At 72.8% G+C, this 226303-nt stretch carries 212 protein-coding genes, 3 tRNA genes, 1 other RNA gene, 2 pseudogenes and 1 riboswitch (2 of these 219 cut by a window edge); of the genes and pseudogenes, 95 read left to right on the top strand and 123 right to left on the bottom strand.

The genetic code is table 11. From position 1 onward, the window contains the following. Window positions 1-219, bottom strand: the 5' portion of a protein-coding gene (gene mptB / locus ACTMS9_RS08160; RefSeq protein WP_441145441.1) for a polyprenol phosphomannose-dependent alpha 1,6 mannosyltransferase MptB. 1191 nt of this gene lie to the left of the window's left edge; only the first 219 of its 1410 coding nucleotides appear in the window; the start codon lies at window positions 217-219; the stop codon falls past the left edge of the window. 35 nt (window positions 220-254) lie between these two features. On the opposite strand from mptB, the gene ACTMS9_RS08155 reads away from it, so the two are divergent. Continuing rightward, window positions 255-1832, top strand: a complete 1578-nt coding sequence (locus ACTMS9_RS08155; RefSeq protein ID WP_441145443.1) for a hypothetical protein — start codon at window positions 255-257, stop codon at window positions 1830-1832. Window positions 1833-2007: 175 nt separating this feature from the next. Here the strand turns inward: ACTMS9_RS08155 and ACTMS9_RS08150 are convergent, their stop codons facing one another. Beyond that, window positions 2008-2631, bottom strand: a complete 624-nt coding sequence (locus ACTMS9_RS08150; protein WP_441164597.1) for a helix-turn-helix domain-containing protein — start codon at window positions 2629-2631, stop codon at window positions 2008-2010. 86 nt (window positions 2632-2717) lie between these two features. Here ACTMS9_RS08150 and ACTMS9_RS08145 point away from each other — a divergent pair. Continuing rightward, window positions 2718-3671, top strand: a pseudogene (locus ACTMS9_RS08145) (NAD(P)/FAD-dependent oxidoreductase); the annotation flags it as partial. 111 nt (window positions 3672-3782) lie between these two features. Next, window positions 3783-4412 (top strand): class I SAM-dependent methyltransferase, encoded by a 630-nt coding sequence (locus ACTMS9_RS08140; RefSeq protein WP_441164714.1) that lies wholly within the window; start codon window positions 3783-3785, stop codon window positions 4410-4412. A 6-nt stretch (window positions 4413-4418) separates the two neighbouring features. Here the strand turns inward: ACTMS9_RS08140 and ACTMS9_RS08135 are convergent, their stop codons facing one another. Next, the gene (locus ACTMS9_RS08135) at window positions 4419-7430 is read right to left on the bottom strand and encodes a bifunctional [glutamine synthetase] adenylyltransferase/[glutamine synthetase]-adenylyl-L-tyrosine phosphorylase (protein WP_441164596.1); all 3012 of its coding nucleotides are present in this window, start codon (window positions 7428-7430) and stop codon (window positions 4419-4421) included. A 1-nt stretch (window position 7431) separates the two neighbouring features. After that, window positions 7432-8199, bottom strand: coding sequence for a type 1 glutamine amidotransferase (locus ACTMS9_RS08130; protein WP_441145451.1), 768 nt, complete (start codon window positions 8197-8199; stop codon window positions 7432-7434). 78 nt (window positions 8200-8277) lie between these two features. Here ACTMS9_RS08130 and ACTMS9_RS08125 point away from each other — a divergent pair, with 78 nt between their 5' ends. Together ACTMS9_RS08125 and ACTMS9_RS08120 are read left to right on the top strand one after the other, a co-directional pair. Further along, entirely contained in the window at window positions 8278-9207 is a 930-nt protein-coding gene (locus ACTMS9_RS08125) for a S66 peptidase family protein (protein ID WP_441145453.1), read from the top strand. A 107-nt stretch (window positions 9208-9314) separates the two neighbouring features. Beyond that, window positions 9315-9773, top strand: a complete 459-nt coding sequence (locus ACTMS9_RS08120; protein ID WP_441145455.1) for a hypothetical protein — start codon at window positions 9315-9317, stop codon at window positions 9771-9773. 145 nt (window positions 9774-9918) lie between these two features. Here the strand turns inward: ACTMS9_RS08120 and ACTMS9_RS08115 are convergent, their stop codons facing one another. From ACTMS9_RS08115 to glnA, 5 genes are all read right to left on the bottom strand, one after another. After that, a complete protein-coding gene (locus ACTMS9_RS08115; RefSeq protein ID WP_441164595.1) occupies window positions 9919-10296 on the bottom strand; it encodes a VOC family protein in 378 nt (125 codons plus the stop codon). Between the two features lie 96 nt (window positions 10297-10392). Next, a complete protein-coding gene (locus ACTMS9_RS08110; RefSeq protein WP_441164594.1) occupies window positions 10393-13752 on the bottom strand; it encodes an NACHT domain-containing protein in 3360 nt (1119 codons plus the stop codon). A 66-nt stretch (window positions 13753-13818) separates the two neighbouring features. Continuing rightward, window positions 13819-14511 carry a helix-turn-helix transcriptional regulator gene (locus ACTMS9_RS08105; RefSeq protein WP_280841377.1) on the bottom strand — a complete coding sequence of 231 codons (693 nt, stop codon included), beginning with the start codon at window positions 14509-14511 and terminating at the stop codon, window positions 13819-13821. A gap of 35 nt (window positions 14512-14546) precedes the next feature. Further along, the gene (locus tag ACTMS9_RS08100) at window positions 14547-14972 is read right to left on the bottom strand and encodes a DUF350 domain-containing protein (protein ID WP_441145461.1); all 426 of its coding nucleotides are present in this window, start codon (window positions 14970-14972) and stop codon (window positions 14547-14549) included. A gap of 80 nt (window positions 14973-15052) precedes the next feature. Then, the gene (gene glnA / locus ACTMS9_RS08095; RefSeq protein ID WP_357612314.1) at window positions 15053-16402 is read right to left on the bottom strand and encodes a type I glutamate--ammonia ligase; all 1350 of its coding nucleotides are present in this window, start codon (window positions 16400-16402) and stop codon (window positions 15053-15055) included. 214 nt (window positions 16403-16616) lie between these two features. Between glnA and ACTMS9_RS08090 the strand changes: the two genes are divergently transcribed. Together ACTMS9_RS08090 and panB are read left to right on the top strand one after the other, a co-directional pair. After that, on the top strand, window positions 16617-18377 hold the full coding sequence (locus ACTMS9_RS08090; RefSeq protein WP_441145464.1) for an NAD+ synthase: 1761 nt from the start codon (window positions 16617-16619) through the stop codon (window positions 18375-18377). Window positions 18378-18539: 162 nt separating this feature from the next. Next, complete coding sequence (panB, locus tag ACTMS9_RS08085; RefSeq protein ID WP_441145466.1) at window positions 18540-19385, top strand: 3-methyl-2-oxobutanoate hydroxymethyltransferase; 846 nt, start codon at window positions 18540-18542, stop codon at window positions 19383-19385. Between the two features lie 85 nt (window positions 19386-19470). On the opposite strand, the gene npdG is transcribed toward panB, so the two are convergent. The 4 genes from npdG to ACTMS9_RS08065 all read right to left on the bottom strand — a co-directional run bounded on the left by npdG (window position 19471) and on the right by ACTMS9_RS08065 (window position 23030). Beyond that, window positions 19471-20169, bottom strand: coding sequence for an NADPH-dependent F420 reductase (gene npdG, locus ACTMS9_RS08080; protein WP_441145468.1), 699 nt, complete (start codon window positions 20167-20169; stop codon window positions 19471-19473). 107 nt (window positions 20170-20276) lie between these two features. Then, entirely contained in the window at window positions 20277-21710 is a 1434-nt protein-coding gene (locus ACTMS9_RS08075; protein ID WP_441164593.1) for an RNB domain-containing ribonuclease, read from the bottom strand. A 66-nt stretch (window positions 21711-21776) separates the two neighbouring features. Then, window positions 21777-22742 carry a hypothetical protein gene (locus ACTMS9_RS08070; RefSeq protein ID WP_441164592.1) on the bottom strand — a complete coding sequence of 322 codons (966 nt, stop codon included), beginning with the start codon at window positions 22740-22742 and terminating at the stop codon, window positions 21777-21779. Window positions 22743-22826: 84 nt separating this feature from the next. Further along, a complete protein-coding gene (locus ACTMS9_RS08065; protein ID WP_280841559.1) occupies window positions 22827-23030 on the bottom strand; it encodes a hypothetical protein in 204 nt (67 codons plus the stop codon). 241 nt (window positions 23031-23271) lie between these two features. Here ACTMS9_RS08065 and ACTMS9_RS08060 point away from each other — a divergent pair, with 241 nt between their 5' ends. Continuing rightward, the gene (locus ACTMS9_RS08060; RefSeq protein WP_441164591.1) at window positions 23272-23640 is read left to right on the top strand and encodes a hypothetical protein; all 369 of its coding nucleotides are present in this window, start codon (window positions 23272-23274) and stop codon (window positions 23638-23640) included. 105 nt (window positions 23641-23745) lie between these two features. Beyond that, on the top strand, window positions 23746-24249 hold the full coding sequence (locus ACTMS9_RS08055) for an NUDIX hydrolase (protein ID WP_441145476.1): 504 nt from the start codon (window positions 23746-23748) through the stop codon (window positions 24247-24249). 19 nt (window positions 24250-24268) lie between these two features. Here the strand turns inward: ACTMS9_RS08055 and ACTMS9_RS08050 are convergent, their stop codons facing one another. The 4 genes from ACTMS9_RS08050 to ACTMS9_RS08035 all read right to left on the bottom strand — a co-directional run bounded on the left by ACTMS9_RS08050 (window position 24269) and on the right by ACTMS9_RS08035 (window position 27057). After that, complete coding sequence (locus tag ACTMS9_RS08050) at window positions 24269-25234, bottom strand: hypothetical protein (RefSeq protein WP_441145478.1); 966 nt, start codon at window positions 25232-25234, stop codon at window positions 24269-24271. Continuing rightward, entirely contained in the window at window positions 25228-25554 is a 327-nt protein-coding gene (locus tag ACTMS9_RS08045; protein WP_441145480.1) for a PadR family transcriptional regulator, read from the bottom strand. Before ACTMS9_RS08045 ends, ACTMS9_RS08050 begins: the two co-directional genes overlap by 7 nt. Window positions 25555-25670: 116 nt before the next feature. After that, on the bottom strand, window positions 25671-26441 hold the full coding sequence (locus ACTMS9_RS08040) for a PH domain-containing protein (RefSeq protein ID WP_441145481.1): 771 nt from the start codon (window positions 26439-26441) through the stop codon (window positions 25671-25673). Window positions 26442-26484: 43 nt separating this feature from the next. Next, window positions 26485-27057, bottom strand: coding sequence for a GNAT family N-acetyltransferase (locus tag ACTMS9_RS08035; RefSeq protein WP_441145483.1), 573 nt, complete (start codon window positions 27055-27057; stop codon window positions 26485-26487). A gap of 317 nt (window positions 27058-27374) precedes the next feature. Between ACTMS9_RS08035 and ACTMS9_RS08030 the strand changes: the two genes are divergently transcribed. Both ACTMS9_RS08030 and ACTMS9_RS08025 read left to right on the top strand, forming a co-directional pair. Further along, window positions 27375-27854: a hypothetical protein gene (locus ACTMS9_RS08030; protein ID WP_441145485.1), complete on the top strand. Its 480-nt coding sequence runs from the start codon at window positions 27375-27377 to the stop codon at window positions 27852-27854. A 332-nt stretch (window positions 27855-28186) separates the two neighbouring features. Continuing rightward, window positions 28187-29467: a low temperature requirement protein A gene (locus ACTMS9_RS08025; RefSeq protein ID WP_441164590.1), complete on the top strand. Its 1281-nt coding sequence runs from the start codon at window positions 28187-28189 to the stop codon at window positions 29465-29467. Between the two features lie 575 nt (window positions 29468-30042). On the opposite strand, the gene ACTMS9_RS08020 is transcribed toward ACTMS9_RS08025, so the two are convergent. Continuing rightward, window positions 30043-30828 (bottom strand): maleylpyruvate isomerase N-terminal domain-containing protein, encoded by a 786-nt coding sequence (locus ACTMS9_RS08020; RefSeq protein WP_441145489.1) that lies wholly within the window; start codon window positions 30826-30828, stop codon window positions 30043-30045. Between the two features lie 159 nt (window positions 30829-30987). Beyond that, entirely contained in the window at window positions 30988-31392 is a 405-nt protein-coding gene (locus tag ACTMS9_RS08015) for a tyrosine-type recombinase/integrase (protein WP_441164589.1), read from the bottom strand. Here ACTMS9_RS08015 and ACTMS9_RS08010 point away from each other — a divergent pair. Continuing rightward, window positions 31364-31567 carry a hypothetical protein gene (locus ACTMS9_RS08010; protein WP_441164588.1) on the top strand — a complete coding sequence of 68 codons (204 nt, stop codon included), beginning with the start codon at window positions 31364-31366 and terminating at the stop codon, window positions 31565-31567. The genes ACTMS9_RS08015 and ACTMS9_RS08010 overlap by 29 nt on opposite strands. Beyond that, window positions 31564-32253, top strand: coding sequence for an HAD family hydrolase (locus ACTMS9_RS08005; RefSeq protein ID WP_441164587.1), 690 nt, complete (start codon window positions 31564-31566; stop codon window positions 32251-32253). Before ACTMS9_RS08010 ends, ACTMS9_RS08005 begins: the two co-directional genes overlap by 4 nt. Window positions 32254-32359: 106 nt before the next feature. Here the strand turns inward: ACTMS9_RS08005 and ACTMS9_RS08000 are convergent, their stop codons facing one another. After that, window positions 32360-32554 (bottom strand): helix-turn-helix transcriptional regulator, encoded by a 195-nt coding sequence (locus ACTMS9_RS08000; protein ID WP_408630742.1) that lies wholly within the window; start codon window positions 32552-32554, stop codon window positions 32360-32362. A 562-nt stretch (window positions 32555-33116) separates the two neighbouring features. Between ACTMS9_RS08000 and ACTMS9_RS07995 the strand changes: the two genes are divergently transcribed. From ACTMS9_RS07995 to ACTMS9_RS07980, 4 genes are all read left to right on the top strand, one after another. Continuing rightward, window positions 33117-33350, top strand: coding sequence for a hypothetical protein (locus ACTMS9_RS07995; protein WP_441145918.1), 234 nt, complete (start codon window positions 33117-33119; stop codon window positions 33348-33350). 603 nt (window positions 33351-33953) lie between these two features. Further along, complete coding sequence (locus ACTMS9_RS07990; RefSeq protein ID WP_441164586.1) at window positions 33954-34640, top strand: ABC-three component system protein; 687 nt, start codon at window positions 33954-33956, stop codon at window positions 34638-34640. After that, entirely contained in the window at window positions 34637-35116 is a 480-nt protein-coding gene (locus ACTMS9_RS07985; RefSeq protein WP_441164585.1) for an ABC-three component system middle component 2, read from the top strand. Before ACTMS9_RS07990 ends, ACTMS9_RS07985 begins: the two co-directional genes overlap by 4 nt. Further along, window positions 35116-36969 (top strand): AAA family ATPase, encoded by a 1854-nt coding sequence (locus ACTMS9_RS07980; RefSeq protein WP_441164584.1) that lies wholly within the window; start codon window positions 35116-35118, stop codon window positions 36967-36969. The genes ACTMS9_RS07985 and ACTMS9_RS07980 overlap by 1 nt, the downstream gene beginning before the upstream one ends. Before the next feature lie 614 nt (window positions 36970-37583). Here ACTMS9_RS07980 and ACTMS9_RS07975 read toward each other — a convergent pair. The 5 genes from ACTMS9_RS07975 to rnpB form a co-directional block, all read right to left on the bottom strand. Further along, window positions 37584-38159: a hypothetical protein gene (locus ACTMS9_RS07975; RefSeq protein ID WP_441164583.1), complete on the bottom strand. Its 576-nt coding sequence runs from the start codon at window positions 38157-38159 to the stop codon at window positions 37584-37586. 233 nt (window positions 38160-38392) lie between these two features. Then, the gene (locus tag ACTMS9_RS07970) at window positions 38393-39082 is read right to left on the bottom strand and encodes a hypothetical protein (RefSeq protein ID WP_441145500.1); all 690 of its coding nucleotides are present in this window, start codon (window positions 39080-39082) and stop codon (window positions 38393-38395) included. Window positions 39083-39366: 284 nt separating this feature from the next. Next, window positions 39367-40311: a hypothetical protein gene (locus ACTMS9_RS07965; protein ID WP_441145502.1), complete on the bottom strand. Its 945-nt coding sequence runs from the start codon at window positions 40309-40311 to the stop codon at window positions 39367-39369. After that, on the bottom strand, window positions 40308-40640 hold the full coding sequence (locus ACTMS9_RS07960; protein ID WP_441145504.1) for a PadR family transcriptional regulator: 333 nt from the start codon (window positions 40638-40640) through the stop codon (window positions 40308-40310). Before ACTMS9_RS07960 ends, ACTMS9_RS07965 begins: the two co-directional genes overlap by 4 nt. Before the next feature lie 727 nt (window positions 40641-41367). Further along, an RNA gene (gene rnpB, locus ACTMS9_RS07955) (RNase P RNA component class A) lies at window positions 41368-41783 on the bottom strand. 223 nt (window positions 41784-42006) lie between these two features. On the opposite strand from rnpB, the gene ACTMS9_RS07950 reads away from it, so the two are divergent. Together ACTMS9_RS07950 and ACTMS9_RS07945 are read left to right on the top strand one after the other, a co-directional pair. Continuing rightward, entirely contained in the window at window positions 42007-42768 is a 762-nt protein-coding gene (locus ACTMS9_RS07950) for a sulfite exporter TauE/SafE family protein (RefSeq protein ID WP_441164582.1), read from the top strand. A 73-nt stretch (window positions 42769-42841) separates the two neighbouring features. Next, window positions 42842-43318: a MarR family winged helix-turn-helix transcriptional regulator gene (locus ACTMS9_RS07945; protein ID WP_441164581.1), complete on the top strand. Its 477-nt coding sequence runs from the start codon at window positions 42842-42844 to the stop codon at window positions 43316-43318. Between the two features lie 192 nt (window positions 43319-43510). Here the strand turns inward: ACTMS9_RS07945 and mctP are convergent, their stop codons facing one another. Continuing rightward, complete coding sequence (gene mctP, locus ACTMS9_RS07940) at window positions 43511-45166, bottom strand: monocarboxylate uptake permease MctP (protein WP_441145510.1); 1656 nt, start codon at window positions 45164-45166, stop codon at window positions 43511-43513. After that, the gene (locus ACTMS9_RS07935; protein ID WP_357919046.1) at window positions 45166-45432 is read right to left on the bottom strand and encodes a DUF3311 domain-containing protein; all 267 of its coding nucleotides are present in this window, start codon (window positions 45430-45432) and stop codon (window positions 45166-45168) included. The genes mctP and ACTMS9_RS07935 overlap by 1 nt, the downstream gene beginning before the upstream one ends. A gap of 204 nt (window positions 45433-45636) precedes the next feature. On the opposite strand from ACTMS9_RS07935, the gene ACTMS9_RS07930 reads away from it, so the two are divergent. Genes ACTMS9_RS07930 through ACTMS9_RS07910 form a run of 5 tightly spaced genes read left to right on the top strand, consistent with a single transcriptional unit; the run spans window position 45637 to window position 47677 of the window. Then, window positions 45637-45939: a hypothetical protein gene (locus ACTMS9_RS07930; protein ID WP_441145512.1), complete on the top strand. Its 303-nt coding sequence runs from the start codon at window positions 45637-45639 to the stop codon at window positions 45937-45939. Window positions 45940-45952: 13 nt separating this feature from the next. Beyond that, window positions 45953-46687, top strand: a complete 735-nt coding sequence (locus tag ACTMS9_RS07925) for a hypothetical protein (protein WP_441145514.1) — start codon at window positions 45953-45955, stop codon at window positions 46685-46687. Then, window positions 46684-47097, top strand: a complete 414-nt coding sequence (locus ACTMS9_RS07920; protein WP_441145516.1) for a YbaB/EbfC family nucleoid-associated protein — start codon at window positions 46684-46686, stop codon at window positions 47095-47097. The genes ACTMS9_RS07925 and ACTMS9_RS07920 overlap by 4 nt, the downstream gene beginning before the upstream one ends. Further along, window positions 47097-47468 (top strand): YbaB/EbfC family nucleoid-associated protein, encoded by a 372-nt coding sequence (locus ACTMS9_RS07915; RefSeq protein WP_357618111.1) that lies wholly within the window; start codon window positions 47097-47099, stop codon window positions 47466-47468. Before ACTMS9_RS07920 ends, ACTMS9_RS07915 begins: the two co-directional genes overlap by 1 nt. Next, entirely contained in the window at window positions 47465-47677 is a 213-nt protein-coding gene (locus ACTMS9_RS07910; protein WP_441145518.1) for a hypothetical protein, read from the top strand. Before ACTMS9_RS07915 ends, ACTMS9_RS07910 begins: the two co-directional genes overlap by 4 nt. 19 nt (window positions 47678-47696) lie before the next feature. Here ACTMS9_RS07910 and ACTMS9_RS07905 read toward each other — a convergent pair whose 3' ends face one another. The 5 genes from ACTMS9_RS07905 to ACTMS9_RS07885 form a co-directional block, all read right to left on the bottom strand. Further along, window positions 47697-48857 (bottom strand): bifunctional RNase H/acid phosphatase, encoded by a 1161-nt coding sequence (locus tag ACTMS9_RS07905; RefSeq protein WP_441145520.1) that lies wholly within the window; start codon window positions 48855-48857, stop codon window positions 47697-47699. A 3-nt stretch (window positions 48858-48860) separates the two neighbouring features. Continuing rightward, the gene (locus ACTMS9_RS07900; RefSeq protein ID WP_441145522.1) at window positions 48861-49598 is read right to left on the bottom strand and encodes a zinc ribbon domain-containing protein; all 738 of its coding nucleotides are present in this window, start codon (window positions 49596-49598) and stop codon (window positions 48861-48863) included. Then, entirely contained in the window at window positions 49595-50461 is an 867-nt protein-coding gene (locus ACTMS9_RS07895; protein WP_441145524.1) for a Nif3-like dinuclear metal center hexameric protein, read from the bottom strand. Before ACTMS9_RS07895 ends, ACTMS9_RS07900 begins: the two co-directional genes overlap by 4 nt. A gap of 185 nt (window positions 50462-50646) precedes the next feature. After that, the gene (locus tag ACTMS9_RS07890; RefSeq protein ID WP_441145526.1) at window positions 50647-51225 is read right to left on the bottom strand and encodes a flavoprotein; all 579 of its coding nucleotides are present in this window, start codon (window positions 51223-51225) and stop codon (window positions 50647-50649) included. 16 nt (window positions 51226-51241) lie between these two features. Then, on the bottom strand, window positions 51242-52468 hold the full coding sequence (locus ACTMS9_RS07885) for a helix-turn-helix domain-containing protein (RefSeq protein WP_154942682.1): 1227 nt from the start codon (window positions 52466-52468) through the stop codon (window positions 51242-51244). Between the two features lie 249 nt (window positions 52469-52717). Here ACTMS9_RS07885 and ACTMS9_RS07880 point away from each other — a divergent pair, with 249 nt between their 5' ends. Further along, window positions 52718-53389, top strand: a complete 672-nt coding sequence (locus tag ACTMS9_RS07880; RefSeq protein ID WP_441145528.1) for a bifunctional DNA primase/polymerase — start codon at window positions 52718-52720, stop codon at window positions 53387-53389. A gap of 261 nt (window positions 53390-53650) precedes the next feature. Here ACTMS9_RS07880 and ACTMS9_RS07875 read toward each other — a convergent pair whose 3' ends face one another. The 5 genes from ACTMS9_RS07875 to ACTMS9_RS07855 are packed head-to-tail and all read right to left on the bottom strand — an operon-like array spanning window position 53651 to window position 59887. After that, entirely contained in the window at window positions 53651-54373 is a 723-nt protein-coding gene (locus ACTMS9_RS07875; RefSeq protein ID WP_441164580.1) for an FAD:protein FMN transferase, read from the bottom strand. Window positions 54374-54422: 49 nt separating this feature from the next. Continuing rightward, window positions 54423-55010, bottom strand: a complete 588-nt coding sequence (locus tag ACTMS9_RS07870; protein ID WP_441164579.1) for an FMN-binding protein — start codon at window positions 55008-55010, stop codon at window positions 54423-54425. Window positions 55011-55023: 13 nt separating this feature from the next. Further along, window positions 55024-56445, bottom strand: coding sequence for a ferredoxin reductase family protein (locus ACTMS9_RS07865; protein WP_441164577.1), 1422 nt, complete (start codon window positions 56443-56445; stop codon window positions 55024-55026). Further along, window positions 56442-57821, bottom strand: a complete 1380-nt coding sequence (locus tag ACTMS9_RS07860) for a DUF1501 domain-containing protein (protein WP_441145536.1) — start codon at window positions 57819-57821, stop codon at window positions 56442-56444. The genes ACTMS9_RS07865 and ACTMS9_RS07860 overlap by 4 nt, the downstream gene beginning before the upstream one ends. 8 nt (window positions 57822-57829) lie before the next feature. Beyond that, the gene (locus ACTMS9_RS07855) at window positions 57830-59887 is read right to left on the bottom strand and encodes a DUF1800 domain-containing protein (protein ID WP_441164576.1); all 2058 of its coding nucleotides are present in this window, start codon (window positions 59885-59887) and stop codon (window positions 57830-57832) included. A 454-nt stretch (window positions 59888-60341) separates the two neighbouring features. Between ACTMS9_RS07855 and ACTMS9_RS07850 the strand changes: the two genes are divergently transcribed. Then, window positions 60342-60599, top strand: a complete 258-nt coding sequence (locus ACTMS9_RS07850) for a DUF3040 domain-containing protein (RefSeq protein WP_179801196.1) — start codon at window positions 60342-60344, stop codon at window positions 60597-60599. 112 nt (window positions 60600-60711) lie between these two features. Here ACTMS9_RS07850 and ACTMS9_RS07845 read toward each other — a convergent pair whose 3' ends face one another. Further along, window positions 60712-61575 (bottom strand): SWIM zinc finger family protein, encoded by an 864-nt coding sequence (locus ACTMS9_RS07845; protein ID WP_441164713.1) that lies wholly within the window; start codon window positions 61573-61575, stop codon window positions 60712-60714. A gap of 107 nt (window positions 61576-61682) precedes the next feature. After that, window positions 61683-64784: a DEAD/DEAH box helicase gene (locus ACTMS9_RS07840; protein WP_441164575.1), complete on the bottom strand. Its 3102-nt coding sequence runs from the start codon at window positions 64782-64784 to the stop codon at window positions 61683-61685. Window positions 64785-64848: 64 nt separating this feature from the next. Between ACTMS9_RS07840 and ACTMS9_RS07835 the strand changes: the two genes are divergently transcribed. Further along, window positions 64849-65724, top strand: coding sequence for a carbohydrate kinase family protein (locus ACTMS9_RS07835; RefSeq protein ID WP_441164574.1), 876 nt, complete (start codon window positions 64849-64851; stop codon window positions 65722-65724). Window positions 65725-65833: 109 nt separating this feature from the next. After that, the gene (locus ACTMS9_RS07830; RefSeq protein ID WP_441145543.1) at window positions 65834-66031 is read left to right on the top strand and encodes a hypothetical protein; all 198 of its coding nucleotides are present in this window, start codon (window positions 65834-65836) and stop codon (window positions 66029-66031) included. A 23-nt stretch (window positions 66032-66054) separates the two neighbouring features. On the opposite strand, the gene ACTMS9_RS07825 is transcribed toward ACTMS9_RS07830, so the two are convergent. Both ACTMS9_RS07825 and ACTMS9_RS07820 read right to left on the bottom strand, forming a co-directional pair. After that, window positions 66055-67203, bottom strand: coding sequence for a polysaccharide pyruvyl transferase family protein (locus ACTMS9_RS07825; protein ID WP_441145545.1), 1149 nt, complete (start codon window positions 67201-67203; stop codon window positions 66055-66057). 86 nt (window positions 67204-67289) lie between these two features. After that, window positions 67290-67862, bottom strand: a complete 573-nt coding sequence (locus ACTMS9_RS07820; RefSeq protein WP_441164573.1) for a TetR/AcrR family transcriptional regulator — start codon at window positions 67860-67862, stop codon at window positions 67290-67292. A 76-nt stretch (window positions 67863-67938) separates the two neighbouring features. Here ACTMS9_RS07820 and ACTMS9_RS07815 point away from each other — a divergent pair, with 76 nt between their 5' ends. From ACTMS9_RS07815 to ACTMS9_RS07800, 4 genes are all read left to right on the top strand, one after another. Next, window positions 67939-68508, top strand: a complete 570-nt coding sequence (locus ACTMS9_RS07815; protein WP_441164572.1) for a dihydrofolate reductase family protein — start codon at window positions 67939-67941, stop codon at window positions 68506-68508. Window positions 68509-68549: 41 nt separating this feature from the next. Beyond that, window positions 68550-69485 (top strand): phosphotransferase family protein, encoded by a 936-nt coding sequence (locus tag ACTMS9_RS07810; protein ID WP_441164571.1) that lies wholly within the window; start codon window positions 68550-68552, stop codon window positions 69483-69485. An 80-nt stretch (window positions 69486-69565) separates the two neighbouring features. Next, window positions 69566-69775 (top strand): DNA-binding protein, encoded by a 210-nt coding sequence (locus ACTMS9_RS07805; protein ID WP_441164570.1) that lies wholly within the window; start codon window positions 69566-69568, stop codon window positions 69773-69775. Between the two features lie 65 nt (window positions 69776-69840). Beyond that, the gene (locus tag ACTMS9_RS07800; protein ID WP_441164568.1) at window positions 69841-70587 is read left to right on the top strand and encodes an SDR family NAD(P)-dependent oxidoreductase; all 747 of its coding nucleotides are present in this window, start codon (window positions 69841-69843) and stop codon (window positions 70585-70587) included. Between the two features lie 233 nt (window positions 70588-70820). Here the strand turns inward: ACTMS9_RS07800 and ACTMS9_RS07795 are convergent, their stop codons facing one another. Then, window positions 70821-71618, bottom strand: a complete 798-nt coding sequence (locus ACTMS9_RS07795; protein WP_441145557.1) for an alpha/beta fold hydrolase — start codon at window positions 71616-71618, stop codon at window positions 70821-70823. A gap of 128 nt (window positions 71619-71746) precedes the next feature. Between ACTMS9_RS07795 and ACTMS9_RS07790 the strand changes: the two genes are divergently transcribed. Continuing rightward, a complete protein-coding gene (locus ACTMS9_RS07790) occupies window positions 71747-72442 on the top strand; it encodes a hypothetical protein (RefSeq protein WP_441145559.1) in 696 nt (231 codons plus the stop codon). Between the two features lie 50 nt (window positions 72443-72492). Here the strand turns inward: ACTMS9_RS07790 and ACTMS9_RS07785 are convergent. From ACTMS9_RS07785 to ACTMS9_RS07765, 5 genes are all read right to left on the bottom strand, one after another. Next, window positions 72493-72567, bottom strand: a tRNA-Val gene (locus ACTMS9_RS07785). A 93-nt stretch (window positions 72568-72660) separates the two neighbouring features. Further along, window positions 72661-73128 carry a peroxiredoxin gene (locus ACTMS9_RS07780; protein ID WP_441164567.1) on the bottom strand — a complete coding sequence of 156 codons (468 nt, stop codon included), beginning with the start codon at window positions 73126-73128 and terminating at the stop codon, window positions 72661-72663. A gap of 81 nt (window positions 73129-73209) precedes the next feature. Continuing rightward, window positions 73210-73647 (bottom strand): DUF3052 domain-containing protein, encoded by a 438-nt coding sequence (locus ACTMS9_RS07775; RefSeq protein ID WP_154942662.1) that lies wholly within the window; start codon window positions 73645-73647, stop codon window positions 73210-73212. A gap of 111 nt (window positions 73648-73758) precedes the next feature. Next, a complete protein-coding gene (locus tag ACTMS9_RS07770; RefSeq protein WP_441164566.1) occupies window positions 73759-76350 on the bottom strand; it encodes a transketolase C-terminal domain-containing protein in 2592 nt (863 codons plus the stop codon). Window positions 76351-76401: 51 nt separating this feature from the next. Next, window positions 76402-76881: a MarR family winged helix-turn-helix transcriptional regulator gene (locus ACTMS9_RS07765; protein ID WP_210776121.1), complete on the bottom strand. Its 480-nt coding sequence runs from the start codon at window positions 76879-76881 to the stop codon at window positions 76402-76404. Between the two features lie 81 nt (window positions 76882-76962). Between ACTMS9_RS07765 and ACTMS9_RS07760 the strand changes: the two genes are divergently transcribed. Together ACTMS9_RS07760 and ACTMS9_RS07755 are read left to right on the top strand one after the other, a co-directional pair. After that, on the top strand, window positions 76963-77550 hold the full coding sequence (locus ACTMS9_RS07760) for an NADPH-dependent FMN reductase (protein WP_441145563.1): 588 nt from the start codon (window positions 76963-76965) through the stop codon (window positions 77548-77550). A gap of 165 nt (window positions 77551-77715) precedes the next feature. Next, window positions 77716-79383 (top strand): alkaline phosphatase D family protein, encoded by a 1668-nt coding sequence (locus ACTMS9_RS07755; protein WP_441164565.1) that lies wholly within the window; start codon window positions 77716-77718, stop codon window positions 79381-79383. 132 nt (window positions 79384-79515) lie between these two features. Here ACTMS9_RS07755 and ACTMS9_RS07750 read toward each other — a convergent pair whose 3' ends face one another. Both ACTMS9_RS07750 and ACTMS9_RS07745 read right to left on the bottom strand, forming a co-directional pair. Beyond that, the gene (locus ACTMS9_RS07750) at window positions 79516-79920 is read right to left on the bottom strand and encodes a YjbQ family protein (RefSeq protein ID WP_441145567.1); all 405 of its coding nucleotides are present in this window, start codon (window positions 79918-79920) and stop codon (window positions 79516-79518) included. Window positions 79921-79943: 23 nt separating this feature from the next. Further along, complete coding sequence (locus tag ACTMS9_RS07745) at window positions 79944-80369, bottom strand: hypothetical protein (RefSeq protein ID WP_441145569.1); 426 nt, start codon at window positions 80367-80369, stop codon at window positions 79944-79946. A 182-nt stretch (window positions 80370-80551) separates the two neighbouring features. On the opposite strand from ACTMS9_RS07745, the gene aceE reads away from it, so the two are divergent. Continuing rightward, window positions 80552-83296 carry a pyruvate dehydrogenase (acetyl-transferring), homodimeric type gene (aceE, locus tag ACTMS9_RS07740; protein ID WP_441145571.1) on the top strand — a complete coding sequence of 915 codons (2745 nt, stop codon included), beginning with the start codon at window positions 80552-80554 and terminating at the stop codon, window positions 83294-83296. Between the two features lie 264 nt (window positions 83297-83560). On the opposite strand, the gene ACTMS9_RS07735 is transcribed toward aceE, so the two are convergent. After that, window positions 83561-84007: an SRPBCC family protein gene (locus ACTMS9_RS07735; protein WP_210776116.1), complete on the bottom strand. Its 447-nt coding sequence runs from the start codon at window positions 84005-84007 to the stop codon at window positions 83561-83563. Window positions 84008-84208: 201 nt separating this feature from the next. Between ACTMS9_RS07735 and ACTMS9_RS07730 the strand changes: the two genes are divergently transcribed. The 3 genes from ACTMS9_RS07730 (at window position 84209) to gltX (ending at window position 88360) form a co-directional block, all read left to right on the top strand. Then, window positions 84209-85519, top strand: coding sequence for a GH1 family beta-glucosidase (locus ACTMS9_RS07730; protein WP_441145921.1), 1311 nt, complete (start codon window positions 84209-84211; stop codon window positions 85517-85519). After that, window positions 85516-86793 carry an MFS transporter gene (locus tag ACTMS9_RS07725; RefSeq protein WP_441164564.1) on the top strand — a complete coding sequence of 426 codons (1278 nt, stop codon included), beginning with the start codon at window positions 85516-85518 and terminating at the stop codon, window positions 86791-86793. Before ACTMS9_RS07730 ends, ACTMS9_RS07725 begins: the two co-directional genes overlap by 4 nt. Window positions 86794-86950: 157 nt before the next feature. Further along, entirely contained in the window at window positions 86951-88360 is a 1410-nt protein-coding gene (gene gltX / locus ACTMS9_RS07720; protein ID WP_441145575.1) for a glutamate--tRNA ligase, read from the top strand. Between the two features lie 125 nt (window positions 88361-88485). Here gltX and ACTMS9_RS07715 read toward each other — a convergent pair whose 3' ends face one another. Further along, window positions 88486-89052, bottom strand: a complete 567-nt coding sequence (locus ACTMS9_RS07715) for a copper resistance CopC family protein (RefSeq protein WP_441164563.1) — start codon at window positions 89050-89052, stop codon at window positions 88486-88488. 277 nt (window positions 89053-89329) lie between these two features. Here ACTMS9_RS07715 and ACTMS9_RS07710 point away from each other — a divergent pair, with 277 nt between their 5' ends. Then, the gene (locus tag ACTMS9_RS07710) at window positions 89330-89998 is read left to right on the top strand and encodes a hypothetical protein (protein ID WP_441164562.1); all 669 of its coding nucleotides are present in this window, start codon (window positions 89330-89332) and stop codon (window positions 89996-89998) included. Window positions 89999-90063: 65 nt separating this feature from the next. On the opposite strand, the gene ACTMS9_RS07705 is transcribed toward ACTMS9_RS07710, so the two are convergent. The 3 genes from ACTMS9_RS07705 to ACTMS9_RS07695 form a co-directional block, all read right to left on the bottom strand. Then, window positions 90064-90990: an NADP-dependent oxidoreductase gene (locus ACTMS9_RS07705; RefSeq protein WP_441145581.1), complete on the bottom strand. Its 927-nt coding sequence runs from the start codon at window positions 90988-90990 to the stop codon at window positions 90064-90066. 36 nt (window positions 90991-91026) lie between these two features. Next, complete coding sequence (locus tag ACTMS9_RS07700; protein WP_441145583.1) at window positions 91027-91434, bottom strand: hypothetical protein; 408 nt, start codon at window positions 91432-91434, stop codon at window positions 91027-91029. 101 nt (window positions 91435-91535) lie between these two features. Beyond that, on the bottom strand, window positions 91536-92075 hold the full coding sequence (locus tag ACTMS9_RS07695) for a hypothetical protein (RefSeq protein ID WP_441164561.1): 540 nt from the start codon (window positions 92073-92075) through the stop codon (window positions 91536-91538). 200 nt (window positions 92076-92275) lie between these two features. Between ACTMS9_RS07695 and ACTMS9_RS07690 the strand changes: the two genes are divergently transcribed. From ACTMS9_RS07690 to ACTMS9_RS07645, 10 genes are all read left to right on the top strand, one after another. Beyond that, entirely contained in the window at window positions 92276-93454 is a 1179-nt protein-coding gene (locus ACTMS9_RS07690; protein ID WP_441164560.1) for a sensor histidine kinase, read from the top strand. Continuing rightward, window positions 93451-94113 (top strand): response regulator, encoded by a 663-nt coding sequence (locus tag ACTMS9_RS07685; protein WP_441145589.1) that lies wholly within the window; start codon window positions 93451-93453, stop codon window positions 94111-94113. The genes ACTMS9_RS07690 and ACTMS9_RS07685 overlap by 4 nt, the downstream gene beginning before the upstream one ends. Before the next feature lie 63 nt (window positions 94114-94176). Next, window positions 94177-95415: a PucR family transcriptional regulator gene (locus ACTMS9_RS07680; RefSeq protein ID WP_246158556.1), complete on the top strand. Its 1239-nt coding sequence runs from the start codon at window positions 94177-94179 to the stop codon at window positions 95413-95415. An 87-nt stretch (window positions 95416-95502) separates the two neighbouring features. After that, window positions 95503-96672 (top strand): acyltransferase domain-containing protein, encoded by a 1170-nt coding sequence (locus ACTMS9_RS07675; RefSeq protein ID WP_441145591.1) that lies wholly within the window; start codon window positions 95503-95505, stop codon window positions 96670-96672. Further along, window positions 96669-97613, top strand: a complete 945-nt coding sequence (locus ACTMS9_RS07670; protein WP_179801228.1) for a beta-ketoacyl-ACP synthase III — start codon at window positions 96669-96671, stop codon at window positions 97611-97613. Before ACTMS9_RS07675 ends, ACTMS9_RS07670 begins: the two co-directional genes overlap by 4 nt. Window positions 97614-97700: 87 nt before the next feature. Next, complete coding sequence (locus tag ACTMS9_RS07665; RefSeq protein WP_074313380.1) at window positions 97701-97940, top strand: acyl carrier protein; 240 nt, start codon at window positions 97701-97703, stop codon at window positions 97938-97940. Window positions 97941-97942: 2 nt separating this feature from the next. Continuing rightward, window positions 97943-99169, top strand: a complete 1227-nt coding sequence (fabF, locus tag ACTMS9_RS07660) for a beta-ketoacyl-ACP synthase II (protein ID WP_441145594.1) — start codon at window positions 97943-97945, stop codon at window positions 99167-99169. 22 nt (window positions 99170-99191) lie between these two features. Beyond that, window positions 99192-100616 carry an acyl-CoA carboxylase subunit beta gene (locus ACTMS9_RS07655; RefSeq protein WP_441145596.1) on the top strand — a complete coding sequence of 475 codons (1425 nt, stop codon included), beginning with the start codon at window positions 99192-99194 and terminating at the stop codon, window positions 100614-100616. Between the two features lie 245 nt (window positions 100617-100861). After that, complete coding sequence (locus ACTMS9_RS07650) at window positions 100862-101572, top strand: class I SAM-dependent methyltransferase (RefSeq protein WP_441164559.1); 711 nt, start codon at window positions 100862-100864, stop codon at window positions 101570-101572. An 87-nt stretch (window positions 101573-101659) separates the two neighbouring features. Continuing rightward, a complete protein-coding gene (locus ACTMS9_RS07645; protein ID WP_441164558.1) occupies window positions 101660-102292 on the top strand; it encodes a lipoprotein in 633 nt (210 codons plus the stop codon). Between the two features lie 37 nt (window positions 102293-102329). On the opposite strand, the gene ACTMS9_RS07640 is transcribed toward ACTMS9_RS07645, so the two are convergent. From ACTMS9_RS07640 to ACTMS9_RS07625, 4 genes are all read right to left on the bottom strand, one after another. Continuing rightward, window positions 102330-104609, bottom strand: coding sequence for a hypothetical protein (locus ACTMS9_RS07640; protein ID WP_441164557.1), 2280 nt, complete (start codon window positions 104607-104609; stop codon window positions 102330-102332). Then, on the bottom strand, window positions 104606-105655 hold the full coding sequence (locus tag ACTMS9_RS07635; protein WP_441164556.1) for a glycosyltransferase family 2 protein: 1050 nt from the start codon (window positions 105653-105655) through the stop codon (window positions 104606-104608). Before ACTMS9_RS07635 ends, ACTMS9_RS07640 begins: the two co-directional genes overlap by 4 nt. Window positions 105656-105746: 91 nt before the next feature. Continuing rightward, window positions 105747-107474, bottom strand: a complete 1728-nt coding sequence (locus tag ACTMS9_RS07630) for a glycoside hydrolase family 3 protein (RefSeq protein ID WP_441164555.1) — start codon at window positions 107472-107474, stop codon at window positions 105747-105749. A 95-nt stretch (window positions 107475-107569) separates the two neighbouring features. Further along, window positions 107570-108061 carry a DUF3145 domain-containing protein gene (locus ACTMS9_RS07625; RefSeq protein WP_088960915.1) on the bottom strand — a complete coding sequence of 164 codons (492 nt, stop codon included), beginning with the start codon at window positions 108059-108061 and terminating at the stop codon, window positions 107570-107572. A gap of 318 nt (window positions 108062-108379) precedes the next feature. Here ACTMS9_RS07625 and ACTMS9_RS07620 point away from each other — a divergent pair, with 318 nt between their 5' ends. Next, entirely contained in the window at window positions 108380-108709 is a 330-nt protein-coding gene (locus ACTMS9_RS07620) for a hypothetical protein (RefSeq protein WP_441145609.1), read from the top strand. Between the two features lie 250 nt (window positions 108710-108959). Here the strand turns inward: ACTMS9_RS07620 and ACTMS9_RS07615 are convergent, their stop codons facing one another. Continuing rightward, complete coding sequence (locus ACTMS9_RS07615; RefSeq protein ID WP_357608601.1) at window positions 108960-109574, bottom strand: carbonic anhydrase; 615 nt, start codon at window positions 109572-109574, stop codon at window positions 108960-108962. A 148-nt stretch (window positions 109575-109722) separates the two neighbouring features. Here ACTMS9_RS07615 and ACTMS9_RS07610 point away from each other — a divergent pair, with 148 nt between their 5' ends. From ACTMS9_RS07610 to ACTMS9_RS07590, 5 genes are all read left to right on the top strand, one after another. After that, complete coding sequence (locus ACTMS9_RS07610) at window positions 109723-110715, top strand: alpha/beta fold hydrolase (RefSeq protein ID WP_441145611.1); 993 nt, start codon at window positions 109723-109725, stop codon at window positions 110713-110715. 132 nt (window positions 110716-110847) lie between these two features. Next, window positions 110848-112965 (top strand): HelD family protein, encoded by a 2118-nt coding sequence (locus tag ACTMS9_RS07605; protein WP_441164554.1) that lies wholly within the window; start codon window positions 110848-110850, stop codon window positions 112963-112965. Window positions 112966-113126: 161 nt separating this feature from the next. After that, window positions 113127-114041: a cation diffusion facilitator family transporter gene (locus tag ACTMS9_RS07600; RefSeq protein WP_441164553.1), complete on the top strand. Its 915-nt coding sequence runs from the start codon at window positions 113127-113129 to the stop codon at window positions 114039-114041. A 141-nt stretch (window positions 114042-114182) separates the two neighbouring features. Then, window positions 114183-114314, top strand: a riboswitch (cyclic di-AMP (ydaO/yuaA leader). Between the two features lie 4 nt (window positions 114315-114318). Next, entirely contained in the window at window positions 114319-115374 is a 1056-nt protein-coding gene (locus ACTMS9_RS07595; RefSeq protein WP_441164552.1) for a coiled-coil domain-containing protein, read from the top strand. 117 nt (window positions 115375-115491) lie between these two features. After that, the gene (locus ACTMS9_RS07590) at window positions 115492-115998 is read left to right on the top strand and encodes a hypothetical protein (RefSeq protein ID WP_441164551.1); all 507 of its coding nucleotides are present in this window, start codon (window positions 115492-115494) and stop codon (window positions 115996-115998) included. Between the two features lie 13 nt (window positions 115999-116011). Here ACTMS9_RS07590 and ACTMS9_RS07585 read toward each other — a convergent pair whose 3' ends face one another. Together ACTMS9_RS07585 and ACTMS9_RS07580 are read right to left on the bottom strand one after the other, a co-directional pair. Beyond that, on the bottom strand, window positions 116012-116479 hold the full coding sequence (locus ACTMS9_RS07585; RefSeq protein WP_441145621.1) for an SRPBCC family protein: 468 nt from the start codon (window positions 116477-116479) through the stop codon (window positions 116012-116014). 427 nt (window positions 116480-116906) lie between these two features. Further along, entirely contained in the window at window positions 116907-117275 is a 369-nt protein-coding gene (locus ACTMS9_RS07580) for an STAS domain-containing protein (protein WP_154942627.1), read from the bottom strand. A 338-nt stretch (window positions 117276-117613) separates the two neighbouring features. Between ACTMS9_RS07580 and ACTMS9_RS07575 the strand changes: the two genes are divergently transcribed. Further along, window positions 117614-117757, top strand: coding sequence for a hypothetical protein (locus tag ACTMS9_RS07575; RefSeq protein WP_280837992.1), 144 nt, complete (start codon window positions 117614-117616; stop codon window positions 117755-117757). 120 nt (window positions 117758-117877) lie between these two features. Further along, window positions 117878-118279 (top strand): hypothetical protein, encoded by a 402-nt coding sequence (locus tag ACTMS9_RS07570; RefSeq protein ID WP_441145623.1) that lies wholly within the window; start codon window positions 117878-117880, stop codon window positions 118277-118279. Window positions 118280-118478: 199 nt separating this feature from the next. Here ACTMS9_RS07570 and ACTMS9_RS07565 read toward each other — a convergent pair whose 3' ends face one another. Then, window positions 118479-120212, bottom strand: a complete 1734-nt coding sequence (locus ACTMS9_RS07565) for a hypothetical protein (protein WP_441164550.1) — start codon at window positions 120210-120212, stop codon at window positions 118479-118481. A gap of 178 nt (window positions 120213-120390) precedes the next feature. Between ACTMS9_RS07565 and ACTMS9_RS07560 the strand changes: the two genes are divergently transcribed. From ACTMS9_RS07560 to ACTMS9_RS07550, 3 genes are read left to right on the top strand one after another with little or no spacing between them, the layout of a single operon-like run. Further along, complete coding sequence (locus ACTMS9_RS07560) at window positions 120391-121071, top strand: BON domain-containing protein (protein WP_441164549.1); 681 nt, start codon at window positions 120391-120393, stop codon at window positions 121069-121071. A 55-nt stretch (window positions 121072-121126) separates the two neighbouring features. Continuing rightward, on the top strand, window positions 121127-121624 hold the full coding sequence (locus ACTMS9_RS07555) for a redoxin domain-containing protein (RefSeq protein WP_441164548.1): 498 nt from the start codon (window positions 121127-121129) through the stop codon (window positions 121622-121624). Beyond that, a complete protein-coding gene (locus tag ACTMS9_RS07550) occupies window positions 121621-122169 on the top strand; it encodes a DsbA family protein (protein ID WP_441164547.1) in 549 nt (182 codons plus the stop codon). The genes ACTMS9_RS07555 and ACTMS9_RS07550 overlap by 4 nt, the downstream gene beginning before the upstream one ends. A 62-nt stretch (window positions 122170-122231) precedes the next feature. Here the strand turns inward: ACTMS9_RS07550 and ACTMS9_RS07545 are convergent, their stop codons facing one another. Next, window positions 122232-125003 (bottom strand): LuxR C-terminal-related transcriptional regulator, encoded by a 2772-nt coding sequence (locus ACTMS9_RS07545; protein ID WP_441164712.1) that lies wholly within the window; start codon window positions 125001-125003, stop codon window positions 122232-122234. 124 nt (window positions 125004-125127) lie between these two features. On the opposite strand from ACTMS9_RS07545, the gene ACTMS9_RS07540 reads away from it, so the two are divergent. From ACTMS9_RS07540 to serS, 5 genes are all read left to right on the top strand, one after another. After that, window positions 125128-125568 (top strand): hypothetical protein, encoded by a 441-nt coding sequence (locus ACTMS9_RS07540; protein WP_441164546.1) that lies wholly within the window; start codon window positions 125128-125130, stop codon window positions 125566-125568. Further along, window positions 125565-126737 (top strand): zinc-dependent alcohol dehydrogenase, encoded by a 1173-nt coding sequence (locus tag ACTMS9_RS07535; RefSeq protein WP_441164545.1) that lies wholly within the window; start codon window positions 125565-125567, stop codon window positions 126735-126737. The genes ACTMS9_RS07540 and ACTMS9_RS07535 overlap by 4 nt, the downstream gene beginning before the upstream one ends. A gap of 30 nt (window positions 126738-126767) precedes the next feature. Beyond that, complete coding sequence (locus ACTMS9_RS07530) at window positions 126768-127949, top strand: saccharopine dehydrogenase family protein (RefSeq protein ID WP_441164544.1); 1182 nt, start codon at window positions 126768-126770, stop codon at window positions 127947-127949. A gap of 69 nt (window positions 127950-128018) precedes the next feature. Next, on the top strand, window positions 128019-129101 hold the full coding sequence (locus tag ACTMS9_RS07525; RefSeq protein WP_441164711.1) for a MerR family transcriptional regulator: 1083 nt from the start codon (window positions 128019-128021) through the stop codon (window positions 129099-129101). A 527-nt stretch (window positions 129102-129628) separates the two neighbouring features. Next, on the top strand, window positions 129629-130915 hold the full coding sequence (gene serS / locus ACTMS9_RS07520; protein WP_441164543.1) for a serine--tRNA ligase: 1287 nt from the start codon (window positions 129629-129631) through the stop codon (window positions 130913-130915). Here serS and ACTMS9_RS07515 read toward each other — a convergent pair. The 4 genes from ACTMS9_RS07515 to ACTMS9_RS07500 are packed head-to-tail and all read right to left on the bottom strand — an operon-like array spanning window position 130899 to window position 135634. Then, window positions 130899-131840 (bottom strand): cytochrome c biogenesis CcdA family protein, encoded by a 942-nt coding sequence (locus tag ACTMS9_RS07515; protein ID WP_441164542.1) that lies wholly within the window; start codon window positions 131838-131840, stop codon window positions 130899-130901. The genes serS and ACTMS9_RS07515 overlap by 17 nt on opposite strands. Then, entirely contained in the window at window positions 131840-132463 is a 624-nt protein-coding gene (locus ACTMS9_RS07510; protein WP_441164541.1) for a redoxin domain-containing protein, read from the bottom strand. Before ACTMS9_RS07510 ends, ACTMS9_RS07515 begins: the two co-directional genes overlap by 1 nt. Before the next feature lie 25 nt (window positions 132464-132488). Further along, entirely contained in the window at window positions 132489-133955 is a 1467-nt protein-coding gene (locus tag ACTMS9_RS07505) for an NADH-ubiquinone oxidoreductase-F iron-sulfur binding region domain-containing protein (RefSeq protein ID WP_441164540.1), read from the bottom strand. Next, complete coding sequence (locus ACTMS9_RS07500; protein ID WP_441145644.1) at window positions 133952-135634, bottom strand: hypothetical protein; 1683 nt, start codon at window positions 135632-135634, stop codon at window positions 133952-133954. The genes ACTMS9_RS07505 and ACTMS9_RS07500 overlap by 4 nt, the downstream gene beginning before the upstream one ends. A gap of 293 nt (window positions 135635-135927) precedes the next feature. Here ACTMS9_RS07500 and ACTMS9_RS07495 point away from each other — a divergent pair, with 293 nt between their 5' ends. From ACTMS9_RS07495 to ACTMS9_RS07480, 4 genes are all read left to right on the top strand, one after another. After that, window positions 135928-137373: an alpha-amylase gene (locus tag ACTMS9_RS07495; RefSeq protein WP_441145646.1), complete on the top strand. Its 1446-nt coding sequence runs from the start codon at window positions 135928-135930 to the stop codon at window positions 137371-137373. Between the two features lie 77 nt (window positions 137374-137450). After that, a complete protein-coding gene (locus ACTMS9_RS07490) occupies window positions 137451-138374 on the top strand; it encodes a L,D-transpeptidase (protein WP_441164539.1) in 924 nt (307 codons plus the stop codon). 192 nt (window positions 138375-138566) lie between these two features. Further along, window positions 138567-139418 carry an alpha/beta hydrolase gene (locus ACTMS9_RS07485; protein ID WP_441164538.1) on the top strand — a complete coding sequence of 284 codons (852 nt, stop codon included), beginning with the start codon at window positions 138567-138569 and terminating at the stop codon, window positions 139416-139418. A 46-nt stretch (window positions 139419-139464) separates the two neighbouring features. Then, window positions 139465-140607 (top strand): site-2 protease family protein, encoded by a 1143-nt coding sequence (locus ACTMS9_RS07480; RefSeq protein WP_441145652.1) that lies wholly within the window; start codon window positions 139465-139467, stop codon window positions 140605-140607. Here the strand turns inward: ACTMS9_RS07480 and ACTMS9_RS07475 are convergent. After that, window positions 140604-141218 carry a TetR/AcrR family transcriptional regulator gene (locus ACTMS9_RS07475; protein WP_441164537.1) on the bottom strand — a complete coding sequence of 205 codons (615 nt, stop codon included), beginning with the start codon at window positions 141216-141218 and terminating at the stop codon, window positions 140604-140606. The genes ACTMS9_RS07480 and ACTMS9_RS07475 overlap by 4 nt on opposite strands. A gap of 61 nt (window positions 141219-141279) precedes the next feature. On the opposite strand from ACTMS9_RS07475, the gene ACTMS9_RS07470 reads away from it, so the two are divergent. Continuing rightward, a complete protein-coding gene (locus ACTMS9_RS07470) occupies window positions 141280-141666 on the top strand; it encodes a nuclear transport factor 2 family protein (RefSeq protein ID WP_441164536.1) in 387 nt (128 codons plus the stop codon). Then, window positions 141663-142145 carry an anthrone oxygenase family protein gene (locus tag ACTMS9_RS07465; protein WP_441145656.1) on the top strand — a complete coding sequence of 161 codons (483 nt, stop codon included), beginning with the start codon at window positions 141663-141665 and terminating at the stop codon, window positions 142143-142145. Before ACTMS9_RS07470 ends, ACTMS9_RS07465 begins: the two co-directional genes overlap by 4 nt. A gap of 55 nt (window positions 142146-142200) precedes the next feature. On the opposite strand, the gene ACTMS9_RS07460 is transcribed toward ACTMS9_RS07465, so the two are convergent. The 3 genes and pseudogenes from ACTMS9_RS07460 to ACTMS9_RS07450 form a co-directional block, all read right to left on the bottom strand. Continuing rightward, window positions 142201-143079, bottom strand: a complete 879-nt coding sequence (locus ACTMS9_RS07460; RefSeq protein WP_441164535.1) for an AraC family transcriptional regulator — start codon at window positions 143077-143079, stop codon at window positions 142201-142203. Between the two features lie 159 nt (window positions 143080-143238). Then, window positions 143239-144483 (bottom strand): annotated as a pseudogene (locus ACTMS9_RS07455) (FAD-binding protein). After that, window positions 144480-145226: a hypothetical protein gene (locus ACTMS9_RS07450; protein WP_441145660.1), complete on the bottom strand. Its 747-nt coding sequence runs from the start codon at window positions 145224-145226 to the stop codon at window positions 144480-144482. The pseudogene ACTMS9_RS07455 and the gene ACTMS9_RS07450 overlap by 4 nt, the downstream one beginning before the upstream one ends. Before the next feature lie 79 nt (window positions 145227-145305). Between ACTMS9_RS07450 and ACTMS9_RS07445 the strand changes: the two genes are divergently transcribed. Further along, window positions 145306-145704, top strand: coding sequence for a hypothetical protein (locus tag ACTMS9_RS07445; RefSeq protein WP_441164534.1), 399 nt, complete (start codon window positions 145306-145308; stop codon window positions 145702-145704). A 12-nt stretch (window positions 145705-145716) separates the two neighbouring features. Here ACTMS9_RS07445 and ACTMS9_RS07440 read toward each other — a convergent pair whose 3' ends face one another. Then, the gene (locus tag ACTMS9_RS07440; protein ID WP_441145664.1) at window positions 145717-146646 is read right to left on the bottom strand and encodes an LLM class F420-dependent oxidoreductase; all 930 of its coding nucleotides are present in this window, start codon (window positions 146644-146646) and stop codon (window positions 145717-145719) included. A 96-nt stretch (window positions 146647-146742) separates the two neighbouring features. Here ACTMS9_RS07440 and ACTMS9_RS07435 point away from each other — a divergent pair, with 96 nt between their 5' ends. Together ACTMS9_RS07435 and ACTMS9_RS07430 are read left to right on the top strand one after the other, a co-directional pair. Further along, window positions 146743-147048, top strand: coding sequence for an ArsR/SmtB family transcription factor (locus tag ACTMS9_RS07435; protein ID WP_377611705.1), 306 nt, complete (start codon window positions 146743-146745; stop codon window positions 147046-147048). A 2-nt stretch (window positions 147049-147050) separates the two neighbouring features. Beyond that, a complete protein-coding gene (locus tag ACTMS9_RS07430; RefSeq protein WP_441164533.1) occupies window positions 147051-147593 on the top strand; it encodes an SRPBCC family protein in 543 nt (180 codons plus the stop codon). Window positions 147594-147663: 70 nt separating this feature from the next. Here ACTMS9_RS07430 and ACTMS9_RS07425 read toward each other — a convergent pair whose 3' ends face one another. The 3 genes from ACTMS9_RS07425 to ACTMS9_RS07415 form a co-directional block, all read right to left on the bottom strand. Continuing rightward, entirely contained in the window at window positions 147664-148701 is a 1038-nt protein-coding gene (locus tag ACTMS9_RS07425; protein WP_441164532.1) for a hypothetical protein, read from the bottom strand. Beyond that, window positions 148701-148970, bottom strand: coding sequence for a hypothetical protein (locus ACTMS9_RS07420; protein WP_210776334.1), 270 nt, complete (start codon window positions 148968-148970; stop codon window positions 148701-148703). Before ACTMS9_RS07420 ends, ACTMS9_RS07425 begins: the two co-directional genes overlap by 1 nt. Before the next feature lie 436 nt (window positions 148971-149406). After that, on the bottom strand, window positions 149407-149775 hold the full coding sequence (locus ACTMS9_RS07415) for a Uma2 family endonuclease (RefSeq protein WP_441164531.1): 369 nt from the start codon (window positions 149773-149775) through the stop codon (window positions 149407-149409). 11 nt (window positions 149776-149786) lie between these two features. On the opposite strand from ACTMS9_RS07415, the gene ACTMS9_RS07410 reads away from it, so the two are divergent. Genes ACTMS9_RS07410 through ACTMS9_RS07400 form a run of 3 tightly spaced genes read left to right on the top strand, consistent with a single transcriptional unit; the run spans window position 149787 to window position 153654 of the window. Then, window positions 149787-150521, top strand: coding sequence for an NUDIX hydrolase (locus ACTMS9_RS07410; RefSeq protein WP_441164530.1), 735 nt, complete (start codon window positions 149787-149789; stop codon window positions 150519-150521). Then, window positions 150518-151672 (top strand): 5'-methylthioadenosine/S-adenosylhomocysteine nucleosidase family protein, encoded by a 1155-nt coding sequence (locus ACTMS9_RS07405; protein ID WP_441164528.1) that lies wholly within the window; start codon window positions 150518-150520, stop codon window positions 151670-151672. Before ACTMS9_RS07410 ends, ACTMS9_RS07405 begins: the two co-directional genes overlap by 4 nt. A gap of 11 nt (window positions 151673-151683) precedes the next feature. Then, window positions 151684-153654: a hypothetical protein gene (locus ACTMS9_RS07400; RefSeq protein ID WP_441164527.1), complete on the top strand. Its 1971-nt coding sequence runs from the start codon at window positions 151684-151686 to the stop codon at window positions 153652-153654. A gap of 100 nt (window positions 153655-153754) precedes the next feature. On the opposite strand, the gene ACTMS9_RS07395 is transcribed toward ACTMS9_RS07400, so the two are convergent. Together ACTMS9_RS07395 and ACTMS9_RS07390 are read right to left on the bottom strand one after the other, a co-directional pair. Further along, window positions 153755-154132, bottom strand: coding sequence for a hypothetical protein (locus tag ACTMS9_RS07395; protein WP_441164710.1), 378 nt, complete (start codon window positions 154130-154132; stop codon window positions 153755-153757). 56 nt (window positions 154133-154188) lie between these two features. Beyond that, the gene (locus ACTMS9_RS07390) at window positions 154189-154458 is read right to left on the bottom strand and encodes a hypothetical protein (protein WP_441145670.1); all 270 of its coding nucleotides are present in this window, start codon (window positions 154456-154458) and stop codon (window positions 154189-154191) included. A gap of 309 nt (window positions 154459-154767) precedes the next feature. Between ACTMS9_RS07390 and ACTMS9_RS07385 the strand changes: the two genes are divergently transcribed. Continuing rightward, window positions 154768-157596 (top strand): ricin-type beta-trefoil lectin domain protein, encoded by a 2829-nt coding sequence (locus ACTMS9_RS07385; RefSeq protein WP_441164526.1) that lies wholly within the window; start codon window positions 154768-154770, stop codon window positions 157594-157596. Between the two features lie 155 nt (window positions 157597-157751). Here the strand turns inward: ACTMS9_RS07385 and ACTMS9_RS07380 are convergent, their stop codons facing one another. Both ACTMS9_RS07380 and ACTMS9_RS07375 read right to left on the bottom strand, forming a co-directional pair. Continuing rightward, window positions 157752-158012, bottom strand: coding sequence for a hypothetical protein (locus ACTMS9_RS07380; protein ID WP_280838027.1), 261 nt, complete (start codon window positions 158010-158012; stop codon window positions 157752-157754). 93 nt (window positions 158013-158105) lie between these two features. Continuing rightward, entirely contained in the window at window positions 158106-158825 is a 720-nt protein-coding gene (locus ACTMS9_RS07375; RefSeq protein WP_441164525.1) for a hypothetical protein, read from the bottom strand. 190 nt (window positions 158826-159015) lie between these two features. Between ACTMS9_RS07375 and ACTMS9_RS07370 the strand changes: the two genes are divergently transcribed. The 4 genes from ACTMS9_RS07370 to ACTMS9_RS07355 all read left to right on the top strand — a co-directional run bounded on the left by ACTMS9_RS07370 (window position 159016) and on the right by ACTMS9_RS07355 (window position 161895). Continuing rightward, window positions 159016-159591, top strand: coding sequence for a TetR family transcriptional regulator C-terminal domain-containing protein (locus ACTMS9_RS07370; protein ID WP_441164524.1), 576 nt, complete (start codon window positions 159016-159018; stop codon window positions 159589-159591). A gap of 171 nt (window positions 159592-159762) precedes the next feature. After that, window positions 159763-160455, top strand: coding sequence for an AAA family ATPase (locus ACTMS9_RS07365; protein ID WP_441164523.1), 693 nt, complete (start codon window positions 159763-159765; stop codon window positions 160453-160455). 524 nt (window positions 160456-160979) lie between these two features. Next, the gene (locus tag ACTMS9_RS07360; protein WP_441145680.1) at window positions 160980-161579 is read left to right on the top strand and encodes a hypothetical protein; all 600 of its coding nucleotides are present in this window, start codon (window positions 160980-160982) and stop codon (window positions 161577-161579) included. 73 nt (window positions 161580-161652) lie between these two features. After that, window positions 161653-161895, top strand: a complete 243-nt coding sequence (locus ACTMS9_RS07355; RefSeq protein WP_441145682.1) for a hypothetical protein — start codon at window positions 161653-161655, stop codon at window positions 161893-161895. A gap of 60 nt (window positions 161896-161955) precedes the next feature. Here ACTMS9_RS07355 and ACTMS9_RS07350 read toward each other — a convergent pair whose 3' ends face one another. Next, the gene (locus ACTMS9_RS07350) at window positions 161956-162243 is read right to left on the bottom strand and encodes a hypothetical protein (protein ID WP_441145683.1); all 288 of its coding nucleotides are present in this window, start codon (window positions 162241-162243) and stop codon (window positions 161956-161958) included. Window positions 162244-162523: 280 nt separating this feature from the next. Then, window positions 162524-163567 carry a protein NO VEIN domain-containing protein gene (locus ACTMS9_RS07345; RefSeq protein ID WP_441164522.1) on the bottom strand — a complete coding sequence of 348 codons (1044 nt, stop codon included), beginning with the start codon at window positions 163565-163567 and terminating at the stop codon, window positions 162524-162526. Between the two features lie 199 nt (window positions 163568-163766). On the opposite strand from ACTMS9_RS07345, the gene ACTMS9_RS07340 reads away from it, so the two are divergent. Continuing rightward, on the top strand, window positions 163767-163940 hold the full coding sequence (locus ACTMS9_RS07340; RefSeq protein WP_441164521.1) for a hypothetical protein: 174 nt from the start codon (window positions 163767-163769) through the stop codon (window positions 163938-163940). 223 nt (window positions 163941-164163) lie between these two features. Here the strand turns inward: ACTMS9_RS07340 and ACTMS9_RS07335 are convergent, their stop codons facing one another. The 10 genes from ACTMS9_RS07335 to ACTMS9_RS07290 all read right to left on the bottom strand — a co-directional run bounded on the left by ACTMS9_RS07335 (window position 164164) and on the right by ACTMS9_RS07290 (window position 171042). Then, a complete protein-coding gene (locus tag ACTMS9_RS07335) occupies window positions 164164-165459 on the bottom strand; it encodes a DUF3631 domain-containing protein (protein ID WP_441164520.1) in 1296 nt (431 codons plus the stop codon). Then, a complete protein-coding gene (locus ACTMS9_RS07330) occupies window positions 165456-166340 on the bottom strand; it encodes a bifunctional DNA primase/polymerase (RefSeq protein ID WP_441164519.1) in 885 nt (294 codons plus the stop codon). Before ACTMS9_RS07330 ends, ACTMS9_RS07335 begins: the two co-directional genes overlap by 4 nt. Beyond that, entirely contained in the window at window positions 166333-166611 is a 279-nt protein-coding gene (locus tag ACTMS9_RS07325; protein ID WP_441164518.1) for a hypothetical protein, read from the bottom strand. The genes ACTMS9_RS07330 and ACTMS9_RS07325 overlap by 8 nt, the downstream gene beginning before the upstream one ends. Beyond that, window positions 166611-166910: a hypothetical protein gene (locus ACTMS9_RS07320; protein ID WP_441164517.1), complete on the bottom strand. Its 300-nt coding sequence runs from the start codon at window positions 166908-166910 to the stop codon at window positions 166611-166613. Before ACTMS9_RS07320 ends, ACTMS9_RS07325 begins: the two co-directional genes overlap by 1 nt. Then, window positions 166907-167146: a hypothetical protein gene (locus ACTMS9_RS07315; RefSeq protein ID WP_441164516.1), complete on the bottom strand. Its 240-nt coding sequence runs from the start codon at window positions 167144-167146 to the stop codon at window positions 166907-166909. Before ACTMS9_RS07315 ends, ACTMS9_RS07320 begins: the two co-directional genes overlap by 4 nt. 147 nt (window positions 167147-167293) lie before the next feature. Next, window positions 167294-169468, bottom strand: a complete 2175-nt coding sequence (locus ACTMS9_RS07310; RefSeq protein ID WP_441164515.1) for a cell division protein FtsK — start codon at window positions 169466-169468, stop codon at window positions 167294-167296. A 91-nt stretch (window positions 169469-169559) separates the two neighbouring features. Beyond that, window positions 169560-170354, bottom strand: a complete 795-nt coding sequence (locus tag ACTMS9_RS07305; RefSeq protein ID WP_441164514.1) for an ABC transporter permease — start codon at window positions 170352-170354, stop codon at window positions 169560-169562. Next, entirely contained in the window at window positions 170351-170560 is a 210-nt protein-coding gene (locus tag ACTMS9_RS07300; protein WP_441164513.1) for a hypothetical protein, read from the bottom strand. Before ACTMS9_RS07300 ends, ACTMS9_RS07305 begins: the two co-directional genes overlap by 4 nt. 12 nt (window positions 170561-170572) lie before the next feature. Then, entirely contained in the window at window positions 170573-170803 is a 231-nt protein-coding gene (locus ACTMS9_RS07295) for a DUF6284 family protein (RefSeq protein WP_441164512.1), read from the bottom strand. After that, on the bottom strand, window positions 170803-171042 hold the full coding sequence (locus ACTMS9_RS07290) for a helix-turn-helix domain-containing protein (protein WP_441164511.1): 240 nt from the start codon (window positions 171040-171042) through the stop codon (window positions 170803-170805). The genes ACTMS9_RS07295 and ACTMS9_RS07290 overlap by 1 nt, the downstream gene beginning before the upstream one ends. Window positions 171043-171177: 135 nt before the next feature. On the opposite strand from ACTMS9_RS07290, the gene ACTMS9_RS07285 reads away from it, so the two are divergent. Next, window positions 171178-171936 (top strand): XRE family transcriptional regulator, encoded by a 759-nt coding sequence (locus ACTMS9_RS07285; protein ID WP_441164510.1) that lies wholly within the window; start codon window positions 171178-171180, stop codon window positions 171934-171936. Window positions 171937-171940: 4 nt separating this feature from the next. Further along, window positions 171941-172411: an NUDIX hydrolase gene (locus ACTMS9_RS07280; RefSeq protein ID WP_441164509.1), complete on the top strand. Its 471-nt coding sequence runs from the start codon at window positions 171941-171943 to the stop codon at window positions 172409-172411. Here ACTMS9_RS07280 and ACTMS9_RS07275 read toward each other — a convergent pair. From ACTMS9_RS07275 to ACTMS9_RS07245, 7 genes are all read right to left on the bottom strand, one after another. Continuing rightward, window positions 172399-172962 carry an HD domain-containing protein gene (locus tag ACTMS9_RS07275; RefSeq protein ID WP_441164508.1) on the bottom strand — a complete coding sequence of 188 codons (564 nt, stop codon included), beginning with the start codon at window positions 172960-172962 and terminating at the stop codon, window positions 172399-172401. The two genes, ACTMS9_RS07280 and ACTMS9_RS07275, sit on opposite strands and share 13 nt — an antisense overlap. 36 nt (window positions 172963-172998) lie before the next feature. Beyond that, window positions 172999-175794 carry an nSTAND1 domain-containing NTPase gene (locus ACTMS9_RS07270; RefSeq protein ID WP_441164507.1) on the bottom strand — a complete coding sequence of 932 codons (2796 nt, stop codon included), beginning with the start codon at window positions 175792-175794 and terminating at the stop codon, window positions 172999-173001. 58 nt (window positions 175795-175852) lie between these two features. Continuing rightward, window positions 175853-177142 (bottom strand): tyrosine-type recombinase/integrase, encoded by a 1290-nt coding sequence (locus ACTMS9_RS07265; protein WP_441164506.1) that lies wholly within the window; start codon window positions 177140-177142, stop codon window positions 175853-175855. 67 nt (window positions 177143-177209) lie between these two features. Then, window positions 177210-177286: transfer RNA gene (locus tag ACTMS9_RS07260), tRNA-Ile, on the bottom strand. Window positions 177287-177426: 140 nt separating this feature from the next. Continuing rightward, window positions 177427-178668 (bottom strand): NAD(P)/FAD-dependent oxidoreductase, encoded by a 1242-nt coding sequence (locus tag ACTMS9_RS07255; RefSeq protein WP_441164505.1) that lies wholly within the window; start codon window positions 178666-178668, stop codon window positions 177427-177429. Then, the gene (locus ACTMS9_RS07250; RefSeq protein WP_441164504.1) at window positions 178658-180781 is read right to left on the bottom strand and encodes an MMPL family transporter; all 2124 of its coding nucleotides are present in this window, start codon (window positions 180779-180781) and stop codon (window positions 178658-178660) included. Before ACTMS9_RS07250 ends, ACTMS9_RS07255 begins: the two co-directional genes overlap by 11 nt. Before the next feature lie 290 nt (window positions 180782-181071). Then, window positions 181072-181144 (bottom strand) — tRNA-Asn (locus ACTMS9_RS07245). Between the two features lie 285 nt (window positions 181145-181429). On the opposite strand from ACTMS9_RS07245, the gene ACTMS9_RS07240 reads away from it, so the two are divergent. The 4 genes from ACTMS9_RS07240 to ACTMS9_RS07225 all read left to right on the top strand — a co-directional run bounded on the left by ACTMS9_RS07240 (window position 181430) and on the right by ACTMS9_RS07225 (window position 187879). Continuing rightward, entirely contained in the window at window positions 181430-181825 is a 396-nt protein-coding gene (locus ACTMS9_RS07240) for a hypothetical protein (RefSeq protein ID WP_441145689.1), read from the top strand. 284 nt (window positions 181826-182109) lie between these two features. Further along, the gene (locus tag ACTMS9_RS07235; RefSeq protein WP_441164503.1) at window positions 182110-185430 is read left to right on the top strand and encodes a ThuA domain-containing protein; all 3321 of its coding nucleotides are present in this window, start codon (window positions 182110-182112) and stop codon (window positions 185428-185430) included. A gap of 85 nt (window positions 185431-185515) precedes the next feature. Continuing rightward, window positions 185516-186586: a sugar phosphate isomerase/epimerase family protein gene (locus ACTMS9_RS07230; RefSeq protein WP_441164502.1), complete on the top strand. Its 1071-nt coding sequence runs from the start codon at window positions 185516-185518 to the stop codon at window positions 186584-186586. A 108-nt stretch (window positions 186587-186694) separates the two neighbouring features. After that, window positions 186695-187879, top strand: coding sequence for an ROK family protein (locus tag ACTMS9_RS07225; protein ID WP_441164501.1), 1185 nt, complete (start codon window positions 186695-186697; stop codon window positions 187877-187879). 94 nt (window positions 187880-187973) lie between these two features. Here ACTMS9_RS07225 and ACTMS9_RS07220 read toward each other — a convergent pair whose 3' ends face one another. From ACTMS9_RS07220 to ACTMS9_RS07115, 22 genes are all read right to left on the bottom strand, one after another. Beyond that, window positions 187974-188981: a sugar phosphate isomerase/epimerase family protein gene (locus ACTMS9_RS07220; protein WP_441164500.1), complete on the bottom strand. Its 1008-nt coding sequence runs from the start codon at window positions 188979-188981 to the stop codon at window positions 187974-187976. A gap of 215 nt (window positions 188982-189196) precedes the next feature. Beyond that, the gene (locus tag ACTMS9_RS07215) at window positions 189197-190156 is read right to left on the bottom strand and encodes a sensor histidine kinase (RefSeq protein WP_441145697.1); all 960 of its coding nucleotides are present in this window, start codon (window positions 190154-190156) and stop codon (window positions 189197-189199) included. A 114-nt stretch (window positions 190157-190270) separates the two neighbouring features. Beyond that, on the bottom strand, window positions 190271-192385 hold the full coding sequence (locus tag ACTMS9_RS07210) for a ThuA domain-containing protein (protein ID WP_441145699.1): 2115 nt from the start codon (window positions 192383-192385) through the stop codon (window positions 190271-190273). Between the two features lie 73 nt (window positions 192386-192458). Continuing rightward, window positions 192459-195326, bottom strand: a complete 2868-nt coding sequence (locus ACTMS9_RS07205; protein WP_441164499.1) for a PQQ-dependent sugar dehydrogenase — start codon at window positions 195324-195326, stop codon at window positions 192459-192461. Window positions 195327-195663: 337 nt separating this feature from the next. Next, complete coding sequence (locus ACTMS9_RS07200) at window positions 195664-196731, bottom strand: polyprenyl synthetase family protein (RefSeq protein ID WP_441164498.1); 1068 nt, start codon at window positions 196729-196731, stop codon at window positions 195664-195666. Beyond that, window positions 196728-198230, bottom strand: coding sequence for an alkaline phosphatase family protein (locus tag ACTMS9_RS07195; protein WP_441164497.1), 1503 nt, complete (start codon window positions 198228-198230; stop codon window positions 196728-196730). The genes ACTMS9_RS07200 and ACTMS9_RS07195 overlap by 4 nt, the downstream gene beginning before the upstream one ends. Beyond that, entirely contained in the window at window positions 198227-199477 is a 1251-nt protein-coding gene (gene eboE / locus ACTMS9_RS07190; RefSeq protein ID WP_441164496.1) for a metabolite traffic protein EboE, read from the bottom strand. The genes ACTMS9_RS07195 and eboE overlap by 4 nt, the downstream gene beginning before the upstream one ends. After that, window positions 199477-200331 (bottom strand): TatD family hydrolase, encoded by an 855-nt coding sequence (locus ACTMS9_RS07185; protein ID WP_441145709.1) that lies wholly within the window; start codon window positions 200329-200331, stop codon window positions 199477-199479. The genes eboE and ACTMS9_RS07185 overlap by 1 nt, the downstream gene beginning before the upstream one ends. Beyond that, window positions 200332-200931 (bottom strand): EboA domain-containing protein, encoded by a 600-nt coding sequence (locus ACTMS9_RS07180; protein ID WP_441164495.1) that lies wholly within the window; start codon window positions 200929-200931, stop codon window positions 200332-200334. Window positions 200932-200962: 31 nt separating this feature from the next. Continuing rightward, on the bottom strand, window positions 200963-201934 hold the full coding sequence (locus ACTMS9_RS07175) for a sugar phosphate isomerase/epimerase family protein (RefSeq protein ID WP_441164494.1): 972 nt from the start codon (window positions 201932-201934) through the stop codon (window positions 200963-200965). Beyond that, the gene (locus tag ACTMS9_RS07170; protein WP_441145715.1) at window positions 201931-202794 is read right to left on the bottom strand and encodes an SCO3242 family prenyltransferase; all 864 of its coding nucleotides are present in this window, start codon (window positions 202792-202794) and stop codon (window positions 201931-201933) included. Before ACTMS9_RS07170 ends, ACTMS9_RS07175 begins: the two co-directional genes overlap by 4 nt. Further along, complete coding sequence (locus ACTMS9_RS07165) at window positions 202791-203939, bottom strand: inositol-3-phosphate synthase (RefSeq protein ID WP_441164493.1); 1149 nt, start codon at window positions 203937-203939, stop codon at window positions 202791-202793. Before ACTMS9_RS07165 ends, ACTMS9_RS07170 begins: the two co-directional genes overlap by 4 nt. 512 nt (window positions 203940-204451) lie before the next feature. Further along, complete coding sequence (locus ACTMS9_RS07160; protein ID WP_441164709.1) at window positions 204452-205627, bottom strand: Gfo/Idh/MocA family protein; 1176 nt, start codon at window positions 205625-205627, stop codon at window positions 204452-204454. Window positions 205628-205680: 53 nt separating this feature from the next. Continuing rightward, window positions 205681-206733, bottom strand: coding sequence for a substrate-binding domain-containing protein (locus ACTMS9_RS07155; protein WP_441145719.1), 1053 nt, complete (start codon window positions 206731-206733; stop codon window positions 205681-205683). A gap of 125 nt (window positions 206734-206858) precedes the next feature. Further along, window positions 206859-207971 (bottom strand): ABC transporter permease, encoded by a 1113-nt coding sequence (locus ACTMS9_RS07150; RefSeq protein WP_441164492.1) that lies wholly within the window; start codon window positions 207969-207971, stop codon window positions 206859-206861. Between the two features lie 31 nt (window positions 207972-208002). Continuing rightward, window positions 208003-209514: a sugar ABC transporter ATP-binding protein gene (locus ACTMS9_RS07145; protein WP_441164708.1), complete on the bottom strand. Its 1512-nt coding sequence runs from the start codon at window positions 209512-209514 to the stop codon at window positions 208003-208005. Between the two features lie 80 nt (window positions 209515-209594). Next, window positions 209595-210773 carry an ROK family protein gene (locus ACTMS9_RS07140; protein ID WP_357608531.1) on the bottom strand — a complete coding sequence of 393 codons (1179 nt, stop codon included), beginning with the start codon at window positions 210771-210773 and terminating at the stop codon, window positions 209595-209597. Window positions 210774-210982: 209 nt separating this feature from the next. Further along, the gene (locus ACTMS9_RS07135; RefSeq protein WP_441145725.1) at window positions 210983-212065 is read right to left on the bottom strand and encodes a YihY/virulence factor BrkB family protein; all 1083 of its coding nucleotides are present in this window, start codon (window positions 212063-212065) and stop codon (window positions 210983-210985) included. Window positions 212066-212129: 64 nt separating this feature from the next. Continuing rightward, window positions 212130-212939: an ABC transporter permease gene (locus ACTMS9_RS07130; protein WP_441145727.1), complete on the bottom strand. Its 810-nt coding sequence runs from the start codon at window positions 212937-212939 to the stop codon at window positions 212130-212132. A 9-nt stretch (window positions 212940-212948) separates the two neighbouring features. Beyond that, the gene (locus tag ACTMS9_RS07125) at window positions 212949-213737 is read right to left on the bottom strand and encodes an ABC transporter permease (RefSeq protein WP_441164491.1); all 789 of its coding nucleotides are present in this window, start codon (window positions 213735-213737) and stop codon (window positions 212949-212951) included. 311 nt (window positions 213738-214048) lie between these two features. Next, complete coding sequence (locus tag ACTMS9_RS07120) at window positions 214049-214585, bottom strand: hypothetical protein (RefSeq protein ID WP_441164490.1); 537 nt, start codon at window positions 214583-214585, stop codon at window positions 214049-214051. 67 nt (window positions 214586-214652) lie between these two features. Beyond that, entirely contained in the window at window positions 214653-215585 is a 933-nt protein-coding gene (locus ACTMS9_RS07115) for an ABC transporter ATP-binding protein (RefSeq protein ID WP_088960835.1), read from the bottom strand. A gap of 360 nt (window positions 215586-215945) precedes the next feature. On the opposite strand from ACTMS9_RS07115, the gene ACTMS9_RS07110 reads away from it, so the two are divergent. The 5 genes from ACTMS9_RS07110 (at window position 215946) to ACTMS9_RS07090 (ending at window position 223002) form a co-directional block, all read left to right on the top strand. Beyond that, window positions 215946-218276 (top strand): TRAP transporter permease, encoded by a 2331-nt coding sequence (locus ACTMS9_RS07110; RefSeq protein ID WP_441145735.1) that lies wholly within the window; start codon window positions 215946-215948, stop codon window positions 218274-218276. After that, complete coding sequence (locus ACTMS9_RS07105; protein ID WP_441164707.1) at window positions 218170-219156, top strand: TAXI family TRAP transporter solute-binding subunit; 987 nt, start codon at window positions 218170-218172, stop codon at window positions 219154-219156. Before ACTMS9_RS07110 ends, ACTMS9_RS07105 begins: the two co-directional genes overlap by 107 nt. 65 nt (window positions 219157-219221) lie before the next feature. Continuing rightward, a complete protein-coding gene (locus tag ACTMS9_RS07100; protein WP_441164489.1) occupies window positions 219222-221648 on the top strand; it encodes a sensor histidine kinase in 2427 nt (808 codons plus the stop codon). Further along, complete coding sequence (locus tag ACTMS9_RS07095) at window positions 221645-222037, top strand: roadblock/LC7 domain-containing protein (RefSeq protein WP_441145738.1); 393 nt, start codon at window positions 221645-221647, stop codon at window positions 222035-222037. Before ACTMS9_RS07100 ends, ACTMS9_RS07095 begins: the two co-directional genes overlap by 4 nt. Next, window positions 222034-223002 carry a TAXI family TRAP transporter solute-binding subunit gene (locus ACTMS9_RS07090; protein ID WP_441164488.1) on the top strand — a complete coding sequence of 323 codons (969 nt, stop codon included), beginning with the start codon at window positions 222034-222036 and terminating at the stop codon, window positions 223000-223002. Before ACTMS9_RS07095 ends, ACTMS9_RS07090 begins: the two co-directional genes overlap by 4 nt. Before the next feature lie 6 nt (window positions 223003-223008). Here ACTMS9_RS07090 and ACTMS9_RS07085 read toward each other — a convergent pair whose 3' ends face one another. From ACTMS9_RS07085 to ACTMS9_RS07075, 3 genes are all read right to left on the bottom strand, one after another. Next, the gene (locus ACTMS9_RS07085; protein WP_441145742.1) at window positions 223009-223545 is read right to left on the bottom strand and encodes a hypothetical protein; all 537 of its coding nucleotides are present in this window, start codon (window positions 223543-223545) and stop codon (window positions 223009-223011) included. Next, a complete protein-coding gene (dnaG, locus tag ACTMS9_RS07080; protein ID WP_441145743.1) occupies window positions 223545-225419 on the bottom strand; it encodes a DNA primase in 1875 nt (624 codons plus the stop codon). Before dnaG ends, ACTMS9_RS07085 begins: the two co-directional genes overlap by 1 nt. A 94-nt stretch (window positions 225420-225513) precedes the next feature. Next, window positions 225514-226303: the final stretch of a BCCT family transporter gene (locus tag ACTMS9_RS07075; RefSeq protein ID WP_441145745.1), read on the bottom strand. 860 nt of this gene lie beyond the right edge of the window; only the last 790 of its 1650 coding nucleotides appear in the window; the start codon falls outside the window, past its right edge; the stop codon is at window positions 225514-225516.

Genomic DNA, 226303 nt, shown 5'->3' with positions numbered 1-226303 from the left:
CACCCGGTCGCGCAGCGACCACCAGGCCCACGCCATCAGCGCGGTGCCGGCCAGCCAGAGGCCGATGACCAGCGGCCCATGCCGGCCCTGCCAGATGCTGACCGGGGTGGGGCGCAGCGGGGATTCCGGCAGCGCGCCACCGAGGTACGCGGCGACGGCGAGCAGCGTCGAGCCGGCCAGGCCGATCCAGCGCGAGAGGTGGTGAGGCACGTCCGACATGCTGCCAGTACGGTGGTCGCGGACCGGAGGTGGGCATGCGGCGCAGCAGGGTGGTGTGGCTCTCCGCCGGCTGCGCCGCCGTGGCCGGCGCGGTGTGGCTGGCCCTGCCGCCGATGGGTTCGGACCTCTCCGCCCAGGTCGCCCGGGCCGACTTCTTCGCCGCGCACGGCACCGCCCTGGTGGACCTGCGCTGGTACGCCGGCATCCACCCGCTCGGCTACAGCCTGGTCACGCCGCCGCTGATGGCCACCCTCGGGGTGCCCGTCACCGGCGTCCTGGCCCTGGTCGCGGCGGCCACCGCGTTCGCGGCGCTGCTGGTGCGCACCCCGGTGCCCCGGCCCCTGCTCGGCAGCCTGGTCGGGGTGCTCACCATCACCGGCAACCTGATCTCCGGCCGGGTCACCTACGCGCTCGGCGTGGCGTTCGGGCTGGCCGCGCTGCTCGCGCTGACCCTGCCGACGCACGGCCCGCCGGGCCGGCGCTGGGCGCGCCCCGTCCTGGTCGCGGCCGGCGCGCTGCTGGCCTCGGCGACCAGCCCCGTCGCCGGCCTCTTCGTCGGCCTGGCCGGCGCCGCGCTGCTGCTCACCCGCCGGTACGCCGACGGCCTGCTGCTCGGCGTCGCCGCCGCGCTGCCGCTGGGGGTGACCGGGCTGCTCTTCGGCGAGGGCGGCTGGATGAACATCAGCCGCACCGACACGCTACGGGCGGTGCTGACCAGTCTGCTGGTGGCGGCGCTGGTGGCGTACCGGCCGGTGCGGGTGGGGGCGCTGCTGTCGGCGGCAGGGGTGCTGGCGGCGGCGCTGGTGCACACCCCGGTCGGGTTGAACGCCACCCGGCTGGCGGTGATGTTCGCGCTGCCGGTGCTGGCCGCCGCCGCCCGTCCGCCCCGCTGGCTGACCGGGGTGGCCTGGTGGGGCCGAGTGGCCCGCGGCGTGGCGCTCGCCGTGTTGCTGGCGGCGGTCTGCGCATGGCAGCCGCCGGTGGTCGCCGCCGACCTGGGCAGCGTCGACGACCCGACCGCCGCCCGGTCGTTCTTCGCGCCGTTGCGAGCCGAGTTGGCGCGGCGCGGGCTCACCGGCCGGGTGGAGGTCCCGCCGACCCGCAACTACTGGGAGGCGGCCCGGCTCGGCGAGGTGCCGCTGGCCCGGGGCTGGCTGCGGCAGGCCGACATCGCCCGCAACCCGCTCTTCTTCAGCACCGTGCCGGGGGCCACCGGCACGGGCGTATCGCTGACCGCCGAGAGCTACCGGGCCTGGCTCGACGAGTTCGCCGTGCAGTACGTGGCGGTGCCCGACGCGCCGCTGTCCTGGGTCGGCCGGGCCGAGGCCGAGCTGGTCTCCGCCGGCCTGCCGTACCTGACGGAGGTCTGGTCGGACGAGCGGTGGCGGCTCTACGCGGTGGCCGACCCGACGCCGGTCGTGGGCCCGCCCGGCGAGTTCGTCGGGCAGGACGGGGCCTCGCTGACGTTCCGCACGTCCGCCGCCGGCACGGTGCCGGTCCGGGTGTGGCACACCCGCTGGCTGGCCGCCTCCGGCGGCGCCACCGTCGCCGCGGACGGGGACTGGACGACGGTCACCGTGCCGCGCGCCGGCACCTACACGCTGAGCGGGTGACGGACCGCCGGCCGGCGGACGCTGCCGGGTGTCCCCTGCACGCCCTTTCGAGCTGATGTCGTAGACGATTCACGGCGGTAGCGCCGGATCCGTAGGGCGGAAAGCCCGCTGACTCGTCTACGTCATCAGCTCCACAGGGCCGCACGGCCGGCCCGGCCAGGACGGGCCAGGCCGGTCAGCCGGGGTCGCGGCGTACCGGGGAGGGGCGGGCGCGGACGTGCAGCCGCTCCCCCTGCGGACCGAAGAGGCTGAGGATCTCCAGCGGACGGTCGTACGGGTTGCCGAACCAGTGCGGCGTACGGGTGTCGAACTCGGCGACCTCCCCCGCCTCCAGGGTCAGCTCGTGGCTACCGAGCAGCAGCCGGCACCGCCCGGAGAGCACGTAGAGCCACTCGTACCCCTCGTGCACCTGCTGCTCGGGCTCCCCCGGCCGGCCGCCGGGCGGGTAGATCATCTTGTAGGCCTGCACCCCGCCGGGACGGCGGGTCAGCGGCACGATGGTGACCCCGTTGCGGTCCACCGACCGGAGCCGGACCCGGGGGTCGCCGGTCTCCGGCGCGCCGACCAGGTCGTCCAGCGGCACCCGGTGGAACCGGGCCAGCGGGAGCAGCAGCTCCAGGGTGGGCCGGCGGCCACCGGACTCCAGCCGGGACAGGGTGCTCACCGAGATGCCGGTGGCGGCGGAGAGCTGGGCCAGCGTCACGGCGCGCTGCTGGCGCAGGGCCCGCAGGCGCGGCCCGACCGCCGTCAGCACCTCGTCCTGGGCCGCGCTGTCGTCCGCCATCCGTTCGTTTGCCATCTCAGCAACGATACTTGTCGACCCGGGAAGTAACGCGGACGATCCGGGGCATGGGCGGAACGGACCCGCCCGGAGGGGGAACGAGGATGCGGGAGCACCGGATCTACGACGTGGTGGTGGTCGGCGGCGGCGCGGCGGGGCTCAGCGGCGCGCTCACCCTGGGCCGGTCCCGCCGGTCGGTGCTGGTGATCGACGGCGGGGCGCCGCGCAACGCCCCCGCCGGAGGAGTGCACAACTACCTCACCAGCGAGGGCGTCGCCCCCGCCGAGCTGTACGCGACGGGCCGGGTCGAGGTCGCCCGGTACGGCGTCGAGGTGGTCGACGGCACGGTCACCAAGGCGCACCGGGTCGAGGGGCACGACCGGGCCCGGTTCGAGGTGGAGCTGGCCGACGGCGAGCTGGTGCGGGCGCGGCGGCTGCTGGTGACCACGGGGCTGGTCGACGAGCTGCCCGCGATCCCGGGGCTGGCCGAACGCTGGGGCCGGGACGTGCTGCACTGCCCGTACTGCCACGGCTGGGAGGTGCGGGACCAGGCCGTGGGCGTGCTGGCCACCGGGCCGATGACCACCCACCACGCGCTGCTGTTCCGCCAGCTCACCGACGACGTGGTGGTGTTCACGCACACCGGCCCGCCGCTGGCCGCGGAGCAGGCCGAGCAGCTCGCCGCCCGGGGCGTACGGGTGGTCGAGGGCGAGGTGACGGGGCTGGAGGTGACCGACGACCGGCTCACCGGCGTACGGCTGCGCTCCGGGGAACTCGTCGCCCGGCAGGCGCTGGTGGTCGGACCCCGGTTCGCCGCGCGGGCCGACCTGCTGGCCGGGCTCGGCCTGGCGACCAGCGAGTTCGTCGTCGGCGGGCACGTCTTCGGCGACCACGTGGCCGCCGACGCCAGCGGGGCGACCGCGGTGCCGGGGGTCTGGGTGGCCGGCAACGTGACCGACCCGCAGGCCACCGTGATCGCCGCTGCGGCGGCGGGGGTGAAGGCCGGCGCGGCGCTCAACGCCGACCTGATCGCCGAGGAGACCGACCGGACGGTCGCCCTGCGCGCCCGCGCGGGCGCGCACGCCGGCGCACACGACCACGGCGGAACCGGCACGCACGACCACGCCGGAACCGGCACGCACGACCACGCCGGGAGCGGCGCGGATGCCGTGGACGCCGTGGACGCCGAGACGGCGCGGCACTGGGACGAGCTCTACCAGCGGCGGGAGCGGATCTGGAGCGGGCGGGCCAACCCGCACCTGGTCGATGTCGTCGACCCGCTGCCGGCGGGCACCGCGCTGGATCTCGGCTGCGGCGAGGGCGCCGACGCGATCTGGCTGGCCGGTCGCGGCTGGCGGGTGACCGCCGTGGACGTCTCCGCCACCGCCCTGGACCGGGCGGCGACCGAGGCTGCCGCGGCCGGGGTGGCGGCCCGGATCGACTTCCAGCGGCACGACCTGACCCGCACCTTCCCGGAGGGGGTGTTCGACCTGGTCTCCGCGCAGTTCCTCCAGTCGCCGCTGGAGTTCCCCCGGGCCGAGGTGCTCCGGGCGGCGGCGCGGGCGGTGGCGCCCGGGGGCCGGCTGCTGATCGTCGAGCACGGCGAGGTCCCGCCGTGGTCCCGACTGGCCCACCCGCACGTGCGCTTCCCCACCCCGGAGGAGACGCTGGCCGAACTGGACCTAGACCCGGACGGGTGGCGGACCGAGCGGTTGGACGCGCCCCGGCGCGCGGTCACCGACCCGGACGGGCAGCCCGCCACCCTGGTCGACCACCTGGTGCTGGTCCGCCGCCGCTGACGGCGCTCAGGCCTCCAGCACCCGTTCCATGGCCGCTCGGGACCGGCGGGCGGTGCGCAGGTACTCGTCGAGGAACTCGCCGGGGTCGTCGCGGCCGAGCAGCCGGACGACCCCGGCCAGCTCCACGCCGTGCCGGGGCAGCTGGTCGCCGGCGCGGCCCCGGACCAGCATGAGCGCGTTGCGGACCTGCGCGGCGAGCGTCCAGCCGGCGGCCATCCCGGCGGCGTCCGCCGGGTCGACCAGGCCGGCGTCCCGGGCCGCCGCCAGCGCGTCGAGGGTCCGGGTGCCCCGCAGTCGCGGGTACGCCCCGGCGTGCCGGAGCTGGAGCAGCTGCACCGCCCACTCGACGTCGGCCAGGCCACCCCGCCCCAGCTTGGTGTGGGTGGCCGGGTCGGCGCCCCGGGGCAGCCGCTCATGCTCCACCCGGGCCTTGATCCGGCGGATCTCCACCACCTGCTCGCGGCTCAGCCCGTCGGCCGGCCAGCGGACCGGTTCGACCAGCGCCTCGAACTCGGCGCCCAGGTCGGCGTCGCCGCAGACGAACCGGGCGCGCAGCAGCGCCTGCGCCTCCCACACCTTCGACCAGCGGGCGTAGTACTGCGCGTACGCGGCGAGGCTGCGTACCAGCGGGCCCTGCCGGCCCTCGGGGCGCAGGTCGGCGTCGACGCCGAGCGGCGGGTCGGGGGCGGGCACGCCGAGCAGTCGGCGCAGCTCCTCGGCGATGCCGTGGGCGGCGGCGCTGGCCGCCTGCTCGTCCGACCCGGCCGGCGGGTCGTAGACGAAGAGCACGTCGGCGTCGGAGAGGTAGTTCGACTCGTACCCGCCGAGCCGGCCCATGCCGATCACGGCGAACCGCAGTCCGGGAGGCCCCGGGTTGGCGGCCCGCGCGGTGCGCAGCGCGGCGGTGAGCGTGGCGTCGGTGACGTCGGAGAGCGCGGTGCCGACCCCGGTGACGTCGGCCAGGGGCGCGGCCGGCGAGCTCCGCTCCGGGCGCGGGGCGAGCCCGCCGGCTCGGCTGAGCAGGTCGGCGCAGGCGATCCGGACCAGCTCCCGCCGGCGGAGCGCGCGTACCGCCCGGATCGCCTGCTCCGGGTCGGCGTACCGGCCCGCGGCGGCGGCGAAGCCGTCGCAGAGCACCTCCCGGGTACGCGGGGCCAGCTCGCTCTCCTCCGCCAGCAGGCGCAGCGCCTCGGGCTCCCGGGCCAGCAGGTCGGCGGCGTACCGGGAGGAGGAGAGCACCCGGGCCAGCCGGCGGGCCACCGGGCCGGAGTCGCGCAGCAGCCGCAGGTACCAGGGGGTGCTGCCGAGCTTGTCGGAGACCTGGCGGTAGTTGAGCAGGCCGCGGTCCGGCTCGGGGGCGTCGGCGAACTCGCTGAGCAGCACCGGCAGCAGGGTGCGCTGGATGGCGGCGGTGCGGCTGACCCCGCCGGTGAGGGCCTGGAGGTGGCGCAGCGCCCCGGCGGGGTCGGCGAAGCCGAGGATCTCCAGCCGGTGCCGGGCCGCCTCCGGGGTGAGCCGCAGCCCGTCGGCGGGTACCCGGGCCACCGACTCCAGCAGCGGCCGGTAGAGCAGCTTGGCGTGCAGCCGGCGTACCTCGGTGGCGTGGGCGACCCACTCGGCGCGGAAGCTCTCCACGGCGCTGCGGCCCGGCGTGGCGGTGCAGCCGAGCGCGGCGGCGAGCCAGCGCAGCGCGGCCGGATCGGTCGGCACGGTGTGGGTCCGGCGCAGGCCCTGAAGCTGGAGCCGGTGCTCGACCGCGCGCAGGAAGCGGTACCCGCGCAGCAGCGCCTCGCCGTCGGCGCGGCCGACGTAGCCGCCGGTGACGAGCGCGCGCAGCGCCGGGATGGTGCCGGGCACCCGCAACGACTCGTCGCCGCGGCCGTGCACCAGTTGCAGCAGCTGGACGGCGAACTCGATGTCGCGCAGCCCGCCGGGCCCGCGCTTGATCTCGCGTTCCAGCTCCTTCGGCGGGATGTTGTCGATGATCTTGCGGCGCATGGACCGGACGTCGGAGACCGCCTCGGGCCGCTCGGCGGCGGTCCAGACCAGCGGGGCGAGCGCCTCGATCCACTCCCGCGCGAGGGCCAGGTCGCCGGCGGCCGGCCGGGCCTTGAGCAGGGCCTGGAACTCCCAGGTCCGGGCCCAGCGCTGGTAGTAGGCCAGGTGGCTGGCGAGGGTGCGCACCAGCGGTCCCCGGTTGCCCTCCGGGCGCAGCGCGGCGTCCACCGGCCAGGCGACCAGCCCGCAGACGCCGATCAGCCGGGCGGCGACCGTGGTGGCGACGGTCAGGTCCGCGTCGTCGGCGGCCACGAAGATGACGTCGACGTCGGAGACGTAGTTCAGCTCGTCGCCGCCGCACTTGCCCATCGCGACCACTGCGAGCCGGGGCCGGGGTGTGCCCGCGGGCAGCTCGTCGACGGCGATCTCGTACGCCGCCGCCAGGGTCGCGTCGGCCAGCGCCGAGAGCGCGGCCATGGTCTGCTCCAGGCCGCGCCCGCCGGTCAGGTCGGCCGCCGCGATCCGCAGCAGCGCCAACCGGTACGCCTGCCGCAGCACCGCCACCGGCGGGGTGGCGGTGGTCAGCCGGCCGGCGGCGGCGAGGTCCAGCCGGCCGTCGGCGGTGGGGGCGAGCCCGTCCGGGGCGGTGGCCAGCACCGCCCACTGCTCCGGGTTGGCGACCAGGTGGTCGCCGAGCGCCGACGAGGCGCCGAGCACGGCGACCAGCCGGCGGCGCAGCCCCGGGTCGGCGTGCACCGCGTCGAGCAGCACGGGCGGCTCGACGGCTCGGCGCTCCGCCTCGACCAGCCGGTGCAGCTGGCGCAGGGCCAGGTCCGGGTCGGCGGCCCGGGCGAGCGCACCCAGCAGCTCGGCGGCCGGCTCGTCGACCGGCTCCTGCTCCTCGACGCGCCACAGCCCGAGACCGTCCGGGCCGAGCAGGTCGGCCGCGCGGGAGCCGCCGTCCCCCTGCGCCGTGCCGAAGCCGTACCGGGCGAGCCGCCCCCTGGCCGGTCTGGTCATCTCACTGCCCGAGCAGCGGCAGGCTGCGCCGAGGGGTGTCGTCGTCCAGCTCGCCGAGGGCCAGCGCGGCGAAGCGGACGGCGAACGGCTGCCAGACCTCCTCCACGTCGGCCATCACCCGGTCGCAGGCGGCGACCACCAGCTCCGGGTCGTAGCCCAGCTCGGCCAGCACGTCGGAGTCGCGGGCCCAGTCGGCGATCATCGCGGTGTCGCACTCGATGTGGAACTGCAGCCCCCACGCCCGGTCCCCGAGGCGGAACGCCTGGTTCGGGTAGCGGGTCGAGGCGGCCAGCAGGGTGGCGCCCCGGGGCAGCTCGGTGATCTCGTCGGTGTGCCACTGGAGCACGTCCGGGATCAGCGGCACGTACCGGAACAGCGGGTCGGCGTCGGCGGCGTCCCGCTTGCCGACCACGCCGGGGCCGATCTCCGGCCCGGACGGGCTCCGCTCGACCAGGCCGGCGTGCGCGGTGGCGAGCAGCTGCCCGCCGAGGCAGACCCCGAGGGTCGGCACCCGGTACCGGACCGCCTTGCGCAGCAGCCCCTCCAGCGCCGGGAACCAGGGCGCGCCGGGGCTGCCGTCGGGCAGCGGGTACGCCTGCTGCTCACCGCCGAGCACCACCAGCGCGACGTACCCCTCCAGGTCGGCGGGGAGCGCGTCGCCGGCGTGCGGGCGGAGCACCCGCAGGTCGAGGCCCCCCTCGGTCAGCCACTCCCCCAGCCGGCGGAGGTCGTCGGTCGGGTCATTCTCGATCACCAGCGCGGTCGCCACGGTGTCGAGGCTATCGGGTGCGCCGGCGCCGACCCGGAACGGCTCGGCCGCTCCCGGCGCCGACTAGGCTCGGCCGCTGTGATCACCGACGAATGCCTGCGCCCGCCGGTCCTGCGCCCCGGTGACACGGTGATGCTCGTGTCGCCGTCCGGCCCGACCCGGCCCGAGCGGGTGGCCCGCGGCGTCGAGCTGCTGACCGGTTGGGGGCTGCGCCCGGTGCTGGCGCCGAACGCGTACGCCCGGCGGGGCTACCTGGCCGGCGACGACGCGCTGCGCGCCGCCGACCTGAACACCGCCTTCGCCGACTCCGAGGTGCGCGGGGTGATCTGCACCCGGGGCGGCTACGGCGCGCAGCGGGTGGTCGACCTGCTCGACATGGCCGCCGTACGCCGGGACCCGAAGGTGGTCGCCGGCTTCTCGGACATCACCGCGTTGCAGTTCGCGCTCTGGCGGGGCGCCCGGCTGGCCGGCGTGCACGGCCCCGGCGCGGCCTGGCTGGATGAGCGCCTCCCGCTGCGCTCGGCGGAGTCGCTGCACGCCGCGCTGATGACCACCGAGCCGGTGACCGTCGCCGCCACGCCGGACGAGGAGACCTTCGCCGTCCGGGTGCCCGGCCGGGCGGTCGGTCCGCTGCTCGGCGGCAACCTCTGCCTGATCACCGCCTCCATCGGCACCCCGGACATGCCCGACCTGACCGGCGCGGTGCTGCTGATCGAGGAGGTGCAGGAGCCGCCGTACAAGGTCGACCGGATGCTGACCCACCTGCGCCGGGCGGGCGTGCTGGACGGCGTGGCCGGGGTGGCGGTCGGCCAGTTCACCGAGTGCGCCGACGGCTGGGACACCACGGTCACCGACGTGCTCACCGAGTGCCTGGGCGAGCTCGGCGTCCCGGTCCTCGGCGGCCTCCCGGTCGGCCACGGCGTCGGCCAGCTCACCGTCCCGGTCGGCACCCGCGCCACCCTCGACGCCGACGCCGGCACCCTCACGGTGGCCCCCGCCGTCCGCTGACCGGGTGGGATTTTCAGCTGGGTGACAGGGTCGGCACGGGTGCGGCCCAGGTTTGGTGGTCACTGTCGGTGAGGTCATCGCACCAACCACCGATCACTGGAGGACTGATGTCGCGCACGATGTCGAAGAAGCACCTGCTGGCCGGGCTCGCCGCCGCCGGAGTGCTCGGCGTGGGGATCGCCGCCCCGACGGTGGCCTTCGCCGAGGACGCCACCCCGTCGCCCAGCGCCAGCAGCAGCGCCGATCAGGGCACCGACCGGCAGCAGCGGAAGGCCGACCGCCAGGGCGAGTTCGCCGAGGCGCTGGCCAAGGAGCTCGGCGTGCCCACCGAGAAGGTGACCGCCGCGCTGGAGAAGCTGCGCGAGCAGCGCAAGGCCGACCGCCCGGAGCGCCCCTCCGCCGAGGACCGGCAGGCGGCGCTCAAGGACCGGCTGGCCCAGGCGGTCGAGGACGGCAAGCTCACCCAGGAGCAGGCCGACGCCATCACCAAGGCCGCCGAGGCCGGCGTCTTCCCGGGCCCGGGCGGCCGTGGCCGCCACGGCGGCATGGGTACGACCGGCAGGTGACCCGGGTGGCCCCGCCGTCCCCCTCCCCCCGCCCGTCGGTCTCCTCCCGGCCGGCCGACCCCGGCGGGGCCATCCCCGTACCCGATCCGACCGCGCCCGACGTGGTCCGCCCCGGCGGCGCTGCCGGGGCGGACCGGCGGGCGGCTCAGGCCCCGGCGGGCGGCGCGAAGACGCCGAAGTGGTTGCCGGCCGGGTCGAGCAGGTGGGCGAAGGTCAGGCCGTTGTCGTTCGACTTCAGCGGGACCAGCACCTTGCCGCCGGCCGCCTCGGCCCGCCGGCAGGTGTCGGCCACGTCGGCCACCTGCACGTAGAACACCGCGTAGTTCGGGCCGGCCCCGCCGGTGGCCCGGATCGCACCCTGGATCGACCCCTCCGGCCCCGGCTCCACCACCCGGTACGACGTCTCCGGGCTGCCCTGTTCGGTGAACGCCCAGCCGAACACGTCGGTGTAGAACCGCCCGGTCTCCTCGGGCCGGTCGGTGCCGACCTCGAACCAGCTGACCGCGTTGGTGATCGTGGACATGTGTCGCCTCCCGTCGCAGGCACCGGCCGGTCGGCCGGGCTCGTCAGGGGTCAGCCTCGGGGTCGTCCGCGACACCGTCCTGTCGGTGTTTCCGTGTCAGTCGGCCGGACCGGCGCCGGGCAGCGCGAGCGTGCCGGGCGACGACCGGACCGGAACGGGATCCAGCACCAGCGGTTGGATCCGGCGGATCAGGTCGGGGCGGCGCTCCGCCAGCAGCAGGGCCAGCCGGGCCGCCTCGTCCGGGGTGATGTGGTACTGGGCAACCCCGAGTTCCGAGAGCCGCACCAGAGCATCCACCGCCAACTCCTCGGTGCGCGGCCCCCACGAGCCCTGGTCGGCGTGGACCGCCTTCTTCACCAGGTGGCCGACCTCCCGGGTAACCGGATCGTCCGCTTCGATCAACGCCAGGCAGCAGCGCAGGTAGGCGAAGCCGATCTGCTCGTCACGGACCAACAGGAAATCGAGTTTCCCCAGCAACTCCGCGGCGAGAGCCCGGGACACGGTGCCGTCGGTGGCGAGTCGGTCGAACAGCAGTACCGCCAGATCGACGAGGTACGGGCCGGCCGTGCTGCGCATCTCGACGAGCAGCGACGCGACCGTCCGGTAGTGCCAGGCCCGGTCGGCCGGCTCGACCTGCCGCGACCTCAGCAGCATCGCCAGCAGCACCCGGGCCATCGACTGCCGCTGCGGACCGGGCGCGAACACCACCGTGTTGAGCGCCGGCGGAAGCACTTCGACGAGCGGTTCCAGCGCGTGCTGGGCGACGTCGTTGGTGACACCGCACTCGAAGTTCGCCATCCGGCGCACAATCTCCGGGTCCGGGTCCGACTGCACCTGGAACCAGGCCCGGTCCGACGACGGCGTCGCCTGGTACGTCCACGCCAGCTCGGCAGTCGGCGGCCGCCAGGACTCGTCGGCGAGTCGCAACCGGATCTCCCGGTGCGCCGCGTCACCGAGCCGGTCCAGCGCGACCGCGTTCACCAGGCTGCGGTACTCCCCCTCGGCGAGCTGGGCGCGCCAGAGCAGGGCCTGCCGGGTCCACGACGAACGCACGTCCTCGGCCGCCGGGTAGAGCTGCCCGCCCGACAGCTCACCCGCCGCGCAGAGCCCGAGCACGAAGAGGTTCGCGCTGTAGACGGCGTGCCGCTCGGGAACCGACAGCGCGCGGGGCAGGTACGAGGTGAGGTGTCGGGCCGGACGGGCGTCGTGGACGGTTCGGAAGAGACGCAGCAGCACCTCGACGATGTCGCTCCTGCGGTCCGGGCCGCAGGTCTGGAGCGCTTCGGCGAGGAAGCCGACGATCGGCGCCCGCCCGGTCAGCGTGGCGAAGGACAGCAGCGCGTGCAGCGGGTCGTCGTCGACCGACGCGCCGCGCAGCATGCTGGTGGCGGCCTCCCGCGCCGCCAACTCACCGAGCACCAGCGCGGTGGTCCGGGCGACCAGGAACTCGCCGAAGGTGGCGTGCAGGAACTCGTACGTCTCCGCCCGCCGGTCACCTCGGACGGCCTGGGCGCGGTGCACGAAGAAGAACCGCCCGAGCACGATCTCCGCGGCCCGCAGCGGCGCCCGCAGGTTCCCATCGGTCCGGATGCCCGGCGACTCACCCGCCAGGAACGGCAGTGCGGCCAGATCGGCTTCCAGTTCCTCCTCGGTGACCCACTGGACGCCCCGGTTGAACATCGCGAACGCCACCACCGCCAGCCGGCGCAGCTCGCGCTCGGTGGCGCGGGACGTTTCTCGCTCGGACAGTCCCGGTTGGTGCTTGAGCACCTCCCGACGGGCGAAACTGCGCAGCAGACGCTCGTACAGTTCGCCCCGGCGCAGCGTCCCGGCCGAGTGAAGGTCGTTTCCGTCGGCGTCGTAGAGGGCCAGCATCAGCAGCAGTAGCGGCTGTTCGGCCAGCTCGCGGTGGGCGAGCACAGCGGCCGGGTCGAGCGGCGGCACGCCGAGCGTCGGGAACCGGTCGGCGTTGACCGCGTTCCAGGTGGCCACCCAACGGGCGACGCGCGACGGATCGAACGGTTCCAGCCGTAGGGCGAGCGTGTCGGACGGCGGCTTCGCCCGGTCCGCGACGCTCGTCCGGGTGGTGACCAACACCGCCACCGGCCGCCCCTGGTCGGCCTCCCGCCGCTGGAACGCGGCCACCTTGAGCAGGTAGTCCGTCTGAGTCACGCCACTGGCCTGAAGCAACTCGTCGAAGCCGTCGAGCAGTATCACCGGCAGCGCGTCCCCGGCGGAGCGGGCCAGCGCCGGCCAGTCCAGCCGCTCCCCGGTGGCATCCCGGATGGCCTGCTCGATCTGGTCCTGGAGGTCAGCTTCGAGCCGTACCTCGCGCAGCACCACCCGGACGACCAGGAAGTCGGTGGCCGGAAGCTGAGCGGCGAGCACCCTGGTGAGCACGGACTTGCCGGACCCGGGCTGGCCCAGCACCAGAAGCGGTGCCCTGGTCGCCCTGGACGAGGTGAGGTATCCGGTCAGAAAATCGACCAGGTCGTCCCGAACCGGCTGCTCCGCCCACCAGGATTCGTCGCTGGGCCGGGCCCGCTCACCCATCGCGGCCAGCCGGCACAGCGGCGGGACGTACGCCTCGCCGAGCGCCGGCACCCGCAGCCCGTCCGGCACCTCCCCGGAGGTGATGATCGGCCGGTCGAGCTGCGCCCGATAAGCGCCGGCCAGCGCGTCCCGCCGATCGGTCGGGACCCGCCCCGTGGACATCGCCGCCAACGCTTCGCGCAGCTCGACGAGGCCGACCGCGAGTGCGCGCACCTCACCCCGGGTGGCCTCATGCTCGTGCAACCCTGACCAGTAGGCGACCTCGGCGAAGTCCACCGCCAACGCGGTGAGCAGGTCCCGGTGGCGGTCGACCGCCACAGCCGGCACCCGTCCCAGTGCCTCCTGAAAGGCACGCTCCCCGTGCGGGATCATCCGGTTCCGCAGGGCCAGGCCGTCGACGAACACGTCGACGTGTCCGGCCATCGTCGTGAAGTACTGCAAGAGGGCCTGCCGCAGCGCCGGGTAGGGCAGCTCCGGCCCGGGAAGGGGAGCGGGGATCTCGAACAGGGTGCGGACGACCGCGCGGGCCTCGACCGGCCCCGTCCCGGCCAACGACAACTGCTCCGGCCTGCGGAGCTCCAGATCGGCGAAGTCAAACGGCAGGTCGGCCTCGCTCAGCGCCTCGAAGAACGCGGTCACCGCGATCACCGCGTGGGCGGCCTCCAGCCGCTGCGTCCGCCCGTAACGGGACAGCCCGGACCGCTTCTCCGCCACGCTCCGCATCAGCTCATGACCGAGCCGGACCAGCTCGCCCCTTGCGTCGAAGATGCTGAGCAGCGCAGGCAACGGCACCGCGGCGGCCAGCAGCGCTCCGCCGGTCAGCTTGTCGAACCAGTCGACGAACCTGCTCTTCTCCCCGCCGAGCAGACGTACCGCGTCGGCGTAGCTGAGCGTGTCGGGCACGCGGTCCTCCCCGGGAACTGCAGACCTGCCACCATCCCGCGTCCAGCCGACCGGCGCTGTCGGATATCAGACCAGGCTCAGCGCGCGCACCCGCTCGTGCGGGATGTCCAGGTCGTCGAGGCGCAGCTCGCGGGTGACCACCTCGGGCAGCGCCTGCACCCCGAGGATCCGGTCGGTGCGGAAACAGCGCAGCCCGTCGCGCAGGCGGCACCAGGCGAGCAGGTACCAGTGTCGGGGGTTGCCGAGGTAGCCCAGCGGTTCGACCTCGCGCGCCGACGCCGCCCCGGCGCGGTCGGCGTACCGCAGGCGCAGCACGCGCCGCGCGGAGACCGCGTCGGCGACGACGGCCGGGACGGGCGTGGCCGGCCCCTCGCCGATCAGGTGCACCCGGCCGGCGAGCCGGTGCGCCTCGGCCGCGTCGGCGGCCGGCATGACCGCCAGCAGCTTGCGCAGGGCGGTGGCGCCCGCCCCGGCGAACGGCGTGCCGCCGAGCCGGTGCAGCGCGACGGCCATCGCGACCGCCTCGGCGGCGGTCAGGTTGACCGGTGGCAGGGTGTGCGCCCGGTCGACCACGTAGCCGCCGGTGCGGCCGGGCTCGGCCCAGATCGGCACGCCGGAGCCCTGCAACGCGCTGATGTCCCGCTCGATGGTGCGGGTGCTCACCTCGAAGCGCCCGGCCAGCCAGCGGGCGCTGCGCGGCCGGGGCGACACCGCCCGCAGCTCCTCCACCAGGGCGTAGAGGCGGTCGGTCCGGTTCACCCCCGCAACCTAGGCCGGGGGTACGACAGCGGCGCTCAGGCGATGCAGGCGCAGACGATCAGCGCGGCGCCGAAGTGGGTGGCGGCGCTGACCCGGGCCGCGGGGTGCGGCTCGTCGGAGCAGACGATCTCGCCCAGCTTGCCCGGGGTGAGCAGGTCGAGCACGAAGAAGGCCAGCGCCATGATGGCCAGCCCGATCAGCCCGAAGATCACCGTGGACGCGAGCCCCTTGGCGAAGTCGCTGTAGCTGGTCAGGATCGCGGTGAAGACGATCCCGGCGATGCCGAGCTGGTTGGCGGCGAGCAGCAGCGCGGCGTTGCCGTTGCGCCGCACCCAGATCAGCTCGCGCAGCCTTCCCGGGGTCAGCACGTCGACCAGCAGGAAGCCGGCCGCCATCAGGGCCACCCCGACGACCCCGAACACCACGCTCTGCCACGCCCCGCTGAGCAGATCCTCCAGCACCGACTGCCTCCCGGCCTCCTACGCCCGGCGAGGGTGCCGGCGCGGTGATCGAGACGATAGCGGCACCGCGCCACCCCGATCTAGAGCGACAGGTATCGCTGCCGCTCGTACGGGGTGACCTCGCGGCGGTACTGCTCCCACTCGGCGCGCTTGTTGCGCAGGAAGAAGTCGAAGACGTGCTCGCCGAGCACCTCGGCGATCAGCTCCGAGCCGGCCATCACGTCGATCGCCTCGGCGAGGTTCTCCGGCAGCGCCTCGTACCCCATGGCCCGCCGCTCGGCGCTGGTCAGCGACCAGACGTCGTCCTCGGCGCCCGGCGGCAGCTCGTAGCCCTCCTCGATGCCCTTGAGGCCGGCCCCGAGCAGCACCGCGAAGGCGAGGTACGGGTTCGTCGCCGAGTCCAGCGAGCGGACCTCCACCCGGGCCGAGTTCGGCTTGCCGTACGCGGGCACCCGGACCAGCGCCGACCGGTTCAGGTGGCCCCAGCAGACGTACGCCGGGCTCTCGGTGATCCGGTCCGGCAGTGCCAGCGGGAAGAGCCGCTTGTACGAGTTGACCCACTGGTTGGTGACCGCGGTGTACTCGCGGGCGTGCATCAGCAGGCCGGCGATGAACGACTTGGCCACCTTGGAGAGCTTCATCGGGTCGCCGGCGTCGTGGAACGCGTTGCGCTCCCCCTCGAACAGCGACAGGTGGGTGTGCATGCCGCTGCCTGGCTGGTCGGTGAAGGGCTTCGGCATGAAGGTGGCCTGCACGCCGGTGGAGAGCGCCACCTCCTTGACCACGTGCCGGAAGGTCATGATGTTGTCGGCGGTGGTCAGCGCGTCGGCGTAGCGCAGGTCGATCTCCTGCTGGCCGGGGGCCACCTCGTGGTGGCTGAACTCCACCGAGATGCCGATCCGTTCCAGGGCCAGCACGGCCTGGCGGCGGAAGTCCCGCGCGACGGCGTGCGTGGTGTGCTCGAAGTAGCCGCCGGTGTCCACGGGCACCGGCAGAGACCCGTCCATCGGCCCGTTCTCCAGCAGGAAGAACTCGATCTCCGGGTGGGTGTAGAAGGTGAAGCCCTTCTCGGCGGCCTTGGACAGCATCCGGCGCAGCACGTGCCGCGGGTCCGCCCAGGAGGGGCCGCCGTCGGGGAGCAGGATGTCGCAGAACATCCGGGCGCTCTCGCCGCTGACCCCGCCCTCGAACGGGAAGACCTGGAAGGTGGTCGGGTCCGGCATGGCGACCATGTCGGACTCGAAGACCCGGGCGAAGCCCTCGATCGCGGAGCCGTCGAACCCGATGCCCTCCTCGAAGGCGGCCTCCAGCTCGGCGGGGGCGACCGACACGCTCTTGAGCGTGCCGAGCACGTCGGTGAACCACAGCCGGACGAACCGGATGTCCCGCTCTTCCAGCGTACGGAGGACGAACTCCTGCTGACGGTCCACTTCCCCAACCTCTCGCGACACTCTTTGTCCGCCTTCGACCGGGCTGCGCCCGACCTGACCGCCCAGTCTCCCCGGGCCTCGTTACGCCGACGTTACGCGAAGCACCGCCGCCCGTCCCGTCGTGTCCCGCCCGCCGGCGGCCATCCCGGGAGGGTGGCCGCCGTCTCGTCCCGGCCACCGCCTCGGTAAGCCGACGCTGGGGCAAGATGAGGGCATGCCCACCCTGCGTCTCGCGCTGTCACAGGTCAACCCGACCGTCGGCGACCTCGCCGGCAACGCCGAACTGGTCCGCACCTGGAGCCGCCGCGCCGCCGACGCCGGCGCCCAGCTCGTCGCCTTCCCGGAGATGATGCTGACCGGCTACCCGGTCGAGGACCTGGTCTTCCGCCGCTCCTTCGTGGCGGCCTCGAAGGCCGCGCTGGAGCAGCTCGCGGCCGACCTGGCCGCCGACGGCCTCGGCGACCTGCCGGTCGTGGTCGGCTACCTGGACGCGGACGGCCCGCCGCAGGTCAGCGGGGACGCCCAGCCGGGCCGGGGCGCCCGCAACGCCGCCGCACTGCTGCACTCCGGCGGCGTCGTGGCCACGTACTTCAAGCACCACCTGCCCAACTACGGCGTCTTCGACGAGGACCGCTACTTCCTTCCCGGCGACGCCCTCACCGTCGTGCGGGTCGGCGGGGTGGACGTGGCGCTGACCATCTGCGAGGACCTCTGGCAGGCCGGCGGCCCGTTCGCGGTGGCCCGGCAGGCCGGCGTGGGGCTGGTGGTCAACATCAACGGCTCGCCGTACGAGCTGAACAAGGACGACATCCGGCTGCCGCTGGTCCGCCGCCGGGCCGCCGAGGCCGGCGCGACCATCGCGTACGTCAACATGATCGGCGGCCAGGACGAACTGGTCTTCGAGGGCGACTCGATGATCGTGGCGGCCGACGGCACCCTGCTCACCCGCGCCCCGCAGTTCGTCGAGCACCTGCTGGTGCACGACGTCGAGCTGCCCGAGGCGGGCGAGCGCGGCGCGGACGAGCAGGAGCTGGCCGACGGGATGCGGGTCGTCCGCCGTACCGTCGGATCCCTCCCGCCGGCCCCGACGGGCCCGGCGGCCGCCGGCGGGGTGATGGAGCCGGTCGCCGACGAGGCCGAGGTGTGGCAGGCGCTGGTGCTCGGCCTGCGCGACTACGTCAACAAGAACCGCTTCCCGTCGGTGGTGCTGGGCCTGTCCGGCGGCATCGACTCGGCCGTGGTGGCCGCGCTCGCCGTCGACGCGCTCGGGCCGCAGCGGGTGGTCGGGGTGTCGCTGCCCAGCCAGCACTCCTCGGAGCACTCGCGGGCGGACGCGGAGGACCTGGGCAAGCGGACCGGCCTGGACTACCGGGTCGAGCCGATCCAGCCGATGGTGGACACCTTCCTGGCCAACATGTCGCTGTCCGGGGTGACGGTGGAGAACCTCCAGGCACGGGTCCGGGGCGTCATCCTGATGGCGCTGTCGAACCAGGAGGGCCACCTGGTCCTCACCACCGGCAACAAGAGCGAGCTGGCGGTCGGCTACTCGACCCTCTACGGCGACTCGGTCGGCGGCTTCAACCCGGTCAAGGACGTCTGGAAGACGCTGATCTGGCGGCTGGCGAAGTGGCGCAACGCCGACGCGGCCGGCCGGGGCGAGACCCCGCCGATCCCGGAGAGCTCGATCGGCAAGCCGCCGTCGGCCGAGCTGAGCCCGGGCCAGCTGGACAGCGACACCCTGCCCGACTACGACGCGCTCGACCCGATCCTGATCGGCTACGTCGACGGCGACCTGGGCCGGAAGGGGCTGCTGGAGTCCGGTCACGACCCGGCCGTCGTGGACCGGGTGCTCCGGATGGTGGACACCGCCGAGTACAAGCGCCGGCAGTCCGCCCCGGGCACGAAGATCTCCATCAAGGCGTTCGGCCGGGACCGCCGGCTGCCGATCACCAACCGCTGGCGCGAGCAGGGCTGAGCGGAACTGTTCCCGGCGCGGCCGCGACCGGTCCCGGTCCCGCCGCGCCGGTTGCGCCGAGTGAAATCCTGCACTGTGCCCTGCCGTGAGGCGGTCGTCCGGTGCGACGATCGCGGCGGAACCCGGGGACCGCGACGGCGGCCTCGAGGAAAGGAGACAGTCATGGTGGAGTCCACCCCGACCGAGGTGACCGCCCTCTACGGCGGCCCGGCCACCCGGCGGGTACGCACCCGCGACCTGATCGCCGCCAAGGAGCGCGGCGACCGCTGGGCCATGCTCACCTCGTACGACCAGTACACCGCCTCGATCTTCGACGCCGCCGGCATCCCCGTGCTGCTGGTCGGCGACTCGGCGGCGAACAACGTGTTCGGCTACGAGACCACCCTGCCGGTGACCGCCGAGGAGCTGCTGCCGCTGGTCCGGGCCGTGGTCCGGGCGACCCGGCACTCGCTGATCGTCGGGGACCTGCCCTTCGGCTCGTACGAGGAGGGCCCGACCCAGGCGCTGCGTACGGCGGTGCGGTTCATGAAGGAGAGCGGCTGCCACGCGGTGAAGCTGGAGGGCGGCCGGCGCTGCGCCGACCAGATCGCCGCGATCGTCGGCGCCGGCATCCCGGTGATGGCGCACATCGGCTTCACCCCGCAGAGCGAGCACACCCTGGGCGGCTACCGGGTCCAGGGGCGGGGCGACGCCGCCGACGAGGTGATCGCCGACGCCCGGGCGGTGGCCGAGGCGGGGGCGTTCGCGGTGGTGCTGGAGATGGTGCCGGGCGAGGTGGCCAAGCGGATCACCGCGGAGCTGCCGATCCCGACGGTGGGCATCGGCGCCGGCCCGGACACCGACGCGCAGGTGCTGGTCTGGCAGGACATGGCCGGCCTGCGTACCGGCCGGGCGCCGCGGTTCGTGAAGCGCTACGCGGACCTGGCCGGGACGCTGTCGGAGGCGACCCGGCGCTTCGCCGACGAGGTACGCGGCGGCGAGTTCCCCGCCGCCGAGCACACCTTCTGACGTACGCCCCGGGGCGCGGCGGCGGGACACCGCCGCCGCGCCCGTGGGTGCCGTCGCGGACGGGCCCGATGGTGGGGGGCGTCGGTCAGACGTCGGTGACGCGGATGCCGGCGTGCGCCTTGTAGCGCTTGTTGATGGCGATCAGGTTGGCGGTGAACGCCTCGATCTGGTGGGCGTTGCGCAGTCGGCCCGCGTAGATGCCCCGCATGCCGGGGATCCGGGCGGCCAGCGCGCCGACGATGTCGACCAGTTCCCGGTCCTCGGTGCAGATCAGCACGTCGAGGTCGATCCGGTCGATCTCCGGGTCGGCCAGCAGCGGCGCGCTGACGTGGTTGAACGCCGCGCAGACCCGGGAGTCCGGCAGCAGGGCGGCGGCCTGCTGCACGGCGCTGCCCTCGGGGACCGGCAGGGCGTACGGGCCCTGCTTGTCGAAGCCGAGCGGGTTGACGCAGTCGACCACGATCTTGCCGGCGAGCGGCTCGGCGAGGGCGGCGACGATGGCGGCGTGCCCGTCCCACGGCACCGCGATGATCACCACGTCGCTGCGGCGGGCCACCTCGTCGTTGTCGGCGCCGGTCACGTCCACTCCGGCTGGTACGCCGGGCAGCGCCGCGATCTCGGCGGCGGCCGCCGCGGCCCGCTCGGCGGAACGGGAACCGATCAGCACGGTCTGCCCGGCCCGGGCGAGCCGGTAGGCGAGGCCCCGCCCCTGGTCGCCGGTGCCACCGATGATGCCGACGGTCAGCCCGGAGACGTCGGGCAGCGTGGTCGCGTCGTAAGCCATGCGGTCATCCTCGCAAACCGTCCCCGCCCCCAGCACCGCCCGCCCCTGTGACAATCCCCGCTACCCACCCGCTCCCCCGCCCCTCGGGGCGGGTGGGTGCGGCGGGTTCAGGCGCGTTCGAAGATGACCTTTCGCTGGGTGGGGTCGGCGGTTACCAGGCGGACCTGGATCCGTTCGCCGAGCGGCAGTTCGCCGGTGCAGCGGGCACGCACCGGCGGGGCGTCCAGCGCCACCGTGCCGCCGGGCGGGCGGCCGGGCTTCGACTGGCCGTTCGGCGGGGCGTCCACGTCCAGCACCGCGGCCTCGAAGACCGCCCCCACCCGGTGCTCCAGCAGCACCGCCTCGGCCAGCTCGATGGCACCCCGGGTGGCCGCGCCCGCCGTCCGGTCGGTCGCCGCCATCGCCTCGGGCAGCTTCGGCAGCGCCGCGCGGGCCCAGTCCGGCACCGGCCGCTCCTCGTGCAGGGCCAGGCAGACCTCCGTCGCGTACCGGTCGGCCAGCCGGCGCAGCGGGGCCGTGACATGGGCGTACGCCGCCGCGACCCCGCCGTGCTCCGGCTGCTCGGGCAGCTCGCCGTCGAACGCCGTGTACGCGGCGCCCCGCATCAGCTCCGCCGCCTGGTCGACGAAGGCGGCGGCCCGAGGCTGCGAGGCGTCCAGCCCGGCGAGCACCTCGCCCACGCCGACGCCGTCGGGCCACGGCACGCCCAGCGGGGCGGCGGCGGCGCGCAGTCGGGCCACCGCCTCGGGCTTCGGCGGCGGCATGGTGCGCAGCAGCCCGATCCGGCCGGCCAGCATGATGTCGGCCGCGGCCATTCCGGTCAGCAGGGAGATCTGCGCGTTGTGGTCCTCCATCGGGACCGGACCGCGCAGCACCAGCCGCCAGCCGTCACCGTCCGGCTCGACGTCCTGCTCGGGCAGGGGCAGGTTGACCGCGCCCCGGCGCAGGCCCCGGGCGGTGAGCAGGGCCCCGATCTCGGGCAGCAGGGCAACCGGTTCGGGCAGCCGCCCGGCGTCCGCGGCGGCCTGCACCCCCTCGTAGTCGAGCTTGGCCCGGCTGCGGACCCGGGCGCGTTCCAGCGCGACGCCGGTGGTCGCGCCGTCGGCGTCGAGGTCGATGGTCCACACCACCGCCGCCCGGTCGACGTCGGGCAGCAGGCTGGCCGCGCCCTCGCTGAGGGTGTGCGGGTGCAGTGGCACGTTGCCGTCGGGCAGGTAGACGGTCTGCCCGCGCCGCCAGGTCTCCTCCTCCAGCGCGCCGCCGGGGCGTACGTGGGCGGCGACGTCGGCGATGGCGTACCGCACGCGGTAGCCGCCACCGGGGCGGCGGGCGAGGTGCATCGCCTGGTCGAGGTCGCGCGACGCCGCCGGGTCGATCGTGACGAACGGGACGTCGGTACGGTCGACCCCGCTGGCCGGCGGTGCGGCGGCGGCCTGGTCCGCCTCGCGCTGCGCCGCGTCCGGGAAGCCCTCGGGCAGTCCCAGCTCGCGGCGCAGCGCGCCGAAGTCGATACGGGGCGCCAGTACGCGTCGGATGACCACGGGGTCAATCCTGGCAGTCCTGCGCGTGATCCGCCCTCCGGCGATGCGACGGCGGTCGCCGTACGGTCAGCCGGTGGCCTTGCGGGCCCGGGACCGGGCGCTGGTGGGCGCGGTGGCCCGAGCGGCGGCCGGGCGGGCCGGTGCCTTGCGGGCGGTCACCTTCTTGGCGGCCGTGGTCCTCGTCACCGGCGCCTTCTTCGCGGTCGCCTTGCGGGTGGTGGTCGCCGAGGTGGCGGTCGCCTTTCTCGCCGGCGCCTTCTTGGCGGTCGTCTTCGACGCCGGCGCCGTCCCGGCGGTGGTCTTCTTCGCCGGTGCCTTCTTCGCCGCGCCGGTGGTCTTCTTCGCCGCGCCGGTGGTCTTCTTGGCTGCGGTGCCGGTGGTCTTCTTCGCCGCGCCGGTGGTCTTCTTGACCGCAGTCGTGGCCTTCTTACCCGTGGAGGTGACCTTGCGGGCGGCGGTCGAGGCCTTCGCGGCCGTGGTCTTCTTCGCGGCGGTGGTGGTCTTCTTCGCCGCAGGCGCGGTCTTCTTCCCAGCGGCGGTGGTGGTCTTCTTCGCCGCGGGCGCGGTCCTCTTCGCGGCGGCGGTGGTGGTCTTCTTCGCCGCGGGCGCCGTCTTCTTCGCGGCGGTGGTGGTGGTCTTCTTCGCCGCGGCCGTGGTCTTCGCGGCGGCCTTGCGGGCGGGGGCCCTCGTCGCCGTGGCCTTCGACGCGGCGGTCTTCTTCGCCGTGGTCTTGACGGCGGGGGCCTTCTTGGCGGTGGTCTTGGTGGCGGGCGCCTTCTTGGCGGTGGTCTTCGAAGCGGGGGCCTTCTTGGCCGCCGTCTTCTTCGCGGCGGTCGCCGTGGTGGTCGGGGTCCGTCCCGCCCCGGCGACCGCCGCGCTCGTCGCCGCCCGGCCGGCCGGCGCCTTCCGGGCCGCCGCGGTGGTCGTGGTGGGCCGGCGTGCCGCGGTGCTGCGGGTGGCGCCCGCCGTCCGCGTGGCCGCGGCGGACTTCCTGGCGGCCGGGCGGGTGGTGGCCTGTTGTGCTTCGGCCATCTCGGTTCCCTCCTTGGGGACATGCGCTCGCGCGCCCCCGGTGCGGAGGCACGGAGTTCCTCGACACGGGCCGTCCCGCGCCGTTTAGCTGCCCTCCCCGGCCCAGCGGGCGTCCTCGGCCTCCCACGCCTCGTTGCGCTCCCGCACCGTCTGCAGGGCGTTCTCGGCGTCGGCGGACGAGGCGTACGGTCCGAGAACGTGCTTCGCAGGGCACACGTCGGCATCGGTCTCGACCCGGTGGTGTCGGGTGCACCAGTAGTAGTGCCCACCACTTCCGCTGTCGTTCATGAGATCACTGTGCACCGGGAGCAGCCCGGCCGCCACCGGATCGCGCAAATAGTCGCGACGACCTCCACAGTAGACGTGCTGGTGGGGGCCGCGCGGCGGAATGCGGTAAGCCGTACCCGGACGGACGGGGCAGCCGGAAGGGCGGTCGGTGGCGGAGAATTCCCCGGTGCGTCTCGGGGGCAGAACATCGGCACGGGTACGCCGCGGCCTGCTCGCCGCGGCCGTGGTCACAGTCTTCGCCGTGACAGCGGTGGCGGTGGCGGCACCGCTGCTGCGGGACCGGTCGCAGCAGCGGCTGGAGCGGCGGGCCGAGCGGGAGGTGACCGCCATCGCCCAGCGGGCGCGGGGCGAACTGCTGGCCGATCCGGCGGCCGCAGAGGCGGATCTGCGCCGCGCCGCGGAGCGGGTCGACGGCGTCGAGGTGTTGGCCGTGGAGGGTGGCGCGCAGCGCCGGGAGGCCGGGGTGCGCCTGGTCTTCCGGGTACGCGTGGCGAAGACCGCGGCCAGCGTCTTCGGCTGGCAGCGGGCCACCACCGAGCGGTGCTTCGCGCAGCTGGTGCGCCCCGGCACCGGTCCGGCCGCGCTGGAGCGGGTGCCCTGCCCGGCGTGACCGGGCCGCTGGGGCGGGTGAGCCGGGCGGTGGCCTGGTCCGGCTGACGCCGACGGCGCGGCCATCGGTCGGCACGGGCGGGGCCGTGCCGGTTAGGGTCGCCGGATGGGCGTACCGGACTACATCCTGCGGATGCGCGAACACGTCGGCCACGACCTGCTCTGGCTGCCGAGCGTCAGCGCGGTGGTCCGCAACGACGCCGGCGAGCTGCTGTTGGGGTTGCGCTCCGACGACGGTCGCTGGTCGGTGGTGAGCGGCTTCGTCGAGCCGGGCGAGCAGCCGGCCACCGCCGTGGTGCGCGAGGTCGAGGAGGAGACCGGCCTGCGCGTCGAGCCGGTACGCCTCAGCAGCGTCGTGTCGCACCCGCACACCTACCCGAACGGTGACCGCTGCGAGTACCTCAACCTCGGCTTCCACTGCCGACTCGTCTCCGGTACCGCCCGGGTCAACGACGACGAGTCGGTGGCGGTCGAGTGGTTCGGGGCGGACCGGCTGCCCGAACTGGACGCGCACGCCCGGCTGGTGATCGCGCGGGCGCTCGCCGACGAGCCGGCCTCCTGGTACCTGCCGGCGGGCGCGACCTGGGACGAGTTCTCGGGCGCGCGCTGACCCGGCTGCCGGTCGGGACTCAGGCCGTGGCCTGCGCCGTCGCCGCCTCCGCCGCGGGTTCCGCCCGCGCCGTCCGGATCGCCCAGGTGAGCGCGTACGGGGTGCAGGCCAGGTAGAAGTTGGGCTCGACCAGCACGAGGTCGGTGATGAGGAACCGTTCCCAGTCGGTCGGCCGGGGCAGGCCGAAGGACCAGTCGGTCCAGCAGTTGAGCAGCCAGAGCGGGGCGGAGATCCGGTCGACGCCGTCCGGCGGCAGCTCGGTGACCGGCTGCCCCGGGTCGATGGGCGGGATGGCGGCGACCACGGTGGCCACCACCGCGACGTCGGCAGCGGCGAACGCCGCGAGCACGCCGACCGTCCAGGCGAGCCGGAGCCGTCCCCGCCGGGCCAGCGTCGCCGCGGCCCAGAGCGCCAGGGTCAGCGCGGCCAGCCAGACCAGTACGCCGGGCAGGACGCGGGCCAGTTGCCGCGCGTCGTCGAGCAGGGCGACCTCGGCCGGCACGACGGTGATCGCGACGGCGAGCCCGACGCCGACCGCGGTGGCCGACGGCCCCACCCGTACGCCGTGTCGGGCCGCCCGGGCCGCCACCACGGCGAGCAGCACTCCGAGCCCGGCGCAGAGCGTCGAGAACAGCGGCAGTTGCAGCCGTTGCGCCCACCCGAATCGCAGCTCCAGCGCACCGTGCACGGCGGCCGTCGCGAACAGGGCGACCGCCACGATCGCGACGCAGGCGGGCGGGGCGAGCAGCAACGCGGCAGCCGTACGCCGCACCTGCCGTCGCCACACGGCCCGGTCGACCATCGGGGCATCGGCGCGGCTGGCGGCCAGGCTGGCGGCGAAGCGCAGCATCCGGACCCGCTGCCCGGCCTCGGCGAGGACGTGCAGCTCGGCGGTCCACTCCCGGCGCAGGTCGTCGCGGAGCGCCACGGGCCAGCGCCGGGCGGCCGCGCGGAGCAGCGCCTCGGCCACCCGCCGGGTCACCATGCCGGCGCTCCGGCCGGCCCGCTCAGGGCCGGACCGGTCCTGGGGGCGAGGGCGCGCAGCTCGGCGAGCGCCTGCCGGGCGGCGGTCACGCCCTCGGCGGTGAGCAGGTAGTACCGCCGGGCCGGCCGGCCGGCGGCGGCCGGTTCCACCTCCTCCCAGTCGGCGGTGAGCCAGCCGGCGTCCTGGAGGCGGTGCAGCACCGGGTAGAGGGTGCCGCTGGGCAGGCCGGTCGCCCTCATCAGGTCGAGGCCGTAGCGCGCGGCGTCGGGCTCGGCGAGCAGCGCCGCGAGCACCTTGGCCACCGGAATCGTCATCCGCATGCGGCGGACTATATCTGTTCTCTACATAGGGTGCTGCCCCGTCTTCGGCGCTCGCCGGTCAGGCGGCCACCGCCCTGCTCCGCCGACCGCCCTCGGCCGGCACGGCCGACAACTGGTCAGGAGCCGGTCCCGCCGACGATCGTCCGCAACCTGTCCAGTTCCGGCGCGGTGCCGATGGCGGACCGCGGCTCCGGATGCTCCACGTAGTGGCGGACGCTGCCGGCGAGGAAGACCGCGTCCACGTGCGCCGGACCGACCGCCAGCGATCGCGGCACCGGCCGGCCCGCCGGCGTCCTCGGCTGTTCGGAGAGGACGAGCGTCGCGAAGGCCTTCCCGGCCGGCGCGGGCGGCCCGCCGGGAAGCAGCCGGTCCCACCGGACGGTCCTGCGCCGCACCAGGCCCCGCACCGTGATACCGGTCTCGTCGAGCGTCAGGCGGGGCCGGTCGTCCAGCAGCACCAGCACCACGACCACCAGGACGGCCACCACCGCGAGCACGTTCCAGACCAGGGCGTCGCCGGATTCGAAGAACCGCACCCGGTCCTCGCCCGGCACCCGTTCGGTGATCAGGAGCCCACCCGCCAGCCAGCTCACCATCGCCGACCACGGTCCGGCCCAGGCCGGGGCGGCCGGTGCGGTGAAGCGCCGCCCGGCGGAGTCGATCCGGAAGGTGGCCGGCCGACGGCGGGCCTCGCGGGTGAGCAGCAGGTGACCCACCGCCGGCACCAGGATGCTGCCGGCGATGCCCGCCGCCCAGGCGAGCAGGGCCACGGCGGTGGAGTCGATCCGCCAGGTGAGCGGCTTCAGCCAGAACTCGACGCCGATCCGCAGCAGGAACGCGGCCAGGGCAAAGGGCAGCGCGAGCAGGCGCGCCGTACGGGGGGTCACCGGCGGGAGTGTAGGCCGATGGATCAATGAGGGCGGCCGGGTGTCAGGCGTCGGTGTGCAGGCGGGCGTGCAGGTGCATGTCGTGCCAGCCGTCGGCGTGCAGCCCCTCGCCGCGCTTCGTACCCTCGGCGGTGAAGCCGGCGCGGCGCGCCACCCGGCAGGACGCCTCGTTCGCCGTGGAGTGGCACAGCTCGACCCGGTGCAGCCGGAGGGTGTCGAAGCACCAGGCGGACACCGCGGCGAGCGCCCGTGGGGCGACCCGGCGGCCCCGCGCGGCCGGCAGCACCCAGTACGACACCTCGGCCAGTCCGTCGGCGAGGACGACCCGGCGCAGGCTGAGCTGCCCGACCACCACCCCGGCGTCGCGCACCGCCCACCCGGCGCCGGTCTCCGCCCGCCACCGACCCGGCCAGGCGGCGATCCAGTCGGCGGCCTCGTCGTCGATCATCGACCGGCAGTGCCAACGTCGGATCGCGGCGTCGGCGTACGCGGCCACCACCACCGCACGGTCCGCCGGCAGCCACGGACGCAGGTGTACGCCGTCGGCGCGCAGCTCCGGCTGCGCCAGCGCGGCCATCGATCCGGGCGGTACGGCGGGCGCGGCGAGCATCGGCACGAGTGGACTGTAGGCGGTGTTCCTGCCCCAGGTGGGGCCGCGGCGCGGTACCGGATCCTGCACGCCGAACGGGTCCGCCAGCGGGTCGCGTCGTGCCGGCCGGCGAACACCTGATCGCCGCGTCCGTCCGGCTCTCCAGGGGCGACGCGGAGGGCATCTCCTGGGCCTGGGAGTTCGGGCACGCCGCCTGGGCCGAACCGATCGTGTCGTAGCGGTACGTCTTCGACAGTGGGGTCGGTCGCCGGATCGGGATGGTGCGCCGGAAGACGGCGGACCTATGCTCACCGCCTGAAGATCGATGAGTCTGGGGTGTGCCGGTGAGGCGGCTCGACGTTTTCCACAGCGCGGTCGTGCTGGCCGCGTTGGCGCTCGCCGTCAGCGGGTGCGGCCGGTTGGGCGACGCGATATCGGGGGACCTCTCCGACCGCGCCTGCCACCCCGATCCGGAGACGGTCGCCGCACTGCGCCAGGAGCCGGTGTTGACCCGGACGCCACCCGGCGCCACCGCCGGGCCGACGACCGAGACCGTCAGTTGCGGCGATGAGCCACCCAGCTTCGGAATGCTCGACCGCGAGGTGACCGGGGCCGGCACCGCCGACGACGTGTCGCGCTTCTACGCGGACCTCGGCCGCTCCAGCGGCTGGGAGAGGTTCGACCATGGCGTCCACGTCTACGACGCCGGCAAGCCGGACGACACCAGGTGCACGTGGCGGCTTCAGGTGGTCAGCACCGCCGAGGGGACGTACCACGTGCAGGTCTTCTATACGCCTCGGGATCTCCGGCCCACCTGCCTCTGATCGGACGCCTGCCGGTCCGCCTCCGTGAGAGAGCGCCAGGCGCCGGCCGAGGTTTTCATCATTCGGTCCACCATCGAGCGGGCGGGCGCATCGTCCGAAAAGTCGTACGAGACCTCGTGTCCTCCGTCGCCACCGAGACGGCTGCGGATTCGCCAGAGCCGGCCGTCGTAGACCATCCATATGTCCCGTCGGGCCGTGCGGTCCCACGCGCCGTTCCACCAGCGACCACCTATTTCCACTACCGATACCTTGGTCACACACATGTTCGAACGGCCGGCAGCGTTTCTTGCGCTTTCTCCGTGTTCGGACCTGTCAGGCTGAAGAATGAGTCGGTGATCGAGGGTGGGACCGGTGGCCGGCGGGCCGGACGTGGACGGCCGAATCAGGAACCGCCCGGCCAGGAAGTGGTAAGTACGGGGAGCACCGCGGGAGATAAGCGCCGGGCGAACTTCCTGGAGTTGTTTTTCGATCTGGTGCTGGTCTTTGCCTTGTCGGGAGTCGTCTCGCGGGTCGTGTCGGACCTGTCCGCCGACACCTTCGCCCGGCAGTGGGCGGCGCTGCTGTACATCCTCGTGCTGGTCCTACCGATGATGTGGCTGTGGACGACCACCTCCCACATCACGAGCCGCTTCGACCCGCGCCGGCCAGCCGTCCAGGTGATGGTGCTGCTCACCGCATTCGGCGTGGTGTTCATGGCGTCGTCTTTGCCGTACGCGTTCGTTGGGCGCGGCTGGGCGTTCGCCGTACCGTACGTAGCCCTCCAGGTGGGGCGACCACTGGTCCTCATCGGACTGTCGCGCGATCGTGCGCAACGAGTCCTCTACGCCCGGTCGGCGATCTGGTTCACCGTATCGGCCGTGCCATGGCTGGCAGGCATCCCGGTTCAGGGCGGTGCCCGGGTAGGCCTGTGGGCGCTGGCCATCACGATCGACCTCGTGTCGGCCCGCTTTTCCTGGCCAGTGCCCGGCCTGAGCCGGCAATCGGACAGCGCCTGGGAACCCAGCAAGACCCATCACCTTGCCGACCGGTACGAGCAACTCCTGCTGATCGCACTCGGCGAGAGCGTGCTGTCGCTGGGGATCACCTACACCGATACGCCGGTGTCGCTGGCCACGACGCTGGCTCTGGTGGTCGGCTTCGTCACCACAGTGCTCCTGTGGCGGATCTACTACTACCGGGTGGGGCAGGTGCTCCCCGAAGCCGTCGACTTGGCCGGAGACCAGGTCAGAGCCGGCCAGACCGTCGGACGCGCCCACGTGCTGATGGTCCTGGGCATCGTGCTCGTGGCGGCCGGCTACGAAATCGTCGTGACCAACCCAGTCGACCATGTGCGCCCAGCCTGGCTGGCCGCGGCCCTCGGCGGGCCGGTCGTCTATATCGTCGGCCGGATCGGATTGGAACGCGTGGTCTTCAACCGGCTCTCCCGGCGCAGGCTCATCGGCATCGCGGCCTTAGCGGCCGTGGCACTCCCGCTGGCCTTCACCACACCGTTGATCGTGGCGACAGGCGCCCTCGCAGTACTCCTCGGCATGGCCCTGGCCGACGCCCGACAGGCCCGGGGTCGACCACCAGAAGCCCCATCGCCAGCCACCACCCGGCCGAAGAGAACCTGACTCCGCAGAGCGGCATTGGCATCGGCCAGCCATCGTCGGAGCCGGGGCATCGAAGCCGCCGGGTTCCCCGCCGACATCAACAAGCCCGACACCCAGGCCGTCAGGCGTCGCAGGCGCGAAGGCCAGCGGCAGGGCCAGAGGCGTGCCACTGGTAGCGCTTGACATTCATGCCCCGACGGAAGTCGCGGTACCTCCGCGCCGCCGCCCGTGGAGTCCGCACCACAACGGCGCACCAACGAGGATCCGATCTACAGGCTCACGCAGGCTCCACCGGTCCTTATCAAGAACCACGTCGCTGTAGATCTCCGCGAACCACTCGGCGTCGACCGCATCGCCAAACGTGTATCCACGCCTCCACGGCTCGCCCGGGGCTTCGCGCGACTCCTGAGTGAAGCCCTGGTCAAACGCGATCTTCATCGCCTCCACCGAGATCGATTGCGGGTCATCGCGCCGTAGGCCGCTCGCCGTGCATCTCTCTGCCAACCATCTCGTGATCGACCACATCGCGGAAGAGCTCCAGCCGCTTGCCACGGGGTCATGGGCCCCGGGTGCACGAGATCGCATGTCGTCGGTTGTCACACGGACGGGTCCCAGGCTGCGAGCTGATCGAAGATACGACGGTCGCCTTCGAATTTCAGCGAATCCAGCGGTATGCGGCCGTAGAAGAACAGGACCAGGTCACTGGCCGTGCCCCGGGCGGAGACGTCGGCCGTGTCGGGGTCCTCGCCGGCAGCGGGCGTGAGGTGGGCGACCTGTGCGCCGTCGTGGGAAAGCCGAAGGCGCCAGGAGTGGCCTTCGGTGGCGTGGTAATCGACGATGGCGGGGTCGTGTGGCCAGGCGACCGTCGTCGCGCAGAGGGTGAACTGGCAGTCGTCGAAACCGTCGAGGGCGACCTCCTCCGATAGCGGATGCGGGGCACCCACCGTGAGCTGGGCGTCGTAGGTGTGCACCGCGATCTCGGGAACCTGGCGCCGCGCCCATGCACCAGAGGTTTGCGGTGACGGCGAGTCACCCCACCACGTCCAACAAGGGCGATCCGGGCCGGCCTCACGCAGCGCGCTCGTCAGCTGCTCGACGGACTCGGTCCACCAGGCCAGCAGAGCCTCGCGTTCCCGAGGCGCACCCATGCCGTCCTCCCAAGCCGACTTCTCCGGAGGCGCGTCTGCGGGCCCTGCGGCGACGATGGCGGCTGATTTGCGGCGGCCCATGCCCACGTGTTGCACGAGATCGAACAGCGTCCGCTCGGGATGGGTCGGCACCTGCAGGTCGAGGCTGGGTGCCGCGGCGACCGCAGCGCGGAAGGCGGTCGACCGTTCGTTGATCAGCCGCAGATGATCAGAGAACGTGAGAATTTTGTGCACCCGGCTTTCTATCACTGTGCTCCAACGACCGGACAGCGAATTTCGCAGCCGACGCGGCGGCCGCCCCGGCACTGATACGTGCCCTTGGATGACGCGCGGAGAACGACATCCGCAACGCGGAAAATCACTCGTACGGCTGCCACTCGGCTAGGTCGTAGATCAGCCTGTGGACGGGGGTTCTTGGAAGAGATCATCGATTGCGCGGCGGGTACGTTCCTCGCTGGCCGGCATCAGGTGGGTGTAGACCCGGAGCGTGAAGCCGGGGTCGGAGTGCCCGAGGTACGAGGCGAGGGCCTTGATGCTCTCCCCCGCGTCGAGCAGCGCCGAGGCGTAGTAGTGGCGCAGCGCGTGCATCCCGGTAGACCGGGTCGGAACGATGCCGGCCGCCTTCACCGCTGGACGCCAGCTCTTGTCGTCGAAGGTGGCTCGTTTGATCGCACCTCGGCGGGTGGTGGTGAAGATCAGCGGCACGGTCAGCCGCTCCTCGCTGAACGGGTCTTCCCACGGCAGGGTGATCGAGAGCGGGTCGTACTTCGTGGCGTGTTCCTTGAGCGACCGGGCCACCGAGTCGGGCAACGGCAAGCCGATGGCGATCTACGACGCGATGGGCAAGGACGCGATCCTCTTCCCCTTCACGCCCAGCGACGAGGACACCAGCAATGACGCCCTCTATGTCGAGCAGGCCCGCGCCTGGTTCGACAGCGTGTGGGGCACCATCGCCCGCGAGTACGCGTCGTGACCGCCGCCGACCTGGCCAAGGTGATCGACCGCGTCCGCGTGATCCTGCTCGACTTCGACGGCCCCGTGTGCAGCATCTTCGCTCAGCATCCCGCGTCGACCGTCGCTCACGAGTTGCGCCGGCTGCTCGTCGACCAGGCCGTGACCCTGCCGCCCGAGATCCTGGCCGAACGTGACCCGCTCGCCGTGCTGCGCTTCACCGCAGCGCTTGGACGCCCGGCGGTCGTTCGTTTGATCGACCAGGCGATGACCCGCGAGGAGGTCACCGCGGCCTGCACCGCCCAGCCCACGCCGTACGGCCGAGAGGTCATCGTCGCCGCCCACCAGACTGGCCGCCGAGTCGCCGTCGTCTCGAACAACTCGGCTGAGTCCGTCCATACCTACCTGGCCGCTCGCCGGTTGACCGGCTACATCCATCCGGTCATCGGCCGGCCCGAGGCAGCCCCCGAGCGGATGAAGCCGGACCCGTTCCCGGTGCTGGCAGCCGTCCGCGAGTTGGGCGCCGAGCCAGCAGAATGCGTGCTGGTCGGCGACTCCCTTACCGACATCGAGGCCGCCCACGCCGCCGGAATCGCCGCCATCGGGTACGCCAACAAGCCCGGCAAGCGCGAACGGTTCACCTCCGCAGAGGCAGTCATCGACAGCATGGCCGAGATGGTGGCGGCGTTCGCCGTCGACGAGCTGTAAGCACCGCAACCACCGCACACGAGCGCCCCGGGAGATCCTCACCGGGGCGTTTCTCGTTGCCTCAGTCCTGAGTTCGACGCACAGCGCGAAGGACAGCGGCTACGAGCTAGTCCAGGTCTCCGCGCCTCGTGGCGATCCACGCCTCAACGTCCTCGGCGAGCCACACGTTGCCCATCTGAAGCGTTGCCACAGGCTCAGGGAAATCGCGCCGGTTGGTGATCTGGTAGACGCGCTGTCGGGAGACGCCGCCAAGCATGATCCGGATCTCGCCCGAACCCACCAACCGCAGCTTCTTGCCCATGACGCTGACGCTAGGCATGCGTCGACTAGGCATGTATCAAGTTGATGGACGCCTAGCTCTCTGACGCCTAGTCACTTACTCTTGACGGGTGACTAGGTCCAAGTGGTTCCAGCGCCCTGGTCAGCCGGTGGACTATGTAGCCGGCGAGCCAGTCGCATCCAAGCACCCCCGTCCGGAGACGCAGCGGTGGATCGGCCGAGCCGCTGTCCCGGTTCTAGATCAGCCCTTGATGACCATGGCCGCCGCCTGGCGTTCGTCGAAGGCCCTCAAGCGCCTCAACCAGAGGTGAACCGTGCTGATCCCTCAACGGCAACCAGAGCCCCCGTTCCCCGTCCTGATGGCCGGCTACGTCATCGACTTCCATCACCGATCGGCCTGCTCGAAGTGCTCTGACGACGGATGCCCGCGCCTGGTGGCGGCCGGCGAGACCCTACGCACTTGGCGAGACAGAAAGAGCCACCGTGGAGGCCGGTGACGTGCTGCACCTGACCCATGCCGCGACCCGCCCAGCCCCGTCCCTCATTTGGCCTTGCCGACTCCGCGCACTCAACGGACGGTGGCAGTGACCCTCCCAAAAGCCGGGGACGTCGTCCACCTCACCCGAGCCGCGAGCGTGCAGTTCATCAACCCCATTATGTTCCGCGTCATCCGCGTACTCGACTGGCCTACCTATGACCACTGGACATGGCTCGACGGCTACGAACTCGACCGCAAGGGAGACGCCGTCGCCCGCCGCAGCGTCTTCGTGCAGAGGGAGGGGCTACGAGTCATGCACGCCGGAGGACTTGACCGCTGACCACAACGAGGCCGGGCCCGTTCTTCCAGGTCCGAAGGTCACGCAGCCAGTCATGCCGCCACGAGTGCCCCTTCGCCGTTGGTCGGCGACCCCAGCTTGGACTTCTACACCAGGCGCTTGATCCGCTACCCTGTGTGGACCCGCGACAGAGATCACATGTCCAGACGTACGGGGGTGCCTGGTGTCGATGGCTGAGGCGCGACCGGCGGCAGAAGAGCCCGAGGTCGCTCCGACGACCGGGCCCCGCTACCGGGTGATGACCGTCGCCGACGTACTCGCGGGACGCCGCCTGACACCACGGCAGATTATCTTCAGTTACGAACCGAACCAATGGGAAGAGTTCGTCGAGGAATGGGTCGCCACATTAACGCCTAAGTACGCCAAGGTAGAGCGCATGGGCGGCGCCAACGACCACGGTGTTGACGTTGCAGCCTTTCTCACGAGTCGAGGCTATGAAGGCGAGTGGGACTGCTACCAGTGTAAGCACTACAGCAAGCCCCTTGCCTCGCGAGACGCATACATCGAGATAGCAAAGATCCTAAAAGGTGTAATCAAAGGGCATTACATTCTGCCTCGGACATACCGATTTGTAGCTCCACGAGGGTGCGCACACAACTCAGCAACAAGCTAAACCACCCTGGCCTACTCCGCTCTGGTTTCATAGCGCAGCTTGATCAAGGTGCCGCATTGCTGCCCGGCCTAGATCCCGCCATGAAGGCGAAAATCCGAGCGGCTGCCGAGACGACCGATTTCAGTATCTTCAACACGCAGGATTTGAAGGATGTGCTGAGCGACCTCGCGGGGACGCCGATCTACATCAGGGAGTTCGGTGGCGGCCTTCCCCCGCGACCGGCCACGCCCCCGCCCCCTGCCGATCCTCATCCAAGCGAAACCCGCTACCTTGAGCAGCTTGTGGATGTGCACCGCGAAAGGTACGGCGACGCGATCTCTTCCACTGCCGACGCTTTGCAACACCCTGAGGCGAGTCGCCATATTCGCCGACAGAGAGTCGCCTTTTACAGTGCCGAGGCGCTGCGAACCTTTTCCCGCGACAGCGTACCAGGTGAAACCTTTGACAGCCTCCAAAACGAGGTTTATGAAGGCGTAATCGAGGTTCACGATGGGAACCACGAATCGGGTTATGATCGCCTGCGCGCGGTCCTGCAGGCCTCGATGGATCTGGAAATTACGTCTAATGCCCTGATCACGGTTGCAACAACCGTGGATCGGAAGGGCATGTGCCACCAGCTAGCCAATGACGACAAGCTCAGGTGGTGCAGGCACACATGAGAGGCCCACTCAATAGCCCAGTCGAGGTCGGACTACGCGCCGTGATCATCTTGACGGCGACATATCCCCGAACTCTCGACGTCGACACACTAGTTTTGCTCGACCATAGCCTTGTCCACAGCGGTGACTTGGGCGGCCCGACAAGCATCCACCCAGACCTGCCTATGCGATCAGGCGAGATGGGCGTCAAAAGGGCAATACTAGAGGACGGACTGCGACTCATGATGAGGGCCGGAATGGTGGACCTTGTGATGAGTACGGACGGGATGGCGTATAGAGCTGCAGACAATGCTTCGGCCTTCGTCAGTGTTCTTGAGTCCCCGTACGCGACGCGACTTGTCGAAATCGCGCAGTGGATCGCCGACGAGTTCTCTGATGACTCGCATACCGAAATGCGCCAAAGAATGCGCGCAACGCTCGGGCGCTGGGTTCAAGAATTTGATAGCCACCCGCCTATAGCCAGCGAGGTTCAGTGATGGCCGGGATGACTCTTACTCACCTGACATTTATAGGAAGAGACGTCGAACCCGCAACCGTCGACTTCAGTCCCGACCTCACCGTAATCTACGGCGCATCAGACACCGGTAAGTCTTTCATCGTCGATGCTATTGATTTCGCTATGGGAAGTTCCCAACTACGATCGATCCGCGAGTCGGAGCCTTACTCCTCCGTACTCCTCGGCCTACGGGTGAACGAAGAAAGCCTGACTTTAGTCCGATCGCTGTCCGGTGGACCCGTAAAAATGTACGACGGTCTCCTGAAAGAAGTCCCCGAGTATCCGCCGACAGTTGAACTTAAGGCCAAACACACTAAGGGCCAGAGGAATACAATATCCGCGTTTATCCTCGACCGCATCGGGCTGTACGGCAAAGTTCTGCGCAAGAACGCACAGAACCAAGTAGTGGAACTGACCCTGCGCAAGCTGGCACCGCTCTTTGTGGTCCACGAAGGTCAGATGGTGGCTCTGACGCCGCCTTATCACACCGCAAGCAGAATCGATGCGACGGCCGAGCTTTCGCTCCTACGCGTCATGCTCGAAGGTGAAGACGACTCTGACTTAGAGGCCGCAGTATCAGACGATGTTCGCAAGGTCAGTAAAGGCAAATATGAAGTTCTGCAGCAGGTTCTTAGTGGGCTCTATCGCTCTGTAGAAGGATCAGCGTCAGTCGCAGAGCTTCATAGGCAGAGCGAAGCACTCAGCTACACCATCGCCGAATTAACTCCAGCGATAGAGGACGTACTCGCCAAGCGTGACAGCTTGATTCGCACTCAGAACGAACTTGCCGACGATCAGCGGTCGCTGGAGCATCGGATCGGCCAGATGAAGGAAGTCACCGCACGCTTCGGACTTCTGAGTCAGCAGTATCAATCCGACTTAGCGCGGCTGGAGGCAATCCAGGAAGCGGGCAACGTCCTGGGATTTTTCCAATCCGACGTTTGCATATTCTGCGGCGCATCTACCGAGCACCAAATTCCGCCAGGCCATGCCGTAGCCGAAGCCGAAAAGTTCGCGGAGGCAATTGCGGCCGAACAGCAGAAGACCAGCGATCTGCTAACCGATCTACAGCTCACTCTGGACGATCTAGCAAGTCAGGTGGAGATCACGCAAGCTGCGGCGACAGAGGCAGCCCAGCGCACTGAAGCTGCCCGCGCTGCGGTGGTGGCTCTGGAAGGGGAAATCGTTCCAAGACAACGGGAGCTAGCCTCCGCATACGCCAAACAGTCACAGGTGAATCGCATGCTCGCTACCTACGAACAGATCGAGGAGATCGAGCGGCTAGCCTCCACCTTTGCAGCACTTGGCGAACCCGGAAACGTTGTCGCAGCGAAAAAGTGGCCTAGCCCAGCGTCGCTGCAAGCACTCGCGGAAATCATTCGGCGATTGCTGGACAATTGGGGCGTCGAAACAAACGGCACCGTCGCGTTCGACGTAGAGCAAGACGACCTTCTCGTAGATAACCGCCCGCGTCATACACGCGGAAAAGGCATGCGTTCTGTGATCCACGCCGGCTTCACTATCGCGCTTTCGGAATACTGTCAGCAACACGGCCTCCCACACCCCGGCTTCACCGTGCTCGACTCGCCACTTGTAACCTACCGGCAACCAGAGGCGGCCGACGCCGAAAACAAGAACGAGAACGAAGAGGAGTATGTAAGCTCCGACGTCGCTGCGGCGTTCTACCGCTACCTCGACAGTGAAGCTGCGGCTCAGACAATCGTCATCGAAAACACCACGCCACCCGCACAGCTCTCTGAAGCAGCACTCGTGCACCGATTTACCAAGCAGAAGGGTCTGGGCCGGTACGGCTTCTTCCCACCCATCAGCTAGCAGTAATCGGCTTGCCGAATTGGCCTGTACTAGATCAAGGCGCTCCGCGCGGCGCGGGCCGGGGCGCGGCAAACGGCTCCTACGGAGCCGCCGCCCCGGCTGCCTACGGCGCCGGGGCGGAAAGTCAGCCGGCCCGGAACCCACGCCCCGCCCCGCGCGTCCGCCTCCATAGGCAGGAGATCCGGTGACGATTCCAGGAGTGACCGAAGGCAGGGCGGACATGCCTCACCCGTTCCCACGATCCAGGTGGCGCCCGAAGGCTCCTAGTTGACCACGGGGCAGGCTCGGAGTTGCCGAACGGCTTACGCGGGCCACTGGGGGCCCGCACCAGGGGGAGGAAGTGGGGAGGGTGAGTGGTGAGGGAGGGGCGGGGTTAGAGCTGCCTCCGGCGGGGGCCAGACGACTCCGGGATGGAGTTGACCATGAGTTGCGGTGGTGGAGTGGTTGAGGAGCTGCCATCCCGTCCACCACCGACCCAGGCAAGCCGAGCAGACCAGGGCCAGGGCGACAAGGTCGTACGTCCGGTAGGGCGCTCCACCTTGTCGCCCTGGCCCTGGCCCGCTCCACGGAGTGTGGGTCGGCGGCAGACGGGATGACAGCCTATACAGAGCGAGCTATTCGCCCCACTCCTTTGCAAGAGCCCGTCTACACTCCTTCACCTTCTCCGCCATCTGAGCTCCTAGGCGAGATTGTGTCATTGATAGGTTGATCATCCGGTGCACCAGGTTGTGCAATGCGGAGCCCTGGCCAGCCGCAGCCTCCCCGGCCGCTTGAGCGAAGGAGTCATCCCTGGGCATACGGGTGGCAAGGATGGCTAGGAGCACAGCTTGCGAGGCCAGCGTGCCGAGAACGGCAAGGCTCTCTATTCTGCTGTTGACGCTTTCCAGATTCCTCGCCGCAGCGCGAAGGCTCTCTACGTGCGTCAACTCATCATTGAGGGCACCGTCCTCCAGTTCGTCAAGGATTTCAGCAATTGCGTTTAGTGCTTGGCTGGCCATCTGAAAGTCTTCGCGATGTCGCTCACGCCTAATTCCGCGCAGTTCTCGCTCGCGCTCCTCCTTGACCCGCATCTCGTCACGCTGCTCACGTCCGCGGGTTTTCTGCTCCTGTCGGACCCGTTCTTGTGCAAGCTCAAAGGTTCGGTCGCGCCGTTGTAGCTGATAAACGAGGAACGCCAGCACGCTGGTCACCGCCAATGACGCTAGGCCTACTCCTGCGCCTAGCCAGTCACCTGGTGTGATGCCGCCCTGTGGTGCGTCGAGGATCGCAAGCATCCACAGAGGATGTCACTCCGCGCACCCCTTGTCTTCCCCGCGCTACCCCGCGCGGTGGCATTGGTCAGCCTTCGTCCACAGTCCTCTACCCTGGCGCCACCGCGAAGCCCTCTCGTTGAAACGAGGCCAGAGGAAGACGGGCACGAGGGTCAGTCCTTCCAGCGCTTCTCTATGCGCGCCTCTAAGCGTTTCACGATGCGGTTCCGCCGCACATGTGCGTGGCGCTTAAGCCAACGGACTGGTTGCCTGACCCAGAACGGTACGCCGTAGGCCTCTGCTGCCAATTGGATGATGGATTGTTCCGTCTCTGGCGTGAAGAATGATTTCCTCGGCTGCCCGCTTCCACTCCTGAACCAGCGGGCACCCGCGGCATCAACGAACATTATCTCCAGTTCGAAAGAACGCGGTTCCCCCGACTCCCAACTCCGCCAAGGCCTTGGATCGCCGAATTCCCAAAATCCCGTGACTCTTGAGTCTGCCGTGACGATCTGCAAACTTTTGTGAACCGTATTGTGGCCGGCAAACAGCCCGTACTCAATGTCATCGTCGAAGCGAGGGAGGACAATTAGATTGGAAATCGGCGCTGCACTCTCGTTCCGAACGAACCAGCTAGCCCCAGTCCATCCTTTATCGTCGTTACCCAAAAATCGGTCCACACCCACAACGACCAACTGAGCCTGGGCTGACTCTGCGCTCTCCTTCTCGTCGCGGCGCACGCGGATCTCATGGCGAAACAGAAGTCCGGTAAGCAGCACGGCCAGCGTCGACATCGCCAAGCCGGCAACGCTGCCCCATGCCTGCATCCAGTCGGTGATCTTTGGATCCTCAGCGGCCAGCACCGCGTCAGGGTAGGCCAGGCTCGCCACGCCCAGACAAGACCACGTTCCCGTCATGTTCCCGTGGAGGCTCAGGGAGCACCGGATCAGACTGGACTGGGCTGGACCCCACGAGAAGGGCCCCCAACCGGCATCTCTGCTGGTCAGGGGCCCGTCTCTGAACCTGGTGGCGGGTAGAGGATTCGAACCTCTGTAGCTTTCGCGACGGATTTACAGGCCGCCAGCGCCCGAAGTAGCCCGGCGACTAGCCCTCCGCCACAGCCAACGACGACGTGGCGCGGAGCCTGCTAGACGCGGGCCTGGCGGCGAAGGCCGAGGGCGCCGGCGGTTAGCAGGACGAGGGCCCCGATGACGAACGTCCAGAACCACGTGGCGCCGAGTACCTCGGGCTGGCCCCAAGCGCCCCAGGCTCCGAGCGACAGCATGGCGATGATCAGCGGGACGAGCAGCACCGCGGCCGCGATGGTCGCCCGGGCATCGACGGCAACCCACAGCAGGAAGCCGGCCATCACGACGACGGTGGCCCCTGGTTGCAGGTTGATCGTCACGTCGTAGTCGGTGGGTAGTAGGAACACCGCGACTGGCACGGCTAGCAGCCAGGCCATCGGCCGCCGCGTGCCCGGCGCCGGCCAGAGAATCAACGGCACGATCAGCAGCACGGCGATCGGCAGCGGCCAGAGGGCCGAGTCAGCCATGGCCATGTTGAGTACGAACTCGATCGGTGGATAGTGGCGCTCGCCGGTGACGCTGTCGACGCCGACGAAGCTGAGGCGCAGGACGACCAGCGTCGCGGCAAGCGCGCTAAGCGTCGCCAGCAGGCCCAGCACGTATCGCCCGCCGGCTACCGCGACGACCGCCAAGGCGGCGATGACGGTTACCAGTGGATGGATGAGCTCAGGTGGATAATCCACACCGTCCGGGACGACGCGAGGGAGGACTCTGCCGGTCTCGGCCAGGCTGCCGGCGGTGGCGTATGCCAACAGCAGGAGCACGGCCAGCCGCAGCGACCCACGGAAGCCCCGGCTTGTCGAACGCGCGTCGCGCGTCCCGGCACGGGTCTGCAATCCCCGCAGGATCAGGATCGCCGCCTCCCGCGCCGTCGGGCGCCGCTGATCAGGGCCGGCCGCCTCCATGAGCGTGCCGATCATCTCAGCGCCGCGCTCACGCCGGTAGCGCTTCGGGTACGCCCACAGGAGCAGCCGGTACCGCGCCTCAAGTGTCTCCTGAGTCATGCCGGCCTCACCGCCCGCACCCGCAGTGCCGATCGGTCGGTCACGACGCGCGCCGCCTGGATCATCCGATCGGCCTCGGCACGGAGCACGGCAACGCCCTCGTCCGTGAGGTCGTAGTACCGCCGGGCCCGCCCGTTGACCACCTCCTCGTCGACCATGCGGAGGAGCCCTTCGGCGCTGAGCCGGTCGAGCGCCGCATAGAGGGTGCCGGCCGCCATGCGTACCCGACCGCCCGACAACTCCTCGGCACGCTTGATGATTGCGTATCCATGGAGTGGGCCGTCCATCAGCGCGGCGAGCGCGTAATAGCTCTGTTCGCGGATAGCCATGGCGAGAGAATATGCAGTCGGACTAAGTATGGCAAGGTTGGTGCGGTACTCGGCGGGAAGACCACGCATTGCTGGCACGCTTCAAGGCAATGCCCCCGCATGGCGCGCAAGCGCCGTACAGCAGCGAGGTACAGCAACCCACCGGCCCGCAGCGTCCCTCGCGGGGCGACCAAGGGCGATCGGCCATCGCGGGTAGCCGTAGAGGACCGCATTGCCCGGAGCTACGGATCAAAGGCGGCTATGGGCCGTGACGCGAAGCACGAGTGTTCTTGCCCGTGGTGTTGATGGGCTCCGCTGTGGGCGTCCTCTGCCAACTGAGGTACGCCCGCAAACGTGGTCATGATGTTGACGGCGACCGCTCCGATCATGGCGGCCGCAGACCCACCGTAGAAGATCCAGCGAGACGCTTCCGCTCCACTGGCCGCGGCCTCCGCCGCGAGGCCCCCCTGCATGACGGCGGCGAGGACAGCAACGAGCGCTGCGGCCACCGTACGCAGGCGAGGAGTGCACCGCGAGCGGCGGGCCTTGAACCCGCGACTTCGCCCCCAGCGCAACCCATCAACACCACCCACCCATTGTGACTGGCGACAGCAAGGCCAGGGCGTCGCCAGGGCGTGAGGGCGTCTGCAGGGCGTCAGACGGCGACCAGCGATGGCCAACGACGACCATAGGCAGCCCGGAATACAAGCAGGTCGCAACCTTGTCGAGGCTGCGACCTGGTGGGCGACGGACGAGTCGACCTGTACGCCGGATTCTGTGCGCGGCGCGTACCCCTCGCGGGGTACGTGCCGGCGGCGGCCATCCATCTCGGCCTGCCGTTGCCGACAGGCTCATGCGGCCTACCCGCAGACATCGGGCGGGCAACCCTCAAGCGTCTGCGCCGGGTCGCCATCTTGCGGTGACGACCCTTTCTTGGCCTTGCTCCGGGTGGGGTTTACCGAGCCACCCCGGTCACCCGGGGTGCTGGTGGGCTCTTACCCCACCGTTTCACCCTTACCGACCCGATGGGCCGGCGGTCTGTTTTCTGTGGCACTGTCCCGCGGGTCACCCCGGGTTGCCGTTAGCAACCACCCTGCCCTGTGGAGTCCGGACGTTCCTCGGCGGCGGGCCGGAGCCCGCCGACGCGACCGCCCGGTCGACTCGTCCGTCGCACCCTCATCCTAACGACGCCGGCTCCCCGCCCATTTCCGCCCCGGACGACCTCCGGGGAGTCCCCGCTGTCCGGTTTGCGCCGTGTCGCGGTGTCCGGGGGCCGGGACACCCCGACACGCCGCAAACAGCACGCGCCCGCGCAGGTCGCGGCGGACGGTGGGGCGGGGTGGTCGGGGCGCGGTGGTCGCGCGGGGCGTACTAGCCTCGGGGCACCATGGATCTTTCCGACGCCGCGCTCCTGCTCGCCGCCGGGCTCGCCGCGGGCACGGTCAACGCGGCGGCCGGGGGCGGTTCGCTGATCACCTTCCCGGCGCTGATCGCGGTGGGCCTACCGCCGGTGCCGGCGAACGTCACCAACTCGGTCTCGGTCTGCCCCGGTTACCTGGCCAGCGTGGCGGGCAGCCGGGCCGACCTGCCGCCGAGGCGTTCGCTGGTGACGCTGGCGCCCGCCACGGTCGTCGGCACGATCGTCGGTTGCCTCCTGCTGCTGGCGACCCCGGCCCGGACGTTCGAGGTGGTCGTACCGTTCCTGGTGCTCGGCGCGACCGCGATGCTCGCCTTCCAGGATCCGCTGCGCGCGCTGGTCGGGCATCCGCGCGACCTGCCGCCGCGCCGCCGTACCGTCGCGGTGCAGGCCATGGTCGCGCTCGGCGCGGTGTACGGCGGCTATTTCGGCGCGGCCCTCGGGGTGATGCTGGTCGCCGGCCTGGCCCTGGTGCTGGACGCGACGCTGGCCCGGGTCACCGCGATCAAGAACCTGCTCTCGGCGGTGGTCGGGCTGACCACGGTGGCGGTCTTCTCGCTCTTCGGGCCGGTGAACTGGGCGGCGGTCGCGGTGGTCGCGCCGGCCACGCTGGTCGGCGGGTACGCCGGCGCCCGGCTGGTCCGCCGGTTGCCGCCGGTGCTCCTCAAGATGCTGATCGTGGCCTTCGGCACGGTGATCGGCCTCTACCTGCTCTGGCGGGCGCTGCGCTGATCTCGGTACGCCGGTCCACTCCGCCTCCCAGATAGCTGTATCGTACAGGTAGTTTTGTTTGTACCATACAGCTATGAGCGACGACCAGCGCACGGGAGCGGACGACCAGGCCACCCTCGGCCGGATCGAGACCGAGGTGGCCCTGCTGATGCGCCTGGGCGAGGCGACCCGCCGGGCCACCGGCACCGCCGAGCACCGGGTGCTGGACCGGGCGGCGTACGTGATCCTGCGGCACCTGGACGCGGCTGGCCCGCAGAACGTCTCCGCGCTCGCGGCGCAGCTCAACCTGGACGGCTCGACGGTCACCCGGCAGGTCTCGGCCCTGCAACGCGACGGGCTGATCACCCGCGCCCCCGACCCGGCGGACGGGCGCGGCACGGTGGTCTCCCCCACCGCGGCCGGCCTGCAACGGATGGCGGCGGTGCGGGCGGCGCGCACCCGGCTCTACGGCGACATCCTCGGCGACTGGGACGCCGAGGACCGGGACACCCTGGCGCGGTTGCTGGGCCGGCTCAACGAGGCGCTGAGCGCCCGCAACCGCCGCCGCTGAACGAAAGCCACCCCTCGCCCCGCACCGGCAAGGACGGGCGGCGGACGGTACGGAGCTGATGACGTGAACGACTCAGCGGCCGGGCGTCGCCACCGATCCGTTCACGTCATCAGCTCCACAGCGTCTCGGCACAGCGGCCGGCCGCGGGACCCCGGGTACCCACCGCAGCGGGCACCCGGGGCGGATCGACCCTTACGCCACCGGCTCGCGGGCCGAGTCGGCGTCGCGCTCGGGGCCCGGAGTGACCCGGGGGTCGCCCTCGTCGGCGAAGTAGTCGTCCGGCGTGGTGTGGTCCACCCCGTTGGTGACCTTCGCGGCCCGCAGGACCAGGGTCAGCAGCGCGGCCACCACCAGGTTGACCAGCACCGCCACGATGCCCACGTAGATCGTCTTCTTGGTGTCGAAGCCGAACTCGGACAGCGGGAAGGCCGAGCCGGCGAAGTGCTTCTTCCCGGTCACCGGGTTGGCGATCTGGTAGAGCATCCACATGCCCATGCCCATGCCGGCCGCCCAGCCGGCGATCAGCGCGGTGCGGTGGAACCAGCGGGTGTACAGGCCCAGCGCCACCGCCGGCAGCGTCTGGAGGATGATCACGCCGCCGATGAGCTGGAGGTCGATGGAGAACTGCGGGTCGAGGAAGATGATGAACGCCAGCGCGCCCACCTTGACCAGCAGCGAGGTCACCTTCGAGACCTGCGCCTCCTGCGCCGGGGAGGCGTCCCGCTTCAGGTACTCCTTGTAGATGTTGCGGGTGAACAGGTTCGCCGCCGCGATCGACATGATCGCCGCCGGCACCAGCGCGCCGATGCCGATGGCCGCGTACGCGACCCCGGCGAACCAGTCGGGGAACTGCTGGTCGAACAGGACCGGCACCACCGTGTTGTTGTCCACGCTCCCCGCCGTCGCCCCGGGCAGCGGCTTCACCCCGGCCGCGATGGCCATGAAGCCGAGCAGCGCGATCAACCCGAGCAGCAGGCTGTACGCCGGCAGCGCGGACATGTTCCGCTTGATCACGTCCCGGTTCCGGCTGGCCAGCACGCCGGTGATGCTGTGCGGGTAGAGGAACAGCGCCAGCGCCGAGCCGAACGCCAGGGTGATGTACTGGAGCTGGTTGTTGGCGTTGAGCAGGATGCCGTCGCCCGGCGCCGCTGACGCCTTGAACTTCGCGTCCGCCGCGTCGAAGATCTCGCCCCAGCCGCCGAGCTTGTAGGGCAGGTACAGCACCGCCACCAGGATCACGATGTAGATCAGCGTGTCCTTGACGAACGCGATCAGCGCCGGCGCCCGCAGCCCGGACTGGTACGTGTACGCGGCCAGGATGGCGAAGGCGATGATGATCGGCAGGTGTCGGGCCAGGGTGCTCTCGCCGGTCACCCCCATCGTCTTCAACACCGCCTCGATGCCGACCAGTTGCAGCGCGATGTAGGGCATCGTGGCGACGATGCCGGTGATCGCGACCAGCAGTGCCAGCACCGGCGAGTCGAACCGGTTCCGGACGAAGTCGGCCGGGGTGACGAAGCCGTGCCGGTGCGAGACCGACCAGAGCCGGCAGAGCACCAGGAACACCAGCGGATAGATGACGATGGTGTACGGCACGGCGAAGAAGCCCATCGCGCCCGCGCCGAACACCAGCGCCGGTACCGCGACGAAGGTGTACGCGGTGTAGAGGTCACCGCCGACCAGGAACCAGGTGATCCAGCCGCCGAAGTTGCGCCCGCCCAGCCCCCACTCGTCGAGGTGGGCCATGTCCCGCGGCGCCCGCCAGCGGGCCGCGACGAAGCCCATCGCGCTGACCAGCAGGAAGAGGATCGTGAAGACGATGATCTCGGTCAAATGGTCACGCCACATCACCGACCACCCCGCTTCTTCGTCATCTGGTACACGAGCGTCGTGGTGGCCACCCCGAGCAGGATGTAGGCCAGTTGCAGCCAGTAGAAGCGCGGGAAGCCGAAGAGCCGGGGCGAGTCCGCGTTGAAGAACGCCGGGATCAGCGGCACCAGGATCGGGACGAAGAGCAGCCAGTTCCAGGGACTGTGGTCCTTCGCCCTGGACGACGCCGTGCCCGCCGCGGGATCCGGTCCCGGCTCGGCCGGTGGTGTTCCGGGATCACTCATCTGCGTCTCCGAAGGGTCGTGGGTCGGTGTGATCGCGCGGAGGCTAACCACCCTGTGACTGCCGTCACGCCACTCGTCGCCGCACCCTGCGCCGAGCGGCAAGTCCGCTGCGCCGAATGACGTGCCCGGCCCTGGACGGGGCAGCCGGCCGGGCCGCGCGCCGCTAACCTGGGGCCTCACGCACTGACACGGGGGTGGCGCAGGGTGTCGCTGTACGCGACCGAGGCGATGCGGGCGTTGGGCTCCTCCTTCTCGACGTACGTCGACGAGCTCGACCAGCAGACCCGCCCGACGCTGGCCGGGCTGGAGCTGCCGCAGGGGGCCTTCCCGCTCTTCGCGATGTCTGCGGCGGACGACTACGCGCAGTCCCTGGCCGCGGTGGGCGCGGTGACCACCGCGCTGCGTGACACCTTCGACGCGATCGGCACGGCGCTGCACCGGGTCGCCGGCCACTACGAGCAGTTGGAGGCCGACCAGGCGGCCGGCTTCCAGCGCAGTCACGACTGACCGAGGGGGACGGATGCCGGCGGGCTGGGACGAGGGCGGCTGGACCGACACCGACAGCGACGCGTTCGACACACTGCTGATCCGGGGGCTGGTGGTCGCCGCCACCAGCGGCCTGATCGTCGCGCTGGAGCCCTCCGGGGCCGGTATGGCGGCGGCCGCCCTGACCGGGCTGCTGGTGATGCCGAACGTCGTCGATCCTGAGCCGTGGATCAGCAACTCCGGCACCTGGGGCGAGCTGAAGAACGCGTACGACAGCATGCACGCCCAACTGCTGAGCCAGATCGAGAAGGTCGACGGGTTCTGGCAGGACTCGGCGGCCACCCAGTTCCACGCGTTCGCCACCGGCGACCTGCTGCCGGCCCTGGAGCGACTGGCGCAGACCTGCTCCCTGATGGACTCGTACTGCGCGCAGCTGGCGGCCGGCGTGATCACCACCCTCGGCGCGTTCCTGGTCGCCACGGTCAGCGCCGCCGTCGCCGCCGTGGCCGCCAACGCCGCCGGCCCGGTCTCGCCGGCCGTCAAGATCGGCATCTTCGCCTCCTGGGCGGCCTTCGCGGTCGCCGTGATCGGCCTGCTGGCCGGCTTCGTCATGACGGTCTGGCTCTCCGCCAAGACCCTCGGCGACGCCAACGACGAGCTGGCAAACAAGTTCGCCGACCGGAGCGGGCGGATCGACACGGCCAGCATCCGGCTGCCCGAGTCCCTGAAGATCGTCATCGGCGATCCGGCCGAGTGGGTGCAGCGGTGAACGCGGACGCGGAGGCCATCGCGGCGGCGGCGGACGAGGCGCGCCGCCAGGGCTACACCGACCCCTCGCTGCGCGCCGTCCGGGAGCGGGTGGACGGCCTGGCCGCCCGGATCGCCGCGCTGCGGGAGGAGAGCGTCGAGGCCAGCGACGCCACCGGCACGGTGACCGCCCGGGTGACCGGCGACGGCGAGGTGGCCGAGGTCTACCTCAGCCCGCAGGCCGTCCGGGACCTCGACGCCGACCAGCTCGGGGCCGCCTGCCTGGAGGCGGTACGCCAGGCCCAGATTCGGCTGTCGACCACCCTCACCGACCGGATCCGGGAGATCACCGGCAACGACGGCGTCGACCAGCCGCCCGCACCCCGGCAGGCGCTCGACGAGTTCCTCCGCGGCACCGGGGCGGTGGGCTGATGCAACGACCGGACCTGAGCGCCCTGGCCCGGCAGATGACCTCGGCGATGACCGCCGCGGTCGAGTTCGCGGAGGGGGCCGCGCACCGGCGGCACGTCGTCTCCTCGCCCGACGGCGAGGTCACCGTGGAGATGTCCGGGGCGCGGGAGCTGCTGGACATCCGCATCGACCCCCGAGCCCGCCGTACCGTCGACAACCTGACCCTCGGCGAGCTGGTCACCGAGACGATCCGGGCGGCCGGCCGACAGGTGGACGAGGCCCGCCAGGAGCTGCTCGATTCGCTGCGGGTCGGCGACCACGCCGTCGGTGACGTGCTGCGCGACCCCCTGCGACTGGTGTCGCGGCTGACCGAAGGGACGCCCCGCCCGTGACCCGCCCACCCCGCCCACCCCGCTCGCCACGCCGCAACGCGGCGATCCTCGGCTATCTGCTCGTCGTGGCCACCATCGGCCTGGGTTTCCTCGCCCTCCAGCCGGGGCTGCCGGGCCTGGTCCGGCTCGCCGTGGGCCTGATGTGGCTGGCGGTCGCGCTGCCGTGCCTCTACCTCATGCGCTGGCTGCTGCGCTCCGGTCGCGGCTGACCTACCGGTCCCCCGCCGGTCAGCGCGCCGCGAGGTGGGCCGTGTCGTTGATGCTGCGTACCGCCACGCCGCCGTCGGGCCACATGTCCAGCACCGAGATGCCGGCCGCGTCGAGGTAGAGCCGGTGCAAGAAGGCGTCGCCGGCCGCCAGGGCGTCGCGCAACGCCAGCTTGATCGGCGAGACGTGCGAGACCACCACCACGGTCTCCCCCGGGTACGCCTCGCGCAGCGCCGCCACCGCCCGGTCGACCCGCTCGGCGACGACGGTGAACGACTCCCCGCCGGGCGGCGCGATCCGGGTCGAGGCGAGCCAGGCGTCCAGCTCCCCCGGCCACTGGTCGCGTACCTCGGCGAAGGTCTTGCCGTCCCAGTCGCCGAAGTCGCACTCGATCCAGTCGTCCTGCGGGCGTACCGGGATGCCGCCGAGCGCCCCGGCGATCGCCTCGGCGGTCGCCGTACACCGGGACAGCGGTGAGCTGAGCACGGCCGCGACGGACGGGGCCAGCTCGGCCACCCGCGCGGCCGTGGCCCGGGCCTGGGCCCGGCCCTGGTCGGAGAGCGGGACGTCGGCGCGGCCGGCGTAGCGGTGCTGCACGGTCCACTCGGTCTCGCCGTGGCGGACCAGGATCAGCCGGGTGGCGGTGAAACTGGGCCGCGGCTCCCAGGAGGGCTTCATCGTCGCCGGATCGGTCGCGGCGGTCCGGGTGGCGGCGCGGGCGGCGACCTCGCGCGGCGGCTCGGCGACGGCGGGGCGCTTCGGCGGCCTGCCGGCGGCGGCGTCCATCGCGGCGTTGGCCAGCGCGTCGGCGTGCCGGTTGCGCTCCCGGGGGATCCAGCTGAACCGGACCGACTCGAAGCGGTCGACCAGCGCGGCGGCCTGCGCGGCGAGCGGGCGCAGCCCCGGGTGCTTGATCTGCCAGCGGCCGCACATCTGCTCGACCACCAGCTTGGAGTCCATCCGCGCCTCGACCTCGGCCGCGCCCAGCTCGGCGGCGGCCTCCAGCCCGGCGATCAGCCCCCGGTACTCGGCGACGTTGTTGGTGGACACCCCGATCGCCTCGGAGCGCTCCAGCAGCACCTCCCCGGAGTCCGGGTCCCGGACCACCGCGCCGTAGCCGGCCGGGCCCGGATTGCCCCGGGACCCGCCGTCGGCCTCGATGACGACCGCGCGCACCGCCACCGGCTACAGACCCGACTCGTTGGTGCGGACCATGATCCGGCGGCACTCCTCGCAGCGGACCACGTCGTCCGGCGCCGCCTTGCGGATCCGGGACAGGTCGGCGCCGGAGAGCTCCAGCCGGCAGCCGCCGCAGCGCCCCGCGGTGAGCAGCGCCGCACCCAGGCCGGTGTCCTCGCGGACCTTGTCGTAGAGGGTGACCAGATCGGCCGGGAGGTCGCCGGCGAGCGGCTTGCGGGCGGCCTTCTTGAACTCCTCCTCCTTGGCGATCTCGGCCAGCGTGTCGTCCCGACGCTGCTCGGCCGCCACCCGGCGCTCGCGCGCCTCGGCCATCCGGGCCTCGATGCCGTCGAGCACGCCCTGCGCGGTCTCCCGCTGCTCCATCAGCTCCAGCTCGGCGTCCTCCAGATCGCCCTGCCGCCGGTTGAGCGAGACCAGCTCGTGCTGGAGCGCCTCCAGCTCGCGGGCCGGGCCGGAGCCGGCGGCCAGCCGCGCCTCGTCCTTGCTCTTGCGGGCGCGGACCTGGTCGATGTCCTTCTCCAGCCGGGCGATGTCCCGGTCCAGGTCGTCCACGGCGACCTGGGCGCGGACCCGCTCGTCCTCCAGCGCGGACAGCTCACGGGCCAGCCCCTCCAGCTCGGCCCGCTCGGGCAGGGTGCGGCGGCGGTGGGCCAGCTGGGCGAGGGAGGTGTCGATGGCCTGCAGATCGAGCAGGCGGCGCTGGACCTGGGGTTCAGCCTTCACGGTCGGGGCTCCTTGTCGTCCAGTACGGGCGCGGCGGCGTGCACGGTCCACGGGTCGGTGTCCAGGTCGGACACCACGGTCTCGACGCCGAGGTCGTCCCGCAGGTGGGCGGCCAGGTCGTCCAACCAGGGTCGTTCGGTCGCCCAGTGGGCGGCGTCGAGCAGGGCGGGCCCACCCGCGGCGAGGTGCTCGCCCGCCGGGTGGTGCCGCAGGTCGGCGGTGAGGAAGGCGTCCACCCCGGCGGCGGTCGCCTCGGCCAGGAAGGCGTCGCCGGAGCCGCCGCTGACCGCGAGGGTACGCACGATACGCGCGGGATCGCCCGCGGCGCGAACTCCCCAGGCGGTGGCGGGCAGTACGGCGGCGGCGTGCCGGGTCAGTTCGGCCAGGGTCAGCGGGGCGGGCAGCTCCCCGATCCGGCCGATGCCCCGGCCCGGGCCGTCCGCCGGGGAGCCGGGCGACGGGCGGTGCAGCGGGCGCAGCCCGGTCAGCCCGAACCGGGCGGCCAGCGCGTCGGAGACGCCCGGGGCCGCCACGTCGGCGTTGGTGTGCGCGACGTACAGGGCGACGCCGGCCCGGATCAGGTCGTGCACGATCCGCCCCTTGTACGTCGTCGGGGCGACCGAGGAGACGCCGCGCAGCAGCAGCGGATGGTGGGCGACGATCATGTCGGCCCCGGCGGCGCGCGCCTCGGCGACCGTCTCGGGCACCACGTCGACCACGCAGGCGACCCGGCGTACGGCGGCGGCGGGCTCACCGAGCACCAGGCCGACCCGGTCCCACTCCTCGGCCCAGGAGGGCGGATACCGGCGCTCCAGGACCGCCACCACGTCGGCGACGGTCGGTGGGGCTGCGGTTGTGCTCACGGCCGGTCAGCTTACCGGCGCGGACGGGCCGCCACGGCCTCGCCCGCCGCCCGTGTCCCCCGGCACCGCCCGGCGTGATCCACACCGTTTGCGGCGTGTCGGGGTGTGCGGGGCCCCGGACGCCGCGACACGCCGCAAAACGGGGGCGAGGGATGCGGGGGGGGATCAAAGCCGGGGCGGGCGGCTCAGGCGGCCGAGGTGACGCGCGAGCGGTCGCGCAGGGCGACGAGCCCGACCTCCCACGGGAATGCCTGGAGGTGCCGCTCCCCCGTGCCCGGGGCGTGCAGGGGGAAGACGTGGTCGCCGAAGAGCACCGTGGTGCCCCACTCGCGCAGCCGGGCCAGGCCGGCCCGGAATGCCGGGTGAGCGGCCATCGCGGCGTTGGTGAACGGCACCGCCACCACCGGCAGCCCCATGCCCTGCCCCTCCACCAGCAGGCCGAGGGCGAGGGTGTCGGTGATCCCCGCCGCCCACTTGTTGACCGTGTTGACCGTGGCCGGGCAGACGATCATGGCGTCGGCCGGGGGCAGCAGGTCGGGGTCGCCGGCGTTCTTGTAGTGGGTGCGTACCGGGTGGCCGGTCTGCCGGGCCAGCGCGGCCCGGTCGACGAACTTCGCCCCGTCGGGCGTGGTCACCAGGCACACCTCCCAGCCGTCCTGCTGGGCCAGGTCGACCAGGCGACCGACGTGCCGGGCCAGCGGCGAACCGCAGGCGATGACGTAGAGCACCGCGCGGCGCTCGCTGCTCGGGTGCGGGCCGCTCATCCGGCCGGCACCGTGTTCATACCCCGACTCCCATGTGCTCAGCCAACTCCGCTATCGGCGGAGGCGGCGCACCACGTGTGCGACGCAGCACGTCCGACATCACCTCGTGGGCGATCGGCCGGCAGCGGATCTCCGAGGGCGCGAGCCGGTCGCCGCGCAGCAGCATCTCGCCGGCGTTGGCCACGTCGCCGATCTGGGCGAAACCCCGGGCGATGTCGAGCAGGTGGTGCGCCCGGCGTTCGGGCAGCAGCGCGTTGAACGCGGGCTCCGGGAGGCGCTGGTGGATCTCCACCGCCCGGCCGCCGTCGCCCAGCTCGACCGCGGCGGCGGCGCGGTGCAGCTCCAGGTTGGTCGGGCCGAACGAGGTCCAGTAGTGGTTCTGGTCGCTGCCGAGCAGGGTGGCCGCCTCGTGGGCGCCGTTGAGCAGGTCGTCGACGGTGGCGGAGTCGCCGATCCGGGCGGCCGCCATCGCGCCCTGGAGCAGCAGCATGCCGTAGACGGAGAGCCGGTCCGGGGAGGCGTCGTTGCTCCCGCCCGGGGCGAGCCGGTTGGCGATGGTGACGTTCAACTCCAGCGCGGGCCGGGCCCGGCCCATGGCGACCAGGGCGTTGCAGACCCGGGTGGTGGCGACGCCGGCCAGCAGCTGGTCGTCGGCCCGCTGGGCGACCGCCATCGACCGGTCGGCGGCCAGCCAGGCCAGGTCGCACTCGCCCAGCTTGCGCAGCACCGAGGAGGCGATCTGGTAGACCTGCCCGAGCAGGTGGGCCGCTTCGCACGCCTGGTCGCCGCGGTAGCCCGCGTCGGCCGCCTGGGCGTCGCGCAGCAGCTTCGGCAGCGCCCGGGTCAGCATCCCGTAGCGGCCGTACTGGTAGGTGAGCCAGGCGTGGTTGACGGCCTTGCGCATGTCGGCCAGCGGCGGCGGGTACGGCGCGGCGTCGAAGTAGGCGCTCATCGAGTCGTACCGCTCCAGGGCGGCCCGGATCTCCTGCACCTCGATCTGGTCGATGCAGTTGAGCGCGTCGGTACGCCGCTCCGGGTCCTTGCCGAGCAGCAGTTGCACGTCGACCTGGAGGATGTCGGCGATCTCGTAGAGGACGGAGAACTTGTCGAGCCGGCGTACCCCGCGCTCGACCTTGTCTACCCAGCTCTTGGACTTGCCCAGCCGGTCGGCGAAGACCTGTTGCGACATCTTGCGCCGGCCTCGCCAGTAGGCAACCCGCCGGCCTATGGGCAGCTCGTCCATCCTCTTGCTCCTCCCCCTCGTCGCCCGTCCGGCGGATCCCCGGACGGTCCCCCGCGGGTGCGGCGCTCCGTCCGTCTCAGGTTTTCGCTGGTCGCACAGGTTGTACGTCGGCCATACGGCCAGTCCTCGTAGTTTTCGTGCAAGTTGCACGGGGCCGTTCGACAGCTCAACGATCGTGGGTTACGGCAGTGACGGTGTTCGACACGTGCCTGACGGGTGTCCGGTCGGGGCGAGGGGAGATCACGGATTATGTGGGGGAACGTCGGACCTCGGGTCGCCCAGCTGTCGCCGATCGAGCGGGTCCGGCTGCGCCGGATCGCTGTCCGGTACGCCATGCACGGCTGGGAGGTCACCCCGGGCGCCTGCCTGGCCCGCAGCCGCTTCGTCTGCGGTCGGGCCGGCTGCCCCACCGTCGGCTGCCACCCCGCTCTGGAGGACTGGGAGCAGGCGGCCAGCGCCGACCCGGCCCGGGTGGCCACCTGGTGGCACAGCCGGCCGCACGCGGTGCTGCTGCCCACCGGGCGGGCCTTCGACGTGCTGGAGGTGCCGGCCCACCTCGGTCGGCGGGTACTCGACGCGCTCCCGACCCACCCGGCCGGTGCCGCGGTCCGGGGTCCGGTGCTGGTGACCCCGACCGGCCGCTGGATGTTCCTCGTCCGCCCCGGCGATCCGCTGCGCCCGGAGCTGGAGCACTGCTTCCACGTGGTGCGCCACGGGCCCGGCTCGTGGATCGCGGCGCCGCCGACCCGGCTGCCGGAGGGTCCGGTGCGCTGGGCGGTCGCCCCGGAACAGGCACGCTGGCAGCTGCCCGACTCGTACCTGTTGCAGAACACCCTGGTCGACGCGCTGCGGGCCACCGGTGTGACGCTCGCCCCGGAGCTGCTTCCCGGCCAGCTCCCGCTCCCCCGACGGGGTCACTGATCCGCGAATCGGTGCACGGCAGCGTCCCCGCCGGTGCCGGGGTCGTTGAACCGGTGACGGCGCGGACGCGCCGGGAGCAGGGGTACGTGATGGCCAGGGACGACGCGACGGGGCCCGCCGGCGGCGCCGAGCCGCCGCCGCACCACCGGCGGTCGCGCCGCCGGTCGGGCACGCGCCCGGGCGGCTCCCGGCCGGAACGCGCCCGCCCCGCCGGCTCCCGTCCGGCCGGCAGCCCCCGCCCGGCCCGCTGACCCGGGCCGGTCAGTCGGTCAGCGGCAGGCGGGTGGAGTGCAGCAGGCGGCCGTCGTCGGTGACGACCGCGTGCAGGTGGTCGGGGAGGCGGTCCAGCCAGCCGATGCCGGCCTCGCCCATGGCCACCGCCGCGGTGGCGTACGCGTCGGCGACGCCCAGGTCCGCGCCGACCACGGTGACCGAGCGCAGGCCCCGGGCCGGCTCGCCCCGGCGCGGGTCCCGCACGTGCTGGCCCCGGTGCTGCACGCCGGAGGTGGCGACGGCCAGGTCGCTGCCGGCGAGGACCAGACAGGTGGCCATCGGGTTCCACGGGTGGGCGACGCCGATCCGCCACGGCTCCCGGATCGGTGACAGTCCCCGGACCACCACGTCACCCCCGGCGTTGAGGCAGTGGTTGGCCGCCCCGGCGGCGACCAGCCGGTCCGAGGCGACCTGCGCCGACCAGCCCTTGACGTACCCGGACGGGTCGAGCCGGCCGGTCGCGTACGCGTCGAAGTAGCCGTCGGTGGCGGCCCACAGCTCGGCGCAGCGTTCCAGCACCGCCCGCAGGTCCGCCGACGCGTCGGCCAGCCGCACCTCGCCCCGGTCCAGCCGGCACACCTCGCTGTCGTCCCGGTAGGTGCTGAACCGGGCGTCGACCTCGCGCAGCCAGCCGAAGGTCTCCTCGGCGAGGTCGTGCAGGGTCGCGGCGGGCAGGTCGTCGGCCAGGTCGAGGCTGATCGCCGTACCCATGACGTGCTCGACCCGGCGCAGACCGGGACGGGCCGGCGAGACCGGCACCTCAGCCGGCCCGGTCGATCGCCGCCTGGAGCGACTGCTGGTACGCGTCGCTGGTGGCGGTGGCGTCGCTGACGGTGTTCAGGTCGGCGCTCTGCTTCTGCACCACCTCGCCGCTGGTGCCGCTGTAGGTGCGCTGCACGTCGTCGCTGCGCTGGCCCGATTGCCCGCTCTGCGGCAGGCCGATCCCGGTGACGTTGACGATCCGGCTGCCGGAGAGGGTGATCTGCACTGACAGGGAACCGTACTCGTAGTTGACGGTCGGGCCGCTCACCGTACGCAGCGCCGGTTTCGGCGCGGCGGTGGTGGTCCGCGGCGCGGCGGGGGCCCGGGTGCCGGTGGTGGATTGCGCGGCCGGGGTGCGGGACGCGCCGGTGGTGGGGCGCGCCGCCGGGGCGCGTCCGGAGGCGGAAGGGCGCGGCGCCGGGCGGACCCCGCCGGCCGTGCCCGGGTCGCCGGCCGCGGGGGCGACGGACGCCTGGTCGGCCGGGAGGTCCTGGGCGACCAGGCTGGCGCCCGGGGAGCCCTTGAGCACCACCAGCGCGCTGGTGCTGGCGGCCAGACCGGTGATCGCGAGGATCGCGCGACGCATGTCGGGTGCCTTTCTACAGCTCGAACGTGGCGAGGTGGATCTGCCGGCGCGGCACGCCGGCGGCGCGCAGCACCCGCACCGACTCCTCGACCAGCCCGGACGGGCCGCAGAGGTAGACGTCGCGGCGGGCCACGTCGGGCACCAGCCGGCGCAGCCCCTCCGGGTTCATCACCTGGCGGGGGCCGGCGTCGTCGCGGGAGCCGATGACGTACCAGACGGAGACCTGGCGGGCCTGGGCGAGCCAGTCCAGCTCGTGGTGCAGCAGCACGTCGGCGGGGGTGCGGGCGCGGTAGATCAGTGCGGCGCCGGGCGGCAGCTCCTCCAGCATCGCCCGCAGCGGGGCGATGCCGCTGCCGCCGGCGATCAGCAGGGCCCGCTCCCGGGTGCGGTGCGCGGCGGTGAAGGTGCCGGACGGTCCCTCCGCCCAGACCCGGGTGCCCGGGTCGAGGTCGCGCAGGTCGGCGGTGTGCGCGCCGACCACCTTCACGGTCAGCCGCAGCCAGCGGCCGTTGGCGGCGGCCGAGAGCGAGAACGGGTGCGACTGCCACCAGCAGCCGCGGGTGAGGAACCGCCAGCGGAAGTACTGCCCGCCGAGCATGTCGATCTGGTTGAGCCGCGCGCCGGTCAGGTAGATCGAGATGGTGTCCGGGGTCTCGGCGACCACGTCGGCCACCCGGAGCCGGTGGCGCAGGTTGAAGCGCAGCGGGGCGACCAGCCGACCCCAGACCAGGGCGGCGACCACCAGCAGGTAGGCGGCGATCCAGCCGGTGCGCACCGGCCCCGGCTGGAAGAGCTGGGCGCCGTTGCTGAACTGGTGGCCGAAACCCAGCAGCAGGGCCGCGTAGCTGGTCAGGTGCAGGTGGTACCAGAGCTCGTAGGGCAGCAGGGTGCGGATCGCCCGGACGCCGGTGAGGCCGACCAGCACCATGATGCCGGCGGCGGCGAACGCGGAGAGCATGTCCTCGTAGTCGCGCAGCAGCACGCCCACCTCGCCCACCACCGACTGCTCGTCGGCCTCGGCGTAGGCCACCAGGAGCAGCGACATGTGGGCGAGCACCGCGACGAGCAGGGTGGCGCCGACGTCCCGGTGCAGCCGGGAGATCCGCTCGCCGCCGAGCGAGCGTTCCAGCACGCCGAGGCGGCTCATCATCAGCACCTGCACCAGCAGCAGGTAGCCGGCGACCAGGCCGGTGATCCGCCCGGCGGCGGTGAGCACGTCGCCGGTGTCGGCCAGCGCGCCGGCCGGGGTGTCCAGCCACCAGGGCAGCACGCTGGCCACCAGGCCGAGCCAGAACAGCGCGGACACCGCCCGTCGGCCGCCGGGCCCGCGCCGGGGCAGCGCCGGTGTCGGGGGTACGGGGGCGGCCGAACGGCCGCCGTGCCGGGACGAGCTCCCGGTACGGCGGCCGCCGGCGTACGTCTCCTGGTACGTCACGCGTACAGCTTCATGGGGGTGTACTTCTGCCTCGGGAAGATCTTGTCCACCTCGGCGTTGGTCAGGCCGAACCGCCCCTGCGCCACGCTTCCGTAGACGTTGAACATGTTGTTGTACTCAGGTACGTCGCCACTGTCGAGATCGTTCAATCCGTTCCAGGTGCCGAGCAGCGAGCCGGCGAGCTTGCGGCCGGAGAGCAGGGTGACCACGCCGCCGTGGCCGTGGTCGGTGCCGCCGCTGTTGGAGGCGACCCGGCGGCCGAACTCGCTGGACACCATGATGGTGACGTCGGCGGCCCGGTCACCGAGGTCCGTGAAGAACGCGGCCATCGCCGTGGCCAGCTCGTTGAGCCGCCGGTGCAGCTGGCCGCCGTCGCGGGTGCCCTGGTTCTCGTGGGTGTCGTAGCCGCCCATGCCGACGGTGGCCACCCGGACGTTCGCCCCGCCCTTGATCAGCTGGGCGAGCTGCTGGAACGCCGACCCGACGCCCTCGTACGTCACCCCGGCCGCCGGCTGGTACGGCTTGGCCGCCAGCCGCTGCGCCGTGGCCAGCGCGCCCATGCCGTCGAGCACCGCCTCCTCGACGGGGTGGTTGATCCCGGTGAACAGGCCCCGGATCGCCTTCTCGGTGGCCGCCCGGTACTTCTCGTCGCCGTTGAGCCGCAGCGAGCCGACATTGTTGATCGACAGCGCGCCGTTGGTGCCCACCAGCGACCGGGGCAGCGTGCTGCCGATGCCGACACTGCGGAACGCGGTGCCCTTGCCCAGGGCGTCGACCAGGCTGTCCAGCCAGCCCCGGCCGCCGGTCTCGTTGGGCAGGCCGCCCAGGTTGCAGGCGTCCGCGGCCTGGAAGTGGCTGCGGGACAACCGCTCGTCGGAGACCGCCGGGATGAAGCCGAGCTGGCCGGCCTTGAGCCACCGCTCCAGCGGCTGGAACGCGCTGGTCAGCTTGAAGCCGCGACCCAGCGCCAGCGAGTCGTTGCCGAGCAGCAGGTCGGGCCGGGCCTTGGCCAGCACCGGGTCGTTGTCCGGAGCGACCAGGCTGAGCCCGTCCAGCCCGCCGTAGAGGAAGACGTGGATCAGGGTGCCGGTCTTCGTCGCCGCGAACGACGCCGAGGTGGTGACGAACTGTGCGGTGGCCAGCGCGGTGGCGGTGGCGGCGGCGCCGGCGACGAAGGTCCGCCGGGTCACCCCCCGCCCGTCCTGCTGGGCCTCCTCCAGGTCCTCCAGCCGGCGGTAGCGGTCGGCCTCGGCGGCGCTCTCGGCGGCGACGACGTCGGCCTCGGCGCGCAGCAGCGCCTCGGCCGGGTTGTCGGCCAGCCGCCGCAGGTCGGGGCATTCGGGGTGCAGGGGGAACGAGTGCACAGTCTTCTCCATCGGGTGCCTCACCGGAGGTGGTGCTGGGGGGAAGCGAGGATCGCCCGCGCGACGGCGGTGACGGCCCCGTTGAACGTCGCGTCGACCTTGGCGCCGGCCGGCACGCCGGCGACACCGAGGATCAGCGCCTTCTCCTTGGCGCTCAGCTTCTGGTGCACCAGCCGCTGGGCGAGCGCGTCCACGTACGCCCCGGCGGTCGCCGGCGGCTTCGCCACCAGGTTCTCCGCGCTGGTGTAGGTGAACTCGGTGCGGTGGCCGTTGAGCAGGTCGCCGGCCTCGTTCCAGCCGTTGACCATGGTGCCGGCCGAGGTCCAGGCGACGTAGACGTCCGGGTAGCCGTCCGGCGTGGGCTGGCCCATCGGGTACTGGCCGAGCTCGCGCAGCTTGTCGTGGACCTGGCGCAGCCCCCGGGCGAACGCGGGGCGCCCGCCGTCGGACTTGAAGCCCCGCGACGCCTCCGGCCGGACGTTGAGGGTCCGGTAGGTGGCGATCAGGTACTCCATCGGCCGGCGCACCTTCTGCCCCACCGCCGCCCAGAACTCCGAGGAGCTGAAGAGCGTCATCAGCAGCGGCTTCACCATGCCCTTGTTGACCGTGTACGTCTTGGCCAGCCGGTCCACCAGGGACTTCGGCGGGGTGTCCGAGACGAACCGGGTGGCGAGGCTGCGTGCCACGTACTGGGCGGTCGACGGGTGCAGGGCGATGTAGCGGAGGTACGAGTCGATGACCGCGTCGGCCTTCTTCGGGTCCGCCGAGGCGTTCGCGTGGCTGAAGCCGAGGATCTTGACCTTGCCGAGGTAGTGCTGGTCGGCGCGGAAGACATACTTGCCGTCCTGGACACCGCGGCCGGTCTGGAGCATGGCCGCCTGCCGCACGTCCTTCTCGGTGTAGCCGCCGTCGACGCCGACCGAGTACAGCTCGAGGTTCTCCCGGGCGAGGTTCTCGTTGATGGCGTCCTTGCGGGAGTCGTTCTGGCTCAGATAGAGCAGCAGCGCGGGGTGCTTGTTGGCGGCGACCAGCATGTCCGGGTAGCTGCCCAGCGCGTTGGCCCGCACGACGTCCCGGTCGAACGAGTTGCGGTAGACCTCGCCGCCGTCGAAGTCGGCGGCGACGTGCAGGAAGTCGTTCCAGAAGTCGACCATCACCTCGAAGAGCTGCCGCTCGGACCAGATCTGGCGGGCGATGGTGGCGTCCACCATCTCCTTCTCCGGCTGCACGCCCTTGTCGTTGAGCTGGTCGCGCTGCTCGCGCAGTTGCACCGGGCTCAGCTTGAGGCTGGGCAGTTCGGCCAGCTTCAGCTCGGCCGGGCTCGGCGCGATCTTCTCCGGGTCGAGCTGCCAGCGGAGCCAGCCGTCGATGCCCATCCGGCGGATGTCGGCGAGGGTCCTGGGCGAGGCGCCGAAGGTGGCCCGGCTGGCGAGGTGCCGTACCGGGTCCTTGGCCAGCACCGTCTTCACCGTCACCGGCGTCTCCGCCGCGGCGGCGGCCGGTCCGGAGAAGGTCCGCCCGCCGGTGGGGGCGTTCTTCTTCAGCGCCGCCCCGGCCCGGGAGCCCATGTAGCTCTCGTTCTGCTCGGTGTAGGTGCGCACCGTGCTCGCCTGCTGCCCGCTGGGACGGGCGGCGGTGCCGTCGGTGACGGTGGTGCCGGTGGCGTCACCCGCCACCGCACCGTCGCCGCCGAAGAAGCCGCGCACCGACGAGTTCATCGCGAGGGCGGCGCCGCCGGCTACCACGGCGGCGGTGCCGCCGAGGGCGGCCAGGGCGCGCCGCCGGCCGACCCGACCGCCGGGCTCGTCGCCGTCGTCCAGTTGGGGCAGTCCGGTGCCGGCCGGCTGGTGGAACGACTGCCGGCCCAGGCCCTCCGGGCCGACCCACTGCGGCCCTCGGGGGGCCGGCTGGGTGGCGTACCCGGCGTGCGGCTGGCCGGGGTCGACCTGGCCCTGGTACTGCACGGCGTACGGGGTGGAGCGGTGGACGTCGCGGTATCCGTCCGGGGTGGGGTGTTGTCCAGCAGTCCAGCCGCGGTCTTCCCACGGTCCGCGCGGTGGCACATTCTGGTCGGCCATGCACCAATCCCGATTTCTTCGAGGCGCCGACACGCTGCGACCGGAGCGGGGCGGAGGGTGCGGCGACTGTTGCCTGAGGGGGTTGGTACGGGAAGGTAACCAAGGGGTGGGGGGCCTTCAAGGCGCTCACCAGCGGCTCCGGACGGCACTTAAGACACCGCTCAGCGGGCCCTCCGGCGGCCCGGTTTCCGCCCTGCCGGGCACCGACGTCCGGAGCAGGGGCGACTCTTTCCCCCAGGGCCGGGACGTAACGTTTCCGGCCCACGCGACGCTTTTAGCCGCGTTCAGAGGCACAGCGAAACTTAAGGAAGGGATAAGCCTGTGCTGAGCCGTTCCTGACCCGCGTCCCCGCCACCCCGCCGGCGGCGCAAAGTGGCAGCAGCGGGAGGGCGTGAGCCGCCGCAACAGCGGGTAAGCCGCCGGACCGCTGAAGCCGTGAGGGGAAGGCATCGCCATGCTCAGCAAAGAGGATCAGCGCAGATTCGAACAGATCACCCGGCAGCTCCGGGAGAGCGACCCGAAGTTCTTCGCGAGACTCGACCATCGGGCGCGAGCCCGACGCGGGCGCTGGCTGATGATCCTGACGATCGTGCTCTGGGCGTCACTGCCGGCGATGACCGTGCTGGCCGGACGCATGGCCGGGGCGATCTGCGCCGTCGTACTGGCGGCCAACGCCGCCCTGATGTGGCGCTTCCGCCGCCGCTGGCTATGACCCGCCGGCCACCACGGCCCGGCACCGGCGCCACGTCGCCCGGATCGAGATCGTGGGCGATCGGCGTCCACTGCGGACGGCGACTGTCCACGATCCGCCGCGGGCGGCGGGGTCAGGAGCGGCCGAAGGTCCGGTACGCCCGGCGCAGCCGCTCCAGCAGACCCGGGCCGCCGATGGCCGGCGCGGGCGCGCCGAGCTGCCGCAGCAGCAGCTCGGGGCCGGTCGCCAGGGTCGGCGGCCGGTCCGGCAGCGGCACCGGCGGCAGCCAGAACCGGTCCACCGCCTCGTCCAGCGGGATGGCGGGCAGTCCGGCGAGCACCCGCGCCGCCCCGGCGGCCGGAACCGGTTCCTTGCCGGATGTCGGGCCGGCGATGGCCGCGTCCGGCGTGCCGGTGTCCGGACCGGACGGTCCGGGCGTACCGGCGGGGTCGGTCGCGCCGGCGCGCAGGGCACGCAGCCGGTCCAGCAGCTCGGCCCGGCCACGGCCGCGCCAGTGCAGCAGCTGGAACGGGTCCGCGTCGAACGCCTCGGCGAGCAGGTAGAAGGTCGCCGCCAGGTGCTTGCAGGGCACCGCGAAGTCGGGGCAGCTGCACCGCTGGGTCAGCTCCGCCACGCCGCTCGGGAAGAGCGGGGCGCCGGCGTGGGCGAACACCTCCTCCAGCTCGGCCGGAAGGTCACCGGCGAGCAGCCGGGCGCTGAAGAACGCCTGCGCGGCGAGGTCCCGCTCGACCCGCTCCCAGAGCGTCGCCGGGAACACCGGCAGCTCGATGCCGACCCGGTACGGCTCGGCCCGGGAGCCCTGCACGGTGGCCTCGACCCGGCCGGGCGTCACGTCCAGCCGCAGCACCTGGCCCTTGCGGGCGTACGACCGGCCGCGGGTCAGCCGGGTGCCGAGGGCGAACGACTCCAGCACCTCCAGGAAACGCCGCGACCACCAGGAGACGCCGATCGCGCCCCGGGTGCTGCGCGCCTTCAGCCCGCCGTCGACCCGCCGGGGTGGTCCGAAGTCGGCGAACCGGCCGGCCGCGCCCGCGTCGCCGTCGGGCGCCGGGTCGCCGGGCGGTGGCGTGCGGTCGGGGCCGGTCACTCGACCACCGCCCCGGCCTCCAGCGCGAACAGCTCGCGCAGCTGGGCGGTGGACAGCTCGGTGACCCACTGCTCGCCGCTGCCGACCACCGAGGCGGCCAGGCTGCGCTTGTCGGCGATCATCGCGGCCACCTTCTCCTCCACCGTGCCGGCGCAGACGAACTTGCGTACCTGGACCCGGCGACGCTGGCCGATCCGGAACGCCCGGTCGGTGGCCTGGTCCTCCACCGCCGGGTTCCACCACCGGTCGACGTGGACGACGTGGTTGGCGGCGGTCAGGGTCAGCCCGGTGCCGCCGGCCTTGAGCGACAGCACGAAGATCGCCGGACCGTCCGGCGACTGGAACCGGGTGACCATCGCGTCCCGGTCCGCCTTGCCGACCCCGCCGTGCAGGAAGAGCACCTCGCGGCCGAACCGGGCCGACAGGTGCCCGCGCAGCATCCCGCCGAACTCGGCGTACTGGGTGAAGAGCAGGGCCTTCTCCCCCGCCGCGAGCACCTCGTCGAGGATCTCCTCCAGCCGTTCCAGCTTGCCGGAGCGCCCGGGCAGCGCCGAGCCGTCGCGCAGCAGCTGCGCCGGGTGGTTGCACACCTGCTTGAGTCGGGTCATGGTGGCCAGCACCAGGCCGCGCCGCTCCATCCCGTCGCTGGACTCGATCTTCGCCAGCATGTCGTCCACGATGGCCCGGTAGAGCGACGCCTGCTCCGCGGTGAGGTTGCAGAGCACCTCCATCTCCAGCTTCTCCGGCAGGTCGGAGATGATCGAGGAGTCGGTCTTCAACCGGCGCAGCACGAACGGGCCGGTCATCCGGCGCAGCCGGGCGGCGACGTCGGCGTCCCCGTGCCGCTCGATCGGCACCGCGTACGCCTTCCTGAAGCTGGCGGCCGGGCCGAGCAGCCCCGGGTTGGCGAACTGCATGATCGACCAGAGGTCTGCCAGCCGGTTCTCCACCGGCGTACCGGTGACCGCGACCCGGTGCCGCGCGGGCAGCGACCGGACCGCCTCGGCCTGCCGGGTCGAGGCGTTCTTGATCGCCTGCGCCTCGTCCACCACCACCCGGTGCCAGCCGACCGAGGCGAGCGCGACGGCGTCCCGAGCCGCCACCGAGTAGGTCGTCACCACCAGGTCGGCGGCGTGCACCGCCTCGGTGAACTCCGCGCCGCGTGCCCGGTCCGCGCCGTGGTGCACGTGCACCCGCAGCCCGGGGGTGAACTTCGCCGCCTCCCGCTGCCAGTTGCCGACCAGCGACATCGGGCAGACCAGCAGGGTCGGCCCGGCCGCCGGCGGGTCCCCGGCGAGCAGGGCCAGCAGCTGCACCGTCTTGCCCAGCCCCATGTCGTCGGCGAGCACCCCGCCGAGCCCGAGCGACTGGAGGAAGGCCAGCCAGGCCAGCCCGCGCCGCTGGTACGGACGCAGGGTGCCCTTGAAGCCCGGCGGCGGGTCGAGCGGGGTGAGCCGCCGTTCGGCCTCCCCGGCGAGCAGGTCACCCAGCGGACCGTCGGCGGTCACCTCCAGCACCGGCAGCGCCTCGGGCCGGTCGGCGCCGGACAGGCCGAGCCGGAGCAGGTCGGCGACGGTCAGCTCGCCGGAGGACCGCAGCAGCCGCAGCCCGGCGGCGAGCCGCTTCGGGTCCAGCTCCACCCACCGGCCGCGCAGCCGCACCAGCGGGGTCTTCAGCGCGGCCAGCGCGGCCAGCTCGTCGGCGTCCAGCGTCTCGTCGCCGAGCGCCACCTCCCACCGGTAGTCGACCAGGGCGTCCAGCCCGAGCCCGCCGGCGGCGCCGGCGACGGTGCCCGGGGCGGTACGCCCCCGGGCCTGCAACCGGGCGCCGAGTCGCGTCGACGGCCGCTGCCACCAGGAGGGCAGCAGCACCCCGAAGCCGGCGGCGTGCAGCACCGGTGCGCCGTCGCGCAGGAACCGGTGCGCGCCCTCGGCGTCCAGCTCCAGCTCCTCCGGGGCCGGGGTGCGCAACGCGGCGTCCAGCGCGGGCCAGAGCCGGCCGGCCCGGCCCAGCTCGGCCAGGAGGGTCTCCTGCGGGTCGTCGCGGCGGCCGGCGAGCGCGGGTACGGTCTCCGGCGCCCGCCAGACCTGGGCGGCGTCGACGTGCAGGCTCGGCTCGTCGGCGGCCTGGAGGCCGAACTCGACCCGCCAGCGGCCGGCGGGCCGGACCACCGTGGCCGGGTCGGCCGGCACCACCACCAGCGGTTCGACGATCTCCTCGGCCGGCGGCTCGACCAGCCGGAAGCTGGCCCGTACCGCGCCGCCGGCGGCGTCGCGCTGCCAGTCGTCCAGCTCGGCGCGGAGGGTTGCCAGCGCGGCGGGGTCGGCGGTGAACTCCCGGTCCGGCCCGGACAGCGCGGTCAGCCAGCCGGCGACCACCCCGTCGCGGCGCCCGCCCCGGGCCAGGTCGGTGTCGGCCAGCGCGGCCCGGGCGGCAGCGTCGGTCAGCGCGTCCAACGCGTCGGCGACCAGCGCGCCCGGCCCCGGATCCACCGGCCCGGCACCGCCCGACGCGGCGGACCGGGCGGCCGGAGGCAGGGCCAGCGCGAGCGAGCGGGCCCAGCCGGCGTCGGTGCCGGTGAGCAGTGGCCGCCAGAGCGCCCGGGCCACCGCCACCGCGCCGCCCTCGTCCGCGGCGGGCTCGGCCAGCCCGGGCAGCAGCCGCCCGCGGGACACCAGGTCGACCGCGAACTCGGCCAGCTCGGCGAGGTGGCGCAGGGTGGCGCCCGGCACGGCGGCGGCCCCGTCGAGGCCGCGCAGCAGGGTCAGCGCCTCGTCCGGGGCGTACGTCAGGACGGGCACCCGCCACCCGGCCAGGGTGACCGGGCCGCGGACCGGTTCGGCGACGGTGGTCCGCACCAGCTCGGGCGAGTCCAGCGGGGATCCGGCCCGGGTGGGCAGGGTGAGCGGCAGCGAACCGGCCTCGGCCGGGACGTCGCCCAGCGCGGCGGCGAGCGTGGCGTGGCCGGCGGCGAACGGGTGGGCGCGCTCGCGCGGGGCCCGGCCGGGCCGGCGCGGCGCCCGGGCCGGCGCGGTGCTGTCCTGCGCCCAGACGGCGAGACCGACGCCGACCAGCCACAACCCGTGGATGACCAGCACAGCTCTCCCCCTCGTCGACGCCCGGCCCAAGGATAGGCGGCGGTCACCGGCTAGCGTCGGCGCCATGTTCGACCTGCTCGTGGTCGGCGGCCTGGGGGTGGATCTGCGGGTACGGGTGCCCGCGATCCCGCCCCCCGCCGCCGACTCGCTCATCGTCCCGCCGATCGAGGCCCGGATCGGCAACACCGGCGCCGGGGTGGCCCTCGCCGCGCACGCGCTCGGGCTGCGGGTCGCCCTGGTGGACGTGCTCGGCACCGATCCCGCCGGCCAGGTGGTGCGCGCGGCGCTGGCCCGGACCTCGGTGCACACGGTGCTGGTCGACAACCCGGGCGGCACTCGGCAGTCGGTGAACCTGGTCGACCCGGCCGGCCGGCGGATGTCCCTGTACGACCCGTCCCCCTGGACCGGCGCGGCGGCGCCGTTCGCCGACGACGAGCTGGCGAAGCTGGTGCGCGACGCCGCCCACGTGCACGTCTCGATCATGGACTGGGCCCGGGACCGGCTGCCGGTGCTGCGCGCCGCGCTGCCCGACGGGGTGCCGCTCTCCACCGACCTGCACGACTGGGACGGGCAGAACCCCTACCACCGTCCGTTCGCCGAGGCCGCCGACCTGGTCCTCGTCAGCGGCGTACAACTGGGCGACCGGGCCCCGGCGGTGGCCGCCGGGCTGGCGCCGCGCACGGTGGTGGTGACCCGGGGCGCGGACGGCGCCGACCTGCACCCGGGCGGCGGCGCCCCGGTGCGGGTGCCCGCCACCGTGCCGGCCGCGCCGGTGGTGGACACCAACGGGGCCGGGGACGCCTTCGCCGCCGGGCTGGTCGCCGGCCGGCTGCGCGGCGCGGCGCTGCCTGAGGCGGCGGCCTACGCGGCGGCGGTGGCCGCCGCGGCCTGCACCCACGACGGGATGGAGTACCCGCCGGGGCTGCTGCCGCGCGGCTGACCGGGAGCACGCCGGTCAGCTCGCGGCGGATCCTGGACCGTGACCCGGCCCGCCCGGGCCGCTGCCGGCAAATCCTGCGGTACGGCGATCGCCGGGGCAGGATGGGCCCATGGCATCAACGGTGCGGATCCCGCTGGCGGACGGTCCGGCGGACGGCGAGTCGGTCGTCGTCGAGCTGGACAGCAACAACCGTCCGCCGCTGACCCATCACCACCTCGGCCCCGAGGGGCTGGCCGACGCGCAGATCTACGAGCTGGAGTCCGTCGGCGGCGAGTACTGCTACCGCTGGCGCGGCCCGGCGGTCTGAGCGGTCCGGCGTGGCGCCGGCGGTCAGGCTTCCATCCGGGCCAGCGCCCGGGACCGCAGGCTCTCCAGCACGGCCTTGGTGACCTGCGAGGTGCCCCGGGCCTGGTCGCAGACCTCGGCGACCAGGCGGGCGGTGGACTCCGCCCGGGACTCGCGTTCGTCCCAGAGCCGGTCGACCTCCGCGAGCAGCGGGCCCTCCACCTCCCGCTCCACGCCCCGCAGCGCCGGCACCCCGAGCCGCTGGGCCAGGTCGAAGACCTTTCCCGCGTACGGCAGGGGAAGGAACGGCGTGCCCGCCATCGCGGCGAAGATCAGGAAGTGCAGCCGCATGCCGACCGCCAGGTCGAAGTGCCGCATCAGGCCGAGCACCTGTCGGGGCGAGTAGTCGCCGTGCAGCACCCGGCCCCGGTCGGCGGCGATCATGTGGGACATCACGCCGTGCGAGTGCCGGATGTCGTCGCGCTCCATCGGGACGAAGAGGACGTAGGCGTCGATCCGCTGCACCAGGAAGTCGCCGATCTGGGCGATCAGCCGGTGGTACCCGTCGATGTCGAGCCGCTCGGCGGCCCGGCCGGGCTCGCGGACGCTCAGCCCGACCAGGCGCTTGCCGGCGGGCACGCCCTCCTCGCGCAGCAGCTCGGCGGGGAAGTCCTCGGGTTCCAGCAGGAACGCCGGGTCGGCGGTGACGGTGATCGGATTGAGCAGCCCCGCCTCCTCCAGCACCATCCGGGACTCCTGGTCCCGCACGGTCACCTCGATGGCGTCGGCCAGGGTCTCCCGGACCATGCCGGTGTCGACCCCGTCGCTGAGCGGTCCCACCCCCACCGCGTACGTCAGCAGCGGCAGACCCCGCTCCTGAGCGACCCGGACGACGCGCAGGTAGCGGCGGGCCTCCCGGTCGTACAGGATGCCGCCGCCGCCGAGGATCAGCAGGTCGAGCTGGCCGAGCACCTCCGCGGAGTCGACCCGACTGACCCCCTCCCAGGGCACCGCCTCCACGTCCGGGTGGGCGAGCGCGGTGTGCGACGGGTTGCGGGAGAAGACGATGATCCGGGCGTTGGGTTCCTGTTCACGCAGGTCGGCCAGGAGACCGGTCAGGATCGCCTCGTCGCCGAGGTTGCGTCCGCCGTACGAGCCGAGCACACCGATGGTCAGGCTGGCGCCGTCCCTCATCCGTCACTCCTCCCGGGGTACGTCGCAGGCGGTTTCCCGTTGCGGCCGGTGGCATACCTCGGGCGCACTGGGCGGCGGGGGTGTGCTCAGGCGCGGGCGACCAGCCGGGACACCAGGGCGGAGACCACCTCGTCCGGGTCGAAACCGGCGTCGATCGAGGTCGTGAGGAGGTCGAGCAGGAGCCCGTCCAGCGCGTAGTGCAGCAGGGCCACCTCGAACGCCCCGCCGGGCAGCCCGGCGGCGACGTGGAACGCGACGTCGTCGCGGTAGCCGCGGCGCAGCGTGTCGCCGAGGATCCGGGCCAGTTCCGGCCGGCGCACCGCCTCCAGCCGCAGCTCGATCAGCGCCCGGGTCAGCTCCGGCTGGGCGGTGGTGCGCTCGACGATGTAGCGGACGTAGTCGGTGAACAGTTCCAGTGACGGCTCCCGGGCGCCCAGCTCGGCGAGGGTGCGCTCGTCCGGGGCGAACCGCTCCATGATCCGCTCGCCGAGCGCGCCGAGCATGGCGTCGCGGGAGCGGAAGTAGTTGGAGGCCGTACCGAGCGGGACGCCGGCCTCGGCGTCCACGGCGCGGTGGGTCAGCCCCCGCGCCCCGGTCGCCGCCAACACCCGCAACCCGGCGTCCGCCAGCGCCGCCCGCCGTTCCACGTTTCTCGCCACGGATTGACCCTAGCGCAAACCACGACAGGTGTTGTAGTTTCTCAACCACGACAACAGTAGTGATTGAGGAGTTCGTTTGCGCAAGCTCGTGTACTACGTCGCCAGCACGCTCGACGGCTTCATCGCCGCTCCCGACGGGTCGTATGACTTCATCCCGCTCGATCCCGACGTGTTGGAGCACCTGGTGGCGACCTGGCCCCAGACGTTCCCCACCTTCACCCACGAACGGTTCGGCATCGACCGGCCGCAGGGCCGCTTCGACGCGGTGGTGATGGGGCGCGGCACCTACGACCCGGGGCTCGCCATCGGCGTCACCAGCCCGTACGCCCACCTGACCCAGTACGTCTTCTCCCGCTCGCTGCCCCCGGCGGACTATCCGGACGTGCAGCTCGTCGACGCCGACCCGGTCGAGTTCGTCCGCGAGCTGAAGCGGCGCGACGGCGGCGACATCTGGCTCGCCGGCGGTGGACAGCTCGCCGGCCAGTTGCTGCCCGAGGTCGACGAGCTGGTGGTCAAGCTCAACCCGTTCCTGATCGGCCGGGGCGTGCCGATCGTGGACCGGGAGTTCGACCCGCGCCGCTTCCGGCTGGTGGAGACCCGGTCCTTCGACAGCGGGGTCGTCGTGCTGCGCTACCGCGCCGCGTAACGCGGTTGCCCGCCGGCCCGGCGCTGCACCACGCTGGACGGATGGGTGAGCTGGTGAGGACCCGGATCGGCTGGGCCGACCTGCCCGACCACGTCCGGTCGGCGGTGCAGGACGTCCTCGGCGGCCGGGTGGTCGAGGCGGTGTCCCAGCCGGGCGGCTTCTCCCCCGGCACCGCCGACCGGGTCCGCACCGCCGACGGACGGCGCGCCTTCGTCAAGGCGGTCAGCCGGGCGCGGAACGCCCACAGCGTCGCGCTGCACCGCGCCGAGGGGGCCGTCGCCGCCGCGCTGCCGCCGTCCGCCCCGACGCCCCGGCTGCTCGGGCGCCACGACGACGGCGAATGGGTGGCGCTGGTCTTCGCGGACGTCGAAGGCCGGCACCCGGCCACCCCCTGGCGTGCCGACGAGCTGACCGCCGTGCTCGACACGCTGGCGGCGATGGCCGCGGCGCTCACTCCCGACCCGGTCCGGCACGCGCCGACCGCCGTCGAGCGGCTGACGTACGACTTCACCGGCTGGGACCGGATCGCCGCCGACCCGCCCGGCGACCTCGACCCGTGGGCCCGCGCGCACCTGGACGACCTGCGCGCCTCGGCCGCGCGGGGGCTGGCCGCCCTCGACGGCGACACGCTCTGCCACATCGATCTCCGGGCCGACAACCTGCTCGTCGATCCGGCCGGCCGCGTGACCGTGGTCGACTGGCCGCACGCCTGCCGGGGTCCGGCCTGGTTGGACACCGCGCTGCTGCTGGTCAACGTCGCGCTGCACGGCGGGCACGACACCGAAGCGCTGCTGCGCCGGCTCCCGCTGACCGCCGTCGTCGACCCGGACGCGCTGACCGGCGTCTACGCCGGCCTGGCCGGCTTCTTCACCGACGGCGCCCGGCAGCCGCCCCCGCCGGGCATCCCCACCGTCCGGGCGTTCCAGCAGGCCCAGGCGGACGCCCTGCTGCCCTGGGTACGCCGCCGACTGGGCTGATCAGCAGGTCGCCGACCGGCACGACACCGGTCCGGGCCCGTGGCACCATGACCTGTGATCCACCCGGGAGGAGCCGTCAGGTGAGCGACATGGACATCCCGCCGGCGGTCGGCGCGCCCGCCCGGCGGGCGTTGGCCGGCGCGGGCTGGACCCGGCTGGACCAGCTGACCGCCGTCACCGAGCGGGAACTGCGGGCCCTGCACGGCATGGGACCGAAGGCGATCGGCGTACTGCGAGCGGCGCTGCGCGACCGTGGCCTGAGCCTCGCCGGGGAGCAGGCCGACACCTGACCACCCGAACGAGGCGTCCGATCGCCGCCAGACCTCCGGCCCCGTCCGCGCCGATGCTGAGCTGCATGACGACGACACTTCTGGACGGCAAGGTGGCCCTGGTGACCGGCGGCGGGCGGGGCATCGGGGCGGCGACGGCACTGCGCCTCGCCGCCGACGGCGCCGACGTGGCGGTGACCTGGCAGCGCGACGCCGAGCGGGCGGCGACGGTAATGAAGCAGATCGAGGCGCTCGGCCGGCGGGCGATCGCCGTGCGGGCGGACAGCGCCGACCCGGCCGCGCTGCGGGAGGCGGTGGACCGGACGGCGGACGAGTTGGGCCGGCTGGACATCCTGGTCAACAACGCCGGGGCCTTCCTGGTCGGCGCGATCGACGAGTTCACCGCCGACGACCTGGAGCGCACCATCGCGGTCAACGTCCGGGCGCCGTTCGTCGCCGCCCAGGCGGCCGTGCGGCACATGACCGCCGGGGGCCGGATCATCTCGATCGGCAGCAACGTCGGCCAGCGGGCGGTCTTCCCCGGCCTGGCCGCGTACGCGATGAGCAAGACCGCGCTCACCGGGCTGACCCGGGGCCTCGCCCGCGAGCTGGGGCCACGGGGCATCACGGTGAACCTGGTCGTCCCCGGGCCGACCGACACCGACGCCAACCCCGCCGACGGACCGAACGCCGACGCCATCCGAGGGTTCACCGCCCTGGGCCGGTACGCCGCGCCGGAGGAGATCGCCGCCACGGTGGCCCACCTGGCCGGCGACAACGCCGGCTACGTCACCGGTGCGGTGATCGCCGTCGACGGCGGCTTCACCAGCTGAGCCCGGGGGGCGGATGGCGCGGCGCCGGAGGGCTGAGCCGGGCCGCGCCATCCCCCCCGGCGCTCAGGGCGAACCGAACCACGAGCGTGATACCACAGCGGCATATTGATACCTCTGAGGTATCACCCGCTCAACGGTCACCCGGGCCCATCAGCTCGGGTTCGGTCACCCGGGGCGGTGATCGGTATCGGAGCCGGGACCGGCCCCGAGCGGGCCGGAGCCGGCCGGGTCGCTCACTGCGGTGCGCGGACCTCGTGGGTGAGGAACGGCAGGACGGCGGCGGGCAGGGCCGGTGCGGCGACGATGTCGTAGTGGGTGAGGCCGGGCAGCACGGCCAGCCGGGACGCCGGCCGGTCGGTGCCGTCCCAGCCGGCGTCCCGCCGGCCGCCGCCGAGCAGCCCGAAGAACTCCGCCATGTGGGTGACCGGGATCGAGTCGGCGTCGGCGTAGACCAGCATGGTGGGCACGGTGAGGGCGGCGACCTCGGCCGACCAGTCGTACTCGCGGCGCAGCAGGTCGCCACCCTTGGCCCAGAGCCGCGGCCAGTCCTCGGGGCGGGGCGCGACCCGCGCGTACAGCTCGTGTGGGGGCGTGCCCCGCATCCGCTCACCGACCCGCTCGTCCTGGCCGGCCATCGCGGCGAGCACCTCGGGATACCAGCCCTGCCGCCGGCACGGGGTGGAGACCAGCACCAGCCGCCGGATGAGCCCAGGATGCTGGATCGCGGTACGCAGCGCCACCCCGCCGCCGAGGGAGTAGCCGAGCAGGTCGACGCCGGGCAGGTCGAAGTGCCGCAGCAGCGCCGCGACATCCTCGGCCATCGTCTCGTACCGCAGTGGACGGTCGACGTCGGCAGTGCGCCCGTGCCCCTGGAGGTCCACGGCGATCACCTGCCGCCGCTGCGCGAGGACGGGCAGGACCGGGGCGAACATCTCCACCGCGCCGTACCCGCCGTGCAGCAGCACCAGCGGCCGGCCGCTGCCGTGCGTCTCGTACCAGAGGTGCAGACCGTTGACGTCCGCGTAGCTCACCGGCGGTGCCTCCCGTTCGTCCCCGTGCCGCCCCCATCCTGACAACGCCGTACGACACCGCGCGGGCACCGGTCACGAGATGCCCCCGGAGACGGTTTCCGGTCGGACCCGTCGTCTAGCCTCGGCTCGTGGCCGTCCACGAGCTCTCCCGCATCGACGCGCGCCGCATCGCCGTGCGGGCACAGCTCCTGGACAGCTCGCGGCCGGCCCACCTGCTCGACCTGGTGCGCCGCCTGACGCTGCTCCAGATCGACCCGACCGCCGCCGTCGCGCCGAGCGCCGATCTCGCGGCGTGGAGTCGCCTCGGGTCGTCGTACTCACCCGCCGAAATGGAGGCGGCCCTGGCGGACCGGACCCTGCTCGAACTTCGGGCGATGATCCGGCCCGCCGAAGACCTGGCCCTCTACCGCGCGGAGATGGCCGAGTGGCCCGGGCGCGGGGAGCGGCGCGACTGGCAGGAGGCCAACCGGGACTGGGTACGGGCCAACGACGCGTGTCGGCGCGACATCCTCGACCGGCTCGGTGCGATGGGGCCCCTGCCGTCACGCGATCTTCCGGACACCTGCGCGGTGCCGTGGAAGTCGAGCGGGTGGACCAACAACCGCAACGTCACCCAGTTGCTGGAGTTCATGGTGCGGCGGGGCGAGGTCGCGGTCGCCGGGCGGAAGGGCCGGGACCGGCTGTGGGACCTGGCGGCGCGGGTCTACCCGGCTGGTGGGAAAGGTCGACGCCACCGTCGACCGTGGGGCCGGGGCGCTCCGGGTCGACGCGATCCACGAGGACGTCGCCTTCGACCGGGCCGTGACCGCCGCCGTCCGGGGTGAGCTCAGGGATCTGGCCGACTGGCTCGCACTGGATCTCGTACTGCGGTGAGTGGTGGGCGCGGCAGGTTTCGAACCTGCGACCCCCCGCTTGTAAGGCGGGTGCTCTCCCACTGAGCTACGCGCCCGGAACGCCCCGTACGGCGGGCCGGAGGGTGGCAAGCTTACCTGCCGGCCTCCGGCCCGGTCGAACGGTGTGCCCGGTTAGCGGCTGTCGGGCGTCAGGCGGCGGCGGCCTCCGCGAGGGCCTTGCGCCAGCCCTCCTGGTCGCGCGCCTCGCCCGGCATGTTCATCTCGGCGAAGCGGACGACGCCGGCCTTGTCGATGACGAAGGTGCCCCGGTTGGCGATGCCGGCGACGTCGTTGAAGACGCCGTACGCCTGGGCGACCGCCCCGTGCGGCCAGAAGTCGGCCAGCAGCGGGAACTGGTAACCCTCCCGCTCGGCCCAGATCTTGTGGCTGTAGACCGAGTCGACGCTGACGGTGAGCACCTGGACATCGTCGTTGACGTACTCGTTGAGGTTGTCCCGCACCTCGCACAGCTCGCCCTGGCAGATGCCGGTGAAGGCGAGCGGGTAGAAGACCAGCAGCACGGTGCGCCTGCCCCGGAAGTCCGAGAGCCGGACCTCCTGGTTGTTCTGGTCCTTGAGCACGAAGTCCGGCGCCTCGGCGCCAACCTCGATGGGCATGCGAGCTCCTTGGGTTGAGTCTGGAGGTGGCAACAGCCTGCCACACCCGGCGGCGACCGCCGGCGGGCCACAGGCGGGGGGCTACTTCTTGCCCTTGGACCCCCGCCGCAGCACCAGGCGGGCACCACTCCAGTCCCGGCCGGCGTTGATCGTCGAGGTCTGCTGGAGCCCGGCGGTCTGCGCCGACTCGGCGACCTCGCTCGGCTCGACGTGTCCGTCCCGGCCGGCCTTCGGGGTCAGCAGCCACACGACTCCGGCGTCGGCCAGCGGGCCGAGGGCGTCGACGAGGAGTTCGAAGAGGTCACCGTCGCCGTCGCGGTACCAGACCAGCACCGCGTCGACCACCTCGTCGGTGTCCTCGTCGACCAGATCTCCACAGCGGTCGGTCAGGGCGTCGCGGAGATCCTGGTCGACGTCGTCGTCGTACCCCATCTCCATGACGACCATCCCCGGCTCGATCCCGAACCGGTCCGCCAGGCTGCGTACCCCGTCGGCGGCCTGACCTGCGGTCGCGCTCACTGTCGCGTGCCTCCTCATCTCATCCCTGCTCGCGGCGTCGGGCGACGCCGTCAGGCAAAGTCCACACAGTTGCGGGCCCACGCGCAAGTGGCGCACCGGGTGGAACGGAATTTACCGTGCCAGCAGCGTACGGGCACCCTGGGTAATGGCTTCCTCGGAGACCAGAACCTGACGGGCGGCCGGACCTAATGGTACAAACGAGTCGACTCCGGCTACTCGTCGCGCGGCACCCACATATCCGGCGTCGACCAGCGCCGCGATGATCCCCTCGCCGACGCCGCCGGACCGGCGTGTCTCGTCCACCACCAGCACCCGGCCGGTCGCCGAGGCCTCGCGGATGATGTCCGCCACCGGCAGCGGGGCCAGCCACCGCAGGTCCACCACCCGGGTGCCGATCCCCTCGTCGGCCAGGACGGCGGCGGCCCGCAGCGACATCCGCACCCCGTTACCGAAGGTGAGGATGGTGACATCCTGGGCCGAGCCGACGCCGTAGACCCGGGCGCGGCCGATCGGCACGTGCCCGGCCGCCCACCCGCCGGGCTCCGCGTACTGCCCCAGCCACTCGCCGTCGCCGGGTTCGTACAGGTCGCGGGTGTGGTAGAGCGCGATGGGCTCCAGGACGACGCAGACGCTGCCGTCCACCGCCGCGGCGGCCAGGCAGGTGCGCAGCAGCGGCGCGGCGTCGTCCGGCCGCGCCGGCACCGCGATCACCAGGCCGGGCACATCCCGGAGTACGGCCACCGAGTTGTCGTTGTGGAAGTGCCCGCCGAACCCCTCCTGGTACGCCAGCCCCGGCACCCGCACCACCATCGGGTTGCGGAACGCCCCCTGCGAGAAGAACTGCATGGTGGCCGCCTCGCCGCGCAGCTGGTCCTCGGCGTTGTGCAGGTACGCCAGGTACTGGATCTCCGGCACCGGCAGCAGCCCGGCCAGCCCGGCGCCCAGGCCCAGCCCCAGCACGGAGGTCTCGTCGAGCAGCGTGTCGAAGACCCGCGCCGGGCCGAACTTCTCGCGCAGCCCCTTGGTCACCCCGTACACCCCGCCCTTGGCGGCGACGTCCTCGCCGAAGACCGCCATGTGCGGATGGGCGAGCAGCCCGTCGGCCAGGGCCGCGTTGATGCTCTGCGCGAGGGTGAGCGGGCCGGCCAGCTCCGGCGGCTTGCCGCCGAACGCCTCGACGCGGGCGCCGGCCGCTGACCCGCCGGCCCGCGCCGCCACCTCCGCCACCGCCGCGGCGACCCGGGCCGGCCGGCGGGGCGCGAGCGGGGCCACCACCTCGGCCGCCGTGGCGAGCTTGGGCTCGTCGAGCACCTCCTCGGCGATCCGGCGGATCTGCCAGCCGCGCTCGTCGTAGCGGGACAGCAGTTCCCCGCCGGTGGCCAGCCCCGCGTCGACCAGCAGCCGGGCGGTGGCGAGCAGCGGGTCGCGCGCCTCGTCGGCGGCGATCTCGGCGGCGCTGCGGTAGGCGCTCTCCGCGTCCGCGCCGGCGTGCCCCAGCAGCCGTACGGTGCGCAGGTGCAGCACCGCCGGCCGCCGGTGCCGGCGCACCCAGGCCGCCGCCTCGACAGCCACCCGGTACGTCTCGACCGGGTCCGCGCCGTCGGCGGCGAACCAGCGCAGCCCGGGCCGGGCCCGCAGGGTCCGCTCGACCCAGCCCTGCGGCGAGCGGACGCTGATGCCCAGCCCGTTGTCCTCGCAGACGAAGAGCACCGGGATGCGCAGCCCGGTGTGGTCGTACCAGCCAGCGGTGTTCAGCGCGGCGGCGGCGCTGGCGTGGTTGACCGAGGCGTCGCCGAAGGAGCAGACCACGATGGCGTCCCGCGGCCAGGGCGAGCGCGGCGGGGCGTCGGCGCCGTCCCGACGGCCGGCGGTCTCCACCCGGCGCAGCCGCTCCAGGGCCAGGCCCAGGCCGACCGCCCGGGGCAGGTGCGAGGCGATCGTCGAGGTGGTGGGCACCACCGCGAGGTCGGCCCGGCCGAAGACCTTGTGCCGGCCCCCGGCGAGCGGCTCCCGCGTCGAGGCGACCATCCCGCGCAGCACGTCCCGCGCGGCGGCGGCGTACGCGTCCGGCTGGACCGCACCGAACGCCGGGTCGCCCGAGGTCGCGCCGCCACCGGCAGCCGGGTCGGCGTCGGTGGGGTCCGCGACCGGGTCGGCGGGGGCGGGGACCGCCTCGGCGGTGCCGTCCGCGCCGACCTGGTAGGCGGCCGCGCCCGTGGGTGCACCGCCGACCAGGGACGGGTCCGGGCGGGTCGCCCCCTCGTCGGACGGCTCGTCACCCGACACCGGCGACGTGGCGTGATCGGGGGCGCCGGAGGTGGGCGTGGCCTCGTCGCCGCCGGCGGCCGGGAACTCGCCGGCGGCCCGGGCGGCGCGGACGCAGTAGAAGGCGCCGGAGCGGTAGTGCAGCAGGGCCGGATCGGTGGGACGCAGCGCGGCGGCGACGGCGGCGTTGGCCTCGTGCCCGGCCGAGCCGATGGTGTAGAAGCCCTCCCCGAAGCTGCGCAGCCAGCGGCCGGCCAGGTCGAGCTGGCGGCTGGTGACCTGGGCGTCGAAGAGAGCGAGCAACTGGTGCCCGGTCAGCGCGGCGCCGTCGCGGACCGGCTGCGCCGGGTCACGTCGCCGCTCGGGCTCGGGCAGCGCGCCCAGGCTCTCCCGGAACCGGTCGTCGAGATGCTGCGGGGTGGTCACGTCGATCAGCATTACCGACGGAGGCCAGGGTCGCCCACTCGGACACGATCCGCCCGGCCGGGCTCACTCCGGGCCGCACTGCTCCGGGCAGCCGCCGTCGGAGACCTTCCACACCAGCTCGCGCAGGGTGGCCAGCTCGTCGGTGCTCAGGCCGGCGAGCAGTCGTGAGTCGCTCATCACCCGGTGCACCCGCTCCCGCATCCGGCGGCCGGCGTCCGTCACGACCAGCGTCTTCTGCCGCCGGTCGGCCGGGTCGACCCGGCGCTCGACCAGCCCGGCCTGCTCCAGCTTGTCGACCAGCGCGGTCACGTTGGACCGGTCGCAGCGCAACTGCTCGGCGAGGTCGCGGGCGGGCAGGGGCCGGTCGGGGTCCAGCTCGTCCAGGGCGCGGGCCGCCGCCGGGGTCAGCCCCAGCTCGCCGATTTCGACGTCCTGGTAGTGCCGGATGGCGGAGGCGATGTGCATGATCCGGCGCACCGCGTCCCCCGCCAGCCCGGAGCGGTCGCCCAGGTCGGATCCGGTGGCGGCGGTGCTCTGCGTCATGTCTCACATCCTACTTGCGGGCAAATAGTTGAGCAGCTCTACTATTGGCAAGCTCACGCATCTCAACCGAAAGGCTCCACCATGTCCGACCTCACCGTCCTCGCCATCTCCGGCAGCCTCCGCGAGGCGTCGTTCAACACGGCGCTGATCCGGGCCGCACAGCGGCTCGCCCCGGCCGGCCTGACCATCGAGCAGTACACCGGCCTCGGCGCGATCCCACCGTTCAACCAGGACGTCGAGGCCGAGCCGTCGGCGGCCGTGCTGGACCTGCGGGAGCGGATCGCGGCGGCGGACGGCCTGCTCATCGCCACCCCCGAGTACAACTACGGCGTACCGGGCGTGCTGAAGAACGCCCTCGACTGGGCGTCGCGCCCCAGCTTCCCGATCACCTCGTGGGTCTCCCCGCTGGCGCACAAGCCGATCGCCATCGTCGGCGCCGCGCCGACCGGGATGGGCACCGTCCGCGCCCAGCTCCAGCTGCGGCAGCTCTTCCTCTGGACCGACTCCGCGGTGGTCACCAAGCCGGAGATCATCGTCACCAACGCCCACGAGAAGCTCACCGAGGACGGCGCGGTCAAGGACGAGACGACCGAGACGCTGCTGCGCGCCCTCCTCGACGCCCTGGTCACCAAGATCCGCGTCACCCAGCTCGCCGCCGCCACCGCCTGACCCACCACCCACCCCTCCCCGGGGAAGGCGGCGTCGGGATCACCGGGGTGGACGTTCTGCTGTTCCTCAGGTGTCGGCGGGGTGTGGCGCTGGGCGTCACCTGGCGGTCACGCACGCTCGCGACGCTTCCCGGGTCGGTACGGAACCGGACCCTGGGGAGGAAACATGGCACTGTCCCGACGTGCTGTTTTGATCACCGGCGCGGCGCTCGGCGCGGTAGGCGCGACAACCGGCCTGCCCGCCGCGGCCGCCGCCGGCGCGGACCACTCGGCGGGACCGGTCGGCGGGGCCACGTTCCGCCGGCTGGCCTGGCCGTTCACCCTCGGCGTGGCCTCCGGCGACCCCGACCACGAGGGCTTCGTCCTGTGGACCCGGCTGGCGCCGCAGCCACTGGCCGAGGACGGCCTCGGCGGGATGCCCCGCCGGCTCGTGGAGGTGCGCTGGGAGGTCGCCGCGGACGAACGCTTCCGGCAGGTGGTCCGGCGGGGCACGGCGACCGCCCGCCCCGAATCGGCGCACAGCGTGCACGTCGAGCTGGCCGGTCTGCTGCCCGGCCGGGAGTACTTCTACCGCTTCCACGCCGAGGGGCACACCTCACCGGTCGGGCGGACCCGGACCGCCCCGGCACCGTGGACCCTGCCCGCCGCTCTGGCCATGGGCTTCGTCTCCTGCTCGCACTACGAGCAGGGCTGGTTCACGGCGTACCGGCGGCTGGCCGAGACGGAGCCGGAACTCATCCTGCACCTGGGCGACTACCAGTACGAGTACGCGCGGGAGTTCGGGCCGAACCGGCCGCGCGGCCACGAGGGCCCGGAGACCCGCACGCTGGCCAACTACCGGCAGCGGCACGCCCAGTACAAGAGCGACGCGGACCTGCAGGCCGCGCACGCGGTCGCTCCCTGGGCGGTGGTCTTCGACGACCACGAGGTGGAGAACAACTGGGCCGACGAGGTGCCCGAGACGCCGGACCCGGACTTCCCGGCCCGGCGGGCGGCGGCCTTCCAGGCGTACTACGAGAACATGCCGCTGCGCCGCAGCTCGGTGCCGCGCGGCATCGACATGCAGCTCTACCGGCGGCTGCGGTGGGGCCGGCTGGCCACCTTCCACCTGCTCGACACCCGGCAGTACCGCGACGACCAGGCATGCGGGGACGGCTACCGCGACTGCGCGGCGGCGGCCGACCCGGCCCGGTCGATCACCGGCGCCGAGCAGGAGGCCTGGCTGCTGGACGCGTTCCGCCGCTCCGAGGCCCGCTGGGACCTCCTCGGCCAGCAGGTCTTCTTCGCCCAGCGCGACCGGGACGCCGGACCGGTCACCGTGACCAGCATGGACGCCTGGGACGGGTACGTCGCCTCCCGGGACCGGATCACCCGCGGCTGGGTCGCCGCCGGGGTGCGCAACCCGGTGGTGCTCACCGGGGACGTGCACGCGCACTGGGCCAGCGACCTGAAGCTGGACTACGCCGACCCGACCTCGCGGACGGTCGGCAGCGAACTGGTCTGCTCCTCGGTGACCTCGGGCGGAGACGGCTTCGACTCCGCCAGCGGCTCGCACCCGTGGCTGAAGACCAATCCGCACCTGCGCTTCCAGAACAACCTGCGCGGCTTCGTGCGCACCACGATCACCCCCGGCCAGCTGAAGGCCGACTTCGCGGTGCTGCCGTACGTGAGCCGGCCGGACGCGCCCGCGTACACCCGGGCCTCGTTCGTGATCGAGGACCGGGTGCCCGGACTGCACCAGACGTACGACCGGCCTCCCGCGCCCACCGCCCGCCTGGCCCCCGCCATCGACCAGGACCGCTACACGGTCGACACGGAGACCTCGCGCCCCTGACCCCGCCGCCCCCGCACCCCCGGGGCGCCCTCTGGGCGCACTTTCACGGAAAGAGTGGCCATTCCGCGCGGGATGGCCACTCTTTCCGTGAAAGAGGGGCCTTCGGACGCAGTTGCGGGCGGGCGGGACCGGTCAGGCGGGGAGGAAGGAGAAGCGGACCTGGCGGGTGGGGTTGTCGCCGTTGGTGTCGACCAGGGTGAGGGACTGCCAGGTGCCCAGCGCCAGGCGGCCGTCGAGCACCGGCAGGGTCGCGTACGGGGGCACGAACGCCGGGAGCACGTGGTCGCGTCCGTGCCCCGGCGAGCCGTGCCGGTGCCGCCACCGGTCGTCGGTGGGGAGCAGGTCGTCCAGCGCCCGCAGCAGGTCGTCGTCGGAGCCGGAGCCGGTCTCGATGATCGCCAGGCCGGCGGTGGCGTGCGGCACGAAGACGTGCAGCAGCCCGTCGCCCTGGCCGGCGACGAACCGCTCGGCCTCTGCGGTGATGTCCTGGACGGTCGGCCGGGACCCGGTCCGGACGGTGATCACCTCACTGCGCATACGGCGCATTCTGCCGCACCGGCTCAGTAGCTGCCGCCGCCTCCGCCGTCCGAGCCGCCCCAGCTCGATCCGCCACCGTCCGAGCCGCTGAGCGAACCCGAGCCGCCGTCGCCCCGGAAACCCCCGTCCCGGAAGCCGCCACCGTCGGAGCCGCCGCCCCGACCGGAGTCCGCTCCACCGTCGCGGCCGCCGCCGTCCGGATCCGCGCCGACGTCCCCGTACGGCCCCGGGGTGTACCAGCCGGCCGCCGCGTCGTCGGCGCGGGACCGGCGGCGGGGACGGCGGGCGTCGCGGGCCAGTCCGACGACGAGCAGCAGCGCGAGCGCGCCCAGTGCCAGGAACCCCACCATCTCCGGCCTTCCCGCCACCAGGCCGGCCAGCCCCACGCCGACGCCGGCCACGCCGGCGACGGCCGTCACGAGCCCCAGGAGCAGCAGTCGCGATCGCATGCCCGAAGGGTAGAGACGGCGGACAAGCGACCGGTCGGCTAGCGCATCGGCCGGTTGCGCAAAGTTACTGACGGGTACCTGTGTTGAGCGTCGCGTCTGGGGGAGCTAGACGTGACGACGGGTGCCACCAGGGGGCAGGATGGCGCTAGAGACCTATCCCACACACAACCGAGGGAACGCCTGTGGCTACGGAACGCAAGCGCCCGGTGATCACCGCTGGTCTGCCGAGCCAGCTTCCGGACATCGACCCTGACGAGACCGGCGAATGGGTCGAGTCGCTCGACGGTGTCATCGACGAGCGCGGAACCAAACGCGCCCGCTATGTCATGCTGCGCCTGCTGGAGCGGGCCCGCGAGCGCCAGGTCGGGGTGCCGTCGCTGACCACCACCGACTACATCAACACCATCGCTCCGGAGCGCGAGCCGTGGTTCCCCGGTGACGAGCACGTGGAGCGGCGGATCCGGGCGTACGTCCGGTGGAACGCGGCGATGCTGGTGCACCGGGCGCAGCGCCCCGAGATCGGCGTCGGCGGGCACATCTCCACCTTCGCCAGCTCGGCCTCGCTCTACGAGGTGGGCTTCAACCACTTCTTCAAGGGCAAGAACCACCCCGGCGGCGGCGACCACATCTACTACCAGGGTCACGCCTCCCCCGGCATGTACGCGCGGGCGTTCCTGGAGGGGCGGCTGAGCGAGGACCAGCTCGACGGGTTCCGCCAGGAGCTGTCCCACCCGGGCGGCGCCCTGCCGTCGTACCCGCACCCGCGGCTGATGCCGGACTTCTGGGAGTTCCCCACCGTCTCGATGGGGCTCGGCGGCCTGAACGCCATCTACCAGGCCCGGTTCAACCGGTACCTGCACCACCGGGGCATCAAGGACACCTCCCAGCAGCACGTCTGGGCGTTCCTCGGCGACGGCGAGATGGACGAGCCGGAGACCCTCGGCGCGATCGGCGTGGCCGCCCGTGAGGAGCTGGACAACCTCACCTTCGTGATCAACTGCAACCTGCAGCGGCTGGACGGCCCGGTCCGGGGCAACGGCAAGGTCATGCAGGAGCTGGAGGCCTTCTTCCGGGGCGCCGGCTGGAACGTGATCAAGGTGGTCTGGGGCCGGGAGTGGGACCCGCTGCTCGCCGCGGACACCGACGGCGCGCTGGTGAACCTGATGAACACCACGGCCGACGGCGACTACCAGACCTACAAGGCGGAGTCCGGGGCGTACGTCCGGGAGCACTTCTTCGGCCGTGACCCGCGGACCCGCAAGATGGTCGAGCACCTCTCCGACGACGAGATCTGGAACCTCAAGCGGGGTGGCCACGACTACCGCAAGCTCTACGCGGCGTACAAGGCGGCGACCGAGCACACCGGGCAGCCGACGGTCATCCTGGCCAAGACGATCAAGGGCTGGACGCTCGGTTCGCACTTCGAGGCCCGCAACGCCACCCACCAGATGAAGAAGCTGACGCTGGAGGATCTGAAGACCTTCCGCGACCGCCTCTACCTGGACATCCCGGACAAGGCGCTGGAGGACAACCCCTACCTGCCGCCGTACTACACCCCGGGTGAGAAGTCCGACGAGATCGCGTACCTCAAGGAGCGGCGCCAGCAGCTCGGCGGCTACCTGCCGTCCCGGCGGACCAGCAGCAAGCGGCTGACCATCCCGGGCCCGGAGCGGTTCGCCGACGTCAAGCGCGGCTCGGGCAAGCAGAAGGTGGCCACCACGATGGCCTTCGTCCGCCTGCTCAAGGACGTGATGAAGGACAAGGAGTTCGGCAAGCGCTGGGTGCCGATCATCCCGGACGAGGCCCGCACCTTCGGCCTGGACTCGATCTTCCCGACCGCGAAGATCTACTCGCCGCACGGCCAGCGGTACACCTCGGTCGACCGGGAGCTGTTCCTGTCGTACAAGGAGTCGACCACCGGGCAGATCCTGCACGAGGGGATCAACGAGGCCGGCTCGGTCGCCTCGTTCACCGCGGCCGGCACGTCGTACGCCACCCACGACGAGCCGATGATCCCGATGTACATCTTCTACTCGATGTTCGGGTTCCAGCGCACCGGCGACGGGCTCTGGGCGGCGGCGGACCAGATGGCCCGCGGTTTCCTGCTCGGTGCCACCGCCGGCCGGACCACGCTCAACGGTGAGGGTCTGCAGCACGAGGACGGGCACTCGCTGCTGCTCGCCGCCACCAACCCGGCGGTGGTCGCCTACGACGCGGCGTTCGCGTTCGAGCTCGCGCACATCATGGAGAACGGCCTGCACCGGATGTACGGCGAGGGGCAGGAGAACATCTTCTACTACCTCACCGTCTACAACGAGCCGATCCACCAGCCGGCGGAGCCGTCCGACGTGGACGTGGAGGGGCTGCTCAAGGGCATCTACCGCTACTCCCCGGCGCCGCAGGTGAACGGGGACGGGCCGAAGGCCAACATCCTGGCCTCCGGCACCGGCATGCAGTGGGCGCTCAGGGCGCAGCAGTTGCTCGCCCAGGACTGGGGGGTGGCCGCCGACGTCTGGTCGGTGACCTCCTGGACCGAGCTGCGCCGGGACGCGGTGGAGTGCGAGGAGCACAACCTGCTCAACCCGGGCAGTGAGCCGCGGGTGCCGTACATCCAGCAGAAGCTGGCCGACGCCGACGGGCCGAAGGTCGCGGTCAGCGACTGGATGCGCGCGGTGCCGGACCTGATCTCGCGCTGGGTGCCCGGCGACTACACCTCGCTCGGCACCGACGGCTTCGGCATGTCGGACACCCGGCACGCGCTGCGCCGGCACTTCCACGTCGACGCCGAGTCGGTGACGGTCGCGACGCTGCGGCAGCTCGCGCTGCGCGGCGCGGTGCCGGCGACCGTGCCGGCCGAGGCGGCCAAGAAGTACGCCCTCGAGGACGTCACCGCCGCCCCGGTCGGCGAGACCGGCGGCGACAGCTAGTCCCCGCGTACGACGGACGGGCCCGGCGCACCACGCGCCGGGCCCGCTGTCGTTCCCGGCACGCCGCCTCCTGATCGACTCCACGTCGGCGACGTGGCGGTGTCCCGGTGCCGACGATGCCGCCACCTCGCCGACCTGGAGGCGATCTCCACCCGCCGCGCGGCGCCGGAGCGGGCCCGGCTACGGAAGCGGCGGTGGTCCGGAGCCCCTGGCGGGGACGCCGGGCCACCGCCGTCGCGGGTGACGCCGTAGGACGCGCCCTGCTCAGCCGACGGCGGCCAGGTCGGTGAGGCGGGCCAGCGAGTCCTCCAGGTCGGCGCCGACCCGACGCAGCCCGAGCCGGAGCAGGGCCGCCTTGACCGGACCGGCCGGCCACCGTACGACGATGAGCCGCACGATCGTCCCGCCCTGCTCCTCGTCGGGAGTCAGCTGGACGTAGATCTCGGTGCGCGCCTCGGCCCGGGCGCCGGCGCCCCTGGCCCGCTCCCGCCACCCGATCAGGGTCGGCTCCTGGTAGGCGATCACCTCTGCCTCGTGCGCCGCGCCGCGCCCAGCCTGGACCAGCTGTCGCCGGCCGAAGCCCTCCCCGGAGAGGACCTCGGCCGCGCGGACGCCCGCCAGCCAGGCCGGCAACTGCTCGGCCCGCTGCACGACGTCCCAGACCGCTTCCATCGGCGCCATCACGTGCGCACTGCGTTCCACGAGGATCATTTCTGTCTTCCCCCACTGAGGACATCCGCGATATTCCGCACTGTATGCGCAAATTCGGACGTACTGGGACGGGTTCGGAAAAGACACGCCGAAAAGCCTTGCGCCCGCAGCGCTGCGGGCCTATGGCGCTTCGCGGGTCCGCGTCCTAGAGTCCCGAACACGTCTCATGTTTCTGGGAGGGCGACTGTGACGACCGCGCCGATGCCCGCGTTCCCCGCCGGCTTCCGCTGGGGGGTCTCCACCTCCGCGTACCAGATCGAGGGTGGCGCCGACGCCGACGGACGCGGGCCGTCCATCTGGGACACCTTCGCGCACACCCCGGGGCGGATCGCCGACGGCAGCACCGGCGACGTGGCCTGCGACCACTACCACCGGCACGGCGAGGACGTCGCGCTGATGGCCGGGCTGGGCGTCTCGGCGTACCGGTTCTCGATGGCCTGGCCCCGGGTGCAGCCCGGCGGGACCGGGGCGGCCAACCCGGCCGGCCTCGACTTCTACGACCGGCTCGTCGACGACCTGCTAGCCGCCGGCATCGACCCGGTGGCCACCCTCTTCCACTGGGACCTGCCGCAGCCACTGGAGGACGCCGGCGGCTGGCTGAACCGGGACACCGCGCACCGCTTCGCCGAGTACGCCGACCTGGTCGCCGCCCGCCTCGGCGACCGGGTGAAGCTCTGGATCACCCTGAACGAGCCGTTCATCCACATGAGCCTCGGCCACGGCACGGGGGTGCACGCGCCGGGCCGGTTCCTGCTCTTCGACGCCCTGCCGGTCGCCCACCACCAGCTGCTCGGGCACGGCCTCGCGGTCGCCGCGCTGCGCGCCCGCAGCAGCAGTCCGGTCGCCATCGCCAACAACTACTCGCCGGTGCGGCTGCTCGGCGGCACCGACGCCGACCGGGCCGCCGGGGCGGCGTACGACGCGCTGCACAACCGACTCTTCACGGATCCGCTGCTCGGCCGGGGCTACCCGCCCGGCTTCGAGGACGCCCCGGTGCGCGACGGGGACCTGGCCATCATCGCCGCGCCGATCGACGTGCTGGGAGTCAACTACTACAACCCGACCGGGATCCGCGCGCCCGAGGAGGACGCGCCGCTGCCGTTCGAGATGGTGCCGCTGGAGGGCTACCCGAGGACCGGCTTCGACTGGCCGGTGGTCCCGGAAGGGCTGCGCGAACTGCTCACCTGGCTGCACGACACCTACGGCGAGGCGCTGCCGGAGATCCAGATCACCGAGAGCGGCTGCGCCTACGACGACGTACCCGATGCCGACGGCCGGGTGCACGACCCGGAGCGGATCGCGTACCTCGACGGGCACCTGCGGGCGGTCCGGGCGGCGATCGACGACGGCGTCGACGTGACCGGATACTTCGTCTGGTCGCTGCTGGACAACTGGGAGTGGGCGGAGGGCTTCACCAAGCGCTTCGGCCTGGTGCACGTCGACTTCGACACCCAGGTCCGCACGCCCAAGTCCTCGTACGCCTGGTACCGGGACCAGGTCGTCCGGCGATGACCACGATCGACCCGACGCCGACCTCGCTGCCGGCGGCGCTCGCCGAGCCGATGGTGCCGGTCCGGCGGGGCTGGATCGCGCTGATCTTCGCGGCCAACCTCGGCGTCTGGATGGCCTTCTTCACCCCGATCCAGGTGCTGCTGCCGCAGCAGGTCGAGCGGATCGCCCCGCTCGACAAGGAGGCCATGCTGGCCGTCGTCACCGGGATCGGCGCGCTCGCGGCGGTGCTCGCCAACCCGCTCGCCGGGGCGCTGTCGGACCGTACCTGCCTGCGGATCGGCGGGCGGGAGTTCGGCCGCCGGCACGTCTGGACGGCGGGCGGCGCGGTGCTCGGCGCGCTCGCCCTGGTGCTGCTGGCCCGGCAGGACACCATCGCCGGGGTGACGGTGGGCTGGGTGGCCGCGCAGGTGTGCTTCAACGCGATGCTGGCCAGCCTGACCGCGGCCATCCCGGACCGGGTGCCGGTCGCCCAGCGTGGCGGCGTCTCCGGCTGGGTGGGCATCCCGCAGGCCCTCGGCCTGGTGGTCGGCGCGGTGCTGGTCACCGCCGTGGTCAGTGGCACCACCGCCGGCTACGCGGCCATCGCGGTGGCCGTGCTGCTGCTCTCGCTGCCGTTCGCGCTGCTCACCGCCGACGACCCGCTGCCCCGGGCGCACCGCCCGGCGCTGCGCTGGCGGGCGGTGGCCGCCTCGATGTGGATCAGCCCGCGCCGGCACCCGGACTTCGCCTGGGCCTGGATCACCCGGTTCCTGGTCCAGATCGGCAACGCGCTCGGCACCCTCTACCTGCTGTACTTCCTCACCGACGGGGTGCGCCACCCCGACCCCGAGGGCGCGCTGCTGGTGCTGATCCTGCTCTACACCGCCGGGATGATGCTGACCGCGGTGATCGCCGGCCGGCTCTCCGACCGCTCCGGCCGGCGCAAGGTCTTTGTGATCACCTCTGGAGTGATCATGGCGGTGGCGGCGCTGCTGCTCGCCGTCGCGCCGGTCTGGTCGATGGCGGTGGCCGCCGCGCTGCTGCTCGGCGCCGGCTACGGCGTCTACCTGTCGGTCGACGCGGCGCTGATCACCGAGGTGCTGCCGCGCGCCACCGACCGGGCCAAGGACCTCGGGGTGATCAACATCGCCAACTCCGCCCCGCAGGTGCTCGGCCCGGCCATCTCCGCCCCGATCGTGGTCCACCTCGGCGGCTACCCCACCCTCTACGCCGCCACGGCCGCCGTCACCCTCCTCGGCAGCGCCCTCGTCCTCAAGATCCGCGCCGTCCGCTGACCCCACCCCCGACCGCCCGCACTTTCCCGGAAAGAGTGCTCATTCCGCGCCGAATGGCCACGCTTGCCGAGAAAGTGCGCTGGGATCTTGGGTGGAGGGAGGGCCGGGGCGGGACCCGTGGGGGAATGGGGTGGCGGGCGGCCGTAGGCTGGAGGACGTGACGGTACGTGTGCGCTTCGCCCCTTCCCCGACCGGTATGTTCCACGTCGGCGGCGCCCGCTCGGCGCTGCAGAACTGGATCTACGCCAAGCAGCAGGGCGGGGTCTTCGTGCTGCGCATCGAGGACACCGACGCGGCGCGCAACAAGCCCGAGTGGACCGAGGGCATCCTCTCCGCGCTGGAGTGGATCGGCATCGCCCGGGGCAGCTACGAGGGCCCCTACTTCCAGTCGCAGTACGCCACCGAGCACCGCGCCGCCGCCCAGCGGCTCCACGAGGCCGGCCGCGCGTACTACTGCGACTGCACCCGGGAGGACGTGCAGGCCCGCACCGGCTCGCAGTACCAGGGCTACGACGGCTTCTGCCGGGACCGGGGCCTGGAGCCCGGCCCGGGGCGCGCGCTGCGCTTCCGCACCCCGGACGAGGGCGAGACCGTGGTGGTCGACCTGATCCGCGGCGAGCCGACCTTCGAGAACAAGCTGATCGAGGACTTCGTCATCGCCCGCGGCGACGGCTCCGCGGTCTTCCTGCTGGCCAACGTGGTCGACGACATGACCATGGGGATCACCCACGTGGTCCGGGCCGAGGAGCACCTGCCCAACACTCCCAAGCAGCAGCTGCTCTGGGACGCCCTCGGGGTGAAGCCGCCGGTCTGGGCCCACGTCCCCGTGGTGGTCAACGAGAAGCGGCAGAAGCTCTCCAAGCGCCGCGACAAGGTCGCCCTGGAGGCGTACCGGGACGAGGGCTACCTCGCCGACGCCATGCGCAACTACCTGATGCTGCTCGGCTGGGCGCCGTCGGGCGACCGGGAGATCGTGCCCTGGTCGGTCATCGAGGAGGAGTTCCGGCTGGAGGAGGTCAACGCCTCCTCCGCCTTCTTCGACGAGAAGAAGCTGCGCGCGTTCAACGGCGAGTACATCCGCGCCCTGCCGGTCGACGAGTTCGTGGCCGCCTGCCAGCCCTGGCTGACCGGCACCGAGACGATCGCCCCGCCGCCGTGGCAGCCGGCCGAGTTCGACGCCGAGGCCTTCGCGGCGGTGGCGCCGCTGGCCCAGACCCGGATCGCGGTGCTCAGCGAGATCGTGCCGAACGTGGACTTCCTCTTCCTGGCCGACCCGCTGATCGACGAGGCCGCCTGGGCCAAGGCGATGAAGGAGGGCGCGGCCGAGCTGCTCGACGCGGCCATCGCCGCGTACGAGGCGTTGGAGTCGTGGGACGCCGAGTCGCTGAAGGCGACCCTGGAGGCGGTGGGCGCCGAGCGCGGCCTGAAGCTGGGCAAGGCGCAGGCGCCGGTCCGGGTGGCGGTCACCGGCCGCACCGTCGGGCTGCCGCTGTTCGAGTCGCTGGAGGTGCTCGGCCGGGAGCGCACCCTGGCCCGGCTGCGCGCCGCCCGGGTCCGCCTGGTCTGAGACGTACCCGAGAAGGGCCCGCCGGTTCCCCGGCGGGCCCTTCGTCGTAGCTGCGTCGGACCCGGTGATCGACCTCGGTCACCGCGGTACGGCGTCGATCCCCGGCCGGAGACGTGCGGGACCGGTCAGGAGCGGGTGGCGCGGCGGCGCAGCAGGACGGCGCCGAGCCCGGCCACCACCAGCCCGGCGACGACCAGCCAGGGCCAGACCGGCGTGCCGTCGTCGTCGGAGCGGGCAGCCGGCACAGCCGGCCCGGCCGTCGTCGCGGCGCCCGTCGGCGGCAACGCCGTCCCGACGGACGGCGACGGGGCCGCCGAGGACGGCGACGGCGACGGCGAGGCCGGATCGGCCGGCGTGCCGGTGGTGAGGGTGAAGCGCACCTCCCCCCGCACCGGATGGCCGTCGCTGGACGAGAGCTGGTAGCCGACGATGTAGAGGCCGGCCTTTCCGGGCTTGAACGGCACGGCGACCCGGCTGCCGGCGAAGCGCGGCGCGGCGCCGGCGGCCGGCACGTTGTCCGGCCCGACCACTGTGATCTTCGTCGTGGCCGGGTCGACCCTGGACAGGAAACGCAGCTCGATCCGGGCGGGCGCCGCGGCGACCCGCGCGCCGTCGGCCGGGTCGCTGCCGGTCAGCGAGTTGTGCGCGGCTGCCGGCGTCGCCGGCAGCAGCAACGACACACCGAGCGCCACGCCCGTAACCGCTAGCGAGGTACGCGCCATACGTGCGACCCTGCCCCCCATGAACCCCTCCGCAAAGGTACGATCCGCCCGCTGATCAACGGCTGACCATTAGTCGGGCCCGGATCGCAGATAGTTCCAGATAATGGTCCAGCAGCTGCAACCTAGCGCCGTTCTGCGGAGTCTTTGAGATGGGGAAACCCCGGCCTGCGGGCACGGTCACCGCCATCGACGACCAACGCGTGACCCTGCAGCACAGCCATCCATCGAACGGGGCGAGGAGGCGGCTATGGTCGGAAGGGTGAGGCGGCTGCTCGGCGTGGTGGTCGCGATGGCGGCAGCCGTGGTGCTCAGCGCCGGAATGGCCGCGCCCGCGCAGGCCACCGGCCCGCAACGCGCCGCCCCGAAGCCGCCCCCGGCCGGGGTGGACATCACCGGCGACGGGCTGACCGAGCCGCTGCGGCTGCGCGCCGACAGCCAGCCCGCCCACGTGCTCGCGGTGATCGACCAGGTCAACTGGTTCGGCCGCAGCGGCGCCGCCGCCGGTCCGAAGCGCGCCGACCTCGGTCCGAAGTACACGATCGTGGTGCTCGCCGGGGACGTGCCGAAGCAGACCTTCGACCTCTACCCGCTGGCCAAGGGCGGGCCCCGGGCCTACCGGCCGGCCAAGCAGCCGGACTCCCGCAAGACCAGCGCCGGCTGGTTCCTCGGCCGGCTCAACATGTCGGAGACGCTGCGTACCGCCGGGGTGCCGCTGGAGCGGCAGTTCGACACGGTCAGCGGCGGCGTCGGCGGCGGCGAGCGGGTCATCCCGGAGGACGCCCTCAACCCGGGCCGGGACATCGACGCCGCGATCAGCGAGTTGCAGCGCCTGCTGCTGCTCAACGCCGGGGTGATGCTGGTGATCACCTCCGGACTGGCCGGGATCGCGCTGCTGGTCCGCCGCCGTACCCGCTGAGCCGCCCGGGCGGCGCAGACCTCCAGCAGGCTCGGACTTCCAGCAGGCTCAGACCTCCAGCAGGCTCAGACCTCCAGCACCACCTTGCCGCGGACGTGCCCCGCCGCCACCAGGCGCTGCGCGTCCGCGGCCTGCGCCAGGGGGAACGTCCGTTCGACCTGCACGGTCAGCCGGCCGGCGTCGACCAGCCCGGCCAGCACGGTGAGGTCCTGGGTGGACGGTTTGACGAAGACGTAGCTGCCACCGAGCCGGGTCACGTGCTCCGGGTCGGCGGTGGAGATCAGCCGGGCCGGGCGGGCGAGCAGCTCGGCGGAGACGTCCAGCGCCTCCCCGCCGAACAGGTCCAGCGCCACGTCGATCCCGTCGGGCGCGACCGCGCAGAGCCGGTCGGCCAGGCCGTCGCCGTAGCTGACCGGCTCGGCGCCGAGCGCGCGGACGAAGTCGTGGTTGGCCTCGCTCGCCGTGCCGATCACCCGGTCGGCGCCGAGCGCCCGGGCCACCTGCACGGCCAGGTGACCGACCCCGCCCGAGGCCCCGTGCACCAGCACGGTGTCCCCCGCGCCGGTGCGCGCCGCCTGCAACGCCTGGTACGCGGTGAGCCCGGCCAGCGGCAGGCCGGCGGCCTCCGCCCAGGACGCCTGCGCCGGCTTGTCGGCCAGGCAGCGCTCGGGGGCCGGGACGAGTTCGGCGTACGTGCCGTACTGGAGGTCGTCGCGGCGGACGTACCCGATCACCTCGTCGCCGACCGCGAACCCGGCCACCGCCGGCCCCACCGCGACCACCTCGCCGGCGGCGTCCCAGCCGGGCACCAGCGGGAAGTGACCGGGGATCGCGGCGGCCAGGTGGCCCTCGCGGACCTTCCAGTCGACCGGGTTCACGCCCGCCGCGCGCACCCGCACCAGCACGGTGTCGGGGCCTACCGGCGGGTCCGGCAGGTCTCGCAGGGCGAGTTGGTCGGCCGGGCCGTACGCGTCGATCGCGATCGCCTTCACCCTGCCCACGCTAGCGACCGGACGGCCGTCAGGTGGTCAGCACCAGCGGTGCGGGGGCCGCTCCCGGCGGTCGGGGCGGCGGCTGGGGCGGACCGGGCCGTGCCGGTGCGCGCCGGCCCAGCCGGCCAGGTCGCTGCGGCAGGCCCGGGGGGTGGTCGGGTCGGGCTCGCCCGACGCGGCCGGCTCGCCGGCCGGCGGACGCGGGCCCGGCTCGACGCCGAGCGGCCGGGACGGCACCGCCTCCGCAGGGGCCGGCTCGGCGGGACGCTGCCGGGGCACCGTCACCTCGTCATCGGCCCGCTCGGGCGCCCGGCCGGCCTGCTCGGTCGGGCAGGGCACCGCCGCGAGCCGGCGGTGGGGCCGCAGCGGCCCCTGCTGCTCGTGGTGGCCGAGCCGGCAGGGCTCGCCCTGGGCGCAGCCGTGTTCGGCCTCCCCGTGCGCCATCCCGGTCTCCTCACGCTCGCGTCGCGCGCCGGGAGGTCGCCCCGGCGCCCACGTCACCGTACTGGCCGGCACCGACGCCGTGTGCAGCGCGTACCCGGGTGTCAGCGCTTCGGGCGGCGCGGGAAGATCGTCTCCCAGACCGGGAAGGCGACCAGCCAGATCACGATGACCACTGTGAGGCTGCGGATCCAGTTCACCAGCTCGCGGGTGCGCTCGGCGTCGTCGACGTAGAGGATCGCCGCACCGAGCAGGGCGCAGGCGATCGCCCAGCCGAGCAGCGCCTTGCCCCACTCCCGCCACTCGTGGCGGGTGCGGGCCCAGCCGTGCCGGGGCGGCCGGACCGGCGACGGCCCACCGGCGAAGCGGTGGGCGAAGCGCTGGTCGGCCCAGCGGACCAGCGAGTGGCCGAACGCCACCGAGAACCCGAGGTACGCCGCCGCCAGCCCGTGGGTGACGTTCGCGGTAGCGCCCCGGCGCAGGTCCAGCACCGTCGCCACCAGCAGCACCAGGTCGACCAGGGGCACGCAGACCAGCAGCGCCGCGCCCAGCCGTGGCCGGCGCAGCAGGTAGCGGGCGACCAGTCCGGCGCCGAGCACCACCCAGAACCCGACCTCGCACGCGACGATCACCGCCAGCAGCATCCGTACCTCCCCGTCGTCGGTGTCCAGCGTCCCCGGGCCGGGACGGCGCCGCCTCGACGGCGGGAACGAGATGCGGGTCCATCCTTCGACGGACCTGGCGGGACGGCGCCGGCCGGGTACCTCCTTCGGCGGAGACGTCGGCGGGCGGGCTCCTCCCGCAGGCGGAGGGCGGGCGGCGCGGGGTGTGGTGGGATCGGGTCATGCGGACGCCGGCCTGGATCGACTCCGGCACGCCCGGGCGCGACCTGGCGCTGGCCGGGGCCTCGCTCGCCGGTGGCCTGGTCCTCTACGGCGTCGGGTTCCAGCCCCAGTTCCCCTGGCAGCCGCCGGTGCCGGAGGCGCTGTTCCTGGCGCCGCTGGCGGTGATCTGCGTGGCGGTCGGGCTGCGCCGGGCGGCTCCCCGGGCCAGCCTGGCCCTCGGCACCGGCGCGGTGCTGGCCGACACGGCGCTCGGGGTGTCGCTGGGCACCGCCCTGATCTACACCCAGGTGCTCTACGACGCCTGCGTGTACGGCCCGCCCCGGCTGTGGCGGTGGCTGCTGGGGGCCGCGGTCGGGCTGAGCGTGGCCGGCGCGGCGGTCGGCGCGCTGCTGTGGGGTTGGCGCGGCGTCGCCGCCGGGGTGCCGTTCGTGCTGGCCGGCGTGCTGCCCGTGCTCACCGGGGTCAGCGTGCGCCAGTACCGCGACCAGGCGGCGGCCGAGCGGGCCCGGGCCGAGCAGACCGCCCGGCTGGCCGAACTGGACCGCCGGCAGGCGGTGCTCGCCGAGCGGACGCGGATGGCCCGGGAACTGCACGACGTGGTGGCCAACCACCTCAGCGCGGTGGCCCTGCACGCCACCGCGGTGCTCTCCGCGCCCGGGCTGGACTCCGACCGGGTGGACGCGGCGCTGCGGGTGATCCGGGAGAGCAGCGTGCAGGGCATGGCCGAGATGCGCCAGCTGATCGGCCTGCTGCGGGGCCCGGCCGGCGAGGACCCGGCCGAGGGCCCGACCCGGGTACGCCTCGACGAGCTGGACCGGCTGATCGAGCGGGTGGCGGGGGCCGGGCTGGCGGTGCGCGCCACCGTCACCGGGACACCCCGGCCGCTGCCGGTCGGGGTCGACCTGGCGGCGTACCGGATCGTGCAGGAGTCGTTGACCAACGCCCTACGGCACGGCGCGGGCGCGGCGGAGCTCAGCGTGGCGTACGAGCCGGCGGAGGTGGTGGTGACGGTGGAGAACCCGATCGGCGGCGGCGGGAACGGGCGGCTGCCGGGCGCGGGCGCCGGACTGGTCGGCATGCGGGAACGGGCGGCGCTGCTGGACGGGCGGTTCTCCGCCGGGCCGCACGACGGGCGGTGGCGGGTGGTGGCCGCCCTGCCCACCGGGGCGTCCGGGTGACCGCCGGGGTGCGGGTCGTGCTCGCCGACGACCAGGCGGCGGTGCGGGCCGGGCTGACGCTGATCCTGGCGAGCGCCCCGGAGATCGAGGTGGTCGGCGAGGCGGGGGACGGCGAGGAGGCGGTACGGCTCTGCCGCGACCTGCGCCCGGACGTGGCCGTGCTGGACGTCCGGATGCCCCGGCTGGACGGGATCTCCGCCACCCGGGAGATCGTCGCCGACGGGCTGGCCGACGTGCTGGTGCTCACCACCTTCGACCTCGACGAGTACGTCTTCGCCGCGCTGCGGGCCGGCGCGGCGGGCTTCCTGCTCAAGGACACCGACGCGGCGGGGCTGGTGGCGGCGGTGCGGACCGTCGCGCGGGGCGAGGGAATCATCGCCCCGGCGGTCACCCGGCGGCTGATCACGGCGTTCGCCCGGAGCGCTCCGGCCGCGCCGCCGGCCGCCCGGTCGGCGGTGGCGGCCCTGACCCCCCGGGAGCGCGACGTGCTCGCCTGCCTCGGTGCCGGGCTGTCCAACCAGCAGATCGCGCAGCGGCTGGCGATGGCGGAAAGCACCACCAAGACCCACGTGAGCCGGATCCTGGCGAAACTGGAGCTGCGCAGCCGGGTGCAGGCGGCCATCCTGGCCCAGGAGCTGGGGCTGACCGCGCCACAGTGACCGCCCGGCGTGGATGGCCAGGTCAGCACGTGTCAGGCTGGACCGGTGAGCGAGCCGGGCGGGATGGAGCTGTCGGCCACGCTCCGCCGGATCGAACGGGCGGCGGGGGCGTTGGCCACCGCCAGCGTGGCCCGGATGGACGAGAGCCTGCCCTGGTTCCGCGAGCTCCCGGCCGACCAGCGCTCCTGGGTCATGCTGGTGGCCCAGGCCGGGGCCCGGTCCCTGGTGCAGTGGCTGCGCTCGGGCGGCGGCAGCGCGGACAGCACCCAGGAGGTCTCCGACGAGGTCTTCGCCACCGCGCCGGAGGCCCTCGCGCGCTCGATCAGCCTCCAGCAGACGGTGGCGCTGATCAAGGTGACCATCGACGTCGTCGAGGAGCAGGTGTCGCACCTGGCCGCCCCGGGCGAGGAGCAGCAGCTGCGCGAGGCGGTGCTGCGGTTCTCCCGGGAGATCGCCTTCGCCGCCGCCCGGGTGTACGCCCGGGCCGCCGAGTCCCGCGGGTCGTGGGACGCCCGGCTCCAGGCGCTGCTGGTCGACGCGCTGCTGCGCGGCGACTCCCCCGACGTGCTGGCCAGCCGGGCGGCGGCGCTGGGCTGGTCGGACGCGCCGCCGGTGGCGGTGGCGGTGGGCCGCTCCCCCGGCGGGGAGGTGGCCGCCGTGCTGCACACCGTCTACCGGCAGGCCCGCCGGATCGGCGTGGAGGTGATCGGCGGCGTGCACGGCGACCGGCTGGTCATCGTGCTCGGCGGGGCGGCGGACCCGGTGGCCGCCACCGAGAAGCTGCTGCCCGCGTTCGGCGAGGGGCCGGTGGTGGTGGGGCCGGCCGTACCCAGCCTGGACGAGGCGACGGAGTCGGCGCGGGCGGCGCTCGCCGGATTCCGTGCCGCGCCGGCCTGGCCGACCGCGCCGCGCCCGGTGTCGGCGGCGGAGCTGCTGCCCGAGCGGGCCCTCGCCGGCGACGCCGAGGCCCGCCGGCGGCTGCGACACGACGTGTACGCGGCGCTGGTGCGCGCCGGCGGCGAGCTGCTGGAGACCCTGGACGCCTTCTTCACCGCGGGCGGGACGCTGGAGAGCGCGGCCCGGTCGCTGTTCGTCCACCCGAACACGGTCCGCTACCGGCTGCGCCGGATCGCCGAGGTGACCGGCTTCTCGCCGCTGTCGCCCCGGGACGCGTTCGCCCTCCAGGTGGCGCTGACCGTCGGGCGGCTCGACCCGGTCGTCCCGGCGGTCACGGCCGTCCCGACCCAGACAATGACCCCAGGGGTCAGGAAAACATCACAGACGGGTGATGACCGCCGTTGATTTTTGTAGGATCCCTCCAAAGGTTCTAGTGCGGTTTGGTCGGTGCCGACACAGCGCTACCCGGAGGTATCCAGGAGAGTCATAGACGTGCTCGCCGTACTCTCTCCCGGCCAGGGTTCCCAGAAACCCGGCTTCCTGACTCCCTGGCTCGACCTGCCCGGCACCGAGGCCCGCCTGCGGTGGTGGTCCGCGCTCGCCGGGGTCGACCTGGTGCACCTCGGCACCCAGGCCGACGCCGACGAGATCAAGGACACCGCCCGGACGCAGCCGCTGCTGGTCGCGGCGGCCCTGCTCGCCGCCGAGCAGCTGCCGATGTACGACGTCGCGGTCACCGCCGGCCACAGCGTCGGCGAGCTCGGCGCCGCCGCCCTCGCCGGGGTGCTCCCGGCCGAGGCGGCGATCACCCTCGCCGGGGTACGCGGCCGGGAGATGGCCGCCGCCTGCGCCCTGGAGCCCACCGGGATGGCCGCCGTGCTCGGCGGCGACCCGGACGAGGTGCTCGCCGCGATCACGGCGCACGGGCTGCACCCGGCCAACCGCAACGGCGCCGGCCAGATCGTCGCAGCCGGGGCGCTCGACGCGCTGGACAAGCTCGCCGCCGAGCCGCCCGCGAAGGCCCGGATCACCCGACTCAAGGTCGCCGGCGCGTTCCACACCCCGTACATGGCGCCGGCCGAGGCAGCGCTGGCCGGCGTGGCCGCCGGGATCACCCCGGCCGAGCCGTCCCGGATCCTGCTGTCCAACCTCGACGGTTCGGCGGTCAACCACGGCCGGGAAATGGTGCAGCGGCTGGTCCGCCAGGTCACCGCCCCGGTCCGCTGGGACCTCTGCATGCGCACCCTGGCCGACCTCGGCGTCACCGGCGTGGTCGAGCTGCCCCCGGCCGGCACCCTGGCCGGGCTGATCAAGCGGGAGCTGAAGGCCACGGGCGGACCCGAGATCGTCACCCTCAACACCCCCGACGACCTGCCGGCCGCGCGCGACCTGATCGCCCGGCACAGCGGGCTGCGCGGCCACGAGCCGGTGGTCCAGTTCCGGGTGGTGGTCTCCCCCGCCGCCGGGACCTTCGAACCGACCGCCGACCTCGCCGAGGGCGCCGACCTGCGCACTGGCCAGGTGATCGGCCACATCGCGACCCGGCAGGGGCCGGTCGAGGTGACCGCGCACGACAGCGGCCTGCTCACCGAGTGGCTCGCCCACCACGACGACCCGGTCGCGCCGGGCCAACCCCTCGCCCGCATCGGAGGCCAGGTATGACCGGCAGTCGGATCCTCGCGATGGGCCACTACCAGCCCTCCCGCGTCGTCACCAACGACGACATCGCCCAGCTGGTGGACACCAACGACGAGTGGATCCGGGACCGGGTCGGCATCGTCACCCGGCGGATCGCCGACGGGGAGACGGTGGCCGACATGGCGACCGCCGCCGCCGGCAAGGCGCTGGCCAACTCCGGCCTCACCGCCGCCGACATCGACCTGGTCGTCGTGGCCACCTGCACGTCGGTCGACCGCAGCCCGAACGTGGCCTGCCGGGTCGCCGCCAAGCTGGGCATCGCCGCCCCGGGCGCGTACGACATCAACACCGCCTGCTCCGGCTTCGCGTACGCCCTCGGCACCGTGGACCACGCGATCCGGGCCGGGGCGGCGCGCAACGCGATCGTCGTCGGCGCGGAGAAGCTCTCCGACTTCACCGACTGGACCGACCGCTCCACCTGCATCATCTTCGGCGACGGCGCCGGGGCCGCGGTGGTCACCGCCGCCGCCGAGGGCGAGCCGGCCGGGGTCGGCCCGGTGGTCTGGGGCTCGGTGCCGGAGAAGAGCGACGCGGTACGCATCGAGGGCTGGCGCCCGTACATCGCGCAGGAGGGTCAGGCGGTCTTCCGCTGGGCCACCACCGCGCTGGCGCCGCTCGCCCTGCAGGCCTGCGAGCGGGCCGGGGTCGACCCGTCGGAGCTGGCCGCGTTCGTGCCGCACCAGGCCAACGCGCGGATCATCGACGGCATCGCGAAGCGGCTGAACATCCCGCAGGCGATCATCGCGAAGGACATCGTCGAGTCCGGCAACACCTCGGCGGCGAGCGTGCCGCTGGCCCTGTCCAAGCTGATCGAACGGCGCGAGGTGCCCTCGGGCGCCCCGGTGCTGCTGTTCGGCTTCGGCGGCGGCCTGACCTACGCCGGTCAGGTCGTCCGCTGCCCCTGAGACCCCCTCCGGCGCGCCAGCGCCGAGGAGCGGCGGTCGACACGTCGTCGGCCGCCGAGTAACCCCCGATGAGAGGAACCAACCGAAATGACCCGTGACGAGATCACCACCGGCCTCGCCGAGATCCTCGAAGAGGTTGCCGGGGTGAACCCGGACGACGTGGCCGAGGGGAAGTCCTTCACCGACGACCTCGACGTCGACTCGCTCTCCATGGTGGAGGTCGTGGTGGCGGCCGAGGAGAAGTTCGGCGTCAAGATCCCGGACAACGAGGTGCAGAACCTCAAGACCGTCGGCGACGCCGTCACCTACATCGCGGCGCAGTCCTGATCATGAGTCGCATCGACGTCGTCGTCACCGGGCTCGGCGCGACCACCCCGCTGGGCGGGGACGTCGCGTCGACCTGGGACGCCATGCTCGCCGGCCGCTCCGGGGTGAGTGCGCTCACCCAGGAGTGGGCCGGGCAGCTGCCGGTCCGGATCGCGGCCCAGCTGGCGGTCGACCCGGCCGCCCTGCTGGACCGGGTCAAGCTCCGCCGGCTCGACCGTTCCGAGGCGATCGCGATCATCGCGGCGCAGCAGGCCTGGGCGGACGCCGGCCTGGCCGACTCCGGGCCCGACCCGGACCGGCTGGGCGTCAGCGTCGGCTCCGGCATCGGCGGCGCGCTGACCCTGCTCGCCCAGGACGACATCCTGGAGGCGTCCGGCCCGCGCCGGGTCTCCCCGCACACCATCCCGATGCTGATGCCCAACGGCCCCGCCGCCTGGGTGGGGCTGGAGCTGGGCGCCCGGGCGGGCGTCCACTCGGTGGCCAGCGCCTGCGCGACCGGCGCGGAGGCCATCGCGCTCGGCATGGACATGATCCGTGCCGGCCGGGCCGACGTGGTGGTGGCCGGCGGCACCGAGGCGGTCATCCACCAGCTGCCGATCGCCGGCTTCAGCTCGATGCGGGCCATGTCGACGCGCAACGACGAGCCGGAGCAGGCCTCCCGCCCCTGGGACAAGGGCCGCGACGGGTTCGTGCTCGGCGAGGGCGCCGGCATCCTGGTGCTGGAGCGGGCCGAGCACGCGGCCGCCCGGGGCGCCCGGGTGTACGCGCGGCTGGCCGGTTCGGGCATCACCTCCGACGGCTACGACATCGTCCAGCCGCACCCGGACGGTGCGGGCGCGATCCGGGCCATCGCCAAGGCGATCGCCGACGCGGACGTGGCGAAGTCCGACATCGTGCACGTCAACGCGCACGCCACCTCGACCCCGGTCGGGGACATCGCCGAGATCAAGGCGCTGCACGAAGCGCTCGGCGACCACCCGGTGCTGACCGCCACCAAGTCCATGACCGGTCACCTGCTGGGTGCGGCGGGCGCGCTGGAGTCGATCGCCACCATCCTGGCGATCCGCGACGGTGTCGTACCCCCGACGATCAACCTCGATGACCCGGACGACGGCCTCACTCTGGAGGTGGCCGCCAACAAGGCGCGCCACATGGACATCCCCGCCGCGTTGAACAACTCGTTCGGCTTCGGCGGACACAACGTGGCTCTCGTCTTCACGCGGGCCTGAGACCACAGCCTTGGAGGCTCACGTGACCACCACCGCCGTTGGTGCGGACACATCCACCGTGGACTACCGGGATCCGGAGCTGCGCCTCCGGGCCCTGTTCGACGCCGGTTCGCTGCGCCTGCTGGCCCCCCGGGACACCTCCGGCGTCCTCTGGGCGCGGGGTGAGGTCGACGGCACGCCGGCGATCGCGTACGCCACGGACGCCACGAAGATGGGCGGCGCGATGGGCACCGAGGGGTGCCGGCACATCGTCGACGCGATCGACACCGCCGTCCGGGAGCGGGTGCCGGTGCTCGGCCTCTGGCACTCCGGCGGCGCCCGGCTGGCCGAGGGCGTGGTCGCGCTCGACGCCGTCGGGCAGGTCTTCGCCGCCATGGTGCGCGCCTCCGGCCGGGTGCCGCAGATCTCGGTGGTGCTCGGTCCGGCGGCCGGTGGCGCGGCGTACGGGCCGGCGCTGACCGACATCGTGGTGATGAGCGGCGCCGGGCGGATCTTCGTCACCGGGCCCGAGGTGGTCCGCAGCGTCACCGGCGAGCAGGTCGACATGGAGCGGCTCGGCGGCCCCGAGCCGCACGGCCGGCGCTCCGGCGTGGTGCACGTAACCTGCGCCGACGACGAGGCGGCGATGGTCGAGTCACGCAAGCTCGCCGCGCTGCTCGGCCGCCAGGGCCGGCTCTCCCCCGACGACGTGGCGACCGGCGTCGAGGACGGGCACGACCTGATGGCGAAGATGCCGGCCGAGACCAACCGGGCGTACGACGTCAAGCCGGTGGTCAAGGCGCTGCTGGACGCCCCCGGCGTGGAGCTGCACGCCAAGTGGGCGCCGAACGTGGTCACCACGCTCGGCCGGTTCGCCGGCCGGACGGTCGGCGTGATCGCCAACAACCCGCTGCGGCTGGGTGGCTGCCTCGACGCGTCCAGCGCCGAGAAGGCGGCCCGCTTCGTGCGGATGTGCGACTCGCTCGGGGTGCCGCTGATCGTGCTGGTCGACGTGCCCGGTTACCTGCCCGGCCTGGGCCAGGAGTGGGACGGCGTGGTCCGGCGCGGGGCGAAGCTGCTGCACGCCTTCGCCGAGGCGGTGGTGCCGCGGGTGACGCTGGTGACCCGCAAGGCGTACGGCGGGGCGTACATCGCGATGAACTCCCGCTCGCTCGGCGCGACCGCGGTCTTCGCCTGGCCGAACGCGGAGGTCGCGGTGATGGGCGCCAGCGCGGCGGTCAACATCCTGCACCGCAAGAAGCTCGCCGCCGCCCCGGCGGAGGAGCGCGAGACGCTGCGCGCGCAACTGATCGAGGAGCAGACCCGGGTCGCCGGCGGGGTGAACCGGGCGCTGGAGATCGGCGTGGTGGACGACGTGATCAAGCCGGAGGAGACCCGGCGCCGGATCGCCGAGGCGCTCGCCGGGGCCCCCGCCGCACGGGGCGCGCACGGCAACATCCCGCTGTAGCACCGGTCGTACCAGTCAGGGTCCGCGCCTTTCCGGGTGCGGGCCCTGACCGCCTTCAGTCCGGCTCGCGCCCCGGGTCCGGCTCGCACTCCCCTGCGTTGATCGACTCCGTGTCGCCGGACCGGCGGCATCGCCGCGAGCAGGACACCGCCATGTCGCCGGAACGGAGTCGATCACGTCACCGACCGGCCGGCAGTCATCCGGGCGGCTAGGGTGAGGGCCGCCGACCCCGCGAGGAGCACGCCGTGGAAGCGACGGAGATCCGCAAGCTCGCCGCGCTCGAGGACACCCACTGGTGGTACCGCGAGCGGCGTGCCCTGCTGGCCCGGTCGCTGCGCCGGCTGGCCGCCGCCGGGACACGCCCCGGGCGGGCGCTGGACGTCGGCGCGGCCGGCGGCGGCAACACCCGGGTGCTCCGGGCGCACGGGTGGCGCCCGCTGGCCCTGGAGTACAGCGCCGACGGCGCCGGGGTGGCCCGGGAGCGCGGGCTCGACGTGATCCGGGCCGACGCCCGGCGCCTGCCCGTCGGATCGGCGAGCCTCGGCCTGGTGGTCGCCTTCGACATCCTCGAACACTTCGACGAGGACCACCTGGCCGCCGCCGAGATCCGCCGCACGCTGCGCCCCGGCGGGACGGCCCTGATCGCGGTGCCCTGCGACATGGCGCTCTGGTCGGCCCACGACGTGGCGGTCGGGCACGTCCGCCGCTACGACCGGGAGTCGCTGCGGGCGGTGGTGGAGAAAGCCGGCCTGGTGATCGACGAGCTGTGGAGCTGGAACGTGCTGCTCCGCCCGGTCGCCGCCTGGCGGCGCCGCACCTCCACCGGCAGCGACCTGGGCGACCTGCACCCGCTGGTCAACCTGGGGCTGCGCACGGTCGTCACCGCCGAGCGGTACCTGCCGGTGCGGTCGCTGCCCGGGGTCTCGCTGATGCTGCGCGCCCACCGCCCGGCCTGAGTCGGCGGCCCCCGCGAGCGCGTCCCGTCGGCTAGCATCTCCCGGCCGTCGCGTCGACGGCACGAGATCCGACGGGGGACGTGACAGATGATCCGACGGGTGGCCGTACTGGCCGCGCTCACCCTGACCGTGGCGACCGGCTGCGCCGAGGACGCGAAGGAGCCCGCCGTGGCGCCGTCACCGTCGCCGTCGGCCACCCCGACCGCCTCGCCGATCGCGGCCGGTCCACCCTGGTACGACGAGGTCGCCCCGGCCGCCGCCGGCACCACGGTCGGCCCGGAGGGCAGCACCTGCCCGCTGCCGATCACCTTCTCGGTGCCGGCGAAGTGGAAGGTCAAGGCGGTCACCTCCGGCAAGGACTTCCAGATCGGACCGGCGGTGCCGCTCTGCGAGATCGACGCGAAGCCGGCCGGGCACATCGGCTTCCTGCGGGTCTGGCGGGTCGAGGGGGCGACGCCCCGGACGCCGCAGATCACCCTGGACAAGTTCATCGACGACTACGGCTCGGCCACGGAGCGGCAGTACCGGCGCACCAAGGCCGGCCCGCTGGACTCGTTCGAGGCGACCTGGACCGGTGACGACGGACGGAAGCGGGCGATCCTGGTGTCCAGCCTCTACGGCAAGATCCTGGTCACCCTCGGCGGAGCGGACGACGAGGAGTTCACCGCGATGCTCCCGGCGTACCAGCTGGCCAAGTCGAGCACCAACCTGCCGAAGTGACCGCCGGGCGCCCGGCCCGCCGGTGGCGGGCCGGGCGTCAACGCAGGCGGTAGACGGCCATCCGCGCGTTCTCGTGGCGCAGGTCGGCCAGCTCGGCCAGGTCCGGGGACTCCGGGTCGACCGTGCGGTCGACCACCAGCCAGCGCACGCCGTACCGGTCGCGCAGCTCGGCCAGGCCGGCGGCGGTGGGCGCGGTGAACGCGGCGTCGTTGGCGCGCAGCCGCTCGGCGTCCCAGAACGGGGCGTACGGGCCTTCGGGCCGGCCCACCATCCGGGGCGCGAACGCCCAGCCCTCCACCAGCACCGGCCGCTCGGCGTAGCCGCTGAGCCAGAACGAGCGGGCGTCGCACCAGCCGCTCACCACCACCCGGCAGTGCACGTTGGTCGCCAGCACGTCCTCCGGCGCGCTGTGCGCGCGCACCCAGCGGGCCGCCTGCACCCGGGAGGCCGGCATCCGCTCCACCGCGTACGCCCCGCCGTTGGTGAAGTACCGGGCCGCGGCCGCGTCGAGCACCAGGCCCGGCGCGCCGGCCACCAGCACGGCGGTGAGCAGCACCACCGGGCCCCGGCCGGCCAGGCCGGGCCAGCGGTCGACCAGCCCCGGCCAGAGCAGGGCCACCAGGACGACCGGCACCAGCAGGGCCGCCGCCCAGCAGAGCAGCGGCAGCACCGCGGCGTACGGCCGCTCGGGCGGCACGATCGCCGGGAAGCGCAACTGGTATGCGGTCAGCGCCAGCGCGAGGCTCGCCGCGCCGACGCCGAGCAGCACCCGTCCCCGGGTGGTGAGCGCGGTCCGGTCCAGCAGCTCGACGAAGCCCCAGCCGGACAGCAGCACCCCGAAGGCGAAGCCGGTCCGGGTGAAGTACTGGTTGCTGCTGCCCGGGTGGGCGACAAGCAGGTAGACCGCGGGACCGGCCAGCGCTCCGCCGAGCAGGAAGACCTGCGCCGGCTCCAGCCGCCACCGGCGCAGCCTCAGCAGCGCCAGCACGCCGGCGAGGCGGAGCTGGAGGTTGAGCAGGAAGGCGACCAGGACCCCGGCCCAGAGCAGCGCGGTCACCGGGCCGGAGTGCCCCTCGCCGACGTACGGGCGCAGCCCGGAGAAGGGCTCCACGGTCACGCCGTGGCTCTCGAAGGCGAAGAGGACGGCGGTGGCGAACACCTGCGCCGCCAGGGCCAGCGCCGCCGCGACGAGCACCGGCCGGGGCGGCCGCCGCCGGGTCACCAGCAGCACCACGACGGTGAACGCCAGCGCGGCCAGCACCACCGGCACCGAGCTGGCCTTGGCCCCGGTGGAGGCGGCGAGCAGCAGGACCGCCAGCACCCAGGCGCCCCGGCCCACCGGCGGGACCGTGCTGCCCCGGGCCCGGCCGACGATCTCGGCCAGCACGGCGATCAGTGGCAGCAGCAGCACCCAGCTGTACGTCATCGACGGGCTGCCCCAGACGATGAAGGTGACCTGACTGCCGAAGAGCTGCCGCAGCCCGTTCTCGAAGCCGAACTCCCCGACGGTGAACATCAGTCCGGCGGCGACCACCCCGGCGTACGGCCGGCCGGTGACCCGCCAGCCGACCACCGCGACCAGCACGGCGGCGAGCGCGCAGAGCGCGGGCACGGCGAGCCGGAAGAAGACGGTGGGCAGGTCGACGCCGCTGACCAGGCTGGCCGCCGCGAGGTGGGCGAAGCCGAACCAGTGGTAGTGCAGCGGCTCGCCGGCCACCTGGGGGACCTCCGGGGGCACCTGGTGGGTGGCCGCGCCGGCCAGCGAGAGCTGGAACGCCAGGTCGATGTACTGGGCCTGCCCCTCGTCGGTGGGCAGCACCGGGTTGACCCGCAGGAACGACTCGCTGAGGTAGAGGGTGAACCCGGCGACCACCCCGGCGAGCGACCAGGCCCAGCCGGTCGGCACCGGGGTCGTCCCGCCGGCCCGCCAGTGCCGGCGCAGCCGGGGCACGGCGGCGTACGGCAGCAGCACCGCCACCGGCCAGAGCCGCAGCCAGCCCGGCAGGCCGGCGGCGGTGCAGGCGGCCCAGGCGACCAGCTCCAGCACCAGCCCGAGGGCGCTGCCCATCGCCACGTCCTCGACCAGGGTGTGCGGCCGGCGGCGCAGCGTGCGCCAGAGCAGCGTGCCGGGCAGCGCCACGGCGAGCGCGGCGTAGAGCGTGTAGCGGAGCAGGTCCGGCGCGGGGGTGCCGGCCGCGAGCAGGGTGACCGCGACGAAGGCGTACCCGGACAGGGCCGGCGCGAAGCGGGCCGGGGCCGGCCGGCGGCGCGGCGCGGCGGCGGCGCGGGCGGCGTCGCCGGTGGCGAGGGCGGTCACCGCAGGCTGTCGGCCAGCTCGCCCGTGCCCGCCGGGCCCGCGGCGTCGACTCCGGCCGCCGGGCCGTCGGCGCCGTCGGTGCTGCCGGGGCCGTCGGCGTTGCCGGCGCCGTCGGCGCTGTCGGCGGCGACGAAGTACGCCGGCCGGCCCTGCACGGCGGTGTAGATCCGGGCCACGTACTCGCCGAGCAGGCCGAGGCAGAGCAGTTGCACGGCGCCGAGGAAGAGCACCGCCACGTAGAGCGAGGGCCAGCCGGAGACGGTCGACCCGGCCAGCCAGGCGAGGACGGCCACCACCACCAGCACCCCGCAGACCGCCACCCCGGCCAGCCCGAGCCAGGTGGCGAAGCGCAGCGGCGCGGCGGAGAAGCTGGTGACGCTCTCGGCGGCCAGCCCGGCCATCCGGGACAGCGGGTACTTCGTCCGCCCGGCGGCCCGCTCGTCGCGCTGGTAGCTGACCTCGCCGCTGGGGAAGCCGAGCCAGGGCACCACCAGCCGCAGCACCGGGCTGCGCTCGGGCAGCTCCCGCAGCGCCTCGACGGCGGCGCGGCTGAGCAGCCGGAAGTCGCCGGCCTGGGCGGGCACCTGCTTGCCGACCAGGCGGCGCATCAGCCGGTAGTAGCCGGCCGCGGTCCACCGCTTGAAGGCGCTGTCGGTGCGGCGGTCGGCCCGGACGCCGTAGACGATGTCGAGGTCGTCGGCGCGGGCGAGGCGGAGCATCTCGACGATCGTCTCCGGCGGGTCCTGGAGGTCGGCGTCGATGCTGACCACGTACCGGCCGCGGGCCCGGAGCACCCCGGCGACCAGGGCCGCCTGGTGGCCGCTGTTGCGGCGCAGCCGCAGCACCCGCAGCTGGGGCCAGCCGGCGCGCAGCGCGGCCAGCCCGGCCCCGGTGCCGTCGGTGCTGCCGTCGTCGACGGCCACCACCTCGTACGCCTCGCCGAGGCCGTCGAGGACCGCGCGCAGCCGCCGGGCGAACAGCGGCAGGACGCTCTCCTCGTCGAACATCGGCACCACCACCGAGAGGGCCGGCTCCGGTCGCGTCACGGCGCTCGCCCCCTCCCGCGCGTCTTTCCCCTGGTGGACCACCGCACGCTATCAGCCGGACGGGGACCGTCCGGGCCGGTCGCGGGGGACCTCAGGCCGCGCAGGTGGTGGCCGGCAGCCCCGGCACCCGCACCGGCGACCGGCCGCCCGGCCGCTGCCGGCCGGCGAGCACGTCGGCGAGGGCGGTCATCGAGGTACGGCTGGAGGAGTAGGTGGCCAGCAGGGTCGGCGACTTCGCCTTCTCCAGCACGTACGGGGTGTCCATGGCCACCGTCACCGCCGCGTCGGCGCTCAGGTCGTCCGCGCCGTCGCCGTAGCCGACCAGGTGCACCTTGGTGCCGCCGCTCGGCGCCACCGGCACCCCGGCCGCGGTGAGCGCCTCGGTCAGCGCGGCCCGGGTGTGGTCTCGGCCGGCGGAGGAGGTGACGGTCACCGGGCCGCGGACCGGGGCGCTGCAGGCGCCGCGCAGCACGGTCACCGCCGCCGCCGCGAGGTCCTGCGCCGCCTTGCGGTGCTCGGCGCTGTTCAGCGTGGACATCGCCGGGGCGGGCCGGTCGGCGAGCTGGAACTTCATGGTCAGCACCCGGGTGGCCGCCTCGACCAGCCGGGTCCGGGGCAGCGACCCGTCGCGCAGCGCGGCCAGCAGCCCGTCGTACGCCTGGCCGACGTGCGGCGTCATCAGGATCAGGTCGTTGCCGGCCAGCAGCGCCCGGACCGCGGCCTCGCCCGGCGCCCAGCGCTTGGCCGGCGCCATGTTCATCCCGTCGGTGATCACCACGCCCCGGAAGCCGAGCTGCCCGCGCAGCACGTCGGTGAGGAGCTTGCGGGAGAAGGTGGCCGGGGTGCCCGGGTCGACCGCCTTGACGTCGAGGTGGGCCGACATCACCGCCATCGCCCCGGCGTCGATGCCGGCGGTGAACGGCGGGAACGCGGTGGCGTCGAGTTCCTGGCGCGGCTGTCCGATCACCGGCAGGTCCTTGTGCGAGTCGGCGGCGCTGAGCCCGTGGCCCGGGAAGTGCTTGACGCTGGCCGCGACGCCGGCGCTCTGCAGGCCCTTCACCGCGCCGGCGACCTGGGCGGACGCCCGCTTCGGGTCGGCGCCGAAGGAGCGGGAGCCGATCACCGTGCTGCGGGTGGCCAGCACGTCGGCGACCGGGGCGAAGTCCAGGTTGATCCCCATCGCGGCCAGCTCGGCACCGGCGGCCCGCCAGGCGGCCTCGGTCAGCGCCGGGTCGTCGGCCGCCCCGGCGGCCAGCGCGCTGGGCAGGGTGGTCACCCCGTCGGTGATCCGGGTCACCACGCCGTACTCCTGGTCGGTGCCGATCAGGAAGGGCGCCGCCCCGGCGGGGAGCTTCGCCGCGGCGGCGCGCAGCCCGGTGGTGAGGTCGCGCACCTGGGCCGGGTTGTCGACGTTGGTGGTGGCCTGGTTGCCGGAGGTCGGGTCGTCGGCGCTGAAGCCGACCAGGATCACCCCGCCGAGGCGGTACTTCGCGACCATCTCGGCGGGGGTGTCGACCCCGGCGAGGGCGCGGTTGCCGGCCGCCGAGGCGGCGGTGACGTCGGTGGCGGAGCTGCCGTACGCGTAGGGCATCAGCACCTGGCCGACCAGGTCCTCGTCGGCGAGCGTGCCGACCAGCGCGGCGGCCCGGGCGGCCGGGTCGGCCGCCGGGGTGCCGGTCGGACCGGGGGCGGCGGAGGCCGACGGGCTCGGCGCCGGGCGCGGGCGTTCCGGCTCCGCCGAGCAGCCGGAGACGAGCAGCGCGGTCAGGGCGGCGAGGGCGACGCCGGCACGTCGCGGTGAGGTCGGCACGCGGCCCATCAAACCCGCTGCCGACTCGTGGCGGCAACCGGAGCCGGGCGGCCGGCCGGTGGGGTGTGCCGGTCCCCGACCGGGTGTCCGGCTGCGCCGCCGGCTCAGCCGACCCGGGTGAGCAGCGTCACCGGGGCACCGTCCCCGGCGTACCGGTAGGGCTCCAGCTCGGCGTCCCAGGCGGTGCCGAGCGCCTTGTCCAGGGCGTGCGCGAGCGCCTCCGGGGCGCGGGCGGTCGCCATGATGCTGCGCAGCCGGTCCTCGCCGAGCTGGATGTCGCCGGCCGCGCCGACGGTGGCGCGGAACAGGCCACGGCCGGGGACGTACATGAAGCGCTCACCGTCGGCGCCCGGACTGGGCTCCTCGGTGACCTCGAAACGGATCATGGGCCACTGCCGGAGGGCAGCAGCCAGTTCGGCGCCCGTCCCCGGGCGACCGGTCCACCCGCACTCGGCCCGGCGGGCGCCGGGATCGACGGGCTGGCCCGTCCACTGCAGGTTGACCGGCGCGGCGAGGACGCGCGCGATCGCCCACTCGACGTGTGAGCACACGGCGAGCGGGGTCGAGTGGACGTATACGACGCCACGCGTTGGCACGGTGACCTCCCGGAGACCGAGGTGCGTCTTCCCCTACGACCTCGACAACCCGAGTGGTTCCTGCAACACATGATGACGCTGTGACGGATGGTGCGCCAGCGAATCGGAAAATTCGGCGGGGGGAAATACCCGGACCGGTGACCCGGTTGTGCTCTCCGGACAGGCACGGTGGCCGACCAGGCATCGTGTTCGTGTACAGTTCTCTGGGCGGTTCTGCGCCGTCGTACATCTTCGCGGGCCGAGGCTCATCCGGGCGTCTCCCGCATTCAGCCCCCGGACGTTTTCCGTCCTCCCGTACGTCTTGCAAGGAGTACCTCCGTGGCGAGCAACACCTCTAAGACCGCGCGCGCGTCAGTCCGGGCCGGCCAGGCTGGCCAGGGTGGCGCCCTCAGCGTGCTGGGCGAGTTCAAGTACCTCATCCCGCTCAACGGCGGCAAGCACGCCTACGTGCGGAACCTGACCAACGGCAAGACCGTGCACCTGCGCACCGACTCGGACGCCTTCGTCGAGGAGATCCGGGTGCTGGCCGCCGCCGGCCACGCCGCCAAGATCCGCGCCGAGATCAACAACCTCGCCGCCACCCACCCGGGCGACGGCTGGGACAAGACCGAGAAGCGCCTCGTCGAGGCCGGCGTCTTCGAGGGCTGAGCCCTCCCCCCAAGCGCCACCTGGAACCGCCCGTCGGGTCACCCCGGCGGGCGGTTCCGTCTGTCCCGGGTACGCCTCCGGCGGCGCCGCCGCCCCCCGGCCCTGGCCCCGGCCCTGGCCCTGGCCCCGGTTTGCGGCGTGTCGCGGTGTCCCGCCGCCGGGATACCGCGACCCGCCGCATTTCGCGTGGATCTTGCCGGGACCGAGGCCGGGATCGGGGCCGGGATCGGGGCCGGCGTCGGCGGGCCGGTCAGCGGTCGAGGAGGGTGACCTCGCCGGTGGCCAGGTCGTAGACCGCGCCGACCACGTCCACCCGGCCCTCGGCGACCGGCCCGGTGAGCAGGTCGTCGGCGCGCAGGGTGGCCACCGTGCGCAGCACGTGCCGGCGTACCGCCATCGGGTGTGCCCGCGGGTCGTCCGCCCCCACCTCGGTCACCGCCGGGGCGATCTGGTCCACCAGGTACGCCAGCGAGCCGCCCGGCCGCTCCCCGGTGCGCAGGGTGTCCACCGCCGAGGCGACCGCCCCGCACCGCTCGTGGCCGAGCACCATCACCAGCGGCACCCCGAGCTGGCCCACCACGTACTCGATGGAGCCGCAGACCGCCCGGTCCAGCACGTGCGCGCCGGTGCGGATCACGCAGATCGACCCGAAGGTCTGGTCGAAGATCGCCTCCAGCGGCACCCGCGAGTCGATGCAGCCGAGCAGCACCGCGTACGGCTGCTGGTCGCCGGAGGCGACGGCCGCGGCGGCGGTGACGTCGTGGCCGTGCACCGGCTGCCCGCTGACGAAGCGGCGGTTGCCGGTCAGCAGCTCGGCCAGCGCGGCCCGGGGCGTCCGCGCCGCTCCCGCGCTCGAACCGGTCATGTCCCCCAGCCTGCTCACGGATCCGGCCTCGCGGGGCGGGATGCGAATCTTCTCACCACCACGGTTGGCGTGGTGTCATGACGGGTAGCCGGTGTTACCGCCGGGTTAACCCGGTGCGAGAGGACCGGACGGCCCGGGGGAGGTCACGATGCCGGAGCAGCAGCAGGTACGGCTTCCCGACGACGTGCGCCTGCACGTGGAGGTGACCGGGCCGGCGGACGCCGAGGTCACCGTGATCATGCTGCACGGCTGGACGCTGGACGGGCGGGCCTGGCACCGGCAGGTCGCCGACCTGACGGCCCGCTTCGGCCGGCGGGTCCGGGTGGTGACCTACGACGCCCGCGGGCACGGCCGGTCCAGCTGCATGGCCCTGCGCACGGCGACCCTGGCCCAGCTCGGCGACGACCTCGCCGCGGTGGTCGACGCGGTGGCCCCGACCGGCAGGGTCGTGCTGGTCGGCCACTCGATGGGCGGGATGACGGTGATGGAGTACGCCCACCGCCACCCCGAGCACTTCGCCGCCCGGACCGCCGGGCTGGTCTTCGTCTCGACCACCGCCGAGGGGCACACGCACACGGTCTACGGGCTGTCGCCGCGCATCGCCCGGCTGATCCGGATCGCCGAGACCACCGGCGCCGGGGTGCTGGCCCGCTGCGGTTCCTGGCGCCCGCCACGGGCGCTGCTGCGCGCGCTGCGGCCGAGCATCCGCTGGATGCTCTTCGGCGACCGCTGCGACCCGTCCGACATCCGCCTGGTCACCTCGGCGGTGGCCCGCGCCTCGCTGCGCTCGATCGGCGGGTTCCGCGCCTCGATCGGCGCCCAGCACCGGCTGGAGACGCTGGCCGAGCTGGCCCACCTGCCGGCGGCGGCGCTGGTCGGCGACCGGGACCGGCTCACCCCGCCGCCCTGCGCGGAGTCGATCGCCGCCGCGCTGCCGGTGACCGAGCTGACCGTGTGCCCCGGCGCCGGGCACATGCTGATGATGGAGCGGCCGGACGAGGTGAACGCCGCGCTGGCCGGGGTGCTGGACCGGGTGCTGGCCGAGGCGCCGGAGATCGACGCGATCGAGATCGGCGCCACGGAGATCGGCCGGACCGGGCCGACGACGACGGGCGCGACGGAGCCGATTCCGGCCGGCTGAGCGGCCCGTGGAGGGTGGCGGAGGTCGCGGGACGCGGCATGGCCCCGAAGGGGGGTGGCAGGCTGCCCGTACCCTCATTCCGCCTGGCGTGCGCCCGCGCCCGGCCGCCGCCGTCGCACAGGAGCCGTCACGTTGACCGACCAGACCACCCTGGAACAGGAGATCGCCGCCGAGCAGCGGCATCTCGACCGGGTGTACGCCCGCCTGGCCGAACTGCGCCGCTCGGCGGCGCAGGCCGAGAAGGAGGGCTACCGGCTGGCCCGGGTGGGCAACTTCGGCGCGCTGGTCGAGCGGGACGCGATGGTGTTCCACGCCGCGCAGCGACGGTACGTGCTGGACGCCGAGCACGAGGGGCTGGTCTTCGGCCGGCTCGACCTGCGGACCGGCCAGGTGCTGCACGTGGGACGGCTCGGCGTGCGGGGCGAGAACGCCGAGACGCTGGTCGTGGACTGGCGTGCCCCGGCCGCCGCCGCGTTCTACCAGGCGACCCCGGCCGAGCCGCTGGGCGTGGTGCGGCGGCGCACCATCCAGTCGTCGGCCGAGAAGGTCACCCGGATCGAGGACGACCTGCTCGACCCGGAGTCGGCGCCGGCCGAGATGACGGTGGTCGGCGACGGGGCCCTGCTGGCGACCCTCTCCCGGGCGACCGGCCGGGGGATGCGCGACATCGTGGCGACCATCCAGCGGGAGCAGGACGAGGCGATCCGCTCCCCCGGCTCCGGGGTCACCATCGTCTCCGGCGGCCCGGGCACCGGCAAGACGGCGGTCGCGCTGCACCGGGCCGCGTACCTGCTCTATTCCGACCGCAGCCGGTACGCCGGCGGCGGCATCCTGGTGGTCGGCCCGTCCTCGGTCTTCGTGGAGTACATCGCCTCGGTGCTGCCCTCGCTCGGCGAGGAGACCGCCACGCTGCACTCGCTGGGCTCGCTCTTCCCGAGCATGTCGGCGACCAGGACCGACCCGCCGGAGGTGGCGGCGGTGAAGGGCTCGCTGCGGATGCGCAAGGTGCTGGAGCGCGCGGTGCGCGACGCGGTGCCGGGCGGGCCGGACGAGCTGCGCCTGCTCTACCGGGGCGAGCTGCTCCGGCTGGAGCGCCGCGAGCTGGACGGCGTCCGGGACCGGGCGCTGTCCCGGGGCGGGCGGCGCAACGAGGTCCGGCGGGTCGCCTTCGATGCGGTCCTCGCGGCGCTGTACGCCCAGGCCCGCCGGCTGGGCGTCACCCGGCTGCCGGAGCAGCGCGCCTTCGAGGACGAGATCATCGACCGGTCGGAGTTCCGCGAGTTCCTCAAGGCGTGGTGGCCCCGGCTGCACCCGCGGCACGTGCTGGGCTGGCTGGCCCGGCCGGAGCGGCTGCGCCGCTACGCCGGCGGCATCCTGTCCCGGGCGGAGACCGCGCTGCTGGTCGAGGCGTACCGGGCGCTGGACGCGCAGGGGCTGACGGTGGCCGACATCGCCCTGCTCGACGAGCTGGACGCGCTGCTGGGCAAGCCGGTGCGGCCGGCCCGGGCCAAGCGCGACCCGTACCAGCTGGCCGGCGGCGTTCGCGAGCTGAGCACGTTCGCCGACCGGCAGCGGGCCGCCCGGGCGGCGGCCCGGGAACGTCCGGAGGACTACCGCGACTACGCGCACGTGGTGGTGGACGAGTCGCAGGACGTCTCGCCGATGCAGTGGCGGATGATCGGGCGGCGCGGCCGGCTCGCCTCCTGGACGGTGGTGGGCGACCCGGCGCAGACCGCCTGGACGGGTGACCCGCAGGAGCTGGACCGGGCGCGGGACCAGGCGCTCGGCCGGCGCCGGCGGCACCGCTTCGCGCTGACCACGAACTACCGCAACTCGGCGGAGATCTTCGCGGTGGCGGCGGCGGAGATCCGCCGGCTCTACCCCGACCTGAAGCTGCCGACGGCGGTCCGCTCCACCGGCGTGGAGCCGGTCGCGCTGACCGTCGCCGCCGACCGGCTGCCGGCGGCGACCGTGCAGGCCGTGGACGCGCTGCTCACCGAGGTGGAGGGCACCGTTGGCGTGATCACGCCGGTGCCGCGCCGCGACGAGGTGGCCGGCTGGCTGGGCGGCCGCGGCGGCTCCCGGCTCCAGGTGGTGACCAGCCTCCAGGCCAAGGGCATGGAGTACGACGGCGTCGTGCTCATCGCCCCGAGCGAGATCCGCGCCGACCCCGGCTCGGGCGTGCGCACCCTCTACGTCGCCCTCTCCCGCGCCACCCAACGCCTCACCACCATCGACCCCACCCCCTGACCCCGCCCCGGGGTCGGGCACGTTCCGAGAATGAGTGGCTGTACCGGGCGCGGCGGCCACTCGTTCTTTGAAGGTGGGGGAAGGCGTGCGGGGTTAGTTGCATACATAGCGATGTGAGCATAGATTGGGTTCGGGCCGCCAGGGCGACGGAAGGTGTGGGCGTGGGCGCAGGTCATGACCACCACGGGTCGGTCACGAACGCGGCGCACCGCCACCGGGGGCGACTCTGGGCGGCCTTCGCGCTGCTCGCCGCGCTGATGGTGGTCGAGGCCGTCGCCGCGTTCGGCACCGGCTCGCTGGCCCTGCTCTCCGACGCCGGGCACATGTTCACCGACGTGCTCGGCATCGGCATGGCGCTGGCCGCCATCACCGCCACCCGGCACGGCGACCGGGACCCGCAGCGCACCTTCGGGCTCTACCGGCTCGAGGTGCTGGCCGCGCTCGCCAACGCCGTCCTGCTCAGCGGGGTGGCGATCTACGTGCTGATCGAGGCGGTCCGCCGGTTCGGCGACCCGCCGGAGGTGCGGACCGGGCCGATGCTGGCGGTGGCGGTGCTCGGCCTGCTGGCCAACCTCGTCGCGTTCGCGCTGCTGCGTCCCGGGGCGCAGGAGAGCATCAACCTGCGCGGGGCGTACCTGGAGGTGCTCGGCGACCTGCTCGGCTCGCTGGGCGTGATCGGGGCCGCGCTGCTCATCGCCGGCACCGGCTGGTGGTGGGCCGACCCGGCGGTGGCGGTCGCGATCGGCCTGTTCATCCTCCCCCGCACCTGGCGACTCGGCCGCGCGGCGGTACGCATCCTGGTCCAGGCCGCCCCGGAGCACCTGCAGGTGACCGCCGTGCACGACCGGCTGACCGCCGTCCCCGGCGTCGCCGAGGTGCACGACCTGCACGTCTGGACGCTCACCTCCGGCATGGAGGTCGCCTCCGCCCACCTCACCATGGTCCCCGGCGCCGAGGTCGGCACGGTGCTGGCCGCCGCCCGCACCGCCCTGCACGAGGACTTCCACATCGAGCACGCCACCCTCCAGATCGAGCCGGGGGCCGCCCCCGGCGCCTGCGGGCAGGTCGAGTGGTGACGAAATCGGACACCTATTGTCCCATTGTGTCACCTACACCAGGATTCACTCCAGTACCCTCAGTCACGAAACGGGCGGGTGTCACACCCGTACCGGTAGGCTCGGTCCCGGCCTCCGCCAGGCGGCACCCTCCGGTGCCGGCGGTGGCCGCCGCCTAATCGCCTGCCAGGGCGAGCCGGGGAACCATGTTCGTGGGGTGCATCCGCGTCAGCGGTAGGGATCTTCCGTCCCGAACCCGTCAGCTAACCCGGTCGGCGGCTGACGGAAGGACATGTGCATGCACGTACGACGTACCACCGCACGGCTGGCGGCCGCGGTCGTCGCGACGCTCGCCCTCGGGGTGTCGTCCGCGCCGGTCCCGGCGACCGCCGCTCCCCCCGCCACCCGGCTCGCCGCCCCCGGCGACCCCGAGGGCGGCACCCCCGCGCTGCGCGCCCAGCTCGACGCGGCCAGCAAGGGCTGGATCGACGCCAAGGCCGCGCTGGAACGCTCCACCAAGCGGCAGCAGGAGCTCGGCAACCAGCTCAAGACCATCGAATCGGAGCTGACCGTCCGGCAGGGCAAGGTCGGCGAGATCGCCGGCGTGGCGTACCGGACCGGGCGGCTCGGGCCGGTGTCGGCGCTGCTGAACAGCTCCAGCCCCGAAGGCTTCCTGGACCGGGCGGCGGCGCTGGAGACGGTCGCCTCCAACGAGGACCGGGAGCTGCGCAACCTGCTCCGGACCCGCGACGACGCCACCCGCACCCGGGCCGCGCTCGACAAGGAGATCGTCGAGGAGCGCAAGCAGGTCGCGGTGATGGCCAAGCGCAAGCAACAGGCCGAGCGGGCGCTCGCGGTGGCCGCCGCGGACAAGCCCGCCGCCAGCACCGGGAGCGGCTCCAACGCCGGCACCTCCACCGCCAACGCCCGGCCGGCGCCGCGCAACCCCGACGGGTCCTGGCCCTCGGAGTCGTGCAGCGTCAACGACCCGACCCCGGCCAACGGCTGCATCACCCCGCGCATGCTCAACGCGCTCAAGCAGAGCCAGGCGGCCGGCTTCACCCGGTACGTCTCCTGCTACCGCCCCAGCGGCTCCGGCGAGCACCCCAAGGGCCGGGCCTGCGACTTCGCCGCGCAGAAGAGCGGCTTCGGCGGCGACGCGACCGGCGGGGACCGGACGTACGGCAACAACCTGGCCGCGTACCACGTCCGCAACGCCGACCGGCTCGGGGTGCTGTACGTGATCTGGTACCGGCAGATCTGGCTGCCCAGCAGCGGGTGGAAGTCGTACAGCGGGGCCGGCGGGGACCCGTCCAGCGACCACACCAACCACGTGCACCTGTCGGTCTACTGACCGACCGGCGGCGGGGCCCGTCCGAGGCGGACGGGCCCCGCCGTACGCGCGCCGACGTACCCGGGATGTCGTCGCCCGGCCCACGACGCAGCGCAACGGCCGGGCGAGCATCGAGGCATGACCCGACTCTCCCCCGACGGCCGCAAGACCCTGCTCACCCTGCACCTGGTGACCGCGCTGGGCTGGCTCGGCGCGGACCTCGTGCTGCTCACCCTCGGCATCGCCGGGCTGCGCGGTGCCGACCCGGGCGTGGTCTACCCGGCGGCGGCGCTGGTGGCGACGTGGCTCTTCGCGCCGCTGAGCGTGCTGGTCTGGGTGGTCGGCGTGACCAGCGCGCTGCTGACCCCCTGGGGGCTCCTGCGCTGGCGCTGGGTGGTGGTCAAGCTGGTGCTCACCACGGTGATGATCGGCCTGGTGCTGTTCGCGCTGACGCCGAACCTGCGCGCCGCCGCCGGACCGGACGCCACCGCACACCAGCGCATCGACGTGGTGGTCGCCCCGGCCGTCTCCACCGGCCTGCTGGTCACCATGACCGTGATCTCCACCTGGAAGCCGTGGGGCCGCAACCGCCGGGCCGTCCCGCCGCCCCGCCGGACGGCGGCGACACCCGTCGGCCGCCGCTGAGTTGACGGGGGCGTCAGTTCGGGACCGGGCCGCCGTCGGCTTCCCGGTCCAGCACCGCGCCGAGGCGGCTGGCCAGGCCCAGGTGCGCGGCACGGGCCTGCCGGAACGCGTACCCGAACAGCGGCGCCGGCGCGGAGAGGGTGATCTCCACGTCGATCCGCAGCACGTCGCCCTCCTCCTGGAGCCGGGTGTGGTTGCGCACCGTCGTGCCGGGCTGCTGCCGGGCCACCGTGACGATCTCGTCGTCGGTGACCACCAGCACGTCGGCCTGGTAGGTGACCGGGAACCGCAGCGGCCCCAGCTCCAGCCGGTCGGTGATGGCGTAGCTGGCCCGCGCGCCCGGACGGGTCGGCAGCTGGCGCACCCGGACGATCAGCGGATGCAGCTCCCCCTGCCGGGCCGGATCGCTCAACAGCGCCACCGCGTCCGCCCGTGAGCAGCGCGCCTGCACCGTGTAGCTGAACGACTCCCGCCGGACCACTCCGCCCTCCACCCCTCGTCGGTCGCCCGATCGTCCCGTACGACGGCCGGGCTGGCAATCGCAGGCGGCATGCGAGGCCACCGCCGTCAGCGGCGGCGCCGCGGTCTCCGCCGCCGCCCGGGTACGTGACGCGGAGCGGCACTGGGACACCGCTCGGGTACGTGACGCGGAGCGGCACTGGGACACCGCCGCGCGGGTGGCGCTGGACCTGCTGCCCCGGCTGACCGCCGGGCCGGTGGAGAGCGTGCTCAACGTCAACGCCCCGGACCTGCCGCACGGGCGGCTGCGCGGCGTGCGCCGAGGCACCCTGGCCGGCTTCGGCCAGGTGCAGATGACGGTGGCCGACCGCCGGTCCGGCGACGTGGCGCGGTCCGCGGGCGCGGCTCACCGCCACATCGGCGACATGGAGTGGATCACCAGGCCGGCGTCAGGCGCCGGGGAGGACCTCGGGGGTCGGGGCCGCGGCGCCGGCGAAGTAGGGCTCCGGCGCGCCGAAGAGGCCGAGCAGACCGGTGACCCAGAGCTGCCGGTGGACGAACCGGCTGGGCTCGGTGACCACCAGCTTGACGCCGCTGACCTCGGCCGTCTGGAACCCGGCGACCATCGCGCTGATACCGACGGAGTCGATGAAGGTGACGAGTCGCATGTTCAGCTCGATCCGGGACGGACGGCCCTTCGCGAGCACCTCGGCGATCGCCTCACGCACCTCGTACGCGGTGTCGACGTCGATCTCCCCTCGCGGAGCGATCTCCATGACACCACCAGGCAGAACCGACTTCACGATCGACAGGCTCACGCGAGCACCTCCACTCGCCCGTCCACGGGCGCCTCATCAGTACGCGGGCCGCGACCGAGAGTATTCCTCCGACGGCCTCGGTCGCCACCCCCCGGGATGAGCAATTCGCGGATCCGGAGGGACCGGACCCTTCTTCCCCGAGTTTTTTCCTGGTCCCGTTCATCCCAACGAGCGACCGGGTTCGGCCGCTCCAACCGACCCAGGGTAGCGAGCCCCGTCCAGTCAATTCCGTACCCGGCCCGCCCGGCGAGCCCCGGTGCGCGCGCCGATCCCCCAGAGTTGCCCCACCCGCATAGGGTCGGCGGGCGAGGGTTCCACCACGACGGAAGGAACGATCGATGCTCAAGAGACTGCTCGGCCTGGCCGGTGTCGGTGCGCTGCTCGCTCTCGTACTGGCCTGCGGCTTCGGCGGCGGCGGGGACGACGACGATGACGACGACGACGATTTCGCCCGCGGCGTCGCGGTGGTCATGGTCCGCTGAGGGTCCGAACCGGGTTTGCGGCGCGTCCCGGATGGGCACTGGCGGGACAGGCGACCGTGACGCGCCGCAGACGTCGACGTCCGAAGTGGCCGCAGACTTCGGCACCCCGAGGAGGTACCCATGTTCGGCAGCAACCTGCTGGAGCGCCGCAGCAAGCCGGAGCGGATCACCGACCAGGCCTGGCAGCAGCTGGTCTCGGCGGTCGGTTCCGCCGGTGACAGCGTGCGGGACACGGCGCGGTCGGTCCGCGGCGGCACCCACCTTTCCGACGCCGGTGACCTGGTGGGCTCGGCGGCGGACGAGGCCCGGCGTCGGGCCACGCTCGCCTTCGACGCGCTCGCCGGGCGCCGTCCGGCCCTGCCGTGGACGCTGCTGATCAGCGCGGCGCTGGTCGGGGCCGCCATCGGTTGGGCCGCCGGGACCGCCGCGCGGGCCGCCGGCAGCCGGGACGGTCGGGCCGTCGACGACATCGAGTTCGTCGATGTGGACCGGCCGAACTCGCCGGTCGGCCTCGACGGCTGAGGCGACGGCACGCCGGGGACTGCCCGGCTGGATCAGAACGACGTGGCGGTGTCCGGGACTCCGGACACCGCCACGTCGCACTGCACGGTCGCTCGCGCCGGCCGGTCAGCGGCTGGTGCAGGTGACCGCGGGTACGCCGGTGCTGCCGCTCGAGCTGCCGAGGAAGCCGACGCTGGCGGCTCTGTGGAAGCGCTCCCAGTCAGCTCGCCCGGTCGAGGTGGTAGACCACCGCGTCGCCGACCCGCTCGCGGTGGATCCCCAGCCCCTCGACCGGACGGGCCGCCGCGCCCTGCCACGGCGTGCTGGTCGCGTACCGGGGCAGCAGCACCACCGTGCGCACCCCGGCCGCCCGCAGGTACGCCACCGACCCGGCGTCCGGGAAACCCTCGCCGGCCGCCCGGATCCGCTGCTGACTGTCCGGAGTGAACGAGGCCAGCCCGTTCACCGTGGACGGGAAGCCGTCGGTCGACCAGAGCATCACGTGGTAGTCGCGGATGCCGCCCAGCGGCAGCACCAGCACCGGGCCCGCGACGCCGCGCAACGCCACCGGCTGCGCCGGCACCGGCACGTGCGGGGTCCGGTTCACCCCCTCGGCCAGCACCAGCAGCGCCGGGAGCGCCAGCGCCACCCGCGCCCACCGACACCAGTCCCCGCGACCGGCCCTGGCCGGCGGCCGCTCCCGGACCGTCAGCGCCCCGGCGGCCAGCACGCCCAGCAGCAGCGTCGTCCAGAGCACCAGCCGGCCCGGGGTGCGCAGGGCGTCCCAGCCCGGCAGGTGCCGCATCAGGGTGAGGTAGCCCGGGTCGCCGTCACCGCCGAAACTGGTCCCCGCCGCGAGGGCGAGGCTGACCAGCACCCCGGCGGCCAACGCGACCCGCTGCCACACCCGCCAGGCCGAGAAGGCCAGCCCGGCCACCGCCAGCGCGATCAGCACCATGCCGGGCAGCAGGGTCATCTCCCCCGGGAAGCCGAGCGCCGCCCGCGCCGCGCCGTGCCGCTCGCCCCACAGCCACGACTCCGGCGGCGCGGTCAGGAAACCACGGGCCGGCGGGGAGAACATCGCCACCTGCGCGGCCGTCCGCCGGCCGGCCGGATGGCGGGCCACCACCTCCAGGTACGGCGCCGCCATCAGCAGGCTCACCCCGGCGAACCCGGTGACCCCGGCCAGGTCGGCCAGGAACAGGCCGCGCGAAACCGTCGGCCGGGACCGGCGCCGCCACCAGGTGACGCCGTACGCCCCGGCGACGGCGAGGCCGAGCAGACCCAGGACGTACGCGAACGGCAGGCCGATGCCGAAGCCCAGGGTGACCTGCCAGGCGGCGACCGCCCAGCCGGCTCCCGCCCAGCCGGGACGGACCCGGTCGGGCCGGTACCCGTGGCGCAGCGACCAGCCGTGGCCCCGGGCCAGCATGGCCAGCGCGAGGGCCACCCCGCCGATGCTGAGCACGTGCAGGTGCCCGGCCTGGGCCAGCTTCCACGGCGCGTACGCGAACGACGCCCCGGCCACCGCCGCCCCCGCCCGCCCGGCACCCAACTGCCGCGACAGCGCGTACGCCCCGACGAAGGCGAGCGCGTGCACCAGCACGTAGAGCAGGTTGTAGCGGACGACGGCGGCCACCGGTCCCTCGCCGACCAGGGCGAACGGGGCGAAGCCCAGCAGGGTGTCGGAGTAGGCGTAGGTGTACGGCTCGGGGAAGAACGTGTTCGAGTGCCAGAGGCGGGCCGGGTCGGTGCGCAGCGCGTGCCCGCCCCAGGCGACCTGCCACGCCTGCAGGGTCGGATCGCCGGTGTCCTGCGGGAGGGTGCCGGCCGGGTCGCGCAGCGTCGGCCAGGTCAGCGCGGCGGCCAGCGGCAGTGACGCGAGCACCACGACGGTCCACTCGTGCCGGGCCACCCGCCACAGCGCCCGCCCCGCCCGGCGCACCCCGTCCATCGCCCCCGCCCCTCGCCGACCGCCAGATCGTGCCCGAGCCCACCCCGGGTTGTCGATGCCCGGGCGGGCAGCCGGTCACCCGGTGCGGGTGAGGGGGGCTCACCCGGTGTGCCGGCAGGATCGCGGTTCGGCGGGCTGTGCGCCCGCCCCGTGTCCCGATCCCGGGAGGAGTGAGCGCATGGCCAGCGCGACCATCGTCACGCGTACCGACCAGGACATCCAGACCGACGTGCTCGACGAGCTGACCTGGGAGCCCCGGGTGAGCCCGGCCGAGGTGGGGGTCACCGTCGCCGAGGGGGTGGTGACGCTGACCGGACGGGTGGACAGCTACGCCGCGAAGTGGGCCGCCGAGCGGGCCGCGCACCGGGTGGCCCGGGTCCGGGCCGTCGCCAACGACCTGGCCGTGCGGATCACCCCGTCGGCCGAGCGCACCGACACGGAGATCGCCGGGGCGGCCGAGCGGGCCCTGGAGTGGGACGCCTTCGTGCCGGTGGAGGACCTGGAGGTGACCGTCGCCGGCGCGTGGGTGACGCTGCGCGGCCGGGTCGAGTGGGAGTACCAGCGCCGGGCCGCCGAGCGGGTGGTCGGCCGGCTCACCGGCGTACGCGGGGTCAGCAACGGCATCACCGTCCGGCCGTCCACCCCGCCGACCGGCGACGAGCTGCCCGACCGGATCGTCGACGCGCTCGCCCGCAGCGGCGCCACCGAGCCGGACCGGATCAGCGTCCGGGTGTACGGCGACACCGTGGTCATCGACGGCCTGGTGCACTCCGTGCCCGAGCGCGACGAGGTGGAGCGGATCGTCTGGTCCGCCCCCGGCATCCGGGAGGTCCACAACCACGTCACGGTGGGCGGCTGAGACCACCCGGCCCGGGTGAACCGACTTCACCCGGCCGGCGGGCAACGTGGGAGTCATGACTGATTCCGACGGGCTGATCACACCCGGGAGCCCGGCGCCCGACTTCACCCTGCCGGCCACCCCGGACGGGCGGCGTACGGGCCCCGGGCAGTTCCGCGGCCGGCCGGTGGTCCTCGCCTTCTACCCCGCCGACTGGACCCCGGTCTGCGGTGACCAGATGGCGCTGTACCAGGCCGCGATGCCGGAGTTCGAGCGGTACGACGCGGTGCTGCTCGGCCTCTCCGTCGACAGCATCTGGTCGCACCAGGCCTTCGCCGAGGCCAGGGGGATCACCTTCCCGTTGCTGGCCGACTTCGAGCCCAAGGGCGAGGTGTCCCGCCGGTACGGCGCGTACACCCCGCACGGGGAGTCCGCGCGGGCGCTGGTGGTGCTCGACCCGGATCAGACGGTGGCCTGGAGCCACCTCTCGCCGCCGGAGGTGAATCCGGGCGCCGATGGCATCCTCGACGCGCTGGAGCAACTCGTCTCCGATCGGCGGGTGGTGACCCGATGACGACGCCGCTCCAGGTCACCGCCCGGCTGCGCACGCCGGTGGACGGGACCGACCACGTCCGGGGGCCGGTGGACGCACCGGTCACGATCGTCGAGTACGGGGACTTCCAGTGCCGCTTCTGCGGCGCGGCGTACCCGAACCTCGCCGAGGTGCTGCGCCAGCGCACCGCCACCGTCCGGCTGGTCTACCGGCACTTCCCGATCGCCAACGTCCACCCGTACGCGGAGAGCGCGGCGGAGGTCGCCGAGGCGGCCGCCCGGCGCGGCAGGTTCTGGGAGATGCACGACTGGCTCTACGAGCACCAGGACCAGTTGGACCCGGTGCACCTGTCCCTCGGCGTCGAACAGCTCGGACTGCCACCCGAGGAGGTGGGCGCCGAGGTCGAGCGGCAGGCGTATTCCGACCGGGTACGCCGGGACTTCGTCGGCGGGATCCGCAGCGGGGTCAACGGCACCCCCACCCTGTTCGTCAACGAGGTCCGGCACGAGGGCGGGCACGACCTGCCGGAGCTGCTCGCCGCCGTGGACGCGGCGGCCGGCAGCTGACCACGCCGCGCCGGACCACCGCCGGGATCGCACCGCCCGGCGGCGATCGGCCCCGCGCCTCCTCAGATCAGCCGCAGCTCGCGGGCCCGCCGCACGGCCTCCCGTCGGCGGGTCGCGTCGAGCTTGCGGTAGATGTTGCGCACGTGCGTCTTGACGGTGTTGACCGACACCGACAGTTCGCTGGCGATCTCCACGTTGGACAGGATGCTCTGCAGGTAGCGCAGGATGGTCAGCTCCCGCTCGGTCAGCGGCTCGTCCAGTGCCCGCTCCGCGCCGGCGGATCCCCGGTCGGCGGGCTCGTCGGCGCCCCGGACCAGGTCGCTCACCGTCGGCCAGTGCGCCGTGCCGGAGTCGAGGTGGGCGGCGAGCAGGTCGCGCACCGCCGGCTCCGCCCTGGTGAACACCCGCCGGTAGCCCTCCGGGCCGGCCAGGTCGAGCACCCGTTCCAGCAGCCGACCGGCGCGCCGGTCGTCGCCGCCCCGGCGGGCGAGCACCGCCTCCAGCACGCCCGAGGCGAGGCGTACCGGCAGCGGCCAGTCCCCGGCGGCCGGGGCGTCCCAGTCCGGCAGCGCGTAACCGGCCGCCCGCACGTCACCGGCGCGCAGCTCCACCCGGGCCAGGGCCAGGGCCAGCACCGGCGCCGGTTCGGGTGCCCGCGCCCGGTCGGCGAGCAGCCCGCGCGCGGTGTCCACGTCGCCCTGCTCGCTGCGCAGGTCCGCCTCCTCGGCGAGCAGCCGGTCGGCGAGATCCCCGGCGGCGGACCGGGACGCCAGCTCCTCCCGGGCCCGGGCGACCAACTGGGTCGCCGCCGCCGGCTCCGCCGCGTCGTGCAGCAACGCGCCCCGGCACAGCGCCGCCGCGGCGGCGACCGTCGCGTCCCCGCCGGCCGCGCCGGTGAGCGCCAGGTGCGCGGTGGCCTCCTCGGGCTGGTCGCGGTGCAGCGCCACCAGGGCCAGCGCCAGGTGGGCGTGGGCGCACTCGGCCCGGCTCGACCATCCCTGGCAGGACGGCATCTCCAGCGCCGCCCGGGCGGTCCGCTCCGCCGCCCGCAGCTCCCCGGCCAGTGCGTGCAGCAGCGCGCACCGCGTCGCGCAGACCAGCTCGGTGCGCGGCCGGCCGGCCCGTCGGGCGGCGTCGAGCGCCGCGCCGAAGGTCGCCGAGGCCGCCCGCAGGTCACCCTCGGCGAGGTCGACCAGGCCGAGCGCGGTGCCGGCCACCGCCCGCAGGTCGGCGTCCTCGCCGGTCCGCGGGTCGTCGGTGTCCGGGCTCTCCACCTGCGCCGGGTCGCGGGTGGCGAGCAGCCGGGCGGCGGCGTCGCGTACCTCCCGGTGGTCGCCGGCGAGCCGGGCCAGGGTGAGTTCCAGCGCGGTGGCCAGCCGGCGGAACCGGTCCCGGCGCGGCGCGGGCAGTGACCGGGCCGCCGCCACGGCCTCGCGCAGCCGGGCGGCGGCGGTCGCGCTGTCCCCCGCGTACGCGCGTTCGGCCGCGCCGGCCAGGGCCAGCTCCGGGTCCCGGCGCACCGCCTCGGCCGGCGGCGCCGGTGGCGGCGGGCCGGCGGCGGCCTCCCGGTCGTACGGGACCAGCTCCGGCCAGCCGCTGAGCAGCAGCTCGCTGGCCCGCTCCCACTCCTTTGCGGCCAGCGCGTGCCGCAACGCCTCGGCGGGCCGGTCGTGGCCGGCGTACCAGCCCGCGGCCCGCAGGTGCAGGTCACGCCGCTCGTCGTCGCCCAGCCCGTCGAGTTCCTCGCGGAGCAGGTCGGCCAGCAGCGGGTGGGCCCGGTACCAGGGCGGGTCGCTGTCGTCGCGGTGCAGGAAGCCGCCGTCGCGGGCCAGCCCGGCCAGCACCTGCCCACCGTCGCCCCGGCCGGTCAGCGCGTCGGCGAGGTCGGCGCGGACCGCCGGCGCGACCGCCGCCCGCAGCAGCAGGTCCCGCGCCGCCGGCGTCAGCCCGGACAGCACCTCCGCCCGCAGGTACGCGGCGACGTCCGGCTGGTCGCCGCCGAATCGCTCGGCCCACCGTTGCGGGTCGGGACGGTCCCGGGCCGCCAGCGCGGCGAACCGCAGTCCGGCCGGCCAGCCGCCGGTCCGCTCCCGGAGCCGGGCGACCGCCGTCGCGGGCAGCGGCGCGCCGTGCGCGACCAGCAGGTCGGCGACCTCGTCGTCGGTGAAGGCGAGTTCCTCGGGGCCGAGCTCGGTCAGCTCGCCGGCCAGCCGCAGCCGGTGCAGGGCCAGCGGCAGCTCGGTGCGGGCCCCGGCGACCAGGCGCAGCCGTCCGTCGGTGTGCCGCAGCAGGAACTCCAACCCGGTCAACGCGGCCGGGTCGGTGACCCGGTGCAGGTCGTCCAGGACCAGCAGCAGCGGCCGGTCCCGGGCGGCCAGGGCGGCGGCGAGCAGCTCCAACTGGTCGGGGCGGGGCGGGGCCACCGGTACGGCCGGTTCCTCCTCCGCCTCCCCCACCCCGCGCAGCGCCGCCGCCAGGTACGCCCAGAGCCGCTCCCCGGTGTCCCCCTCCTCCACCTGGACCCACGCCGGCCCGGGCTCGGGCGCGCCGCGCGCCCAGGTGGCGAGCAGGGTGGTCTTGCCCCAGCCGGCCGGGGCGCGGACCAGGGTGACCGGTCCGGCGGTGCCGGCGTCCAGCCGTGCGGTCAGCCGGGGCCGCAGCAGCAGCGGCTCGGGCAGCGCGGGCGGGGTCAGCCGGGAGGCGAGCAGCGGCGGCGGGCCGGCGGACGCCTCGGCGATCCCGTTGCTGCTGACCTGCGGCTTCGGCATGCACCCACCCCCGTCGACGCGTTCCTCCCCCGGTCGGCGGCGCTTACCCGGCCGGGACGGGTTCACCCCTTCGGGGGGAGCACAGCTCACCCGGGCCGGACCGACCATCGGCGTACGCGGGCGACCGGCCGCGCGTGACCGGTCGCCCGTACCGCAACCGGCCCGGAGACCGGAGGGACAGGTGGTACGGATGGGACGGCGGGTCCTCGGCGGGCTCACCCTCGCGGCGGTCGCCGGCGGGGTGGCACTTCGTGCGCTGGTCGTACCCCGGCGGGGGCGCTGGCCCCGCGCGGCCGGGGCCGACCCGCGACCCGGCCGCTGGCAGGTGGTGACGGTGGACCGCCCGCCCGCGTCGGTGCTGCCCGGCGGACGGTGGCCGGAGCCGCTGCGCCCGCTGGACGGCGCGGTGGAGCTGCGCGTGCGCCCGGCCCCCGGCGGGCGCGGCAGCGAGCTGGCCGCCCGGCCGCTCGGCGGGGTGGCGACCCTGCCCGGAATGGCGGCGCACCTGGTCGGTGACGACCCGGGCCTGTTCCTGCGGGACGTGCTGCGCCGGGTCAAGCAGCTCACCGAGACCGGCGAGGTGCTGAGCGGGGACCGCTCGGCGGTGGACCGGCCGGCGGTGCCGGGGTGAGGGCGCTCTGCTGGGAGGGCGTCGACTCGCTGGCGGTACGCCAGGTGCCCGACCCGGAGCTGCGCAACGCGCACGACATGATCGTCCGGGTCCGGCGCAGCGCCACCTGTGGGGCGGACCTGCCGCTGCTGGGCGGCCGGCTGCCCTTCGTCGCCGCCGGGGACGTGCTGGGGCACGAGTTCGTCGGCGAGGTGGCCGAGATCGGCCCGGAGGTGCGCCGGCACCGGGTCGGCGACCGGGTGGTGGTCAGCGCGGCGGTGGCCTGCGGCAGCTGCTGGTACTGCCGGCAGGGGCTGCACTCCTGCTGCGACAACTCCGGCACCGCCCCGGCCGTCACCGAGTCGGCGTGGGGTCAGCCCACCGCCGGCTGCTACGGCCAGCCCGGGGCGCTGGGCGGCTTCGCCGGCAGCCACGCCGAGTACGTCCGGGTGCCGTACGCCGACGTCGGCGCGTTCACCGTGCCCGACCCGGTCAGCGACGACCGGGCCGTCTTCGCCTCGGACGCGGCCCCGGCCGGCTGGATGGGTGCGGAGCTGGGCGAGGTGGGCCCCGGCGACGTCGTCGCGGTGTGGGGTGCGGGCGCGGTGGGCCAGTTGACCGCGCAGGCGGCGACGCTGCTCGGCGCGGACCGGGTGATCGTGATCGACCGGCATCCGGAGCGGCTGCAGATGGCCGAGCGGCACACCGGCGCGGAGACGCTCAACTACGACCTGACCGACGTCCCCGCGGAGCTGCGCGAACTCAGTGGCGGGCGCGGCCCGGACGTCTGCGTGGAGGCGGTCGGCGCGGCCGACGGCGGCGGGACGCCCGGGTCGCTGGCCGCCCGGCTCACCGGCCACCGGGGCGACGGTGAGGACCCGCTCGCGGTGCGGGAGGCGGTGCACGCCTGCCGCAAGGGCGGCACCGTCTTCGTCTCGGGCACCTTCACCGGCTTCGTCCACACCTTCCCGCTCGGCGCGGTGATGAACAAGGGGCTCACCCTGCGCAGCGCCCGCCAGCACGGGCAGCGGTGGATTCCCATGCTGCTGGACCGGATGGCCCGCGACGAGCTGCGCACGGAACACCTGGCCACCCACCGGTTCCCGCTCGAGCAGGGCCCGGCCGGGTACGCGTTGTTCCGGGACCGGGCCGACGGCTGCGTCCGGACCGTGTTCACACCGGAGGGGTGAAAAAGCCGTCCCGGATGGCAGACTCGGCGGATGCGTGACGACCGCCCGTACGACCTCGTCCTGTTCGGTGCGACCGGCTTCACCGGTGGCCTGACCGCCGAGTACCTGGCCCGGCACGCCCCCGCCGGGCTGCGCTGGGCCCTCGCCGGCCGCAACCCGGCCAAGCTGGCGGCGGTCCGCGACCGGCTGGCCGACATCGACGCGGCGCTGGCGGAGCTGCCGCTGCTCACCGCCGACGTCACCGACGCCGCCTCGCTGCGGGCGATCGCCGAGAGCGCCCGGGTGGTGGCCAGCACCGTCGGCCCGTTCGTCCACCACGGGGAGCCATTGGTGGCCGCGTGCGCCGCCGCCGGCACCGACTACCTGGACATCACCGGCGAGCCGGAGTTCGTCGACCGGATGTACGTGCGGCACCACGCCGAGGCGGTGCGCACCGGGGCGCGGCTGGTGCACGCCTGCGGCTTCGACTCGATCCCGCACGACCTGGGCGCCTGGTACACGGTGAAGCAGCTCCCGTCGGACGCGCCGATCACGGTGGACGGCTTCGTCCGGGCGGGCGCGCGGTTCTCCGCCGGCACGTACCACTCGGCGCTGACCGCGTTCTCCCGCACCGGCGAGACGAACCGGGCGGCGAAGGAGCGCAAGGCCGTCGAGCCCCGGCCCGAGGGTCGGCGGGTCCGCGCGGTGCCGGGCCGGGTGGGCCGGTCGAAGGAGATCGGCATGTGGGCGGTGCCGCTGCCCACCATCGACCCGCAGGTGGTCCGCCGGTCCGCGGCGGCCCGCCCGGAGTACGGCCCGGACTTCCGGTACCGGCACTTCGCCGCGGTGAAGCGCCTGCCCACGGTGCTGGTCAGTGGGGTCGGGTTCGCCGGCCTGATCGGGCTGGTGAAGCTGCCGCCGACCCGGCGTTGGCTGCTCGGCCGGCTCGCCTCCGGCCAGGGGCCGACCGCCGAGCAGCGGGCGAAGTCCTGGTTCCGGGTGCGCTTCCTCGGCTCCGGCGGGGGCCGGCGGGTGCTGACCGAGGTCTCCGGCGGCGACCCCGGCTACGACGAGACGGCGAAGATGCTCGCCGAGTCGGCGCTCTGCCTGGCCTGCGACGACCTGCCGGCCACCGCCGGGCAGGTCACCCCGGTGACCGCGATGGGCGACGCGCTGCTGGACCGGCTGGTCAAGGCCGGCATCACCTTCCGGGTGCTGGACGCGCCGAGGTGAGCGCCGGCCGCCCCGCCGCTTGACCCTCGACCTGGTTGAGGCGACAGGATCTCCGTCGTGGAGAACGAGCTGCGCAGCATCGGCGAGCTGGCCCGGGCCAGCGGCCTGACGGTCAGCGCCCTGCGGTTCTACGACCGCTGCGGGGTGCTGGCCCCGGCGCGGGTGGACCCGGTGACCGGCTACCGGTGGTACACCGACGAACAGGTGGCCCCGGCCCGGCTGGTCGCCGGCCTGCGCCGGGTCGGCATGCCGGTGGCGGGCATCGCCGAGGCGCTGCGCCACCGGGCCGAGCCGGCGGTGGTCGGGCGGCTGCTCGACGCGCACCTGCGCCGGCTGGAGGACGGCCTCGCCGACGCCCGCAGGGAACTCTCCCGGATCCGCGTCCTGCTCGATCCCGAGGAGACCCCGATGACCACCCGTATCGTGCTGTCCCGCGTCGACCTGGCCGCCGCCGTCGACGCCGTCCGCTTCGCCGTCGGCGCCGACCCGGAGCTGCCGGTGCTCTCCGGCGTGCTGCTCGACGTGGAGGCCGACGGCGTACGGCTGGTCGCCACCGACCGGCACCGCCTGGCGCTGGCGCGTACCCCCGGCAGGGTGGACGGCCCCGCGGTGCGCGCCCTGCTCCCGGTCGACGCGGTGGACGAGGTCCGCGCCCTGCTGGACACCGGCGCCGGGGTGACCCCCGAGGCGCACCTGACCCTGGCCGGCCCCGACGTGACGGTCTCCGTGGCGGGCCGCGCGGTCACCGCGACCGCCCTGCCGTACGACTTTCCCGACTACCGCCGGCTGCTGCACCGGGCGGCCGGCGACGCCCCCGCCCGGCGGATCCCGGTGGACGTGCCCGCCCTGCGCGCGGCGCTGCGCGACGGCGACGCGCCCACCGTCACCCGCGACCACGACGGCGTGCCGCTGGCGGTGACCGTGCTCGGCCTCGACGAGTCCGACGGGCTGCGCCTGCTCGGCCCGGACGACCTCACCGCGGACTCCGGGGAGCTGCGGGTCGGCGTGAACGGCGACTACCTTCTCGACGCGCTGGACGCCGCGGGCGGTCCGCAGCTGGTGCTGGAGTTGGACGGCCCGATCGCCCCGCTGGCCATCCGCCGCCTCGACGACGAGGACGCCTTCTCGATCCTGATGCCGATCCGACTCTGACCGAAACTCCGGCCGCACCACCGTCGGCGCGGTAGTGCCCGCCGTCGCCCCGACTGCTGCGGCGACCCGGCCCTCACGCACGGTAGCCGCCTCCCCGACCCCCACCCACCCTGCTCGCACGCTTTGCTCTGCTGCCCCGACGGCGACAGTCACGGATCGTTGCTGTTGCCTCCGCGGCAGCAGAGCAAAGCGTCGGAAGGGGGTGCCCGGCCGGACGACCGGCGTGGCGGGTCAGCGCTGGTCAGGCAGGTGCGGGCGGATCCCGGGGCGGCGGTGCGGGCGCAGCGCCTCGGCGGGCATCACCGACAGTGACGCCAGCGCCCTCGTCGGTCGCCGTGACGATGGGTGAGGAGGCGCCCGGCCACCGTGCGGGGCGAGACGGGGCGGGGTGGAGACCGCGCCGTAAGGAACGACGCCGGACCGGACCCGGCAGCGGCGGCTCGTCGGGCCGTACCGGGGGCGGGAGGGCGCGACGGTAGCATCTGGGGGTCTCACCTGACATCCCGGACGGAGGCGTACGGAGCAGCATGCTCGACATGGAGTTGATCCGGAAGGATCGCGAGGCGGTGGCGACCGCGCTGGCGAAGCGACTGGATCCCGCCGAGGTCAACCGGGTCCTGGACGAGATCCAGCGGCTCGACCAGGAACGCCGCGCGCTGATCAGCGAGATCGACGGCGAGCGGCAGCGCCGCAAGGCGGAGGCGCGGGCGTACGCGGCGGCGAAGCGTGCCGGCGCCGAGCCGGAGGTCTCCGCGCCGGAGTCCGGGCGCAAGCAGCTCGCGGAGCTGGAGTCCGAGCTGGACGAGGTGCAGGCCCGGCTGCGCGGCACGATGAGCGAGCTGCCCAACCTGCCCGCCGACGACGTGCTGCCCGGCGGCAAGGAAGCCAACCGGGTGGTGAAGACCTACGGCGCGCCGCCGGCCATCGAGAAGGTCCGCGACCACATCGAGCTGAGCCGGATGCTGGGCCTGGTCGACCACGAGCGCGGGGTCAAGCTCGGCGGTTCCGGCTTCTGGATGTACACCGGCATCGGCGCCCGGCTGGAGTGGGCGCTGATCAGCTGGTTCATCGACGAGCACGTCAAGGCCGGCTACGAGTTCCTGCTCCCGCCGCACCTGCTGCTGGACACCGCCGGCTTCGCCGCCGGCCAGTTCCCCAAGTTCTACGACGACGTCTACCACCTGGACCGGGAGTCGGCCCCGCGCGGGCAGTTCCTGCTGCCCACCTCGGAGACGGCGATCCTCGGGGCGTACCAGGACGAGATCCTGGACACCGGGAAGCTGCCGTTGAAGGCCTTCGCCTACACCCCGTGCTACCGGCGCGAGGCCGCCGGCTCGCACTCCGACGAGCGCGGCACCGTGCGGGGCCACCAGTTCAACAAGGTGGAGATCTTCCAGTTCTGCCTGCCGGAGCAGGCCGATACGGCGCTGGAGGAGATGCTCACCCACGCCGAGAGCCTGGTCGAGAAGCTGGGCCTGCACTACCAGCGCAGCCTGCTCTCGGCCGGTGACGCCAGCGCGGCGATGAAGAAGACCCTCGACATCGAGGTCTGGATGCCGAGCACCGGCAAGTACAAGGAGGTGTCGTCGGTCTCCTGGGCCGGCGACTACCAGGCCCGCCGGGCGGCCATCCGCTACCGCGAGCCGGGCGGCAAGCAGACCCGCTTCGTGCACACCCTCAACGGGTCGGCGCTGGCCACCAGCCGGCTCTTCCCGGCCATCCTGGAGCAGTTCCAGCAGCCCGACGGCTCGGTGCTGCTGCCCGAGGTGCTCCGCGACCGGCTCGGCACCGACCGGCTCACGCCGGTCCGCTGACCCCCTGAGCGTCGGCGGGGATCGGGTCTCCCGGTCCCCGCCGTCCGTCTTCCGCGACCGGCGCGGCGGCGGGCACCGACGACGCCACCCCGGGGCGGGCGCGGCGGCGGGACAGCACCGCCGCCGCGAGCAGACCGACCAGCAGCGCCGCGAGCACCGCCGGGCCGACCGCGTCCAGCGCGCTGACCAGCGCCCGCTGGACCCGCGCCGCGCCCACCACCACCGGATCACCGAACGCGTCGCGCCGGCCCTGCGCCAGCCGGACCTCGTACCAGCCGTACCAGGCGACGTAGCTCCCGGCGAGGAGCAGCACCAGCCCGCTGAGCCGGGGCACCCAGGCGCCGGCGGCGCGCAGCCGGGCCACCACCGCGCCGCGCAGGAGCGCCACGCCGAGCGCGGCCACCGTGGCCACCAGCCCCATCCCGACCGCGTACGCGACGAAGAGCGCCAGCCCGTGCAGCGTGGAGCCGGCCTGGAGGCTGGTCACCACGATCGCCAGGAACGGGGCGATGGTGCAGGTCAGCGAGGCCAGCGCGTACGCCATCCCGAACAGCGCCATGGACGCCCAGGAGCGGGTGAGCCGGGGTGCCCGGCCGACGCCCGCGCCCGGGGCGGGCAGCCGGCGGCCGGCGAGCAGCCAGCAGCCGAGGGCCAGCAGGCCCAGCCCGAGCGTCACCGTGAGCCAGGGCAGCCGGGGGCGCAGCCAACCGGCCAGCGGCGCCACGGCCAGCCCAAAGGCGCCGAACACCACGACGTACCCGCAGGTCAGGCCGGTGGCGGCGGTGAGCGCCCGGCGGACCGGACCGCGCCCGTCGCCCGCGCCGGCGACCAGCAGCGACAGGTACGCCGGCAGCATCGCGAAGCCGCACGGATTGACCGCCCCGAGCATGCCGGCGGTCAGCGCGAGCAGCAGCGGCGTCTCCATCAGCCGGCCAGCGCGGCGACCCGGCGGGTCAGGTCCTCACCGTCCAGGAAGCCCTGGTGCACGACCTTCCCGTCCCGGTCGATCACCAGGAAGGTGCTCTGCTCGACCACCTCGAAGCGGCGCCACAGCGCCCCGGCCCGGTCGTCGAGCTGCGGCGTGCCGGCCAGGTCGAACTCGGTGACGAAGTCCTTCATCGCCCGCTGCTCGCCCAGGCCGGCCACCCCGACGATCGGCACGGTGTCCCGGTACTTCGGGGCGATCTCGGCCACCGTCCACGCCTGGCTGGCGCAGGTGGCGCACCAGGGCGCCCAGAACCAGAGCACCACCGGCCGGCCGGCCAGCTCGGCCGCCGAGAACGCCGTACCGTCGAGGGTCTTCGCGGTGAAACGCAGCGTGTCCGGCACCCGGGCCGGGGCCGACGGACTCGCCGGGCCGGAGGCCACGGGCAGCGGCGACGCGGTGGCCGCCGGCACGGCGACCTCGGCGGGCGGTCCGGCCGGGTCCGGGCCGACCGCGCAGCCGCCGGCGGCGAGCAGCGCGCCGACCAGCACGACGCCGGCGGCGGCGAGCCGGCCCGCGGCGGGCGGTCGTCCACCCGGCCCGCTCCTGGGGTACGACCGCATGGCGCGTCTCCTCTCGGTGGTGCTGCTATTCGGCCCTGGCGAGGCGCAGTGCGAGCTCGGGGCAGACCTTGACCGCCTTCAGGGCGCCCTCCCGGAGCCAGGTCGGCACGGGGGTGGACGGGAAGGCGGGGTATCCGTTGGCGTCCAGCCGGATGAAGTCGGGCACGACGTGTGCGCAGAGCCCGTGCCCGTCGCAGCGGGACCAGTCGAGGGTCAGCTTCTGCGGGTTGGCGTCGGGCGCGCCGGGCAGCCCCATCACGCCCTTGACCCGCCGGCCGCAGCCGTCCCCGGTGGTGTGCAGGCGCAGATCCTCGGCGAAGACCTCCATCGCCGTGAGCGCGAACCGGGCCGTACCGTCGGGGTGGCTGCACGCCCCGCGGCCCTTGACGTCGCCGGCGGCGGCCCGGACGACCTCCACCGGCGCGCTGCCGGAGACCGCCAGGTCGACGGCGCGGGCCAGGTCGGGCAGCCCCATCTTGCAGGGTCCGCACTGGCCGGCGGACTCGCCGGCGAGGTAGCGGACCACCTGGGCGGCCTCGCCGAGCGGGCAGGTGTCGCTGCCCAGCGGCACGACGATGCCGGCGCCGAGGGTGCCGCCGACCCTGGTGAGCCCCCTGCGGGACACCTCCGCCCGGTCCGCGGCCTCCTGGGTGATCCACTTGCCGTGGTAGCCGCCCATCAGGATGCCCGGTGAGTCCGGCACCTCGCACAGGTCGAGGATCTCCCGCAGCGGGGTGCCGGCGGCGCACTCGACCACGGCCGGGCGCTTCGCCGCGCCGGTCACGGTGAGCAGCACCGTGCCCGGCTCGTCGTCGGTGCCGAGCGCCGCGTACTCGTACGGGCCGAGCCGGGCGGCGACCGCGAGCTGCGCGTACGTCTCGGCGTTGGAGAGCAGGGTGGGCAGGTTGTTCACCCCGGAGTCGCTGGAGCGCTTCTTGGTGCCGGGCGGGATGTGCGGCAGCCCGTTGATCCCGTTGACCAGCGCACCGCCCTCGCCCGAGATGAACCGGTGCGGCACGGTGACGATGCTGGTCGGCACCGGCATCCGGCGCTCCTGGAGGGCCTGGGTGATCGAGTCCCGACCCACCCCGTCGTCGGCCACCCCGAGCACGATCTCCTCGGCGTCCAGCGCGTACGCCGCCAGCGCGGCCCCGTCGAGGATCAGGTGCGGCGCCCGGGTGAGCAGGACCTTGTCCTTCCAGCTCGCCGGCTCGCCCTCGCTGGCGTTGACCACCACCACGGCGGGCAGGTCCTGCCGCTCGCAGGACTCCAGCACCGCCGTGAGCTTGCGGGCGAACGGGAAACCCGCGCCCCCCTTGCCCTTGAGCTGCATGCTCTCGGCCAGCCGGAGCAGGTTCGCCGGTTCCATCGGGCCGATCGGGCCGTGCACCTGCTCGTGCGCGACCAGGTCGAGCCGGCCGAACTCGGCGAACCCGGCGGTGAGCCGGGGCTCGCCGACGCACGCCACCGGCGGCACCTTGGTCCGCATCACTTCGCCTCACCCCGCAGCCCGGCCCAGTACGCCCCGTCCACCGCGTCCGCGTCGGCCCGCCGGCGGCGCCGGCGGCTGTCGCCGGTGGCCTTCAGGGCGCGCCGGGAGGCCAGGTCGACCAGCGTGGGGGTGTCGTCGACGGGCACCTCGTCCGCGACGTACCGGGCCGGCGGCCGCCAGTAGTCCGGCTCCTCCGGCACGTCGTCGTCGACGCTGTGCCGGCCGGCGCCGCTGCGCGGCATGGCGGAGATGGGCTCGGCCGACACCGGCAGCGAGTTCTCCCAGCGGCGCGGGCTGTCCCACGGCTCCTCGGGCTGCTCGCGGCGCCGGGGCGGAGCGGAGTAGCTCGCGGCCAGGTCCTCGTCGTCGCGGCGGGCCCGCCGGCCGGTGGAGACCGGCGCGACGTCCTCGGCGTCGAGCCGGGCCCGCCGCCCGGTGGAGACCGGGGCGACGTCCTCGTCCCGCCGGGCCCGCCGGCCGCCGGAGACCGGCGCGACGTCCTCGTCGGAGCGGGCGCGGCGACCGCCCGAGACCGGGGCGGTCTCCTCGTCGTACCGGGCCCGGCGGCCGCCGGAGACCGGGGCGACGTCCTCGTCGCGGCGGCGCGGGCGGTCGGCGTCCCGGCGGCGCTCGACGGGCGCGGAGTCCCGGCGGCGGGCCGCCGGCTCCAGGTCACGCTCCCGGCGCGGGGTCGGCACGTCCTCGACGTCGCGGCGGGACCGGCCGCCCCGGACGGGCTCGCGCAGCGTGCCGGGCTCGGGCACCACCGGCACGGTGAACCGGTCGGGGTCGCGACGCCGGGCGGTGCCGGTGGGCGTGGTCCACGACGCGGCGACGGTGGTCTCGGCCCAGCCGCCCCGGACGTCCTTCTCCTCGGCCTCGGCCCTGCGGCGGCCGAGCCCGGCGAGCAGGCTCCGGCCCTTGCCCTCGTCGGTCGCCCTGCCGGCCATCGCCTTGTTGATCGCGGCGGCCTGGTGCTGCTCCCGGCTGCGCTTGCCGAGGTGGACGGAGAGGCGCACCATCAGCGCCGCCACCACCAGCAGCACGCAGGCGAGGTAGCTCAGCGTCACCCAGGACGCCGCCGCCCGGCCGGCGTTGAGGCCGTGCAGCAGCGCGAACGGCCAGGCGACGTACGCCATGGAGTGCAGCGCGCGCCAGAACCACTTCGGACCGACGCCGGCGAAGCGGACCCGGATGATGCCGGTCCAGAGCACGCTCACCATCAGGAACGCGGCGACCGTGCCGAGCCCGACGTAGAGGCCCCGCCCGCCCACGAACGGCACCACGGCGTCGGTCGGCCCGGCCCGGCCGATGGCGACCTTGGTGATGACGTGGAAGACCAGCCCGGCCACGCCGAGCACGCCGGTGGCCCGGTGTGCGGACTGCAGCAACACCCGGTGCGGGATCTTCAGCACCAGCCGGTCCGTGGCGAGCAGCCCCAGCATCACGGTGAGGCTCAGCGCGACCAGGGCGACCACCCCGGCGAAGAACTCGGTGAAGAAGAAGCCGTACGAGTACATCGACCCGCCGGCGCCGCTGAGCTCCACACCGGCCCACATCAGGGCGAGCGCGGATCCGATCAGCAGTGCCATCGCGGGCTTCGACGTGGTCCGGACACCACGGCTGCTGGTGGTGGTCCGGACGGTCGTCACCTTCTGGTTCTGCTTTGCCCGGGCCATCTGCTCCTCGATCGCGACTCACGGCGGCACCACCACCGGCCGACCTGCTCCGTCATCCAGTACGGACGTCCGGCCCGTACGGATCAGTGCGGGTGGGGAATTTCTCGGGCGATCCGTCGAACCGTCCCGGCCCGCGGCGCGTGTAGCGCCCAGCGCAACGGCGCATCTCCATCCATTGACAGTTGTTGCAACACGCTTGTAACCTTTCCGAAAATTTTCAGCCTGGCTGCAAGAAGCCGTCAGGCGAACTCCTCCCCCGCGTCGCCACCACCCCCGACCCCCAGGGAGTACCGATGCATCGACGTCGATGCCGCTCGGCGATCCTCGCCCTCGGCGTGCTCGCCAGCCTGCTCGTCCCCACCACCGTGGCGGCTCCCCCGGCCGCCGCGGCGCCCTCCGGCGCCAGGAACGTCATCGTCCAACTCTTCGAGTGGAACTGGCCGTCGGTGGCCAGCGAGTGCACGAACGTGCTGGGCCCCAAGGGCTACGGCTACGTCCAGGTCTCGCCGCCCCAGGAACACGTCCGCGGCAACCAGTGGTGGCTGGCGTACCAGCCGGTCAGCTACCGGATCGAGTCGCGCAAGGGCACCCGGGCGCAGTTCCAGTCGATGGTGAACACCTGCCACGCCGCCGGCGTGAAGGTCATCGTCGACGCGGTGATCAATCACATGTCCGGCCAGGACACCCCCGGCACCGGCTGGGCCGGCTCGTCCTACAGCCACTACGACTACCCGGGCATCTACCAGACGCAGGACTTCCACCACTGCGGCCGCAACGGCGGCGACGACATCGCCAACTACAACGACCGGTACGAGGTGCAGAACTGCGAGCTGGTCAACCTCTCCGACCTGAAGACCGAGTCCGACTACGTCCGGTCGAAGATCGCGGCGTACCTGAACGACCTGCTCGCCCTCGGGGTGGACGGCTTCCGGCTGGACGCCAGCAAGCACATGCCGGCCGGCGACATCGCCGCCATCAAGGGCAAGCTGTCCCGCTCGGCGTACCTCGTGCAGGAGGTCATCTACGGCGCCGGTGAGCCGATCGGCCCGGGCGAGTACACCGGCAACGGCGACGTGCACGAGTTCCGGTACGGCAAGGACCTGGCCCGGATGTTCAACAACGAGCGGCTGGCGTACCTGCGCAACTTCGGCGAGGCGTGGGGCTACCTGCCCAGCGGCTCGGCGGAGGTGTTCGTCGACAACCACGACACCCAGCGCGACGGCAACGTGCTGACCTACCGCAACGGCGCCGCCTACGCCCTGGCCAACGCCTTCATGCTGGCCTGGCCGTACGGGGCACCGACCGTGATGTCCAGCTACACCTTCAGCTCCCGCGACCAGGGTCCGCCCTCGGACGCCAACAACAAGACCTTGAACACCACCTGCTACTCCGGCTGGGAGTGCGAGCACCGCTGGCGGGTCGTCGCCAACATGGTCGGCTTCCACAACGCCACCCAGGGCGCCGCGGTCGCCAACTGGTACGACAACGGCTACCAGCACATCGCCTTCAGCCGCGCCGGCAAGGGCTACCTGACCATCAACGACGAGGGCTCGGCGATCACCGGCCGGTCCTACTACGCCGGGCTGCCCGCCGGCCGGTACTGCGACGTGATCCACGGTGACCACGCCAACGGCTCCTGCTCCGGGCCGGTGATCACGGTGGACGCCAACGGCTGGTTCGCGGCGAACATCCCGGCCCACGACGCGGTCGCCATCCACGTCGGCGCCAAGCTGTCCTGACTGTTCCGGCAGGCTCCCGTCCGGCGCAGTTCCGCCGGGCGGGAGCCTGCCGGCTTTATGTCCCTTAGAGTAGTTCTGTGTTCTTTGAGCGATTGACGTCCCGCTTCGGCATCGCGTGGCTGACCGCCGCGTTCGGCGTACCGGCGGTGCTCGCACTCGCGCTGCTGGTCAACTCCGCGCTGCGGCACGACCAGACGTCCGCGCCGCCGGCCCGCGTCGCACCGGCCGCCCCGACCGCCGAGCCGACCGCGGAGCCGACGGTCGAGCCGACCCCCGAGGAGTCGGTGCCGGCGGCGGCACCCGCCCCGGCCGGCCTGCCGGTGGTCGACTACGACCCGGCGCCCACCGGCTTCCCCGCCGACCCCCGCCCGCAGGACACCACCCCACTGACCGAGGGGCTGTCGCCGACGCGGCGGATCGCCGCGTACGACGCCCCGGGCGGACGCCCGCTGGCCCTGCTCGCCCCGACCATCAGCGGCGTGGAGGTGACGATGCCGGTGGTGGAGCACCGCACGGGCTGGACGGCGGTGCTGCTGCCGTCGGCGAACCGGCGGATCGCCTGGCTGCCGGCGGGCGGCTGGAGCACCGTCGCGCTGCGCGACCAGCTCGTGGTGGAGCGCCGGTCGCACCGGCTGACCTGGTACCGGGACGGCCGGGCCACCCACTCCTGGCCGGTCAGCCTCGGGATGCCGGGCCAGTCCACCCCGCTCGGTCGGACCTTCGTCCTCGGCCGCACCCCGCCCCCCGAGGCGGTCTACGGCGGCGTCGACATCTTCGCCCTCGGCGCGATACCCGACGACCCGGAGGCGGTGCCGACCGGGCTGCGGGGCGCGCACATCGGCCTGCACAGCTGGTACAACGACGACACGCTCGGCAAGAACGTCACCAACGGCTGCATCCGGCTGACCCGCAGCGCCCAGCGGCAACTGCTCGCCGAGGTGCCCCCCGGGACACCGCTGGTGGTGATCGAGCGACTCGCCACCCCGCCGCCCACCGCCTGACCCCGTCCCGGGCGACGGAACGACCGCCCGACGGCGCGCGTCCGACCCGCACGGACCTGCCAGAAGTCCCGCCGCCCCTCGGCGTCCGGAACCAACGTCGCGACCCGGACAGGACAAATGTCGGCCCCCGCCGGTTCCGGTGCCGTCCGGTGGGTATGCCGCCGGGTCCGCGCACACCGGGGAGGTACGCCAATGGGCACCGCGCCGACGGGACGGGTCGACACGATCGTGCTGATCCACGGTCTGTGGATGACGCCACGCAGTTGGGAGCACTGGGCGCGCCGCTACCGGGCCTTCGGCTTCCAGGTGCTCACCCCCGCCTGGCCGGGGATGGATGCGGAGGTCCAGGCGCTGCGGGACGATCCCGCCCCGATCGCCGGGCTGACCCTGGGGCAGGTCATCGACCACTACGCGGCGCTCGTCCGGGAGCTGCCGAACCCGCCGCTGCTCATGGGGCACTCCTTCGGCGGGCTGGTCGCCCAGGTGCTGCTCGACAAGGGGCTCGGCGCGGCCACCGTGGCTATCGCCCCGGCGGCGCCCAGGGGCGTGGTCCGGCTGCCGGTGAGCACCCTCCGGTCGGCGTACCCGGTGCTGCGCAGCCCCGGCAACCGGCACCGCGCCGTACCGATCACGCCCGACGAGTTCCGGTACGCCTTCGGCAACACCCTCACCCGCGAGGAGTCCGACCGGGCCTGGCAGCGATACGCCGTGCCGGCGGCCGGGCACGTGCTCTTCGAGGGGGCGTTCGCCAACCTGGACGCCCGCTCGGCGGCGACGGTGGACAACGGGCGCGACGACCGGGCGCCGCTGCTACTGGTCGCCGGCGGCGCGGACCACGTGTCGCCGCCGGCCCTGGTCAAGTCGAACGCCAACCTGTACCGCAGGTCCCGGGCGGTCACCGACTACCAGGAGTTCCCTGGGCGGTCGCACTTCACAGTGGGCGAGCGGGGCTGGGAGAAGGTGGCCGACCGCGCGCTGGACTGGGCGGTGGAGATGGCCACCACCCGTTCACCGGCGATCGTCGGCGAGGCGCCCCGGTGGTGACGCCCGCCCCTGGCATGGGACGGCGTCGGCCGGGTATGACCCGGGCATGAGGGCGAGTTTCCGGCTTGGCCGGATCGCGGGGGTACCCGTCGGGGTCAACTGGAGCGTCCTGGTCATCTTCCTGCTGATCGCCTGGGGGCTGTCGGCCAACCAGTTCCCCGAGGCGTATCCGGGCCGCTCCACGGCCGCGTACGTGCTGGCCGGACTGGCCGCCGCGGTGGTCTTCTTCCTCGGCCTGCTCGCCCACGAGGTCTCCCACGCGGTCGTCGCCAAACGCAACGGCCTGCACGTCGAGGGGATCACGCTGTGGCTCTTCGGCGGCGTGGCGGAGCTGCGCGGCGAGGCGAAGGGCCCGGGCGCGGAGCTGCGCATCGCCGGGGTGGGGCCGCTGGTGAGCCTGCTGATCGGGCTCTTCTTCGGCGCCATCGCCGTGGTGCTCGCGCTGGCCGGGCAGACCGGCCTGCTGCTGGGCTCGCTGGCCTGGCTGGCCGGCATCAACGTGCTGCTGGCGATCTTCAACGTGCTGCCGGCCGCGCCGCTGGACGGCGGCCGGCTGCTGCGCGCCGCGGTGTGGAAGGCCACCGGCGACCGGACGAAGGCCTCCGTGGTGGCCGCCCGGGCCGGCTGGGTCCTCGGCGCGCTGCTGATCGGGCTGGGGCTGGTGCAGTTCCTGACCGGCTTCGGCGTGGGCGGGCTCTGGCTGGCGCTGATCGGCTGGTTCCTGATCGGCGCGGCCGGCGTGGAGGAACGCCAGGCCCGGATGGGCAGTGCGCTGCACGGGGTACGGGTCGGCGACGTGATGACCCCGCAGCCGCAGACCGCGTCGGCGGAGATGACGGTGGCCGACTTCGTCGACCATTACCTGTTCGCGTACCGGCACACGGCGCTGCCGCTGACCGAGGAGGGCCGGCCGGTCGGCCTGGTCACCCTCGACCGGGTACGCGGCATCCCGGCCGACCGCCGGGGCACCACCACCCTGGCCGAAGTCTCCTGCCGGGCCGAGGACCTGGTGCTCGCTCGGCCGGAGGAGCAGCTCAACGACCTGCTCCCCCGGCTCAGCGAATGCGCCGACGGCCGGGCGCTGGTGGTCACCGACCAGCGGCTGGTCGGCATCGTCTCGCCCAGCGACATCAGCCGCGCGGTGCAGCGCGGCAGCGTGCGCAACCAGTTGGCCGGCAGCCGGCACTAGGCCGTTGAGTCCCCGCCGTGAGTCGGGCGGGTCGGGGTGACCCCGTACACCCGCAGGACGCTCGCCCGCAGCGCGGCCTCGGCGTCGACGGCGGACATCCGGCCGGCGGCGACCTCGTTCCCAGCGGTGTGCCCGAGGGCGACGGTGGCCGCGATCAGCCAGGCCGGCGTGACGCCCGGGTCGAACTCTCCGGCGCGCTGCCCGCGCCGGATCAGCCGTTCCAGCCGCTCGAACACCGGCACGTGCAACTCTGCCGCGTCGGCCTCCGGGACGGTGATCAGCAGCGGAAAATGCGCGAAGGTACGCCAGTTGACGTCCAGCAGCCGCAGCAGCGCCTCGGCGGCCGGGCCCTGGTCGAGCTGGGCGGCGTCCAGCGCCGCCACGGCCTGCGCGGTGAGCCGCCGTGCCACGGCGCCGAGCAGCGCGTCGCGGGACGGGAAATGGGCGTAGACGGTCTGCCGGGAGACCCCGGCCCCGCTCGCCACCTCGTCCATGCTGGCCTGCGGCCGTTCGCCGAGGATGCGCACCGCCGCATCGAGGATCGCGGCGACGCTACGCCGCCCTTCGGCACGCATCCGTCGCGACCGCTCACCGGCATCCACCTCTGACACGCTTGTCAACGCTACACGCAACCCTTAGCCTTTACGGCATCGTCAAGGCTAAGGGGGCGACATGACAGCGCTGCCCGGCAGCGACCTCGCCGGCTACCTACGGTCCTATGTGCAGGAGATGGCCTTCGGTCAGGAAGAGCCCGCAGTCGTACTGGACCGCTACCACACCCCGGAGGTCGTCTGGCTCAACGACGGCCTGCACCTCGACCGGCAACGGCTGATCGACCACGCCCGGCCGGCCCGCCGCACCGTGACCGAGTGCCGGCTCGACATCCACGACACACTCGCCTGCGGTGACCGGGTCGCGGCCCGCTACACCCTGCACGCCGTCACGCGCGGTCGTCCGGTGGTGAGCGACATCCACCTCTTCGGCCGGCTCGCGCCCGACGGCCGGCTGTACCGCGTCGACCAGCTCACCCGGACCCTCCCGCCCGGGCAGACGTGGTGAACGACCACCCACGGCTGATTCCCACCGTACGCACGCTCTCGCTGCTCTTCACCGGCCTGCTCGCCGGGGCCTTCGGCTACGGCGCGGTCAACGTCGCGCAGACCTTCAAGGCCGTACCGCTGGACGTCCGGCTCACCTTCCACACCGCGCTGATGAAGATGAACGGCCCGGTCATGCAGACCACCATGGGCCTGGCGATGGTCAGCTCGCTGGCACTGGCCGTACTGCTGTGCGGCGCCGCCCGACGACTGGCCGCCGTCGCGTCCGCGCTGGTGGCGACCTCGTTCCTGGTCACCCGGTTCGGCAACGTGCCGATCAACGGCCGGATCAAGGTGTGGGCGGTCACCGCGGCCCCGCCCGACCACGCGGCGATCCTGCGCCGCTGGGAGCTGTTCAACGACGTGCGGACCGTCGCCGCCCTGGTGGCGTTCCTGCTGCTGCTCACCCTGGTGACCCCGCTGGTGCGGCCGTCACGGTGAGAACCCACCGCGCTGCCGGCCACGCCGGCAGCGCGGTGCGGGTGCACCCGTCCGACTACGACGCCGTGGTCGCCACGGCCCGCTCCACCGGGATCCACAGCTCGGCGTCCACCTGCGTGCCGTCCGCCGAGATCCGGTTCCGGGAGATCTCCGGCCCGGGCCGGCTGCGGTAGGCGTTGGACGGGAACCACTGGGTGAACACGTCCCGCCACAACTCCTGCACCGCGGCCGGGAACTCGCCGGAGGTCTCGAAGACCGCCCACGTCCCCGCCGGCACGGTCGTCAAGTCCAGGTCGGCCGGGGCGTCCGCGCCGGTGACCACCCCGTGCCAGTAGTCCAGCTCGCTGCCCTCGGCCCGGTCGTCGGCCACCTTGTCGCTGACGTTGACGATCCCGGCCGGCTCCTGGTCGGACAGGGCGGCGATCCGGGCGACCGTCTCCTTCGGGATGCCCCGGATGAACTCCACGATCGCCGGGTTCATCCCCTGGTGCACCAGGGGCACCCGGGCCCGCCGGCCCACCAGCCGGAACTCCGGCTTCTCCACCACGCGGTAGCGCATGCTGCCACTCCCTTCGACGACGAGGCGGAAGGACAACCGCTGCTGGGAGCGGAGCGCCGCGCCGGTCCGCCGGGCCTCGCCGGGCCCGACCCCGTGCAGCGCGCGGAACGCCCGGGTGAACGCCTCGGTCGAGCCGTACCCGTGCCGGACCGCGATGTCGAGCAGCGTCCGCTCGCCGGCCGTCACCTCGGCCGCGGCCACCGTGAGCCGGCGGCGGCGGACGTACTCGGACAGCGGCATCCCGGCCAGCGCGGAGAACATCCGCCGGAAGTGGTACTCCGACGTGAGGGCGATCCGCGCCAGCTCGGCGACCTCGATCCGCTGGTCGAGGTGCCGCTCGATGTGGGCCATGGCCTCGTTCAGCCGCTCCAGCACCTGGTCTCCTTCCCGTTGCCCCGATGCTAGGCGGCCGGCGGGCGACGGCACCCGACATCCGGTGCCCGCTCCGGTCGGGTCCGCTCGACCTCGACCGGGCGTCCCGGCCCGGCAGCGGCACCCCCGCACCGGGTCGACGCCGGTCGCCCCGCCGGCCCGTCAGCGCGGGAAGTAGCGGTCGAGCAGGTCGGTGCGGAACTTTCCGGTCGGGTCCAGCTCGGCCAGCAGGGCGGCGAAGTCGGCTTACCGGCCGAAGGCGGCGGCCACCGAGGACCGGTCCAGCGTGAAGACCTTGCCCCAGTGTGGGCGGGGCGCGAAGGGGGCCAGCCGCTGTTCCACCTCGGCCAGCACCGGCAGCACCGCGGCCGCGTCGTCGACCCAGGTGAAGTGGATCGCCAGGCTGTCGCGCCCCTGGTTGGGGCTGAGCCAGAGGTCGTCGGCGGCGATCGTGCGCAGTTCGGAGATCTGGAGCACGGCGGCGATCCGGTCCCGCATCCCGTCCAGCGCGGCCAGCGCGCCGGCCGCCGCCGCGCGGGGCAGGTGGTACTCGGACTGGAGTTCGTCGCCGCTGCTCGGGGTGAAGCCGAGCCGGAAGTGCGGCAGCCGCTCGTGCCACGGGCCGGGCTCGCCCAACTGGGCGGTGCAGTGCACCGGGTCCAGGCCGGGCACCGGGTGCAACGGGGCCTCGGCGGCGGTGGTGCCGAGCCAGTCCGCCGGGGGCGGCGGCTGGTCGGCGAGCTGCTTGCACCAGACCTGGTCGACGGTCGACGACCGCCAGGTGGTGAACCCGCTGACGCTGTACGCCGAGGCGAATGCCGCGTCGAGCCGGTCGGCGGGCAGGTCGCGGCGGACGTACTGGCAGAGCGCGAAGGTCGGCACCACGTCCAGGGTGACCCGGGTGACGACGCCGAGCGCGCCGAGCGACACCACCATGCCGGCGAACCGGTCGCCGTCGGCCCGGCTCACGGTGAGCAGGTCACCGTCGGCGGTGACCAGTTCCAGCGCGGTGACGGCGGCGGCCAGGTTGCGGTTCCCGTCGCCGGAGCCGTGGGTGCCGGTCGCCACCGACCCCGCCACCGAGATGTGCGGCAGGGAGGCGAGGTTGGCCACGGCCAGCCCCTCGGCGTGCAGCCGGGTCGCCAGGTCCCCGTACCGCAGGGCGGCGGCGACGGTGACCGTCCCGCGTTCCCGGTCCACCTCGACGGTGGGCGGCAGCCCGGCGAGGGAGACCAGGTCGCCGGTGGTGTCACCGAGCCGGTTGAAGGAGTGCCCGGTGCCGACCGCCCGGATCCGGTCGCTGCCGGCCACCAGCCGACGCAGCCCGTCCACGGTGGACGGTCGGTGGAAGCGGCGGGCGGCGTACGCGACGTTGCCGGCCCAGTTGCGGCGCGCGACGTCGGTCACGAGGGCTCCCGTTCGGCGGGCTCGTCGGCCAGCGCCGCGCCGAGGGCGTCCAGCGCCTCGTCCACCTGGAGGGTGCTGTAGCCGCGCAGGTCGACCGGCAGGCCGGCCCGCCGGGCCTGGTCGATCTCGGCCCGGGCCGTGCGGCGCCGGGTCGGGTCGCCCGAGGCGAGGGCCTCCTGCCCGCCCCGGATCAGCGCGTCGACCACGTCGACCCGGTAGCCGCGCAGGCCGACGGCGAAGTCCGGGTCGGCGAAGGCGGCCCGGCGCAGCGCGCGGGCGTCGAGGAAGCGCTCGCCGGCGTACCGGGCGAGGGTCGCCGCGATCTCCCCCGGCGACTCCCGGATCCCGGCCAGGTCGAGCAGCTCGACCGCCGGACGCTCGTCGAGCGGGTGCCGGGCGTCCAGCGGGCCGATTCCGGCGCCGGTGGCCGGCACGGCGAGCAGGCGCGGCGCGGCCGGTACGCCGGAGCGGGGCGCCGGCTGGTCGAGCACCACCGCGGCCAGCTCCGGCCAGCGGATCGTCCGGCGCAGGCCCGGCCGCCGGACGGTCAGGCCGTCGGCGTCGACGACGAACCGGAACGGCCGCAGCGCGCCGACGAGCACCGCCACCCCGAGCGCGATCCCGCCGAGGGCCACCAGGGTCCGCAGCAGCCCACCGCCGTCACCGAGCGTCAGCAGGACGATCCCGGCCAGGATGCAGATCGCCGGCAGCAGCAGCCGGCCCGGCCTGCGGTGCAGTTCCACGTCGTACCCCCGTCCGCGATCGTGTCGGAGTGCATCATCCGGCACGCTTGTCGACGGCGTCCATGGGAACAATGGGTGGATGAGCAGCTACCGCGACCCCACTCTGCACGGCGACGTCTACCCGTCGGAGGAGGAGATGGACCCGACCGGCGTGGGCCTGGAGGCGACGAGCACGCCGCCGGCGGCGTACCCGGATCGGACCGAGCCGGTGCCGACGCCCACGCCCGAGCCGGAGCCCACCCCGCCGACCCCCGGCCCGCCGCCGCGCGCGGCCGGGCCGGGTTCGGTCTCGATCGTCACCCACCACCTGGACGGGTCGACCCAGGTGGTCACCGACCTGGACGGCGACGGGATCGCCGACGTGGTGCAGTTCGACCTGGACGGTGACGGCGTCCCGGACATCACCTATCTGGACAGCGACCGGGACGGCCGGCTGGACACCGTGCTGCGCGAGCCGGGCGGCCTGCGGGCGCGCTGACCGGCCGGGCGCTCAGAGCTGCGGCATCACCTCGGCGGCGACCAGCTCCAGGTGGTCCAGGTCGGTGAGGTCCAGCAGCTGGAGGTAGATCCGCTCGCTGCCGGCCTCGGCGTACCGGCCGATCTTGTCGACCAGTTCGGCGGGGGTGCCGGCGAGGCCGTTCTCGCGCAGCTCGGCGGGTTCCCGGCCGATCGCCTCGGCCCGGCGCCCGATTTCGACCTCGTCGCGTCCGCAGCAGAGCACCAGGGCGTTGGACCAGCGCATGGTGGCCGGGTCACGACCGATCTCCGCGCACGCCCCGCGGACCCGGCCGATCTGCGCGACGGTGTCCTCGATCGAGGCGAAGGGCAGGTTGAACTCGTCGGCGTAGCGGGCGGCGAGGCGCGGGGTGCGCTTCGGCCCCATCCCGCCGAGCAAGATCGGCGGGCGCGGCTGCTGCACCGGCTTGGGCAGCGCCGGCGAGTCGGTGACCGGGTAGTACCTCCCGGGGTGGTCGAAGCTCTTGCCGACCGGGGTCTCCCAGAGCCCGGTGATGACCGCCAGCTGCTCCTCCAGCCGCGCGAACCGCTCCCCGAGCGGCGGGAACGGGATGCCGTACGCGCTGTGCTCCTCGGCGTACCAGCCGGTGCCGATGCCCAGCTCGACCCGGCCGCCGCTCATCTGGTCGACCTGCGCCACGGTGATGGCGAGCGGGCCGGGCAGGCGGAAGGTGGCCGCGGTCATCAGCGTGCCGAGCCGGATGCGGGAGGTGTCGCGGGCCAGGCCGGCCAGGGTGGTCCAGGCGTCGGTCGGTCCGGGCTCCCCGCTCACCGAGCCCATCTTCAGGTAGTGGTCGGAGCGGAAGAAGGCGCCGTACCCGGCGTCCTCCACGGCGCGGGCCACGGCGAGCAGCTGGTCGTAGCCGGCGCCCTGCTGGGGTTCGGTGAAGATCCGCAGTTCCATGTCCCGAGCATATGGAGGCGGCGGCGCCGTCGCCGCCGGTCCTGGACGAGCCTTCATTCCTTGCCAGGCATATGAGTGATACGGCATATTGTGGCGGTGTCCGTCGACGCCTTCGCCGTGCTGGCCGAGCCCACCCGACGCCGGATCCTCGACGCGCTGCGCCGCTCGGAGTGCAGCGTCGGCGAGCTGGTCGACGTGCTGGGCATGAGCCAGCCGGCCGTCTCCAAGCACCTCAAGGTGCTACGCGAGGCCGGCTTCGTCTCCTGCCGCACGGCGGCCCAGCACCGCATCTACCGCATCGACGTACGCCCGTTCCGCGCCGTGGACGGCTGGCTCGCGCCGTACCGCGAGATGTGGACCGCGCACCTGGACGCCCTGGAGCGCCACCTCGACAAGGAGTGACCATGGACCGCGACTCGTTCCACCCCGGCCCGCCGGCCGAGATCGAGGCCGAGCCCGCCGGCGACCGGTGGACGCTGCTGTTCGTCCGGGAGCTGCGGCACGCGCCGGAGAAGGTGTGGGCGGCGCTGACCGACCCGGCCCGGCTGGCCGAGTGGGCGCCGTTCCTGGCCGACCGCGACCTCGGTGCCCCGGGCGCCGCGACGCTCACTGTGGTCGACGGCGACACGGCCGTGCCGCAACCCGCGACGGTACGCCGGGCCGAGCCACCCCACCTGCTCGAATACACCTGGGGTGACGACCTGCTCCGCTGGGAGCTGACCCCGTCCGGCACCGGCACCCGGTTGCTGCTGCGACACACCCTCGCCGAGCGGGGGATGCTGCCGATGGTGGCCGCCGGCTGGCACCTCTGCCTCGACGTCGCCGACCACCTGCTGGCCGGCGACCCGGTGGGCCCGATCCGGGGCGCGGAGGCGAAGGACTTCGGCTGGGCCGAGCTGCGCGACACGTACGCCGAACGGCTCGGCGGGCAACCGGACCGCCCCTGACCGACTCCATCCCGACCGGCCGCCGTCCGCCTCAGGCCGGCGGCGCCGGGACCGACGCCGCCGGCTCCCCTCAGACGTACGGCCTGGTCGCGTACGCCGCCTTCAGCGCCGCGAGCCCGTCGGTGCGGGGCGCCAGGGTGCCCCAGCTGGAGTTGAAGTAGTTGGTCCGGACGATGCGCGGGCCCCGCTCGCTGTTGAGCCGGGCGACGGCCGCCGGCACGGTGGCGATCCAGGCCGCCTGGTCGGGGATCTCGGCGGCCCGTACCCCCCACTCGGCGATGATCACGGGACGGGAGAGCGCCACCGGCCCGAGGTCGGCGACCGCCCAGTCCTTCGCCCGGCGGAACCGGGCAAGCGCGGTGTGGCTCGGGTCGGTGGCGTAGGCGTTCCACTGGAGGAAGTCCAGCTTGGCCATCAGCGACTCCGGGTGGGTGCGCTGGAAGCAGGCCCGGTCGAAGCCGCCCGACCCGACGGAGAAGGTGGTGCCGGCCGGCAGCGCGCGGGCCCGGAACCAGTTCACGATGTAGGTCATCGCCTGCACCGCGCGGGCGTCCGACTCCGCCCAGCCGTACGACACTCCGGACTCGGTGGTGCCGAACTCGTGGTCGGTGTCCAGCTCGGAGGCGAGCTGGATGTTCACCCCGAAGCCCATCGTCCGGTACTGCGACAGCGCCCGGGCGAAGAGGCCGTCGCAGAGCCCGGCGAGCACCTGGCCGTACCCGTAGGCCTTCGGCCAGGTCGTCCCGGGACGCTGCTGGATGGTCATCGCCGGGGCCGGGACGGTGTAGCTGACGCCGTCCACGGCGAAGGTCTGCGCCGCCGTGGTGGCGACGCCGTAGTGCTTCAGCTCCAGCACCATGTTGATCGCGAACCCGCTGCGGCCGAGGCTGAGCAGCCAGGGCTTGTTGTAGCCCGGGAAAATGTAGCCGTCGGCGAAGCTGCGGTACTGGGTCAGCGAGCGGAAGTTGCCGCCGGCCATGTCGGCCGTCGGGTCGGCGTTGCCCGCCAGGTAGTAGCCGCCGAGGACGGGTGGGGCGAGGGCGTAGTCGGCGGTCGCGGTGGCGGTGCGCCCGCCGCTGTCGCGGACGGTCACGGTGATCCGGGGCATCACGCCACCGCCCGGTAGACGGCCACCGACCCGTTGTCCGACGCCCGGGTCCAGGTACGCCCGGAGTCGTCGGTGACGGTGAGGGTGAGCGGGTCGATCACGGCGGTGACCTTGACCGGGGCGCTGCTGTTGCCCTGCGCGTCGGTCACCACGACGGTGACGGTGAGGGGCCTGGTGTCCGGGTCGCCGTAGGTGACCGTGAGGGTCATCTGGTCGCCGGGGGAATAGGTCGCGGCGTTCAGGCTCGCGGTGACGGTGGGAGCGGCCATGTCCGCCCCCTCCTTCCTTGCTCGTACGCCCGGCTCTCGCCGGTGCGCCCGGTCGAGGCGCGGGACTGCCGCCGGTCAGGCGGAGCGGGACGCGACGGCGTCGACCGGAGGTGGTGACGTCCTTGTCCTGTGGGAGCTGACCCCGGCCCTGGCGCCCGGGACGGGGTCCACCGCGACGCGACCGTGGCCGTGGGCGCGGTCGGACCGGCGCGGCCGTGTCCGCCGGGACGGCCGGGCCGAGCCCGGCGATGGCGGCGTCCGACGGCGACCGTGCTGTCGCCGTCGGGGTGAGGGATGGGATGGGGCCCGCCATCCGCAGCCTCTCCACCTGCATAAACAATGCGTCGGAAGGGGGTACGGCGTCCTGTCGGCTATCCGTCGCCGGCGTTGGCCGGGTGGCCGATTGCGACCCCGGCAAGGGCGTGCGGGTGCCGGCTCAGTCGAGGTGGTCGGCGGGCGACGTCTGCAGCAGCCAGTCCAGCGGCATTCTCGCCCGCTCCTCGTACCCGCCCTGCCCGGTGAGCCGGTGCAGCGTGACGGTCTGTCCGCCGTCCCGGTCCACCACCCAGTACTGGGGGATGCCCGCCGTGGCGTACTCCCGGACCTTCGTCACGGAGTCCATGGCCTCCGAACCGGGCGAGACGATCTCGATCACCAGGGCGACGCCGGCCACCGCCGACCAGACTCCGCGAGGTGGGGGCTTGCGCCACACGGTCAGGTCGGGGATCCGACCGCTCCGCCGAGCGCTCGGTCCTGCCGAAAGCCGACAGCCGAAAGGGCTTCCTGTCAGACTGACACTAAGCATAGTGTGCATCCATGTCCGACGATCGTTGGGTTCCTCCCACCGTGCTGCTCGCGGTGGACCTGGTCATCCTCACCCTGCGCCAATCCCGCCTTCAGGTGCTGCTCGTGGAGCGTGGGATCGAGCCGCACCGGGGCGCGCTGGCCCTTCCCGGCGGCTTCCTCAACCACGCAGAGGAAGACCTGCTCGCGGCGGCTCATCGGGAGCTGTCCGAGGAGGCCGGTCTCGACGCCGACCACCTGCACCTCGAACAGCTGGGCGTGTACGGCACGCCGGGGCGCGACCCCCGGGGACGGGTTGTCTCGGTGGCCTACCTGGCGATCGCGCCCCGGCTGCCCGAGCCGGTCGCCGGCACGGACGCCTCCGACGCGTGCTGGACGCCCACCGACCGTGCGCTCTCGGCTGACGTCCGACTCGCCTTCGACCACCGACGGATCATCGCGGACGGCGTGGAGCGGGCCCGTACCAAGTTGGAGCACTCGGCGTTGGCGACCGCGTTCTGCGGCGCGACGTTCACGATCTCCGAGTTGCAGGAGGTCTACGAGGCGGTCTGGGGCGTCCACCTCGATCCCCGCAACTTCTACCGCAAGGTCCAGAGCGTCGACGGCTTCATCGTCCCCGCCGGCCCTAGGAGGAAGACGGACACCGGGCGTCCCGCACGACTGTTCCGCCCCGGCCCACGCACGGCACTTCACCCTCCGATGACCCGACCTACCGGTCCGACAGACAAGGAGACGGCAGAAGCATGAACAGCAGCCTCGTCGTGATCCTCACGGCCCTGAACCTGGAGTACGAGGCGGTCCGGGAGAAGTTGACCGACCTGCGGGTCCACCGGCATCCGGCCGGGACCCGGTTCGAGGTGGGCCGGCTCGGCAGGAGCGGATGTCGAGTGGCGCTGGGCCTGGTGGGCAAGGGCAACCACCCGGCGGCAGTGCTGGCCGAACGGGCGATCGCCGAGTTCACCCCCGCCGCGGTGCTCTTCGTAGGCGTGGCCGGCGGCCTGTGGCCCAACATCCGACTCGGCGACGTGGTGGTGGCAACCAAGATCTACGCCTATCACGGCGGCACGAGCGAGGACGACGGCCTGAAGGCCCGGCCGAAGGCGTGGGAGATCCCGCACGGCCCGAGCCAGATTGCCCATCACCTGGCGCGGCGCGCTGACTGGGCCGTTGGCCTTTCCGCCGGCACCCCGCCGGCCGTTCACTTCGGACCGATCGCGGCCGGCGAGATCGTGCAGGACTCCGCGGTGTCCGAGCAGGCCCGGTGGGTGCGCGAGCACTACAACGACGCGGTGGCGATCGAGATGGAGGCCGCCGGTGTCGCCCAGGCCGGCCACCTCAACCATGCCCTGCCCGTGGTCGTGGTACGCGGCATCAGCGACCGCGCCGACGGGAGCAAGACGATCACTGACGGCGAGAATTGGCAGGCACGGGGGGTGGCGCACGCCGCCGCGTTCGCGACGGCCCTGGCACAGGAGCTGATCGCCGAGGGCGCGGCTGACCGGCTGTCGACGACCGACAACGGCGGGAGTGAGCCGATGAGCATGACCAACCGGAACATCGCGAAGGGCAACGCCCGGGTCGGAGTTCAGGCCGGACAGATCTACGGCAACGTCACGGTCGGCTCCGACCGGGATCGTCCGGTCGACCTGACGGCCGGCATCGCCGAGCTACGGGACCGGGTGAGGAAGGCCCACCGGGACGGCCAGCTCGACGAGGAGACGTACGCGGCAGCGGAGTCGGAGCTGGACGTCGCGAGTGACTGCCTCAAGGAGGACACCGTCCGCAGCAGAGGCACCTTGATGGTGGCTCTCAAGAGACTGCGCGGCCTGGTGGCCGATGTGGCGGAGCTGGCCGCGAAGCTGGCCGCACTGATAGCCGTGGCAAAGGGGTTGTCATGACTGTCCCTGCCATGACCAACATCGCTCAGGACGGCGCGCAGGTCGGGGTGCAGGCCCAGGCGATCCACGGTGATGTCTACTACCAACTGCCCCCGAATGCCTCTCCGGAACACAAGTTCCGGGTAGGTGTCAGGTATCTCGATGCCCGGGTACGGGAAAGGGCGCGGCAGCTCATCGAGGAGGCCACCGCCGAGGGATACCTGACCGACGAGGTCCAGTTCCACCGCCTGCTCGCCCTGCTGAGCGGGCGCACCCTGCGCCAGTTGGGCGAGGACTTCGACCATCTGTCCGCCATCTGCGACAGCCTCCCGCACCTCGACGGGGGCGACGACTGGAGGGCTGGGCTACGGGCCGTCCTGCGGCTGCTCAATTCCCTGAACACCGCGGAGACCGAGCTGGTGATCAAAGAACTCGACGAGCTGAAGCGCACTCAGCGCGACAAAATCGTTGATCACCTTGGGGTGCTGCTCGAAGGTCCGATGGAGGACCAGCTGTGGCGCCGCTCGGTCGAGCGGGCCAACACCGGTCGTCTGGCGGGTGACAGGGCGGGACGGATTTGGAAGTTCTTCCACCCCTCACCGGTGCCGCCCCGGGTCCTGCCCGTCGAGCCGGCGTCGACTCCCCTGGGCGAGTGGGGGCGTGCCGTCGCGGGAACAGCCGCGTTCGTGTTCGCCGCTGGCAAGATCGCCGCGTTGCTGCTGCACCGCGGCGAGTTGTCCCCGATCCTCGGCTACCTCGCCTGTGTGGCCGGTCTTGCCGCATTCGCCGTCGGCGGTGTCGACCGGCACTTTCGGCAGGCACGCCGCAGAGCCAAGGAATCGACATTCACGCCACCCCGCCAGCGACGGGCTGAGGCGCCGGCGGGCGGTTTCGCCCGAAAGGTGGACCGGTACTTCGATGACTACTTCAGGCGGTACGTGCCCAGGGACACCGACCGCTCCCACTGGTTGACCCAGACCGCCGGCATCCGCAGGCACCTTCGCGACGAGGTCGTCGAGCTCTACCGCGAAGAGCGGGTCGGCGCCGAGCGGGTCGCCTGGCTGATCCGTCATCTCGTCAGTGACGTGCGACAGCGGTGGGAGCAGGACACCCTGATGGCGCACCGGGTGGAGCTCCGTGTCCCGGTCACCACGACAGCCCTGCACCTGGGCGGGCTGGCGGTCCTTGCCGCAGGAGCTTTCTGGATGGTGCCGGCCGCCGTGCTGACCGCCCCGTTGACCGGAACGGCATGGCTGCTGCTCGCCGCGGCTGCCGCGGTGATCGGGGCACGGGCCTGCTTCCGCATTGTGGCGGAGCGGCGGCGGATGGCGGCGGACGAGGTGGAACGGGCCCGCCAGTTGGCGGCACGGCGGGAGGCGTTCGACCGCTGGCGGCAGAAGCTGTCAGACAAGCCGTCGGACGCGGAGATGGCGTCCTGGCTGGAGTGTGACCGCAAGATCCTGGTAAATGCGGCCATGCGGCAGTACGGGCTCCGGCCGAGCCAGGTGATCGCGCAAGCCTTCATCGAGGCGCCCGCTTGGTCGTACCAACGGGCCCGGGTTCCCCATGGGCCGTGGCGCTACTCCCGGTACCGGCTCCTGCTCTTCCTCCTGACCGACGACGGCGTCCGCCAGGTGAACATCGACCTCGACTTCAAGGATGGCGGTTACCGGACGACGCAGCGGCTGAACTACCGCTTCGACGCGGTCGCCGCCGTTCGGATCGGCGGCCTGGAGACCCAGCAGCAGACGTTCGAGCTGACCCTGTTCAATGGCGAACCAATCTCGGTCCGAGTGACCGAATCCATCACCGAGGGCGTCCAGCCGGACGAGGACGCGTCGATGCTGGCCCAGCTCTCGCTAGACGCGTCCGGACTTGTTCACACCCTCAACGTTCTCGAGGGGATCGCCGCTGAGGGAAAGGAGTGGGTCAGGCGCCAGCACCGGCGGGCGGACGAGCGGCTCGCCGACCTCACGGCGACCGTCCGAAATCTGATCGACTGAGCCGGGACCACGAACGATCACGGGTTGCTGGTGTACTGCCGGGCACCCCCCGCACCTCGTGGTCCAGCCGTCGCCCCTGGGCAGCTGACGGTTGCCGGCGTCACCCCCGACGCCGCCGGATCAGGTGGGCGACCCCGCTCACCACCGTCGTCCCGAGCCCCGTGCCGACCAGCACCAGCGCCGCCCCCACCGCCCAGAGCCCGCTGTCGTCGGTCGAGGCGGCGTGCACCGTCCAGGCGGCGGTGAAGGCGACCGTCAGCACCGGGGCGACCAGCCACGGCCGGAGCCGCCAGCCGGCCACGGCGGCGACCAGGGCGAGGGTGAGCACGCAGCCGGCCACCTGCCACGGCTGGTAGGGCCCGCTGACGGCGCCCGTCTCGGGGTCGATGGTGTAGCCGGTGTCCCACCCCAACCAGGCCCACCAGGTGGCGACCGCCGCCACGGCGAGGACGAGAGCGGCGAGGAGGGCGCGCGTCATGCTGTTCACGCCCCGATCCTCGCGGTACGGACCGCGTCGCGGATGAGCATTCGTACTCACGATCGGGGTGTCGGTGCGGTCCCCCGGACCGCCCAGGCGCGGGCGGCGAGTCGGATGGCGCCTTCCGGTCCGGTCGGTACCCGGTCGCGCAGCAGCTCCCGCAGCTCGGCCCGGTCCGGCTCGGCGAGCGAGCTGACGTAGCCGGGGGCGGAACCCTGCCCACCGAGGAACGGCGTCCAGTAGTCGGCGAAAACGGCGAAGACGGTGGGCACCTCGACGGTCCGCACGGACACGTCGCGGAGCCCGGCCCATACCTCCTGCGCCATGCGGACACCATACGGGCGGTACGCCGTGCCGGCACGCTCCCGGCAGCGATCTGCGGACGTCCACCGTGGACCTTCCGCCCACAAGCGGAGGTATCCGGCGAACTTCCGCAGGGTGTTATCGAACTTTTGCATCCATGAACGAAAGGTATGGGCCTCTAGATAGAAGTTTGTTAATGTTGCCCATCACCGCAGCTCCGGACGCGTCATTCGTCGGCGTCGATGACTTGTCCGGGCTCGCCCGGCGGCTACCGCTCCCCCACCGCATCTCACGGCACGCCGCCGGACCACCCCGACCTCCCAGGAGGAGCAATGGGCACACGGCTGCTGCGCCGATTCCGCAGTCCTGTCCTGACCACCATCGCCGCACTCGTCATGGCCACCGGCGTCTGGGCCGTCCCCGCCCAGGCCGCCCCCGCCCAGGAACCGGGCGTCACGCTGCGCGTCTTCGACGTGCAGGTGCCGCTGAACGAGATCTGCACCCTCAAGCCGGGGCAGACGCCGAACGTGGACAAGCTGATGCCCACCATCAACTGGACGTCGACCACCGACTTCGGCTTCGACCAGTACTTCGTCTCCCAGGTGCTCGGCAACCTGAACATCACCACGGCCGGCAGCTACACGTTCCGGCTGACCAGCGACGACGGCTCCCGGCTGTCGATCGACGACAAGGTCGTCATCAACCACGACGGACTGCACGGACCGACCCCGGCCAAGGAGGGCAGCGTCACCCTCACCGCCGGACTGCACCCGCTGCGCATCGACCACTTCGAGCGCGAGGGTGGGCAGCAGATCACTCTGGAATGGAAGGCCCCGGGATCGTCGTCCTTCGTCGTGGTGCCCAACTCGGCGCTGAGCACCGACGCCGGTGTGGTGCGGGTGACCGCACCGGGCAAGAAGGAGTGCGAGGGCGTCACCGACTCCCCCGGCGACGGCCTGCCGCTGACCGGCGTGTATCCCGGCTACACCCTGACCAACCTGCGGCCCAGCGGCTTCCAGCCGAAGGTGACCGGGATGGACTGGCTGGCCGACGGCCGCCTGGTGATCACCACCTGGGGCGGCAGCGACCAGTCCGGCACCTCCCAGGACGGTGAGGTGTACATCCTGGGCAACACCGGCGGGTCGACCGGCCCCGGCAGCGTGACCACGAAGAAGATCGCCGGCGGTCTCAAGGAGCCGATGGGGCTGAAGGTCGTCGACGGCGTGGTCTACGTGTCGGAGAAGCAACGGCTGACGAAACTGGTCGACACCGGAGGCGACGAAATCGCCGACCGCCTCGACACGGTCGCCACCTGGCCGTACGGGGGCAACTTCCACGAGTTCGCTTTCGGCCTGCTCTACGACGCCGGCTACTTCTACCTGAACCTGTCGGTGTCGATCAACTACGGCGGCGCGACGACCAACCCGCAGCCGGCCCCCAACCGCGGCACCACGATCAAGGTGAACAAGGACACCGGCGCCGTCTCCTACGTCGCCGGTGGCCTGCGCACGCCGCACGGCATCGGCTGGGGCCCGGAGGACGGCATCTTCGTCACCGACAACCAGGGCGGCTGGCTGCCGTCGTCGAAGCTGCTGCACGTCAAGCAGGGCCGGTTCTTCAACCACTACATGAATCCGGCCGGCCCGTTCGACGCCAACCCGGTGACCCCGCCGGTGCTCTGGATGCCGCAGAACGAGATCGCCAACTCCCCGAGCACCCCGCTGTACCTGAAGTCCGGGCCGTTCGCCGGGCAGTTCGTCATCGGCGACGTCACCTACGGCGGGCTCCAGCGCGCGTACGTGGAGAAGGTCAACGGCGAGTACCAGGGCGCCCTGTTCCGGCTCACCCAGGGCCTGGAGGCGGGCGTCTCGGAGGTCAACCTCGGTCCGGACGGCGCGATCTACGTCGGTGGCCTCGGCGCCGGCGGCAACTGGGGTCAGAGCGGCAAGCTCGCGTACGGCCTGCAGAAGCTGACCCCGAACGGCACCACCGCGTTCGACATCCTGGCCATGCGGGCCACCACCGGCGGGTTCGAGCTGGAGTACACCCAGCCGCTCTCCGCCGACACGGCGGCGAACCTGGCCGGGCACTACAAGGTCAAGCAGTGGCGCTACCAGCCGACGGCCAGCTACGGCGGCCCGAAGATCGACGAGGAGACGTTGACCGTCACCTCGGCCACCCTGTCGACGGACCGCAAGAAGGTCAGCCTGGCCGTCGCCGGGCGCAAGGCCGGGCACGTGGTCCACGTCCGCTCGCCCCGCCCGTTCACCTCCGAGAGCGGCCAGTCACTGTGGAGCACCGAGGCCTGGTACACCCTCAACGCCATCCCCGGCACCACCCCGCCGCCGACCGGCGGGAGCAACCTGGCCCTGAACAAGCCGGCCACCGCCGACAGCTCCTGCACCACCACGGAGAGCCCCGACAAGGCGGTCAACGGCTCCGTCGCCGGCGGCAACACCGACAAGTGGTGCTCGAAGGGCACCACCAAGTACCTCCAGGTCGACCTCGGGGCCAGCACCAACGTGAACCGGTTAGTGGTCAAGCACGCCGGCGCCGGCGGCGAGAACACCGCCTGGAACACGAAGGACTTCACCATCGCCACCAGCACCGACGGATCGAACTGGACGACCCGGACCACGGTGACCGGCAACACCGCCAGCACCACCACGCACGACATCGCCGCGGTGGCCGCCCGCTACGTACGCCTGAACGTCACCGCGCCGACCAGCACCACCGACCCGGCGGCCCGCGTCTACGAGTTCGAGGTCTACGGCCCAAGCGGATCCGGCACCATCACCGGCATCGCCGGCAAGTGCCTCGACGTCAGCAACGCGGGCACCGCCGACGGCACGAAGATCCAGCTCTGGACCTGCAACGGCACCACCGCCCAGAAGTGGAGCCGGGCCGGCGACACCTACCGGGCGCTGGGCAAGTGCCTGGACGTCGACAACGGCGGCACCGCCAACGGCACCAAGGTGCAGCTCTGGACCTGCAACGGCACCGCCGCGCAGGTCTGGCAGCCGCAGAGCAACGGATCGCTGCTCAATCCGCAGTCCGGCAAGGTTCTGGAGACGGCTGGCGCCGGGACCGCCGACGGGACCCAGGCCCAGATCGGGACGTACGCCGGGGGCGCCCACCAGCACTGGGTGGTCACCGGCTGAGCGACGATGGCGGGCCACCGGTGAAGAGGTTTCTTCGCCGGTGGCCCGCCGGCTTCCATGCGCCGGGTCGCACTCGACGCCGCGTCGAGCAGCAGATGTCCAGTGCGTGGACGGCTCCGGTCCCGGTCACCCGGACGTCGGCGTCCGTCCTGGAGTCAGTCCGCTTCGATGCCGCCGGCCCGCAGAATCTGCCGGACCCGTTCGCGGGAGTAACCCGTCCGCTTGACCAGATCCACCTGGCGCGTGCCGGCCCGATACTCCGCCACCATCGCGCGGTGCAGCTCGGCGCGGGCCTGTTCAACCCTGGCACGGGCGTCTGCCTTGATCTGCCGGGCGGCCTGCGCGGCGCGTTCCTCCGCCTGCGGTAGCGCCTCTTCGGCAACCCTCAGTGCGCGCATAGCCCGGTCGAGATCCACTTGGCCATCTTCTCGTTGGCATCAAGATAGGCCAAGCCGGATGACCCCCCGACCGAGAACGTGCGGCAGGGGGACATCAGCGGCTATCCGGCGTCAGGCGAACACGACATCGTCGACGTCGATGGTGACGAGCTCGATGTCACGCACCACGGTTCCGTCCTCCGCCAGCGGGTAGACGCGCCGCCGGGTCGGGACCATGATGCCGCCGAACTCCTTGTGGTCCGAGCAGTAGTGCGCGGCCGGCCCCGCGTTGAGGACCTCGGCCGTGTAGTCGTGCCGGCGCAGCAGCCCGTCCTGGTCGAAGTAGAACGTCTGCTCCCGGGAGTGGGTGGCGATGTCCTCGGGGAAGACGACCTTGAGACGGTTCCAGGTCTCCCCCTCCTCGGTCACGGGAGACAGCTCCTCGGTCTGGAAGTCGGGCCTCGCGAAGGTGAACGGGGACGTCAGGTACGTCCACATGGCGTACCCGGCGAAGTAGGCGACGTCCAGGTCGTCCCAGGGGGTTTCGAGGACGTGGCCGGCGAAGGAGGCACGGGGGTTGAGGCGCTCGGCCTTCACCTCGCCGGTGTCGCTCTCCACGGCCACTCGCTGAGGGGTGAACGAGGTGTGCAGGTCAGGCGCCTTGAACGGGAAGTGACTGGCGTGCTGGTGGCGCAGGTCGACCCGTACGGCGGCCTGGTCGAAAATCCCCTCCTGGCCCTTGATGGCCCACAGCGCTCCGCCGGAGCGGAAGTGGGCAGTGGCCGAGCTGAACTGCTGGTAGCGGTCCAGGCCGCCATGGGCCTTGATGACGGTGTTCGTAAGGTCGCTCACGATCATTTTCTCCTCAGTGAGGTGGATCCGTCGTCCCGGGGTAGACACCGGTTGACCAGGCGCTGCTTACCCGGCCACCAGTTGAATATGACCGGTCGTCTTAGTAGTGGCAACGAGCGCTGGATCACATGACCGTGAGCTTGACGCGGCCAAGACGACCGGTCATATTTGCACCGGGAGGTGGTCCGTCTTGGCCAGGAAGAGCACGCGCGAAGAGATTGTCACGGCCGCGCTCGACCGGTTCCACGCTCGCGGGTACAACGCCGCCGGCGTCAACGACATCACCCAGGCGGCCGGCGTACCGAAGGGGTCGTTCTACAACCACTTCGACAGCAAGGAAGCCCTCGCCATCGTGGCGCTGGAGCGGTACGGCGCCGGACTCCGGCTCGAGGACCTCGCCGACACCTCGGTCCCGCCCGTGCAGCGGATCCGGGCACACTTCGAGTTCCTCCGCGACGAGGTCGTCGGACACGAGTATCACCGCGGCTGCCTGTACGGGAACTTCGGCACCGAGATCGTCGACCACCGGGACGCCATCCGGGACGCCGTACGGGACAGCCTCGACGAATGGGCCAGCCTCATCGCGACAACCCTGGCCGAGGCGCAGCGTGCCGGGACGATCCGCGCCGACGTTGACGCCGAGGTCACCGCCGGCTTCCTCGTCAACGCCTGGGAGGGCACGCTCATCCGGGCACGCACCGACCGCTCCCCCGCCGCCTTCGACGCCTTTTTCTCGGCATTCGACACCTTGCTTTCGCCGGTCTGAAGCGTGCCGCCGTGGTGGGCTGCTGAAACGCATCTCCATCCAGGTACCCGGCGGGTGCGGTGGAAGGCGCAGGTCCGCGGTGACAGCTCATGACCGCTGCCGGCCCGTGACACCCTGATGCTCACGCTCGGCACGTCGACAGCGGGTCTGCGGGTCTGCCAGGATCGGCGGATGTTGGTGAGGGAACGGCCGGTGGTGATTGCTGTCTGCGGGTGTCCGGGGGCTGGGAAGACCACCATTGCCTCGGCAACGGCTGGCCGCTTCGGTATCCCGTTCCTGACCCGCGATGAGATCAAGACAGGTCTTGGGCTGTCCTCCGCCTACGTCGCCGAGGACGGGCGGGTCCGGCTCGACCCGGACTTCCATGTTGCCGGTGGTCCCGTCAGCCGCCGGGCTGAGGCCGTGATGGTCGACGCAATCCGGCTGCTCGCGGCCTCAGGGGTGAGCTTCGTCGTGGAGTCCTCAGTGTTGTCCCGCGAGCTGCTGGGCGTGCTGCTCGCAGGTGGCACTCGAGTGCTGGCTGTTCACGTCGTCGCCCGGGAGGCGGTCATCGGCCGGCGACTTGGCGTTCGGGCGGCCGAAGGTGGGGCCATCGACCAGCAACTCCTATCCCTGTTCCAGCGGGGGGAGATGAAACGGTCGATCTTCGAACCGCCGGAGGGAGTCGACGCCGTCGTTGAGATCGATACCTCAGACCATGAAGCTCCGGCCATCGAGACGATCGTGGCGGCAGTCGTCGCCCTGCTTGGCCCGTCGCGAAGGGGAGGCGGCTCGTTACCGAGCGAGCCAGCAACGAAACATCGACCAGAGCCCCCAGGTAACTGGCGTCCCGGCCAGTCGGTGGAATCGCTCCGTCGGAGTTGAGCGAACCATCATGGTCGGTACGTGCAGGATCAAACCATCAGGCGTACGAGGGCCGACGCGGCTCCAGCAATTCGGTGACGCGGCCACGGTCGAGCACTTCGATGAGTGCGTCTGTGCCGCGTTCGCCCTTGACCCCGCGACCGGTACGAATCAGCCAGGCGGTAAAGGTCCGGCGTCGGGTCTTCGACCGGGCTGCGGGGTCGATCGGTCTCGCCGGCCCGATTCCGCACGAGCAGCGCCACACTGCGCCACGATGGCGGTGGCCGTCGACACCAACCGGCCGGAGGCGTTGATTCTGCCCGTCGGTCTGGTGCAGGTGATCCACCCGGCGGCCGAACCGGTGTGGTGGTGTTGACCGCGACCGACGGCGCGGCGGCCAATCGGGTGATGTTGTCGATCGGGCAGGCCCGGGTGTTGCGCTACCGGTTGGGTACGTTGATCGACGCCACGAAGCACAGGCGGGGGTAATCTCCGGTCCGCTTGGCGGACATCATGACGAGCGTTCATCTCGTACGTTGTCCGGCATGGCGGCAGACATCCAGTGGCCCGACGTTGTCGGCGCGGTGGGCGGCATCGTCGGCGTGGTCGCGGCGGTCGGGGTGGGCATCCCGGCGGTGGTGGCCGCCCGGCGTTCCGCCCGTGCAGGCGAGGAATCCGCGCAGGCGGCGAAGGACGCAGCGCGAGGCGCGGCCGACGTGGCGCGGATCGAACGAGCGCGAGAACATGCGCGTCTGGCCCCACCCGCTCCGCCAGAGATCAAGGCCGAGATCGAGGATCACCCGCGCCTGGGCGCGGACGGCGCTGGCCTGTTCGGCTCCATCACGGTGCCACGGGACTACAGGGTGAAGGCGGAGGCCGTGAGCGGCAACGCAAGGTCGCCCATCAGTCTCCCTCTCCTCCTGCGGGCTGGGACCCACTCGTTTGAGATCGAGAAGTGGCCGAGAGGCCGTGAGGAACCGCAGACCGAATTCGTGCTGGTGCGGTTCTGGCCCCCGGCCGAGGTGGACGAGGTTGAACACTGGACGTGCCCGTGCGACCGGCCGATTGCCGACGGGGACGGGCCAGGGCACTGGGAATGGCGGGTGCCTTTGGACTACTACAACCCGATTGTCAGCATCTTCTAGCTGTACCGGCCGATGCCCGGAGCCGCATCGATCGCCGCCGTCGTCGCGGCCCGTCTAGGACAGGGGAACGCTCATGCCGGCGTCTCTGAAGCGCATTCGAGAGACCATGAAGGTGGCCCCGACGGCCCGCAACAAGGGCCTGAAGTTGACCATCACGGTAGTGGCGTACGACAGCGGCATGGTGGAGGTGGACACCGTGCCCATGGATGGGGCCGACGCGTCGGCCGACTGGTTGGATGCGGCGGCGGTGGTGGCGGCCACCATGGCCGAGTTCCGACGGCAGGCGGCCAAGCGGCAGGCGTCTCTGGACGTCTGAAACCGTTACGGCGCAACAGGAACGGCCCCCACCATCATCCGGTGGGGCCGTTCGTTTCCCTCATGACGGCACAGGTGCGGTGGTGTCTGCGGTGACGCGGGTGACGGTCAACGCGACGTCCCAACGGGCCTTGTCGTCGCGGTGTTCGGCGTAGTCGAGACCGAAGAACACCCCGACCATCAGCAGGCCCCGGCCGTTGCGGACCTGCACGGGTCGGCCGGTCCACGATTCCAACCGGTCGGCGTCTGCGCTGGCCACCAGACGCAGCCGGAACGCGTACGTCCCGGCGGTACCGACCTGGGCGACGGCCGTACGGCCGGGGGTCTGGGTGCCATGGCCGGAAGCCACCCCTGCAATACTCGGTCTTCAAGCGGTATGCGTGACTATCAGTCCCTCGATGATCTACGTTTCCGCAGGTGGGGCGGGCGGGACTCGAACCCGCGACCGAGGGATTATGAGTGGCGTCCATAGCTAGGACCCACACCTCTACCGGTCACCCTAGTTGCATCTGGCGCTACTCTGGCCGACTAGATCAACCCTGGTGGCCTGCACTTCGCACCACGCGCCGCACCACGCCGAGAGCCAAGCGCCCCAGCCTGGTTGTTCTTCCCTGCGCCAACGGCGGGTTTTACTCGGTGTAGCGCCGAGCGCCAGACCTCGGGAGCTGATACCGGTAGCGCGTCGGTTTCAAGGATGTGTGAGCCGGCACCCACGACTCCCACACTCGGATCCGGCCACCGGACGTCTCAACACTGCCGTCCGGCAACCGCCGCCAGTCGATGAGGTCTACGACGACGAGGTGGGTGTCAGCCGCAGAGGCATGCTCAACCTCGTTGACCGTGAGCTCCACAGCGTCAGCGTCGCCGGACGACCCCTTGACCTCGATGTGAAGCTCGTGCTGCCCAGCTACAGCGAGCACATCGTAGGACTTGGTGCTACCGACGTCTTTCACGTCATAGCCGCGGCCGCTGTAGTGGCTCAGTGCCCAGTCAACGGCGTGGCGCTCGATTGCCAGCCGAACCACCTCATCACGGAGGTACCCGGCACCCCGTCGTTTCCGAGCAGCAACTGCGAGCTCGGACGATGCTGGGCGTTGCCTCGGGATCCGACCCTGATCTGCCTGGGGAATCTGCTTCAGCTCGGGAACCGCTGAGATAACAGCCGCCGGCAACTTCACCAAGTAGCCCTGCGCCGCTCGCACGGGACGCTTGTCGGAGAAGGCGAACGGGAAGTAGAGGCTTCCCGGGTGGCGTGCCTCTAGCTGTTCCTTGATCCTCCGAAGCTTGCCCTCGGCCCTTCGAAAGGCATCCTGAGTCACGGGACGCGCCAGGGCGGCGTAGCCAGTGAGGGCGTAGCGCCATGAGGGCTCAGGACCCGCAAGTGGACGGGTTCGACCATAGGTGCCCTGAGAGGCCCAGACGATCTCGTCTTCCTCCGGTCCTTCGGCCGCAGTCGAGTACCCGACGACCCCGGGGGCCCCGAGGAGCGACTTGTGCCAGTGAAGAACTACGTCTCCCGGCTGCACTGCGGTGACCAAGGCGTACGACCAATACTCACGCCCGGCGTCGTCGACCTGTGGGGCATGAAGGTCGGCGCCGAGGTCGATGCGGTCGGTGATTTCCATCCAGTAGCGCTCGGCCGGATCTCCGTGCCACCACTCGTTGATTGCCACGCGACATGTCTACCGGATCGGCCACATAGACGTTGCCCTCGACAGCAACTCTCCGACGCGGCGCGCCGGTGGGAGCCGGGGAAATATCCGAGCGGTCCTCTACAGTGGCCCTCAGTGCCTGCACCGCTCTTGGTCGATGCGTCGATGGCCGGTCGCCGGATGGCGACAGGTCATCGTGCCATCGAGCTAGGGAGGTGATATGGACACGCAGGACGGGAAACCGGTCGAGTGCAACTGCTCGACCACCACTCCGTCCGCCGCCGGCTGGCACCGGCGGCGGACGATTCGGGTGGCGCTCCTGATCCTTCAGGGATTGGCTTACGCGACGGCGACCGCGAACTCCGCGCTCGACATTGTCAGCAAGCTGACCTGACGGATCATCCCCTGCAACACGCTGCCCTCGTCGGGTCACAACTCAGGCGAGGGCAGTTGTGTATCTAGACAAGGCCTACTCTCGCTCAACCTCATCCATGATGCTGTGTACGAGGTTACACCGACCGCTAGAAACTCTCCGACACCCTGACGGAGATTTTTCCGGTCCGGTTACTCCAGGCGGTTACTCGACACGGCTGTCGGATCGATTACTCCGGCGATTACTAGGTAGGGCTACAGCGGGACACCAAGGTATCCGTACCACCCGTACCAAGCTCACTCCTCCTGGTCAGGTGCGGTACGGATTGGGTGCCTGGTACGGATTGATGCGTACCAGGGACGCGACCGGAGGCGGTCGGCGGTACGGATTGATCCGTACCAGGGGTGGCATCCGTACCGGCGTTGAGCTGCGGAAACGACGGTGGTACGGGTGGTACGGATGGTGCTGGGCAGTACCGCTGCCACGCGTCGGTGAAGCCCTCTCGGGTGTAGCCCTTCGCCTGCCCGACGGGGAACCGGATCGTCGTCGAGGTGATCCCAAACTCGCGGAGCAGGTCGCCGAGTCGCTTGCCTGTCAGGCCGCTCGGACCGAAGCCTGCCCACGGTGCTTCCTCGTCGCTGTTGAGCGCAGCGAGCAGGTCGTGGGTCGATGCGGCGGGCGGGTCGCCGAGCACAGTGAACGCGGTACGCACGTCGGCGAGCAACCTGACACGGGTCGACACGTTGCCCGCCTCGTCGGCCTCAGCGGTCAGAACGGTGACGGCCTGTCGGGCACGCGCCGGCCAGGTATGACCGGCCAGGTCGGCGACGGCCACAAGGGGTTCCCAGGTGTCGGCGGCACGGTCCTCGACGGGCATCGCAGGTTCCGCGGCTTCAAGGGTGGCGAGGTTCGCGCCGAGCCACACGGCCAGGCGCTGCGCGACGGCACGCAGCGCGGGGCCGTCGCGACGGTGCCGGTAGGGGGCGACCGTCTCGCCGGGAGCGCGGCGGCGCATGCGGACGACGACGGCACGGTCTTCGATGGTGTCGGGCATCGCGCCGATACCGGCGAGGGCGGCCATGGCGAAGGTGGGAATCTTCTCCAGCCGTTGCGTGCTGGCGTCCCACCGGATCGCGGGGCGGTTGCGCTGGTGGCCGGCGTTGAGCAGCCCGCGTAGGTCGTCGTTGGCGTCGGCGTTCTTCCCGCCGAAGATGGTGTCGGCCTCGTCAACCAGCAGCGTCGGCGGGTTGTCGCTGCCGATGGCCCGGTAGACGGCGGCGGGTGAGGCGTTGACGGTGATGAGCGGGTTGTGGCAGCAGCCCTCCACGATGTCGAGCAGCCGCGATTTCCCGCAGCGCTTCTCGGGTGCGCGGATGACGAGGCGGGGCGCGTGTGCCCACGCGGGTTGGGCGTGGGTCGCGGCGATCCATAGCGCGACGGCGTCGACCGCCTCAGCGCTGGGCAGGATGACGTACTTGGTGAGGCAGGCGTGTAGGGCGTCGAGGGTCGCGGCTCCGTCGACCGGGTCGGTGTGGCTCATGCGGTGACTCCTTCGTCTCGGAATCCGCCCCGGATGGCGGCGCGGATGTCACGGTCGGTCTGCTGGGCGCGGCGGCCGGCGTCGGTGAGGGCGGCGATGGCGTCGGCGGGGTCGAGGGCGCCGGCGGCGACCATGCGGGCGACGCCTCGGGCTGCGCCGTAGAGGGTGGTGCGGCGGGTGCCTTCGGCGGCGGTGGTGATCCGGTCGAGCAGCACGGCGAGCAGCCGGTCAGGGTGGGAGATGCTCCCCGCCTCGCGCACGCGGGTCGGACCGCTGGCGGCCTGCGCGGGTGGCGCTGACGGCGGAAGGCAGGCCGTGAGCAGCGCGGGGGGCATCTCCTCTACCGGGTAGCCGGGTATCCACCGGTAGGGCTGTCCGGTGCGCGGGTGGGTCGACGGTGGCAGCACGACGTAGCCGCCATCGGCCTTCACGTCGACCCCGGGACCGAGTCCTTGGCCGGACCTGCCCTGACTGCACGGCACTTGCCGGCCGGGGTGCCGGTAGTACAGGTGTAGGCCACCCGACCCGGTCTGCACCCGTGCCGTGGGCGGAATGAGGCCGGCGGCGATCAATCGGGTGAGAGTGTGCGCGCCGCCGTGGCCGGGGTCGACGTCGACCACCACCACCCCAGACGCCATGCCGGTGCGCAGGGCGAGCTGCCCGCGCGGAACGGCGGCGACGATCGCGGCGACCCGGTCTGGCTGGGTGCTGGCGGCGTAGAAGCCGTGGCAGGTCAGGTGACCGCAGGTGGCCGCGTCGTGGCCACGGTCGGCGGCGGCGCAGTCCGAGCAGTTGGCTACAGGGCGCTTGGAGCGGCCGAGCATGAACACGGGCCAGCCGTGCGCGGCGTAGCCGAGTGCGGCAGCGAGCAGGTCAGGCACCAGCGATCTCCTTCCGTGCGGTGCGGCGGGCGGCGCGGGCGGTGTCGAGGTCGATCAGCGCGCCGCCCTCGGCGGCGGCGGGGGCCGGGGCGGGTCGGCGGGACGCGGTGTCGGCGGCGGTCAGGGCCAGGCGCAGGAACACCCGGTATCGGCCGGCGTCTGTGCCGGTGAGCGGGTGCCGGTCGCCGACGTAGGCGACGTACGCGACGCCGGTCAGCGCCCGGATCGCGGCGTCGAGTTCGGCCAGGGTGCCGGTCAGCCACGCCTCCATCAGCCGGCCCGCCTCGGTGCGGGCCGACCGACGGTCAGGGCGCGGGTGACGGTGTCGCGCACGTCGGCGAGCAGGCCGAGCAGTTGCCGGCGAGCGGCCGGCTCAGCCGGTGCCAGCGCGACCCGTAGCCGGATCTCGGCGTGCTCGTGGCCGGCGGCGGTGCGGACGCGGGTCAGGACGGCGCGCCCGTGGCCGGGCAGGTCAACCACAATCTCTTCGGATCGGTGTTCGTTGAGGTTGCACCGGTGGTCGCGGGCGCAGAAGTGGGTGTGACCGGTCCGGCCGGCGCGGGCGGTCACTGGTGGCCTGCCCGGTACTCGGTGCGGACGTACTCGGCCAGGCGGCGGCCGATGCGAACGCGGCGGCCGGTGCCGTCGCAGCGGCGGCAGTCGCGCCGGGTGCCGATGGCGGTGCGGTGGTATCGGCGGCCATGGCAGCGGCGGCAGCGACCCCACGGGGACACCGCACACAGGATCAGGTACCACGCTGCGTAACCGAGGGCGGTGAGGCTAGCGAGCGACAGGATGGTGGTCACGGAATGCCTCCACAGGCCGTATTGGGGGTGCAGAGGGCCGACGCCGCTAGGAACTAGGGCGCTGGCCAGGTATCGGATGCGGTGCTAGCGGGGGTGCTAGGTCTAGCGGGGGGTGCCGCTAGACCTAGCGACCCACGGCTGTCCGGGTTAGGCGGCTTTGTCGCCGCGTCGCTTGTTACGCTCCGCGACCGCGTCGGTGATGTCGGCCCGGTCGATGCCGCGCCGGTTGGCGCCCTTGCCGGTGGTCGGGTCGGTGCCCCACACCTGCCCGGTGGTGATGCCGTAGGGCTTGAGCGCGGCGGTGAGCTGGTCGCGGGTCAGGTCGCCGTACGCCTCGGGGTTCAGCTCGGCGAGCCGGTCGGTCAGCGTCTCGGCCCACACCTTCGGCTCGGTCGCGGGAACGACGGTGAGGATGTCGTCCAACAGCGTGTCTCGCCGCGTGGCCGGGGTCGGAGCGGCCTGCCCGATGGCGTGCCCGGTCAGCGTCCCGGCCGCCTCCCGCAGGGCGCGCGCACGGCCGGTGATCTTCTCGGCGGTCGGGCCGTCGACGTAGAAGGTGCGCACGATCTGCGCGTCGTCGGCCGCGCCGACGAGGTAGCCGACGCCCTTGTCCTTCTTGGCGAACATGGTCGCCCGGATGCCGTTCTTGTAGGCCGAGGTGCCAAGGATCATGTCGTTCTCGATCTGGCCCATGACCCGCAGGCAGAACCGCGTCCCAGCGTTCGCGCTGACCCCGGTAGGCAGGCTCTTGGCGTCCGGCCGCTGCGTGGCCACGACCAGGATCACGCCCAGGGCGCGACCGAGCTTGATGACCTTCTCGGCCAGCTCTCCGGCTTCCTTGCCGAACTCCGGGTGCGAGAACAGCTCCTGCACCTCGTCCAGGGCGACCACGAGCCAGTGCAGGCCGAGCCTCTTGCGGCGGGCCAGTTCCGGGGTGACCTTGTTGTCCGGGCACACGGCCTTGGGCAGGCCCTTGATGACCGCAGCGCGGCGCTGGCATTCCTTGCGCAGCTCTCGCAACGCCAACAGCCCTTCTTCGGCGGTGTCGTCGTCCTGCCCCGACGCGTACCGCGCCGACACCTTCTCCAGTGGATCGAGTCCCCCGGTGCCCTTGAAGTCGAAGCACCACAGCTCCGCGTACGGGTCCAGCGCGGCGGCCAGCATTGGGACCTGGGTGGCGGCGGTCTTGCCGTAGCCGGGAATCGACCCGATCAGCAGGTTCGTGTACGGCAGGTCGAAGGAGATGACCCGGCCGCGCGGGTCGGTGCCGAACGGCACCGGCTTGGCGAGGTCGAAGCCGCCGGACGCCTTGAGTAGCGGCCAGGCGGCCGGCTTCGCGGCGGCCATGTCCTGATCCCCGACCCACAGCAGCAACCGGCCGGGGTGCACCTCCGGCTGCCCTTCGGGCCACACGCAGCCCAGCGGCCGGGTGAGGCCGGCGGCGAGCCGGTCACGTCGCTCGATCACGTCCCCGGCCGTTACGCCCGGGGGCAAGTCGATGTCCGCGCGCCACCCCGGCCCGTCGCGGGTGATCGGGGCAGTAAAGGCGATCGCGCGGTGGCCCTGCTTGGCGATGGCCTGGCTGATGCCGGCGATGCCGAGCACAGCCAGGGCGCGCACCACCACATCGGAGGTGAGCCGGGCCACGCGGGGCACGACCACGGCGGTGTCGAGCAACGGCTTGTCCGCCGGCTGTCCCAGTAGGCCGCACAGCGTGACCAGCAGCGCCAGCACTGCCCACCGCGCCCACTCCGGTGCCAGGGCGACCGCCACGCCCCCGGCGAGGGCGACGGCGAGGGTGAAGGTGGCGACGATGCCGCGCCACCGCACCCTGCGGTCACGCTGGCGAGACAGCTTGAGGTAGTCCTCGGCGCTCTCCCGCCGCACGGTGGCCTGCCGGACCGGCTCGCCTTCCCAGTCGAACAGCCAGCGGGTCGCCCCGGACAGCATCCGCCACGCCCCGACCGGGGCACGGATCGCCAGCTTGCCGGCGTACTTCGGAGTGCGGGTGGCGTGGTACGCGGTGGTGTGCAGGAGATGCCCCACCGCCCACCGCATCGTGTCGCGCAGCTCGGCGCGCGAGCGCAGCCAGGCCGGCAGGATCGGGCGACGCTGTCCGGCGCGCACACCGTCGAGGGTGAACCGCGGGGACCGCTGCGCGGCCGGCGAGTCGACCAGCACCGGCCCACCGTCGTCGGGGTCGGTGGGCCGGGCGGCGCGGGCGGCGTCCAGGTCGACCACGTTCGCGTTGGGGGCATCTCCGGTCAGGTCCGACTCAGCGGCCCGCCAGTCGAAACGGTCGTCATCTCGGGGGGAGGTCATGATGGGTGTTCCTCCAACGGTCTACGGATCAGCAGGGGGACCGGCGGCGCGGCGCAGGTTGGTAGCCAGGTGGCCGCGCCGCCGGGCGGAACTAGTCGTGCGTGCGGACGAGGTGCGCCAGGGCGGCGCCCATGCCGAGCACCGCCACCGGCAGGCAGGCCACGGCGGTGGTGATCCACCACGGGGCCGAGGTGACCCCGGCAGCAACGAGCAGGTGATAGGCGACCTGGCCGAGCGCGCCGACCAGCAGCGACGCGATGGCCGACCACTTGGCGAACCGGCGTGCCCGCTCCGGCACCCGGCCGGACAGCCACACGTAGAGCGCGTACGCGCCGTACGTCTCCACGCCGATCGGCAGGGTGATCGCCGAGTTGATGGAGAAGCTGTCCCAGATGCCCGGCAGCGGGTGCACCACCCCGAACCCGGTGAGTCCGCCTAGTCCGACCCACCCGGACCAGATCGCCACGAACGCCGGCAAGGCGAGCAGCACCACCGGCCACGCCGCCGCCCGCTGGCTGTCCATCGAGCCGGTCGGGATCGCCTCAGTCGTGATGTTGGTGCCCAGGTCTGCGACGGGTGCTGCCTGCTCCGACACGACCGGCGGCATGTCGTCGGTGACCGGCGGCAGATCCAGCACCGGGGCCGGGTCGGCGATCGGATCTGGGGTGGTGTCGGCCAGGTCCGTGGTGGGTTCGGTAGTGGCCGGCGGGGCGTCGGTGCGGGTGAGGGCGGCGAGGATCGCGTCTGCCTTCGGGCCGCCCACCCGCAGTTCCTTCTTGATGCGGTTACGCGACGGGATCTCGCCGAGCTGGTCGGCAAGGTCGCGGGCGGCGGGGATCAGGTCTTCGACCGGCCGGGGGAAGGCCGACAGTGTCGGGGCGGTCATGACTGGTGTCCCTCCGATACGTCAGTGCCGTAGATGAGCGAAAACAGGGCTTGTTGCAGAGCCAGCAGGTCCGCCCCGCATCCGTCGTACGGCTCGACCATCGACGGGTAGCGGTGCGTGGCGAGCACCTGCGCCACGTCCAGCGCCAGACCGAACGTGAAGCGCGAGTCCCCAGCGGGGCGGGGAATCGGGAATCGACGGCTCATGGCGGCCACCGCCTATGCGGCCCGGCGGGCGGCGGAGCGAACGGCGAGCAGGGCACACGCTTCCCGCAGCACCCGACGCTGCGCCCGACGAAGCCGCTGCCAGTCCAACTCGGTCGGACCGGCGTCACTGGTCAGCACGACAATCTGCGCGTCGAGCAGCAGAACCTCGGCCTCGATCAGCGGCAACTCCTGCTCAATCTCGGAAAGATCGGCGGCGCTCGGCTCGTAGTCGAAGGTCGTCATCACGCCACGCTCCGGGTGGTGTAGTCGGCGGCGTCGACCAGGCCGTTCGCCAGGGCACCCGCCTCCATCGCGTCGATGGCCTTCGCGGGAACGACGTACCGGCCGCGAATGCGGATGGCCGGGAACTCGCCCACGCGGATTGACCGGTACAGCGTCATGTCGCACGTACGCAGCAACTGCGCTGCTTCGGCGACGGTGTAGAACCGCTGGGAGTGGCCAGCAGGTCGATCGGTCTTCATCGGTGTCCTTCCGCCTCGTTGACCTGGTGCACATAGGTTCCGATCACGAGGGGTGACACCTTCACCACCACACTGGACGCCTAGGGACGTCCTTGCTACCTTCAAGTCGTCCCTAGACGTGCCTTGGAGGCGACCATGCCGAACGACCGGCTACGCGACGCGATGCTCCGTAACGGCTTCACGCCATCGGCCGTAGCCGAGCAGCTGGGGGTGGACCCGAAGACCGTGGAACGCTGGATCACGCAGGGGCGGGCACCGTATCCGCGCTACCGGCACGCAATCGCCGCACTGGTCAAGGAGAGTGAGTCGTACCTGTGGCCGGACGCCGTGCCGCAGGAGCGAGCGAACCGCGTGGCGCAATCCGAAGTGGTGCAGGTCTACCCGCGCCGGGCGGCCGTCCCGGACGACCTCTGGCGACGGCTCATCTCGCAGGCACAGGAGCGCGTCGGCATCCTGGTCTACGCGGGACTGTTCCTGCCCGAACAGCAACCGCAGCTGGTAGCCACGCTCAAGACGAAGGCAGCGGCCGGTACGCGGGTTGAGATCCTGCTCGGCGACCCGGACAGTCCCGAGGTCGCGCAGCGCGGGGCGGACGAAGGCATCGGCGACGCGATGGCCGGCAAGGTTCGGAACGTGCTCGCTTTCTACCAGCGGCTACGCGACGTCCAGGGCGTGAACATGCGCTTCCACCGGACGACGCTCTACAACTCCATCTTCCGGTTCGATGACGAGATGCTCGTCAGCTCGCACGTCTTCGGCTTCCCGGCCGCGCACACGCCCGTCATGCACCTGCGACGGCTTGCCGGCGGCGACCTGTTCGACACGTACGCCGACAGCTTCGACCGAGTGTGGGAGTCGTCAGCGCCAGTGTGGGAGCCAGCAGTGACAGGCTAAGGGCATGGCCAGGACCGAGTACTACAACGACCCGCAAGCGCCAAAGCCGAACAGCATCGTTCCAGCGGTGACCGTGTTCGTCCTCGACCCACAGGACCGGGTGCTAGTCATCCGGCGGACCGACAACGGGCTATGGGCCATCCCCGGCGGCGCCCAGGATTTCGGCGAGTACATTTCAGATACTGCTGTACGCGAGACCAAGGAAGAATCTGGGATTGACGTCGAGGTGACCGGCATCGTCGGCATATACACCGATCCGAAGCACGTCATGGCATACAGCGACGGAGAGGTACGCCAGCAGTTTTCGATCTGCTTTCGCGCTCGCTATCTCGGCGGCGAGCCAACTCCGAGCAGCGAGTCATCAGAGGTGCGGTGGGTCGGGAGAAACGAGTTAGACGATTTGCCAATCCACCAGTCCATGCGGCTGCGGATCGATCACGGCTATGAGTTCCGGCCGGATCCCTACATCGGCTGAATGTCAACTGCGGCCAGATGCTCCTCGGTGCGGCGCACTGCTGCTAGCAGCGCGGGCTCCGCCTTCGCCCAGAAAATGGTCACGACATGCTCCGGTCCGTAACGGTTGCGAACCTCAGCCAAACGCTCTGACACTGTCATGTCCTGTCCATCCGGCCCCGTTGTCATGTCTGCATACCAGAGCGCGTCACGGACGAGAGACTCCTCGTCAACGAACTCGGCTCGCAACTGACTCGCATAGCCTCGCTCCTCTGCCTCGAAGACAGCGCAGGAGTGATGGGCCACCAAATCAGTTACTCGATTATCAAATCCCTGCGCCCGAAGCCACCTCGCGCCGTCCAGCGCATGTAAGCCTGTGGAGACAAGGGCCGGGGCATATCCAACGTCATGGAGCCACGCAGCCGCCACTAGACAGGCACGCTCATCAACAGGAAGGGCCATGCGGAGGCTGGCAGCCTTGGCAGCGACAGCTTGGACATGAACCCATCGGCGAGGAATACTATCCGCCAACTGCGCCTCAGCCAAAAGATAGGCAGCGCGGACAATTCCCACAGAGGAAGCATACCACCCTTCACGCATCAGTTAGGTTCAACCATCGCGAGGGTCATCAGCCGACTCCAAACTTGCCGCCATCTGGGCCCAGGGCAAGTCAAGCCCTGCCTGACGAGCCCAGCTTCGAAAGTCTTTTCCAATTTTGGCGGTAGTTACGTCTTTCCAGTCGGCACCTAAGGCCGATTTAATGATCGACCCTACAGACATCGTGTCTGCTCGACTGTTCCGCCTCAGGAGATTGATCGCCTCAGTGCCACCCGGAAGGTGCATCATCCCCTTCTCTAATGCGGCAGGATTGAACTCACCATCCACAAATGCGTCGGCGGAGGGGCTTAGCCCGCCAACAGCACTCATGCTAACTAGTCCTACAGCCATGAGATTCCTGGCCTGCTTCTGACCCGTCCTATCCAATGACCTATAGCTCACCGCACCTTCCAGTGTCTCCCTCAAGAGTCGAATAGCGCCACCAGGAGAGCCATCAAGGAAGGACTGGGAGGACCTCCCTCCCCGGCGCCCGGTAACCATCCTTTCTCCGGTCAGTAGATTGCCATAGCCGCCAAATCCTTCCGGCGGTAGCCATACAGCATTATCCCTCACTACAGCAAGGCCGGCGTACTCAAACCACAGGGCGAAGGCCCGAGCATATAGCGACCAGGTCGACGGCTTGGCATCAATTGCCGGGAAGGCAACAGACAACTCGGATGAATAGTTGGCAAAGGAAACTTTTTCGCCTTGACGCTCGGCCAATTTCATGAAAAGCGAATATGCTTTGTGTCGGCGCAGCGTGTTTGCAACTGCCCTGCGCAAAGATTGCTCACGGTCTGGCGAGTTGTAAATGGCTTCATTAATGTGCACGCCATATGCCTCATAAGTGGCAATGCCGAGCAGCCGAAGAGTCCGGGTGGCATTCATTACGCTACCCACACTTGTGCCTAGAGCGTCAGCGATGTCCGCAAAGGAAGCATCCCCATCCCCTGCGACAGCAAGGGCAAGAACCGTACTAGCCGCTTGCGGATTCACACCGATGGTGTAAGACTCTTCGATTGGAATCTGACCCGTATTTAGGAAGTCCCGAAAGATATCCCAGTACGTGTCGAGCTTCTCCCCGACTGGAACTAGGAGTCGTCTATCGAGTAGGGACTGGATGACCCCGCCATCGTACCGTTCGGTCACCTCAGCAGTAGATACGGGCGCAAAGCGTGCCACATAACGTACCGCGTCCTGCTCAATGGGCTGCAGGCCGGCCAAATCCGAGTCAAAAAGACTCTGTACATTGAGGGCTTCATTGACAAGCCGCTCTTGGGTCTTGCCGTCTTCGATCTCCCGGATCACGTGCTCAGAGAGCTTCTTAAATAGCCACGGTAGTCCCTGAGAGTACTCTCGAAGTCGTTGACGGAGGTCCCGAGCGAGCCGCTGCTTGAGTCGCTTCTCCAAACGTCGCAGTAGTGCTTCTACGTCTTTGGGACCCATTTGGTTAACGATGATCTGAACGCTGCCAGAGCGGATTTCGTCGCGCAGGCGGTATGGGTGAGATTCCGTCCACCCCACGAGGTCAGTCTTCCACGCGAAGCCGACGAGCAGCGCAGAAGACATGTCATTCATTAGCAGCGACAGATCCCTAAACTGACGAGTTGTCACCTCATCCAAAAACACATTCTCAAACTGATCAAAGAACACCAGCAATGATTGAGAACCATGCCACGCTGCGCTCTCGATGGTCCCCATAGCACTCGTAAGGCTAGCCCAAGAGCTATCTTCAGGCAGGGAAAACAAGCCCTCCTGGGCTGCCTTCTTCGCAGCGAAGCGAAGAGCCTCTGTTACGAACGAAGGCGATGCAGCCGTTCGGCTGTCAATGACAACAGCAACACCGCCTCGATCCTCTACCATTGACTTCATCTTGAGCGCGAGGGAACTCTTGCCCCAACCAGACTGGGCATTCAGAATGAACGTCCCCCGCTTCCCCTCAATCACTCTCTCAAGGTCGTCGACTATCGCACGTCGCCCAACAAAAAACTTGGGAGAGGCAGGGAACTGATACTCGAAGTCGGAACTACTACCCCTTACCGTTACAATGACGGGAGGGTTCATGTCCGGGATAGGTACCGAGGACGGAGTCTCCCGCAGGCTGCTCAAGTCGTCGGCCGGGAGATCGGCACCGTACTCATGAACAGCGAGAAGATCCATGACTGTGCTAGGAACAGGTGTCGCTGTAGAGCGTCCCCAAATTACTATCCTCACCGCTCTTCGCGTGCCAGGATCCAGGATCTTCACACATGAGTAAAGCCCATCAGGCGTTACGAGAAGAGCCGGATCGCTCGTCAGCGAGGATTCGGATAGAACTGAGGATTCGGATAGAACCACAGCAGGAGCCCTCAACATGCCGCGGTCAATCAGGCGATCTACAATCCTTTGAGAGTCAAGATAATGGAACCGCGCATCGCTTCGCTCGATCGCCCTAGCCTTCTCGTCGCCTTCGGCAGTTAGTCTGGGTAGAACAAAGAGGTAACCGTGAGCTAAAGGTTCGGCAAATCTCTCTATCGTCAATTTGCCATAAAACGAAGTCAAGGCTTGAGCATTAACGTTCGTAGCGTACGCCTTACACTCGGCATAAGCGACTTCATTCGTAAACGAATTTTTCAGCGCGACATCTAGCTCAATACCTTCAGATGTCGGGTTGATATCGCGGCGAGAAGGGCGATCGAACCCGAGTTCGCGCATTACCTGCGCAACAAATTCTTCGAAAAGATGACCCCTGGCGTTGGCGGCACCGGCCGCAGTGTCACCTGTGGCCAATACAAGAACTTGGTAGTCCTGCACAGCAATGCGATCCACCTGTGCACAGTATGCTGCGGCGACACGCGTCACAAGCCCCCGCCTGAGGGACACCCGTCTAGCCATCCTCCGACGAGGATCGGGGAGACTCGGTCGGCCTCTTTGGCATTCTGGCCGATAGAGCGCACGCCGCTCTTTGGTCCGACTCCGAGAGCCAGGCTGCATACACCCGCAGGGTTGTCGCTCCTCCCCCGCCGTGGCCCAACCGTCCGGCCACCGTGCGAACATCTACGCCAGCAGCGATCAACTCCGTGGCCGAATAGTGTCGCAGAGCATGCAGGTTCGTGGCGATGCCGAGTCGCGCGGCCATCCGGCTGAACCGTTGGGTGGCCGTATCCGGCACGAGCGACGTGCTGCCGTCCGGATCGGGCGAGAACACGTAGCCGTCACCGAGCAGCGTTAACCCGAGGGCCAACGCACGTTCCTCGCGACGCGCCAACTGGTCGCGCAGCACCGCTACCGTCTCCGCGTCCAGGGCTACGCGCCGCTGCTGGTGCGTCTTCGTGTCCTTCTCCCGCAGCTTGCCCGCGTCGTCGACGTACAGGGCGCTCCGCAGGGTCAGTACGGCGGTATCTAGGTCGACGGCGGACCACCGCAGCGCGCACAGTTCACTCCGTCTCGCCCCCGTCGTCATGGCCACCCACACGAACGCGCCCCAGTCGGGGTCCTTCCATGCCTCGGTGACCAGTCGGGCCGCTTCGGGCGCCGTTGGTGGGTGCGGGTTGGGCTGAGGCATCCCGGGCTTCTCCGCCTGATCTGCCGGGTTGACCGCGATCCAGCGCCACCGGACGGCCCGGTTCAGCGCACCGGACAGGATCCAGTGAATCTGCCGGATCGAGGCCGGGGCGAGCGGCTTGCACTCATGCGGCCTGCACTTGTCGGTGCAGTCGTGCGGCCCTGCCTTCCGGTGCTCGACGGCCTTCCGTGCACCTCCACAGTGGTCCCGGCACTTCCGCAGCACCGCATAGAACGATTCCAACGTCTCGGCGTCCAGCCGGCCCACCGGCAGCTTGCCGAGCAACGGCCGTACGTGCTTGTTCAACTTCTTGACGTACCCCTGCCGGGTCGACACCTCCACGTCGAGCACTTCCAACCACCGGTCAAGCAGCTGGTCGACCGTGGCGCGGGTGCGCGGGTTGCGCCGGTCGTCCACCTGGGCGAGGAAGCGCGTACGCACCTTCTCGGCTTCCTTCCGGGCGGTCGGGCCGGGCGGGATGGTCTCGGTCAGGCAGTGCCGCTTCTTGGTGATGGGGTCGATGCCCGCGTAGACCTTCACCCTGAGTGAGCCGCTGGGCAGTTCCTCGATCTCGCCGCGTTGGCGCTTCGCGCGCCCGTTCGCCGTCGCCATGGGGCGACCGTAGCGCGCTCGCACCACGAGTAGCACCACGGGAAGATCAGCGATCTAGCGTTTTGCCTGGTGGGGCGGGCGGGACTCGAACCCGCGACCGAGGGATTATGAGTCCCCTGCTCTAACCGGCTGAGCTACCGCCCCGATACCGCGCCGGATCGTAACCCGCTCGACGGATCACCGGCCACCACCGAACCGGCCGACACAGACACCCGACCGGCACGATGGGCTACGCGAGGATAACAGTCAGCAGCGGTCCGCAAGGTCCCGCGCACCGGCCCGGATCACCCCACCGCGCGCAGCTCCGCCAGCACCGCCCCCGCCGTCCGCCAGCCGCTGGCCAGCGCCCCCTGGATCGACGGGCTGTCCCGGTGGTCGCCGGCCACGAACAGCCCGTCGCCGAGCGCCACCGGCTTGCGCAGTCGCCCCTGTGGCGGCGGCGCGGCGGGCAGCGCGTCGGGGACCTCGACGGTCGTCAGGTGGGTCCAGTCCGCGGTGGAGCGTCCGTAGAGGCGGTCCAGCTCGCGTCGGATCGCCGGCTCGGGCGGGGCGCTCGGGCCGACCACCGAGGTGGCCACCAGGTGCCGCCCGGCCGGCGCGTACGTCGGGGCGGCGTTGCTGACCACGACGGTGTTGGCGACCAGCTCCCGCCGGTCTCCGTCGACCAGCAGGATCGGCTCGTCCAGCGGCCTCTCCGGCGTGCTGTGGTAGTAGGTCGTGTAGCTGTGCATGCGTACCCGGGCCAGGGTGGGCAGCAGCGTTCCCGCCGCGGGCGGGTCGACGGCGACCACGACGGCGCGGCAGCCGATGTCGCCGGCCTGGGTGCGGACCCGGCCGGGCGCGACCTCGGCGACCGGGGTGTCCAGCTCGATCAGGTCGGCGGGCAGCGGTTCGGCGACGGCCCGGGGCAGCGCGGCCATTCCCCGGGCGGGCAGGCCGATCCGGCCGCGCGCGAAGGAGCGCAGGATCATGGCCAGCACGTGGCTGGAGGTCTCCAGCTCCCGGTCGATGAGGACGCCGGAGAGGAACGGCCGCAGCAGCTCCTCGATGATCGTGTCGGAGAGCCCGGCCCGGCGCAGCGCGGCCTCGGTGGTGGTCTCCGGTGCGGTGAGCAGCCGGCTCTTCGGCAGGGTGGCGCAGCCGCTGGCGAGCGCCGCGAAGCGGAGCCGGTCGAGCAGCGAGCCGATGCCGGCCAGGGCCGTGCCGGGCGCGCCGCCGGGCTCGCGCACCGGGTTGACCAGCCGGTCGAGCCGGTCGCCGCGGCGCACCAGCACCCCGGAGGTGAACCAGCCCAACCCCAGGCTGTCGACGTCGAGCAGGGTGCCCAGCCTCGGGTAGGCGGTGTTCAACACCTGGAAGCCGCGGTCCAGCAGGTAGCCGTCGACCGCGTCGGTGGCGACCCGGCCGCCGAGCCGGCCACCGGCCTCCAGCAGCCGCCAGGGCACGCCGGCGCGGTGCAGCCGGCGGGCGGCGGCCAGCCCGGCGAGGCCGCCGCCGACGATGACGACGTCCGTCTCAGCCAGCATGCCTGGCCTCCGTCCCGGTCCGGGCCGTCCGGGCCAGCCGGCTCGGCCACCAGATTTTCGGCCCGATGTCGTACGACAGTGCGGGCACCAGCAGCGAGCGGACGACGATGGTGTCCAGCAGTACGCCCACCGCCACCGCCACGCCGAGTTCCACCAGCACCACCAGCGGCAGGACGGCCAGCGCGGAGAAGGTGGCGGCGAGCACTATGCCGGCGGAGGTGATCACCCCGCCGGTGACGGCGAGGCCGGACAGCACCCCGGCCCGGGTGCCCCGCTTGACCGACTCCTCGCGGACCCGGCTCATCAGGAAGATGTTGTAGTCGATGCCGAGGGCGACCAGGAAGACGAACGCGAAGAGCGGGAAGGACGCGTCGACCCCGGGGAAGTCGAAGACGTACCGGAAGATCAGCGCGCACAGCCCGAGGGTGGCCAGGAACGACAGCACCACGGTGGCGATCAGCAGCACCGGGGCGAGCAGGGCCCGCAGCAGCAGGGCCAGGATCACCGCGATGACCACCAGCACCACCGGGATGATCACGTTGCGGTCCCGGGTGGAGGCGGCGGAGGTGTCCACGTTGATCGCGGTGAACCCGCCGACCACGGCGTCGGCGCCGGCGACCCGGTGCACCGCCACCCGCAGGTCGCGGATGGCCCGCTCCGCGCCGTCGCTGTCCGGCGGGTCGGACAGCGTCGCCTCCAGCTGCACCTTCCCGTCGACCACCTTGGGGGGCGCGTTCTCCTCGGGCGGACCGGCCCGCTCACCGGTGACCGGCCGTACGGCGGCGACGCCGGGGACGCCCTGGGCCACCCGGGCGACCTCCTGGGCGGCCTGCTGGTTGGTGAAGATGGTCGCCGGGCTGCCGGTGCCGGCCGGGTAGTGCCGAGCGATGACCTCCTGGCCGGCGACCGAGTCGGTCCGGTTGGTGAACAGGTCGGACTGGCCGAGGGTGGTGACGCCGAGCTGGGCCAGGCCGAGGGTGAGCAGGGCCAGCGCCGCGGCGGTCACCAACCAGACCGGGCGGGCGCGCCGGGCGACGAAGCCGGCGACCCGGCTCCAGATGCCGTGCTCGGCCCGCGGGTCGGCCTGGTCGGCGCGGGGCCGGCGGGGCCAGAACGCCCACCGGCCGCCGAGCACCAGCAGCGCCGGCAGGAAGGTGAGCATCACGACCAGCGTGGCGGCGATGCCGACGGCGGCGACCGGGCCGAGCGCCCGGTTGGAGTTGAGGCTGGACAGCAGCAGGCAGAGCAGGCTGACGATCACCGTGGCCCCGGAGGCGATGATCGCCGGGGCGGCGCCCCGCCAGGCGGTCTTCATCGCGTCCCAGGGCCGCTCGTGCCGGTGCAGTTCTTCCCGGTAGCGGGCGATCAGCAGCAGCGCGTAGTCGGTGCCGGCGCCGAAGACCAGCACGGTCAGGATGCCCTGCGCCTGCCCGTTCAGTTTGATCACGTCGTTCTTCGCCAGGTGGTAGACGAACACCGACGCCAGCGCGTACGACATCCCCGCCGCGAGCAGCGGAAAGAGCCAGAGCACCGGGCTGCGGTAGACGATCAGCAGGATGACCAGCACCACGACCAGGGTGACCAGCAGCAGCGGCCCGTCGATGGCGCCGAACACCTCGATCAGGTCGGCCAGCAGCCCGGCCGGTCCGGCGACGTCGACGGTCAGCCCGTCCCGGTCGCCGCCGGCGATCCCGCGCAGTTCCTCGACCACCCGGCCGATCGCCTCACCCTCCGACTCGTCGATCGGTACGACGACCTGGAGCGCCTGACCGTCCTGGCTGGGGATCGGCGGCGGCAGCGGCCCGAGCACGCCGGGAACCTGGGCGAACCGCGCGGTGTCGGCGGCCGCCCGTTGCTTGTCGGCGTCCGTGATGCCGGAGCCGCGCTCGTAGACCACCAGCGCCGGGGTGCTCTCCCGCTCCACGAAGCCGCCGGCGAGATCCTGCGCCCGGGTCGCTTCGGCGTCGGCGGGCAGGAACGAGGCGTTGTCGTTGGTGGCGACCTCGCCCAGCTTCCCGGAGTACGGCCCGGCGATCCCGCCGACCACCAGCCAGCCGAGCACCACCAGCACCGCGATCAGCGTCGCCGCGCCAGGTCTCCGCCTTCCGGCCATCTCCACCCGTCCTTGAATCGACGCACCAATCGACGCATCGAAAGACTAAGCCGACATCGCCCATCCTGCCGCCCGAGCACGCCCTAGCGGGCCGAAACCGGACGCGGGACTCCCGCACCCTCTCCACGGTCCGTGCCCCTCGGTGATCAAGAAGTTTGCGTCTGCGGGCAGCCCGTCGGTGACGAAAACTTCTTGATCACCGGGGAGGGTGGCGGCCGGCCGGGCGGGGCAGAGCGGTGACAACGAGAAACGCCCGTCGGCGGGGCCGACGGGCGGGGGTGGAGCGTGAGCTCCCCCGTTTGGACTCGAACCAAAAACCTGCCGGTTAACAGCCGGCTGCTCTGCCAATTGAGCTACGGGGGACTGCTTGTCACCGCGCTCCGGATCTCCCCGGCGCTCGGCGACGGCACAAGAGTACAGGATTCCCGGGGGGTCCGGTCCAGGGGGTTACCTCCACGAGCCCTCGCTTGAGAGGGTCGCGACACGGCAGGAATAAAACCGGACAAATCGTCATCACGGCACAACCAGGCATGAGCGCGGAGCAGGATGGGTAGTTAGCTGCCGACAGAGGACTAGGGCGCGACATGGTCGGTCCCGACCGGATCTCCGGGCGGGAACGGCGGAGCGTCAGGTACGAAAGGAGCCGCCATGCGCGGAAAGATCATGTTCCTTGGCGGGCTGGCTGCGGGCTTCGTCCTGGGCGCCCGTGCCGGCCGGGAGAAGTACGAGGAGCTGGTCGTCCGGGGCCGTAAGGTGCTCGACCACCCGACCGTCCAGGAGGCGGCGGGTGTCGCACAGGCCCAGGCGACCCGGCTCTACAGCGAGGGCAAGGACAAGCTCGGCCAGTCCAAGCTCGGCGAGAAGCTGGGCACCGGCAACGGCAACAAGCAGGAGCTGACCGCGGCGGACGACGCGTTCGCGGGCACGCCGGCCACCATCGGCGCCAAGTCGGGCAGCTCGTCGAGCTCCCCCAGCTCGTCGTCGTCCACCACCAGCCCGCGGCCCAAGTCGTCGGGCCCGGGCACCAACGCCAGCACCCTCTAACCGCACCTTCCACGCGGGCCGGTCGTCGTCGACGACCGGCCCGCTGGCGTGTGGGCCCGGAAACACGGCAGGTCAGACCCGTGCCCACCGCCGCCGATGCCACTTTCGCCGATTTGAAGCAAAAGTTCGCACCAAACATCGAAAGCTTCTGCCGTCAACCTCTTCTCTTTGGTCCCTCGCGCAAATATCGTCCTGCGTAGAACCTGGCCAGGCTCTTGGTACTCGTAGCGACCCTCCTCAGCGACGGCGCTGAGGCGGACCCGCCCCGACCAGAGCGAGGTTCGATGCGCAGACCCACCGGCCGAAGGGCCACCGCCTACCTCAGCCTTCTCACCCTCGTCGGCGCGACACTCGTCGCGACCGCACCACCGCAGCCGACGCCGGCGCTCGCCGCCCCGGTGCCCGCCAGCAACGGCATGGACTACAAGGTCCTCGTGTTCACCCGGTCCGCCGGAGGCAGCCACGCCGCCACCGCCGCCGGAGTGGACGCGATCCGACAGCTCGGCAACGACCGACGGTTCACCGTGGAGGTGACCGACGACGCCCGCAAGTTCGACGAGCCGCATCTCAAGCAGTTCCGCGCCGTGGTGTTCCTGAACACCTCCGGCGACGTCCTCACCGACGGCCAGCAGGCCGCGTTCGAGCAGTACTACCGCGACGGCGGCGGCTTCGTCGGCGTCCACTCGGCCATCGAGGCCGAGCCCGGCTGGTCCTTCCTGGACAAGGTCCTGGGCACCCGGGCGACCGGCGCCGCCACGTCGGCGAACCCGGCCACCGTCACCGTCGCCGACCGGGTGCACCCAGCCTCCGAGCGGCTGCCGGAACGGTGGACGCACACCGACCGCTGGTACAACTTCGCCGACAACGTCCGGGGCGTGTCGCACGTGCTGGCCACCGTGGACGAGAAGACGTACGCCGGCGGGTCGATGGGCTTCGACCATCCGGTCACCTGGTGCAAGGACTACCAGGGCGGCCGCTCCTTCTACACCGGACTCGGCGCCACGCCGGAGAGCTACGGCAGCACCGACCTGCGCGCCCACCTCGGCGGGGCGATCCAGTGGGCGGCCGGCGTGACCGACGGCGACTGCGGCGCGACCGTGCTGGCCAACTACCAGATGACGGTGGTCGGGGCCCAGCCGAACGTCAGCGAGCCGATCGGCTTCGACACGCTCCCCGACGGGCGGGTGATCCAGACCGACCGCCGCGGCGGCGTACGCCTGCACGACCCGGAGAGCAACGAGACCACCGTGCTGGCCCAGATCCCGGTCTACACCCACAGCGAGGACGGGATGTACGGCCCGGCGATCGACCGGGACTTCGCCACCAACAAGTGGGTCTACCTGTACTACGCGCCGCCGCTGGACACCCCCGCCGGAGGCGCGCCGACCACCAGCACCGACCCGGCCGCCTGGGACCGGTGGAAGGGGTACTTCCAGCTCTCCCGCTACAAGTTCGTCGACGGTGAGACCCCCTCGCTCGACCTGAGCACCGAGCAGAAGATCCTCCAGGTGCCGGTGGACCGGGGCGCCTGCTGCCACGTGGCCGGCGACATCGCCTTCGACTCCAAGAACAACCTCTGGCTGGTCACCGGGGACGACACCCCGGCCGGTGGCGGTGGCTCCGGCGGCTTCTCGCCGCACAACGACTCGGTCAGCGCCACCGGCGTCTACCAGGCGCCCTTCGTGGACGCCCGGCGCAGCTCGACCAACACCAACGACCTGCGCGGCAAGGTGCTGCGGATCGCGGTGGGGGCGGACGGCTCGTACACCGTGCCGGCGGGCAACCTCTTCCCGGCCGGTACGGCGAAGACCCGGCCGGAGATCTACGCGATGGGCCTGCGCAACCCCTTCCGGATCACCCTGGACAAGAACGACGTCGCGTACGTCACCGACTACTCGCCCGACTCCTCGACGGCCGCGGTCGGCCGGGGACCGGCGGGCACCGGCCGGATGATGGTGATCGACAAGCCGGCGAACTACGGCTGGCCGATGTGCGTGCAGCCGAACCTGCCATACATCGAGATGAACTGGACCACCAGCCCGATCTCCCCGGTCGCGCCCTTCGACTGCGCGGCGCCGAAGAACACCTCCCGGCACAACACCGGCCTGACCGACCTGCCGGCGGTCGAGAAGTCCGAGCTCTGGTACTCGTTCCAGGCGCCGACCCCGTGCCCGGAGTCCTACCTGTCGACACCGACGCAGACCTGCCCGGTGCTCTTCCCCGAGCTCGGCACCGGCGGTGTCGGGCCGCACGGGGCCGCCCGCTACGACTTCGACCCGGAGCTGAGGTCGGAGACGAAGTTCCCCGAGTACTACGACGGCGCGGTCTTCTTCGGCGAGTTCACCCGGGACACCCTCAAGGAGGTCCGGCTCGACGCCAAGGGCGACATCCTGAAGATCAACAATGTGCTGAACTGCGGCCAGGCGCCCACCACAGCGACCAAGCCGTTCCTCTGCGACAACCCGATGGACATGAAGTGGGGCGCGGACGGCAACCTCTACCTGCTGACGTACGGCGACGGGTTCTTCAACGTCAACCCGGACGCGGCGATGCTGAAGTTCAGCTACGTCAAGGGGCTGCGGGCACCGAACGCCGTGCTCACCGCGACACCCACCAACGGCACCGGGCCGCTGACCGTCGCCTTCTCCAGCGAGGGTTCCAAGGACCCCGACCCGGCGGACTCGATCTCGTTCGCCTGGGACTTCGACGGCAACGGCACCACCGACTCGGTCGACCCGAACCCGTCGCACACCTACACCGCCAACGGGGTCTACACCGCCCGGCTGACGGTGACCGACTCCAGCGGCAAGAGCGCGTCGGCGAACACCACCATCACCGTCGGCAACACCGCGCCGACCGTCACGGTCAACACCCCGCTCGAAGGCGGCTTCTTCAGCTGGGGCGACGACATCCCCTGGTCGGTGACCGTCACCGACCCGGAGGACGGGCCGGTCGACTGCGCCAAGGTCGAGGTGACCTTCGTCCTCGGCCACGACCAGCACGGCCACGGCGAGGCCAACCAGTTCGGCTGCTCCGGGGTGCTGCCCACCGACCCGGACGACGCGTCCCACGGCGGCTACATCTACGGCGTGGTCAGCGCGTCGTACACCGACGGCGGCGCGAACGGCCAACCGGCGCTGACCACCGTCGACCAGCAGATCGTCCAGGCGAAGCGGCAGGAGGTCGAGTTCGCCGCGAACGAGTCCGGCACAACCGTGGGGACCAGCGCCGACACGGGCGGCGGGCAGCAGCGCGGCAGCCTCGACCCGGGCGACTGGATCGCGGTCAACAACACCGTGAACCTGCACAACATGCAGTCCGTGACGCTGCGTACCTCGGGCGGCAGCGCGGCCACCGCCGGGCAGCCCCGGTTCGGCGTCCAGCTGCGGCTGGACTCCCCCACCGGCCCGCTGCTCACCACCGCCACGGTCAACGCGACCACCGGAAACAACGCCTTCACCAGCACCACCGTGCCGATCACCGACCCGGGCGGCACGCACCGGCTGTACCTCGTGTTCACCACCGTCCCCGGCGGCCCGACCAGCGGTTTCGGAAACCTGAACTGGGTCGAGTTCGCCGGCCAGGGCATCGGCGTCACGCCCTAGCGACGCCGTGGCCGGGGGCCGCCGCCGGCGGCCCCCGGCCGCTCCACCTGTCACCACGCACCGGAACCGAGAGAGGCAGCAGCAGATGAACGACAGTCAGCACGGAATGAGCCGGCGCCGGATGCTCGGCGCCATGGCCGGCGTCGCCGGCGCGGCCGCCGTCGGGGCCGCCGGACTGGGCTCCCCGGCCTTCGCCGGCAACGGCCTGCTCGTCCCGACCGGGAAGCGCGGCATCATCCTCTACAGCGTCCGGGACCGGATCGGCGCCGCACCGGACGCCACCGGAGTGCCGTACGGCTTCGAGCGGGTGCTCGCCCGGCTCGCCGAGATCGGCTACAAGGAGGTCGAGTTCGCCGGCTACAACCAGCACGTCTCGATCCTGGGCCGGCAGATCACCGCCGCCGAGATCCGCAAGATCCTCGACGACAACGGGCTGCGCGCCAACGGCTCGCACGCCTCCATCCCGAGCACCATCAACCCGACCACCCTCGCCGCGTTCGAGCAGCAGCTCGACATCGCCGAGACGCTGGGGATGACCCACATCGGCACCGGCAACGACCCGACCGGCAGCAACTACAAGGCCGACTGGGACGCGGCGGCGGACCGGTGGAACACCCTCGGCCAGTTGGCCGCCGCCCGTGGGTTCAAGCTCTACACGCACAACCACGACGCGGCGTACAACTTCCTGCTCGACAGCGGGCCGCTGGACGCGCTGGGCCGGCCCACCCGGTCCTCCGGCGTCCGCAAGCTGGAGTACTTCATCGGGCTCACCGACCCGGAGTACGTCTGGTTCGAGATGGACATCTACTGGGCGCACGTGGCCCAGCACCGGTTCCGCAGCTACACCGACCCGGACGGGGTGACGCAGACCGACGTCTTCGACCCGCTGGCCACGGTGGCGGCCCAGCCGATCCGGTTCCCGCTGTTCCACGCCAAGGACGGCGCGTTCAACCCGAACACCACCAGCGGGTACGACATGGTGCCGCTCGGCCAGGGCGACATCGACTACGGCACCTTCTTCGCCAACATGGGTGCCAAGGGCTACCACAACCCGATGTGGGAGCAGGACAACGCGCCGGGCGGCAGCGCCGACCCGGGCCGCTCGCTGCGCTACGCCGAGGTGAGCTACCAGCACATGTCGGGTCTGCGGGGCTGACGGACCCGAGGTGTCGATCGAGTGGCCGCACCCGGGCGTACCGGGTGCGGCCACTCGCGCCATCAGACGTAACACCGCCGTGGAAGACTCCGGCCGGAGGTGGTGGCGATGGTTCCCGTCCGACCGGAGAACGCGTACCAGGCACGACTGCTGCGGATGCTGCGCGACGACGGCCCGCGGTCGCGGGTGGAGCTGGGCGACGCGGTGGGCCTGTCCCGGTCGAGGCTGATCGCGGAGGTGGACCGCCTCGTGGAGCTGGGCCTGGTCGAGACCGCCGGGCCGGCGGCCTCCCGCGGCGGCCGGAGGTCGTCGCTGCTGCGCGTCGCCCGCACGGTCCACTTCGCCGGCGTCGTGATCGGCACGGACCGGCTCACCGTCGCCGTCACCGACGGCGAGCTGAACGTGCTGGCCGAGCTCCGCGAGCCGGCAGACATCCGCTCCGGTCCGGGGCCGGTGGTCGCCCGGGCCGGGGAACTGGTCGGCAAGCTCCGGGCCGAACTGGGCCTGGCCCAGCTCACCGGGGTCGGCGTCGGGCTGCCGGGGCCGGTCGCCTTCCGGGAGGGCACCCCGATCGCGTCCGGCGCCCTGCCCGGCTGGCACGGGTTTCCGGTGCGGGACACCCTCGGCGCCGAGCTGGGCTGCCCGACGCTGGTCGACAACGACGCCAACGTGATGGCACTCGGCGAGCAGCACGCCGGCATCGGCCGTACCTTCGACGACTTCCTGTACGTCAAGCTCGGCACCGCGATCGGCTGCGGCCTGATGCTGCGGGGCGCTCCGCACCGGGGCGCGACGAGCGGCGCCGGCGACATCGCCCACCTGCGGCTCGCCGACGACGGCCCGGGCTGCGCCTGCGGCGAGGCGGGGTGCCTGGAGGCGTACTGCGGCGAGGCCGGGCTGGTCGCCGCGGCGCTGGACGCGGCGCGGTCGGGCCGCTCCCCCGCCCTGGCCGACCGGCTGGCCACCATCGGCACCCTGACCATGGCGGACGTCGCCGGGGCGGCGGCCGGCGGCGACCCGGCGGTGCAGGCCGTCGTGCGCGACGCCGCCCGCCGGCTGGGCCAGGTGCTGGTCGGGCTGGTGAGCTTCGTCAACCCCGGCATCGTGATCATCGGTGGCGCCCCGGACGGCCTCGGGCACACCCTGCTGGCCGAGATCCGGGCCGTGGTCTACCGCCGGTCGGCGCCGCTGACCACCGGCACGATGCCGATCGTCCTGTCCGACCTCGGCGAGCGGGCCGGCGTGGTGGGCGCGGCCCGGTTGATCAGCGAGCAGGCCTTCGCCGCCGAGTGACCGGCCCCCACGAAGCCGGCCCGGTGGCCCGACCGACCCCAGGTGCGTCCCGCCGCACGGGAGGTCAGGTAGGGGTCGATCGGGCCGGTGCGCGTCAGTCCTTGCTGCTGAACGCGGCGTCGAACGCCGCCGCGGGGGCGTCGAAGGCGAGCCGGCGGACGAACTGCAACGCCTCCGGCGCGCCGACCAGCCGGTCCATTCCGGCGTCCTCCCACTCGATGGAGATCGGCCCGTCGTAGCCGATCGCGTTGAGCGCCCGGAAGCAGTCCTCCCACGGCACGTCGCCGTGGCCGGTGGAGACGAAGTCCCAGCCCCGGCGAAGATCGGCCCAGGGCAGGTGGGACGAGAGCCGGCCGCGCCGCCCGTCGCCGGTGCGTACCTTCGCGTCCTTGCAGTCCACGTGGTAGATCCGGTCGGCGAACTCGAGGATGAAGTTCACCGGGTCCAGCTCCTGCCAGACGAAGTGCGACGGATCCCAGTTGAGCCCGAACGCCGGCCGGTGGCCGATCGCCGCGAGCGCCCGCCGCGTCGTCCAGTAGTCGTAGGCGATCTCGCTCGGGTGCACCTCGTGGGCGAAGCGGACCCCGACGGAGTCGAAGACGTCGAGGATGGGGTTCCACCGGTCGGCGAAGTCCCGGTAGCCGCGCTCGATCATCTCCGGCGGCACCGGCGGGAACATCGCCAGGGTGTGCCAGATGGACGAGCCGGTGAACCCGACCACCGTCTTCACCCCGAGCTTCGCCGCCGCGCGGGCGGTGTACTTCATCTCCTCGGCGGCGCGCCGGCGTACCCCCTCGGGTTCGCCGTCGCCCCAGATCCTGGCCGGCAGGATGCCCTGGTGCCGCTCGTCGATCGGGTGGTCGCAGACCGCCTGGCCGACCAGGTGGTTGGAGATGGCGTGGACGCTGAGGTGGTGCTTGGCGAGGGTCTCCCGCTTGCGCTCGACGTACGAGTCGTCGGCGAGGGCCTTGTCGACCTCGAAGTGGTCGCCCCAGCAGGCGATCTCCAGCCCGTCGTAGCCCCACTCGGAGGCGAGCCGGCAGACCTCGTCGAACGGAAGATCGGCCCACTGGCCGGTGAAGAGCGTGATCGGTCGCGCCATCGTCGTTGTCTCCCCTGTCGTGATGGGGATTCCTCAGCGTGGGCGGGGCGAGGGGCCACCAGTGCGGAGGCGTCACGGGTCGCCGGTGGGTGCGGCACGCACCTGGGCCCGACGGGTTGCGCCTCCCGCCGGGTCACCGGCCACCTCGCGGTCGCCGCCCTCACTCTAGGACCGCCGGGACCGGCTGGGAAGGGGCCGCCACGGACCCGCGGACGTCACTCGGCCTGCTCCTCGGCGGCGGGCAGCTCGGCGCGCACCGACCAGCCGCCGTCCGGGCGGGGGCCGGCGGTGAAGGTGCCGCCGACCGCCTCGGCCCGCTCGCGCAGGCCGAGCAGGCCGAGCCCGGCGCTCGGTTCCGGCGCCGGGGACGCCTCGGCGCCGGTGTCGCGTACCTCGATGGCGACGCCGTCGGGGTCGTAGCGCAGCCGGACCGCGACCGCCGCGCCCGGCGCGTGCCGGTGTGCGTTGGTCAGCGACTCCTGGATGATCCGGTACGCCGCGACGTCCACCTCGGTGGGCAGCGGGCGGGGCTGGCCGGCCACGGTCCAGCGCACCGGCTGGCCGGTGCTGAAGCCCTCCACCAGGGCGTCCAGCCGGTTCAGGCTGGGGGCCGGCTCGGTGGGCGCGCTGGTCTCCTCCGGCCGCAAGGTCCGCTCGGCCCGCCGGGCCCCTTCCGCCAGCACCGCCACGTACGCCCGCCGGCTGCGCACCGCGTCGCCGACGGCCACCGCGACGCCGAACCAGAGCAGCAGCACCACCACCGCCGGGTCCGGCCCGACCACGCCGAGCGTGGCGGTCGCCGCCGCGCCGACGGCCAGGGCGCCGACCAGGCCGGCCACGGCGGCGGTCCGCCGGTCGGCGCGGGTGGCGACGGTGTACGCGGCGATCGCCACGGTGAGCACCATGGGCCCCCGGGCGACCCCGGCGAGCTGCGCGAGCACCACGCTGACGGTGGTCAGGGCGAGCACCGGCAGCGGGTGGCGGCGGCGCACCGCCAGCGCCCCGGAGCCGATGGCGGCGAGCAGCACGGCGGCGAGGCTGAGCGGCGCCCCGGGCGGTCCGCCGGGCGGGTTCACCGGCAGCAGGCCGGCCACGAAGAGCGCGGCGGCCAGCAGCGCGTCGACGACCGCCGGGTGCGCCCGCGCGATCCGGCGCCACTCCGCGAGCCGTCCCATGCGGTCAAGGTACGGCAGCCGCCCGGCCCGGGGACGCGGCACCGCCGGGGTGCGTGGGCACCCCGGCGGCGTCGCGTGCACCGGATCGACGTGGTGGACGACCCGGTGGGTGGGTCAGGGCAGGACCCACTTCTGGTTGGCCGCGCCGTTGCAGGTCCAGAGCTGGACCGGGGTGCTGTCGGCGGAGTTGTTGCCGGCCACGTCCAGGCACTTGCCGGACTGCGGGTTACGCAGCGACCCGTCGGCCTGGGCCGACCAGTTCTGGGCGCCGCTGCCGTTGCAGGTCCAGAGCTGGATCTTGGTCCCGTCGGCGGAACCGCCGCCGGAGACGTCCAGGCACTTGCCCAGCGCCTTGATCGTCGAGTTCGGCGTCACCGTCCAGGTCTGCGCCGTGGTGCCGTTGCACGTGTAGAGCTGGATCTGCGTGCCGTCGGCCGTGCCGCTGCTGCGGACGTCCAGGCACTTGCCGGCCAGGCCCTTGATCGGTCCGGTGCCGCCGGTGCCGCCGCCACCGCCCCGGACCAGGGTGAAGTCGTCGACGTCGAAGAGCCCGGTGCCGGTGCCGGTGTAGGTCAGGTACAGGTTCTGGGTGCCGGACGGCACCCCGGTCAGGGCGGTGGTGACGTCGGCGTACGTTGTCCAGCTCCCGGTGTTGGGCACCGCGACCGAGCCGAGGATCGTGCCGGTGGTCGAGCCGGTGCGCACCTGGATGGTGCCGCCGGGCCCGCCGGAGACGACCCGCGCCCGGAACGACGTCACCCCGGTCAGGTCCACCCCGTTGTACGCCGACCAGTCGCCCGGGTCGATGTAGCCGAGGGTCTGCCCGCCGTTCGCGCCGGCCTTCGTGAACGGGGTGACCCCGCTGGCCGAGCTGAACGCCTCGGCCTGGACGGTGGTGTTGCCGCCCGGCGGGGTGGAGCCGAGTTCCTTGATCCGGATGTTGCGGAACGAGGCGTCGTCGCCGGTGCCGTGGTTCTGCAGGCCGATGTGCCCGGCGAGCGAGCGGACCGGGTTGGTGTTGGTGAAGTCGTTGATCTTCACGCCGTTGAGGAAGACCTGGAGCCGCTCGCCCTCGACCAGCAGCTCGTAGGTGTTCCACTCGCCCGGCGGGTTCAGCGCCGCGTCCCGGGCGGCGATGTCCGCGGACTTGAAGGTGTAGACCGCGCCGGTGGTGCGGTCGGCCGCGTCGGTGGCGTCGATCTGGATCTCGTAGCCGTTGTTCACCGCCGACCAGGGGTCGGTGGATGGCGGGAAGCCGATGAAGACCCCGGAGTTGTCGTCGCCGGCGAGCCGCCAGTCCAGCTTGAGCGAGTAGTTGGTGAACTGCTTCGCGCTGTACCAGTAGAGCCCCATCCCGCCGACCGAGGTGAGCGTGGCGTCGGCATTGGTGAAGCTGCCCGGCCCGGCCTGCGACCAGCCGGTGGTGGAACCGTTGTAGAGGGTGGTGTAGCCGGTCTCCGGCCGGCAGTCGGCCTTGGCGCGGCCGGCCGCGTAGCGGATGCCGCCGAGCAGGTGGGCCCGGAACGCCGGTTCGGCGTACGACGCCTGGGTGTGCCCACCACCGGTGTAGAAGGCCCGGCCGCCGCTGTAGGTCTTGCACCAGGAGTGCGGGTGGTCCGCGCCCATCCCGCCACCGGAGTACGACGACTCGTCCAGGGTGGCCAGCACCCGGGCGGTGGAGCGGGCGTTGGTCTGGTAGTTGTACCACTCGTCGGTGCGGGTCCAGGTCTGCGGCAGGTGCGCGCTGGCCGGGTGCGCCCGGTTCTCCACCTTGACGTTGGCCTGCTGGATGGCCGGATGCGAGGCGAAGTACGCCCCGACCAGGTTGCCGTAGAACGACCAGCCGTACTCGGTGTCGGCGGCGGCGTGCACGCCGACGTACCCGCCGCCGGAGCCGATGTACGACTCGAAGGCGGTCTGCTGGCTGGCGTTGAGCACGTCGCCGGTGGTGTTGAGGAAGACCACCGCCTCGTACTGGGCCAGGTTGCCGGTGGTGAACGCGGCGGCGTCCTCGGTGGCGGTGACGGTGAAGCTGTTGGCCGCGCCCAGGTCCCGGATGGCCTGGGTGCCGACGGCGATGGAGTCGTGCCGGAACCCGGCGGTCTTGGAGAAGACCAGCACGTCGTACGGGGCGTCGGCGGCGGACGCCGGGGTGGCGGGGGTGGTGCAGGCGATGACGGCGAGGACGGCGGTGGCCGCGCCGAGGACGGGACGCAGGAGTCTGCGCATGTCGCTCTCCTATCGGTGGGCGGGGGCCCCGGGCGGGCCGGCGGGCCGGGCGGGGCCCCGCGCGTTCACTCGGTTACGGCAGGGTCCACTTCTGGTTGGCGGCGCCGGTGCAGGTCCACAGGTGCACCGGGGTGCTGTCGGCGGAGTTGTTGCCCGAGACGTCGAGGCACTTGGCGGACTGCGGGTTGCGTACCGTGCCGTCGGCCTGGGCGGACCAGTTCTGCGCGCCGCTGCCGTTGCAGGTCCAGAGCTGGATCTTGGTGCCGTCGGCCGAGCCGCCGCCGGAGACGTCCAGGCACTTGCCGAGCGCCTTGATCGTCGAGTTCGGCGTCACCGTCCAGGTCTGCGCCGTGGTGCCGTTGCAGGTGTAGAGCTGGATCTGGGTGCCGTCGGCGGTGGCGGCGTTGCGGACGTCCAGGCACTTGCCGGCGAGCCCGACCACCGGCCCGGTGCGCACCGTCGCGCCCGTGGTGAAGGTGAACGAGTCGACGTCGTACAGCGCCCCGGTGCCCGACCCGGCGAAGGTCAGGTAGAGCGTCGTGGTGCCCGCCGGTGCCCCGGAGATGGCGCCGGTGACCGTGGTGAAGGAATCCCAGGCGCCGGTGACCGGCACCGTGGCCGAGCCGAGCACCGTGCCGGTGGCCGACCCGGCCCGGACCTGGAGGGTGCCGCCCGCGCCGGCCGAGGAGACCCGGGCGCTGAACGAGGTGACGTTGCCCAGCTGGTACGGCTGGAAGGCGATCCAGTCCCCGTTGTTGATGTCGCCGACGGTCTTGCCGCCCTCGGCGGTCGCCTTGTCGAAGGTGTTGATGCCGGACGAGGTCTTGAAGTGCTCGGCCTGCCGGTGCCGGGGCTGGAGGGTGTGCTGGGTGTGCGTGGTCAGCCCGCCCGCGTCGGTGTACTCGGCGTCGAAGATGGCGAAGATGTTCGCCGCGTCGTCGTGCTCACCGTCGACCGGGATGGCGATCGAGCCGGAGCAGCCGGTCTTCGAGGTGATCTGGTGGCCGTGCTGGTCGTGGCCGAGCACGTAGGTCATCTTGACCTTGGTGCAGTCGATCGTGCCGTCCTCGGGGTCGGTGACGGTGATGCTGAAGGGCACCGTGTCGCCGTAGGAGAAGAGCTTGCCGTTGCCGGGGCTGTTGATCGTCACGGTCGGGGCGGTGTTGCCGACGCTGATCACCACGCTGGCGCTGCCGGTGGCGTTCTGCGGGTCCTTCACCGTCAGCGTGGCGGTGTACGTCCCGTTGGTGGTGTAGGTCTTCGACGGGTTGGCGGCGGTGGAGGTGGTGCCGTCGCCGAAGTTCCACGCGTACGTCAGCGCCCCGCCCTCCGGGTCCGACGACCCGGCCGAGGAGAAGGCGACGGTCAACGGGGCGGCGCCGGAGGTCTTGTCCGCGGTCGCCTTCGCCGTCGGCGCCCGGTTGCCGCCGCCGATGTGGTCGAAGCGGTAGAGCGCCGAGTTGGCGTCGCCGTTGAAGTAGCCGGTGCCGTAGTCGAGCACGTAGTATGCGCCGTCCGGGCCGAAGGCGGAGTCCATCACCTGCTTGCCGGTCCACGGGAAGCTGTCGATGGTGCCGCGCGAGCCGTCGGCGTTGACGTGGATCGGCTTGATCCAGCCGCGGCCGAACTCGGTGGCGAAGAACTGCCCGTCGAAGGACTGCGGGAACTTGGTGGTCGACGTCGACGACGCGTTGTAGCGGTAGACCGGGCCGGCCATCGGGGACTCGGAGCCGCCGCCGAACTCGGGCGGGCTGCCGGCGTCACCGGCGTACCGGATCCAGGCCGGCTTGGCCGCGGGCAGCGTGCTCTGGCCGGTGTTGCGGAACGAGTTGTTGGTGGGGCCGCCGGTGCAGTTGTACTTGGCGCCCCCGGTGCCGGTGGCGAAGTCCCACTCGTTGTAGGTCTCGGTGCTGGTGTTGGTGCCGGTGCAGTACGGCCAGCCGTAGTTGCCGGGCGCGGTGACCCGGTTGAACTCGACCTGGCCGGAGGGGCCCCGGGTGGCCGAGGTGGTGCCGGCGTCGGGGCCGTAGTCGCCGACGTAGACGATGCCGGTGGCCTTGTCGACGCTCATCCGGAACGGGTTGCGGAAGCCCATCGCGTAGATCTCGGGCCGGGTTTTCGCGGTGCCGACCGGAAAGAGGTTGCCGGACGGGATCGAGTACGACCCGTTGGCGTTCACCTTGATCCGGAGGATCTTGCCGCGCAGGTCGTTGGTGTTGGCGGCGCTGCGCTGCGCGTCGTATCCGGGGTTGCGGTTGGTCCGCTCGTCCAGCGGGGCGTAGCCGGCGGAGTCGAACGGGTTGGTGTCGTCCCCGGTGGACAGGTAGAGGTTGCCGGCGGCGTCGAAGTCGATGTCGCCGCCGACGTGGCAGCACAGCCCCCGGTCGGCGGGTACGTCCAGCACGTCGACCTTGCTGGCCTGGTTGACGGTGAAGTCGGCGTTGAGGGTGAACCGGGACAGCCGGTTGACGCCCTGCCAGGCGGAGAAGTCGCTGCCGGTGGCCGGCGCGTCGCCGGCGGGGGTGGACAGCGGCGGGGCGTAGTAGAGGTAGATGTGCCGGTTGGTGGCGAAGTTCGGGTCGACGCCGACGCCCTGCAGCCCCTCCTCGTCGTGGGTGTAGACCGACAGGGTGCCGATCACCGAGGTGTTGCCGTTGGCGTCGGTGCGCCGCAGGGTGCCGTTGCGGGCGGTGTGCAGGACCGAGCGGTCCGGCAGCACGGCCAGGGACATCGGCTCGCCCGTCTCGGCGACGCCGCGGGCCAGCTCGACCTGCTGGAAGTCGGTGGCGGTGATGACGTGGGCGGCGGCCGGGGCGGGGCCGCCGAGGGCGGTCGGGCCGACCGTGACGCCGACCGTGCCGACGGCCGCCACCAGGAGCAGGGCGGACGCGGCGGAGGACCATCGTGGGGAGCGGTGGGTGGGTGCGTCCTTCATGGACATTCTGTGCTGTCCCTTCCTGACGAGTGACTGCCAGGGTGGGGCGCGCGCCGTCGCGCCGGTGCCGGGTACGGGGATGCGGCAGGGCCGTCCGGGCGGCGCCGGACCGGCCGTGACCACCGGTCGGGGCGGGGGGACCGCGCGCCCGGAGGCCACCAGTCGATGGGTTACCGCGCCGCCGGTTCACCTCGACGAAACATGTTCGTGATGCCACGAACATTAAGGCTTGTAAATTTGTCTGTCCATACCTTCTGCCCCATGGAAGCGAACTTTCGTTCAATCGGCTGAAAGCTCGCGGGCATGGCGAGGAAAGGCCCCGGCGGGCCGTGGCGCGCCGACGTCAGCTCCGGCGGTGCACCGCCTGGTCGGCCAGCGCGGCCAGCGCCGCCAGCGCCGGCTCCTCCAGCGGCAGCCGGTCCAACGCCGCCCGGGCGGCGTCCGCCCGCAGCACGATCAGCCGCTCGATCTGCTCCCGGGCCCCGGTCGCCTCGATGATCGCGCGCAGCTCGGCCGCGCCGTCGGCGTCCAGGCCGGGATTGCCGAACAGGTCGCGCAGCCGGACGCTCTGCGCCCGGTCGGCGGCGTCGCGGGCCAGCGCCATCATCACCGTCGGCTTACCCTCGCGCAGGTCGTCCAGGACGGACTTGCCGGTCACCGCCGGGTCACCGAAGACGCCGAGCACGTCGTCACGGAGCTGGAACGCGTCGCCGAGCGGGTCGCCGAAGTCGGTGAGCGCGGCCACCAGCTCCGGCTCCGCGCCGGCCAGCGCCGCGCCGATCTGCAACGGGCGGGTGACCGTGTACCGGGCGGCCTTCATCCGGATCACGGTGAGCGCGCTGGCCACCGAACCGTCCCCGACACCGGAGACCAGGTCCAGGTACTCCCCCGCGATCACCTCGGTCCGCATCCGGGCGAAGACCGCGTACCCCCGGCAGACCTGCGCGGTGCTCAACCCGCACTCGTGGAACATCTGATCCGACCAGGCGGCGCAGAGGTCCCCGCAGAGCAGCGCGGTGTTGCGCCCGTACGCCTCCGGGTCGCCACGCCAGGCGGACCGGGTGTGCAGGTCGGCGAAGAGCCGGTGCACCGACGGCGCACCCCGGCGGCGGTCGCTGCCGTCGAGGATGTCGTCGTGGATCAGGGCGAACGCGTGGAACAGCTCCAGCGCCGCCGCGGCGACCACGATCGGCCGGTCGTCCCCGCCGCCGGCGCCGCGCCAGCCCCAGTAGCAGAACAGCGGGCGCAACCGCTTGCCGCCGGCCAGCACGAAGCGGTGCAGGGCGGCGAAGATGCCGCGCGGCGCGCCGTCCGGCCAGTCCGGCCCCTGCCGGTCCAGGAAGGCCACCAGTTCGGCGTCGAAGCGCGCCCGCAGCCCGCTGGTGTCGGTCGGGGGCGCGGTGACAGTCACCGCCGCTCCTCCGGTCCGGACAGCGGTCCGGCCGGACCGGGCGGTCGCCCGGAACCACCCGACGACGCCACGGCGGCCCGGGACGGGACCGGCACCGCACCGGCCGGGGCGGACGGCGGGGCCAGCCCGGCCAGCTCCAGCAGCAGCGCCTTCACCTCGGTGGCCGCGAGCCGGTCCCGGGCGGCGGCCGGGTCGGAGCAGAGCAGCACCGGGGCGTCCGCCGGGTCGGCGGGCAGCCGACCGTGCGAGCCGCGGACCGCCCGCGCCCCGGCGTCGAGGCCGACCACGCTCATCAGGTACCGCATGCCCAGCTTCTTGCGGGCCAGCGCGACCGCCGCCCGGCGCTTCGCCGCCCCGGGCGCGGCCGGGTCGAAGAAGAGCTCCGCCGGGTCGTACCCGGGTTTGCGGTGGATCTCGACGAGCCGGGCGAAGTCCGGGGCGCGGGCGTCGTCCAGCCAGTAGTAGTACGTGAACCAGGCGTCCGGCTCGGCCACCAGCACCAGCTCGCCGGCGCGCGGATGGTCCAGCCCGGCCGCCGCCTTGCCGTCGGCGTCGAGCACCTCGGCCACCCCGGGCAGGCCGGCGCAGAGCTTCGCCACCGCCGGCACGTCGGCCGGGTCCCGCACGTAGACGTGGGCCACCTGGTGGTCGGCCACGGCGAAGGCCCGCGACGTCCACGGGTCCAGGTACTCCATCCCGGCCTGGGCGTAGACCCGCAGCAGCCCCTCGGCGCGCAGCAGCCGGTTGACGTCCACCGGCCGGGAGACGTCGGTGATGCCGTACTCCGACAGCGCCACCACGGTCGCGTCCCGCGCGCGGGCGGCGTCCAGCAGCGGACCCAGCACCGCGTCCAGCTCCGCCGCCGCGGCGGCGGCCCGGGGCGAGGACGGGCCGAAGCGTTGCAGGTCGTAGTCGAGGTGCGGGACGTAGACCAGGGTGAGGTCGGGGGCGTGGTCGGCGAGGATCCGCTCGGCGGCCCGGCAGATCCACGTTGAGGAGGGCAGCCCGGCGCCGGGCCCCCAGTAGGTGAAGAGCGGGAAGGTGCCCAGCGCGTCGGTGAGTGTGTCGTGCAGCTCCGGCGGGTCCGTCCAGCAGTCCGGCTCCTTGCGACCGTCGGCGTGATAGATCGGGCGGGGGGTGACCGTCCAGTTCACGTCCGCGCCCATCGCGTACCACCAGCAGACGTTGGCCACCGTGTAACCCGGTTCGGCCCGGCGGGCGGCCTGCCAGAGCTTCTCCCCACCGACCAGCGCGTGGTGCTGCCGCCACAGCAGCACCTCGCCGAGGTCGCGGAAGTACCAGCCGTTGCCCACGATCCCGTGCCCGGCCGGGAGCTCCCCGGTGAGCAGGGTCGCCTGCGCCGAGCAGGTCACCGCGGGCAGCACCGTGCCCAGGCCGGCGGCGAATCCCTCGTCGGCGACCGCGCGCAGCCGGGGCATGTGCGCCAGCAGCCGCGGGGTCAACCCGACCACGTCCAGCACCACCAGTCGACGGCTCATGCCGGCACCTCGGAATGTCGGTCGGCCACTCGTTCACTCATCGTCGTACCCCTCCGGTCGTCGGGACGGGACTCCCCCGCCGGTGCCAGGCCGAGCGCGACCAGCTCGTCGCGGGCGAAGGCCAGCTCGGCGGCGATGCCGGCGGCCAGCTCCGCGTCGGTGCGCGGCCGGCGCGCCGCCGGCAGCACCCCCCACGTGTACGTCTCGACGTCGAGGTGGTCGCAGCCGGCGGCGGGACCGGCGAACAGCTCGGCCAGCGCGGTGCGCAGCACCGGCACGGTCGAGGTCAGCGGTGGTTCGGGCGGGGCGTGCAGCGGCACGTGGTAGTGCACCCGCCACGGCCCCGGCGGCCGGTCGGCCAGCGCGCCGTCCAGGTCGTCGGCGGCGTACGCCGGGTCGGCCGGGTCGGCGGCGTGGGCGGTGCCGGCGGCCCGGGTCTGGTGCAGGAAGCGGGGCTCCACCCAGCGCGCCAGCGCGTCGGCGGCGGCCGGCGGGCGGGCCGCCTCCAGGGCGGCGGAGACCTGCACCTTCACCACCGGGAGCCCGGCGGCGCGCAGCCGGGCCAACGCCTCGGCCGGTTCCTCCCAGGCGCAGGCGAGGTGCGCCAGGTCCAGGCAGACGCCGAGCCGGTCGGTGTCCACGCCGGCCAGCGCGGTGACCGCCTGCCCGGTGCGCTCGACCACGCAGCCCGGCTCCGGCTCGAAGCCGACCCGCACCGGGCGGCCGGTGTCCCGTTCGATCGCGGCGAGCCCGGCCGCGAGGTCGTCCAGCCGGCGGCGGGCGGCGTCGGCGCGGGTGGCGTCCCAGGGCTGCCGCCAGGCCAGCGGCAGGGTGGAGATCGAGCCCCGGGCCGCGTCGTCGGGGAGCAGGTCGGCCAGCACCCGGGCCAGGTCGAGGGTGTAGCGCAGCCGGGCGTCGCTGGTCCAGTCCGGACGGTAGACCGCGCCCTTGACCACGGGTGCCTGGAAGGCCGCGTACGGGAAGCCGTTGAGGGTGACCACCTCCAGCCCGCGACGGGTCAGCTCGGCGCGCAGCCGGCGCCGGGCGGCCGGGTCGGCGGCCAGCTCGGCGGCGACCGGCGCGGCCAGCCAGAGACCGAGCCCGAGCAGGTCGGCGCCGAGCGCCTCGCGCACCGGCTCGGCGTGGGTCCGCAGTTGGGCGAGGATGCCGGCGGCGTCCTCGGCGGGGTGCACGTTGGTGCAGTAGCCGAGGTGGACGGTGCTGCCGTCGGCGTGCCGCAGCCGCATCAGTCGCCGCCGCGCAGGATCGAGTTCCCGGCGAAGGTCCCGGCCGACGCGGCGTCCAGGTCGGTCAGGTCGAGCCGGCCGGACTGCCCGTAGAACTCCACCGGGTTGCGCCAGAGCACCCGGTCGACGTCGTCGTCGGTGAACCCGGCCAGCAGCATCGCCTCGCCGGTGGCCCGGGTCAGCAGCGGGTCCGAGCGCCCCCAGTCGGCGGCGGAGTTGACCAGCACCCGCTCCGGCCCGTACGTCCGCAGCAGCTCCACCATTCGGGGCGGGGACATCTTGGTGTCCGGGTAGATGGAGAAGCCCAGCCAGCAGCCGCTGTCCCGGACCAGTTTGACGGTGACCTCGTTGAGGTGGTCCAGCACCACCCGGCCGGGGTCGATGCCGGACTCGGCGACCACCGCGAGGCTGCGCTCGACGCCCCGGGCCTTGTCCCGGTGCGGGGTGTGCACCAGCGCCGGCAGGTCGTGCGCCACGGCCAGGGCCAGCTGGGCGGCGAACGCCTCGTCCTCCTGCGGGGTCATCGAGTCGTACCCGATCTCGCCGACCGCCACCACGGTGTCCTTCTCCAGGTAGCGCGGGAGCAGGTCGAGCACCGGGCGGCAGCGCGGGTCGTTGGCCTCCTTCGGGTTGAGCGCGACGGTGGCGTGGTGCCGGACGCCGAACTGCCCGGCCCGGAACGGCTCCCACCCGATCAGCGAGTCGAAGTAGTCGGCGAAGGAGGCGGGGCTGGTGCGGGGCTGCCCCAGCCAGAACGCCGGCTCCACCACCGCGCGGACCCCGGCGGCGGCCATCCGCTCGTAGTCGTCGGTGGTCCGCGATGTCATGTGGATGTGCGGGTCGAAGATGCGCATTCACGCCTCCCTGATGGTGAGCCGGTCGAGCAGGTCGGTGGCGTCGGCGGGCAGTTTCCGGCCGGCGGCGTGCCGCTCCGCGGCGAGCGCGGCGAGCATCGCGGCCAGCTCGCCGTCGGCGCGGCGGTCCAGGTCGGCCACGACGGCCAGCGGCACGCCGGCGAAGACGCACTTGAGCACCGCCTGTCGCCAGGACGCCGGGTCCAGGTGCCGGGCGTACGGGCCGAGGGCGGCGGCCACCAGCCGGGTGTCGTTGGTGCGGATCGCGTCGTGCAGCAGCGGCACCCCGGCCGCGCCGACGGGCAGCAGCGGCAGCGCCTTGAGCACGGCCCGCTTCTCGGCGGCGTCACCGTGCCGGTACAGCGCCTCGGCGTGCCTGGCGTGGTCGGCGGGCAGCGCGGTGAGCAGCAGCGCGCGGGCCGCCTCGTCGGCGGTCCAGCCGGGCGCGCCGGCCAGGTCGCCCCGACCGCAGTGCCGGCCGGCGGCCGGGAAGAACCGCGCGATCGTCGCGGGTTCGGCCGCCACGCGGCGCAGCGCCGCCGCCAGCCAGTCGGGATCGGGTACGCCCTCGAGCGCGGCCCGCAGTCGATCCGGTGTCATCCGTCTCTCCTCCCCTGGTGCTGGTCGGTGTCTAGGCCACCTCGGTCGCCCGGTGCGACAGGCCGGTCGGGGCGGCCCCGGCGGCTCGGCCCGCCTCGGCGGCGGTGCGCAGGAAGTCGATGGACCGGGCGGCGACGGTGGGCGCGGCGTGCGAGTGCCGGGGCAGCTCCACCGCCACCAGCCCCCGGTAGCCGGCGTCGGTGAGGGCGCGCAGCACCGGCGGGAAGTCGATCTCGCCGGCGCCGAACTCCAGGTGTTCGTGCACGCCCCGGCACATGTCGTCGATCTGTACGTTGACCAGGTGCGCGGCCACCTGGTGGACGCACTCGGGCACCGGGCGCGGTTCCAGGCAGCGGCAGTGTCCGATGTCGAGGGTAATGCCGAAGCGCGCCGGATCGCCGAGGGCCTGCCGCAGCCGCTGCCAGCCGGCGATGTCCTCGACGAGCATCCCGGGCTCCGGCTCGAAGCCGAGGGTCATCCCGGCGCGGTCCGCGGCGTCGAGCACCGTGGCGCAGCCGGCGACCAGCCGGTCCCAGGCGACGGCCGGCGGTACGGCGTCGGGGCGTACGCCGGCCCAGCAGGAGACCGCCTCCGCGCCGAGGTCGGCGCCGATCCGGACCGCCCGGGTCAGGAAGTCGATCCGCCGGGCCGGCTCGTCGTGCAGCAGCGTCGGCGCGTGCTTGTGCCAGGGGTCGAGCAGGTAGCGGGCCCCGGTCTCGACCACCACGGCGAGGCCGAGCGAGTCGAGCCGGCGGGCCACCTCGTCGACCCGGCGGGCCAGCCCGGGCGCGAACGGGTCGAGGTGGTCGTGGTCGAGGGTGAGCGCGACGCCCTGGTAGCCCAGCTCGGCGATGACCGCGAGGGCGTCCTCCAGCCGGTGGTTGGCGAAGCCGTTGGTGCCGTAGCCGAACCGCGGCCCCGCCTCGGCTCGGTGCTCCCGGCCGACCGGGTCAGGGGTCGGCTGCGGCGGCGGGGTCGGCGGGTGGGGCCGCGCGGTGGTCATGTCGGGGAGATCCTGCGGGCCAGGCGCCGGCCCAGCGGCGCGGCGGCCGCCACCGCCAGGCCGAGCAGGCCGGCACCGGCCCGGGCGGTGAGCGCGCCCTGCAACGCCGGCAGCCCGGTGATCCCGGCGCCGACCGCCGCCCGTACCCGGCCGGCGGACGGGTCGGCCGCCACCCGGGCCTGCGCCCCGCCGTACCGGGCGGCGTACCAGCCGGCCAACACGACGGGCAGCACGGCGGCGGCGCGGCGCGCGCCGGCAGCGGGGCCGGCGGCGGCGATCGCGACCAGGGCGGTGCCGGCGAGGGTGCGCAGCGGCAGCGCGGTGTCCGCGCCGGCCACCTCGCGTCGGGAGAGCGCGGTGACGGTGACGGTGTGCGCGGCGACGGTGAGCGCCGCCGGCAGCGCCCGGACCGGCCGCCCGCCGGTCGCGCCGAGCAGCACGTCCAGCCCCCGGCAGGCGGCCATCACGGCCGGGCCGGCGGCGGTGTTCTTCGCCGCCAGGTCGTACCCCCAGATCGTCGCGGCGAGCGGGATCGCGACGGCGGCGGCCCGGCGGCCGCCCGTGACGGCGGCCAGGCCCAGGCCGGCGGCGGTGAGGCCGGCGGCGAGACCGAGCGCGGCGGCGGGCGGGACCCGGCCGCTGGGGATCGGCCGCTCGGGGCGTTCGACCGCGTCCAGCCGGCGGTCGGCCCAGTCGTTGGCGGCCATCCCGGCCCAATACAGCAGCACCGACGCGCCGGCCAGCCCGGCGGTACGCGGACCGAGCGCCCCGGCCGCGGCGGCGCCGGCGACCACGTCACCCGGTACGGAAAGCGCGGCCGGCGCCCGGACCAGCTCGACCAGGTCGCCCAGCGTGCTCACGCGGCGGCCTCGGTGTGCAGCCGCCCGGTGAACTCGACCAGCCGCTGCCACTGCTCGGCCAGCGAGTGGGTGGGTGAGCCGAGCGGGTCCTTGAAGAAGAACGCCAGGTCGGTCAGGGGGCCGACCCGGCCGGCGGCGTGCGCGGCGGCGGTGAGCCGGGCCAGGTCGAGCACGAGCGGGGCGGCGAGCGCGGAGTCGCAGCCGTGCCAGCTGAACTCCATCCGCATGCCGGTGCCGAGGAAACCGGTGAAGGTGATCAGGTCCCAGGCGGTCTTGAAGTCGCCCAGCTCCTCGACGTACTCGATGCGGGTGCCGCCCTGCGGCAGGTAGCCGAGGGTCTCGCCGAGGACCCGCTGCTTGCTGCTCACCTTGGCGGCGTTGGCGGCCGGGTCGGCGAGGGTCGCGCCGTCGCCGCCACCGAGCAGGTTCACCCCGGACCAGGAGCGCACGGCCAGGTGCCGCATCGCGAACATCGGCGCGAGCACCGACTTGACCAGCGTCTCCCCGGTCTTGCCGTCGTGCCCGGCGTACGGCAGGCCGCGCGCGACGGCCAGCTCGGCCAGTGCCGGCAGCCGCAGCCCGGTGGACGGGGTGAAGTCGACGTACGGGCAGCCGGCCTCGACGGCGGCGTACGCGTAGAGCGAGCTGGGCGGCAGCACCTCGTCGGGGCCGGCGAGCGCGGCCCGCAGGGCGGCCGGGTCGGCGTGCCCGGGGTGCGGCCGGGCGGCCGGTTCGGTGGCGGAGACGTCGACCATCACCACCCGGTCCAGCCGGTGCCGTTGGCGGAACGCGGTGAGGTCGGCGGCGACGGCGGCGGCCCGATCCGCCTGGGCGCCGCCGGTGGGGGCGGGTCGCAGGTCCTCCTCGACGGCGGTCAGCTCGGCGGCGAGGGTGGCGGCCAGCCGGCCGGGCAGCACGCCCGCGTCGGCGAGCGTCTCGGCCCGCTTGGTCAGCGGGGTGGTGGCCAGGTCGTGGCCGCCGAAGAACAGGTCGGCGAAGGTGGGCAGGGCCGGCCCGCGCAGCGCGGGCAGCTCGGTGACGCAACCGGTCGGCGCGGTGAGCCCGGCCCGCAGGGCGAGACCGCCGACGATGCTGGTGGTCGCGACCGAACCGCGCGCCCCCACCAGCCAGACACCCGTACGCATGGTGCTCCTTCCGTCCGGAGGAACCGCCCTTGCATTTAGCAAAATCAATATCAGATCGTGCGCTGGAAAGACACCGTTCCGCCGGGGCCCCGTCCGCCCGGACGTCCGGGGCGGGACCGGGCCGCGGCGGCGACGTCGGCGGCGCGACGCCGGACCCGGTACCCCGCACGGCGTGCGGACGGGGCTGGCAGGCAGGGTCGGTCGGCGTCTCGGCCCTGCCTCCCCCGTATCCGGTCGACGGGCGGCGGCGCGCCCCGCGACCGGACGTGTGGTGGTGGTGGCGGCCCGGACCCGGCCGGTGGCGGCCGGGCCTGCTGCGGGTCGCCGGGACGGTGGTGGCGGTCCTCCGGTGCGGCCGGGGAATCCCGGTCCGGCCGCACCGGACGACCGTCGTACGCGTGCGCCGCCGGCCATCTTGGCCGGGGCGGCACGCCCTCCGGTGCCGATCCCGTCCCGCCCGCGGGGCGCAACCGCGGTCGGGTCCTCGCCGATCGGCGCCGGAGGTGGCCTGGTCAGACGGCGAGCGCGGCGAGCGCGGGCTCCACCTCCGTCCACCGGGAGCCCAGCTCCGCCGACCGGGTCACCGCGTCCAGCACCAGCTGGACCTGCAACGCGTCGGCGAAGGAGGGCGTCGGGTCGGCGCCGGTCGCCACCGCCTCGACGAAGTCGCGCATCTGGTGGGTGAAGGAGTGCTCGTAGCCGATGATGTGCCCCGGCGGCCACCAGGCCGACAGGTACGGATGCTCCGCCTCGGTCACCAGGATGCGGGTGAAGCCCTGCTCGGCCGTGGGCCGGGTGGCGTCGTAGAACTCCAGCTCGTTGAGGCGTTCCAGGTCGAAGGCGACGGTCCCGAGGGACCCGTTGATCTCCACCCGGAGGGCGTTCTTGCGACCGGTGGCGAACCGGCTCGCCTCGTACGTGGCCAGCGCCCCGTCGTCGAGGCGGGCGACGAAGACCGCCGCGTCGTCGACGGTGACCGGGCCGGTGGCCCGACCGTTGCCGTCGGCCTGCGCGGCCAGGCCGCTCGACCCGCCCGGCAACGGCCGTTCCTTGACGAACGTCTCGGTCACCGCGCTGACCCCGGTGATCCGCTGGCCCGTGACGTACTGGGTCAGATCGATGATGTGCGCGCCGATGTCACCGAGCGCACCGGAGCCCGCCCTGTCCTTCTGCAACCGCCACACCAGCGGGAACTGCGGGTCGACGATCCAGTCCTGGAGGTACGCCGCCCGGACGTGCCGCAGCACCCCGAGCCGGCCCTCGGCGACGAGCTGCCGCATCAGGGCGACCGCGGGCACCCGGCGGTAGTTGAACCCGCACATCGACCGTACCCCCGCGGCCTGGGCGGTGGCCGCGGCGGCGGTCATCTCCCGGGCCTCGGCCACCGTGTTGGCCAGCGGCTTCTCGCAGATGACGTGCTTGCCGGCGGCGAGCGCGGCGAGCGCGATCTCGGCGTGGCTGTCCCCCGGTGTGCAGATGTCGACCACGTCGATGTGGTCCGAGGCGACCAGGTCCCGCCAGTCGGTGCTGTACGCGTCCCAGCCGAGCCGGTCGGCCGCGGCGGCGACCTTCCCGGCGTCCCGGCCGCAGATCGTCGCCATCCGGACCCGCGCCGGCAACTCGAACACCCGGTTCACGGTGCGCCACGCCTGCGAGTGCGCCGCGCCCATGAACTCGTAGCCGACCATGCCGACCCGCAGTTCGCTGTGCTGTGTGGACAAGGTGGGTCTCCCCCCGTGTGTCAGAACCCGAGCTTGAGGTAGTTGCCCGCGTTCTCCTTGGTGATCGTCTCGGAGGCGAGCACGATCTCCTTGGGCACCTGGAGTTCCACCAGGTCGGACATGCCCTTGCCCTGGCCGATCAGGCGGGCCAGCGAGATGGCCGAGGAGGCCATCGACGGGCTGTAGGTGACGGTGGCCTTGAGCACCGTGTTGTCGGACTGGATGTCCTCCATCGCCTTCTTCGAGCCGGCGCCGCCGACCATGAAGAACTCCTTGCGGTTGGCCTGGTTGACCGCCGCGAGGACGCCGATGCCCTGGTCGTCGTCGTGGTTCCAGAGCGCGTCCATCTTCGGCAGCGCCTGGAACAGGCCGCTCGCCTCCTGCTGGCCGGAGTCGGCGGTGAACCGCGCCGCCCGCCGGTTGGCGACCTTGAGGCCGTTCGCCGCGAGGGTGTCGGCGAAGCCCTTCGACCGCTCCTGGGTCAGCTCCAGCTCGTCCATGCCGGCGATCTCCCCGATCACCGGGTTGCTGACGCCCTTGGCCTTGAGCTGCGCCACGATGTACGTCGCGGCGGCCACCCCCATGCCGTAGTTGTCGCCCTTGATCTGCAGCCGGTAGGCGCGCGCGTCGGGGAAGGCCCGGTCCAGGTTGACCACCGGGATGCCGGCCTTCATCGCCTCCAGGCCGAAGGCGTTGAGCTCCTTGCCGTCGTGCGGCAGCAGCACGATGACGTCGGGCTTCTGCGAGATCAGCGTGGACAGCGCCGCCCGCTGCGCCGCCGCGTCCGCGCCGGCCTCGACGGACTTGAACTCCACGTCCGAGTACGCCTGGGCCTGCGCCTTGGCGTTGTTGGTGATGGCGGCGATCCAGCCGTGGTCGGCGGCCGGGGCGGAGAAGCCGATGATCACCTTCTTGCCCGGCTCGGCGTTGCCGCCGGTCGCGGCGGCCTTGGTCTGCGCGGCGGTGGGCTCGGTCTCGTTGCTGGTGCAACCGGCGAGGAGCACGCCGGCGCCGACGGCGGCCCCGCCGAACAGCAACCGGCGGCGGGACAGGTCACGACTGTGCTGGGTCATGACGACCTCCAAAGTGACGGGTGGTGGAGCGAAAGAGGGTGTGCGGATCCCGGCCACCGTCGTCAGGTGGCCGCCGAGATGCGGTGTGTCGTGAGGAGGGCGGCGCGTCACCGCGCCGCGGATGGTCAGGCGGTGGTGGCCCGGTTGCGGGCGAGGAACTGGGTCAGACTGCGGAACTGCACCTGCTGGACCAGGACGGCGCCGACGATGATGCCGCCCTTGACCATGTTCTGGGCCTCGGTGGAGAGGCCGTTGATGGCGAAGAGGTTGGTGATGGTGGAGAAGATCAGCACCCCGAGCAGGGAGCCGACGATGGTGCCCCGGCCGCCGCTGAGCAGCGTCCCGCCGATGATGGCCGCGGCGATCGCGTCCAGCTCGTACAGGTTGGCCATGGCGGCCTGGGCGGAGTTGGCCTGCGCGGTGAGCATGACCGCGGCGATGCCGCAGCAGAGGCCGGAGAGCGCGTAGAGCAGCAGGGTGTGCCGGCGGACGTCGATGCCGGCCAGTCGGGCCGCCTCCGGGTTGCCGCCGACGGCGACCGTGCGCCGGCCGAAGGTGGTGCGGTTGAGCAGCACCCAGCCCGCCGCGACCACGGCCGCCAGGATGTAGACCAGCAACGGGATGCCGAGCAGTTGGGTGGCGGCGATGTCGTTGATGAAGGTGTTGTTCGAGACCTGGGTCTGCTTGTCGGAGATCTCCGCGGCCAGACCACGGGCGGCGACCATCATGGCCAGCGTGGCGATGAACGGCACCAGCCGTCCGTACGAGATCAGCAGGCCGTTGACCAGCCCGACCGCCACGCCCACGGTGAGCGCACTGAAGATCATGCCGCCGGCGCCGTAGCTCTGGGTGGCGACCGTGGTGCACCAGACCCCGGCCAGCGCGACGATCGCCCCGACGGAGAGGTCGATGCCCCCGCCGATGATGACGAAGGTCATCCCGACGGTCACCACGCCGACCACCGAGGCCAGCTTGAGGATGGTCAGGGTGTTGTTCCACACCCAGTCCGGGTTCGAGTAGAGGTCCGAGCGGGTGGCGGCGCCGATGACGACCAGCACCACCAGCACCGCGATCAGGCCGAGGTTGCGCTTCGCGCCCTCGCCGCCGTCGCCGTGCCACCAGGACAGCCGGCCCGGCGCGGCGGCCTTGTTGGTCACCGCCGCCGTCTCCGCCGGGTCGACCGGCGGGGACTGCGCCGGCAGCTCCGCCCGGCTCTCCGGCGTCGCGGTCTCGCTCATGCCGCCACCTCGCTCCGCTGTGTGCGCTCGTTCATGCGGGCGCGCCTTCCATCAGGGACCCCGCCATGACGAGGTCGAGCACGGTGTTCTCGTCCAGTTCGCCGGCCGGTGCCTCGCGCACCATCCGGCCCTCCCGCATGACCAGCACCCGGTCGGCCAGGCCGAGCACCTCGGGCACCTCGCTGGAGACCAGCAGCACCCCGACACCCTGCGCGGCCAGGTCGCGGATCACCCGGTACAGCTCGGCCCGGGCGCCGACGTCCACCCCACGGGTGGGTTCGTCCAGCAGCAGCAGCCGGGTGTCGCCGAGCAGCCACCGCCCGACCACCACCTTCTGCTGGTTGCCGCCGGAGAGCGTGCGTACCGGGCGGCGCACGTCCCGGGGCCGGAGCTGGAGGCGGTCGGCGATCCGTTCCGCCTCGTCGCGCTCGCGGCCGGCGTCGGTGAACCCGAGTCGGGCGTACCGGCTGAAGGTGGCGAGGGTGACGTTGCGGTGGATCGGCTCGCCGAGCAGCAGCGCCTGGCTCTTGCGCTCCTCGGGCGCCATCCCCATGCCGGCCCGGACGGCCGCGCCGACGCTGCCGGGGCGCAGCGCCCGGCCGTCCACGTGGACGGTGCCGGTCTCCGCGCGGCGGGCGCCGAAGATGGTCTCCAGCAGCTCGGACCGGCCGGAGCCGACCAGGCCGGCGATGCCGACGATCTCGCCGGCCCGCACGCTGAGGGAGACGTCGGCGAACTCGCCCGCGCGGCCGAGCCCGTCGACCCGCAGCAGTTCCGCGCCGGTGTCGGTGCCGGTCGGGCGGTCCGGGAAGACGTACTCGATGGTGCGGCCGGTCATCTTCGAGACCAGGTCGCGGGTCGGGGTGTCCCGGGCCGGCAGGTTCGCCGCGGTGGTCCGGCCGTCCTTGAGTACGGTGACCCGGTCGCCGATCTCGCGGATCTCCTCCAACCGGTGCGAGATGTAGATGACCGCGATGCCCTGCGCGGTGAGCTCCCGGATGATCCGGAACAGGTTGCCCACCTCGTCGTGGGCCAGCACCGCGCTCGGCTCGTCCATGATGATCAGTCGCGCCTCGTGGGAGAGCGCCCGGGCCATGCTGACCACCTGCTTGCCGGCGGCCGGCAGGGCGCGGACCATCCGGCCGGGCGGGATCTCGCCGTGGCCGAGCCGGCCCAGGATCTCCCGGGTCCGGCGGGCCATCTGACCGCGCCGGACGAAGCCGAGCCGGCGCGGCTCGTGCCCGAGGAAGGCGTTCTCCGCCACCGAGAGGTCCTCGACCAGGTCGAGTTCCTGGTAGATGGTGGCGATCCCGGCGCGCATGGCGGCCTGCGGGTCGGCGAAGGCGGCGGGCTGGCCGCGCCACTCGACGTGCCCCGAGTCCGGCCGGTGCACCCCGGCGAGCACCTTGATCAGGGTGGACTTGCCGGCGCCGTTCTGCCCGAGCAGGCAGTGCACCTCGCCGGCCCGCACCTCCAACTGCACCCCGTCCAGCGCCCGTACGCCGGGGAAGGTCTTCACCACGTCGGTGAGGCGCAGGACCACCTCGCCCGCGACGGTGTCGGCGGGCGGGGTCACCAGCGGAGCCGTCCCGCCCTCGGGCGCGCTCGGCGCACTCCTCGCGCTCACGATGCCTCCCCGAAGGCGACGTCGCTCGCCAGCACCGCGGCGCCGGCGACGCCGGCGCGGGGGCCCAGCTCGGACAGGACGACCGGCAGGTTGCCGGTGGCCAGTGGCAGCGACCGGCGGTAGACCACGCTGCGGATCTCGGCGAGCAGGATGTGGCCGAGCTGGGCCAGCCCGCCGCCGATCACGATCATCGAGGGGTTGGTGAAGCTGACCAGGCCGGCCAGCACCTGGCCGACCCGCCGGCCGCCGTCGCGGATCAGCTGGATGCAGGTGACGTCGCCCTCGACCGCCCCCTCGGCGACGTCCCGGGCGGTGACCACGCCCCGGGCGGCGAGCCGTTCGGCGAGCGCCGGGGAGGTGCCGGCCCGGGCGGCGACGACGGCCTCGCGGGCCAGGGCGGCCCCGCTGAAGACCGCCTCCAGGCAGCCGACGTTGCCGCAGGAGCAGACCGCTCCGTGCGCGTCGACCTGGATGTGGCCGATGTCGCCGGCGCAGCCGTCGGTGCCCCGGTAGACCTCGCCGCTGAGGTAGATCCCGCACCCGATGCCGGTGCCGATCTTGACGAACAGGAAGTCGTCGATCGAGTGGGCGACCCCGCCGTGCCGTTCCCCGATCGCCATGATGTTGACGTCGTTGTCGACCACCGCCGGGCAGCCGTGTTCGCGGGTGAGCAGCTCACGGACGGGGAACCGGTCCCAGCCGGGCATGATGGGCGGCGAGACGGGCACCCCGTCGCGGAAGCTCACCGGCCCGGGAACGCCCACGCCGACGCCGTCCAGCTTCTCGTACGCCCCGTCCACCCGGGCCTTGTGCAGCAGCTCGTTGACCCGGTGCAGGATCACCTTCGGTCCGGAGCGGATGTCGGCCGGCTCGGCGTACGCGGCGACCGGCTCCAGCCGGCCGTTGACCACCTCGACGTCGATCGAGCTGGCACCCAGGTCGACGGCGGCGAAACGCAACCGGGGGTCCAGCTCGACCAGGGTCGAGCGCCGCCCGCCCCGGGAGGCGGCCAGTCCCGCCTCGGCCACCAGGCCCAGTCCCACCAGCCGCTCCAGCTCGGCCAGCAGCCGGGGCCGGGGCATCTGGAGGCGGTCACCCAGCTCGGCCCGGGACGCCGGCCCCGCGTCGCGGAGCAGCCGCAACAGCCGTAGGTGCAGGGGTTCTACCGTCCGCACGGGATCCACCTCCGCGTCGGTGTTCACATCGATGTGACGTCGATGTGTTGTGTCCGACACAGTAGGAGCCTTCCGTGCCTCCTGTCCATAGCTTCAGTCAATCCGCCGCCAACTTTTGTCCGTTAGGACAAAAGCTATAAGTGGATCAAGAAAAGGCCGACCCCGTCGCGCCGGACGCGACGGGGTCGACCTCGGGCCTGTGGGAGGAGCTAGCGCTCCCCGGCGGCGTTGCGCTTCTTGAGCTTGCGGTCGTCGCGCAACTCGACGTAGGGCTCATCCTCCGGCGAGTGACCGGCCGAGATGGCCCGGCCGCGCTCCAGCTCCGCGTCGAACTCGGCGCCGAGCAGGATGGCGATGTTGCTCAGCCACAGCCAGACCAGGAAGATGATCACGCCGGCCAGCGCGCCGTAGGTCTTGTTGTAGGACGCGAAGTTGCTGACGTACAGGGCGAAGAGGCCGGAGATCACCAGCCAGATCACCACGGCCAGCACGCCGCCCGGGCTGACCCAGCGGAAGCCGCCGTGCCGGGCGTTCGGCGAGGCCCAGTAGAGGATCGCGAACATCAGGCTGACCAGGAGCAGCAGCACCGGCCACTTGGCGATGTTCCACACGGTCACCGCGGTGGAGCCCAACCCGATCGCGCTACCGACCTGCTCGGCGAAACCGCCGGTGAAGACCACGATCACCGCGCAGGCCAGCAGCATCACGCCGATCACCGCGGTCACCCCGAGCCGGATCGGCAGGGTCTTCCAGATCGGCCGCCCCTCGGGCACGTCGTAGATGGTGTTCGAGGCGCGCATGAAGGCGGCGATGTAGCCGGAGGCGGACCAGAAGGCCACGAGCAGACCGACGATCGCGGCGATGCTGGCCAGCCCGCCCGAGGCGCCCGCCTGCTCGATGGCGCCCTCAATGATCTTCCGGATGTTCTCCTCCGGCACCGCCTGGTTGACGGTGTCCTTGACCCCCTGGGTGGCGCGGTCGCCGAGCAGGCCGAGCAGGGAGATCAGCACCAGCAGCCCGGGGAAGATGGAGAGCACCCCGTAGTAGGTCAGCGCGGCGGCCAGGTCGGTGAGGCTGTCGTCCTGGAACTCCTTGACGGTGCGCTTCAGGGCCGCCACCCAGCCGGAGCCGGGCAGCTCGGCCGGGCTGTCCGGGCCCTCGTCGGGACCGACCGGCCGGCTGCCGCGCGGGTTACGGCCCCCCGGGTCGCTCGAACGGGACCCGGCCGCGGTCGCGGTGTTCTGGTCGTCGCGGTCGCGCCCGGCCCGGGCGGACGTGTCGTCGGAGGCCATCGCCCCTCCTCGTGGTCAACGGTTGTCCCCCCGACATGCCCCGGGAAAGCCAACGGTTAACCCCTCACTTGTAGAGCAGGCCCACCATGCGCCGAGACGCCACGGCCAGCCCGAGCCCGGTCAGCGCCAGCAGGTAGAGCAGGTCCAGCAGCCACAGCCAACCGGACCCGCCGACACAGATGTCCCGGATCAGGTGCACCGAGCGGTAGAGCGGGGTCACCTCCACCACCCAGCGCAGCAGCGCAGGGTAGTCCTCGGCCGGCACGAAGGTGCCCGAGAAGAGGAAGAGGGTGAACTGCGCCGAGCCCATCAGGTCGAAGTCCTGCCAGCTGCGCATGAAGGTCGCCAGCGCCATGCCGATAGCGCCGAAGGTGAAGCCGACCAGCACCGCCGCCGGGAACGCCAACAGCGCCCGCCCCACGGAGGTCAGGTCCATCGCCACCATCACCGCGAGGAACGCCGCCGAGTAGGCCGAGCCGCGCACCATCGCCCACCCCAGCTCCCCGAGCGCGATCTCGAAGGGCCGCACCGGGGTGGCGATGATCCCGTCGTAGAGCTTGAGGTACTTCATCTTGCCGAAGAAGTTGAAGGTGGTTTCGGCCAGCGCCCCCGTCATCGCCGAGGAGGCCAGCATGGCCGGGGCGACGAACGCGGCGTACTCCACCACCCGGCCGTCGGCCAGGGTGAGCCCGTCGATCAGCTGGCCCACCCCGACCCCGATGGAGAACAGGTAGAGCACCGGCTCGACGAACCCGGAGAGCAGCAGCAGCCAGTAGACCGACTTGAGCGCCGCCACGTTGCGCTCGACCACCGCGGCCGACCGGCGCGACGTGCCGGAGACGTCGAGCAGCCGGGGCAGGACGAGAGTGACCACGCGAGCCTCCTAGACCACGAGCCGGCGACGGAAGAGCCGGGCGGCCAGCAGCCAGCCGCCCAGCGCCCAGGCCGCGAGGTAGAGCAGGTGGCCGGCGACCGACCACTGCGGGGCCACGCCGAGCGTCGCCGCCCGGCACAGGTCGACGGCGTGCCAGAGCGGCGTCGCGTACGCCAGCCAGCGCAGCACGCCGGGCAGCGACTCGACCGGGAAGAAGATCCCGGCGAAGAGCGTCATCGGGATCACCGCGAACCGGAACAGCATGGCCAGCCAGCTGTCGCTGTCCACCACCGCCGCGTAGGCGAAGGTCGGCGCGGCGACCGCCAGGCAGAGCAGCGCCACCACCGGCAGGGTGGCCACCGCCCAGCCCGAACGCAGCGCCCCGAACAGCGCCGTCACCAGCAGGAACGCGACGCTGGCGGTGAGCGCCCGGAACAGCACGAAGGCCAGGTGGCCGGCGAGGATGTCGCGGATGCGCAGCGGTGCCGCGCTCTGCGCGGAGTAGGTCTTGATCCACTGGAAGTTGCTGAACACCGGCCAGGTCGACTCGCCGATGGCCACCTGGAGCGCGGTCGAGGCCAGCAGCCCGGGCACGATCCAGTCGAGGTACCGCACCCCGTCGACGCCCTGGTCGACGTACGCGCCCACGCCCAGGCCGAAGCCGACCACGGTCAGCGTCGGCAGCAGGAAGGACGAGAAGACCCCGGCCCGCCAGGTGCGGCGGTAGCCGGTCAGGTAGTGCGCCAGCACCGCCAGCGCCGGCACCCTGGGCAACGGGGGCCGTTGCGCCACGCTCACCCGGACCTCCTCTCACCCGCCGTCCACCACGGCCTTCCTACCCCGGGGGTACGACAGGCCGCGGCAACCCTACGGCCGGCCGCCCCGCGTGTCGCGCCCTTTACCGGGCCCGCTCGCGGCTCCGGAACGGCACCCGCGCGGGCCGGCCCGGGCACGGCCGGTACCTGCCGCTCTGTCGACCCCCGTTTGCGGCGTGTTGGGGCCTCCCGCCGTCCGGACGCCCCGACACGCCGCAAATGGGGGCGGGGCGCGCCCCGGGGGGCCGGACTCGTCGGCGCGGCGGCGCGGCGGTGGACCGTCGTGGGCGCCGTTCAGGCGGCGCGGGTCGTGGCGAGCAACGCGCGCGCGGCGTAGCCCCAGAGCAGCAGCCCGGCGCCGGTGCCGACGACCAGGCCGACCTGGACCGACGAGGTGAGCGCGACGACCAGCCCGGCCAGCGCCACCAGGCACAGCGCGACGCCCAGCGGCACCAGCAGCCGGTCGCGCAGCACCTGGGCCAGCGGCACGAAGTGCAGCCCGACCACCGCGCAGACCAGGACCGGAACGAACTCCGACCAGCCGAGCCCGGCCAGGGCGAGGGCGCCGAGCACGGCCACGGCGAACTCGACGGCGACGATGACGCCGTACCGGCGGTCGATGGCCCGGTCCCGGGGCAGGGCGGCGGCCGCGCGCCCGGTCCGGACCACGACGACCGCGCCGAGCAGCGCGGTGAGCAGGGCCAGGCCGCTGGCCACCACGAGCGCGGCGCGCAGCGGCGGGTCGGCCGCCGGCACGCTGAACCAGATCGTGGCGAAGACGCCCAGGTAGAGCGCGGTCAGCCCGGCCTGGCGTCTCGATCCAGCATCCATGGTGGACACTCCTCCCCCGTCGACCGCCGATGCTATGCAGCGGCCGGGGCCGCCCCGCCCACGGCCGTCAGTCGACCAGGGTGCGGCCGGTGAGGTGCAGGAAGACGTCCTCCAGGCTGCTGCGCCGGACCAGGACGCTGGCCGGCGTCAGGCCGCGCGCCTCCACCTGGCCGACGGCGGCGTCCCCGTCGGTGACGTAGAGCAGGATCCGGTCGGGCAGCACCTCGACCCGCTCCCCCAGCCCGTCGAGCTTGCCGGCGAACGCCTCCTGCGACTCGGCCGCGAAGCGCAGCTCGACCACCTCGCGGGTGGAGTGCCGTTCGATCAGCGCCCGGGGCGAGCCCTCGGCGACGATCCGCCCGCCGTCCATCACCACGAGGCGGTCGCAGAGCTGCTCGGCCTCGTCCATGTAGTGGGTGGTCAGCACCAGCGTCACCCCCTGCTGCTTGAGCCGGAACAGCCGCTCCCACACCAGGTGCCGGGCCTGCGGGTCCAGCCCGGTGGTCGGCTCGTCGAGCAGCACGATCTCGGGCTCGTTGACCAGCGCGCGGGCGATGGTCAGTCGGCGCTTCATGCCGCCGGAGAGCGGCTCGACCTTGCTGTCGGCCCGCTCGGTGAGCTGCACGAAGTCGAGCAGCTCGGCGGCGCGCGCCCGGGCCACCGCACGGGGCACGCCGAAGTAGCGGGCGTAGGTGGTGAGGTTCTCCCGGACGGTCAGCTCGGGGTCGAGGTTGTCGAGCTGAGGGCAGACGCCGAGCCGCGCCCGGATGGCGGGGCCGTCGCGCACCGGGTCCATGCCGAGGATGCGCAGCTCGCCGCCGCTGGGCGGGGAGATGCAGCCGATCATGCGCATGGTGGAGGACTTGCCGGCGCCGTTCGGCCCGAGGAAGCCGAACGCCTCGCCGGGGCGTACCTCGACGTCGATGCCGTCGACGGCGGTGAAGTCGCCGAACCGCTTCACCAGCCCCCGAGCCTGGATGAGTGGTTGAGCAGTGGTCACCGGCCGACCCTACCGGCGACGTCCGACACCCTCGACGGGTTTCCGCCCCCGCCACAGCCGGCTCGGATCCGGCAACGCAGAGTAGTTGACACTACGGACAGTCACCGACCGGTACGCTCTCGTGCAACGAGCCGTCGGGCCGTCGCCGCGGGGCATCAGCGGGGCGATGCGGGCATACTGGACAGATCCTTTTCGGACGCACCCCGGCCGCCGGCGCCTGTCAACAGTTCAGCTCCATCAATTTGTTAAATCCTTCTTTACTCAGATTCCTCTGCGTGATTGAAATAGATCGCCATTACCGACCGCAATGATATCCGGCAATGTTCCATGGCGTAGATAATTGGCGTATCGTGCCCCCTCGTGTCGTCCGTACGCTTCTCCGACGGTCCCGCCCCGCAGGCGCCGCACCCCGGCTCCAGGGGGGCGGGAGCCGCCCTCAAGGACGCTCCGGAACCCCTGCCACCGCAGGTCACGGTGGGGACACCACCCCGCGCCGCGGTGCCGGACACCCGCGAACTCGCCGCGCAATTCGAGGACGAGAAACCGGGGCGCTCGCTCACCGGCCCGGTCGGTCTTCTGGTCACCGGCACGACGGTGGGGATCGCGCTGCTGGCACTTGTCCAGGTCTTTCAACCACTTCCGCAGGGCAGCAAGTACTACCTGATCATTTTCCTGGCCGGCGTGCTGCCGACGGTGTTCCTGGCGTACCCGGCGGGCCTTTCGATCCCCTGGCGGCCGGGCCGCACACCCGCCGCCGTCGACGGGCCGGACCCGACCCGGTCGGACTGGCTGCTGGCCGCCGCGGCCCTGGTCGCCTGCCTCTACCCGGTGCTGCCGTTCACCGTCGGTGGCGGGGGCGGCGGGTACGACGCCTTCCTCGACCGGCAGGGCCTGCTCGTCGGGCTCGACGTCGCGATGGGCACCGTGCTGCTGCTCCTGCTGCTGGAGGCCTGCCGGCGCACCACCGGCTGGATCCTGCCCGCCGTCTGCCTGCTGTTCCTGGCCTACGGCTACTACGGCGGGCTGCTGCCGCAGTCCTGGCCGGTGGCGCACGCCGGGCTCGACTTCGGCCAGCTCGTGGACGCGTTCTACAACTCCGACAGCGGGTTCTACGGCACCCCGCTCGACGTCGCGGCCTCGTACATCGTGCTGTTCACCATCTACGGCGCGGTGCTGGACCTCTCCGGGGCCGGGCGGTTCTTCGTGGAACTCTCCGCCGCTGCCTTCCGGCGCTCCCGGACGGCCGCCGGGCGCACGGCGGTCGCCTCCGGCTTCCTGCTCGGCACGGTCTCCGGATCGGGCGCGGCGACGACCGTCAGCATCGGCGCGGTGACCTGGCCGCTGCTGCGCCGGGCCGGCTACCCGGCCGAGCGCGCCGGCGGGATGCTCGCCGCCGCCGGCGTCGGGGCGATCCTGTCCCCGCCCACCCTCGGTGCGGCCGCCTTCATCATCGCCGAGTACCTGGGCGTGTCGTACCTCCAGGTGCTGGGCTGGGCGACCATCCCGACGATGCTGTACTACCTCGGCATCCTGCTCGCGGTCGAGATCGACGCCCGGCGCTCGGGCGTGCGACCGGTGGTCGTGCACACCGACTCGCCCTGGCGGCTGCTGGGCCGCTTCGGCTACCACTTCCTGTCCCTGCTGGTGATCACCGGCCTGCTCGCCCTGGGCGTCTCGGCGACGAAGGCGGTGGTGGGGGCGACCGTGCTGGCCGCCGCGCTGTCCTTCCTGGACCGTCGGCACCGGCTCACCCCGGCCCGGCTGGTCGAGGCGCTCGGCACCGGCGCGCGCGGGGTGCTCGCGGTCAGCGCGGTCTGCGCCGCGGCCGGCATCATCACGGCGACCACCACCAAGACCGGGCTCGGCCCGCAGGCGGCGGCACTGCTGGTCTCCGGCGCGCAGGCGGTCTCGTCCGACCCGGCCGTGGTGCTGGCGCTCACCGCCGTGCTGGCCGCCGTCGCGCTCAGCCTGCTGGGGCTGGCCGTGCCGGTCACCGCCTCGTTCGTGATCGGCTGGGTGATCATCGGCCCGGCCCTGCTGGACCTGGGCGTCGCCGCGCCCGCCGCGGCGATGTTCGTCTTCTACTTCGCGGTCCTGTCCGAGGTCTCCCCACCGACCGCGCTCGCCGCGGTGGCCGCCGCCGCGGTCACCGGCGGCCGGCTGGTGCCGACCATGTGGCAGACCCTGCGGTACGCCCTGCCGGCCTACCTGATCCCGATCGCCTTCGTGATCACCCCGGCCGGTCTGGGGCTGCTCGGAATCGGCGGGCCGCAGCGGGTCGCCGTGGCCGTGGTGGTCTCCGCGCTCAGCGTCGCCGTGCTCGCCGTGGCGGCGGGCGGCTGGCTGCCCGGCGTCGGCCCGGCCGGCGTACCGGAACGGATCCTCGGCGCGCTCGCCGGGCTGACGCTGCTCTGGCTCGAACCCGTACCCGTCACGGTCGGCGCGGTCCTGGCCGCCGCCGTGGTGGCGGGTGTCCTCGTACGACGCGGCTCCGCCAACCGGACCGGCGAGCCGTCGGCAACACCACCGGTGAACCATGGGGAGGAAAACAGTGAGACGGATCAACGTGCGGCTCGCCGCGGGAGTGGGGGCGCTCGCCCTCGTCGCGAGCGGCGCCGCCGGCTGCGGGGGCAAACAGGACGGCGCGACGAAGGACGACGCCGCCAGCGAGATCACCTGCAAGGTCACTGACAGCACCCGCGTCGGCATCGCCACCGGTAACGCCACCGGCGTGTACTACGTGGTCGGCAACGCCCTCGCCGGCCAGCTCTCCACGACGACCGACGGCAAGCTGACCGGCACCGCCGCCGAGACCGGCGCCTCGGTGCAGAACATCGAGCAGCTCGTCGGCGGCCAGTACGACGTCGCGTTTTCGCTCTTCGACACGGCCGTCAACGCGGTGCAGGGCAAGGGCAGCTTCACCTCGCCGCAGCCGGTGGAGGCGCTGGCCCGGATCTACGACAACTACACCCAGGTGATCGTGCGGGCCGATTCCGGCATCGGCTCGGTGGCCGACATGAAGGGCAAGAAGATCTCCACCGGCTCCCCCAAGTCCGGCACCGAGGTCATCGCCAACCGCCTGCTCACCGCCGCCGGTCTCGACCCGGCCAAGGACATCCAGGCGCAGCGGCTCGACCTGGCCAAGACCGTGGAGGGGGTCAAGGACGGCAGCATCGACGGCTTCTTCTGGTCCGGCGGGGTACCGACCGGCGGGGTCACCGACCTGTTCACCACGGCCGGCGACAAGGTGAAGTTCCTGGACATCGCCCCGCTGCTGCCCAAGATGACCGAGCTGAATCCCGCGTACCAGGCCGGGACGATCCGCGCGGACGTCTACAAGACGGCGACGGACACCCCGACCATCGTGGTGCCCAACGTGCTGCTGGTCCGCAAGGACCTCAACGCCAACGTCGCCTGCGCCGTCGCGCGGACCGTCTTCGACAAGAAGGACGCGCTGGCCCAGGCCAACCCGGCCGCCAAGGGCATCAACCTGGACAACGCCCGCAAGACCGACCCCGTACCGCTGCACCGCGGGGCGGCCAAGGCCCTGCAGGACCTCGGCGCGAGCTGACCGACGGCGCCGGGTCCGGGCCACCGCCCGGGCCCGGCGTCCCCGACCATTCCCGGGAGACCCGCGTGCCGCTCCCCCGCCCCGCCCGCGTACGCCGGCACAATCGGCCGGCGGACCACACCGACCGGCTCTGGTCGGTCCGCACCCAACTGCTCGCACCGATCCTGGTCGCCACCATCGGCCTGGTCGTGCTGGGCGCCACCCAGACCAGCACCGCGCTGGACGCCTCCGCCGACGCCGACCGGGCCCGGGTCCTCGCCGGCACCGCCACCGCCACCGTGCGCCTGGTGCACGAGCTGGAGCGGGAACTCGGCGAGACGGCCGCCCTGCGCCAGCGGGGTGGCTCCACCGGCCGGCCGCTGGTGGACGCCCAGCGGCTGCGGGTGGACACCGCCGTCGACCGGTTCCGCACCGCCAGCCGGGACGCCCGCCGGGCCGCACCGGACCTCGGGCGGGTGCTCGACACCGCCGACGACCAGCTCTACCAGCTCGACCCCGCCCGCCGGTCGGCGCCCACGTCGGAGGGGGCCGACCCCACCTACGTGGCACTGGTCGAGTCGCTGCTCACCGTCGCCGACGCGCTGCCCGCGCAGCTGCGCGACACCGAGCTGGCCAACGCCGCCCGGGAGGTGGCGGCGGTCGCCAGCCAGGAACACCTGGCCGCGCTGGAACGCGACCTGCTCCGGACGGTCTTCGTCCGCGGCGAGCTGGCCCAGGGCGAACTGGTCCGGCTCGGCCAGCTGCGGGGCGCGCGGGAACAGCGCCAGGCCGAGTTCTCCCGGATCGCCGACTCCGACGCCGAGGCCGCGTACGCCCGGCTGGTCGCCGGCGCCGACGTGGCGACCGCCCAGCGGATGCGGGACACCGCCGTCAAGGGCGAGACCCTGGCCGCCGCGCTGAAGGTCGACGGCGACGCCTGGTACGTGGCCCAGAGCGGCACGATCCGGCGCTTCAACCTGCTCGGCCGGGAACTCTCCGAGGACCTGGACCAGCAGGCCGCCAGCCTGGCCCGGGACGCCCGCCGGCGGGCCCTGGTCACCGGCGGGGCCACCACCGCCGTCGCGGCGGGCTCGCTGCTGGCCGCCGCGCTGCTGGCCGTACGGACCAGCCGCCGGCTGCGCCGGCTACGGGTGGCGGCGCTCACCGTGGCCAACTCGGAGCTGCCCGAGCGGATCACCGCGATCGCGGCCGGCGAGGGCACACCGGCCGAGGGCGAGGCGACCCGGCTGACCGAGGACATCCGGCAGGGGCGCGACGAGGTCGCCCAGGTGGCCGAGGCGTTCGACACGGTCAACCAGGCGGCGCTGCGACTCGCCGGCGAGCAGGCCGAGCTGCGGCTGGACGTGACCCGGATGGCCGAGGCGCTGGCCCGCCGGATCCGGACCCTGATCACCCGGCAGCTGCGCCTGCTCGACGACTTCGAACGCGACGAGACCGATCCGGACGCGCTGGCCCGGCTCTTCGCGCTGGACCATCTCGCCGCCCGGATGCGCCGCAACGGCGAGAACCTGCTGGTCCTCGCCGGTGGCGAGCCGGGGCGGGCGTACGAGGGGGACCACCTGCTCGCCGACGTGGTGCGCGCGGCCTCCTCCGAGATCGAGGACTACACCCGGGTGGAGATCGACGTGCCGGCCGCGGCGGTGCACGGGTCGGCGGTGGGTTACCTGGTCCACCTCCTCGCCGAGCTGCTGGAGAACGCCACCAACTACTCGCCGCCGCACACCCCGGTGCAGGTCGACGGCCGACGGACGATCGACGGGCTCACGCTGCGCGTGCACGACCAGGGCATCGGCATCAGCGAGGGCCGGCTCGCCGCGATCAACAAGCGGCTGCTCGCCCCGGCGGTGCTCTCCAGCGCCGCCGCCGGCAGCATGGGCCTGCACGTGGTGGCCCACCTGGCCGCCCGGTACGGGATCCGGGTGCAGTTGCACAACACCGGCACCGGCACGCTGGCCCAGGTCGAGGTGCCCGAGTCGGCGCTCGTCCGGGTGGAGACGGTGTCCCGGCGCCCCGTTCCCGTCCGCCAGCCCGCCTCGACGGCGGCCTGGTTCCGGGCCGGGGCCGGCGCGCCGGCCCTGGCGGCGACCGTGCCGAACCCGACGCCCGCGCCCCGGCTGACGCCGACGTACGGCGGCAGCCTGTTCCGGCCGGACCCGACCGACGTCCACCACGCGCCGACGGTGACGTTGCCGGTGGTCACCCCCGGTGCCGGGGTCGCGGCCCCGCCCCGGCCGCCGGTGCTCCGGGCCGCCGTGGCGCCCCCGCCCGGCGCCGCCCACCCGTCGACCGGGCCGGCCACCTCCGGCGCCGGCCTGCCCCGCCGGACCCGCGGCGATCAGCTCCCGACCTTGCCGAACACTGCGCCGGCCCGACCGGCGGAGGACCTGCTCGACCCGGAGGTGGTGCGGGCCCGACTGTCCGCGCTCGCCGAGGGGGTGGCCAGCGCGATGCGACGTAACCAGCAGACGAGACCCAACGGGAGACACCGATGACCACACCCGTGAGCGCCGGCCTGGACTGGCTCCTGACGAACTTCGCCGAGCAGGTGCCGGACGTGTCGCACGCCGTCGCCGTCTCCGAGGACGGGCTGCGCCTGGCCTCCTCACCGCACCTCTCCCCCGACCAGGTGGACCAGCTCGCCGCCGTGATCAGCGGCCTGGCCAGCCTGACCGTCGGCGCCGCGCGGCTGATGTCCGCCGGCCGCGTGCGCCAGCAGATCGTCGACATGGACGGCGGGGTGATGCTGGTGATGGCGGTCGGCGAGCGGGCCCTGCTCGGGGTGCTCGCCGCGCCGGGCTGCGACCTGGGTCAGATCGGTTTCGAGACCGCGACCCTGGTGCAGCGGGTGGCGGAGGCGTTGGAACCGGCGGTCCGGGCGTGACCCGCCGGCCACCGCACTTGCTGGCCGTCCTGCTGGTGACGCTGCTGGTGGCGGGCTGCGGAGAGCCGGCCGCGCCGCCGCAGGCCTGGCACGGCGGCCGGATCTTCCTCGCCACCGGCAACACCACCGGCGTGTACTACCAGCTCGGTGGCGGCTACGCCGATGTGATCAGCCGCCACCTGCCGGGGTACGAGGCGCGGGCCGAGCCGACCGGCGCCTCGGTGGAGAACGTCACCCGGCTGGCCAGCGGCGACATGGAGATCGCCTTCAGCCTCGCCGACACCGCGGCCGACGCGGTCACCGGGCAGGGCGCCTTCGTCGGGCAGCCCCAGCCGGTGCGGGCGCTGGCCCGGGTGTACAGCAACTACACCCACGTGATCGTGCGGGCCGACGCCAAGGTGAAGGACTTCGCCGGGCTGCGCGGGAAGCGGGTCTCCACGGGTTCGCCGAAGTCCGGCACGGACATCATCGCCGGGCGGCTGCTGACCGCCGCCGGGATGGACCCGGACCGGGACGTGGACCGGTTCACCCTGTCCCTGCCGGAGACGGTCAAGCGGATGCGGGCCGGCACGCTGGATGCGATGTTCTTCTCCGGCGGCCTGCCCACCCCGGGCATCGCCGACCTGCTCTCCAGCGCGCCGGGCACATTCACGCTGCTGCCAATCGCCGACCTGATTGAGCCGCTCAACGCCCGGTACGGCTCGGTGTACACCACCGCCGAGCTGCCGAAGGACGCCTACCGCACGCCGTCCGGCACGCCGACGGTCACGGTGTCGAACATGATCCTGGTCAGCGCCGACATGCCGGACGATCTGGCGTACGACCTGACCCGGCTGCTCTTCGCCTACCAGGGCGACCTGATCGGGGTGCACCCGGAGGCGGGCAACTTCACCCGGCAGAGCGCATCCAGCACCGACCCGATCCCGCTGCATCCGGGCGCGGCGCGGTTCTACCGGGGCGGGTGAGCCGGTTCAGGCGTCAGCGGGGGCGGTCGCGGCGCGGGCGGCCGCCACCAGCCGGTCGGTCTCCGCCAGCACGGCCTCGTCGTCGGCGGGGGTGCCCGGGTCGAAGCGCACGGTCCAGCTCAGCCCGTCCACACCGGCCACCCGCCGGGCCGCGACCCGCCCGGCACCGCCGGGCAACGGGTGGTGCGCGGTGTACGCCACCGACCGGGTGACCCGGGCCCGCACCTGGTGCGGCAGCTCGCCCGGGTCGACCAGCAGGTAGGTCTCGGCCGGGCAGTCCGCCACCACCTGGTAGCCGTCGCGCTCGGTGATCCGCTCGGCCGGGGTGACGGTCAGCTCGTGGCCGGACCACACCGCCTTGAGGATGTCGTGCCAGCCCAGCCGGTGCGGGCGGCCGGGCAGCCAGAGCCCGAGGTTGCTGGCCACCACCACGCCGTCGCCCTCGCCGTTGCCGGCGGCCGCCCAGGCGAGCACCCGTTCGTCGTCGGCGAGCGGGGGCCGGGCGGCGGGCGGCAGCTTCGGCTTGCGGCTGAACAGTCCCATCACAGTCCTCCCGCGGCCTGCTCGCGCAGCGCCCGCGCGTGCTGCTCCAGCGAGAGCAGTTCCCCGAAGAGGGCGAAGTACTCGTCCTTGTTGTTCACCGGGTTGACCCGCTGGATCTTGGATTTGAGGTCCCGGATCCGGGCGGTGACCGAGCCCCACTGCAACCGGGCCATGGTGATCGAGACGTACCGGGGGTCGGGTTCGCCGTCGATGCGCAGCGGCTCGACGGCCAGTTCGCCGACCAGCGCCCGGGCGGCGAGGTCCTCGCAGGCGTCGCGGACCGACTCGATCCAGACCGCGCCGGCGGTGGCAGCCGCGGCCCCGCCCGCCGCGGCGATCGCCGCGCGGACCGCCGCGTGCACCGGGTGCCGGTACTCCGGGGCGTCGACCGCGTCGAACATCGGCCCGGCCAGCACCGGCTCCTGCAGGGCCAGCTTCAACGCCTCGCGCTCGACCATCGACTGCGGGCTGTCCACCGCCGGCTCGGGCGCCGCCGTCGAGCGGGTCGGGGCGGACGAGCGCCGCTCGGCGGTCGGGGTGGCGTCGGCGGCGAGCACCGCGCGCTGCACCGGCTCGATCTCCATGCCGAGGTCGCCGGCGAGCTTGCGGACGTACTCGGGGCGCTTCTCCCGGTCCTTGATCTTGGCGACGAGCGGCGCGGCCCGGCGCATCGCCTCCACCCGGCCGTCGACGGTGTCCAGGTCGTACCGGTTGATCACATGGCGCAGCGCGAAGTCGACCAGCGGCTCGCGGCGGGCAACCAGGTCGCGCACGGCCAGGTCGCCCTTGGCCAGGCGCAGCTCGCACGGGTCCATGTTGTCCGGGCTGACCGCGATGAAGGTACGCCCGACGAAGCGCTGGTCGTCCTCGAAGGCGCGCAGCGCGGCCTTCTGGCCGGCGGCGTCCCCGTCGAAGGTGAAGATGATCTCGCCGGCCACCGCGTCGGTGTCCAGCAGGAGCCGGCGCAGCACCGCGATGTGGTCGGCGCCGAACGCCGTGCCGCAGGTCGCCACGGCCGTCGGCACGTCGGCGAGGTGACAGGCCATCACGTCGGTGTAGCCCTCGACGACGACCACCTTGCCCTGCTTGGCGATCTCCCGCTTGGCCTGGTCGATGCCGTAGAGGACGTGCGACTTCTTGTAGATCGGCGTCTCGGGGGTGTTGAGGTATTTCGGGCCGTCGTCGTCGTCGAAGAGCTTGCGGGCGCCGAAACCGATCACGTCGCCGGTGATGTCCCGGATCGGCCACATCAGCCGGCGGCGGAACCGGTCGATCAGCGTCCCGGAACGCGACGGGCGGGACAGCCCGCCGGTTACCAGCTCGTCGTGGCTGAAGCCCTGCTGGCGCAGGTGCTTGGTGAGCAGGTCCCAGGCGTCCGGGGCGAAGCCGCAGCCGTACCGCTGGGCGGCGGCCCGGTCGAAGCCCCGCTGCGCCAGGAACTCCCGGGCCGGCCGGGCGGCGGCCGTGGTGAGCTGGGCCTGGTAGAACTCGACGGCGGCGGCGTGCGCGGCCACCAGCCGCTGCTTCTGCCCCTGCTGGGGACGGGGGCGCGGGGCGGCGTTGTCGCCCTCGACGTAGCGCAGCTGGATGCCGGCGCGGGCGGCGAGCCGCTCGACGGACTCGATGAAGCTGAGGTGCTCGGCGTCCATCAGGAACTTGATGGCGTCGCCGCCGGCCCCGCAGCCGAAGCAGTACCAGACGTTGCGGGCGGGCGAGACGTTGAACGACGGGCTCTTCTCGTCGTGGAACGGGCAGAGGCCCTTGAGGTTGCCGCCGCCGGCGGACTTGAGGGTCACCGTGTCGGAGATGACCTCGGCGATCGAGGTGCGTTCCCGGACCAGCGCGATGTCCTCGTCCCGGATCCGCCCAGCCATCTGCCACCCCCTCGGCGTACATCCTGCCCTGCCGGGCCGACGATCCGCCGACGGGGGCACGGGCGTGTGGCGAACGACGCCGGCGGGGGTGGTGTCACTGCGGGGGGCGGTGGAACCACCGGGTCACCGGTGGCGGATCCTCCTCCTCGTACGACCGGGCGGCCCGCATCGCGGCGACCAGGCCGTAGCGGCGCGGCCTGGCCACGGGCGGGTTGACCGTCGGGTCCCGCGCCAGGTCGCACAGCAGGGCCACGGCGAGCCCGAGCATCACCACCACGAACGGCAGCGCGACCAGGATCGTCGCCTGTTGCAGGGCGGCCAGGCCACCGGCGAGCAGCAGTGCGGCGGCGACCGCGCCGATCAGCACGCCCCAGAGCACCACCACGCCCCGGTGCGGCCGCAGTGCGCCCCGCGAGCTGAGCGAGCCCAGCACCAGCGCCGCCGAGTCGGCGCCGGTGACGAAGAAGAGCGCGACCAGGACCATCGCCAGCACCGTGGTCAGCGCCGCCAGCGGCAGCGCCTGGAGCAGGCCGAAGAGGGCCTTCTCGGTGCTCGCCGAGACATCGGCGACGAGGTCCCGGGTGCCGGTGGTCTGCACCCGCAGGGCGGTGCCGCCCATGATGGCGAACCAGATCACGCTGGCCCCGCTGGGCACCAGCAGCACCCCGGTGACGAACTGCCGGATGGTCCGCCCCTTGGAGATGCGAGCGATGAAGATGCCGACGAACGGTGCCCAGGAGATCCACCACGCCCAGTAGAAAATGGTCCACGCGCCGAGCCAGGCCGGGTCGGAGAAGGCCCCGGTCCGGGTGGACATGATCGTCAGGCGGCTGAGGTAGTCACCGACCGAGGCGGGCAGCACCTCCAGGGTGTAGATGGTCGGC

Source organism: Micromonospora sp. L31 (assembly GCF_052068075.1).
Classification (GTDB): domain Bacteria; phylum Actinomycetota; class Actinomycetes; order Mycobacteriales; family Micromonosporaceae; genus Micromonospora; species Micromonospora purpureochromogenes.
This window is presented reverse-complemented; position numbering and strand designations above follow the sequence as displayed.

What these genes read in the sequence shown, in the direction of transcription:
- ACTMS9_RS07420 (WP_210776334.1), bottom strand. Translation starts at nt 148,970, where the DNA reads ATGGCCGCTCCCACCGTCACCGCGAGCCTGAACGCCGCGACCTATTCC.
- ACTMS9_RS08070 (WP_441164592.1), bottom strand. Translation starts at nt 22,742, where the DNA reads ATGGCCGAAGCACAACAGGCCACCACCCGCCCGGCCGCCAGGAAGTCC.
- ACTMS9_RS07395 (WP_441164710.1), bottom strand. Translation starts at nt 154,132, where the DNA reads ATGACGCGCGCCCTCCTCGCCGCTCTCGTCCTCGCCGTGGCGGCGGTC.
- ACTMS9_RS07280 (WP_441164509.1), top strand. Translation starts at nt 171,941, where the DNA reads ATGGCCAGGACCGAGTACTACAACGACCCGCAAGCGCCAAAGCCGAAC.
- ACTMS9_RS07810 (WP_441164571.1), top strand. Translation starts at nt 68,550, where the DNA reads ATGGGTGAGCTGGTGAGGACCCGGATCGGCTGGGCCGACCTGCCCGAC.
- ACTMS9_RS07965 (WP_441145502.1), bottom strand. Translation starts at nt 40,311, where the DNA reads ATGACTCAGGAGACACTTGAGGCGCGGTACCGGCTGCTCCTGTGGGCG.
- ACTMS9_RS07510 (WP_441164541.1), bottom strand. Translation starts at nt 132,463, where the DNA reads ATGCGGTCGTACCCCAGGAGCGGGCCGGGTGGACGACCGCCCGCCGCG.
- ACTMS9_RS08155 (WP_441145443.1), top strand. Translation starts at nt 255, where the DNA reads ATGCGGCGCAGCAGGGTGGTGTGGCTCTCCGCCGGCTGCGCCGCCGTG.
- dnaG (WP_441145743.1), bottom strand. Translation starts at nt 225,419, where the DNA reads ATGGCTGGGCGGATCCGGGACGAGGACATCGCGCTGGTCCGGGAACGC.
- ACTMS9_RS07250 (WP_441164504.1), bottom strand. Translation starts at nt 180,781, where the DNA reads ATGGCCGGAAGGCGGAGACCTGGCGCGGCGACGCTGATCGCGGTGCTG.
- ACTMS9_RS07670 (WP_179801228.1), top strand. Translation starts at nt 96,669, where the DNA reads ATGACCGGCAGTCGGATCCTCGCGATGGGCCACTACCAGCCCTCCCGC.
- ACTMS9_RS07425 (WP_441164532.1), bottom strand. Translation starts at nt 148,701, where the DNA reads ATGCCCCGGATCACCGTGACCGTCCGCGACAGCGGCGGGCGCACCGCC.
- ACTMS9_RS07610 (WP_441145611.1), top strand. Translation starts at nt 109,723, where the DNA reads ATGCCGGAGCAGCAGCAGGTACGGCTTCCCGACGACGTGCGCCTGCAC.
- ACTMS9_RS07855 (WP_441164576.1), bottom strand. Translation starts at nt 59,887, where the DNA reads ATGGCCGACCAGAATGTGCCACCGCGCGGACCGTGGGAAGACCGCGGC.
- eboE (WP_441164496.1), bottom strand. Translation starts at nt 199,477, where the DNA reads ATGCGGCTGCGGCACGCCGACGGCAGCACCGTCCACCTCGGCTACTGC.
- ACTMS9_RS07495 (WP_441145646.1), top strand. Translation starts at nt 135,928, where the DNA reads ATGCATCGACGTCGATGCCGCTCGGCGATCCTCGCCCTCGGCGTGCTC.
- ACTMS9_RS07210 (WP_441145699.1), bottom strand. Translation starts at nt 192,385, where the DNA reads ATGCGCAGACTCCTGCGTCCCGTCCTCGGCGCGGCCACCGCCGTCCTC.
- ACTMS9_RS07710 (WP_441164562.1), top strand. Translation starts at nt 89,330, where the DNA reads ATGGTCGGAAGGGTGAGGCGGCTGCTCGGCGTGGTGGTCGCGATGGCG.
- ACTMS9_RS07760 (WP_441145563.1), top strand. Translation starts at nt 76,963, where the DNA reads ATGTCCGACCTCACCGTCCTCGCCATCTCCGGCAGCCTCCGCGAGGCG.
- ACTMS9_RS07165 (WP_441164493.1), bottom strand. Translation starts at nt 203,939, where the DNA reads ATGCGTACGGGTGTCTGGCTGGTGGGGGCGCGCGGTTCGGTCGCGACC.
- ACTMS9_RS07645 (WP_441164558.1), top strand. Translation starts at nt 101,660, where the DNA reads ATGATCCGACGGGTGGCCGTACTGGCCGCGCTCACCCTGACCGTGGCG.
- ACTMS9_RS07595 (WP_441164552.1), top strand. Translation starts at nt 114,319, where the DNA reads ATGCACGTACGACGTACCACCGCACGGCTGGCGGCCGCGGTCGTCGCG.
- ACTMS9_RS07225 (WP_441164501.1), top strand. Translation starts at nt 186,695, where the DNA reads ATGGTTCCCGTCCGACCGGAGAACGCGTACCAGGCACGACTGCTGCGG.
- ACTMS9_RS07560 (WP_441164549.1), top strand. Translation starts at nt 120,391, where the DNA reads ATGGCCAGCGCGACCATCGTCACGCGTACCGACCAGGACATCCAGACC.
- ACTMS9_RS07205 (WP_441164499.1), bottom strand. Translation starts at nt 195,326, where the DNA reads ATGTCCATGAAGGACGCACCCACCCACCGCTCCCCACGATGGTCCTCC.
- ACTMS9_RS07185 (WP_441145709.1), bottom strand. Translation starts at nt 200,331, where the DNA reads ATGCGCATCTTCGACCCGCACATCCACATGACATCGCGGACCACCGAC.
- ACTMS9_RS07415 (WP_441164531.1), bottom strand. Translation starts at nt 149,775, where the DNA reads ATGCTTAGTGTCAGTCTGACAGGAAGCCCTTTCGGCTGTCGGCTTTCG.
- ACTMS9_RS07950 (WP_441164582.1), top strand. Translation starts at nt 42,007, where the DNA reads ATGGATCTTTCCGACGCCGCGCTCCTGCTCGCCGCCGGGCTCGCCGCG.
- ACTMS9_RS07295 (WP_441164512.1), bottom strand. Translation starts at nt 170,803, where the DNA reads ATGACGACCTTCGACTACGAGCCGAGCGCCGCCGATCTTTCCGAGATT.
- ACTMS9_RS07180 (WP_441164495.1), bottom strand. Translation starts at nt 200,931, where the DNA reads ATGACACCGGATCGACTGCGGGCCGCGCTCGAGGGCGTACCCGATCCC.
- ACTMS9_RS07255 (WP_441164505.1), bottom strand. Translation starts at nt 178,668, where the DNA reads ATGCTGGCTGAGACGGACGTCGTCATCGTCGGCGGCGGCCTCGCCGGG.
- ACTMS9_RS07515 (WP_441164542.1), bottom strand. Translation starts at nt 131,840, where the DNA reads ATGGAGACGCCGCTGCTGCTCGCGCTGACCGCCGGCATGCTCGGGGCG.
- ACTMS9_RS07570 (WP_441145623.1), top strand. Translation starts at nt 117,878, where the DNA reads ATGTTCGGCAGCAACCTGCTGGAGCGCCGCAGCAAGCCGGAGCGGATC.
- ACTMS9_RS07575 (WP_280837992.1), top strand. Translation starts at nt 117,614, where the DNA reads ATGCTCAAGAGACTGCTCGGCCTGGCCGGTGTCGGTGCGCTGCTCGCT.
- ACTMS9_RS07290 (WP_441164511.1), bottom strand. Translation starts at nt 171,042, where the DNA reads ATGAAGACCGATCGACCTGCTGGCCACTCCCAGCGGTTCTACACCGTC.
- fabF (WP_441145594.1), top strand. Translation starts at nt 97,943, where the DNA reads ATGAGTCGCATCGACGTCGTCGTCACCGGGCTCGGCGCGACCACCCCG.
- ACTMS9_RS08090 (WP_441145464.1), top strand. Translation starts at nt 16,617, where the DNA reads ATGCCCACCCTGCGTCTCGCGCTGTCACAGGTCAACCCGACCGTCGGC.
- ACTMS9_RS07355 (WP_441145682.1), top strand. Translation starts at nt 161,653, where the DNA reads ATGCCGGCGTCTCTGAAGCGCATTCGAGAGACCATGAAGGTGGCCCCG.
- ACTMS9_RS08045 (WP_441145480.1), bottom strand. Translation starts at nt 25,554, where the DNA reads ATGCGGATGACGATTCCGGTGGCCAAGGTGCTCGCGGCGCTGCTCGCC.
- ACTMS9_RS07985 (WP_441164585.1), top strand. Translation starts at nt 34,637, where the DNA reads ATGAGAGGCCCACTCAATAGCCCAGTCGAGGTCGGACTACGCGCCGTG.
- ACTMS9_RS07365 (WP_441164523.1), top strand. Translation starts at nt 159,763, where the DNA reads ATGTTGGTGAGGGAACGGCCGGTGGTGATTGCTGTCTGCGGGTGTCCG.
- ACTMS9_RS08055 (WP_441145476.1), top strand. Translation starts at nt 23,746, where the DNA reads ATGGGCGTACCGGACTACATCCTGCGGATGCGCGAACACGTCGGCCAC.
- ACTMS9_RS07480 (WP_441145652.1), top strand. Translation starts at nt 139,465, where the DNA reads ATGAGGGCGAGTTTCCGGCTTGGCCGGATCGCGGGGGTACCCGTCGGG.
- ACTMS9_RS07915 (WP_357618111.1), top strand. Translation starts at nt 47,097, where the DNA reads ATGCAACGACCGGACCTGAGCGCCCTGGCCCGGCAGATGACCTCGGCG.
- ACTMS9_RS07765 (WP_210776121.1), bottom strand. Translation starts at nt 76,881, where the DNA reads ATGACGCAGAGCACCGCCGCCACCGGATCCGACCTGGGCGACCGCTCC.
- ACTMS9_RS08115 (WP_441164595.1), bottom strand. Translation starts at nt 10,296, where the DNA reads ATGTCCACGATCACCAACGCGGTCAGCTGGTTCGAGGTCGGCACCGAC.
- mctP (WP_441145510.1), bottom strand. Translation starts at nt 45,166, where the DNA reads ATGTGGCGTGACCATTTGACCGAGATCATCGTCTTCACGATCCTCTTC.
- ACTMS9_RS07390 (WP_441145670.1), bottom strand. Translation starts at nt 154,458, where the DNA reads ATGGCGCAGGAGGTATGGGCCGGGCTCCGCGACGTGTCCGTGCGGACC.
- ACTMS9_RS07540 (WP_441164546.1), top strand. Translation starts at nt 125,128, where the DNA reads ATGGGACGGCGGGTCCTCGGCGGGCTCACCCTCGCGGCGGTCGCCGGC.
- ACTMS9_RS07630 (WP_441164555.1), bottom strand. Translation starts at nt 107,474, where the DNA reads ATGGGCCGCGTGCCGACCTCACCGCGACGTGCCGGCGTCGCCCTCGCC.
- ACTMS9_RS07755 (WP_441164565.1), top strand. Translation starts at nt 77,716, where the DNA reads ATGGCACTGTCCCGACGTGCTGTTTTGATCACCGGCGCGGCGCTCGGC.
- ACTMS9_RS07240 (WP_441145689.1), top strand. Translation starts at nt 181,430, where the DNA reads ATGCGCGGAAAGATCATGTTCCTTGGCGGGCTGGCTGCGGGCTTCGTC.
- ACTMS9_RS07445 (WP_441164534.1), top strand. Translation starts at nt 145,306, where the DNA reads ATGAGCAGCTACCGCGACCCCACTCTGCACGGCGACGTCTACCCGTCG.
- ACTMS9_RS07265 (WP_441164506.1), bottom strand. Translation starts at nt 177,142, where the DNA reads ATGGCGACGGCGAACGGGCGCGCGAAGCGCCAACGCGGCGAGATCGAG.
- ACTMS9_RS07680 (WP_246158556.1), top strand. Translation starts at nt 94,177, where the DNA reads ATGGAGCTGTCGGCCACGCTCCGCCGGATCGAACGGGCGGCGGGGGCG.
- ACTMS9_RS07750 (WP_441145567.1), bottom strand. Translation starts at nt 79,920, where the DNA reads ATGCGCAGTGAGGTGATCACCGTCCGGACCGGGTCCCGGCCGACCGTC.
- ACTMS9_RS07700 (WP_441145583.1), bottom strand. Translation starts at nt 91,434, where the DNA reads ATGGCGCACGGGGAGGCCGAACACGGCTGCGCCCAGGGCGAGCCCTGC.
- ACTMS9_RS07935 (WP_357919046.1), bottom strand. Translation starts at nt 45,432, where the DNA reads ATGAGTGATCCCGGAACACCACCGGCCGAGCCGGGACCGGATCCCGCG.
- ACTMS9_RS07730 (WP_441145921.1), top strand. Translation starts at nt 84,209, where the DNA reads ATGCCCGCGTTCCCCGCCGGCTTCCGCTGGGGGGTCTCCACCTCCGCG.
- ACTMS9_RS07405 (WP_441164528.1), top strand. Translation starts at nt 150,518, where the DNA reads ATGAACAGCAGCCTCGTCGTGATCCTCACGGCCCTGAACCTGGAGTAC.
- ACTMS9_RS07300 (WP_441164513.1), bottom strand. Translation starts at nt 170,560, where the DNA reads ATGAGCCGTCGATTCCCGATTCCCCGCCCCGCTGGGGACTCGCGCTTC.
- ACTMS9_RS07725 (WP_441164564.1), top strand. Translation starts at nt 85,516, where the DNA reads ATGACCACGATCGACCCGACGCCGACCTCGCTGCCGGCGGCGCTCGCC.
- ACTMS9_RS07890 (WP_441145526.1), bottom strand. Translation starts at nt 51,225, where the DNA reads ATGAGCGGCCCGCACCCGAGCAGCGAGCGCCGCGCGGTGCTCTACGTC.
- panB (WP_441145466.1), top strand. Translation starts at nt 18,540, where the DNA reads ATGGTGGAGTCCACCCCGACCGAGGTGACCGCCCTCTACGGCGGCCCG.
- ACTMS9_RS07565 (WP_441164550.1), bottom strand. Translation starts at nt 120,212, where the DNA reads ATGGACGGGGTGCGCCGGGCGGGGCGGGCGCTGTGGCGGGTGGCCCGG.
- ACTMS9_RS07555 (WP_441164548.1), top strand. Translation starts at nt 121,127, where the DNA reads ATGACTGATTCCGACGGGCTGATCACACCCGGGAGCCCGGCGCCCGAC.
- ACTMS9_RS07885 (WP_154942682.1), bottom strand. Translation starts at nt 52,468, where the DNA reads ATGGACGAGCTGCCCATAGGCCGGCGGGTTGCCTACTGGCGAGGCCGG.
- ACTMS9_RS07155 (WP_441145719.1), bottom strand. Translation starts at nt 206,733, where the DNA reads ATGACCCAGCACAGTCGTGACCTGTCCCGCCGCCGGTTGCTGTTCGGC.
- ACTMS9_RS07160 (WP_441164709.1), bottom strand. Translation starts at nt 205,627, where the DNA reads ATGGTCGGCTACGAGTTCATGGGCGCGGCGCACTCGCAGGCGTGGCGC.
- ACTMS9_RS08135 (WP_441164596.1), bottom strand. Translation starts at nt 7,430, where the DNA reads ATGACCAGACCGGCCAGGGGGCGGCTCGCCCGGTACGGCTTCGGCACG.
- ACTMS9_RS07410 (WP_441164530.1), top strand. Translation starts at nt 149,787, where the DNA reads ATGTCCGACGATCGTTGGGTTCCTCCCACCGTGCTGCTCGCGGTGGAC.
- ACTMS9_RS07095 (WP_441145738.1), top strand. Translation starts at nt 221,645, where the DNA reads ATGACCACACCCGTGAGCGCCGGCCTGGACTGGCTCCTGACGAACTTC.
- ACTMS9_RS07400 (WP_441164527.1), top strand. Translation starts at nt 151,684, where the DNA reads ATGACCAACATCGCTCAGGACGGCGCGCAGGTCGGGGTGCAGGCCCAG.
- ACTMS9_RS07850 (WP_179801196.1), top strand. Translation starts at nt 60,342, where the DNA reads ATGCTCAGCAAAGAGGATCAGCGCAGATTCGAACAGATCACCCGGCAG.
- ACTMS9_RS08120 (WP_441145455.1), top strand. Translation starts at nt 9,315, where the DNA reads ATGTCGCGCACGATGTCGAAGAAGCACCTGCTGGCCGGGCTCGCCGCC.
- ACTMS9_RS07870 (WP_441164579.1), bottom strand. Translation starts at nt 55,010, where the DNA reads ATGCGTCGCGCGATCCTCGCGATCACCGGTCTGGCCGCCAGCACCAGC.
- ACTMS9_RS07615 (WP_357608601.1), bottom strand. Translation starts at nt 109,574, where the DNA reads ATGACCGGTTCGAGCGCGGGAGCGGCGCGGACGCCCCGGGCCGCGCTG.
- ACTMS9_RS07220 (WP_441164500.1), bottom strand. Translation starts at nt 188,981, where the DNA reads ATGGCGCGACCGATCACGCTCTTCACCGGCCAGTGGGCCGATCTTCCG.
- ACTMS9_RS07880 (WP_441145528.1), top strand. Translation starts at nt 52,718, where the DNA reads ATGTGGGGGAACGTCGGACCTCGGGTCGCCCAGCTGTCGCCGATCGAG.
- ACTMS9_RS07835 (WP_441164574.1), top strand. Translation starts at nt 64,849, where the DNA reads ATGTTCGACCTGCTCGTGGTCGGCGGCCTGGGGGTGGATCTGCGGGTA.
- ACTMS9_RS07485 (WP_441164538.1), top strand. Translation starts at nt 138,567, where the DNA reads ATGGGCACCGCGCCGACGGGACGGGTCGACACGATCGTGCTGATCCAC.
- ACTMS9_RS07780 (WP_441164567.1), bottom strand. Translation starts at nt 73,128, where the DNA reads ATGCCCATCGAGGTTGGCGCCGAGGCGCCGGACTTCGTGCTCAAGGAC.
- ACTMS9_RS08065 (WP_280841559.1), bottom strand. Translation starts at nt 23,030, where the DNA reads ATGAACGACAGCGGAAGTGGTGGGCACTACTACTGGTGCACCCGACAC.
- ACTMS9_RS07430 (WP_441164533.1), top strand. Translation starts at nt 147,051, where the DNA reads ATGGACCGCGACTCGTTCCACCCCGGCCCGCCGGCCGAGATCGAGGCC.
- ACTMS9_RS07925 (WP_441145514.1), top strand. Translation starts at nt 45,953, where the DNA reads ATGCCGGCGGGCTGGGACGAGGGCGGCTGGACCGACACCGACAGCGAC.
- ACTMS9_RS07335 (WP_441164520.1), bottom strand. Translation starts at nt 165,459, where the DNA reads ATGAGCCACACCGACCCGGTCGACGGAGCCGCGACCCTCGACGCCCTA.
- ACTMS9_RS07285 (WP_441164510.1), top strand. Translation starts at nt 171,178, where the DNA reads ATGCCGAACGACCGGCTACGCGACGCGATGCTCCGTAACGGCTTCACG.
- ACTMS9_RS07770 (WP_441164566.1), bottom strand. Translation starts at nt 76,350, where the DNA reads ATGCTGATCGACGTGACCACCCCGCAGCATCTCGACGACCGGTTCCGG.
- ACTMS9_RS07440 (WP_441145664.1), bottom strand. Translation starts at nt 146,646, where the DNA reads ATGGAACTGCGGATCTTCACCGAACCCCAGCAGGGCGCCGGCTACGAC.
- ACTMS9_RS07825 (WP_441145545.1), bottom strand. Translation starts at nt 67,203, where the DNA reads ATGAGGGACGGCGCCAGCCTGACCATCGGTGTGCTCGGCTCGTACGGC.
- ACTMS9_RS07360 (WP_441145680.1), top strand. Translation starts at nt 160,980, where the DNA reads ATGGCGGCAGACATCCAGTGGCCCGACGTTGTCGGCGCGGTGGGCGGC.
- ACTMS9_RS07310 (WP_441164515.1), bottom strand. Translation starts at nt 169,468, where the DNA reads ATGACCTCCCCCCGAGATGACGACCGTTTCGACTGGCGGGCCGCTGAG.
- ACTMS9_RS07860 (WP_441145536.1), bottom strand. Translation starts at nt 57,821, where the DNA reads ATGGAGAAGACTGTGCACTCGTTCCCCCTGCACCCCGAATGCCCCGAC.
- ACTMS9_RS07340 (WP_441164521.1), top strand. Translation starts at nt 163,767, where the DNA reads ATGGACACGCAGGACGGGAAACCGGTCGAGTGCAACTGCTCGACCACC.
- ACTMS9_RS07800 (WP_441164568.1), top strand. Translation starts at nt 69,841, where the DNA reads ATGACGACGACACTTCTGGACGGCAAGGTGGCCCTGGTGACCGGCGGC.
- ACTMS9_RS07945 (WP_441164581.1), top strand. Translation starts at nt 42,842, where the DNA reads ATGAGCGACGACCAGCGCACGGGAGCGGACGACCAGGCCACCCTCGGC.
- ACTMS9_RS07500 (WP_441145644.1), bottom strand. Translation starts at nt 135,634, where the DNA reads ATGGCCCGGGCAAAGCAGAACCAGAAGGTGACGACCGTCCGGACCACC.
- ACTMS9_RS07470 (WP_441164536.1), top strand. Translation starts at nt 141,280, where the DNA reads ATGACAGCGCTGCCCGGCAGCGACCTCGCCGGCTACCTACGGTCCTAT.
- ACTMS9_RS07175 (WP_441164494.1), bottom strand. Translation starts at nt 201,934, where the DNA reads ATGACCACCGCGCGGCCCCACCCGCCGACCCCGCCGCCGCAGCCGACC.
- ACTMS9_RS07875 (WP_441164580.1), bottom strand. Translation starts at nt 54,373, where the DNA reads ATGGGTACGGCGATCAGCCTCGACCTGGCCGACGACCTGCCCGCCGCG.
- ACTMS9_RS07230 (WP_441164502.1), top strand. Translation starts at nt 185,516, where the DNA reads ATGAACGACAGTCAGCACGGAATGAGCCGGCGCCGGATGCTCGGCGCC.
- ACTMS9_RS07215 (WP_441145697.1), bottom strand. Translation starts at nt 190,156, where the DNA reads ATGGGACGGCTCGCGGAGTGGCGCCGGATCGCGCGGGCGCACCCGGCG.
- ACTMS9_RS08150 (WP_441164597.1), bottom strand. Translation starts at nt 2,631, where the DNA reads ATGGCAAACGAACGGATGGCGGACGACAGCGCGGCCCAGGACGAGGTG.
- serS (WP_441164543.1), top strand. Translation starts at nt 129,629, where the DNA reads ATGCTCGACATGGAGTTGATCCGGAAGGATCGCGAGGCGGTGGCGACC.
- ACTMS9_RS07590 (WP_441164551.1), top strand. Translation starts at nt 115,492, where the DNA reads ATGACCCGACTCTCCCCCGACGGCCGCAAGACCCTGCTCACCCTGCAC.
- ACTMS9_RS08050 (WP_441145478.1), bottom strand. Translation starts at nt 25,234, where the DNA reads ATGGTGACCCGGCGGGTGGCCGAGGCGCTGCTCCGCGCGGCCGCCCGG.
- ACTMS9_RS08000 (WP_408630742.1), bottom strand. Translation starts at nt 32,554, where the DNA reads ATGGGCAAGAAGCTGCGGTTGGTGGGTTCGGGCGAGATCCGGATCATG.
- ACTMS9_RS07530 (WP_441164544.1), top strand. Translation starts at nt 126,768, where the DNA reads ATGCGTGACGACCGCCCGTACGACCTCGTCCTGTTCGGTGCGACCGGC.
- ACTMS9_RS07120 (WP_441164490.1), bottom strand. Translation starts at nt 214,585, where the DNA reads ATGGATGCTGGATCGAGACGCCAGGCCGGGCTGACCGCGCTCTACCTG.
- ACTMS9_RS07305 (WP_441164514.1), bottom strand. Translation starts at nt 170,354, where the DNA reads ATGACCGCCCCGACACTGTCGGCCTTCCCCCGGCCGGTCGAAGACCTG.
- ACTMS9_RS07085 (WP_441145742.1), bottom strand. Translation starts at nt 223,545, where the DNA reads ATGGGACTGTTCAGCCGCAAGCCGAAGCTGCCGCCCGCCGCCCGGCCC.
- ACTMS9_RS07830 (WP_441145543.1), top strand. Translation starts at nt 65,834, where the DNA reads ATGGCATCAACGGTGCGGATCCCGCTGGCGGACGGTCCGGCGGACGGC.
- ACTMS9_RS07980 (WP_441164584.1), top strand. Translation starts at nt 35,116, where the DNA reads ATGGCCGGGATGACTCTTACTCACCTGACATTTATAGGAAGAGACGTC.
- ACTMS9_RS07735 (WP_210776116.1), bottom strand. Translation starts at nt 84,007, where the DNA reads ATGATCCTCGTGGAACGCAGTGCGCACGTGATGGCGCCGATGGAAGCG.
- ACTMS9_RS07385 (WP_441164526.1), top strand. Translation starts at nt 154,768, where the DNA reads ATGGGCACACGGCTGCTGCGCCGATTCCGCAGTCCTGTCCTGACCACC.
- ACTMS9_RS07690 (WP_441164560.1), top strand. Translation starts at nt 92,276, where the DNA reads ATGCGGACGCCGGCCTGGATCGACTCCGGCACGCCCGGGCGCGACCTG.
- ACTMS9_RS07550 (WP_441164547.1), top strand. Translation starts at nt 121,621, where the DNA reads ATGACGACGCCGCTCCAGGTCACCGCCCGGCTGCGCACGCCGGTGGAC.
- ACTMS9_RS07150 (WP_441164492.1), bottom strand. Translation starts at nt 207,971, where the DNA reads ATGAGCGAGACCGCGACGCCGGAGAGCCGGGCGGAGCTGCCGGCGCAG.
- npdG (WP_441145468.1), bottom strand. Translation starts at nt 20,169, where the DNA reads ATGGCTTACGACGCGACCACGCTGCCCGACGTCTCCGGGCTGACCGTC.
- ACTMS9_RS07325 (WP_441164518.1), bottom strand. Translation starts at nt 166,611, where the DNA reads ATGGAGGCGTGGCTGACCGGCACCCTGGCCGAACTCGACGCCGCGATC.
- ACTMS9_RS07695 (WP_441164561.1), bottom strand. Translation starts at nt 92,075, where the DNA reads ATGCTGCTGGCGGTGATCGTCGCGTGCGAGGTCGGGTTCTGGGTGGTG.
- ACTMS9_RS07135 (WP_441145725.1), bottom strand. Translation starts at nt 212,065, where the DNA reads ATGGCCTCCGACGACACGTCCGCCCGGGCCGGGCGCGACCGCGACGAC.
- ACTMS9_RS07745 (WP_441145569.1), bottom strand. Translation starts at nt 80,369, where the DNA reads ATGCGATCGCGACTGCTGCTCCTGGGGCTCGTGACGGCCGTCGCCGGC.
- ACTMS9_RS07235 (WP_441164503.1), top strand. Translation starts at nt 182,110, where the DNA reads ATGCGCAGACCCACCGGCCGAAGGGCCACCGCCTACCTCAGCCTTCTC.
- ACTMS9_RS07960 (WP_441145504.1), bottom strand. Translation starts at nt 40,640, where the DNA reads ATGGCTATCCGCGAACAGAGCTATTACGCGCTCGCCGCGCTGATGGAC.
- ACTMS9_RS07195 (WP_441164497.1), bottom strand. Translation starts at nt 198,230, where the DNA reads ATGAGCCGTCGACTGGTGGTGCTGGACGTGGTCGGGTTGACCCCGCGG.
- ACTMS9_RS07665 (WP_074313380.1), top strand. Translation starts at nt 97,701, where the DNA reads ATGACCCGTGACGAGATCACCACCGGCCTCGCCGAGATCCTCGAAGAG.